Annotated in this window: 193 protein-coding genes, 30 pseudogenes and 2 riboswitches (2 of these 225 only partly in view); of the genes and pseudogenes, 161 read left to right on the plus strand and 62 right to left on the minus strand. The window is 59.8% G+C overall.

The annotated features are described in order from the left end of the window. Positions 1–398: the 5' portion of a hypothetical protein gene (locus ACP2YO_RS12560; protein WP_426441150.1), read on the minus strand. Its footprint begins 202 nt before the window's first position; 398 of the gene's 600 nt are visible here — the first part of the coding sequence; its start codon is at positions 396–398; the stop codon falls past the left edge of the window. A gap of 40 nt (positions 399–438) precedes the next feature. Here ACP2YO_RS12560 and ACP2YO_RS12565 point away from each other — a divergent pair, with 40 nt between their 5' ends. The 3 genes from ACP2YO_RS12565 (at position 439) to fixJ (ending at position 2,784) form a co-directional block, all read left to right on the plus strand. After that, positions 439–639 carry a hypothetical protein gene (locus tag ACP2YO_RS12565; RefSeq protein ID WP_426441151.1) on the plus strand — a complete coding sequence of 67 codons (201 nt, stop codon included), beginning with the start codon at positions 439–441 and terminating at the stop codon, positions 637–639. A gap of 104 nt (positions 640–743) precedes the next feature. Then, positions 744–2,186, plus strand: a complete 1,443-nt coding sequence (locus tag ACP2YO_RS12570) for a PAS domain S-box protein (RefSeq protein WP_426441152.1) — start codon at positions 744–746, stop codon at positions 2,184–2,186. Continuing rightward, complete coding sequence (gene fixJ, locus ACP2YO_RS12575; RefSeq protein ID WP_426441153.1) at positions 2,176–2,784, plus strand: response regulator FixJ; 609 nt, start codon at positions 2,176–2,178, stop codon at positions 2,782–2,784. Before ACP2YO_RS12570 ends, fixJ begins: the two co-directional genes overlap by 11 nt. Positions 2,785–2,934: 150 nt before the next feature. Here the strand turns inward: fixJ and ACP2YO_RS12580 are convergent. Beyond that, positions 2,935–3,057, minus strand: a pseudogene (locus tag ACP2YO_RS12580) (transcriptional regulator); the annotation flags it as partial. Between the two features lie 47 nt (positions 3,058–3,104). Continuing rightward, complete coding sequence (locus tag ACP2YO_RS12585; RefSeq protein ID WP_426441154.1) at positions 3,105–3,278, minus strand: hypothetical protein; 174 nt, start codon at positions 3,276–3,278, stop codon at positions 3,105–3,107. Between the two features lie 189 nt (positions 3,279–3,467). Between ACP2YO_RS12585 and ACP2YO_RS12590 the strand changes: the two genes are divergently transcribed. The 24 genes and pseudogenes from ACP2YO_RS12590 to ACP2YO_RS12705 all read left to right on the plus strand — a co-directional run bounded on the left by ACP2YO_RS12590 (position 3,468) and on the right by ACP2YO_RS12705 (position 31,022). Next, positions 3,468–3,653 (plus strand): YgaP family membrane protein, encoded by a 186-nt coding sequence (locus ACP2YO_RS12590; RefSeq protein WP_426443155.1) that lies wholly within the window; start codon positions 3,468–3,470, stop codon positions 3,651–3,653. A 355-nt stretch (positions 3,654–4,008) separates the two neighbouring features. Further along, entirely contained in the window at positions 4,009–4,236 is a 228-nt protein-coding gene (locus tag ACP2YO_RS12595; protein ID WP_426441155.1) for a hypothetical protein, read from the plus strand. Positions 4,237–4,246: 10 nt separating this feature from the next. Then, complete coding sequence (hemN, locus tag ACP2YO_RS12600) at positions 4,247–5,584, plus strand: oxygen-independent coproporphyrinogen III oxidase (protein WP_426443156.1); 1,338 nt, start codon at positions 4,247–4,249, stop codon at positions 5,582–5,584. A gap of 38 nt (positions 5,585–5,622) precedes the next feature. Further along, the gene (locus ACP2YO_RS12605; protein ID WP_426441156.1) at positions 5,623–6,105 is read left to right on the plus strand and encodes a hypothetical protein; all 483 of its coding nucleotides are present in this window, start codon (positions 5,623–5,625) and stop codon (positions 6,103–6,105) included. Between the two features lie 98 nt (positions 6,106–6,203). Then, a complete protein-coding gene (gene ccoN / locus ACP2YO_RS12610; protein ID WP_426443157.1) occupies positions 6,204–7,826 on the plus strand; it encodes a cytochrome-c oxidase, cbb3-type subunit I in 1,623 nt (540 codons plus the stop codon). 8 nt (positions 7,827–7,834) lie between these two features. Then, a complete protein-coding gene (ccoO, locus tag ACP2YO_RS12615) occupies positions 7,835–8,569 on the plus strand; it encodes a cytochrome-c oxidase, cbb3-type subunit II (protein WP_426441157.1) in 735 nt (244 codons plus the stop codon). Between the two features lie 12 nt (positions 8,570–8,581). Beyond that, positions 8,582–8,746: a cbb3-type cytochrome c oxidase subunit 3 gene (locus tag ACP2YO_RS12620; protein ID WP_426441158.1), complete on the plus strand. Its 165-nt coding sequence runs from the start codon at positions 8,582–8,584 to the stop codon at positions 8,744–8,746. 3 nt (positions 8,747–8,749) lie between these two features. Then, the gene (gene ccoP / locus ACP2YO_RS12625) at positions 8,750–9,622 is read left to right on the plus strand and encodes a cytochrome-c oxidase, cbb3-type subunit III (RefSeq protein WP_426441159.1); all 873 of its coding nucleotides are present in this window, start codon (positions 8,750–8,752) and stop codon (positions 9,620–9,622) included. Between the two features lie 93 nt (positions 9,623–9,715). Further along, positions 9,716–11,176, plus strand: coding sequence for a cytochrome c oxidase accessory protein CcoG (ccoG, locus tag ACP2YO_RS12630; protein WP_426443158.1), 1,461 nt, complete (start codon positions 9,716–9,718; stop codon positions 11,174–11,176). Positions 11,177–11,195: 19 nt separating this feature from the next. Further along, positions 11,196–11,696, plus strand: coding sequence for a FixH family protein (locus ACP2YO_RS12635; protein WP_426441160.1), 501 nt, complete (start codon positions 11,196–11,198; stop codon positions 11,694–11,696). An 11-nt stretch (positions 11,697–11,707) separates the two neighbouring features. After that, entirely contained in the window at positions 11,708–13,897 is a 2,190-nt protein-coding gene (locus tag ACP2YO_RS12640; RefSeq protein WP_426441161.1) for a heavy metal translocating P-type ATPase, read from the plus strand. Next, a pseudogene (ccoS, locus tag ACP2YO_RS12645) lies at positions 13,897–14,052 on the plus strand (cbb3-type cytochrome oxidase assembly protein CcoS); the annotation flags it as partial. The gene ACP2YO_RS12640 and the pseudogene ccoS, both read left to right, overlap by 1 nt. Before the next feature lie 608 nt (positions 14,053–14,660). Further along, the gene (locus tag ACP2YO_RS12650) at positions 14,661–15,335 is read left to right on the plus strand and encodes a helix-turn-helix domain-containing protein (protein ID WP_426441162.1); all 675 of its coding nucleotides are present in this window, start codon (positions 14,661–14,663) and stop codon (positions 15,333–15,335) included. 711 nt (positions 15,336–16,046) lie between these two features. Continuing rightward, positions 16,047–16,700 (plus strand): annotated as a pseudogene (locus tag ACP2YO_RS12655) (ArdC family protein); the annotation flags it as partial. Positions 16,701–16,816: 116 nt separating this feature from the next. Continuing rightward, on the plus strand, positions 16,817–18,028 hold the full coding sequence (locus tag ACP2YO_RS12660) for a tyrosine-type recombinase/integrase (RefSeq protein ID WP_426441163.1): 1,212 nt from the start codon (positions 16,817–16,819) through the stop codon (positions 18,026–18,028). Next, the gene (locus ACP2YO_RS12665) at positions 18,025–18,966 is read left to right on the plus strand and encodes a tyrosine-type recombinase/integrase (protein ID WP_426441164.1); all 942 of its coding nucleotides are present in this window, start codon (positions 18,025–18,027) and stop codon (positions 18,964–18,966) included. The genes ACP2YO_RS12660 and ACP2YO_RS12665 overlap by 4 nt, the downstream gene beginning before the upstream one ends. Further along, positions 18,963–19,955, plus strand: coding sequence for a tyrosine-type recombinase/integrase (locus ACP2YO_RS12670; RefSeq protein ID WP_426441165.1), 993 nt, complete (start codon positions 18,963–18,965; stop codon positions 19,953–19,955). The genes ACP2YO_RS12665 and ACP2YO_RS12670 overlap by 4 nt, the downstream gene beginning before the upstream one ends. A 113-nt stretch (positions 19,956–20,068) precedes the next feature. Beyond that, positions 20,069–20,380: pseudogene (locus ACP2YO_RS12675) on the plus strand (zincin-like metallopeptidase domain-containing protein); the annotation flags it as partial. 105 nt (positions 20,381–20,485) lie between these two features. Continuing rightward, the gene (locus ACP2YO_RS12680) at positions 20,486–22,597 is read left to right on the plus strand and encodes a ParB/RepB/Spo0J family partition protein (protein ID WP_426441166.1); all 2,112 of its coding nucleotides are present in this window, start codon (positions 20,486–20,488) and stop codon (positions 22,595–22,597) included. A gap of 268 nt (positions 22,598–22,865) precedes the next feature. Next, the gene (locus ACP2YO_RS12685) at positions 22,866–27,161 is read left to right on the plus strand and encodes a strawberry notch-like NTP hydrolase domain-containing protein (RefSeq protein ID WP_426441167.1); all 4,296 of its coding nucleotides are present in this window, start codon (positions 22,866–22,868) and stop codon (positions 27,159–27,161) included. Continuing rightward, positions 27,161–28,207 (plus strand): DUF7146 domain-containing protein, encoded by a 1,047-nt coding sequence (locus ACP2YO_RS12690; RefSeq protein WP_426441168.1) that lies wholly within the window; start codon positions 27,161–27,163, stop codon positions 28,205–28,207. The genes ACP2YO_RS12685 and ACP2YO_RS12690 overlap by 1 nt, the downstream gene beginning before the upstream one ends. 317 nt (positions 28,208–28,524) lie before the next feature. Further along, the gene (locus ACP2YO_RS12695; protein WP_426441169.1) at positions 28,525–29,457 is read left to right on the plus strand and encodes a DUF2493 domain-containing protein; all 933 of its coding nucleotides are present in this window, start codon (positions 28,525–28,527) and stop codon (positions 29,455–29,457) included. A 232-nt stretch (positions 29,458–29,689) separates the two neighbouring features. Continuing rightward, on the plus strand, positions 29,690–30,166 hold the full coding sequence (locus ACP2YO_RS12700; protein WP_426441170.1) for a hypothetical protein: 477 nt from the start codon (positions 29,690–29,692) through the stop codon (positions 30,164–30,166). Between the two features lie 535 nt (positions 30,167–30,701). Then, positions 30,702–31,022 carry a DUF736 domain-containing protein gene (locus ACP2YO_RS12705; protein WP_426441171.1) on the plus strand — a complete coding sequence of 107 codons (321 nt, stop codon included), beginning with the start codon at positions 30,702–30,704 and terminating at the stop codon, positions 31,020–31,022. Positions 31,023–31,874: 852 nt separating this feature from the next. Here the strand turns inward: ACP2YO_RS12705 and ACP2YO_RS12710 are convergent. The 4 genes and pseudogenes from ACP2YO_RS12710 to ACP2YO_RS12725 form a co-directional block, all read right to left on the minus strand. Continuing rightward, positions 31,875–33,122 carry a type II toxin-antitoxin system HipA family toxin gene (locus tag ACP2YO_RS12710; protein ID WP_426441172.1) on the minus strand — a complete coding sequence of 416 codons (1,248 nt, stop codon included), beginning with the start codon at positions 33,120–33,122 and terminating at the stop codon, positions 31,875–31,877. Continuing rightward, positions 33,115–33,444 (minus strand): helix-turn-helix domain-containing protein, encoded by a 330-nt coding sequence (locus ACP2YO_RS12715; protein ID WP_426443159.1) that lies wholly within the window; start codon positions 33,442–33,444, stop codon positions 33,115–33,117. The genes ACP2YO_RS12710 and ACP2YO_RS12715 overlap by 8 nt, the downstream gene beginning before the upstream one ends. A 411-nt stretch (positions 33,445–33,855) precedes the next feature. Then, a pseudogene (gene metE / locus ACP2YO_RS12720) lies at positions 33,856–36,090 on the minus strand (5-methyltetrahydropteroyltriglutamate--homocysteine S-methyltransferase); the annotation flags it as partial. Between the two features lie 105 nt (positions 36,091–36,195). Then, positions 36,196–36,420, minus strand: a riboswitch (cobalamin riboswitch). 111 nt (positions 36,421–36,531) lie between these two features. Then, positions 36,532–36,728, plus strand: a riboswitch (cobalamin riboswitch). 511 nt (positions 36,729–37,239) lie between these two features. Beyond that, a complete protein-coding gene (locus ACP2YO_RS12725) occupies positions 37,240–37,392 on the minus strand; it encodes a hypothetical protein (RefSeq protein ID WP_426441173.1) in 153 nt (50 codons plus the stop codon). A gap of 169 nt (positions 37,393–37,561) precedes the next feature. On the opposite strand from ACP2YO_RS12725, the gene ACP2YO_RS12730 reads away from it, so the two are divergent. From ACP2YO_RS12730 to ACP2YO_RS12745, 4 genes are all read left to right on the plus strand, one after another. Further along, a complete protein-coding gene (locus tag ACP2YO_RS12730) occupies positions 37,562–39,037 on the plus strand; it encodes a coproporphyrinogen-III oxidase family protein (RefSeq protein WP_426441174.1) in 1,476 nt (491 codons plus the stop codon). A 253-nt stretch (positions 39,038–39,290) separates the two neighbouring features. Beyond that, the gene (locus tag ACP2YO_RS12735; protein ID WP_426441175.1) at positions 39,291–40,259 is read left to right on the plus strand and encodes a hypothetical protein; all 969 of its coding nucleotides are present in this window, start codon (positions 39,291–39,293) and stop codon (positions 40,257–40,259) included. Positions 40,260–40,328: 69 nt separating this feature from the next. Continuing rightward, positions 40,329–40,820 carry a GNAT family N-acetyltransferase gene (locus ACP2YO_RS12740; protein WP_426441176.1) on the plus strand — a complete coding sequence of 164 codons (492 nt, stop codon included), beginning with the start codon at positions 40,329–40,331 and terminating at the stop codon, positions 40,818–40,820. An 88-nt stretch (positions 40,821–40,908) separates the two neighbouring features. Further along, positions 40,909–41,858 (plus strand): IS630 family transposase gene (locus ACP2YO_RS12745; protein WP_426435017.1). Its coding sequence is split into 2 segments (ribosomal slippage): positions 40,909–41,245 and positions 41,245–41,858, totalling 951 coding nucleotides; the frame shifts between segments, so codons are not numbered across the junction. A 198-nt stretch (positions 41,859–42,056) separates the two neighbouring features. Here the strand turns inward: ACP2YO_RS12745 and ACP2YO_RS12750 are convergent. Together ACP2YO_RS12750 and ACP2YO_RS12755 are read right to left on the minus strand one after the other, a co-directional pair. After that, entirely contained in the window at positions 42,057–43,232 is a 1,176-nt protein-coding gene (locus ACP2YO_RS12750) for an acyl-CoA dehydrogenase family protein (protein ID WP_426441177.1), read from the minus strand. Positions 43,233–43,885: 653 nt separating this feature from the next. Next, a complete protein-coding gene (locus tag ACP2YO_RS12755; protein ID WP_426441178.1) occupies positions 43,886–44,659 on the minus strand; it encodes a class II aldolase/adducin family protein in 774 nt (257 codons plus the stop codon). Between the two features lie 533 nt (positions 44,660–45,192). Between ACP2YO_RS12755 and ACP2YO_RS12760 the strand changes: the two are divergent. Further along, positions 45,193–45,564 (plus strand): annotated as a pseudogene (locus tag ACP2YO_RS12760) (MFS transporter); the annotation flags it as partial. Between the two features lie 116 nt (positions 45,565–45,680). Then, a complete protein-coding gene (locus tag ACP2YO_RS12765) occupies positions 45,681–45,920 on the plus strand; it encodes a GNAT family N-acetyltransferase (RefSeq protein ID WP_426443160.1) in 240 nt (79 codons plus the stop codon). On the opposite strand, the gene ACP2YO_RS12770 is transcribed toward ACP2YO_RS12765, so the two are convergent. Then, positions 45,895–46,137, minus strand: coding sequence for a nucleotidyltransferase domain-containing protein (locus tag ACP2YO_RS12770; protein WP_426441179.1), 243 nt, complete (start codon positions 46,135–46,137; stop codon positions 45,895–45,897). The genes ACP2YO_RS12765 and ACP2YO_RS12770 overlap by 26 nt on opposite strands. Before the next feature lie 775 nt (positions 46,138–46,912). Here ACP2YO_RS12770 and ACP2YO_RS12775 point away from each other — a divergent pair. The 9 genes and pseudogenes from ACP2YO_RS12775 to ACP2YO_RS12815 all read left to right on the plus strand — a co-directional run bounded on the left by ACP2YO_RS12775 (position 46,913) and on the right by ACP2YO_RS12815 (position 52,744). Next, positions 46,913–47,185 carry a DUF2285 domain-containing protein gene (locus tag ACP2YO_RS12775; protein WP_426443161.1) on the plus strand — a complete coding sequence of 91 codons (273 nt, stop codon included), beginning with the start codon at positions 46,913–46,915 and terminating at the stop codon, positions 47,183–47,185. A 167-nt stretch (positions 47,186–47,352) separates the two neighbouring features. Then, positions 47,353–47,592, plus strand: a complete 240-nt coding sequence (locus ACP2YO_RS12780) for a transcriptional regulator domain-containing protein (RefSeq protein ID WP_426441180.1) — start codon at positions 47,353–47,355, stop codon at positions 47,590–47,592. A 133-nt stretch (positions 47,593–47,725) separates the two neighbouring features. Further along, positions 47,726–48,127 (plus strand): DUF2285 domain-containing protein, encoded by a 402-nt coding sequence (locus ACP2YO_RS12785; RefSeq protein ID WP_426441181.1) that lies wholly within the window; start codon positions 47,726–47,728, stop codon positions 48,125–48,127. A gap of 132 nt (positions 48,128–48,259) precedes the next feature. Beyond that, on the plus strand, positions 48,260–48,541 hold the full coding sequence (locus ACP2YO_RS12790; protein WP_426441182.1) for a helix-turn-helix transcriptional regulator: 282 nt from the start codon (positions 48,260–48,262) through the stop codon (positions 48,539–48,541). Between the two features lie 22 nt (positions 48,542–48,563). Continuing rightward, a complete protein-coding gene (locus tag ACP2YO_RS12795) occupies positions 48,564–49,445 on the plus strand; it encodes a replication initiator protein A (protein ID WP_426441183.1) in 882 nt (293 codons plus the stop codon). Positions 49,446–49,746: 301 nt separating this feature from the next. Beyond that, the gene (locus ACP2YO_RS12800) at positions 49,747–50,232 is read left to right on the plus strand and encodes a DUF2840 domain-containing protein (protein WP_426441184.1); all 486 of its coding nucleotides are present in this window, start codon (positions 49,747–49,749) and stop codon (positions 50,230–50,232) included. Next, the gene (locus tag ACP2YO_RS12805) at positions 50,208–50,720 is read left to right on the plus strand and encodes a S26 family signal peptidase (protein WP_426441185.1); all 513 of its coding nucleotides are present in this window, start codon (positions 50,208–50,210) and stop codon (positions 50,718–50,720) included. Before ACP2YO_RS12800 ends, ACP2YO_RS12805 begins: the two co-directional genes overlap by 25 nt. Before the next feature lie 233 nt (positions 50,721–50,953). Further along, positions 50,954–51,274: pseudogene (locus ACP2YO_RS12810) on the plus strand (lytic transglycosylase domain-containing protein); the annotation flags it as partial. Positions 51,275–51,811: 537 nt separating this feature from the next. Continuing rightward, positions 51,812–52,744, plus strand: a complete 933-nt coding sequence (locus tag ACP2YO_RS12815; protein WP_426443162.1) for an IS110 family transposase — start codon at positions 51,812–51,814, stop codon at positions 52,742–52,744. A 410-nt stretch (positions 52,745–53,154) separates the two neighbouring features. Here the strand turns inward: ACP2YO_RS12815 and tnpC are convergent, their stop codons facing one another. The 3 genes from tnpC to tnpA all read right to left on the minus strand — a co-directional run bounded on the left by tnpC (position 53,155) and on the right by tnpA (position 55,985). Then, complete coding sequence (gene tnpC, locus ACP2YO_RS12820; protein WP_426441186.1) at positions 53,155–54,690, minus strand: IS66 family transposase; 1,536 nt, start codon at positions 54,688–54,690, stop codon at positions 53,155–53,157. Positions 54,691–54,759: 69 nt separating this feature from the next. After that, positions 54,760–55,113, minus strand: a complete 354-nt coding sequence (tnpB, locus tag ACP2YO_RS12825) for an IS66 family insertion sequence element accessory protein TnpB (RefSeq protein ID WP_426441187.1) — start codon at positions 55,111–55,113, stop codon at positions 54,760–54,762. Then, on the minus strand, positions 55,110–55,985 hold the full coding sequence (tnpA, locus tag ACP2YO_RS12830; RefSeq protein WP_426441188.1) for an IS66 family insertion sequence element accessory protein TnpA: 876 nt from the start codon (positions 55,983–55,985) through the stop codon (positions 55,110–55,112). The genes tnpB and tnpA overlap by 4 nt, the downstream gene beginning before the upstream one ends. 260 nt (positions 55,986–56,245) lie before the next feature. Here tnpA and ACP2YO_RS12835 point away from each other — a divergent pair, with 260 nt between their 5' ends. From ACP2YO_RS12835 to ACP2YO_RS12855, 5 genes are all read left to right on the plus strand, one after another. Then, positions 56,246–58,009 carry a relaxase/mobilization nuclease domain-containing protein gene (locus ACP2YO_RS12835; protein WP_426441189.1) on the plus strand — a complete coding sequence of 588 codons (1,764 nt, stop codon included), beginning with the start codon at positions 56,246–56,248 and terminating at the stop codon, positions 58,007–58,009. Positions 58,010–58,045: 36 nt separating this feature from the next. After that, on the plus strand, positions 58,046–60,028 hold the full coding sequence (locus ACP2YO_RS12840; protein WP_426441190.1) for a conjugal transfer protein TraG: 1,983 nt from the start codon (positions 58,046–58,048) through the stop codon (positions 60,026–60,028). Between the two features lie 6 nt (positions 60,029–60,034). Beyond that, positions 60,035–60,460, plus strand: a complete 426-nt coding sequence (locus tag ACP2YO_RS12845; protein WP_426441191.1) for a CopG family transcriptional regulator — start codon at positions 60,035–60,037, stop codon at positions 60,458–60,460. Positions 60,461–60,527: 67 nt separating this feature from the next. After that, on the plus strand, positions 60,528–61,154 hold the full coding sequence (locus tag ACP2YO_RS12850; RefSeq protein ID WP_426441192.1) for a ribbon-helix-helix protein, CopG family: 627 nt from the start codon (positions 60,528–60,530) through the stop codon (positions 61,152–61,154). A gap of 106 nt (positions 61,155–61,260) precedes the next feature. After that, the gene (locus ACP2YO_RS12855) at positions 61,261–62,571 is read left to right on the plus strand and encodes an MFS transporter (protein ID WP_426443163.1); all 1,311 of its coding nucleotides are present in this window, start codon (positions 61,261–61,263) and stop codon (positions 62,569–62,571) included. 167 nt (positions 62,572–62,738) lie between these two features. Here the strand turns inward: ACP2YO_RS12855 and ACP2YO_RS12860 are convergent, their stop codons facing one another. Then, a complete protein-coding gene (locus ACP2YO_RS12860; RefSeq protein WP_426441193.1) occupies positions 62,739–63,035 on the minus strand; it encodes an HU family DNA-binding protein in 297 nt (98 codons plus the stop codon). A gap of 410 nt (positions 63,036–63,445) precedes the next feature. Between ACP2YO_RS12860 and trbB the strand changes: the two genes are divergently transcribed. The 11 genes from trbB (at position 63,446) to ACP2YO_RS12915 (ending at position 73,006) form a co-directional block, all read left to right on the plus strand. Continuing rightward, the gene (gene trbB / locus ACP2YO_RS12865; protein WP_426441194.1) at positions 63,446–64,360 is read left to right on the plus strand and encodes a P-type conjugative transfer ATPase TrbB; all 915 of its coding nucleotides are present in this window, start codon (positions 63,446–63,448) and stop codon (positions 64,358–64,360) included. A 61-nt stretch (positions 64,361–64,421) separates the two neighbouring features. Then, entirely contained in the window at positions 64,422–64,685 is a 264-nt protein-coding gene (locus tag ACP2YO_RS12870; protein ID WP_426443164.1) for a TrbC/VirB2 family protein, read from the plus strand. Continuing rightward, a complete protein-coding gene (locus tag ACP2YO_RS12875; protein ID WP_426441195.1) occupies positions 64,685–64,948 on the plus strand; it encodes a VirB3 family type IV secretion system protein in 264 nt (87 codons plus the stop codon). The genes ACP2YO_RS12870 and ACP2YO_RS12875 overlap by 1 nt, the downstream gene beginning before the upstream one ends. Positions 64,949–64,958: 10 nt before the next feature. After that, positions 64,959–67,400: a conjugal transfer protein TrbE gene (gene trbE / locus ACP2YO_RS12880; RefSeq protein WP_426441196.1), complete on the plus strand. Its 2,442-nt coding sequence runs from the start codon at positions 64,959–64,961 to the stop codon at positions 67,398–67,400. Beyond that, entirely contained in the window at positions 67,397–68,128 is a 732-nt protein-coding gene (trbJ, locus tag ACP2YO_RS12885; protein ID WP_426441197.1) for a P-type conjugative transfer protein TrbJ, read from the plus strand. Before trbE ends, trbJ begins: the two co-directional genes overlap by 4 nt. Next, complete coding sequence (gene trbK-alt / locus ACP2YO_RS12890; RefSeq protein ID WP_426441198.1) at positions 68,128–68,499, plus strand: putative entry exclusion protein TrbK-alt; 372 nt, start codon at positions 68,128–68,130, stop codon at positions 68,497–68,499. The genes trbJ and trbK-alt overlap by 1 nt, the downstream gene beginning before the upstream one ends. After that, positions 68,496–69,725: a P-type conjugative transfer protein TrbL gene (gene trbL / locus ACP2YO_RS12895; protein WP_426441199.1), complete on the plus strand. Its 1,230-nt coding sequence runs from the start codon at positions 68,496–68,498 to the stop codon at positions 69,723–69,725. Before trbK-alt ends, trbL begins: the two co-directional genes overlap by 4 nt. 100 nt (positions 69,726–69,825) lie before the next feature. Beyond that, on the plus strand, positions 69,826–70,509 hold the full coding sequence (trbF, locus tag ACP2YO_RS12900) for a conjugal transfer protein TrbF (RefSeq protein WP_426441200.1): 684 nt from the start codon (positions 69,826–69,828) through the stop codon (positions 70,507–70,509). Beyond that, positions 70,506–71,540, plus strand: a complete 1,035-nt coding sequence (gene trbG / locus ACP2YO_RS12905; RefSeq protein WP_426441201.1) for a P-type conjugative transfer protein TrbG — start codon at positions 70,506–70,508, stop codon at positions 71,538–71,540. The genes trbF and trbG overlap by 4 nt, the downstream gene beginning before the upstream one ends. Next, positions 71,537–72,757 (plus strand): TrbI/VirB10 family protein, encoded by a 1,221-nt coding sequence (locus ACP2YO_RS12910; protein ID WP_426441202.1) that lies wholly within the window; start codon positions 71,537–71,539, stop codon positions 72,755–72,757. Before trbG ends, ACP2YO_RS12910 begins: the two co-directional genes overlap by 4 nt. Positions 72,758–72,763: 6 nt before the next feature. Next, positions 72,764–73,006 carry a DUF2274 domain-containing protein gene (locus ACP2YO_RS12915; protein WP_426441203.1) on the plus strand — a complete coding sequence of 81 codons (243 nt, stop codon included), beginning with the start codon at positions 72,764–72,766 and terminating at the stop codon, positions 73,004–73,006. Here the strand turns inward: ACP2YO_RS12915 and ACP2YO_RS12920 are convergent. From ACP2YO_RS12920 to ACP2YO_RS12935, 4 genes are all read right to left on the minus strand, one after another. Beyond that, positions 72,976–73,911: a LysR family transcriptional regulator gene (locus tag ACP2YO_RS12920; protein WP_426441204.1), complete on the minus strand. Its 936-nt coding sequence runs from the start codon at positions 73,909–73,911 to the stop codon at positions 72,976–72,978. The genes ACP2YO_RS12915 and ACP2YO_RS12920 overlap by 31 nt on opposite strands. 58 nt (positions 73,912–73,969) lie before the next feature. Beyond that, on the minus strand, positions 73,970–74,599 hold the full coding sequence (locus tag ACP2YO_RS12925) for an acyl-homoserine-lactone synthase (RefSeq protein WP_426441205.1): 630 nt from the start codon (positions 74,597–74,599) through the stop codon (positions 73,970–73,972). Between the two features lie 268 nt (positions 74,600–74,867). Further along, positions 74,868–75,620: a class I SAM-dependent methyltransferase gene (locus ACP2YO_RS12930; RefSeq protein WP_426441206.1), complete on the minus strand. Its 753-nt coding sequence runs from the start codon at positions 75,618–75,620 to the stop codon at positions 74,868–74,870. Continuing rightward, entirely contained in the window at positions 75,586–76,308 is a 723-nt protein-coding gene (locus ACP2YO_RS12935; protein WP_426443165.1) for a LuxR family transcriptional regulator, read from the minus strand. Before ACP2YO_RS12935 ends, ACP2YO_RS12930 begins: the two co-directional genes overlap by 35 nt. Before the next feature lie 531 nt (positions 76,309–76,839). Between ACP2YO_RS12935 and ald the strand changes: the two genes are divergently transcribed. Then, on the plus strand, positions 76,840–77,952 hold the full coding sequence (ald, locus tag ACP2YO_RS12940) for an alanine dehydrogenase (protein WP_426441207.1): 1,113 nt from the start codon (positions 76,840–76,842) through the stop codon (positions 77,950–77,952). Positions 77,953–78,987: 1,035 nt separating this feature from the next. Here the strand turns inward: ald and ACP2YO_RS12945 are convergent. From ACP2YO_RS12945 to ACP2YO_RS12955, 3 genes and pseudogenes are all read right to left on the minus strand, one after another. Next, a complete protein-coding gene (locus ACP2YO_RS12945) occupies positions 78,988–79,599 on the minus strand; it encodes an anthranilate synthase component II (protein WP_426441208.1) in 612 nt (203 codons plus the stop codon). Beyond that, positions 79,596–80,947 (minus strand): annotated as a pseudogene (gene pabB, locus ACP2YO_RS12950) (aminodeoxychorismate synthase component I). Before pabB ends, ACP2YO_RS12945 begins: the two are co-directional and overlap by 4 nt. A 161-nt stretch (positions 80,948–81,108) precedes the next feature. After that, a complete protein-coding gene (locus tag ACP2YO_RS12955) occupies positions 81,109–81,468 on the minus strand; it encodes a Dabb family protein (RefSeq protein WP_426441209.1) in 360 nt (119 codons plus the stop codon). A 279-nt stretch (positions 81,469–81,747) separates the two neighbouring features. Between ACP2YO_RS12955 and ACP2YO_RS12960 the strand changes: the two are divergent. The 4 genes and pseudogenes from ACP2YO_RS12960 to bioD all read left to right on the plus strand — a co-directional run. After that, positions 81,748–82,067 (plus strand): annotated as a pseudogene (locus ACP2YO_RS12960) (biotin synthase BioB); the annotation flags it as partial. Further along, positions 82,052–82,403, plus strand: a pseudogene (gene panD / locus ACP2YO_RS12965) (aspartate 1-decarboxylase). The pseudogenes ACP2YO_RS12960 and panD, both read left to right, overlap by 16 nt. An 84-nt stretch (positions 82,404–82,487) precedes the next feature. Beyond that, the gene (locus tag ACP2YO_RS12970) at positions 82,488–83,771 is read left to right on the plus strand and encodes an 8-amino-7-oxononanoate synthase (RefSeq protein WP_426441210.1); all 1,284 of its coding nucleotides are present in this window, start codon (positions 82,488–82,490) and stop codon (positions 83,769–83,771) included. Continuing rightward, positions 83,656–84,270, plus strand: coding sequence for a dethiobiotin synthase (gene bioD / locus ACP2YO_RS12975; RefSeq protein ID WP_426443166.1), 615 nt, complete (start codon positions 83,656–83,658; stop codon positions 84,268–84,270). The genes ACP2YO_RS12970 and bioD overlap by 116 nt, the downstream gene beginning before the upstream one ends. A 229-nt stretch (positions 84,271–84,499) precedes the next feature. Here bioD and ACP2YO_RS12980 read toward each other — a convergent pair. The 5 genes and pseudogenes from ACP2YO_RS12980 to ACP2YO_RS13000 form a co-directional block, all read right to left on the minus strand. Further along, a pseudogene (locus ACP2YO_RS12980) lies at positions 84,500–84,699 on the minus strand (IS66 family transposase zinc-finger binding domain-containing protein); the annotation flags it as partial. 1,438 nt (positions 84,700–86,137) lie between these two features. After that, entirely contained in the window at positions 86,138–86,578 is a 441-nt protein-coding gene (locus tag ACP2YO_RS12985; RefSeq protein WP_426441211.1) for a hypothetical protein, read from the minus strand. Continuing rightward, positions 86,575–87,363: an LLM class flavin-dependent oxidoreductase gene (locus tag ACP2YO_RS12990; RefSeq protein WP_426441212.1), complete on the minus strand. Its 789-nt coding sequence runs from the start codon at positions 87,361–87,363 to the stop codon at positions 86,575–86,577. The genes ACP2YO_RS12985 and ACP2YO_RS12990 overlap by 4 nt, the downstream gene beginning before the upstream one ends. Positions 87,364–87,791: 428 nt before the next feature. Continuing rightward, a protein-coding gene (locus ACP2YO_RS12995) for an IS630 family transposase (RefSeq protein WP_426441213.1) occupies positions 87,792–88,681 on the minus strand; the annotation gives its coding sequence in 2 pieces (ribosomal slippage) (positions 87,792–88,405 and positions 88,405–88,681; 891 coding nt in all). 829 nt (positions 88,682–89,510) lie between these two features. After that, positions 89,511–90,187: pseudogene (locus ACP2YO_RS13000) on the minus strand (response regulator transcription factor). Positions 90,188–91,675: 1,488 nt separating this feature from the next. Here ACP2YO_RS13000 and ACP2YO_RS13005 point away from each other — a divergent pair. Genes ACP2YO_RS13005 through ACP2YO_RS13030 form a run of 6 tightly spaced genes read left to right on the plus strand, consistent with a single transcriptional unit; the run spans position 91,676 to position 96,944 of the window. Then, entirely contained in the window at positions 91,676–91,870 is a 195-nt protein-coding gene (locus ACP2YO_RS13005) for a 4Fe-4S binding protein (protein ID WP_426441214.1), read from the plus strand. 11 nt (positions 91,871–91,881) lie between these two features. Continuing rightward, entirely contained in the window at positions 91,882–92,070 is a 189-nt protein-coding gene (locus ACP2YO_RS13010; RefSeq protein WP_426441215.1) for a hypothetical protein, read from the plus strand. Beyond that, positions 92,064–93,560 (plus strand): Fe-S cluster assembly protein SufB, encoded by a 1,497-nt coding sequence (sufB, locus tag ACP2YO_RS13015; protein WP_426441216.1) that lies wholly within the window; start codon positions 92,064–92,066, stop codon positions 93,558–93,560. Before ACP2YO_RS13010 ends, sufB begins: the two co-directional genes overlap by 7 nt. A 59-nt stretch (positions 93,561–93,619) precedes the next feature. After that, positions 93,620–94,396: a Fe-S cluster assembly ATPase SufC gene (gene sufC, locus ACP2YO_RS13020; RefSeq protein ID WP_426441217.1), complete on the plus strand. Its 777-nt coding sequence runs from the start codon at positions 93,620–93,622 to the stop codon at positions 94,394–94,396. Further along, a complete protein-coding gene (gene sufD, locus ACP2YO_RS13025) occupies positions 94,393–95,700 on the plus strand; it encodes a Fe-S cluster assembly protein SufD (RefSeq protein WP_426441218.1) in 1,308 nt (435 codons plus the stop codon). Before sufC ends, sufD begins: the two co-directional genes overlap by 4 nt. Then, entirely contained in the window at positions 95,697–96,944 is a 1,248-nt protein-coding gene (locus ACP2YO_RS13030; RefSeq protein ID WP_426441219.1) for a cysteine desulfurase, read from the plus strand. The genes sufD and ACP2YO_RS13030 overlap by 4 nt, the downstream gene beginning before the upstream one ends. Here ACP2YO_RS13030 and ACP2YO_RS13035 read toward each other — a convergent pair. Continuing rightward, positions 96,919–97,194: a hypothetical protein gene (locus ACP2YO_RS13035; RefSeq protein WP_426441220.1), complete on the minus strand. Its 276-nt coding sequence runs from the start codon at positions 97,192–97,194 to the stop codon at positions 96,919–96,921. The genes ACP2YO_RS13030 and ACP2YO_RS13035 overlap by 26 nt on opposite strands. Before the next feature lie 711 nt (positions 97,195–97,905). Between ACP2YO_RS13035 and nifD the strand changes: the two genes are divergently transcribed. The 9 genes from nifD (at position 97,906) to ACP2YO_RS13080 (ending at position 106,065) form a co-directional block, all read left to right on the plus strand. Further along, positions 97,906–99,408, plus strand: a complete 1,503-nt coding sequence (gene nifD / locus ACP2YO_RS13040) for a nitrogenase molybdenum-iron protein alpha chain (protein ID WP_426443167.1) — start codon at positions 97,906–97,908, stop codon at positions 99,406–99,408. A 70-nt stretch (positions 99,409–99,478) separates the two neighbouring features. After that, positions 99,479–101,035 carry a nitrogenase molybdenum-iron protein subunit beta gene (gene nifK, locus ACP2YO_RS13045; protein ID WP_426441221.1) on the plus strand — a complete coding sequence of 519 codons (1,557 nt, stop codon included), beginning with the start codon at positions 99,479–99,481 and terminating at the stop codon, positions 101,033–101,035. 98 nt (positions 101,036–101,133) lie between these two features. Beyond that, positions 101,134–102,801, plus strand: coding sequence for a nitrogenase iron-molybdenum cofactor biosynthesis protein NifE (gene nifE / locus ACP2YO_RS13050; RefSeq protein ID WP_426441222.1), 1,668 nt, complete (start codon positions 101,134–101,136; stop codon positions 102,799–102,801). 10 nt (positions 102,802–102,811) lie between these two features. Then, positions 102,812–104,218: a nitrogenase iron-molybdenum cofactor biosynthesis protein NifN gene (nifN, locus tag ACP2YO_RS13055; RefSeq protein WP_426441223.1), complete on the plus strand. Its 1,407-nt coding sequence runs from the start codon at positions 102,812–102,814 to the stop codon at positions 104,216–104,218. Then, entirely contained in the window at positions 104,215–104,610 is a 396-nt protein-coding gene (nifX, locus tag ACP2YO_RS13060; RefSeq protein ID WP_426441224.1) for a nitrogen fixation protein NifX, read from the plus strand. Before nifN ends, nifX begins: the two co-directional genes overlap by 4 nt. A 7-nt stretch (positions 104,611–104,617) precedes the next feature. After that, on the plus strand, positions 104,618–105,088 hold the full coding sequence (locus ACP2YO_RS13065; RefSeq protein ID WP_426441225.1) for a NifX-associated nitrogen fixation protein: 471 nt from the start codon (positions 104,618–104,620) through the stop codon (positions 105,086–105,088). 9 nt (positions 105,089–105,097) lie between these two features. Next, positions 105,098–105,298 (plus strand): CCE_0567 family metalloprotein, encoded by a 201-nt coding sequence (locus ACP2YO_RS13070; RefSeq protein WP_426441226.1) that lies wholly within the window; start codon positions 105,098–105,100, stop codon positions 105,296–105,298. 12 nt (positions 105,299–105,310) lie between these two features. After that, complete coding sequence (fdxB, locus tag ACP2YO_RS13075; RefSeq protein ID WP_426441227.1) at positions 105,311–105,607, plus strand: ferredoxin III, nif-specific; 297 nt, start codon at positions 105,311–105,313, stop codon at positions 105,605–105,607. 296 nt (positions 105,608–105,903) lie between these two features. Then, entirely contained in the window at positions 105,904–106,065 is a 162-nt protein-coding gene (locus ACP2YO_RS13080) for a hypothetical protein (protein ID WP_426441228.1), read from the plus strand. 1,065 nt (positions 106,066–107,130) lie between these two features. Here ACP2YO_RS13080 and ACP2YO_RS13085 read toward each other — a convergent pair. Together ACP2YO_RS13085 and ACP2YO_RS13090 are read right to left on the minus strand one after the other, a co-directional pair. Then, a complete protein-coding gene (locus ACP2YO_RS13085) occupies positions 107,131–107,370 on the minus strand; it encodes a hypothetical protein (RefSeq protein WP_426441229.1) in 240 nt (79 codons plus the stop codon). Positions 107,371–107,570: 200 nt separating this feature from the next. Next, the gene (locus ACP2YO_RS13090; protein WP_426441230.1) at positions 107,571–109,160 is read right to left on the minus strand and encodes a carbohydrate porin; all 1,590 of its coding nucleotides are present in this window, start codon (positions 109,158–109,160) and stop codon (positions 107,571–107,573) included. Positions 109,161–109,808: 648 nt separating this feature from the next. On the opposite strand from ACP2YO_RS13090, the gene ACP2YO_RS13095 reads away from it, so the two are divergent. After that, positions 109,809–110,699 carry a pectinesterase family protein gene (locus ACP2YO_RS13095; protein ID WP_426441231.1) on the plus strand — a complete coding sequence of 297 codons (891 nt, stop codon included), beginning with the start codon at positions 109,809–109,811 and terminating at the stop codon, positions 110,697–110,699. 269 nt (positions 110,700–110,968) lie between these two features. Here the strand turns inward: ACP2YO_RS13095 and ACP2YO_RS13100 are convergent, their stop codons facing one another. From ACP2YO_RS13100 to ACP2YO_RS13110, 3 genes and pseudogenes are all read right to left on the minus strand, one after another. Further along, on the minus strand, positions 110,969–112,297 hold the full coding sequence (locus tag ACP2YO_RS13100) for a glycoside hydrolase family 28 protein (protein WP_426441232.1): 1,329 nt from the start codon (positions 112,295–112,297) through the stop codon (positions 110,969–110,971). A 296-nt stretch (positions 112,298–112,593) separates the two neighbouring features. Beyond that, a pseudogene (locus ACP2YO_RS13105) lies at positions 112,594–112,803 on the minus strand (glutamine--fructose-6-phosphate transaminase (isomerizing)); the annotation flags it as partial. Between the two features lie 869 nt (positions 112,804–113,672). Then, complete coding sequence (locus tag ACP2YO_RS13110) at positions 113,673–114,608, minus strand: TauD/TfdA dioxygenase family protein (RefSeq protein ID WP_426441233.1); 936 nt, start codon at positions 114,606–114,608, stop codon at positions 113,673–113,675. Positions 114,609–115,300: 692 nt separating this feature from the next. Here ACP2YO_RS13110 and ACP2YO_RS13115 point away from each other — a divergent pair. The 3 genes from ACP2YO_RS13115 to ACP2YO_RS13125 are packed head-to-tail and all read left to right on the plus strand — an operon-like array spanning position 115,301 to position 116,109. Next, on the plus strand, positions 115,301–115,621 hold the full coding sequence (locus ACP2YO_RS13115) for a HesB/IscA family protein (protein WP_426441234.1): 321 nt from the start codon (positions 115,301–115,303) through the stop codon (positions 115,619–115,621). 19 nt (positions 115,622–115,640) lie between these two features. Then, a complete protein-coding gene (locus ACP2YO_RS13120) occupies positions 115,641–115,928 on the plus strand; it encodes a NifU family protein (RefSeq protein WP_426441235.1) in 288 nt (95 codons plus the stop codon). After that, positions 115,918–116,109 (plus strand): hypothetical protein, encoded by a 192-nt coding sequence (locus ACP2YO_RS13125; protein ID WP_426441236.1) that lies wholly within the window; start codon positions 115,918–115,920, stop codon positions 116,107–116,109. Before ACP2YO_RS13120 ends, ACP2YO_RS13125 begins: the two co-directional genes overlap by 11 nt. Before the next feature lie 656 nt (positions 116,110–116,765). Here the strand turns inward: ACP2YO_RS13125 and ACP2YO_RS13130 are convergent. Both ACP2YO_RS13130 and ACP2YO_RS13135 read right to left on the minus strand, forming a co-directional pair. Continuing rightward, entirely contained in the window at positions 116,766–117,638 is an 873-nt protein-coding gene (locus ACP2YO_RS13130; RefSeq protein ID WP_426441237.1) for a xanthine dehydrogenase, read from the minus strand. A gap of 390 nt (positions 117,639–118,028) precedes the next feature. Continuing rightward, on the minus strand, positions 118,029–118,229 hold the full coding sequence (locus tag ACP2YO_RS13135) for a hypothetical protein (protein WP_426441238.1): 201 nt from the start codon (positions 118,227–118,229) through the stop codon (positions 118,029–118,031). A 558-nt stretch (positions 118,230–118,787) separates the two neighbouring features. On the opposite strand from ACP2YO_RS13135, the gene ACP2YO_RS13140 reads away from it, so the two are divergent. From ACP2YO_RS13140 to ACP2YO_RS13155, 4 genes and pseudogenes are all read left to right on the plus strand, one after another. Next, positions 118,788–120,140 (plus strand): coproporphyrinogen-III oxidase family protein, encoded by a 1,353-nt coding sequence (locus ACP2YO_RS13140; protein WP_426441239.1) that lies wholly within the window; start codon positions 118,788–118,790, stop codon positions 120,138–120,140. 8 nt (positions 120,141–120,148) lie between these two features. Further along, on the plus strand, positions 120,149–121,102 hold the full coding sequence (locus ACP2YO_RS13145) for a class I SAM-dependent methyltransferase (RefSeq protein ID WP_426441240.1): 954 nt from the start codon (positions 120,149–120,151) through the stop codon (positions 121,100–121,102). Positions 121,103–121,563: 461 nt separating this feature from the next. Continuing rightward, a pseudogene (locus tag ACP2YO_RS13150) lies at positions 121,564–122,189 on the plus strand (carbon-nitrogen hydrolase family protein); the annotation flags it as partial. A 72-nt stretch (positions 122,190–122,261) separates the two neighbouring features. After that, positions 122,262–123,080, plus strand: coding sequence for a carbon-nitrogen hydrolase family protein (locus ACP2YO_RS13155; protein ID WP_426443168.1), 819 nt, complete (start codon positions 122,262–122,264; stop codon positions 123,078–123,080). A gap of 836 nt (positions 123,081–123,916) precedes the next feature. Here the strand turns inward: ACP2YO_RS13155 and ACP2YO_RS13160 are convergent. Next, positions 123,917–124,507, minus strand: a complete 591-nt coding sequence (locus ACP2YO_RS13160) for a hypothetical protein (protein WP_426441241.1) — start codon at positions 124,505–124,507, stop codon at positions 123,917–123,919. A 342-nt stretch (positions 124,508–124,849) separates the two neighbouring features. Continuing rightward, the gene (locus ACP2YO_RS13165) at positions 124,850–124,978 is read right to left on the minus strand and encodes a hypothetical protein (RefSeq protein ID WP_426441242.1); all 129 of its coding nucleotides are present in this window, start codon (positions 124,976–124,978) and stop codon (positions 124,850–124,852) included. A gap of 151 nt (positions 124,979–125,129) precedes the next feature. Here ACP2YO_RS13165 and ACP2YO_RS13170 point away from each other — a divergent pair, with 151 nt between their 5' ends. The 23 genes from ACP2YO_RS13170 (at position 125,130) to ACP2YO_RS13280 (ending at position 142,794) form a co-directional block, all read left to right on the plus strand. Next, positions 125,130–125,420 (plus strand): NifU family protein, encoded by a 291-nt coding sequence (locus ACP2YO_RS13170; protein WP_426441243.1) that lies wholly within the window; start codon positions 125,130–125,132, stop codon positions 125,418–125,420. Continuing rightward, positions 125,417–126,616: a cysteine desulfurase NifS gene (gene nifS / locus ACP2YO_RS13175; protein ID WP_426441244.1), complete on the plus strand. Its 1,200-nt coding sequence runs from the start codon at positions 125,417–125,419 to the stop codon at positions 126,614–126,616. The genes ACP2YO_RS13170 and nifS overlap by 4 nt, the downstream gene beginning before the upstream one ends. 4 nt (positions 126,617–126,620) lie before the next feature. Beyond that, the gene (gene nifT / locus ACP2YO_RS13180; protein WP_426441245.1) at positions 126,621–126,839 is read left to right on the plus strand and encodes a putative nitrogen fixation protein NifT; all 219 of its coding nucleotides are present in this window, start codon (positions 126,621–126,623) and stop codon (positions 126,837–126,839) included. A 3-nt stretch (positions 126,840–126,842) separates the two neighbouring features. Next, complete coding sequence (locus ACP2YO_RS13185) at positions 126,843–127,706, plus strand: SIR2 family NAD-dependent protein deacylase (protein WP_426441246.1); 864 nt, start codon at positions 126,843–126,845, stop codon at positions 127,704–127,706. Positions 127,707–128,042: 336 nt separating this feature from the next. Beyond that, complete coding sequence (nifB, locus tag ACP2YO_RS13190) at positions 128,043–129,602, plus strand: nitrogenase cofactor biosynthesis protein NifB (protein ID WP_426441247.1); 1,560 nt, start codon at positions 128,043–128,045, stop codon at positions 129,600–129,602. Between the two features lie 13 nt (positions 129,603–129,615). Further along, the gene (locus tag ACP2YO_RS13195; RefSeq protein ID WP_426441248.1) at positions 129,616–129,840 is read left to right on the plus strand and encodes a 4Fe-4S binding protein; all 225 of its coding nucleotides are present in this window, start codon (positions 129,616–129,618) and stop codon (positions 129,838–129,840) included. Between the two features lie 216 nt (positions 129,841–130,056). Further along, a complete protein-coding gene (locus tag ACP2YO_RS13200) occupies positions 130,057–130,374 on the plus strand; it encodes a nitrogen fixation protein NifZ (RefSeq protein ID WP_426441249.1) in 318 nt (105 codons plus the stop codon). After that, the gene (locus ACP2YO_RS13205; protein WP_426441250.1) at positions 130,371–130,631 is read left to right on the plus strand and encodes a nitrogen fixation protein NifZ; all 261 of its coding nucleotides are present in this window, start codon (positions 130,371–130,373) and stop codon (positions 130,629–130,631) included. Before ACP2YO_RS13200 ends, ACP2YO_RS13205 begins: the two co-directional genes overlap by 4 nt. Then, positions 130,628–130,987 (plus strand): hypothetical protein, encoded by a 360-nt coding sequence (locus tag ACP2YO_RS13210; protein ID WP_426441251.1) that lies wholly within the window; start codon positions 130,628–130,630, stop codon positions 130,985–130,987. Before ACP2YO_RS13205 ends, ACP2YO_RS13210 begins: the two co-directional genes overlap by 4 nt. A gap of 34 nt (positions 130,988–131,021) precedes the next feature. After that, on the plus strand, positions 131,022–131,291 hold the full coding sequence (locus tag ACP2YO_RS13215; protein WP_426441252.1) for a hypothetical protein: 270 nt from the start codon (positions 131,022–131,024) through the stop codon (positions 131,289–131,291). Beyond that, a complete protein-coding gene (locus tag ACP2YO_RS13220) occupies positions 131,288–132,478 on the plus strand; it encodes a DegT/DnrJ/EryC1/StrS family aminotransferase (protein ID WP_426441253.1) in 1,191 nt (396 codons plus the stop codon). The genes ACP2YO_RS13215 and ACP2YO_RS13220 overlap by 4 nt, the downstream gene beginning before the upstream one ends. A 343-nt stretch (positions 132,479–132,821) precedes the next feature. After that, positions 132,822–133,040 (plus strand): hypothetical protein, encoded by a 219-nt coding sequence (locus tag ACP2YO_RS13225; RefSeq protein ID WP_426441254.1) that lies wholly within the window; start codon positions 132,822–132,824, stop codon positions 133,038–133,040. A gap of 20 nt (positions 133,041–133,060) precedes the next feature. Then, on the plus strand, positions 133,061–133,519 hold the full coding sequence (locus tag ACP2YO_RS13230; protein ID WP_426443169.1) for a Rieske (2Fe-2S) protein: 459 nt from the start codon (positions 133,061–133,063) through the stop codon (positions 133,517–133,519). A gap of 271 nt (positions 133,520–133,790) precedes the next feature. Next, entirely contained in the window at positions 133,791–134,138 is a 348-nt protein-coding gene (locus tag ACP2YO_RS13235) for a (2Fe-2S) ferredoxin domain-containing protein (protein WP_426441255.1), read from the plus strand. A gap of 543 nt (positions 134,139–134,681) precedes the next feature. Next, positions 134,682–135,566, plus strand: coding sequence for a nitrogenase iron protein (gene nifH, locus ACP2YO_RS13240; RefSeq protein ID WP_426441256.1), 885 nt, complete (start codon positions 134,682–134,684; stop codon positions 135,564–135,566). Positions 135,567–135,877: 311 nt separating this feature from the next. Next, positions 135,878–136,405, plus strand: a complete 528-nt coding sequence (locus tag ACP2YO_RS13245; protein WP_426443170.1) for a nitrogen fixation protein NifQ — start codon at positions 135,878–135,880, stop codon at positions 136,403–136,405. A gap of 750 nt (positions 136,406–137,155) precedes the next feature. Next, positions 137,156–138,346 (plus strand): homocitrate synthase, encoded by a 1,191-nt coding sequence (gene nifV, locus ACP2YO_RS13250; RefSeq protein ID WP_426443171.1) that lies wholly within the window; start codon positions 137,156–137,158, stop codon positions 138,344–138,346. A gap of 203 nt (positions 138,347–138,549) precedes the next feature. Further along, the gene (gene nifW, locus ACP2YO_RS13255; protein WP_426441257.1) at positions 138,550–138,891 is read left to right on the plus strand and encodes a nitrogenase stabilizing/protective protein NifW; all 342 of its coding nucleotides are present in this window, start codon (positions 138,550–138,552) and stop codon (positions 138,889–138,891) included. Positions 138,892–139,314: 423 nt separating this feature from the next. Next, positions 139,315–139,659 (plus strand): hypothetical protein, encoded by a 345-nt coding sequence (locus tag ACP2YO_RS13260; protein ID WP_426441258.1) that lies wholly within the window; start codon positions 139,315–139,317, stop codon positions 139,657–139,659. Next, positions 139,613–140,017, plus strand: coding sequence for a hypothetical protein (locus tag ACP2YO_RS13265; RefSeq protein ID WP_426441259.1), 405 nt, complete (start codon positions 139,613–139,615; stop codon positions 140,015–140,017). Before ACP2YO_RS13260 ends, ACP2YO_RS13265 begins: the two co-directional genes overlap by 47 nt. Before the next feature lie 15 nt (positions 140,018–140,032). Beyond that, the gene (locus ACP2YO_RS13270) at positions 140,033–141,142 is read left to right on the plus strand and encodes an electron transfer flavoprotein subunit alpha/FixB family protein (protein ID WP_426441260.1); all 1,110 of its coding nucleotides are present in this window, start codon (positions 140,033–140,035) and stop codon (positions 141,140–141,142) included. An 11-nt stretch (positions 141,143–141,153) separates the two neighbouring features. Beyond that, a complete protein-coding gene (locus tag ACP2YO_RS13275) occupies positions 141,154–142,461 on the plus strand; it encodes an FAD-dependent oxidoreductase (RefSeq protein ID WP_426441261.1) in 1,308 nt (435 codons plus the stop codon). A gap of 36 nt (positions 142,462–142,497) precedes the next feature. Then, on the plus strand, positions 142,498–142,794 hold the full coding sequence (locus ACP2YO_RS13280; RefSeq protein WP_426441262.1) for a ferredoxin family protein: 297 nt from the start codon (positions 142,498–142,500) through the stop codon (positions 142,792–142,794). Positions 142,795–143,005: 211 nt separating this feature from the next. Here the strand turns inward: ACP2YO_RS13280 and ACP2YO_RS13285 are convergent, their stop codons facing one another. Both ACP2YO_RS13285 and ACP2YO_RS13290 read right to left on the minus strand, forming a co-directional pair. Then, positions 143,006–143,551 carry a carboxymuconolactone decarboxylase family protein gene (locus tag ACP2YO_RS13285; protein ID WP_426443172.1) on the minus strand — a complete coding sequence of 182 codons (546 nt, stop codon included), beginning with the start codon at positions 143,549–143,551 and terminating at the stop codon, positions 143,006–143,008. A gap of 5 nt (positions 143,552–143,556) precedes the next feature. Then, entirely contained in the window at positions 143,557–144,111 is a 555-nt protein-coding gene (locus ACP2YO_RS13290; protein WP_426441263.1) for a peroxiredoxin, read from the minus strand. Between the two features lie 1,387 nt (positions 144,112–145,498). On the opposite strand from ACP2YO_RS13290, the gene ACP2YO_RS13295 reads away from it, so the two are divergent. Beyond that, positions 145,499–145,705: a cold-shock protein gene (locus ACP2YO_RS13295; protein WP_426443173.1), complete on the plus strand. Its 207-nt coding sequence runs from the start codon at positions 145,499–145,501 to the stop codon at positions 145,703–145,705. 1,142 nt (positions 145,706–146,847) lie between these two features. On the opposite strand, the gene hemN (ACP2YO_RS13300) is transcribed toward ACP2YO_RS13295, so the two are convergent. From hemN (ACP2YO_RS13300) to modA, 4 genes are all read right to left on the minus strand, one after another. Next, positions 146,848–148,182, minus strand: a complete 1,335-nt coding sequence (gene hemN / locus ACP2YO_RS13300) for an oxygen-independent coproporphyrinogen III oxidase (RefSeq protein ID WP_426441264.1) — start codon at positions 148,180–148,182, stop codon at positions 146,848–146,850. 1,069 nt (positions 148,183–149,251) lie between these two features. Beyond that, positions 149,252–150,418 carry a molybdenum ABC transporter ATP-binding protein gene (modC, locus tag ACP2YO_RS13305; RefSeq protein WP_426441265.1) on the minus strand — a complete coding sequence of 389 codons (1,167 nt, stop codon included), beginning with the start codon at positions 150,416–150,418 and terminating at the stop codon, positions 149,252–149,254. After that, positions 150,415–151,101: a molybdate ABC transporter permease subunit gene (locus ACP2YO_RS13310; RefSeq protein WP_426441266.1), complete on the minus strand. Its 687-nt coding sequence runs from the start codon at positions 151,099–151,101 to the stop codon at positions 150,415–150,417. The genes modC and ACP2YO_RS13310 overlap by 4 nt, the downstream gene beginning before the upstream one ends. A gap of 5 nt (positions 151,102–151,106) precedes the next feature. After that, complete coding sequence (modA, locus tag ACP2YO_RS13315) at positions 151,107–151,811, minus strand: molybdate ABC transporter substrate-binding protein (RefSeq protein ID WP_426441267.1); 705 nt, start codon at positions 151,809–151,811, stop codon at positions 151,107–151,109. 791 nt (positions 151,812–152,602) lie between these two features. Here modA and ACP2YO_RS13320 point away from each other — a divergent pair. The 6 genes from ACP2YO_RS13320 to ACP2YO_RS13345 all read left to right on the plus strand — a co-directional run bounded on the left by ACP2YO_RS13320 (position 152,603) and on the right by ACP2YO_RS13345 (position 157,075). Next, positions 152,603–152,803 (plus strand): alkaline phosphatase family protein, encoded by a 201-nt coding sequence (locus ACP2YO_RS13320; protein WP_426443174.1) that lies wholly within the window; start codon positions 152,603–152,605, stop codon positions 152,801–152,803. A 1,143-nt stretch (positions 152,804–153,946) separates the two neighbouring features. Continuing rightward, positions 153,947–154,360, plus strand: a complete 414-nt coding sequence (locus ACP2YO_RS13325; RefSeq protein WP_426441268.1) for a hypothetical protein — start codon at positions 153,947–153,949, stop codon at positions 154,358–154,360. A gap of 40 nt (positions 154,361–154,400) precedes the next feature. Further along, a complete protein-coding gene (locus ACP2YO_RS13330) occupies positions 154,401–154,742 on the plus strand; it encodes a hypothetical protein (protein ID WP_426441269.1) in 342 nt (113 codons plus the stop codon). After that, positions 154,735–155,535 carry an aminotransferase class I/II-fold pyridoxal phosphate-dependent enzyme gene (locus tag ACP2YO_RS13335; RefSeq protein ID WP_426441270.1) on the plus strand — a complete coding sequence of 267 codons (801 nt, stop codon included), beginning with the start codon at positions 154,735–154,737 and terminating at the stop codon, positions 155,533–155,535. Before ACP2YO_RS13330 ends, ACP2YO_RS13335 begins: the two co-directional genes overlap by 8 nt. Positions 155,536–156,468: 933 nt before the next feature. Continuing rightward, positions 156,469–156,756, plus strand: coding sequence for a gamma-glutamyltransferase (locus ACP2YO_RS13340; RefSeq protein WP_426443175.1), 288 nt, complete (start codon positions 156,469–156,471; stop codon positions 156,754–156,756). Then, a complete protein-coding gene (locus ACP2YO_RS13345) occupies positions 156,734–157,075 on the plus strand; it encodes a gamma-glutamyltransferase (RefSeq protein WP_426441271.1) in 342 nt (113 codons plus the stop codon). The genes ACP2YO_RS13340 and ACP2YO_RS13345 overlap by 23 nt, the downstream gene beginning before the upstream one ends. Here the strand turns inward: ACP2YO_RS13345 and ACP2YO_RS13350 are convergent. The 4 genes from ACP2YO_RS13350 to ACP2YO_RS13365 form a co-directional block, all read right to left on the minus strand. After that, on the minus strand, positions 156,990–157,433 hold the full coding sequence (locus ACP2YO_RS13350; RefSeq protein ID WP_426443176.1) for a winged helix-turn-helix domain-containing protein: 444 nt from the start codon (positions 157,431–157,433) through the stop codon (positions 156,990–156,992). The two genes, ACP2YO_RS13345 and ACP2YO_RS13350, sit on opposite strands and share 86 nt — an antisense overlap. Next, the gene (locus ACP2YO_RS13355) at positions 157,340–157,558 is read right to left on the minus strand and encodes a helix-turn-helix domain-containing protein (protein WP_426441272.1); all 219 of its coding nucleotides are present in this window, start codon (positions 157,556–157,558) and stop codon (positions 157,340–157,342) included. Before ACP2YO_RS13355 ends, ACP2YO_RS13350 begins: the two co-directional genes overlap by 94 nt. Positions 157,559–158,617: 1,059 nt before the next feature. Continuing rightward, positions 158,618–158,692 carry a hypothetical protein gene (locus tag ACP2YO_RS13360; RefSeq protein WP_426443177.1) on the minus strand — a complete coding sequence of 25 codons (75 nt, stop codon included), beginning with the start codon at positions 158,690–158,692 and terminating at the stop codon, positions 158,618–158,620. Next, the gene (locus tag ACP2YO_RS13365) at positions 158,689–158,970 is read right to left on the minus strand and encodes a DUF5131 family protein (RefSeq protein ID WP_426443178.1); all 282 of its coding nucleotides are present in this window, start codon (positions 158,968–158,970) and stop codon (positions 158,689–158,691) included. Before ACP2YO_RS13365 ends, ACP2YO_RS13360 begins: the two co-directional genes overlap by 4 nt. 644 nt (positions 158,971–159,614) lie before the next feature. Between ACP2YO_RS13365 and ACP2YO_RS13370 the strand changes: the two genes are divergently transcribed. Beyond that, on the plus strand, positions 159,615–160,250 hold the full coding sequence (locus tag ACP2YO_RS13370; RefSeq protein WP_426441273.1) for a dethiobiotin synthase: 636 nt from the start codon (positions 159,615–159,617) through the stop codon (positions 160,248–160,250). Between the two features lie 17 nt (positions 160,251–160,267). Then, positions 160,268–160,594: pseudogene (locus ACP2YO_RS13375) on the plus strand (IS66 family transposase); the annotation flags it as partial. A gap of 277 nt (positions 160,595–160,871) precedes the next feature. Here the strand turns inward: ACP2YO_RS13375 and ACP2YO_RS13380 are convergent. The 3 genes from ACP2YO_RS13380 to ACP2YO_RS13390 all read right to left on the minus strand — a co-directional run bounded on the left by ACP2YO_RS13380 (position 160,872) and on the right by ACP2YO_RS13390 (position 164,738). After that, positions 160,872–161,627 carry a winged helix-turn-helix domain-containing protein gene (locus ACP2YO_RS13380; protein ID WP_426441274.1) on the minus strand — a complete coding sequence of 252 codons (756 nt, stop codon included), beginning with the start codon at positions 161,625–161,627 and terminating at the stop codon, positions 160,872–160,874. Positions 161,628–161,922: 295 nt separating this feature from the next. Then, positions 161,923–162,099: a hypothetical protein gene (locus ACP2YO_RS13385; RefSeq protein WP_426441275.1), complete on the minus strand. Its 177-nt coding sequence runs from the start codon at positions 162,097–162,099 to the stop codon at positions 161,923–161,925. Between the two features lie 1,517 nt (positions 162,100–163,616). Continuing rightward, on the minus strand, positions 163,617–164,738 hold the full coding sequence (locus ACP2YO_RS13390) for an IS630 family transposase (RefSeq protein ID WP_426441276.1): 1,122 nt from the start codon (positions 164,736–164,738) through the stop codon (positions 163,617–163,619). A gap of 42 nt (positions 164,739–164,780) precedes the next feature. Between ACP2YO_RS13390 and ACP2YO_RS13395 the strand changes: the two genes are divergently transcribed. Further along, positions 164,781–165,038, plus strand: a complete 258-nt coding sequence (locus tag ACP2YO_RS13395; RefSeq protein WP_426437214.1) for a LexA family protein — start codon at positions 164,781–164,783, stop codon at positions 165,036–165,038. A 38-nt stretch (positions 165,039–165,076) separates the two neighbouring features. Here ACP2YO_RS13395 and ACP2YO_RS13400 read toward each other — a convergent pair whose 3' ends face one another. Beyond that, positions 165,077–165,829 carry a Crp/Fnr family transcriptional regulator gene (locus ACP2YO_RS13400; RefSeq protein WP_426443179.1) on the minus strand — a complete coding sequence of 251 codons (753 nt, stop codon included), beginning with the start codon at positions 165,827–165,829 and terminating at the stop codon, positions 165,077–165,079. 1,452 nt (positions 165,830–167,281) lie between these two features. On the opposite strand from ACP2YO_RS13400, the gene ACP2YO_RS13405 reads away from it, so the two are divergent. The 3 genes from ACP2YO_RS13405 to ACP2YO_RS13415 all read left to right on the plus strand — a co-directional run bounded on the left by ACP2YO_RS13405 (position 167,282) and on the right by ACP2YO_RS13415 (position 169,533). Continuing rightward, complete coding sequence (locus tag ACP2YO_RS13405) at positions 167,282–168,520, plus strand: cytochrome P450 (RefSeq protein WP_426441277.1); 1,239 nt, start codon at positions 167,282–167,284, stop codon at positions 168,518–168,520. Between the two features lie 13 nt (positions 168,521–168,533). Next, on the plus strand, positions 168,534–168,854 hold the full coding sequence (locus ACP2YO_RS13410) for a 2Fe-2S iron-sulfur cluster-binding protein (RefSeq protein ID WP_426441278.1): 321 nt from the start codon (positions 168,534–168,536) through the stop codon (positions 168,852–168,854). Between the two features lie 118 nt (positions 168,855–168,972). Beyond that, positions 168,973–169,533, plus strand: coding sequence for an FAD-dependent oxidoreductase (locus tag ACP2YO_RS13415; protein ID WP_426441279.1), 561 nt, complete (start codon positions 168,973–168,975; stop codon positions 169,531–169,533). A 111-nt stretch (positions 169,534–169,644) separates the two neighbouring features. On the opposite strand, the pseudogene ACP2YO_RS13420 reads toward ACP2YO_RS13415, so the two are convergent. Further along, positions 169,645–170,121 (minus strand): annotated as a pseudogene (locus ACP2YO_RS13420) (IS110 family transposase); the annotation flags it as partial. An 86-nt stretch (positions 170,122–170,207) separates the two neighbouring features. Beyond that, positions 170,208–170,742 (minus strand): annotated as a pseudogene (locus ACP2YO_RS13425) (IS630 family transposase); the annotation flags it as partial. 1,096 nt (positions 170,743–171,838) lie between these two features. Here ACP2YO_RS13425 and ACP2YO_RS13430 point away from each other — a divergent pair. The 3 genes and pseudogenes from ACP2YO_RS13430 (at position 171,839) to ACP2YO_RS13440 (ending at position 173,868) form a co-directional block, all read left to right on the plus strand. Next, positions 171,839–173,032: a M24 family metallopeptidase gene (locus tag ACP2YO_RS13430; RefSeq protein WP_426441280.1), complete on the plus strand. Its 1,194-nt coding sequence runs from the start codon at positions 171,839–171,841 to the stop codon at positions 173,030–173,032. Positions 173,033–173,479: 447 nt separating this feature from the next. After that, positions 173,480–173,650, plus strand: a pseudogene (locus ACP2YO_RS13435) (IS630 family transposase); the annotation flags it as partial. Further along, positions 173,596–173,868 (plus strand): hypothetical protein, encoded by a 273-nt coding sequence (locus ACP2YO_RS13440; RefSeq protein WP_426443550.1) that lies wholly within the window; start codon positions 173,596–173,598, stop codon positions 173,866–173,868. The pseudogene ACP2YO_RS13435 and the gene ACP2YO_RS13440, both read left to right, overlap by 55 nt. A gap of 625 nt (positions 173,869–174,493) precedes the next feature. On the opposite strand, the gene ACP2YO_RS13445 is transcribed toward ACP2YO_RS13440, so the two are convergent. Further along, entirely contained in the window at positions 174,494–175,504 is a 1,011-nt protein-coding gene (locus tag ACP2YO_RS13445; RefSeq protein ID WP_426441281.1) for a succinylglutamate desuccinylase/aspartoacylase family protein, read from the minus strand. A 403-nt stretch (positions 175,505–175,907) separates the two neighbouring features. Further along, positions 175,908–176,811 (minus strand): annotated as a pseudogene (locus ACP2YO_RS13450) (LysR substrate-binding domain-containing protein). Positions 176,812–177,006: 195 nt separating this feature from the next. Between ACP2YO_RS13450 and hglS the strand changes: the two are divergent. Together hglS and ACP2YO_RS13460 are read left to right on the plus strand one after the other, a co-directional pair. Next, positions 177,007–178,357, plus strand: a pseudogene (gene hglS, locus ACP2YO_RS13455) (2-oxoadipate dioxygenase/decarboxylase HglS). Between the two features lie 78 nt (positions 178,358–178,435). Continuing rightward, positions 178,436–179,358: pseudogene (locus tag ACP2YO_RS13460) on the plus strand (aldehyde dehydrogenase family protein). Here ACP2YO_RS13460 and ACP2YO_RS13465 read toward each other — a convergent pair. Continuing rightward, positions 179,319–180,032 carry a response regulator transcription factor gene (locus tag ACP2YO_RS13465; protein ID WP_426441282.1) on the minus strand — a complete coding sequence of 238 codons (714 nt, stop codon included), beginning with the start codon at positions 180,030–180,032 and terminating at the stop codon, positions 179,319–179,321. The pseudogene ACP2YO_RS13460 and the gene ACP2YO_RS13465 overlap by 40 nt on opposite strands. 132 nt (positions 180,033–180,164) lie before the next feature. Between ACP2YO_RS13465 and ACP2YO_RS13470 the strand changes: the two genes are divergently transcribed. The 16 genes and pseudogenes from ACP2YO_RS13470 to ACP2YO_RS13545 all read left to right on the plus strand — a co-directional run bounded on the left by ACP2YO_RS13470 (position 180,165) and on the right by ACP2YO_RS13545 (position 197,793). Then, complete coding sequence (locus ACP2YO_RS13470; RefSeq protein WP_426441283.1) at positions 180,165–180,941, plus strand: maleate cis-trans isomerase family protein; 777 nt, start codon at positions 180,165–180,167, stop codon at positions 180,939–180,941. Positions 180,942–181,465: 524 nt separating this feature from the next. Further along, positions 181,466–181,723: pseudogene (locus ACP2YO_RS13475) on the plus strand (hypothetical protein); the annotation flags it as partial. Between the two features lie 1,010 nt (positions 181,724–182,733). Continuing rightward, positions 182,734–182,925, plus strand: a complete 192-nt coding sequence (locus ACP2YO_RS13480) for a hypothetical protein (protein ID WP_426441284.1) — start codon at positions 182,734–182,736, stop codon at positions 182,923–182,925. 580 nt (positions 182,926–183,505) lie between these two features. Continuing rightward, positions 183,506–183,765, plus strand: a pseudogene (locus ACP2YO_RS13485) (hypothetical protein); the annotation flags it as partial. Beyond that, a pseudogene (locus tag ACP2YO_RS13490) lies at positions 183,739–183,977 on the plus strand (AMP-binding protein); the annotation flags it as partial. The pseudogenes ACP2YO_RS13485 and ACP2YO_RS13490, both read left to right, overlap by 27 nt. A 165-nt stretch (positions 183,978–184,142) precedes the next feature. Beyond that, positions 184,143–186,020 carry an ATP-binding protein gene (locus tag ACP2YO_RS13495; RefSeq protein ID WP_426441285.1) on the plus strand — a complete coding sequence of 626 codons (1,878 nt, stop codon included), beginning with the start codon at positions 184,143–184,145 and terminating at the stop codon, positions 186,018–186,020. A gap of 1,276 nt (positions 186,021–187,296) precedes the next feature. Then, complete coding sequence (locus ACP2YO_RS13500) at positions 187,297–188,079, plus strand: GntR family transcriptional regulator (RefSeq protein WP_426441286.1); 783 nt, start codon at positions 187,297–187,299, stop codon at positions 188,077–188,079. A 671-nt stretch (positions 188,080–188,750) separates the two neighbouring features. After that, on the plus strand, positions 188,751–188,915 hold the full coding sequence (locus ACP2YO_RS13505; protein WP_426441287.1) for a hypothetical protein: 165 nt from the start codon (positions 188,751–188,753) through the stop codon (positions 188,913–188,915). A 414-nt stretch (positions 188,916–189,329) separates the two neighbouring features. Continuing rightward, positions 189,330–190,466, plus strand: a complete 1,137-nt coding sequence (locus ACP2YO_RS13510) for a threonine aldolase family protein (protein WP_426441288.1) — start codon at positions 189,330–189,332, stop codon at positions 190,464–190,466. Between the two features lie 204 nt (positions 190,467–190,670). Next, entirely contained in the window at positions 190,671–191,726 is a 1,056-nt protein-coding gene (locus ACP2YO_RS13515) for an ABC transporter substrate-binding protein (RefSeq protein ID WP_426441289.1), read from the plus strand. A 245-nt stretch (positions 191,727–191,971) separates the two neighbouring features. Further along, positions 191,972–192,796, plus strand: coding sequence for an ABC transporter permease (locus tag ACP2YO_RS13520; RefSeq protein WP_426441290.1), 825 nt, complete (start codon positions 191,972–191,974; stop codon positions 192,794–192,796). Positions 192,797–192,806: 10 nt separating this feature from the next. Next, positions 192,807–193,619 carry an ABC transporter permease gene (locus ACP2YO_RS13525; protein ID WP_426441291.1) on the plus strand — a complete coding sequence of 271 codons (813 nt, stop codon included), beginning with the start codon at positions 192,807–192,809 and terminating at the stop codon, positions 193,617–193,619. A 150-nt stretch (positions 193,620–193,769) separates the two neighbouring features. Beyond that, positions 193,770–194,870, plus strand: coding sequence for an ABC transporter ATP-binding protein (locus tag ACP2YO_RS13530; protein WP_426443180.1), 1,101 nt, complete (start codon positions 193,770–193,772; stop codon positions 194,868–194,870). A 163-nt stretch (positions 194,871–195,033) separates the two neighbouring features. Continuing rightward, the gene (locus ACP2YO_RS13535) at positions 195,034–196,641 is read left to right on the plus strand and encodes an MFS transporter (protein ID WP_426441292.1); all 1,608 of its coding nucleotides are present in this window, start codon (positions 195,034–195,036) and stop codon (positions 196,639–196,641) included. Positions 196,642–197,072: 431 nt separating this feature from the next. Continuing rightward, positions 197,073–197,412 (plus strand): annotated as a pseudogene (locus tag ACP2YO_RS13540) (FAD-binding oxidoreductase); the annotation flags it as partial. 123 nt (positions 197,413–197,535) lie between these two features. Then, positions 197,536–197,793 carry a hypothetical protein gene (locus tag ACP2YO_RS13545; RefSeq protein WP_426441293.1) on the plus strand — a complete coding sequence of 86 codons (258 nt, stop codon included), beginning with the start codon at positions 197,536–197,538 and terminating at the stop codon, positions 197,791–197,793. 300 nt (positions 197,794–198,093) lie between these two features. Here ACP2YO_RS13545 and ACP2YO_RS13550 read toward each other — a convergent pair whose 3' ends face one another. Beyond that, complete coding sequence (locus ACP2YO_RS13550) at positions 198,094–198,990, minus strand: LysR family transcriptional regulator (protein WP_426441294.1); 897 nt, start codon at positions 198,988–198,990, stop codon at positions 198,094–198,096. Between the two features lie 287 nt (positions 198,991–199,277). Here ACP2YO_RS13550 and ACP2YO_RS13555 point away from each other — a divergent pair. From ACP2YO_RS13555 to ACP2YO_RS13570, 4 genes and pseudogenes are all read left to right on the plus strand, one after another. Further along, a pseudogene (locus tag ACP2YO_RS13555) lies at positions 199,278–201,421 on the plus strand (thiamine pyrophosphate-dependent enzyme). Beyond that, positions 201,399–202,025, plus strand: a complete 627-nt coding sequence (locus ACP2YO_RS13560; RefSeq protein ID WP_426441295.1) for a hypothetical protein — start codon at positions 201,399–201,401, stop codon at positions 202,023–202,025. The pseudogene ACP2YO_RS13555 and the gene ACP2YO_RS13560 overlap by 23 nt, the downstream one beginning before the upstream one ends. Before the next feature lie 17 nt (positions 202,026–202,042). After that, entirely contained in the window at positions 202,043–202,759 is a 717-nt protein-coding gene (locus ACP2YO_RS13565) for an alpha-hydroxy-acid oxidizing protein (RefSeq protein ID WP_426443181.1), read from the plus strand. Between the two features lie 714 nt (positions 202,760–203,473). After that, on the plus strand, positions 203,474–203,698 hold the full coding sequence (locus tag ACP2YO_RS13570) for a hypothetical protein (protein ID WP_426441296.1): 225 nt from the start codon (positions 203,474–203,476) through the stop codon (positions 203,696–203,698). 205 nt (positions 203,699–203,903) lie between these two features. On the opposite strand, the pseudogene ACP2YO_RS13575 reads toward ACP2YO_RS13570, so the two are convergent. Next, positions 203,904–204,145: pseudogene (locus tag ACP2YO_RS13575) on the minus strand (ATP-binding protein); the annotation flags it as partial. Between the two features lie 502 nt (positions 204,146–204,647). On the opposite strand from ACP2YO_RS13575, the gene ACP2YO_RS13580 reads away from it, so the two are divergent. From ACP2YO_RS13580 to ACP2YO_RS13610, 7 genes are all read left to right on the plus strand, one after another. Next, positions 204,648–206,750: a recombinase family protein gene (locus tag ACP2YO_RS13580; protein ID WP_426441297.1), complete on the plus strand. Its 2,103-nt coding sequence runs from the start codon at positions 204,648–204,650 to the stop codon at positions 206,748–206,750. 588 nt (positions 206,751–207,338) lie between these two features. After that, positions 207,339–208,874 carry a porin gene (locus tag ACP2YO_RS13585; RefSeq protein ID WP_426441298.1) on the plus strand — a complete coding sequence of 512 codons (1,536 nt, stop codon included), beginning with the start codon at positions 207,339–207,341 and terminating at the stop codon, positions 208,872–208,874. Positions 208,875–209,584: 710 nt separating this feature from the next. Next, positions 209,585–211,255: a thiamine pyrophosphate-binding protein gene (locus tag ACP2YO_RS13590; protein WP_426441299.1), complete on the plus strand. Its 1,671-nt coding sequence runs from the start codon at positions 209,585–209,587 to the stop codon at positions 211,253–211,255. Then, the gene (locus tag ACP2YO_RS13595) at positions 211,252–213,348 is read left to right on the plus strand and encodes a hydantoinase/oxoprolinase family protein (RefSeq protein WP_426441300.1); all 2,097 of its coding nucleotides are present in this window, start codon (positions 211,252–211,254) and stop codon (positions 213,346–213,348) included. The genes ACP2YO_RS13590 and ACP2YO_RS13595 overlap by 4 nt, the downstream gene beginning before the upstream one ends. Next, complete coding sequence (locus ACP2YO_RS13600) at positions 213,345–214,964, plus strand: hydantoinase B/oxoprolinase family protein (protein ID WP_426441301.1); 1,620 nt, start codon at positions 213,345–213,347, stop codon at positions 214,962–214,964. Before ACP2YO_RS13595 ends, ACP2YO_RS13600 begins: the two co-directional genes overlap by 4 nt. After that, complete coding sequence (locus ACP2YO_RS13605) at positions 214,961–216,181, plus strand: pyridoxal phosphate-dependent aminotransferase (protein ID WP_426441302.1); 1,221 nt, start codon at positions 214,961–214,963, stop codon at positions 216,179–216,181. Before ACP2YO_RS13600 ends, ACP2YO_RS13605 begins: the two co-directional genes overlap by 4 nt. Continuing rightward, complete coding sequence (locus ACP2YO_RS13610) at positions 216,178–216,993, plus strand: NAD-dependent epimerase/dehydratase family protein (protein WP_426441303.1); 816 nt, start codon at positions 216,178–216,180, stop codon at positions 216,991–216,993. Before ACP2YO_RS13605 ends, ACP2YO_RS13610 begins: the two co-directional genes overlap by 4 nt. A gap of 294 nt (positions 216,994–217,287) precedes the next feature. Here ACP2YO_RS13610 and ACP2YO_RS13615 read toward each other — a convergent pair. After that, positions 217,288–218,368, minus strand: a pseudogene (locus ACP2YO_RS13615) (IS630 family transposase). Positions 218,369–218,886: 518 nt separating this feature from the next. Here ACP2YO_RS13615 and ACP2YO_RS13620 point away from each other — a divergent pair. Next, on the plus strand, positions 218,887–219,780 hold the full coding sequence (locus ACP2YO_RS13620; RefSeq protein ID WP_426441304.1) for a LysR family transcriptional regulator: 894 nt from the start codon (positions 218,887–218,889) through the stop codon (positions 219,778–219,780). A 74-nt stretch (positions 219,781–219,854) separates the two neighbouring features. Continuing rightward, on the plus strand, positions 219,855–220,196 hold the full coding sequence (locus ACP2YO_RS13625) for a hypothetical protein (protein ID WP_426441305.1): 342 nt from the start codon (positions 219,855–219,857) through the stop codon (positions 220,194–220,196). Positions 220,197–220,275: 79 nt separating this feature from the next. On the opposite strand, the gene ACP2YO_RS13630 is transcribed toward ACP2YO_RS13625, so the two are convergent. Further along, positions 220,276–221,397 carry an IS630 family transposase gene (locus ACP2YO_RS13630; protein ID WP_426441306.1) on the minus strand — a complete coding sequence of 374 codons (1,122 nt, stop codon included), beginning with the start codon at positions 221,395–221,397 and terminating at the stop codon, positions 220,276–220,278. Between the two features lie 42 nt (positions 221,398–221,439). On the opposite strand from ACP2YO_RS13630, the gene ACP2YO_RS13635 reads away from it, so the two are divergent. After that, positions 221,440–221,697: a LexA family protein gene (locus ACP2YO_RS13635; RefSeq protein WP_426437214.1), complete on the plus strand. Its 258-nt coding sequence runs from the start codon at positions 221,440–221,442 to the stop codon at positions 221,695–221,697. 49 nt (positions 221,698–221,746) lie between these two features. On the opposite strand, the pseudogene ACP2YO_RS13640 reads toward ACP2YO_RS13635, so the two are convergent. After that, positions 221,747–222,655: pseudogene (locus tag ACP2YO_RS13640) on the minus strand (IS5 family transposase); the annotation flags it as partial. A gap of 558 nt (positions 222,656–223,213) precedes the next feature. On the opposite strand from ACP2YO_RS13640, the gene ltrA reads away from it, so the two are divergent. Then, positions 223,214–224,467 (plus strand): group II intron reverse transcriptase/maturase, encoded by a 1,254-nt coding sequence (gene ltrA, locus ACP2YO_RS13645; RefSeq protein ID WP_426436699.1) that lies wholly within the window; start codon positions 223,214–223,216, stop codon positions 224,465–224,467. Between the two features lie 75 nt (positions 224,468–224,542). On the opposite strand, the pseudogene ACP2YO_RS13650 reads toward ltrA, so the two are convergent. Further along, positions 224,543–224,983 (minus strand): annotated as a pseudogene (locus ACP2YO_RS13650) (transposase); the annotation flags it as partial. Positions 224,984–225,246: 263 nt separating this feature from the next. Further along, on the minus strand, positions 225,247–226,350 hold the full coding sequence (locus ACP2YO_RS13655; RefSeq protein ID WP_426441307.1) for a saccharopine dehydrogenase C-terminal domain-containing protein: 1,104 nt from the start codon (positions 226,348–226,350) through the stop codon (positions 225,247–225,249). 641 nt (positions 226,351–226,991) lie between these two features. Here ACP2YO_RS13655 and ACP2YO_RS13660 point away from each other — a divergent pair. The 3 genes from ACP2YO_RS13660 to ACP2YO_RS13670 form a co-directional block, all read left to right on the plus strand. Then, on the plus strand, positions 226,992–227,165 hold the full coding sequence (locus ACP2YO_RS13660) for a hypothetical protein (RefSeq protein WP_426441308.1): 174 nt from the start codon (positions 226,992–226,994) through the stop codon (positions 227,163–227,165). A 428-nt stretch (positions 227,166–227,593) separates the two neighbouring features. Continuing rightward, the gene (locus ACP2YO_RS13665) at positions 227,594–228,733 is read left to right on the plus strand and encodes a threonine aldolase family protein (RefSeq protein ID WP_426441309.1); all 1,140 of its coding nucleotides are present in this window, start codon (positions 227,594–227,596) and stop codon (positions 228,731–228,733) included. Between the two features lie 1,707 nt (positions 228,734–230,440). Further along, positions 230,441–230,686, plus strand: partial view of a TauD/TfdA dioxygenase family protein gene (locus tag ACP2YO_RS13670; protein ID WP_426443182.1) — the beginning only. The gene runs 666 nt beyond the window's last position; 246 of the gene's 912 nt are visible here — the first part of the coding sequence; its start codon is at positions 230,441–230,443; its stop codon lies off the right edge, out of view.

A 230,686-nucleotide genomic window follows, 5' to 3' on the forward strand; every position in this document is an offset into this window, starting at 1 on the left:
GCGTTGAATAGACGACACCTCAGGGCCGCCGGATCGTGGTGCGCTCCGTCTCGCCGGGCGAGATCTTCGACCGAGTGGAAGGTCGCGATCGGGCAGCCGACGCAATGCAAGCCGAAATTGAGGGAGATTCGGGTGCTCGAAGGCCAACGCTGAATGACTGTGTCAACGGTCGGCTCGATGGTCGGGAGCGCGATCGCTTTCATGGTGCCAGTCTGCGCGCCCGGTGCCGTCGCCTGTTGTGGTGACGCAAACAGCACGGCGATGACCGCTTCGCCGGATTGAGGGAGAACGGCGGCGCGTGGTCCTTGAGCTGCGTCAATACCCCGGCGGGAAGCGTTGCTAGTGTTGCATTCTTTATAGAAAGTCCCGCCAAGGCGCTGGATGCGCGACCGTTGCATGCTCCCCGGGCGGGCGAGGGTACCCTGCGAGATGAAGGTAATGGACGAGCGAGCGGTTTGGGAAGCAATCTCGACAGCCCCGTATGAGCGAGCGCTCGAGCTCGCCGTGATCGAAGGCAATCGCGTGCATCCGCTGATCTTCGCCTGCCGTCGCACTCCGAGCGGCTGGGTCAAGGATACGACCCGTGAGCGGGTTGTCATCCATCCGACGCACTGGCGTCCGTGGCCCGCGAAAGACTAGTTTGCTCCAGCCCCCTCTTGCCAGAAAGACGGCCAGTCGTGCTATGAGGCGGCGATCACCGTGCCTTCTCGTAAGGCGCGCTCGTTTCTGCATCGGGTCACTGAATGACAGCACAAGGCCGAGTTTGGCTTCGCTACGGGGCGGCGGCCGGCGCCGCCGCTTTCATCTTCTTCGTGAGCCTTGCCTTGCATCATTATTTCGAGGATCGGACCTTCACCGTGATCTATGTTCCGGTCGTAGCCTTTGCGGCATTTGCTGGCGGTTGTGGGCCCGCGATCTTCGCAACTCTGCTCTGTCTTGGAAGCAGCGCCTATTTCCTCGGAGCGGGCCTCTACAGCAAGCCGGCGAACCTGATCGAAGTCTCGTTCTTCGCGGTCATGGGACCCATCCTCGGCCTGATCGGCGACCGGCTGCGGCGAGAGTCCGAAGACGCCCGATATCGGCAGGCGCAGCTTCAGTCGATCCTGGATACCGTCCCGGAAGCCATGGTCGTGATCGATGAGCGGGGCATCATGCGCTCCTTCAGCGTCACAGCCGAGCGCCTCTTCGGCTGGTCGGCCGTGGAGGCGATCGGAAAGAATGTCTCGACCCTGATGCCCACACCCTACCGGGCCGAGCACGATAGCTATCTCGATCGCTACCGCTCCACGGGCGAGCGTCGCATCATCGGGATCGGGCGGATCGTGGTCGGCGAGCGCAAGGACGGCTCGACGTTTCCGATGGAGCTCGCAGTGGGCGAGGCCAAGGTTGGCGCCGAACGGTACTTTACCGGCTTCGTCCGCGATCTGACCGAACGCAGAACCCAGGAACGCCGTATGCAGGAGCTGCAGTCCGAGCTGGTGCACGTGTCGCGGCTGACCGCCATGGGCGAGATGGCTTCCTCGCTCGCGCACGAGCTCAATCAGCCATTGTCCGCGATCACGAGCTATCTACGCGGTGCCGCGACCCTGCTGAAGGCGAGCGAGGTTGACAAGCGGCGCGTGCACGACGCTATGGACCGCAGCGCCGACCAGGCGTTGCGCGCCGGCGACATCGTCAAGCGCCTGCGGGAGTTCGTCGCCAAGGGCGAGACCGAGCACACCATCGAGAACCCGGCAACGCTGCTCGAGGAGGCGGCTGCGCTGGCCTTGGTCGGCGCCAAGGAGCAGGGTGTGCGCGTGTCGCTGCGCTGTGATCACGATCTTCCCGAAGTCGTTGTCGACAAGGTCCAGATCCAGCAAGTCGGGCTCAACCTCATCAGGAACGGCATCGAGGCGATGGAAACGACCAGCCGGCGCGAACTGACCATCGGCGTCGCCCGCCAAAGCAGGTTCGCATTCTTCTCCGTTACCGATACTGGCGCGGGCATCGCGCCGGAGATCGCCGAGAAGCTGTTCCAACCCTTCGTGACCAGCAAGGCAAACGGCATGGGTGTAGGTCTTTCAATCTGCCGAAGCATCATTGAAGCACATGGTGGCCGCATCGCGGCGCGTCCCAACGATGGGGGCGGCACCGTGTTTGAGTTTACGCTGCCTTTCGCCGAACCGGAGACGGCTGATGAACGATAAGACGGTCATTCACGTTATTGACGACGACGCTGCGATGCGCGATTCGCTGGCATTCCTGCTCGACGTCAATGGATACAAGTCGCGGGTCTACGAGACTGCCGATGCCTTTCTGGCTGGCGCCAGCGCCAAGACGTTGAGCTGCGTCATCTGTGATATTCGCATGCCGGGCATGAGTGGCATCGAGCTGGTTAGAAGGCTAAAGCGCGAGGGAGCATCCGGCGCTGTGATCCTGATCACCGGTCACGGCGACGTTGCGCTCGCGGTGGAGGCGATGAAGGCGGGTGCTGCGGATTTCATTGAAAAGCCGTTCGACGATGCGGCGCTCCTGGACGCGATCCGCGCTGCGATCGACGTTCGTCCCTCCACTCTGGGCGAGGATTCAGCTCGAACGGTGGCCGCGGCGCGGCTGGCCGACCTGTCGCCGCGCGAGCACGACGTGCTGCAGGGACTCGTGGCCGGCAAGATCAACAAGGTCATCGCGCATGACCTCAGTATCAGTCCGCGCACCGTCGAGGTCTACCGTGCCAATCTCATGGCGAAGACGAGGGCGCGCAGCATGTCCGAACTGATGCGTCTCGCGCTCGCTGCGGGTCTGTGAGACGTGGGGCAGCGAGGCATCGCGTAGCCGCCGGTCGGGAGGCGCGACCAGTGCCGGTGCTTGCGCTGAAGACTGGCGTCGGTTGCAGCGTGCGAGCGCCCGGATAACATCCTTACGCACGATCACACCCGGGAGCCGGCTGCCGGCGTCGACGACGGGCGAGCTCTTGAAGTGATACTTTTCCATCGAGTGCAGCACGCGCTGTAATCTCGTCTCAGCATCGACCGTCATGACATGGTGCGACATGATCCCTTCGATGGTCGTGCCCATCATTTCATCGTACTGCGGCAGGATGCCGGCCTGGCTCGGAGCGAAAGCCTTCAGTGCATCGGCTCCCGAGACGATCCCGACCAGCTGTTGCTCTCGACCGGATACTCGCCCACGACCATGGTGGTGAACAGGTGCAAGAGATCACCAACCGTCATCTCCGGAGCGACGGCGCTCGCGCACCGCCTCATGTTGTGCTGAACTGTCTCCTCGAGAAATCCATACATGGCGGTCTCTTCGCGGGTCGCGGGTTTGATTGCGCGATCATGCAGCAATCACGCAACTGGTCCTCGAGCTGGATCAAGTGATAGCGACAGTTGATCGAGATCAACACGCGCACTGTTTCCCCGGGCTAAGGATGTCCTTGCTAAACTGGGAGGTGGGAAATGCCCCGAAACATCGGAATCGTCGATCAAATGGTCCGCGCCGCGGTTAGCTTTGCCGTTACCGCGTATGTTTTGAACGATGGACCTTACGTCGAAAGCGCGAGGTTTTTTGGCGTTATCGGCCTCTACGTGCTGGCGACCGCGCTCTTGCTCTTTTGCCCGCTGTATGGCGTCCTCGGTCCGCCCACCTGTGGACGGCCGGGTCGTTCGGTCTGAAGCTTTCCGAGAAGGCGGAGACAAGCCGTGTCGCGCCTTCAGCGTCTCAGCCGTTCGCGTCCGTGATGCAACGGCGTGCTTGAGTTGGACGAGGAGGAGCTGGCCATTCGACAGGCGAGGCGGAGCCATCATTCAAATCGCAAGCGTTCTGCTCGGTTTCCCGACGCTTGATGCCGGACAATCGATCGCAGATGACGACTGGGATCTCAGTCCTGTTGTGACTCGTTGCTGTCATCCTGATCATCGGCTTTGCCGTTGTTGCGGCTGGATCGGCGATCAGGAGCGATGTCTGAATGATCTTGCTCCAGACCGTCGCTCCGGTTCTGCGCAAAATGTCAGCAAACAGGAGAACACAATGCCCTCATTTGATGTGCGCTTCATCAAGACCGTTTGCGACGACACCGGGCACGAGCATCGCGCGTGCCAGGCCGCATTCACCATCGAAGCTCCGTCACTGACGGAAGCAGTTCGGCGAGCCGAAGCCGACTTCTGTCGGCAGAAGCAGGTCCACGATTGGACCATCTTCGCGGATGCCGTCGTATTCCGGACGCCGACCGCGCTGGAGCGGGCTTGGGCGTCCTAGCAGGGCGAATATCTTGGACACCGTCGTTCGCCGCTATGCCGGCTACAATGTGCCGCGCTATACCTCCTATCCGACTGCTGCCGATTTCTCGGCCGACATTGGCACGAAAGACCACGAGGCCTGGCTCGCCGGGCTCGATGGGCGTCAGGCCGTCTCGGTCTACCTTCATGTGCCTTATTGCCGCGAGATATGCCCGTACTGTGGCTGCAACACCAAGATGGCGGTGCGCGACGATGTGATCGATGCCTATCGCCAAGCGCTGGAGGCGGAGATTGATCTTGTTGCGAGCCTCGTCGGGGAGAGGCCCGAAATTTCCCGGCTGCACTGGGGTGGCGGCACGCCCAGCATTCTCGGACCTGACGGTTTGCGATCCGTCATCGCTGCCCTGCGCAGGCAATTCCCGTTTGCGAACGGCTTCGAGCACGCGATCGAACTCGATCCTCGTCACGTAAGTGTCTCGCTCGTGGACGCTCTCGCGGAGCGCGGTGTCACCCGTGCCAGCCTGGGTGTACAGGACGTCAATCCTCTGGTTCAGGCCGCGATCGGCCGCCTCCAGCCGCTGTCTGTCATCAAGACGGCGGTCGAGCGCTTGCGGTCGGCCGGAATCGAATATTTGAACCTGGATCTGATGTATGGCCTGCCGCTGCAGACAGCAGCCTCGATTCGCAGGACTTGTGCGTTGGTTGCAGCGATGGCGCCGGATCGCATCGCTTGTTTCGGCTATGCGCACCTGCCGCTGCTCAAGGCCAACCAGCGGCAGATCGATGGAGCCAAGCTGCCGTCGCAGGACCAGCGCATCGATCAAGCCGAGGCCATGTCTGAGGAGTTGATTCGCGCCGGTTATGTGAGAATCGGCATCGATCACTTTGCAAAACCCGGCGATACGCTCGGGCAGGCCGCGGCCACCGGCAAGCTACATCGCAACTTCCAGGGCTATACCGACGATGGCAGCCGCGTCCTTCTCGGGCTCGGCGCCTCCTCGATATCGACTTTCGCGGACGGTTTCGTTCAGAACGTCACCGATGTCCCCAGATACGTCAGCGCCATCGAGGCGGGCTCACTCGCCCCGGCCAGGGGATGCCGGCTCGACGAAAGGGACCAGCAGCGTGCGCGGATCATCGAGCGGCTGATGTGTGACTTCGCCGTCGGTCTCGATGCCGTCGCACCAAACGTCGATTTTCGCGATGAAATGGCGATGCTGGCACCGATGCAATCGGACGGATTGGTCGAGATCGACGGCGGGAGATTGACGGTAACGGAAGCCGGCCGGGCCGTCGTTCGCGTCATCGCCGCAACCTTCGACACCTACAGAAGCTCGCCGGCAGCACAGTTCAGCAAGGCAATTTGATCTGCGTCAACGACGAAGCCCGTTGGCGAATTTAAGACATGACCGAAAGATGGGGCACAGGTCGTCAAATCATGTGCGTCCAAGCGGCCGGCAACAAGCGCAGTAGGCTGTTGAGCAATCTCCTTGACCGCTTGAAACGTGTCATGGCTCGCTGGAACGAGATGCAGCAGCTGGACTCCGGGGAGATGGAGACCATTGCGCGCGAGCTCAATCTTTCAAGGGCGGAACTCGCTGCGCTTACCTTGAAGCCTTCGGGCTCGCTTCAGTCCCTGAGCGGGCGCCTCTCCCATGCGGGCCTTGCCGAGGACGATCTGGCAGCATCTCACGGTGACGTGCTCCGCGATCTGCAGCGGGTGTGCAGCCAATGCTCGTCCACGGCGCGCTGCACCAGGGATTTGAATCACGAGCGGCGAGCCAACCCGGCACAGCACTGCCCAAATGAGCAAACGTTACGAGCGTTGGCAGACGAAGTGCGTCGGTGCACCTCTCGGATCCTGCCGTTTCCCGCAGGCCGCAATTGATATCGATCAAACTGTGTGCCTCGCGCGTGTGTTTCCCTGATTGCGTTCCATTCCCAAGGATGCGCACCATGACGAACGCCTCCGCCAGTGCAAAATCGATGACGGTCGGAGAAGCGGTGTTGTGGCCGTTGTTTGCGGTACTCGCGTTCCTGTGCCTGATCGGTGCCGGGTCTGCGCATGACGCCCCGTTTGCATTTCACGCATCGCTCGGGTGCGGCGCCAGCATCCTGGCCACGTTTGCGATCCTCAACCGCTACCATGATCGCCCGGCCGAACTGCCGCCGCAGCAGATCAACGGGCGACCCAATTACAATCTGGGTCCGGTCAAGTTTGCATCTGTGGCGGCGATGTTCTGGGGCATCGCGGGCTTTACCGTCGGGCTGATCATCGCATGCCAGCTCGCTTGGCCTGCGCTTAATCTCGATTTGCCCTGGACCACCTTCGGCCGCCTGCGGCCGCTGCATACGTCGGCCGTGATCTTCGCCTTCGGCGGCAATGTCCTGATCGCGAGCTCGTTCTACGTCGTGCAAAAAACCTGCCGCACACGGCTCGCCGGCGATCTCGCGCCCTGGTTCGTCGTGCTCGGTTACAATTTCTTCATCCTGATCGCCGGCACCGGCTATTTGCTCGGCGTCACGCAGTCGAAGGAGTACGCGGAGCCCGAGTGGTACTCCGACCTGTGGCTCACCATCGTTTGGGTCACCTATCTGCTGGTGTTCCTGATGACGCTGGTGAAGCGCAAGGAGCCGCACATCTTCGTCGCCAACTGGTTCTATCTCGCTTTCATCGTCACCATCGCGGTGCTGCACCTCGGCAATAATCCCGCGTTGCCGGTGTCGTTGCTCGGCTCAAAATCCTACATCGCCTGGGGCGGCGTGCAGGATGCGATGTTCCAGTGGTGGTACGGCCATAACGCGGTCGGCTTCTTCCTGACTGCCGGCTTTCTCGCCATCATGTACTACTTCATTCCGAAGCGCGCCAACCGGCCGATCTACTCCTACCGGCTGTCGATCATCCACTTCTGGGCGCTGATCTTCCTCTACATCTGGGCCGGTCCGCATCATCTGCACTACACCGCGCTGCCCGACTGGACGCAGACGCTGGGCACGACCTTCTCCATCATGCTTTGGATGCCGTCCTGGGGCGGCATGATCAACGGGCTCATGACCCTGTCCGGCGCCTGGGACAAGCTGCGCACCGATCCGGTGCTGCGCTTGATGGTGGTCTCGGTCGCCTTCTACGGCATGTCGACCTTCGAAGGGCCGATGATGTCGATCAAGGTCGTCAACTCGCTCAGCCACTACACCGACTGGACCATCGGCCATGTCCATTCCGGCGCGCTCGGCTGGGTCGGCTTCATCTCCTTCGGCGCCCTGTATTGCCTGGTCCCCTGGATCTGGAACCGTCAGCTCTACAGCCTCAAGCTCGTGAACTGGCACTTCTGGATCTCGACGACCGGCATCGTGCTCTACATCTCGGCGATGTGGGTGTCGGGGATCCTGCAGGGCCTGATGTGGCGCGCCTACACCTCGCTCGGCTTCCTCGAATATTCCTTCATCGAGTCCGTCGAAGCCATGCATCCATTCTACATCATCCGCGCGGCCGGGGGCGCGCTGTTCCTGGTCGGCGCGATGATCATGGCCTTCAATCTCTGGATGACGGTCAGGGCCGGCGAAGCCGAGGAGGCACAAGCCGACGGACAGCTCCAGCTTGCCGAATAGGTCATCCCATGTCCTTCTGGAATCAACACAAAATCGTCGAAAAGAACGCGATCATCCTGATCGCCGGAATCCTCGTCGTCATCGCGATCGGCGGTCTCGTCGAGATCACGCCGCTGTTCTACCTCAAGAGCACGATCGAGGTGGTCGACGGCGTTCGTCCCTACACGCCACTCGAACTCGCCGGCCGCAACATCTATGTCCGCGAAGGCTGCTATCTCTGTCATTCGCAGATGATCCGTCCGCTGCGCGACGAAGTGGAGCGCTACGGTCATTATTCACTCGCCGCCGAGAGCATGTACGATCACCCCTTCCAGTGGGGTTCGAAGCGTACTGGTCCCGATCTCGCCCGGGTCGGCGGCAAGTATTCCGATGATTGGCACGTCCGGCACCTGATCGACCCGCGTGCGATCGTGCCGCAATCGGTGATGCCGGGATATCCGTCGCTGGCTGCGACCGTAGTCAATCTTGAGGACATCGCCGCGCATCTGCGGACCAACCGCGCTGTCGGCGTACCTTATACGGACGACCAGATCGCCCACGCCAAAGCCGATCTCAAGGCCCAGCTCGATCCTGACGGCGCGGATGCCGAAGCGTTCCAGAAGCGCTATCCAAAAGCGCTTGTCCGCAACTTCGACGGCAAGGCCGGCGACCCCACCGAACTCGATGCGCTGGTCGCTTACCTGCAAATGCTGGGAACTCTTGTCGACTTCAAGCTCTACGATGAAAAAGCAAATCTGCGTTGAAGGTGATTGGCGATGAAAGCGATTATCTCGATCGAAAACCCGGCGTCGCAGTTCGTTCTCAATTTCTGGACACCGATCTTCGTCGCCGTCTTCCTCGCCATCGTCTTTTATGCGCTGCGTCCCCGCAACAAGGCGCCGTTCGATGCCGCGGCCAAGATGCCGCTGCGGGAGGATTGACAGATGAGCGAGCACAGCGACATCGACCACGTTTCCGGCCGTTCGACCACGGGCCACGAATGGGATGGCATCAAGGAACTGAACACTCCGCTGCCGCGATGGTGGGTGCTGACCTTCTACGCCACCATCATCTGGGCCCTCGGCTATTGGGCGGTCTATCCGGCGTGGCCGCTGGCGAGCGGCTATACGACGGGCCTATTTCACTATTCGACGCGCGCCAGCATGGTTGACGAACTCACTAGCCTGCAGACCCAGCGCGGCGAAAGGATGAAGGTGCTGGGCAACGCGTCTCTCGCCGATATCGAAAAAGATCCGGCGCTGCTGGCGCTGGCGCGGGCGCGGGGCAAGACGGTGTTTGGCGACAATTGCGCGCCCTGCCACGGCAGCGGCGCCGCCGGCGCGAAGGGCTATCCCAACCTGAACGACGACGACTGGCTCTGGGGCGGCTCGCTCGACCAGATCATGCAAACCATCCAGTTCGGTGCGCGATCCGAAAACGCCAAGGCGCATGAAGGCCAGATGCTGGCCTTCGGCCGCGATGGCATCCTCAAGAAGGACGAGATCGTCACGGTTGCCAATTATGTGCGCTCGCTTTCGGGGCTTTCGACCGCACCCAGCTATGACATAGCGGCCGGCAAGACGATCTTTGCGGAGAATTGCGTGGCCTGCCACGGCGAGGAAGGCAAGGGGAATCCGGAACTCGGCGCTCCGAACCTCACCGACAAGATCTGGCTCTATGGCTCCGACGAAGCCACTCTCGTCGAGACCATCACCAACGGCCGCGCCGGCGTGATGCCGGCCTGGGTCGGTCGTATCGACCCTGTCACCATCAGGGCGCTGACGGTGTACGTCCACTCGCTGGGCGGCGGCAAATAACAAAGGCCGGAGTGCTTGTTCGGTTGACGTAGGTCAAGCCCGACCGCTGCACTGTCGTGTAGCGTTTTCGGAAGAGTTTTGATGAGCGTTCCGATGAACAAGAACGTCAAACCGAACGAGCTCTTCAGCGGCGATGATGACATGCCGCTCTACGCACCGCACAAGAAGGTCTACCCGCAGCGCGTCTCCGGCACCTTCCGCGGCATCAAATGGGGGCTGATGGCGTTGTGCCTCGGCGTCTATTACCTCCTGCCGTTCGTGCGCTGGAATCGCGGCCTCGGCGCGCCCGATCAGGCCGTGCTGATCGATTTTCCCAACCAGCGCTTCTATTTCTTCTTTATCGAGCTGTGGCCGCAGGAGGTCTACTACTTCACGGGACTGCTGATCCTCGCTGCCTTCACGCTGTTTCTGACGAACGCGCTCGGCGGCCGCATCTGGTGCGGCTATGTCTGTCCGCAGACAGTCTGGACCGACCTGTTCTACGCGGTGGAACGCTGGACCGAGGGCGACCGCCGCGAGCGAATCAAGGCCGATGCCGGTCCGATGACGGCCAACCGCCTGGCGCGGCGGGTGCTGAAACACGCGATCTGGCTGATGATCGCCTGGTGGACGGGCGGTGCCTGGGTGCTCTATTTCTCGGATGCGCTGACACTCGTGAAGGATCTCGTCACTTTCCAGGCGCCGGCGGTCGCTTTTGTCTGGATCGGCATTCTCACGGCCTCGACGTATCTCCTGGCTGGCCACGCGCGGGAGCAGGTCTGTCTCTACATGTGCCCGTGGCCGCGCATCCAGGCCGCGCTGACCGACGAGTGGGCGCTGAACGTCACCTATAAATACGACCGCGGCGAGCCGCGCTGTTCGGTCAAGAAGGGACTAGACCTGCGCTCGCAGGGCGAGAAGGTCGGCGACTGCATCGACTGCAGGCAGTGCGTCGCAGTCTGTCCGACCGGCATCGACCTCCGCGAGGGCGCGCAGCTTGGCTGTATCCAGTGCGGCCTCTGCATCGACGCCTGCGATACTGTGATGAAGAAGATCGGTCGGCCGACGCGACTGATCGGCTACGACAACGACATCAATGTGCAGCACCGGGTCGCCGGTCAGGCGGAGATATTCAAGCCGATCCGGGCTCGGACGGTCGTTTACGCGTCGCTGATCGCCGTGGTCTGCGCGGTGATGCTGTATGCGCTGCTGACGCGGTCGCTGCTGGATGTCAACGTGCTGCATGATCGAAATCCCGTTGTCGTCAAGCTCAGCGATGGATCAATCCGCAATGGCTACGCGTTGCGCTTCCTCAATAAGCGCGGTTTCGACCGCGTCATTGCCGTCGATATCGACGGCCCCGCCAACGCGCAAATCCACGTCATCGGCGTCGACTTTGTTACGCCCGACCGGCCGATGATCGTCCTCGCGCGCGATACGACCACCGAGCTGCGCGTGCTGGTGACTGCACCTTTCGACGAGAAGGCGCAGAAGACCCAGCCCGTGAAATTCCGTGTCACCGACATCGGGCTCGGAGAGGTCGCCTCCGCCACCGATCATTTCGTGACGCCCTGAGATCAGAGGAAAACCGGATATGACGACGTCTTCATCGGCCATACGACCAATCACCGGGCGCTTTGTCCTGATCACTGTCGTTTGCTTCTTTGCCGTCGTGATCGGCGTCAACGTGGTCATGATGCGGCTTGCCATCGCCACGCTGCCGGGGACCGAAGTCGACAGCGCCTATAGCGCGAGCCTTGCCTATCAAAAAGAAATCCAGGCCGCACATCAGCAGGACCAGCGCGATTGGACGGTCGATGCGCATATCGAACGTGAGGCCGACGGAACGACCCGGCTGAACCTGGACGCAAGGGCACAGGACGGCGTGCCGCTTACCGGATTGTCGGTCTTCGGCCGGCTCCAGCGGCCGACTGACCGCAGAGCCGATCAGGCACTCGAGATCTTGGAAGGCGGCGGCGGCAGCTACCGCGGCCTCGCGCATGGCGTTGCGGCAGGACGGTGGGACCTTGTGATCGAGGCCGTCCGCGATGGAAAACGCCTGTTTCTGTCGCGCAACCGCGTCGTCCTGAACTGAGGGCTGCGGCGATGCAATCAACGATCGATTTCTCGCACTACCTGAAGAAGTCCGGCACGGACTTGTTGCATCTCGATCTGGCGATCGAAGGCATCAATTGTGCCGGCTGTATGGCCAAGATCGAGCGCAATATGTCGAAGATTCCGGATGTCACCTCGGCGAGAGTCAATCTGACCGATCGGCGCCTGGCGCTGGAGTGGAAGGCAGGGGCACTGGATCCCGCGCTCTTCGTCGATCGTCTCGCCGAGCTCGGTTACAGGGCCTATCCCTTCGAGCCGGCCGCCGCGGAGACGAAGGAAGCCGAACGCGCGCGCGCGCTGCTGCGGCGCCTGGGCGTTGCGGCTTTCGCGGCGATGAATGTGATGATACTGTCGGTGCCGGTCTGGTCCGGCAATGGCAGCGACATGCTGCCCGAGCAGCGCGACTTCTTCCATTGGCTCTCGGCGCTGATCGTGCTGCCGGCCGCGGCCTATTCGGCCCAGCCGTTCTTTTCGTCGGCCTACGGAGCGCTCCGTGCGCGCGGTGTCAACATGGATGTGCCGATTTCGATCGGCATCGTCCTTGCGCTGTCGATGTCGCTGCTCGAAACGGCCATGCATGCCGAGCACGCCTATTTCGACGCGGCGATCATGCTGATCGCGTTCCTGTTGTCTGGCCGCTATCTCGACCAGAATATGCGGCGGCGCACCCGCGCCTTTGCCGGCAATCTTGCCGCGCTGAAGGCGGAGACCGCGACCAAGTTCATCAATCAGGAAGAGATCCGCACCGTTCCCGTCGCTGCGATCCGCCCCGATGACATCGTGCTGCTCCGTCCCGGCGAGCGTTCGGCCGTCGACGGCAACGTCATCAGCGGCCGCTCCGAGATCGATCAGAGCCTGATCACCGGCGAGACACTGCCGACCACGGTGGTAGCCGGAAGTGCGATCTATGCGGGCATGCTGGTGCGGTCCGGCGCGTTGCGCGTGCGTGTGTCGGCGGCCTCCGAAGGAACGCTGCTGTCGGAGATATCGCGACTGCTTGAGAATGCCGTGCAGTCGCGTTCGCGCCATCTGCGGTTGGCCGAACGTGCCTCGAGGCTTTATGCCCCGCTCGTCCACGCCACCGCACTGCTGACGATGATCGGCTGGCTTATCGCAGGCGCCACGCTCCACGATTCGATCGTGATTGCGATCGCGGTCCTCATCATCACCTGTCCCTGCGCGCTCGGCCTCGCCATCCCCGCGGTACAGACGGTGGCCTCCGGCGCGCTGTTCGGCTCTGGCGTGTTGCTCAATTCGGGCGACGCGATCGAGCGGATCGCCGAGGTCGATCGCGTGATCTTCGACAAGACAGGCACGTTGACCTTGCCGGAGCTCGACGTTGCGAATGCTGCGGCCATCCCGCCGGATGTCGTCGATCTTGCGGGCCAGCTGGCGCTGTCGAGCCGCCATCCCGTAGCCGAAGCAGTGGCGCGTGCGGCCGGCGCCAAGGTGCCGCTGCCGGGCATCGAGGAGGAGCCGGGGCAGGGTGTATTCGGCGTGGTCGCCGGAGTTGAAATCAGGCTCGGGCGGCCGTCCTGGTGTGGCGCGGATAAAGCGGCTAACCAGATCCTCCAGAGCGATCCCGAGGCATCCGTCGTCGCGTTCCGGCATGGTGAGACGCGCCATGTCTTCGCGGTCAGGCAGCGGATACGTCCCGATGCGGCGAAGGTCGTCTCTGCACTGCATCGGATGGGCCTGACCGTCGAGATGCTTTCCGGCGACCGGGAACCGGCTGTGCGGGCGGCTGCCGAGACGCTCGGCATTTATCAATGGCGCGCCGAGGTGACCCCGGTCGACAAGATAGTCCACGTCGATGGGCTCAAGCGCGACGGCCACAAGGTGCTGATGGTCGGCGACGGCCTGAACGATGCGCCGGCGCTGGCAGCCGCCCATGCCTCGATGTCGCCGGTCACTGCGACACATATGAGCCAGGCCGTGGCGGATGCCGTGTTTCTCAGCGAGCGGCTTGCACCCGTGGAAGCTGCGATCGCCGTTTCGCGCAAAGCGCGGCAGCTGATGCGGCAGAACCTCTGGCTCGCGGTCATCTATAACGCGCTCGCCGTGCCGGTGGCTATCGCCGGCCTGGTGACGCCGCTGATCGCCGCGGCTGCGATGTCCGGCTCATCGCTGCTCGTAATGCTCAACGCCCTGCGCGCGCGTCGGCAGAGGGAAATGATCTGATGGAAGTCCTGCTCTATCTGGTTCCGCTTGCCATCACGCTCGGCGTGCTCGGCCTTGCGGCCTTTCTGTGGTCACTCAAGAACGGTCAATATGACGATCTCGATGGCGCCGCGTGGCGGGCGATCGCGGATGACGGGCCAGGTGAGGGATCCTCCGGCGAGCGCGCCCCACCGAACGCCAGCATCAGCAATGCGATCGTAATCCCCGTGACGCCCATCAGCGGTATCCATCACGATGCCTGCGCGGCGAACCGAGCGGGGTTTCCGCAAGCTCGACGATCCGCCATCCGGTGAATGAATGGCCACCTGCCTGTCAACAGCAGGTCGTCGGCTGCATCATCGGCCGTCTGTGGCGCCAGTGCGTGGCAGTTACGTCTACTGGCCTCTGCGTTTCGGCATCGAGCCAGCCGTCGCCGTGGCGCAGGCATGAGCCGCCGGGCACGATGATACCGCCGTCAATGATGGCAACCTCGATCTCACGATCGAAGGGCGCACTGGCGATTCGTGCCATTCGTCACGCAGCAGACGCAACACGAATGCTCTTGGTCGGTTCATGGCTGCTTTCCGCCATCGTGAAATGCCCGACGATGGTTGCACAGACAATGCCCGAACCGCCTTGAGCTGCGTCAAGCGGGGCACGAACCGCTGCGCAACCCGAAAAATTGCCGATGGCTCCGGTTTCATACTTAAGGGAACCACCCGAGTTCCGAAACCTGAGGAAACGGGCAGACTGCCGGCATCAACGATCGAACCGGAGTTCTGTCATGCTCACCGCCGCAACCGTCAACTCCTCAATCCACGTTCGTCCGTCCGCTCCGGTTCCGTCGGGGCCGCTTCCCGAAGGCCCGCTGGGCTTGATCGGCGCTCCGATGCGCTTTGCGCGCAATAATGAAATTTACGGCGAAGACGAGCCGGCCAAATATCTCTACCAGGTCATCTCGGGTGCGGTGCGGACCTTCCGCATGCTGGACGACGGCCGCCGTCAGATCGGTGCCTTCTATCTGCCCGGCGATATCTTCGGCGTCGAAGCCGGCGAGGTGCATCTCTCCTCGGCGGAAGCGATCAGGGAGGCGCAGGTCCTGGTCGCCAAGCGCAGCGCTGTGATGGCCCGCGCCGAGTACGAAAAGGATGTTGCCAAACAGCTCTGGACGCTTGCGGTCCGCGAGCTGCAGCGTATGCACGAGCACTCGATGGTGCTGATTAAAAGCGCGGAAGAACGCTTGGCCGGATTCCTGCTGGAAATGGCGGACCGCAATGCCGCCGCTCAGTCGATCGAACTGCCGATGTCGCGTCAGGACATCGCCGACTATCTCGGATTGACGATCGAGACGGTGTCGCGGACCTTCACCCAGCTGGAGCAGGCCGGAACCATCGCGCTGGAAACCTCGCGCCGCATCCTCCTCCGCAACCGCGGAACGCTGAGCCGGCTCAACGCCTGACAATCGAATCTCCGTCCGCGCTTTCTTTTGTCACCAGCTATTTCGCCTGGCTGCGTTTGGCCCCGAGCACCGCGTCGTGAACGGGATCAACGAGGTGAACGCCCGAGCAGGCGAGGCAGGTCACCATCTCATGGCGCGTGCCGGGGGGGCGGAGGTCTCCTCCGCAACCCGCCTGCCTTCTGGCCGGTCACCGGGCAATCGGACAGAACAGGGCGCCAGTGCTGACGGTCAGTCATTCTTCACTCCAGGCGCGTGACCGCCGCTCGCTATCCTAAGCGGCCTTTCATGAGGCAGCGCTATGCTGGCCCCCGCATCCTTTCGAAAGCTTTGCTGCGCGGCCGACGGTTGGTGGGATGGTCGATCCAGGCCAGCACCGCGGCGAATGTCAGACACACACTGCAACCGGCGATCGATGGAAGAAGCGAATCAGTCGGCATCACCAGGAACCTGGTTATTCGCCGATCCGCATTTGGATTCGCGGGCGTCTCCCTGCGGGAACGAGCTGTCGTCTGCGCTGAAACGCCGGCTGGGGCCGGGGTTTTCACCCGTTCGGGCTTCCGTTCCTGACGGAAAGTGCGGGGGGCTCGTCTGGCGATCTCGCCGGCACTGCGCTCCTGCGGCAGACATAAAGAGTAAGAGGGCGGCCGGGTTCGGCCGTGACGGGTTATGAGCTGCGAGAGAGGCTTGCAGCGCCCGTCGCGGAGACCCGCGATGTCCAGACTTCACCCTCGCGCGCGCGCCGGCCAGGACCGGGCAAGCCTTTATGACGAAATCACCGACAAGATCATTGCCGAGCTGGAAGCCGGCCGCGTGCCCTGGGTTCAACCGTGGGGGACTGCGGCAGCGGAGGCGCCGCTGTCGATGCCAAAGAACGCCACGTCCGGCCGGCAATACGGCGGCATCAACGTACTCATTCTTTGGGGAGCCGTCATCGAGCGCGGCTTCGCGGGCCAGAGCTGGCTGACGTTCCGCCAAGCGCTCGCGCTCGGCGCTCATGTCCGCAAAGGCGAGCGCGGGACCACCGTGGTCTATGCCGACCTTTTCGTGCCGGCCGACCAACAGCGCCGCGCGTATGAGACGGGCGAAGAAGCGCAAGCCATTGCGTTCCTGAAGCGCTTCACCGTCTTCAACACCGATCAATGCGACGGGTTGCCCGCGGACATCGCGACCACTGCACCAATGCCGCCGCCCGGCATGATCGAGCCGCAGGTTGAGGCCCTGGTTAAAGCGACGGGCATCGACTTTCGCATCGGCGGCAACCGCGCCTTCTATGCGCCGGCCGAAGATTATGTGCAGGTGCCGCCACCGGCCGCCTATTTCGAGCCGATCAATTGGCACCGTACCGCACTGCATGAGCTTGGCCATAATGCCGCGATCCGGATTATGCCGCATCTGCTCGACGGGGCGCGGTTGGCGGTAGGATCGCGCCAATCCCATTCGGCATAATCTTCGTCGCTCCAACAACATGGAGCACGACGATCATGCCTCAATATATGCAGACCTGCATCGAGCCGTATCTGGACTCGTTCGCCGAGAGTTTTGCGGCGGAGAATTACACCGCCGGCACGGTGAAGACCTACCAATCGATCCTGCGGAAGGTGGGTCACGCGATGGATGTCGAGGGCATCAGCCCCTCGGCGTTGACGCTCGACATGGCCGAGCATCTGGGACGGAAGGTGCCGCGCAAGAAGACCGGCACGATATGGCCGTACAGGTTGGCCCGCCGGTTCGCGCAGCATCTGCTCGATATCGGCGTGACGCAGCCGGTGCCGTTGACGGAGGCGCAGCAGGCGCGCGCGACCCTGCTGGCGGACTTCGAGACCTATCTGGTCAAGCATCGCGGCCTGAGCCCGCGGACGATCTATCACACGCTACGGTTCGCCAACCGGTTCCTCGATCATCGCTTCGGTGATGCGATGGTTGATCCTGGGCGGTTGCGGCCTGCCGACGTGATCAGCTTCGTCGAGCATGTGTTGGCAGGCGCGCGTCGCGACAAAACGGTGGCGACGCACGTTCGTATCTTCCTGCAATATCTGTTCGGCAGCGGCGCGACAGCGACCAATCTGGCGCTGAGCGTGCCCAGGGCGGCGAAGCGCTGGGGCGCACGACTGCCGCGCCATCTATCGCCCGAGGGCGTCGAGGCGGTGCTCGCCTGCGTGCGCGACAACCCCCGGCACGGCGCTCGGGACTATGCGATGCTGCTCATCATGGCCCGGCTCGGCTTGCGTGCTGCCGAGGTCATCGCGATCCAGCTGGACGATATCGACTGGCGCGCGGGCGAACTCTTGGTGCGTGGCAAGGGGAAGCTCCACGATCGCGTGCCGATCAGCGCGGAGGTTGGCGAGGCGCTCAGCCGCTATCTGCGCGAGGAACGCGGACCCGCATCCTGCCGCACGATGTTCGTCACCCATCGCGCGCCGCACCGTCCGTTCAAGGACAGCCAGATCGTCAACGCCGTCCTCAAGGATGCGCTGAAGGCGACTGGCCAGAAGCCGGTAACGCCCTATGTGGGATCGCACCTGCTGCGTCATAGCCTTGCCACCCAGTTGGTGAACTCGGGTGCATCGCTCGACGAGGTGGGCGATGTGCTGCGGCACCGCTCACGCACATCGACCATGATATATGCCCGTCTCGACATCGACGGGCTGCGGTCGGTGGCAATGCCCTGGCCCGTGGCGGGGCGCGCGCAATGAGCCTCACCTCCCAGCTCGACCGCTATCTGGCTGTGCGGCGCCTCCTCGGCTACGACCTGAGCACCAGCGAGCGCATCCTTCGCCGCTTCACGCGGTTCGCCGACCGCGAGCGCGCGACGCATATCGACACGGCGCTGTTCCTGCGCTGGCACGCTACGCTCGGCGAGGCCAACAGCATGACGCGATCGGCGCGGCTTACCGCCGTGCGCCTCTTCGCGCAGTGGCTGAGCAGCTTCGATCCGGCGCATGAACCCCCGCCACGGGGCCTGTTGCCGGACACTGTCATGCGCTCGCGTCCGCATATCTACAGCGATGCCGAGGTCGCTTCGATTATCGCGGCCGCAAAGGCGCTGCCGTCGATCTGCGGGTTGCGCGGGCTGACCTGCTCGACGCTGTTCGCACTCATCGCCATCACGGGCTTGCGCGTCAGCGAGGCGCTCGCGCTCGATGGGGACGACCTTAACGCCGATAATGGTGTGCTGCGCGTCCGACAGGGCAAGAACGGCAAGGAACGGTTGCTGCCGCTCGACCCCAGCACCGTCGAGCGACTGCTCGACTATCGCGTCAAACGCGACCGGTTGATCGGTCGTCCGGCAATGCCGCTGTTCGTAACCGACAAGGCGACCCGGCTAACCGACTGTGCGGCCCGCTACAACTTCGCGCAGGTATGCCAGCAGATCGGCTTGCGACCCGAGCAGCAATACCATCGGCATGGCCGGGGGCCACGCATCCACGACCTGCGCCACACCTTCGCCGTGCGCACGATGATCGACTGGTACCGGACCGGCAAGGACCCAGCGCGCGAGATGATCCGGCTGACGACCTATCTGGGTCATAGCAGCCCCTCCGGAACATACTGGTATCTGGAGGCGGTCCCGGAACTGCTCGATCTGGCGATGGCCCGCGCCACCGCGAGCGGCGGGGAGACGGCACAATGAACGCTATCACCTTGCCTGCGCTGATCCAGCGCTTCTTCACCGACCGGCTTTGCACGCAACTGGAGGCGAGCCGACATACGGTCGCCGGCTATCGCGATACGTTCCGGCTGCTGCTCAGATATGCGAGCGCTCGCCGCAAAAAGCCGCCGGTCAACCTGACGGTCGAAGACATCGACGCCGATCTGGTCGCGGACTTCCTCGCCCACACCGAGGCCGCGCGGGGTAATAGCGCTCGCAGCCGTAATACCCGGCTCGCCGCGATCCGATCGTTCTTCCGCTTCGTCGCGATGACCGATCCGACCCGGCTGCTGCACTGCCAGCGCATCCTCGCCATGCCCAATAAGCGCTATGTGAAGCGTGCGGTCACGTTCCTCGATGCTGAGGAAATGGCGGCGCTGTTGGCGGCTCCAGATCGTACAACATGGGCGGGGCGGCGCGATCATGCTCTGCTGCTGCTTGCGGTCCAGACAGGCCTGCGGGCTTCCGAACTGGTTGGCCTCACGCGGGGCGATGTCGTGCTGGGGACCGGCGCGCACATCCGTTGCACGGGCAAGGGCCGGAAGGAGCGCGCCACCCCGCTTCGCCGCGAGACAGCCAAGCTGCTGGCGACGTGGATCGGCACCGACAAGGATGAAGGCAAGCCGCTGTTCCCGTCGATCCGGGGCGAACGGCTGAGCCGTGACGCTCTTGAGCATCTGGTCCGCAAGCACTGCCTCACGGCGTCGCGCGTGTGCCCGAGCATCGGCACCAAGCGGGTCACGCCACATACGCTGCGCCACAGCACGGCGATGGACCTGCTCCACCACGGCGTCGATCAAGCGGTGATCGCGCTCTGGCTTGGTCACGAGAACGTCGAGACCACCCAGATCTACATCCATGCCGACATGCGGATGAAGGAAAAGGCGCTCGCGCGCGTCGCCGCCCCAGCCACGCCGCCGGGCCGGTTCCGGCCTGACGATCAACTCCTCGCGTTCCTGGAAGGGCTCTGATTATGCCGAACAGCCGCATGGCCAATGCCGGGCTATCCGGCCTCCAGCGCAGGCCATGCGGCATAATCTGGATCGCGGCATTATGGCCATTATGCCGATATCGGCATAAGACCCACGCCAGCGGTCATCGCCTGCGCCTGAACCGCGATCTTGGCGGGTCGCACGGCACCAAGAAATACGCCTTCGAGGAGTTGATTGCCGAACTGTGTGCCGCGTTCTCCTGCGCGTCGCTCGGCATCGTGCCCACGGTGCGCCATGCCGACTATATCGGCTCTTGGCTCGAGGTCCTACGCGAGGATAACCGCGCGATCGTGCGAGCGGCCTCGCAGGCCAGCAAGGCCGCGGACTATCTGCTCGGCTTTCTCACCGAAGCAAATCCAAACGCGCCGGCAAATTCTGCCGACGCGGATCAGGAGGCGGCGTGATGAGGCTTAAGCTGACGCAGTAGAGAGAAAGAGGGCGGCGCGAAGCGCCATGACGGGTTGGAGCCCGAGAGAGAGGCTCTCGGCCGCCCGGCGTGGAGAACCGAGATGACGAAGGCTATTCAAAAGATCACACTGTCGCCCTCCCGTGACATTCCCTTTAACAAGCTTGTGCTGAGCCAGTCGAATGTCCGCCGCGTCAAAGCAGGTGTTTCAATCGAGCAGCTCGCCGAGAGTATTGCGCAGCGGACCCTGTTGCAGAGCCTGAATGTGCGAGCCGTCCTCGATGCCGAGGGCAACGAGACAGGAATGTTTGAGATCCCAGCGGGAGGGAGGCGTTATCGCGCGTTGGAACTGCTGGTGAAGCAGAAGCGCATGGCGAAAACGCAAGCGGTGCCCTGTGTCGTGCGTGACGGTGGCCTCGCCGAGGACGACTCGATCGCGGAGAACGATGAGCGGGTCGGCCTGCATCCGCTCGATCAGTTGCGGGCCTTCCAGACACTCCGTGATCTCGGCATGAGCGAGGAGGACATTGCCGCACGGCATTTCGTGACTGCGGCGATCGTCAAGCAGCGCCTGCGGCTGGCGTCGGTCTCGCCGAAGCTGCATGACGTCTATGCCGAAGACGGCATGACGCTTGAGCAGCTCATGGCGTTCTCGGTAACCGGCGATCACGCCCGTCAGGAGCAAGTCTGGGACAACGTCGGTCGCTCCGGCTATGACGAGCCATACCAGATTCGCCGCATGATGACGGAGAACACCGTACGTGGGTCCGATCGACGCGCGCAGTATGTCGGCATCGATGCGTACGAGCGGGCCGGAGGTTCGGTCTTGCGCGATCTGTTCGAGCATGACGACGGTGGCTGGCTGCAGGACGTTGCACTGCTCGACCGTCTTGTCACAGATAGGCTGAAGGCGGCGGCCGAGGTGATTGCGGCGGAGGGGTGGAAGTGGATTTCGGTGGCGGTCGACTTTCCATTTGCCCACACCAACGGCTTGCGGGGTCTCGAGGGAACGCCGGCCGATCTGACGGTCGAGGAGCAGGTGACCATCGATGCGCTCAACGCCGAGCATGACAGGCTCGAGGCCGAGTATCGGGATGCCGACGAACTGCCCGACGAGGTCGATCAACGTCTTGGTGAAATCGAGGCGGCATTGCTCGCGCTCGAGGACCGATCGGTGAGATACGATCCGGTGGACATCGCCCGCGCCGGCGTCTTCATCAGCATCGATTCCAAAGGGCGGCTGTCGGTGGATCGCGGCTACGTCCGGCCGGAGGATGAAACATCGGTGGTCGACCCCGACCCCGGACAGGGCAGCACAAATGTCGACGGGCAGAAGACCGCCGGCCCGGTGCAGCGTACCGCCATCACCGTCGGTGGCGCGGCAACCGAACCGGCTGAAGAGGATGAGGACGACGCGGCAAGACCGCTGCCGGACCGCCTGATCACCGAACTGACGGTCCATCGAACGCTCGCCTTGCGCGATGCGCTGGCGGAGCATCCTTCGATCGCGTTCCAGGCGGTGCTGCACAACTTCGTGCTGGCAACCTATTATCGGTTCGCATCCTCGGGCAATTGCCTCGAGATCGCGGTTCACACGCCGACATTTCCCGCCTCGGCCCCGGGATTGAAGGAAACTGTCTCGGCCAAGGCCATCGATACCAGGTACCAAGCCTGGAAGGCGCAGCTCCCGAATGACGAGAAAGACCTTTGGGATACGCTCATCGCATTGGACGGCAATGCTCAAGCGGCGCTGTTCGCCCATTGCGCGTCGTTTGCGGTCAATGCGCTCTATGAGCCCGCCAACCGCAATCACCAGGGCCGTGTATCTCCCGACGGTGTCGCTCGCAGGCTTAATCAAGCCGACGAACTGGCGCGGGCGGTCGGACTAGACATGGTACAGGCCGGTTGGAAGCCGACGATCGACAACTATCTCGGCCGCGTCACCAAACCGCGTATTCTGGAGGCGGTACGAGAAGCGAAGGGTGAGGCTTCCGCGCAACTGATCGACCATCTGAAGAAGGCCGATATGGCCAGGGAAGCCGAGCGGCTTCTCGATGGCATGGGATGGCTGCCGGAGCCGCTGCGCCTCGCCGACGCTGTGGCGCAATCGCCGGAGCAAGACGGGGAAGGGCCCCTTCCCGAATTCCTCACTGACGATAAGGACGGCACAGACATCGAAGACGAGATTCAGGCACACGGCATTGCCGCTGAATGAATTCCCAATGTGGGACGATATTATCCGCCCCGCAACTTCCATTCCGACTTCTCTCCTGAAGCCCGGCATCGCGCCGGGCTTCTCGTTTGGGGAGACGTGCCGCGCTGGCATCGCGAATGCGGCGTGCGCTGCGCGCACGATTGCGCCGCGCGGCGAAGATGACGGGGGTTACGAGAGTGAGAGATCGGCCGGGAAGGGTTTGAGCCGGTCGGATCTAGAGAGCAGCCGGCGGCTCGACCGTTCCCGCTCTCCTGAAGGCTCCACACTCATGATAAACGTCTCAGGCTCCGCAGCCGCCGCTGCTGCGTCCGCCATCGCTCAAGCCGCACGGCTTCTCCTCGCCGATCTCGAACGTGGACGGCGTATTGACGCGGCGGGCACCCTGCGCTCCGCCATGGAAAGCGCGTTCGGCGCCTCAGATGGGAGCGGCGCTTGGCACTGGAAGGCCGCCTATGAAGCCTGTGAGGCCGCGACGGTTCTCTTCCTTCGCAAGTACGGCCCCTCCATGCGCGCGAAAGCGGGATCGACGGCTGCGATGCTTCCGATGCTGGCCAAGATCGCGAGCTTGCTTCCCACACACACGCGTCGGTCCGAAGAAAGCGAGGCGCTTCAGCAGTTCTCGACGCCGATCCCGCTTGGCCTCGTGGCTGGCGCTGCCGCCGGAATTTCGAAGGGTGACGCCGTGCTGGAGCCCTCGGCCGGCACCGGGCTGCTGGCGATTCTGGCAGAAATCTCCGGTGGTTCACTTGTCTTGAACGAACTGGCCGAAGTCCGTGCCGGGCTGCTCGGTCTCCTGTTTCCGAACGTCACCGTCACGCGCTTCGACGCGGCGCAGATCGACGATCACCTCAATACAGGCGTCGCGCCAAGCGTCGTTCTGATGAACCCTCCGTTCTCGGCGTTGGTGAATGTCGACCGGCGGATGGCGGACGCAGCGCTGCGCCATGTCGCTTCAGCCCTGGCTCGGCTTTGCGACGGCGGGCGTCTCGTGGCAATGACTGGCGCCGGCGTCGCGCCCGACAACCCAGCCTGGACAGACGCCTTCATCCGTCTCCAGCAGCCGGGTCGCGTCGTGTTCTCGGCTGCTGTTGCGGGCTCGGTTTTCGCCAAGCACGGCGTCACCATCGATACGCGGCTCACCGTCATCGACAAGCAGCCCGCGGAAGATGGACGTGTCTTTCCGACGTCTCCGGGCATAGCGCCCGACGTTGCCACGCTGCTGGCATGGGTCCTCGCGCATGTGCCGCCGCGGCTTCCGCTCGTTTCTCCGGTTGTCGCGTCCGTCGCCGTACCTCGGTCGATTCCGCGTACCGTCCACGCCATTGCGTTGCGGCCAACGCCAGCTCGGAAGCTCCCTGAACCGGAAGCGGCAGAGCTCACCTATGAGACGGTCGACTGGACACCACCGCAAGGTGCCCATTTCGCGGATGCGCTCTATGAGGAATACGCACTGCAATCGGTCCGTATTCCCGGATCGCAGGCTCATCCGACCAAACTCGTGCAGTCGGCAGCGATGGCCTCCGTCGCGCCACCGAAGCCTTCGTACCGGCCTCATCTTCCGGTCAACCTCGTCGCAAACGGCCTGTTGTCGGACGCCCAGCTCGAAAGCATTACCTACGCCGGCGAAGCCCATTCAGCCTTCCTCGCGGGTGCCTGGACCGTCGACGAGACGTTGGACCTCGTCTCCGCTGCGCGCGACGATGCGACAAAGGCGGTCCGTTTTCGCCGTGGCTGGTTCCTGGGCGATGGCACTGGCGCGGGCAAAGGCCGCCAGGTCGCCGGCATGCTGCTCGACAACTGGCTGAAAGGGCGCCGCCGCGCGGTCTGGATCTCCAAGAGCGACAAGCTGATCGAGGATGCGCAGCGCGATTGGTCCGCGCTCGGTATGGAGCGGCTCCTGATCACGCCGCTTTCACGGTTCCGTCAGGGGACGCCGATCAGGCTGTCGGAAGGCATCCTTTTTACGACCTACGCTACGCTGCGCACCGACGAAAGGGGCGAGAAGCTTTCGCGCGTCCGGCAGATCGTCGAATGGTTGGGCTCCGATTTCAACGGTGTGATCGTTTTCGACGAGTCTCACGCGATGCAAAATGCAGCGGGTGGAAGAGGCGAGCGCGGCGACCAGGCTCCTTCACAGCAGGGGCGCGCGGGCCTGCGGCTCCAGCACGCGTTGCCGAATGCCCGCGTGGTCTACGTCTCCGCGACTGGTGCCACGACCGTTCAAAACCTGGCCTATGCCCAGCGGCTTGGCTTGTGGGCTGGGGAGGATTTTCCCTTCGCCACACGTTCCGAATTCGTCGAGGCGATCGAGGAAGGCGGCGTTGCGGCGATGGAGGTGTTGGCGCGCGACCTGAAGGCGCTCGGTCTTTATATGGCTCGTTCGCTTTCGTATCAGGGGGTCGAATACGAACTCGTCGAGCACCAGCTCACTCCTGAGCAGATCCGCATTTACGACGCCTATGCAGGCGCATTCGGCATCATCCACAACAACCTCGATGCCGCAATGCTGGCGGCGAACATCACCGGCGAGACCGGGACGCTCAACGCGCAGGCGAAGTCCGCCGCCCGGTCGGCGTTCGAATCAGCGAAACAACGCTTCTTCGGCCACCTGCTCACGTCGATGAAGACACCTTCCTTGATCCGCTCGATTGAAGGCGATCTTGGGGAAGGCCACGCTGCCGTGATCCAGATCGTCTCGACCGGCGAAGCACTGATGGAGCGCCGGCTCGCGGAGATACCAACCGAGGAGTGGAGCGACGTCCAGGTCGATATCACGCCGCGGGAATACGTACTCGACTATCTCGCCCATTCCTTCCCGGTTCAACTGTACGAACCCTTCACCGACTCGGAAGGGAACCTTTCGTCCCGGCCTGTGTACCGTGACGGTCAGCCGATCGAGAGCAGGGAAGCCGTTGCGCGGCGCGACCGATTGATTGAGAAGCTCGCTTCACTTGCACCGGTGCCCGGTGCGCTCGACCAGATCGTGCAGCGGTTTGGGACCGACATGGTCGCCGAAGTCACAGGACGGTCGCGCCGCATTATCCGCAAAAGTGATCGCCTCATCGTCGAGAACCGCGCCGGCTCGGCAAACCTCGCTGAGACCGCGGCTTTCATGGATGACGTCAAGCGCATCCTCGTCTTCTCGGACGCCGGGGGGACGGGGCGCAGCTACCATGCCGAACTTTCGGCTCGGAACCGGCGCTTGCGCGTCCACTACCTGCTTGAACCCGGCTGGAAAGCTGACGCGGCGATCCAAGGTCTCGGCCGCACCAATAGGACCAACCAAGCCCAGCCGCCATTGTTTCGTCCGATTGCGACCGATGTGAAAGCCGAGAAGCGCTTTCTCAGCACCATCGCGCGCCGCCTCGACACCCTCGGAGCCATTACGCGCGGTCAGCGTCAGACCGGCGGACAGGGGCTATTTCGGCCCGAGGACAATCTGGAGAGCAGCCACGCGCGCGATGCCTTACGTCAGCTCTACATGCTTCTGGTCCGGGGCAAGGTTGATGGTTGCTCCCTTGAAAGATTCGAGGATGCGACCGGGCTGAAGCTTACCGATTCCAACGGTATCAGGGATGAGCTGCCGCCGATCACGACTTTCCTTAACCGGCTTCTGGCGCTGAGCATCGGCCTGCAAAACGTCCTGTTCACGGTCTTTGAACAGCTACTCACCGCTCGTATTGAAGGTGCCGTCGCGGCCGGAATCTATGATGCCGGTTTGGAGACCCTCCGGGCCGAAAGCTTCGTCGTCACAGATCGACGCACCATCTACACGCATCCCGCGACCTGTGCGGAGACCCGGTTGCTCACCATTGCCCAGCGGGAGCGCAACCGGCCATTGCCACTCGACGACGCGCTCGGTCGTCTCTTCGATCGGCGCGCCGTCCCGCTGATCAACGAACGCTCCGGTCGTGCCGCCGTACAGATCCCTGCGCCGAGTGTCATGCTCGATGATGGTGAGATCGAGCAGCGCGTTCGATTGATCCGGCCTATGGAAAGCCTGAGCGTTCCGCTCAACGCAATGGTCGAAAGCCATTGGATCGAGACGGATCGCGAGCGGTTCAGTGCTGCCTGGCAGGCTGAGGTTGGCGAGGTGCCAGAGTTCACCGAGGGCACGATCCATGTCGTTGCTGGACTCCTCCTGCCGATTTGGAAGCGGCTGCCTAACGAATCGACGCGCGTCTATCGCCTTCAGACCGATGCCGGCGAGCGGATCATCGGCCGGAAGGTTTCGTCGGCCTGGGTCGCCAGCGCGCTTCTCGGCGCACAGCCAGCGCTGCCACCCGAGCACGCCTTTGCGGCGCTGTTGGAAGGCCGTACGGTTCTCGATCTTGCCGAAGGCCTGAAACTTCGGCGCGCCCGCGTCATGGGTGCGCATCGTATCGAGCTGTCCGACTTCACCGACACCATGCGCGATCGTTTGCGCGCTTATGGACTCTTCAGTGAGATCATCTCCTGGAAGCTGCGCATGTTCGTGCCTGTCGACGCAGACGGCGTCGGCGTCCTCGCCAAGCTGCTCGAATGCTATCCGATCGAGCGCATCGGCGAGCGGGAGGCCGCATAATGCCCCGCGATGCTTCCGAACTGGCGCTCCGCCTCGCACGCGAGGCGGAGGCGGTGTGCCGGCACTATCTCTCCAACGGCCGTCGCCAGGGCCGTTATTGGCTGGTCGGCGATAGCAGAAATACCCCTGGGCGCTCGTTGTTTGTGCGGTTGAATGCATCGCCCAAAGGACCTGCGGGCAAGTGGACGGACGCCGCGACCCGCGAGCATGGCGACCTGCTCGATATCATCCGCGAGAGTTGCGGGCTTCTCGATTTCCGCGATGTTGCCGACGAGGCGCGCCAATTCTTAGGTCTGCCTCGGCCCGATCTCCGATCGCAATTGATGTCCGGTCGCCCCGGAGCCCAGACCGGACCCGCAGACGCGGCACGGCGATTGTTCGGAATGTCGCAGTCAATCAATCGAACGGTTGTCGAAGCCTATTTGCGCCGACGAGGCATTCGATCCGTGCATCACGAAGGTGCGTTGCGCTTCCATCCGCGCTGCTATTACCGCGTGGACGACGACTCGCCGACTGAAGTCTGGCCGGCGATGATTGCCCGCGTCACCGACCTCGACGGCCGGATCACGGGCGTGCACCGCACCTGGCTTGACCCGTCTGGACACGGCAAGGCGCCGATCGACACTCCGCGACGCGCCATGGGCGACCTCCTGGGCAACGCCGTTCGCTTCGGCGTTGCTTGCGATGTGCTCGCGGCGGGCGAGGGCATCGAGACCATGCTTTCGATCCGCTATGTGCTGCCGACCATGCCGATGGTCGCGGCACTCTCAGCCAACCATCTCGCCGCCCTGCTGCTCCCGTTGACGCTACGCCGACTGTACATCGCTCGCGACGCCGATCCTGCCGGAGAGGGCGCCGCAATGACCTTGACGAGACGCGCGGAAGCCGCGGGCATCGAGGCGTTCACATTGTCGCCCAGGTTCGATGACTTTAACGAAGATCTGCGCACGCTGGGCGTTGAAGAACTTGCGGCAGCCTTGCGCGTACAGCTCATGCGACAGGACGTTGCCCGCTTCCTTCCTTTGCCGACGACCGGTACGGGATAGCGGCGGGCGCTTCCAACGCGCTCTCGTCACCGCCAGTCAGTTCGAGGTCAGCGTTGCCGGATAGAGTCCGCGTCCCCGGCCTTCTAGAGGGCGATCGGACGGCAGGCGGTCCGGTCCGGCAATGGCAGAGGTGCGGCTATTTTCCGCCGGCGCTCGCGCGCCTTTGCATCGCGAAACAAAATAGCCGCACCTCTGCCATCCTCCGCTTCGCTCCGGCCCTGTGCTGCGCTTCGGGTTCTGGTCCGTTCCGCCCGCCGTCTGGTGATCGCCACGAAGGCCGCGATGGGCGCGGCCGATCCAGCAAAGGACTTCTCACCATGACAACCGACCACGACGACATCGAGTTCGAACCGCAGCACAACTCATCCCCGACCGATCATGTGCTCAGCGAGCTTCAGCTCTACGGCCACCGTCCCTACCACGATGATCCAGATCCGAGGCCGCTACCCGAACCCAAGATCATCGCCGGCGCGATCGCCGACATCTTCGACGCCTTCATGGCGACCTTGAGCGACACCCGGCTCGAACCCGACCTGGAGAATCTGCTCTGGTCGACTGTCAACCTCTTTCACCGCGCCACGGGTCGCATCGAGCGCGAACTCGACGATAACGAACAGGCGCAGCAGAAGAGCCAGCGCGAGCAGAATGGCTCAGAGGTGCGATCGGTCGAACTGGAACGGCTCACGGCCGAAGGCATCACGATGATCGAACGCCGCAACGCCATGGAACTGTTCCGCGACCTGGCCACTGAGCAATTCGAGGTTCACACCGGGTCGCCCTGGCGTCCCCGCTCTGGATCACTGGTCAATCATCGCGCACTCACATCAGCTGTCATCGACAGCCGCGATTTCCTGGCTGCCAAGCGCCGCGCTGAAACCGAGGCGTTGGTGCCATCGGGACCCAAGATCGCGCTCACCGGCGGACTCGAATTCAACGACGTCTCCCTGATCTGGGACCGTCTCGACAAGGTCCAAGCCAAGCACCCGGATATGGTGCTGCTCCACGGTGGTTCGCCGAAGGGTGCCGAGCTGATCGGCGCCAAATGGGCCGCTAACCGCAAGGTTCCGCAGATCGCATTCAAGCCGGACTGGACCAAGCATGCCAAGGCAGCTCCGTTCAAGCGCAATGACGCGATGCTCGCAGTGCTCCCGATCGGCGTTATCCACTTCCCAGGCACCGGGATCCAGGACAACCTTGCCGACAAGGCCAGGAAGCTCGGCATTCCCGTCTGGAAGTTCGGCGGCGCGTGAGCGCCGCCGCAAGGGCGCTTCTTCATCGAAACGCCGAGCTGTCAAGACACAAGACTGCAATTCTCTGATCTCGACCGATTTAAAGGTGCGAGCAAAAAGGTCCTGCTTTTGTCGCGAGCAGCGCGATAGGATAGTCGCTCCCACAGCTGCTCGTTCTGCGTTACAATCTCGACTGCGCCGTGGTGGTGGTGGAAGGCGCGACCGTCATATCTTTTGTCGCGGAGCCACCATCATGCTTATCCTCGGCCTCATTCTCAATATCCTTGGCATCGGCCTGTTCTGCTGGCTGATTTTCACCCTCGCCGTTTATGCGCTGCCATTCTTCGTCGCGCTTTCTGTGGCGCTGGCGGCGATACACAGTGGCGCGAGCATTGCCGTCGCGGCTTTTGTCGCCATTCTTGCCGGTATATTCACCCTCGTTACTGGACAAACCGCATTTGCCTTCACCCGATCCGCGCCTCTTCGTGTCATCATTGGCGCTGCTTTTACCGTTCCGGCGGCCGTCGCGGGCTATCACGTCGTCCACGGCCTATCGCAAATTGGGGTGTCCTCATTGCCATGGCGCGAGGCGTTTGCCTGGATCGGCGCTATAGCAATCGGCAGCACGGCCTGGACACGGATGACCATCTTTGGAAAGCCCCCGCGACCGGTCGAGGTTTTGCTGAACGAACCTCAGCCCGCTCTCACTGCCACGACGCAGCAGGGATGAGCCGCTATCTCGTCGGGTGAGGCTATCCGGCATCACGGCGTTGGGTGGCCGCGTGACAGAGCATCGAGCAAGGCGGTTCGTTCTCGAAACGCTTGGCTGCTGACACCTGACCTCCCCGGCACACGGCAACGCGGGCAGGGGCATCTCATCGCGGATTGATCAAGGCAATCGAATCCACCTATTCCTTCGCCTTTGTTTCCATCCTTACGCCTGAACGCAGCGACATCTTGCGCAGCACAACCGATATTGGCCACGACTTCTTCCGAGGATGCTGTTTAGCGCACGGACCACGTGGCCTCTTGATGGCTTGATCTGGCCGAAGAGCGGCTGCGCCTCGATCGCCTGAACGCAACGCCGCGGGTCGACTTTCTTCCCCTGGGCTGACGCCCATTCCTCGCGAGACAAGAAAGTCGCCCCGCTGGCGTCCTCCGCTGCGCTCCGGCCCGCGGGCGGGTGCGTCGTCGATCGTCTTCAACCTGTAGATCGCCATCGAGGCCGCGGTGGTCGCGGCTCGAAACAGCAAAGGAGAAGTAACATGGCTAACATCGGTTCTTTCAAGAAGGTCGGCAGCGACTTCCAGGGCGAGATCGTCACCCTCAGCCTCCAGACCAAGGGCGTTCGGATCGTGCCCGAGACCAACCGCTCCAACGAGAATGCCCCGAGCCACCGCGTCTTCGTCGGCCGGGCCGAGATCGGGGCCGCGTGGTCGAAGCGCTCCGAGGAGGGCCGCGACTACCTCTCGCTCAAGCTCGACGACCCCTCGTTCAACGCGCCGATCTACGCGAACCTGTTCGATGACGAGGAAGGCGACGGCTACACCCTGATCTGGTCGCGGCCGCGCAAGAACGGCGACTGAGGTTCGCCCACCAAAAAGCCCCGTCCGGTCCGCCGGGCGGGGCTCCTCAATCTCAGGCGGGCATCAAAGCACCGTTGATTTCGGGCAGCGCGTCACAGCGCTCGCCCGCGGCAGGGCCAATCAGGAGACACGCCTTGAGTTGGGACGGAACCGCGCGGCGCTTGATGGAGCGCGCTGTCTAAAACATAGGCCGCGTGACCGGTCACTTGCTGCCCGGCCTTGTCGCGCCGCCGCCAATCCAGCTGACCAGATCGGCGGTGGTCAAGCCTGGCGGCCGGATCGATTGGCCGCGAGCTGTTTGGCGTCCGTGAATCGGACCGTCGGCGGGTCACTATCCCGCGTATCGATCCTTTTCATTGTGGATCGACCAACCGGGCCTCCAGGTTCTGATCGATAACAACGGCGATCGAGAGCGCGTCCGCCAAGCCCGTTCCCGGCTCATGGATAGTTTTTTGGCCGCAGCATCCCAGCCGCGCGGGTGAAGCCGATATCGATCCTCAGCCTTGAAGTGGGACGGAAGGTCTAGAGAGCGTTACCGTGATCCGGCTCGGCGCCTTGACGTCAACATCGAAGAAATCGCAGTCGTCAGCAAAGATGTAGGACCTTGGATCGAGGCACAACTCGATTGCGTCCAACACGGTGGTCTTGGTCGAATCTCCCCCGGACCAATTAGACAATTCACGCCGCGAGACAGTGTGCCCATTTCAGCCTCTTGATGCCGCGGAAGTTCTCCACTTCCAGATAGACGATGCGCATTCAGTCCCGCAGCCGTGCGGCACACTTGCCTTGCCCATCGCTTTGGCATTTGCCGACGATGTGTCGTCGGAGCTCCGCCGTGCCATTTGGCACCTGTCACATTGCGCGCGCTTTCTTCAGGTCTTCGTGCTCGAAGGCGCTGGCCATTCTGTTGATTTCGGACGACCGCGCGCCGGCGGCAGCGGCGACGGTGCGCCAGTCGGCAACGGCTGCACCCACCTCGCGGATGATGTCCCGTGCGGTGGGAAGTGCAATGCCAAAAAAGTCCGCGACGCTCTCAACGAGGTCGACAGAGCAGGTGCCTTCGTCGAGATCGATATTCGTCGTCAGTATGCGTGCCTTGACGTCGGTTGGGGTCGGATTGAGATCATAAGCGGGAGACAGCAACCACCCGTTCTTGCCGAGCCAGAGGAATCCGTGGTTGCGCAGATGGTCGTCGACATTGGAAACCAGGACGTTGAAGACCATTCGTCTATAGAGGGCTTCAGCGTCTGCCCTTGCATTGGCGCCATGGCGCGTGAGAGCGTCCACGAGCTCAAGATAGCTTCCGCGCTCGCCGTCGGCAGATCCGGTCATCGACATCGCCGAGAGAAAGGGGATGCGAACCGTCTCGCGCCGGTCGAAGCGACGAGAAAGCAGAACCGGCTTGTTTGCGACTTCGATAAGCTCGTGATTGGGCGTGACGATTCCAGCGCGATCAGCCAGTCGGAGCGCAATCTCTTCCCAGGTTTCGATACTGTAGTCATCGGTTTCCTTTGGGAACTTGGCGATGGCGAGTTGGCCGTGCTGGTCGACGACGGACGCCTTCGGACGGGCACCGCCCAGGGATGATCCAGGTGCGAAGATGAGTTGGAGATCCTCGTCGGTTTCTTCGTCGCGCAAGATGCGTTCGGTGATCTGCAGTAGCCGCCCCAGCTCAATAAGCGCAGGGACACCCGCTCGGAGCGGCGCTTGGAACGTTGGATTATCGCTCCAGCGGAAGCGAAGCGCCCCCGGGCGGATTTCATCGGCAACACCAAGCAGATAGTCCGCCTCTGAGAGCGTCCTTACAGGGCGCTTTTCCTGTTCGGCCAGGCGGCGCTCGGAACGCCGCATGAGCCGCCGTCCCCAGGTATCCGGGGCCGAGTCACCGATCGAGCCAAATATTTCTTGATTGCGCGTCGTCGCAAAGACACCTTGCGTTAAGGTGAGGGCAGGCTCGATTGAAAAGCGATTTTTGTCGGCGAGCCATGCGTCATCGTACTCGAATGTGACCGTCTCCGCCCGTCGAGCGACATGCCGACGGAGACGCCCGACTGGTTGAGTGGCGCCGTCGAGGTCGATGTGAACTTCTACATCAGGCATCGGAATTCGTTTTTCGCTTTAGACGAGCGCGCGCAGGAAGTTCTGTTGCGGCCAGAGCCTGACCAACGCTATCTCGCTTCAGATCTGCAAGGTCGGCCAGGCCGTCGAGTAGCCCTAGAGCCTGCAGGGTGGCGGCATAGATGCCGATTCCCACGCCAGGATCCCCGGCCTCGATCCGCTGGAGCGTGCTTCTCGACGTGAAGGCTCGATCGGCGACGACGCCCATCGGCAACCGACGTCGCTTGCGCGCGTCCTGAATGTCGGCTCCGAGTTTGCGGAGGGCGCGGCGGACGCTGGCGGAGGGACTATGGGGCGTAGGCATTTTGTAAACTTCGTGATGCACTAACTGGCCTTTATGTAGCATGAAGCTTACAAAAGTCTATAAGCAAAAGAGGTAATTAGGTAGGGATTGGTTGAGCGTGCCCGGAGCTTGGGTGTGTCCTTTTTTTGAGAATCGGGGACGTGGTAGTATCGACTAGGCTCCCGGCAGGAGCCCGCCGCCCGTCGTAGCGAAGCCGTTGAGGCGCTGTCCTGATCAATTGTTCCCGCCATGTCATGTCGGGCTCGAGAGGTGGCTGACGGGCGACGCTTCGCTAAGGGCCGGGAAGACGTGTTTTTCGACCTCTACTATCACGAACTTCCCGAGAGCGGCCCGCTCGCTACGGCACCCAAAAGCTGGGATCGGCATATTGAAAGTCTTACATTTTGTCCGGCACTATCCCGATTGCCCACCCGGGTTGATCCACAGCTGCGAGTCGGATAGCCCTTGCCGGGCCGACGCAATCAGGTCCCGCATCTCGGCCGCCCGCCTCAGGAACGCGCGGCGAATGGATGTCGAAGACGCCGGGTTCGATATCGTTTGGATACTTGTAGCCCTTGAATGCGTCGAGCAGCTCCATCTTCGAGCGCGACGTCTCGATTGAAATGACGTCGGCGTCCATCGCCGCTATCGCATATGATATCGTTGAACTCCGAATAGCGCATATGAGTATGAATCTGCGTTTCGTTCGCGCCGCCGGACGAGCAGATACGGAAGCTGTCGACAGCCCAGTCGAGATAGGTCTTCCACTCTGATCGCAGCAATGGCAGTCCTTCGCGAAGCGCAGCTTCCTCGATCTGGATCATGGTCGCGCCGGCCGTCTCCAGATCGGTTACCTCGTCCCGGATCGCGAGCGCAATCTGGCGGCATGCCTCGCTGCGGGAGATGTCGTCACGAACGAACGACCAGTTCACGATCGTCACTGGCCCGGTGAGCATCGCCTTCATCGGCTTCTTGGTCAAGGACTGCGCGTACCGCCACCAATCCACCGTCATCGGCTTCGGCCGCGAGACATCGCCAAACAGCATGGGAGGACGGACGCAGCGCGAGCCGTAGGATTGGACCCAGCCGTGCTTCGTGAATACGAAGCCGGAGAGTTGCTCACCGAAATACTGCACCATATCGTTACGCTCGAACTCGCCATGCACGAGCACATCTAACCCGATGTCTTCCTGCCAGCGTACGGCGCGCGCCGCCTCTCCTTAAAATTGCTCGTATTGTGCGTCGCTCATCTTTCCCCGAGCATGCGCGGCGCGGGCGTTGCGGACATCCGCCGTCTGCGGGAACGATCCAATTGTAGTCGTGAGGAACGCTGGCAGAGCGAAACGTTTGCGCTGGACCTCGGTGCGGTTCGCAAACGAGCTGGTGCGGCGGCGCATGGTCTCGCCAATTTCCGCCATTCGTCGGGCGACAGTCGGGTCATGGATCTTTGGCGACGTCTGGCGGGCCGTCGCCGCGAGGTCCGAGCTGGCTACCGCATCCGCGACACCCTTGTCGCCGGCGAGCGCCCTTGCCAAGACCGCAAGCTCGCCGATCTTCTGGACGGAGAAGGCAAGCCAGCTCTTCACATCGAGATCGAGATCGGTCTCCAGTTCAACGTCGATCGGCACGTGAAGCATCGAGCAGCAGGATGCGATCTGTACGCGATCTGCGCCGAGCTTCGCGATGGCGGGTGTGAGCCGATCAAGGAGCGCCGAAAGGTCGGAACGCCAGACATTGCGGCCATCGACGACGCCGAGAGAGACCACGAGATCCTTCCGCGTTTCGTCGACCACCGCGCTCAGCTGCTCAGGCGCGCGGACAAGGTCGAGGTGAACGCCCGCAACCGGCAAGGCCAACACGGTTTCCAGGTTGTCGCCGACAGCCCCGAAATACGTGGCCAGCATGATCTTGAGGCCGGGGACGTCCTTGGCGAAGCGTGCATAGGTCCGGTGCAGTGCAACGCGTGACGGGCGATCGAGATCGAGAACTAGACACGGCTCATCGAGCTGAACCATTCAGCGCCGCGCTTCGTCAATTCCTGGAGAACCTCGACATAGACCGGCAAAAGATCATCCAGCAGCGACAGCGGATCAAGTGCCGGATCGGCGCTCTTGCCGAGCTTCAAGAATGTGACAGGGCCGACCAGAACCAGACCAGTCTGATAGCCTGGGCTCTTCGCCTCATCGTATTCCTCGATGGGCTTGCGTGAGGACAGCCTGAAGGTCTGGCTCCTGTGAAATTCCGGCACCATGTAGTGATAATTGGTGTCGAACCACTTGGTCATCTCCGCGCTGCCGTGCTGTGCCCGTGATGGGCGTGGCCGCAACTCGCATCGTGCCCATCGTCCTGTGCGCCGCGCGCCATGGCGAAGTAGGTCTTGAGCGAGACGGGTCCCGTTTTCCAGCCGTAAGAGTCCGGAATGGCTCCGACCATGACGCTGGTATCGAGCACCGGATCGTACAGCGAGAAATCGCTCGACGGAATCACGGTGGCACCGGGAGATTTCTGCCGAGCCCAGTTGGCAACGCGAAGTCCGGCCGCAGCGTCAAGAAGTTGCTCTTCGCTGATTTTTCCGGCCCAATAGCTTTCGAGCGCGAGCTTGAGTTCGCGGCGCGGCCCGATCCGGGGCGTGCCGAGTGTTGCAACAGGAAGTGAGAGAGTAGACATAGCTTTAACCCCATGGTTGTGGGGGCAAAAGGCCATGGCGGACGGCGGGCAGAGAGCCACCAAAGCGGCAACTGCTTGGCGTACCACCGGGACACCCCGCCCGTGGACGATCATGTTGTCGGGGCAGGTCTCCTGGCTCGCGGGTCATCGCCTGCATCCGGCCTTCCCGAAGCATTTGCTTCAGTGACTTTTGTGGATGCAGGCTCGCCGCCTACAGTTGCGGGGGCAGCGCCGGCATTGCATCGATCCTGGATTGATCGAGAGCGCACCGGCTTCCCTCTTAGCTCCAGATCAAGCGGGACCTGGAGAACCTCGACAGCTTGGATTATCTGCGACAGGACCGTCGCGTCAACCTCTCGAACGTTTTCTTCGACGCGGTAGACCTCCATCGCCGGCACCGCGGTGGTGCAACGAGCCAATTGACCCCGGCTTTGACAAACTTCTGACATCATCTGTGACGGTTCTCCTTACGGAGATCAAAAGGGAACGTGGTGCGGGATTTCCCAACGCCACGGCTGCCCCCGCAACTGTAAGCGGCGAATCTTTCGTCATATGCCACTGGGAATCTGGGTCCTGGGAAAGTGACGTCGAGGAAACGACCCGCGAGCCAGGAGACCTGCCGCAGCCGTTGTCACACGCGAAGATGTCGGTCGGGGAGCAACGGTCCATCCGCTGATGGCAACTTGGCGTCAACTGGGATGCGCAACGCGGGAGCGCTTGCACTCTTGCCGCGCCCGGCCGGGTTCTTTTTACAGCGATCAGTGCAGTTGCGATGATCACGATAGCATCGGTCGCATGCCGTCGAAGGTTGGAGTAGTTTCAAAGATGCTCGGGACAACCGCTGGATCAGCCAATTAGAACTGCCGCCAAAAGCGCTGCGGCCCTAAGGTCGGCATTGCGAACATCATCCTTGAACGGATGTTTGAGTTGGATCGAGAAACCGCGGCCATCACTCAATACACCGGTTGTCGTGTCCGGTTGAAAACACTCATGTCCGTAATCGGACGCCGAGGCGCAAGTATTCCGTCTTCGCCGCTCGCGGCACATGTTTCTGGCCTCTTTTGAAGCAAGGCGCGTTCGCCTTTGGTGGCACGTCGATTGCTAGTGCACAGTGATGGATCCACACAACAATCGGATTCGCAGCGTCGATTAGGAGGAAACCAGATGAAGCGCGGTCTCCGTTCCGAAGATCGATTGCCCCCAGGGGAGCGGGGAAGCGAACAGAAGTTGTGCGGGAGCGCGCTGGATCGGGCCGAGTTCGCCGACCGACTCCGCTTTCATCACATCGGGGAGTTCGCGCATCTTTTTTTCGAGGGATACTAGCCCACCGCGGCGCTCGAAGCATTCCTGGGCGCCGCTTCGCAGCAGACGGGCAATGTTCGCATCGGCTGCGACATCGGCCTATCGTCATCGAACGAACTGAGCCGCCCTCGCGCCTTGCCTGCACGCAAAAGCTAAAGGAGTCCAAAAGATGCGCGCGCCGAGCTATTCCGAGACTCTGGAATTCGCGATCGACAGGTCGTACGACATTAATATTGACATGCTGAGGTCGCGAAATTTGCACCTTGACGCGTTCAACGATTATCTCGTCGCTACATATCCGCCTCTTAAGGCAATGGGGGACTTCAATCCCGAAAAGCTGTTGGATCGGATTGCGTCGTCAATTGATCTGTATTTCCACATCCCCTTCTGTCATCAATATTGCACCTTTTGCCACTTCGGCAAGCAGATCAATCCACCTTCCGAGCGAATCGAGCGTTACTTGGCGGCTTTGGAAAAGGAGATGAGTTGGTCGGACGCGGCGCTTGCCGGCAGAACTATCGAGACGGCCTTCATTGGAGGCGGCACTCCTTCATTTTTGACGAACGATCAACTCAAAACGCTATTTGGCATGATTAAGCGGCGCTTTGATTTATCTAAGTCCGAAGTGAGTTTCGAATTACATCCCTCTCTTGGGACGCAAGCGGACGCTGCAGATCGCGTATCGACCTTACTGAGAGGCGGCGTAAATCGCTTCGTTCTCGGTGTTCAAACTCTAGATGAAAGTATTTTGCGGATCCTAAACCGCGGGCACGGTGTAGATGAGGTGATGCAGACAGTAAAGTTGCTTAAAAACATGAGCGTTGAGAATCTATCTCTTGATCTCATGTATGGGTTGCCGCAGCAAACGCTCCGAAGCTGGTACGACTCCCTTATCGGCCTGCTCGATATGGGAATAGAGAAGTTTAACGTATTCCCATTGATGTTTAAATCGACGGACCCCGTTGCTCGCCATTTGGCCAGCGGACGATATCAGTTCGCCGGGGCTAAGGAGCGCATCATAATGCATTTCATGGCGGAGCACATCCTTACGAGCCTCGGCTATCGCCATGGGCCGATTTTCTATTGGACTAAGAGGTCGCAGCCGCACTCCGTTCAACAGACCCGCAAATACGATTCCTGGAACGACAACAATCTGGTCCCGTTTGGGGTTAGCGGATTTGGTTACATGAGTCAGTGCCAGTTCTATAACGAGGCAGATCTGGATCGCTACTTGAACAAGGTTGAGGCGGGCGAGAAACCGGTGTGGAAGGGTGTCGTCCTGTCGCAAGACGAGCTCATGCGCAGAACGTTAATATTCGCTTTGCGAAGCAGCGGCGTGTTGCTCTCCCGCTTCGAGCAGGAATTTGGGGTATCCCTTGAGGAATACTTTGCTCGCGAGCTTAAAATCTTGAATGAGGCAGGGCTCATCTGCATTTCAAATGATGGCGTGCTTTCGTTGACTGCGTCCGGCATTGTCAATTCGGGCGCAGTATCGTTGCAATTTTTCTCGGATAATGTGCTTGAGCGGGTCGCATACAATGACAGCAGGATAACAGACAAACGGACTGATCTTATCGAAAAGCACGATTACTCGCCGGCCGCAAGATACGGGTCAAGTGTCGAGATGAAAGCTGTTTTTCAATGACATCGTGGATGTCCTCAGCTATGGCCGATAGTGGTTCGTTTGCCGCCCGGAACAGCCGCCGCTCTTCTCGCAGAGCATATTTTCTCACCTGACCGACAATATTGATCGCAAGCAGCGAAAACGCCCGCTTGGGCTACTCAGCAATTTTGTCGTCGAACAACTACCGCACTGTATTGCGGAGATCAAATTCACTGAACGACCGAACGAAGCGGTTCAGGCCCTTGGACGTACCATAAGCGCAACCACCGCGGAGATGAACTATGATGCGCTGTTACTGAGTTTGCCGCAGTCCGATTTCGAGGTCGCCAAGACAGACATCCAGTATCTCGTCAATTGCGCTTATCAGATGTCGGCGTTTGCCCGCCTCCCTTCCTGCGACGCCGAACTGACCGTGGGAATGGCATTGAGTCGCCTGGCGCGCTTGGCTTGTCAGCGGCAGCCTAGCATTGGGGTCTTGTCCTATGAGGATATGATCCTTACCAATCCGGTGCAGAGCGACGCACGCGTATATTGCCTTGGCGCGGCCGGCGTGGAGGAGCGCGATTTTTGCTTAGGCCATCAACTAATCGAGAGTGAATTTCAGTCAGCAATTGACGCTCTACTTGAGTTGCGTGATGTGGCCGGTGCGGATGCGGGTCAATGTCTTGCGCGATGCCTAGAGCGCCTTGAGTCGGCAAGTGGTGTTCTGACTGGCTTTGATGAACGTATGTCTCCGGACCTGTTTAGCCAGTTTCGCGTGTTTTATGGAAAAAATCCTTACAAGAATACGCTTGGCCCAAGCGGCCGGTTCTCAGCCCGCGTCGTGGCGGTCTCGGTGCTACTCGTCGGTGAAGAGCTGTTCCGCCAAAAGCCTCAGTTTTATAGGGACCTATATCGACTGTCCGAATACTATCCGCAGCGATGCATTCGCGAGGTATTCCGCTGGCTGTCGCCAGACAAGGGGCGCGTGTGGTTCAAGCCAGGTTGGCTGGAAGGGAAAGCGGACTTTCCCAGGTTTGCAACCATATCGCCCGTGATAGAGCGCCACGGCGGTGAAATCGAAGGGTTGCGCGCATCCTGTGTTTGTGCGCTGGATCGGTTTACCCGGATGCACCGTAGTGCGGCTCTAAAATATACGGTTGAGCCAGGTCGACCACTTGTCGGTGTTGAAGCGACGGAAAGTATAGAGGCTGTCCTTTCTCAGAGGTTGTTGACGCCAAGCCCGTCCGTAAGCCGAAGGTAGATTTACCTGGGCAAGCAAACAGCAATGCCGAGGCGCAGGCGTCCAATGCTACTCGAAAGGCGATGGTCAATGCCCCAGGACGAAGCGATCTTTCGTCGGTTCGATTCAGCGGATGCCGATAACGTATGGCATCTGCATAGAACCGCATCGGAGGATGTTAGTGTGTGTGGCCCGGAAGGCACGTGGGAGGATGATTTACGGAATATCGGGGAGGTATACATCGGGTCAGGCGGTGACTTCATGCTTGCGCATATTGGTTGCCGTCTCGCTGCCATGGGTGGACTGAAACCTATTGATGATGGCGTCGTAGAGTTGAAGCGTATGCGGGTCGATCCCGCCTTTCAACGACGCGGACTTGGAAGAAGGATTCTTGGTGAGTTGGAGTCGCGAGCCGTTGCGCTGGAATTCAAGTCGATCGTACTCGACACGACAACGATCCAAGTAGGAGCTCAAAGACTTTATGAGAGCGCTGGCTATGTTCGCCGCAGGAAAGGGATGCTACACGGATATGCGGTGATCTGTTACGAGAAGCGGCTCACCGCCCAGGATGATCCCTTCTAGAGCATTTTCACAATTGGTGGAATCGGAGGATTCCCAGCGCGGTTGCTCCATGATTCAGTTTCCGCATTGATTCGAGGCGGAGGCTTTGATGGGAGCACCTTATTCTCAAGATTTGCGTGAACGGGTCATTTCCGTCGTCGACGGCGGAATGGGAGCGTATCAGGCAGCGCCGCTGCTGCGGGTCAGCGTTTCCTACATTTACAAGGCGCTGGGGCGTTGGCGGGCGACTGGCGAGACGACGGCTCGCCCGTCGGGCCGCGGGCCGGCTCCGAAACTTGCTGCTCACGATGAAGCGCTGCGCCAGCGGATCGTGCACAAGCCAGACGCCACGCTGGAGGAGATCCGGGCGTGGCTGCTGGCCACGCACGACGTGAAGGTCAGTATCGGCTGCTTGTGGAAGCGCCTGCGCCAGCTCGGCCTGACGCTCAAAAAAAGTCACTGAGAGCTGCGGAGCAAGATCGGGCCGATGTCGCCGAGGCGCGTGTGGAATGGCGCGCCGGTCAGGCGGAATTGAGCCCGGAGCGCCTGGTCTTCATCGACGAGAGCGGCGCGTCCACCAAAATGACCCGGCTTTACGGCCGCTGCGCGCGCGGCAAGAGGCTCGTTTGCACAGTCCCGCACGGCCATTGGAAAACAACCACCTTCGTCGGAGCTTTGCGCCAGGACGGCATGACCGCGCCGTGCGTCTTCGACGGCCCGATGAACGGCGAGACATTCCTCGCCTGGGTCGAGCAGTTCCTCGTTCCGACGCTGCGGTCGGGCGACATTGTCGTGATGGACAATCTGTCGAGCCACAAGGTCAGGGGCGTCCGCGAAGCCATTGAGGCGGCCGGTGCGATGTTGCGCTATCTGCCGCCATACAGCCCGGACCTCAATCCGATCGAGCAGTTCTTCGCCAAATTAAAGTCCCTGCTGCGCAAGGCAGGCGCACGAACTCTCGAAGCCCTCGACAACGCAATCGCCGACGCCCTTACCCGCTTCTCGCCAACAGAATGCCTGAACTTTCTCGCCGATGCCGGTTATCGTCACCAACCATGAAAACGCTCTAGATGACCAAATAAGATTGGCAGGCTGCGTAATCCTTTTCGCGCCGCAGATGGCTCTATAATGCAGACCCGGCAATCCCGGCCATCGAGTGAGGGGATGGACAACGGGAGTAGCTTCGGCAGTCTTGGCCATCTCGCAACGTATTTTTTGCGGAAGGTCGTGCGGAAATGGTCGTGTATTGGAATCATTTCATGGAAAACCTGGCTGCGCTGGAAGCCCGAGCAGGAGCCGGCCGGCGCTCTGCAGCGTTCCTTCGCTGAGAAAGGCGTGCTGGGCCACCACAAAGCTGTCGCACATCGCCCCCGCTAGATTGTGCGTGGCGTAGACTGATTTGGTTCCGCCGAGACCGCAGGCGATCTTGGCGACTTCGGCGCTGCATCGTGCGGCATTCGTCGCGGCGAGCCGCATCAGCATCACCGTGGTCAGATTTGCCGCGCCATTGAGCGCTTCGTTCCACAGCTCCTCGGTGGCCTCATAGAAGAAGGAGCGGGCGGAGCGCAGCATGGCCTCGGCTCTGGCTATCTCCAGCTGGATATAGCCGCGGTCGGCCATAACGGGCGCTCCGGTGATCGAGGGGCGGCTCCTGGCCATAGCGATGACATCGTCCAGCGCGGAGCGAGCAATACCGATGCCGACGATCGCAAGCACCTGCGCGGCGAACGCGACGGACGGGTAACGGTAGATCGCTGCATCGAGCGACGTCCGGCCGCCGCGGATCAGGGTCCATTCCTCCGGCACTACGACATCCCTGACCACGAGTTCGTGGCTGCCGGTGCCTTGCAGTCCGATCACGTCCCAATTGGAGCGGATTGTCACCTTATCGGCCGGCATCACGGCAACACGCGGAAGGCCCTCGGTTGAGTCGCCTTCCACCGTGATGCCGACGCCGATCAGGTCCGCACCGGAAGAGCCGCTGCCGAACTGCCAGACGCCGTTGACGATAAATCCGTCGGTGCAGCGTTTGGCCGACTGCAGCGGGAAAAGCCCGCCTGCGTACACCACGTCGGGTCCGTTCGCATATATGCTGCGAAGCGTCTCAATGGGGAGCGCGGCGAGATAGCAAGCGGCACTGCCGAAGCTTGCTACCCAACCTGCGGAGCCGTCCGCCTCGGAAATGCGCTCGATCATGCGGCAGAACTCAGCCGGCGTTCGCTCCTCGCCGCCGAAACGCCTGGCGACCATCGCTCGATAGACGCCAAGCCGCTTAAAGCCGTCGATGATATCGTCTGGGATCTTCTGCGCGACGACGAACTCAGACCGACGCGCCCGGATCTCGGCGAGCAGGCTCGACAGAGTTGTCGCGCCTGGCTTGCTTGTCGTTACGCGCTTATCCTCGAGTGTCGGCTCCCTATCCTGGCCGCTCATAATGGCGCTCCGCCTGCTAGAACCAATTTGCGAGGAAACGTTTCGCATTGCTGCCGGGCACTGTACTCTTGTGCCAAGCCGACAACGAACCGCGCCGCGCCTTCACGCACTCTCGGTGCAGTCTAGGTGGGGATCCTCCGAGCCCACCTTTAACGTGTGCTCGTAGCGGGCAGTCGGCGCACCACCGCGGTGAATTCAGGCACAACCACAAAGCGAGATCCGTCCCGAACGTCATCGGCCAGCAATTGCTTGAGCGACGCTTCTCCACGCTCGCGCACGACGCCAGGCGAGAGCCCATCTGGGCTACAGCCCTGAGACGCAAATCGAAACGATGTTCCCGGTCCGGCACGCTGTTATCAAGCAGACTCATACGATACATCGTTCTGGGAGACTCTCGTTTACACACCCGAACAAGTTTCCATTTGCGGATATGCAGACGAACCGACTTGCGCAGGCTCTTTTGCCAGGAAAATGCCGCCTCATGAAGAAAATTAGGGAGCCAAGCTCCTCGGTTTCTTCGGAACCGACCGAATGATATGCCGCACTCGGTTTGACAGTTGGGCAACATTAACAAGTCAACGAACCGGTCTAAATCGAATTCCATCAGATTCATGCCTAAGCCAATGTGTGCATTTCCGCTTCCTTCATCAGTGCTAGTTGATGAAGTCAGGTTCGGTCCGCTCCAGCATCCGCCTGAAGGCAGCCCATTCAATATCAGATGTTCCCTGCACTTCGATGCTGTCGTAAAGATCGGCGTATTGCTGGGCGGTGTGGCAGGTGACTCCTTCGGAGAGAGGCGCAATTCTCGCGCCCGTAGCCTGGATCGCCAGCTGCGCAAGGCAGGAGCGCTCGAGATTGTGCATCAATTTGAAGGCTTCGGCGACCGAGCGTCCGCAGGTGATCATGCCGTGGTTGCGCAACACCATCACGAACTTGCCGCCAAGATCGGCGACAAGACGGGCGCGCTCATCGAGATTGAGCGCGACCCCTTCGTAATCATGATAGGCGACACGTTCGGCGAACTGCAAGGACCATTGATTGAGCGGCAACAGCCCCTCCTTCAGCGATGAAACCGCAACGCCCGCGATCGTGTGGGTGTGCAGCACACAAATCGCATCCTTGCGCGCCGAGTGGATCGCGCTGTGAATGGTGAAGCCGGCCGGATTGATGCCGAGCCCGAGGGGATCGTCGACAATGTTGCCGTCGATATCGACCGTGACGAGGTTGGAGGCGGTCACCTCCTCAAAGCGCAGGCCGAACGGATTGATCAAAAAACGGTCATGACCGTCGGGAAGGCTCGCCGAGATGTGGGTGTAGATGCTGTCATCGAGACCGAGCCGGTGAACCAATCGATAGGCTGCAGCTAGGTCGATTCGCCTCTCCTGCATTGCGTCTTTGACGGCGGACGTCGGCGCATCTCTTGTCATGGCTTCTCAAAACCTTCCGTTTGTCACGGTGGCCGCCGGACCACAGCGGACCAAATCAATGGATTCCTCGGTCGGTGGCTGTTGGACCGCCCTGACCGTGCCCATCCTTCACCGTGTTACAGCAATCGATGTGCCACCAAAGATGTTGCGCGAGCCTTGCTTTAACTGAGGAAAGATCATCTGTTACGTGCCGCGTCGACAGAATGCTTGTGCCTCAGTGTCTGGTTCCGGACATAAATATCGCCAACCGGACACGGCGGGCTGAACACGACAGCGTGGATGTTAAAAGATAGCGCCGCCGCTCAGCCGAACTCGATCATCCTTCGAGGACGACGTCTCCAGTTGCGATCTTACGACCGAAGCGCTCAACTGATGGCGACAACGTTCTGTCCCCAACGCCAGTATCATTCGATCAAGCGCCGCAAATTGAATGAGACTAGGGCGATGCTCCGATGTCGCCACAAGATTGACGATTTTGCCATTTCACAGATGAGATGGAACGCAAGTTATCCTGAACGCTGGGGGGCGTGCGCATCGTGATCGGCCTGCCGCTCAATCTGATGCTGCCGCGGACGGAGCTGACGGCCTCACCCGAAGCGCCGAGCTTGAAGCCTCACATTCCGATCGACCGGACCATGGTGCTGCTCTCGTCCGCGTTCACCGCCGCCTCGACGGAGACATCGGCGAGGGCGGCGCATCTTCCGCAAATCGTCGAAGCGTTTGGAGCCACGCCCGTTCAGGCGGTTTTCGCCGGCATGATGATCGGACCGGCTCAGGTCGGTCCACGCGTGCTGGAGGCCAGGCTACTGTGCCGTTTCCATCCGCTTGTCCCTACGCGGCTTGCCCGCCTCGCGCATCCGGCTGGCGCCTGTGTCATCGGCGTTTTCGGCGGCGGTGGCGCCGCTTGCGTTCGGGCTCCTGATTGACCCTTTGGGGACTTGAGGCCAACGTGTCGGTTTCCGTCTCGCTGCCATGGGTGGGCTGAAACCTATTGATTGATGACGTCGTAGAGTTGAAGCGTATGCGGGTCGATCCCGCCTTTCAACGACGCGGACTTGGACGAAGGATTCTTGGTGAGTTAGAATCGCGAGCCGTTGCGATGGAATTCAAGTCGATGGTGCTCGACACGACAACGATCCAAGTAGGGGCTCAAAGACTTTATGAGAGCGCTGGCTATGTTCGCCGCGGGGAAGGGATGCTACACGGATATGCAGTGATCTTTTACGAGAAGCGGCTCACCGCCCAGGAAGATCCCTTCTAGATGACCAGATAAGGTTGGTCTGATAGCAACCAAGCTCACGGACCAATTGACGGCATTCTGAAGCTCTTACCTTCCAATCCTCGAAAAATTCAACGAAATTGGCGAGTGCCCAGTTGTGGTTGCCGCTCGACGGCATCAGTTGCAAGGCGATGTCGATGTCACTCTTCTGGTGGTGCGTCCCTCTCACGCCGCTGCCGAATGCGATTTCGGTCGCCAAGATATTTGGCCAAGTCGACAAGATAGGCCCCTTTCGCACATTTTGGTGGCCTCGTTTCGGACCAGGGTATGAGGATTCACCTGCGCTAACGATCAACGCGTAAGCCGCTGAAGAACGTCGGAGCTTCCGTCCGCGCCCGCCTGCTCAATCTTTCGAAAGAACACAACGAGCTGTACGACGCTTCTGCGTACGAAAGCCGCGCAATCGAGATCGGTTGCGTGGCCTCGCTCCATAGATCTGGCGCCGCCGGTCCGGTCGGCCGGGCCGGCGGCGGTGACGCATGTTCGCGCCTGGCGCTCGTCGGGCCTTTGGCAAGGCCAGCGCCAGATCAGGATCGAGTCTTAGACATTATTTCTTCAAGCAGGTCCGCGGGCCGCACTTCCAAGGCTTGGGCAGTCTGCCAGATCGTGAGGAGGGTCGCGTTTTGCTGCCCTCTTTCCATGCTGCTTATGAAGGCCCTATCGACGCCCATGCGTTCCGCGACGGCCTCCTGGCTCAAGCCAAGGGACAGCCGGAATCGGCGTACATTTCCTCCAAAGACCTTGCGAATGTCCATCCGCAGGATAGGAGGGAATCGCGTATTTTCGCGCTACGTGTTATAATACGCGGGCACCACCTGCTTGTGGTCGCGGATGGAGGTTCGATTGTCGAAATCTATAGAAATGCGCTGCCGGTCGGCTTTTGTGGCATGCCATATGCTACATTGGCACACGATGCCAACTGGCAGAATTCGTACCTCAATTCGTATTTCAATTGCTCGTGCGGCGTAGGGCCGATGTCTAAACCAACGCTAGATCCCGACGTCGCAGATGTCGCGCCGAACGAGTTGGCGCTGACGGCCTATGACGAACAGCATGTCGTCACGTACATCCGCCTTCTGCAAGCGGAGGGTGAGGGGGCGGACTGGCGGGAGGTGGCTCGAATCGTCTTGGATATCGATCCGGAGCGGGAGCCGGACCGTGCGCGCAACGCATACCAGAGTCATCTTGCGCGCGCCAAATGGGTGACCGAGCAGGGGCGCCTCTTACGTGGCGTGGGCTCAAGATAGAAAAAATTGCCGACTAGAACTTTGCGGCTAAAACTATTTTCTCCCGCCAACCCGTGGTCATTTTCGGGCACCGCGTGGTGCCAAACGAGGGACTTCCTGCAACCCAATCGTTCAGAATTATTGCACCGCAATCCTTGTTAGCCCGTATATAATGGGGGGCGGAAGCAATGCCTGAACTCGACTGGCGGTCGCGAGACTCGTTTGGGAGCCTAGACGACGCCGAGATCACCGACGTCGCCTGGGAGGGCCTCCGTCAAAACGTGGACTACCGACGCGACTACGCAGCAATGATTGCGAGCAGCCCGGATGGCGCAGTGACTGAGGAATTCAGGAGGAGGTGGGGCATCTGCTTTCGCCCACGATCCGCAGAAGTCCTCCAAGGAACAAGCAATCTTTTGGGCGCCTGAAGTTCTAGCATCCGTCGTTCCGGTTGCGGTGACGGCGCCGGCAGTTCATCGCGGGTCAACGTCTCAGCCACTGCTCGACTTTACAGCCGGTGAGGTGTGCCGAGCCGCCGACGGTTGGCACGCGGTGCTGCGCATGGGTTCGGTGCAGCACCGCATTTGGTCTAAAGATCCGTTGGCTGTGGGCGCCCACTATGCGGCGCAATTGTCGTTCGATGGCGATTTCGAAGAACGGGTGCATGCTGCCCGGCGGCTGTGGCGCGCGATGAATGGACGCGCACCGGGTCCTGCCTTTCATCGCTTATCCAAACAGCGGCGCGAAAGGCTGATCGCGGCTCTTCGCGCGGCCGTTGCGTATAACGCTGGTGGAACCTATCGCAGCATCGCAGCAGCGTTGTTCGGCAAGAAGCGCATCCCGGATCGCGGCTGGAAAACGCACGATCTGCGCAGCCGAACCATCCGTCTTGTTCAAAGCGGCCTTTCGCTGGTGCGCGGAGGCCATCGCAAGCTTCTACGGCCCGGCCGCAAAGACAAATAGTACCTCAGCTTGGGGTATCGAAAATCGCCCCCTCAACATTCGGCATCCCCTTCCGAGAGCGTGCTTCTCCATGATGACCGCACACACGTTGGCGGCGCCAGTCGTAGCCCGCTGTCATCCTGGAGTTTTCAAATGCCCGATCTGACCGCCGGCCTACCACCGCGTTTCCTGCGCACGCCGGAGGCCGCGCGTTACCTTGGCCTTTCCGGTCGTACGCTCGAGAAGCACCGCACATACGGCACCGGGCCGACGTATCGGAAAATCGGCGGTCGTGTCGTCTACGCGCTGGATGACCTGAAAGCATGGGCCGATCTCGGCGCCAAGACCTCGACGTCAGACCCCGGCAAAGGGACGGTGCTGCCCGCAAAGAAGCATCCGGTCCTGCGCCCATATGCGGGCCAGGAACGTCGCTGATCCCCGCCCGAGAGCAGTGACCATGCGGCGCAAACACCATTCCGAGCGGGACCAGCTTGAGATCTTTCGGGCGTTGCCCGGCGATTTTGCGCCGCGCCATGCACAGGATCTGATGGCTTATCCGTTCTTTTCGCTCGCAAAGACCAAGCGCGTTGTGCCGATCGATTTCCGTTCCGGCGCGATCGCCATTCGTGTCGAAGCTGTGCCCGAACACGGTATGGCAACCATCTGGGATGCAGATGTCCTGATCTGGGCAGCGTCGCAGATCGTCGGAGGACGGGACGCAGGCCTGAAGACATCGCGCCTGATGGCTGCAACTCCTTACGAGATCCTGACGTTCGTCGGCCGCGGCACGAGCGCGCGTGACTACGATCGGCTTAAGGCGGGTCTTGACCGGCTGCAATCAACGACAGTGCTGACGTCGATCCGCCAATCGGCAGAACGGCGTCGGCATCGCTTCTCCTGGATTAACGAGTGGAAGGAGGCCGCTGATGCAAACGGACGCCCCCTCGGGCTCGAATTGATCCTGCCTGATTGGTTCTATGCCGGTGTGATCGATGACGCGCTCGTGCTTACGATTGATCGCGCCTATTTCGATCTGACAGGCGGACTTGAGCGCTGGCTTTACCGTCTCGTGCGCAAGCACGGCGGTCGCCAGCAGGGCGGCTGGAGTTTCGATCTTGTGCATCTCCATGCCAAGTCTGGCAGCCTCTCGCCACTCAAGCATTTTGCATACGACGTGCGCCAGATTGTCCGTCGGCAAAGATTGCCCGGGTATCAATTGGCGCTCAGGCACGACGCCAATGGCGCCGAGCGGTTGAACTTCGCGCCCGTGGCCATCGATCTATTCGCCGAGCGGCTTCGCAAGCGCGGTCGTGTTCCGCAGTCGGGAGGCCCCCTGTGAATCAGCTCGTGCTATCGGGGACGATAATCCTCGTGCCATCGGGGACCGAATCCTCGTGCTATCGGGGACCGGAATCGGACTTAAGTGCCTGTCTCCTCGCGAGTTCCAGCCGCCGTAACTTTACTAACCAGAAATCCTTCGGATTTCTTCTAACGGGCCGCGCAATTCGCGCAGCTGGGGATAACCGCCAACAGCCGTCCGCCTCTTGTTCCTCGCTCCACCGTCGACGACGGCGACGATGCGCTGTCGCAATCGCGCTCAAGCCAAGCAATCGGAACGTCTCTCAAACTCGGAGCATCTCATGAGCGATCTCACCGAAGTCGAGCTCCTTTGGCTCGAGAAGCGCATTGAGAACCGCATTCGGTTCGGGCGTTCCGTCGAGGAGAAAATCCTCGATCGGCGCCGGCGTCTGCTGTCATTTGCACCAGGCTGCATCTTTGCGTTCGTCCGTTGGACGTCGAACGACTTTGGAACGGCGATCTCACGGATCGACATTCTGCGGGCGGTCGCAACGGGACACCGGTGCTCGACGGTGCCTTATGTGAAGCCCGGCGGTGAGATTCTCCTACGCTTGTCGGGCTGGCCCAAGGTCGAACGGGTGCTTCAACTGATCGACGCCGTCGAAGCGCTCGGCATCGATCCGGCAGACGCTGCACCCGACTATTGGCATCACGTTCATAACCGCCTGTCCGTCAACGAAAACCCGCGCCCCTACACAAAGGCGCGACACCAGGCATGGCTTCACCGGCAGAGGGTCATGCGATGCCAAGACCGTGGACGACGTTGACCGCGATGTTCGCGGCCGCAGCTGCCCTTCTCGCACCAATGGTGCTCGAGACACCGCCGCTCTACGTCTGGAATGTATCGGAGAGCGTACCGATCGGCCTCTATCGCTTGCGGCCCGTGAATAACTTGATCGTCTCGGAACTCATCGCCGTTCAGCCGCCGGAACCGCTTGCGACTTTCCTGGACCTGAACGGCTATTTGCCGGTCGGAGTACCAATGCTCAAACGCGTGCTGGCGCTTCCGGGGCAGACCGTCTGCAGGAGCGGGCCCACAGTTACGGTCGACGCGATCGAAATGGGTGAGGCCCGAGATCGCGACGGCCGCGGTCGACCGCTTCCGAAATGGCACGGCTGCCGCGTCGTCGGCGAGGGCGAACTTTTTGTCATGAATTGGCAGTCCGCCGACTCGCTGGACGGACGATATTTCGGGCTTTTGCCAGCATCGGCCGTCATTGGCCGCGCGCTCCCTGTGTGGACCTGGGAGGACTGATCGTGCGCGTGTTGGGAATCCGATCTGCCATTCCTGTGTTCGGCCGAGTGCCGCGCCGTTCCTCCGTCCCGGCCAAAGACAGCACAGCCGTCGCGCGCAGCGCCGGTCTAGGGTGGCCGGATGGCCGGCGCGAAGCGGCATTATTTTGGACGGGCACGAGTACGGCGGCATGCTCGCGTTCAGTCGGGACGAGCGGTCGCGCCGCTGTGATGTTGTTGTTCCTTGCACTGACGATGAGTGACGCTGCTGCAATTGCGGAGACACGATCCTTAGAGCACACAGCGAGCTCTCGAACTAACGATCCGTTTGCGCACTTCATTGATGAGGCCTCGCGTCGCTTCGGCATTCCGGTGTACGGGATACGCGCGGTCTTGGACCTGGAAAGTGCGGGAGACGTCCGCGCCGAATCATCGAAAGGCGCCATGGGGCTGATGCAGATCATGCCGGAGACGTGGGCCGAGCTGCGTCTGCGATACGACCTTGGCAATGATCCCTACGATCCCCACGACAACATCCTTGCTGGTACGGCCTATCTCCGCGAGCTGCACGACCGATACGGTTCGCTGGGTTTCCTGGCGGCCTACAACGCGGGACCTGCTCGCTATGAAGAACATCTCGCTGGTCGAGCGCTGCCGACCGAGACCCATGCCTATCTGGCAAACCTTGTCCCAAAACTCGGCAGCAACACCTCCGCTTTCGGGGTAGTCACCAACTTACGGCCGTCGCCAGCGACGCCCTTCGTTGCGCTGTCCGAAGGCTCAAAGACCTCTATCTCGACGCAGCTGGCCGGATGCCGAATCACATTCCGACCGCTGTCGCCGCTCACGACATTTCGGCCATTGTACCGCACGCCACCGGGCTGTTCGTCGCGAGATCTCACGCGGGAGGTCGGCGATGAGCGACCGCGCAGGCTTGCATGCATCAGCGTGCCCTGGAGAAGAATGGGCGGAAAGGCGAGGGCAGTGGGGAGGCACGCCAGCAGAAACGCCGTCCGTAATCGGACCGCACCGGGACTTGCGGCAGCAGAGCAAGTACCCGGCACGACGAATGACGAGCACAGTGCACCCGCTCAGCAACGCGGGAGGCGAGCGATGGAATTCTTCTGTGGCCTGGATGTCGGCATGGACGAGACGGCAATCTGCGTGGTGGATGACCAGGGCAAGGCGGCTCTGAAGCCGTATCTCGGCCGCTTGCGGCCGCTCGGCCACGAGGCCGGGTCATGGTCGCCCTGGCTGCATCCGGAGTTGCTCAAGCTCGGCCTGCCGGCGGTCTGCCTGGAAACCTTCCACGTCCGCGCCGCGCTGAAGGCGCAGCGCAACAAGACCGACCGGACCGATGCACTCGGCATTGCCCACATCATGCGGACCGGCTGGTTCCGCAAGGCCCATATCAAGAGCGAGGCCTGCTACCGGCTGCGGCTGCTGTTGACGCACCGGCGCAATCTGAAGCGCAAGTGTCTCGATCTGGAGAACGCGATCCGGCATTCGCTGAAGGTCTTTGGCATCCGCCTGAACCGGGTCGGGCGCAGCGGTTTTGCGCAAGTCGCGCGCGAGGCGGTGGCTCACGATGCGCTGGTCAGCGAGCTGATCGACGCCCTGCTGACTGCGCGCGCCGCGCTGTGGAAACAATACTGCCGGCTGCACGATCTGGTGGTCAAACTGGTTGCCGGCCACGAGCTATGCTGGCGGTTCATGCAGATTCCCGGCGTCGGCCCGATTGCGGCATTGAGCTTCATGACCGCGGTCGACGACACGTCGCGGTTCAAGCGCTCGCGCGACGTGGCGGCCTCCGCGCTGCTGACCCGCTACAAGAAAAAGGACAAGGTCAAGACTTGGGGCCTGGTGCTGGCGAAGCGGTCCTCGCACCGCAAGGCCACGGTCGCGGTGGCGCGCAAGCTGGCGGTGATCATGCACGCGATATGGAGTAGCGGCACGTTTTATTGCGGCGACCCGGACGCCTCGGCGGTGGACGTCGGCGCGTGTGCCGCAGCCAAGGACCACAGATTGCTGGGGGCGCACGCATGAACAGCGCGACAGATTTGCAGATCAGCGGCGCGATGATCGCCGCACATTGAACAAGGAGCTCCGCGCGAGCGGATGAGGACCGGTGCAGCACGAGGACGACGGAACGCACGTTATCTCGCCTGCGACAGTGCATCTTCGGATGCCTGCCGATCGCGCCGGATTGCCTGTGATGTGGCTCCGTCACACCGATGGAAGATTGCGCCGCGACGGCGTCCGCGCTGCCTTGCAGCAACGACATTGTGCCGTCGATGAGCGCGGAAGACTGCACGGCGCATCAGCACTCGCACGCATCGCGGCGCATCGTGCGATGGCGTGGATCAGAGGACCTTGTCGCAGGCGAGAAAGGAAGCGAGAATGGCTGAGATGGTGGGGAAAATACGCCCGGTTAGCGTCCGGTTCTCGCACGTTGGTCAGGTATTGATATGATTCATCGGTTTCCAGACCCACGGCAGCAGTTCGTCGAGACGGTTGATCGGATGTCCGTCGACCATGCGCGTGAGCACGTCGCGCAGGTATGCGTAAGGCTCGACGTTATTGAGCTTGCACGTTTCGATCAGCGAACACAGGATTGCCCATCGTTCGCCGCCGCCATCGCTACCGGCGAAGAGATGGTTCTTGCGGCCGAGAGCGACGGGTCGGATCGCCCGCTCGACGGGGTTCGTGTCGAGTTCGATGCGGCCGTCGTGCAGGAAGCGGGTCAATCCATCCCAGCGCGACAGCGCATAGCGCATCGCTTCGGCGAGGTTGCCGCGGCCGGGCAGTTGCGGAAGTTGCACCTCGAGCCAAAGGCGAAGGCTGTCAACGATAGGCCTGGCGAGAGCGCGCCGCGCGGCCAGCCGATGCGCCGGCGATTGACCGCGCACCTGTGCTTCGACGGCATAGAGGCTAGCGATGCGACGCAAGGCCTCGTGCGCGATGGGCGTGTCCTCGGCTTGCGCAACCTCGTAGAACTTGCGCCTGGTGTGCGCCCAACATGCAGCCAGAGTGATGGTTCCGGCGGCTGTCAGCCGCTCGAATCCTGCGTAACCGTCGACGTGCAGAACGCCCTTGAAGTGCGTCAGATGCGCCGCCGGGCGCTCTGCTTTCCGGTCGGGCGCGAACACATAAACCGCAGCCGGCGGCTCGGGTCCACCCCAGTTGCGTTGATCGCGGGCATACACCCACAGCCGTCCGGTCTTGGTGCGGCCTCGGCCCGGATCGAGCACAGGGATTGGAGTATCGTCGGCAAACAGGTGGTCCGACGCGAAGATGTGCCTGGACAGCCGGTCGTGCAGGGCACCAAACCACCAGCACGTGCCGCCAACCCATCCGGCGAGTGTCGAGCGCTCCAGTTCGACGCCATGACGTGCAAAAATCTGCGCCTGCCGATAGAGAGGTGTGTGGTCGCAGTATTTGCTGACCAGCACCTGCGTGAGCAATGCTGGCGTGGCCAAACCGCCGGCGATCGGCCGCTCAGGCGCCGGAGCCTGGATGATCGTTCCGCAGCTGCGGCAGGCATATTTCGGGCGGCAGACGCGCACCACGCGCAACTGTGCTGGCACCCAGTCCAGCATCTCGCTGACGCTCTCACCGATCGCATGCAGCGCGCCGCCGCAGCACGCACATCCCTCCCTATCGACGTCGAGCACAACCTCTTCGCGGGGCAGATGATCCGGCAGCGGCTTGCGCTTTGGCTGCAGTTTCTGCATCGGCGCAGACGTCTCCACCGCGGCTTGATCTGCCTCGACAGCCGACAGATCGATGTCCAGGTCTTCCAGTCCAAGGGCGAGTTGATCGGCGTCGAGACGCTCGGAACGACGCCCAAATTGTGCACGCTGAAGCTGTTTGATGATCGCCTGAAGACGTTGGATCTCGCCGTTCCGATGCGCGATGACCGAGGCAATGTCGCGCACCAGGCGATGCAGAAGCGCAGTATCCGACGGCAGATTTTCGAGGTCGAGCTGCATGACCGATTCTACTCGGGCATGCTGATTCGACGAAGCAGATTCCCTATATTTTATGCTGTTTGTTGCAATTCAGCCCGCGATGGACGGGCGCCATCGACGCTCGGGTGTGCGCCAGTCGATGCCTTCGATCAGCATGGCAAGCTGCGCCGGGGACAGCATCACCGTGCCGCCAGGATCGCTCATTCTCGGCCAGATGAAGCCGCCTTGATCGAGCCTTTTGCTGAACAGGCAAAGCCCATTGCCGTCCCAGAACAGGATTTTCAGCGTGCTCGCCTTCTTGCCTCGGAAGGCAAACAAGTGGCCGGAGAATGGATCCTTCTTAAGGTGCTCCTGGACGAGCGCGGCGAGGCCATCCAGGCCCTTCCGCATGTCGGTATAGCCCAAAGCCAGATGTACCTTCACGCCGGCCGGCACGATCATCATCGTGCTATCTCCCGCTCGATCACGTGGCAACGGACTGCATCCGGATCGCTGCCGATCGGTGCGAAGACACGACGCCCATCGTCCAATTCCACGACAGTCATGCCGTCAGGGGGCTGCAACAGGTCGCTCAGGACGAGCGTTCCGGATTGCAGCTCGGTAACCGTCACAGTGGCCAGCTTTGCCGCAGGTCGCTTGCTGAAGCCGTGTTGTACCCGCCAGCGGAACAACATGCTGGTGACGATGCCATGGCGGCGGCAAATCTCCGCGGCAGTGGTGCCGGGGAGCTCGGACTCGGTCACGATCGCGAGCTTTTCCTCGTCAGTGAAGCGACGCCGGTTGGCGCGCCCGTCGCTCGGCGGATCACTGATCGGGCTCGCCGTCAAGCGTTGCTCCGCCGCTGCGCCCTTAGCAGCGCTGCTTAAACCGCTGCTTATTTGTGGGAGGGCGCTCGGATGAACGTGCGTCCGCCAGTCTATCTGCACTTCGTTGGCGTCAATCAGATCGCGCCATCGCCGCAGGCTGTACCGCGAGATGCCGTGGGCACACGCGTAGGCTTGCAAGCCCATGCCGCTCCAGTTCATCGCCTCAACATGCATCGCCCAGTACGCCTGAACCGCCTTCGAGCGGATGCCGGTCGACAGTTGAATGCGTCGCTTGCGGTGGCGTTGTCGTCGCTCCTCGCGCAGCAATTCTGCCTGTGCTTGCAAGGCTTTTGCATCGGCGAGCACGTTCAACCAACGCCGGAACGTGTTCTCGCCGAGACGATGTTGGCGGCAATATTTACGGATCCCGAGACCGCTTCTGCGCCACGCCTCAACGTGAATCGACCACCACTCACGCCTGGCTTTGTTCTCGAAGTGTTTCGGACCCACCGGAGAATCTCCAATGCAGCAGAGAACCCGATATGGAACGACAACGTACTCCTCGGAAGTGTGCAAGGACCGGACGCTTACTACGCCCGATTAAGACGGCGAGATAAAAGGGGCTCGCCCGTCGAACCGCAAGCCATTGACATGGCTTGGGTCCTGGCGTGCCGCTCGGTCGGGGCGCGTGCCGCGCCGCGCATTTTGAACAATGCAATCAAGAACAGTTTCGGCACTGTAGCTGGTCTGGCGCTGTTCGAGGTCCAGCCATGACGGTGGGCGACAGCGATCTGCGCGTTCGGCCCGGGCGCATCCGCAGCACCCGCGTGCCCAAGCCGAAGAGCTTCATCAACCAGGTGTTACGTGCCGCGAAGAAAGCTGGACACACCTCGGGTCAGGCTGCGCCTGGCAGGCGTTCTGCGGCCTACGGACGCTCAACGTTTGGCCGCGGCCGATTGTCCTTTGGCCGCACCCGATTGTTCAGCCCGACGCGGCGCGCTGTGGTGAAGGCGCGCGTCGTGCGTCACAAGGGACGTTCGTTCCGCTCGGCGCCGCTGACTGCTCATCTTTCCTACCTGAAGCGAGATGGCGTGACGCGGAGTCGTGAGCGGGCCGAGATGTTCGACGCCAGCAGCGACCGCGCCGATGGCGCGGCCTTTGCGGAACGCTGCGAGGGCGACCGTCATCATTTTCGGTTCATCGTCTCGCCCGAGGACGCCGGTAACATGACTGACCTCAAGGCTTTCACCCGTGACCTCGCCAAGCAGATGGAGAGCGATCTTGGAACGCCGCTCGATTGGGTGGCCGTCGATCATTGGAATACAGACAACCCGCACGTCCATCTTCTGGTCCGCGGCGTCGACGACGAGGGCGCCGACCTCGTGATCTCCCGCGACTACATTAGCCGAGGTCTTCGCTCACGCGCCGAGGAACTGGTTGCCATCGAACTGGGTCCAAAACCGGAGCATGAAATCCGCAATTCGCTAGAGAGAGAAGTCACGGCAGAGCGGTGGACGCGGCTCGATCAGGAGATTCGGCTGGCAGCCGATGAGACCGGTTACATTGATCTCCGCCCCGAGGATCCCGGCATCTCCGACCCCGAAATCCGGCGCCTGATGGTTGGCCGCCTTCAGCACCTGGAGAAGATGGGCCTTGCCGCATCTGCCGCGCCCGGGGAATGGATGGTCGGGCTCGAGGCCGAGCGTAGTTTACGCGATCTCGGGATGCGCGGCGACATCATCAAGACCATGCACCGCGCCTTCACCGAGCGTGGGGAGGCGCGCGGCATTGCCGACTATGTCATCGAAGGTGGACAGCCGACGTCCCAGATCATCGGACGGCTGGTCGACCGTGGATTGCATGACGAACTGACGGGCGAGGCCTACGCCCTGATCGATGGAACAGACGGACGCGCGCATCACGTGCGCCTTCGAGGGGTCGAGGTCTTCGAACATGTTCCGCCGGTCGGCGGCATCGCTGAGGTCCGACGCTTCGGTCAAGCCGCCGACCCGCGCCCCACCTTAGTGCTCGCGATTCGTTCCGATCTCGATCTTGCTGATCAGGTCACCGCGAAAGGCGCCACCTGGCTTGACCATCGGCTCGTCGAACGCGATCCGATGCCGCTTGCCATGGGTGGGTTCGGCCGCGAGACCCGCGACGCCATGGAAGCCCGTGCCGAGCATCTGGTTCACCAAGGTCTGGCGCGGCGGCAGGGTCAGCGCATCATCCTGCAGGGTGATCTCCTGAATACCTTGCGCCGACGCGAACTGGACGAGGTGGCGGCAAAACTCTCGACCGACACCGGCCTGCCTCGCGTGAAGGTCACCTCCGGAGAGCATGTGGCGGGCACGTATCGCCAGCGGTTGACGCTCGCCTCGGGCCGTTTCGCCCTGCTCGACAACGGGCTGGGCTTCCAGCTCGTGCCTTGGTCGCGGGAGCTCGAAAAGAGGCTCGGCCAACACGTTGCCGGCGTTGTGAAAGACAGCGGCGGCATTGAATGGGGCTTTGGTCGCAAGCGCGACCTGGGCCTCTAGCCATCTCATCATTGCAGTAGCGGAAAGGCGTTCGGGATGTCCGGAACCAAAATCCTCTGGGGACAGGTGATCGTTGTCGGTTTGATCGTGCTGCTGGCGATCTGGGGAGCAACCGAATGGACGGCCTGGCGGCTTGCTTACCAACCGGAGCTTGGGCGGCCCTGGTTCGAACTATCGGGCTTCAAAATCTATTACCCGCCGGTCTTCTTCTGGTGGTGGTTCGTCTACGACGCCTATGCACCCCAGGTCTTTGTCGAGGGAGCCTTCATCGTGGCATCGGGTACCTTCGTTTCGATCGCGGTTGCAATCGGCATGTCGGTCTGGCGAGCGCGCGAGGCCAAGAACGTCGAGACCTATGGCTCGGCGCGCTGGGCCGATGCTCGGGAGGTTCGAGCCGCCGGACTTCTCGGTCCGGATGGCGTGGTGCTGGGCAAGTTCGACCATGATTACCTTCGTCACGATGGACCAGAGCACGTGTTGTGTTTCGCACCCACCAGATCCGGCAAAGGTGTTGGGCTCGTCGTCCCCTCGTTACTGGCTTGGCCGGGCTCGGCCATCGTTCACGACATCAAAGGCGAGAACTGGCAGCTGACCGCCGGCTTCCGCTCGCGGCATGGCCGTGCCCTGTTGTTCGACCCGACCAACGCAAAATCCTCAGCGTACAATCCGCTCCTTGAGGTCCGGCGCGGGGAGTGGGAGGTGCGCGATGTCCAGAACGTTGCCGACGTTCTGGTCGACCCCGAAGGCTCGCTCGATAAACGAAACCACTGGGAGAAGACCAGTCATTCGCTCCTGGTCGGGGCCATCCTCCACGTCCTTTATGCCGAGGCGGACAAGACCCTGGCCGGTGTTGCCGCGTTCCTCTCCGACCCCAAACGGCCGATCGAGGCGACGTTGAAGGCGATGATGAGCACCCCGCACCTTGGCGAGCAGGGCGCCCATCCCGTGGTCGCCTCGACGGCGCGCGAACTCCTCAACAAGTCCGAGAATGAACGCTCCGGCGTCCTGTCCACGGCGATGTCGTTCCTCGGACTCTACCGCGATCCCGTGGTGGCCCTAGTGACCCGCCGTTGCGACTGGCGGATCGCCGACCTGATCGCCGATCTCCGTCCGACGACGCTGTATCTCGTGGTGCCGCCCTCCGACATCTCGCGGACCAAACCCCTGATCCGCCTGGTGCTGAATCAGATCGGACGTCGCCTGACCGAGGATTTGCACGCCCGCGATCGCCGGCATCGAGTTCTGATGATGCTCGACGAGTTCCCGGCACTGGGGCGGCTTGATTTTTTTGAGTCCGCGCTCGCTTTCATGGCGGGCTACGGCATCAAGAGTTTTCTGATCGCGCAATCGCTCAATCAGATCGAGAAGGCCTATGGGCCTAACAATGCCATTCTCGACAACTGCCACGTCAGGGTGAGCTTTGCGACCAATGACGAGCGGACCGCCAAGCGGGTGTCCGACGCGCTCGGAACGGCGACCGAGATGAGGGCGATGAAGAACTATGCGGGGCATAGATTGAACCCCTGGCTGGGGCACCTCATGGTCTCGCGCCAGGAGACGGCGAGGCCGTTGTTGACCCCTGGTGAGGTCATGCAGCTTCCACCGCCAGACGAGATCGTCATGGTGGCGGGCGCGCCGCCGATCCGGGCGAAGAAGGTGCGCTACTACGAGGATCGGCGATTCACTGAGCGAGTCTTGCCGCCGCCCGATCCCGCGGCTTCCAGCCGTTCATCGCGAACGGACCGATGGTCAATGCTCGGAACACCGAAGCCAGCGACGACCGACAAAGCCGCGCGAGGGGACGAAGACACGGCGAACAGTGGTCTTCGTCGAGAGCCCGAGCTTCCCGATCACGTTGCGATCGTGAAGGAGACGACCGATCCGACACCGGCAGAGGAATTTGCCGTTGTCCTTGACGACGACGAGGACGGGGTTCGCCAATCCAGCCTCCTACGCCAACAGATGCGTGGTGTCGCCCGCCAGGTCGCGCTCGACCCGAATGACGGCATGGAGCTTTGAAGCATCATGCGCGACCGGATGAACGTGTATTTCCCGCCGGAGCTTCTGAAGCAGATATCGGAACTCGCCGATCGCAAGAAGCTCTCCCGATCCGCGATCGTGGAAGCGGCTGTCGCTTCGTTTCTGTCGCCGGACGGAGCGGACAGGCGAGAGGCAGCGTTTACCCGTCGCTTGGACCGGTTATCGCGTCAGATGCAAAGGCTGGAGCGTGACGTGGGGCTGACGGCGGAGACCTTGGCCCTTTTCATCCGCTTCTGGCTGACGATCACGCCGCCGTTGCCAAACGATGCGCAAGCAGTTGCCCAGGTAAAGGGTCGGGAGCGATTTGAAGGATTTGTCGAAGCCATCGGGCGCCGTTTGCAAAAGGGGCAGAGCTTTCTGCGCGAGATTCCAGATGATATCGGACGTCAGGAGCCGGGCAGCGAAACCTGATTGGGTTAGACAGATAAGCTACCGCGCTCCTCGTTCTATTTCTACGCCAGCCTACGACCGTAGCAATTTGGCCAAGCCGACAAAAGCGGGCTGCGGTATCGCCTCGAAGGAGCTGAGCGAGCGGAGAAAGGGCAGCATGCAGATTTCAGATGAACTGGCCGAGCGGCTGGAAACGCTTGCCCGTCTTAAAGGGGTGAACCAGACCGAAATCGTTAAGCAAGCACTTGATCGCTTTCTCTGCGAGAAAGGCACCCCCGCCGACGAAAGTCCACTAATGGGGCGCCTGCATTCGATCAAGGATCAACTCAATCGGATTGAACGTAACCTCAGAATCGTGAATGAGGTTGCGGCGCTGCATGTCCGATACCATCTCACGGTTACGCCACCCTTGCCTCAATTAGAGCAGCGAGCCGCATGTCGGCTCGGCTTCGAGCGGTTTAAAGTGCTCGCCGAACAGGTATGCAGACGCGTTGAGCAGGATCAATCGCTCATACGAGAGACGACTAGCCGACTTGGCGCGACTGAATGCGAGGATCTTGAACATGACGTTGAGATTCGCGTCACTTCCGCTGCCGTAGCACCAGACGAGCACGCAAACGTCGCCCTAAAGACAGAGTCCGAGCCAGCCGCTGTCGCCCAGGAGGGCGACGGCAACGGTAACTTTCGCGCCGGGTTACAAAGCCCGTTCTGCTGATCGATCCAAGGATGTAACAAGCTCCGAAGTTCACAGGGCGCCGGCGCCTTCCGCGCCAGCCAAAAATAGGCACGCATCGAAGCAGCAGCGGGCAGAAACCTGGCGTCTGATTACGTGCGTGTTTCTTCCGTTTGCTGCCGGATCTTATCTTTCGTATCTGTTTCGAACGATCAACGCTCTGATTTCTGATCATCTCAGTACGGATATCGGACTTGGTACCGCCGACCTCGGGTTGCTTACGTCACTCTATTTCCTGGTCTTCGCGGCGGCTCAGATCCCGGTCGGCATCTTACTGGACCGCTTTAGTCCGCGTCGCGTCCAGAGCGCTTTGCTCTTGGTCGCCGCAGCGGGCGCCGGACTGTTCGCGGTGTCCACGGGGCTAGTCTCACTTTTGATAGCGCGAGCCATGATCGGGCTCGGCGTAGCGGCGGCGCTGACTGCTGGACTGAAGTCCATCGTTCTCTGGTTTCCCAGAGAACGAGTGGCCTTGCTTAACGGCTACATGGTCATGCTGGGGTCGTTCGGAGCGGTGACCGCCACGGCGCCCGCCGAGCATCTCCTCGGCTGGATGGGTTGGCGACAGCTCTTTGAAATCCTGGCGGCCGCGACCGGTGCGACGGCCATGCTCATCTATGTCGTGGTTCCGGAACGGGCCATTGTCCCATCAACAGCATCAACTCCCGCCACCCTCAGCTCTGTTTTTCGCGACAGGCGTTTCTGGCGAATGGCCCCGTTGTCGGCGACGTGCGTCGGATCGGCCTGGTCTCTGCAGGGATTGTGGGCATCGCCGTGGCTGACGGACGTAGAGGGCCTCGATCGCGCGAGTGTCGTCAGACAGCTGTTCATCATGTCGGTCGTACTGAGCGGCGGTGCCTGGTTGTTCGGTACGACGGTCCACTACATCAGACGAAGAGGAAACGAGGCAGAGACAATATTGGCGATTGTCGCGGTGATGTTCATCGCAGCCGAATTGGCCTTAGTCCTGCGCGTGCCTTTACCGTCCATTTTGCCGTGGTCCCTTGTCGCAATTGTGGGAACGGCGACTGTTGTCAGCTTCGCGGTGATAGCCGACTACTTTCCACCCGAGCTTGCCGGTCGTGCCAATGGGGCCTTGAATGTTCTGCACTTCGGTTTCGCATTTCTGGCCCAGTACATGACGGGCCTGATTCTAGAGCATTGGGCCACCGGGGATGGCCATAAGCCGATCCTGGCCTATCAAGTCGCGTTTGGTCTCAACGTAGTACTGCAGATCGCAGCATTGGTGCGGTTCGCTCTACCTTGGCTCCGCTACTTCACCCGGTGGATTGGCTCGTCTACCCCTTCTATGGCAGTGAACGTTTCCGATGCACCCGAACCGGTCCACTTGTACGAGCAAGCGATCCGACCGATGCCCGCGGATGACGATACGGAGTGGTGAGTAGTGTCCCGTCAGCTATTCAGGCGCGTGCTCACAAATTTGATTCCCGTCCGCTTCGCTCCGAAAGCCGAAGAAATTGCTGCGTAGCAGTGGAATGTGGTGAAAGGACATCGCTCCTAGTCGACTATCTCATGGGAACTGGCGAGCAGCGCGGGAGCGACACTTGATCAAACAGCGTCCTTGGCAGCCTTCAGCGGTGACGCTCTGACTGACTTGCTGGCGGGCTTGGCCGCGAACTCCATAGGCTCTTTCGTAAAAGGATTTACGCCGCTGCGAGCTTCGGTAGCAGGCTTGTTCACGACTGACATTTTCACGAATCCCGGGATGACAAACTCGCCAGATTCATTCAGCTCCATATATCCGACAGTCGCCATCTGCTCGATGACGGACTTTACATCTCCTTTAGAAACCTGCGTCGCCTCCGCAATTGCGTCAATCAGCTGGTTCTTGGTCATTTTTGCCATGATTAATCCGTCTGTAGAGAAGGGCACACGGGCCCCGCTGGATGCGGGCGCGGCCGCGATGCGTTCTCGTTCATACCCGTGATCGAAGTTACCGAGCTTAAAACCCATCGAGTTTCAAAATGCAAGGAGCGGCTGGAATAATAGCCGAACGAGCTTCTGGCTGGACCGGCATGTCAGCTTCGGGTCATCCAGTCGATTAGGCTAGTGCCCGGTAAGAAGTCGGGGCACCAATTCCAAGCCTTTCTTTTTCTACTCCGATCTACGATCACTGAAAGCGCTTGTTGCGCTAGATCGATTGGTGGCTCTTCTAATCATCCCCATCTGAGGGCGCTCTTGGACGTCCTCATTCGGTAGGGGCGGCGGTGGCAATCCAGTCCATTCAGTCGGAGTCGACATCACGTGGCGCGCGAATGCTGCGTAGCGCACTTGGTATGGCGATCGCAGCTTACCTCGAAGATGAGTCAATCGTCGAGGTCATGCTCAATCCAGATGGGCGGCTGTGGATCGACCGGCTGTCGAGTGGCTTGATCGACACCGGCGAAACTCTGTCAGCCGCCGACGGTGAGCGTATTGTTCGCCTGGTGGCGCACCACGTCGGTGCGGAGGTACATGCCGGATCGCCACGCGTGTCTGCGGAATTGCCTGTCACCGGTGAACGTTTCGAAGGTCTCCTGCCGCCGGTCGTTGCGGCCCCAGCGTTTGCGATCCGCAAGCCGGCGGTCGCCGTGTTCACGCTCGACGACTATGTCGTCAAGGGGATCATGACCTCGGAGCAGGCCAAGATCCTGAAGAGTGCGGTTGCGGTCCGCAAAAACATCCTCGTCGCCGGTGGCACGTCGAGCGGCAAGACAACGTTGACAAACGCCCTCTTGGCCGAAGTTGCAAAGACCTCCGATCGGGTTGTACTGATCGAGGATACACGCGAACTTCAATGTAAGGCGCCCAATCTCGTCGCGCTGCGTACCAAGGACGGCGTAGCCACGCTATCCGACCTTGTCCGTTCCTCGCTTCGACTGCGTCCGGACCGCATCCCGATCGGCGAGGTCCGCGGTGCCGAAGCGCTCGACTTGCTCAAAGCCTGGGGCACCGGCCATCCCGGCGGCATCGGAACCATCCATGCGGGTACCGCGCTTGGCGCCCTGCGGCGGCTCGAGCAACTCATCCAGGAAGCGGTCATCACGGTTCCGCGCGCCCTGATCGCCGAGACCATCAACCTCGTCGCCGTGCTTGCAGGGCGTGGCGCCGATCGTCGCGTCGCCGAACTCGCCGTCGTTATCGGTCTTGGAGCAACCGGCGACTACAGCCTTTCACAAGCAGGAGACTGACATGCGTCTGCAATTTCGCTTTCGTCGAGCCGCGTTGCTGGCTGCGGCCGGTACGGTTCTTATGACGACCGCACCGGCATGGGCGGCTGGCTCGAACATGCCGTGGGAGCAGCCACTCAATCAGATCCTGCAATCGGTCGAAGGTCCGGTCGCCAAGATCATTGCCGTCATCATCATCGTCGTGACCGGGCTGACACTCGCGTTCGGCGATTCGTCCGGCGGTTTCCGCAGGCTGATCCAGATCGTGTTTGGTCTATCGATCGCGTTTGCCGCTTCGAGCTTCTTCCTGTCGTTCTTCTCCTTCGGTGGCGGCGTGGTGATCTGATGGAAGAGCCGGTCGCAGGTTTTGTCGTGCCCGTTCATCGCGCGCTCACCGAGCCGATCCTGATGGGAGGCGCACCGCGGTCAGTCGCAATCATTAACGGTACGCTTGCTGCGGCCCTGGGACTGGGACTTCGGCTGTGGATCGCCGGTCTCGTGCTCTGGTTCATCGGCCACATGGCCGCCGTTTGGGCCGCCAAGCGGGATCCCGCCTTCGTCGATGTGGTGCGCCGACATCTGCGCATTCCCGGTCACCTCAACATCTGAGTTCGCGGTCATGATGAATCTCGCCGAATACCGCCATTCCAACACGCGTCTCGCCGACTTCCTGCCTTGGGCAGCCCTCGTTGACAAGGGAGTTATCCTGAACAAGGACGGCTCGTTCCAACGCACGGCGAAATTTCGGGGACCCGACCTCGACAGCGCCGTGCCGGCTGAACTTGTTGCCGTCGCCGGTCGCTTGAACAACGCGCTGCGTCGCCTTGGATCCGGCTGGGCCGTATTCGTCGAGGCGCAGCGTCATTCTGCGGGGTCTTACCCGCCGAACACCTTTCCGGATGTCGCGTCAGCGCTGGTCGATGCCGAGCGCAAAGCGCAATTTGAAGAGACCGGCGCGCACTACGAATCAAGCTATTTCCTGACGTTGCTCTACCTGCCGCCGGAGGAGGGCGCTGCCAAGGCGGAGCGGCTGCTCTATGAGGGCCGCGATCGTACCGTTGGTGCAGATGCACGCGAGGTGCTCCGCGGGTTTGTCGATCAAACGAGCCGCGTGCTGCAACTGGTTGAAGGGTTCATGCCCGAATGCGGCTGGCTCGATGATCAGGACACGCTGACCTACCTGCATTCGACGATTTCGACCAAGCGCCACCGCGTTCGGGTACCCGAAATTCCCATGTACATCGATGCGCTGTTGGCCGACCAGCCGCTGACCGGCGGGCTCGAGCCGATGCTGGGTGCAGCCAACGTACGGGTTTTGACGGTTGTCGGCTTCCCCGGCACGACGACGCCGGGGATTCTGGACGACCTGAATCGCTTGGCATTCGCGTATCGTTGGTCGACCCGCGCAATCATGCTCGACAAGACCGATGCCACCAAGCTGCTGACCAAGATTCGCCGCCAGTGGTTCGCCAAGAGAAAGTCCATCGGCGCCATTCTCAAGGAGGTCATGACCAACGAGGCGTCGACGCTGCTCGATACCGACGCCCACAACAAGGCGATCGACGCCGACGCGGCGCTGCAGGAACTGGGTTCCGATCAGATCGGACAAGCCTTTGTCACGGCAACTATCACGGTCTGGGACGGCGATCCCAATGTAGCGGACGAGAAGCTGCGTCTGGTCGAGAAAGTGATCCAGGGCCGCGATTTCACCTGCATGACCGAGACGGTGAACGCCGTCGAGGCCTGGCTCGGCAGCCTGCCCGGGCACGTTTATGCCAATGTACGGCAACCGCCGGTCTCGACCCTCAACCTTGCTCATATGATTCCGATGTCGGCCGTGTGGGCGGGCGAGGCGCGAGATCTGCACTTCAAGGGTCCGCCTCTGCTGTTCGGCAAGACCGAGGGATCAACCCCCTTCCGGTTCTCGCTCCACGTCGGTGACGTCGGCCATACTCTCGTGGTGGGACCGACCGGTGCTGGCAAGTCGGTGCTGCTGGCACTGATGGCGCTGCAATTCAGGCGTTATCTGAATTCCCAGGTCTTTGCGTTCGATTTCGGCGGTTCGATTCGGGCGGCCGCACTCGCCATGGGAGGCGACTGGCATGATCTCGGTGGGGCATTGTCTGACGGAGGCGATAAACCCGTCGCATTGCAGCCGCTGGCCTGGATCGACGATTCCATGGAGCGAGGATGGGCCACGGAGTGGCTCGGCGCGATCCTGGCACGGGAAAAGATTGAGATCACCCCGGAGGTCAAGGATCATCTGTGGTCGGCACTGACGTCCCTCGCTTCCGCGCCGATGCAGGAACGCACCCTGACAGGTCTGTCAGTTCTCCTGCAATCCAACTCCCTGAAGCGTGCTTTGCAACCTTATTGCCTGGGCGGTCCGTCCGGGCGCCTGCTTGATGCCGAATTCGAGCGCCTTGGTGAAGCCTCGGTCCAGGCGTTTGAGACCGAAGGCCTGATCGGAACCGGTGCGGCCCCAGCCGTGCTGGCCTATCTGTTTCATCGGATTGGAGACCGCCTCGACGGCCGGCCCACACTTCTTATTGTCGATGAAGGCTGGCTTGCCCTCGACGATGAGGATTTTGCTGGCCAGCTTCGAGAATGGCTGAAGACGCTTCGGAAGAAGAACGCGTCGGTTATCTTCGCAACTCAATCGCTTTCGGATATCGACGGCTCCGCGATCGCGCCGGCGATCATCGAAAGCTGCCCAACGCGCCTGTTGCTGCCGAACGAGCGAGCAATCGAGCCGCAGATATCGGCGATCTACCACCGTTTTGGCCTCAACGACCGCCAGATCGAGCTTCTGAGCCGGGCAACGCCGAAGCGCGACTATTACTGCCAGTCTCGCCGCGGCAATCGGATGTTCGAACTCGGCCTAGGTGAGGTTGCGCTCGCCTTCACCGCAGCCTCTTCCAAGACCGACCAAGCCGCCATCGAGCAGCTCCTTGCCGAACACGGCCAGGACGGTTTCGTACCCGCCTGGCTCCAGCACCGTGGCGTCGCCTGGGCGACAGACCTGATCCCCAATCTCGACAATCTGGAGAGATCGCTATGAGCCGTCTTAGCTCTTTACTAGCCGCAGGCACGATCGCCCTGTCGCTTGGCACCACGTCGCCCGCGCGGGCGCAGTGGATCGTCTTCGATCCAAACAATTATGTCCAAAACGTCCTCACCGCCGCGCGGGAACTGCAACAGATCAACAACCAGATCACCTCGTTGCAGAACCAGGCGCAGATGCTGATCAACCAGGCGAAGAATCTGGCAAACCTGCCTTATTCGTCGTTGCAGCAACTGCAAGCGTCGATCCAGCGGACCCAGCAATTGTTGGCTCAGGCACAGCGCATCGCTTACGACGTCCAGCAGATCGATCGCGCGTTCTCAACCAGCTATGCGCCGGTCACGGGCGGCCAGTCCAGCCAGGTGTTGATCAGCAACGCTCAATCGCGGTGGCAGAATTCTGTCGCTGCGCTACAGGACGCGCTCCGAGTCCAGGCCGGCGTCGTCAGTAACCTCGACACCAACCGCGTCCAGACGTCGGCGCTTGTAACGTCAAGCCAGGGGGCCAGTGGCGCCCTGCAGGCAACCCAAGCCGGCAATCAGATCCTCGCGCTTCAAGCACAGCAACTCGGCGATCTCACGGCTGCCGTGGCGGCGCAGGGCAGGGCGCAGGGACTTGAAGCGGCACAGCGCTCGGTCGCGCAAGATCAGGGCCGCGAGCAGCTCCGGCGGTTTCTGACACCGGGACAAGGCTATCAATCCTCTAACGTGCAGATGTTCCACTAATGAGCGATATAAAAGCATTCAAGGCGCTGTCGCTGGCAGTGTCGGCCGGTGTGTTCGTTGTCGCAGCCTGCACGATTCAGCTTCGTGGTGGAGAGGATCCTTCTTCGTCGCGAACGACAGATCAGACCACGAACGTCGATCCTACTGACCTCGCCCGCTGCCGCACCGTCACTCCGCAAGAAACGGCAAGTTATCGGCACTGCCAGCAGGTTTGGGCTGAAAACCGGCATCACTTCTTTGGCAGGAAGGACGTTGCCGGCGCGTCTCGCCGCCCGGATCCCGTCGCCGGCCCAACACCCGCGCCAAAGGATCGGAGCCGGATGCTGCAAGGATATCCATCCCTGGCATTACCTGAAGAGAGCACGCCATGACCGGTACCGGGATCATCGATCAGTTCCTGGAGACGTTTACCCGCTACATCGATAACGGCTTCGGGCTGTTGGGTGGCGATGTCGGCTATCTCGCAACGACGCTGGCAGCGATTGATATCACGCTCGCGGCACTGTTCTGGAGTTGGGGGCCGGACGAGGACATTATTGCGCGCCTCGTCAAGAAAACGCTGTTCGTCGGCGTCTTCGCTTACCTCATAAGCAACTGGAACAGTCTGGCACGCATCGTCTTCGAAAGCTTTGCTGGTCTTGGGCTCAAAGCATCCGGCGCGAGCCTGTCCGCAACAGACTTCCTTCGACCGGGAAAGATCGCTCAAGTCGGGCTTGACGCCGGCAGGCCGCTGCTCGACTCGATCTCGAATCTGATGGGCTACATCAGTTTCTTCGAGAATTTCGTCCAGATCGTCGTCCTCCTGTTCGCCTGGGTCGTGGTGCTACTCGCCTTCTTCATTCTGGCGATCCAGCTCTTTGTCACCCTGATTGAATTCAAGCTCACGACACTGGCCGGCTTCGTGCTCATTCCCTTTGGCCTGTTTGGCAAGACCGCTTTCGCTGCCGAGCGGGTGTTGGGGAATGTCATATCTTCGGGGATCAAGGTTCTGGTCCTGGCCGTCATCGTCGGCATCGGTTCAACGCTGTTCTCACAGTTCACCTCGGGCTTCGGTGGCGGCCAGCCGACGATCGAAGACGCGATGACGCTGGTGCTCGCCGCGCTCTCGTTGTTGGGCCTCGGCATCTTCGGCCCGGGAATCGCAAACGGCCTGGTATCCGGCGGACCGCAACTCGGTGCCGGCGCCGCGATCGGGACGGGACTTGCCGCCGGCGGTGTGGTTGCGGCCGGCGCTGGCCTTGCCGCGGGCGGTGCTGGTCTTGCTGGCGGTGCGATTGCAGGTGCAACGCGCGGTGGCGGGGCGGTCTTGAGCGGAGCATCCGCGGCTTATCGAAGTGGCGGCCTTGCTGGCGTCGCGGAGGCTGGGGGATCGGCGGCCATGAGCCCGTTGCGTCGCGCAGCGGCTGCACTCGACGGAAGCGGGCAAGCGGGCGAGCAGGCCGCCAGCACTTCGGTTGAAGGGCGGCCTGATTGGGTGCGGCGCATGAAGCGAGCCGAGAGCATTCGGCATGGCGCGTCGGCGGCTGGCCAGGCGGTGCGCTCCGGCGATCAAGGTGGCAGCGGCTCGTCCGTGGACTTGTCCGAAGGAGAGCGCTGACACGGCCGAGCCTTCGCACTCACCACCTGATGCCGGCTACGTCTCAAACCCGGCCATCTCACGACTGCAAACCGACCGTTCGATCCAAGGGGCAACATCGATGTTCAAACGACCTTCCGTCCATTACGGGCGCATGCCCGAGCCGATCACGCCTTATCAAAAGGCAGCGCAAGTTTGGGACGAACGCATTGGGTCAGCCCGCCTACAAGCCAAGAATTGGCGTTTGATGGCATTCGGCTGCCTCATGTTGTCGGCCGGCCTCACTGGGGGACTTGTCTGGCAATCGAGCCAGGGATCGATCACGCCCTGGATCGTCGAAGTCGATCGGCTTGGTCAGGCCCAAAGGGTTGCGCCGGCCAACATCGACTATCAACCCACCGACGCCCAGATCGCCTACCACTTGGCGCGGTTCATCGAGGATGTCAGGGGCCTGCCGGCCGACGGCATTGTTCTGCGCCAGAACTGGCTTCGGGCCTATGATTTTACCACCGATCGCGGGGCGGCCGCGCTCAACGACTATGCGCGCAACAATGACCCCTTTGCCAAGCTAGGCAAGGCGCAAATCTCCGTGGACGTCTCGAGCGTCATTCGCGCGTCTCCGGACAGTTTTCGGATTGCATGGATTCAGCGCACTTACGACAACGGCTCGTTGAGTTCGACCGAGCGTTGGACCGCAATTCTCACGATCGCGATCGAGACGCCGCGCGATGCCGAACGCCTTCGCAAGAATCCGCTTGGCCTCTACGTCCGCGCCATCAACTGGTCAAAGGAGTTGGGTCAATGACCAAGACGACGCCTGACGCTGATACAAAGTTTCTAATCCCGCACCGCCCCCCCAATCCGGCTTGGTTCGAGTTCGTGACGACGAAGCGTGCGTTCCTGTCGGTTTTTCTGCTTTGCTCGTCGGCCCTGGGAGGGTGCACGACATACATCCCGCCGACAATTAGCTATGACGCCGAAGTTCCGCCGTTGCCGGCGCCTCCGATGGTTCTCGACGACAGAGCACAGCCCCTTCACGTTCCACCGCTCTGGAAACCGACTCTTGGCGGCAAGTCGGGAGGGAAGGAAGAGCCTGAACCCGTGAGCCGCGTTGAGACTGCAAACAGCGCAGCGCGAGTCGAGCCGCGCAAGCGCGGGTATTTCAACGCAGCGCAAATCTACGCGTACAGCCCGGGTGCACTCTACCAGGTGTACGCGGCACCCGGGCAGATCACGGATATTGCGCTCGAGGAAGGAGAGCAATTGACGGGATCGGGACCCGTCGCGGCCGGTGATACCGTGCGCTGGGTCGTGGGAGATACCGAGAGCGGGAGCGGCGATACCAGACGCATCCATATCCTGGTAAAACCGACTCGCGCGTCGATCGAGACCAACCTTGTCGTCAACACCGACCGGCGCACTTACCTGATCGAACTCCGATCTCGTGACCGGCCCTATATGCCGTCCGTCGCGTGGTATTACCCGGAAACGGCACGGGAGAAATCGCGTTCCGCTTCCCTGAGGCCGGTTCTTCCGGATCCATCGCAACGCGTCTTCCGCTATGCGATTGAAGGCGACAGCCCGCCCTGGCGGCCGCTTGCCGCCTATGACGATGGCCGAAAGGTCTATGTCGAATTCCCGCAAGGAATTGTTCAAGGCGAAATGCCGCCGCTCTTCGTTATCGGTCCCGACGGCAAAACCGAACTCGTCAACTATCGCGCTTACGGCAATGTGTTGATCGTTGATCGGCTGTTTGCAGCTGCAGAGCTCCGGCTTGGCGGTGAACACCAGCAGAAGGTTAGAATTGTCAGGACTGACGGGAGGCGGTCGTCATGAATGCCGAGAATGGAAGTGATCGAGTGCAGGCCATTCCGCCGCAAACACAGGACGAACAGTCCAGCCAGTTCCGGTTGAGAGCGGAGCAACCGCGTGTGACACGGTTGTCGCGGAAGGTTTTGGCGGGAGGAAGCGCGGTTGCCTTGCTTGTCATAGGCGGGACAGTGTTGTGGTCGCTGCAAACCAGCCGCTCCCGGAACCAGGCGGGCGGTGAGCTTTACAGTACCGACCATCATAATATCGCCGACGGAATTACGGCGCTGCCGAAAGACTACACCGGCGTTTCGCCCCAGGCGATCCCGCAGCTTGGTCCGCCACTCCCTGGGGACCTTGGACGGCCGATCCTTGCCGCTCAGGGCCAGTCGCCCACATTAGGTGCCACGGCTCCTGACCCGGAACAGCAGCGTCGGGACCAGGAAAGCGAAGCAGCCCGCGTCAGTCATTTGTTCGCCTCGACCAACGGGAGAGAAGTGCGTCCACCGGCTGTCGCGGCTGAGGGGAACGATCGCACAGCTCCGTCGAACTCGACCACTAGCAGCGACGACAGATATGGGCAGAATGGTCAGGACAGAAAGCTAGCCTTTGTCGACGGGTCCGTGGATCGCCGCACCGTAAGCCCCGACCGCGTCTCCAGGCCAGCTTCGCCGTATATCGTGCAGGCGGGAACCGTGATTCCGGGCGCCCTGATCACGGGGATTCGGTCCGATCTTCCAGGCCAGATCACCGCGCAGGTGACGGAAAACGTGTTTGACACGCCAACCGGTCGTCTGCTCTTGATCCCGCAGGGCGCACGTCTCTTGGGCGTCTACGACAGTCGGGTTGCGTTCGGTCAGTCGCGCGTGTTGCTGGTTTGGACACGGTTGATCATGCCCAATGGCCGCTCGATTGTTCTCGAACGCCAGCCTGGCACGGACCCTTCAGGATATGCAGGTCTTGAAGACCAGGTCGACAACCATTGGGTCGAACTGTTCAAGGCTGCCGCACTATCGACCTTCCTGGCCGTTGGGACAGAACTCGGGTCTGGCTCAGATACCGGTAGCAGCAACAGTGCAATCATTCAGGCATTGCGCCACGGCGCTGCTGACTCGCTGAACCAGACTGGACAGCAGGTGGTTCAGCGCAGTCTCAACATCCAGCCAACATTGACGGTGCGGCCCGGCTTTCCGATTCGTGTCAACATCAATCGCGATCTCGTTCTGGAACCATATCGAGGGTGATTGCACATGCCAAAACTCAAAATCGGAGCGATCCCAGACGAAAAGCCAGTCAAGTTGAGTCTTGAGCTGCCGGCGTCCGTGCATCGAGATCTCGTCGCCTACGCCGAGGCGCTTTCGCGCGAAACGGGCCAATCGGCAGACCCTGCCAAGCTGATCGCGCCGATGCTGGCCCGGTTTATGGTCACTGATCGAGGTTTCAGAAAGCTTAGGCGTTCAAGTCACCCGTCATCTGAAGGAGGCGAGGGATAGCGTTCGGCCAGGAGATCCAGGAAGCGCGCAAGCGCCGGGTTCTCATTGTTCTCGCGCCAGTGTGCATGGAAGCCCATGCGGCTTGATCCGGATCCGTCCTGTATTTCCCGATAAACCAGGCCGGAAAAGTTCGCGCCGATGTCAGCTTCCATGACTAGACTTATTCCCAGCCCTATGCTGACGAGGCTCTTGATGATACCCCGGCTCACGTCATGCCGCTCGATCTTTGGGCGCCCTTCGTTGGCAACCAGCTTTGAAACCAGCAGCTCCTTTATATCATTTCCGGGATCGCGTTGGCTCAGAAGAACTGTCTCGTTGTGAAGATCGGTCCAGTGGATAATGTTGCAGGTGACCAGAGGATGATCCTTTGGGAGCACAATGAGAATGCGTTCGCTCCAAACCGGCAGACTTGTCTGACCGGATAGCGTACGCCGCCCAGGGACAACGGCGACATCGATCGTGCCATTGCGAACGGCATCCATCAGATGAGTACGTGACCGTTCGGCTGTGGTGAGTGTAACCATGGGAGTTCGCTTCCTGAATTCCGCGAGGCTGGCGCGCAGATTGCCGGCAGATATCGAGGTGCAGAAACCCACCGAAAGGCGGCCCGCCTCGCCGCGGCCGCTCGATCGGCCCGTTGCGACCAGTGTGTCGAATTGCTCAAGGATCATTCGCGACATTTGCAGGATCGTCCGCCCGGCAGGCGTTGGCGCGACCCCGCCGGTCGAACGGTCAAAGAGAGCCACTCCGACCAGGTGCTCAAACTGGCTGATCGAACGACTCAGCGCGGAATGCCGCACAGCCAGGAATTCGGCTGCCTGTCGAAAGCTTCCGCGGTCGGCCGCAACGACCGCGGCTCGCAAGTGATGTAGACTGATATTGGTCGATTGGACAGGGCGAGACATATCTCGAGATCGCGGTCGCCAGTGCTTGGGAGCTTGTGGGATTGGAAGCGCGCACCCGCTACGCAGCTTTCAGCGCTGGCTCCCAGAGTACAGGTGAGCGAAGTGTTCCGGTGTCGCGGACCCTGGATAGTGCGTCTGCTGAAATCTCCAGATAGCCGGCAACTGCTTGGGTGTTTCCCAATGTCTTTGGCTGCCCTGCGCGGCGCAAAGGCCACCCGGCACGGCGCAAGATACGCTCCATCCGCGCGTCAGTTACCGTAATGACTTCTGTTAACCGCCGCGAAAGGCCGAATTCGATCATGCCCGCGAAGAGCTCGTAGGTCGCGCCGGTCAGCCCGCGCATCGTTCCGCGCGCTTCAGCGTCAACATCCAGCGCGAAACGGCTGCTTTCCCAGACCGACAGACTCGCTTCCAAGGACTGCCCATCGAGCAGAACCGGAAACGTATCTCGCAGCATCGTCGGTCCGGTCGATGGAAGCAATCGCACGCAGCCTTGAACGCTGTAATTGCTTGATCGCTGAATCAGGTAAGCAGGACCGAGGGCGTCAAATTCATCGATTTCCATGTCCCCGCTGGTCTGAACGTCCCATGCCAGTCGTTCCTTGAAAACCCGGTATCTCAGTCGGTGCATCTCACAAAGTTCTTCAGCGAAGGCTCCATAAAACTCTCGTGTGATGATCTGCATCATGATTGTGCCTCCAAAGCCGCAGGGTAGGGCATTGAAGGCGAATCGCTGGGGATGTGCAGCCTCCTCAGCTAAGGAGGGGGTGATACCGAGATCCGCTGACCAGGGGGCAGAATCTTCCAGGCCGGATATGACGATCGGTTCGAGCCTTACCGGCGATCTCTGTCGACGCCGGTACAATCCGCATCATCGGGCGCTCCAGTTCTTCCGCCCATTGCCGCAGCTGCTGGATGTGTTTGGTTGTTGGGGCAAACTCCTCGACCCGCGGAAATTAAAACCCGGCATTGATCATCGTATTCAGCCTCGTGCCGAGCGTCCCATGGTATTTCCAAACCGCCCCTGGCGAACCAATCTGTCCACGTTCACCCTCGGCGAAATATCCATTGACCGACCGAGTCTTGCGACCCTCCGCATCGCTGATCCAGCGCGGGTGCGCCGCTGCCATAAGGATCGGATGCTCGATCGTAAAGACGAAATGTTCGCCGGGAACCGGTGTCTTACGGATCACATGCACGAGGCGGCCAAAATCCTGAACATAATGAAAGGTCAGCGCGCTATAGGCGAGATCGAACGTCGTCTGGGGCAGGTCCAGCATGTCCAGATCGGCCATGCGATACTGGATGGCGGTGTCCGCGGTGTCTGCCCTGGCGCGCTCGATCATACTTTGCGACAGGTCGAGACCAAGGACCGAGGCGGCGCCCTGCGCGCGCATCCGATCGCCTTGAGCACTTGATTCGCGAATAAGGCGTGCTTCAAGTGGGTAGCAGGACCTGTGCGTGTCGGATCGATTGCGGCTCACCGGAGCCGAACTCAAACGAATCGAGCCCCGCAAGATCGAGCGCACAAGAGCCGGCTCGTGCACGCCATCGCCGATAGCAGTTGATAGCGCCGCATTGCGGCGAACTACGAGCAGGCAGGTCTTGCCGTCTTCTCGGCGATTGGTATCGCTGCGGTGTCTATCTTCTGGCTCTGATCGATGAGTTCTGAAGCTAGGTATTTCGACCAGCGGCAACAAAACGTGCAACTGCTTGGATCGTCGATCGAACGCCCAGCTTAGCCTTGGCGTTCTGCAGGTGAAATGCCACGGTATAGTGGGAGATGCCCATGATCCGGCCAATCTCCCAGCAAGATTTGCCCTGGGCGGCCCAATCTAGACATTCAATCTCCCGCCGAGAAAGCGAGACACCATCAATCTGATCGCGGGCGCGCAGCTTACGTTGTGCATGTGCATGGAAAAGCGTTGCCATAAAAGGAAGCATACGAGCATGCCGGCGTACGGAACGTCCGAAGGACTGACCTCGTTCGTTGGCGGCAAATGTGACCGCAGCAATAGCTCTACCGCTATCGTGAATCGGAACAGTGAAACCGCAACGAATGCCAAATCGGGCGGCTTCCTCGAAAAGCTTACGGGATGGCTCCGAATGTGCTTCTGGTCCGAGACCAAGGCCCCACTCAAAGGGTTTGTCCCGGCGGAGGGATTGAATAATTACAGGATCGAACCGATGATACTGTTGCTGAACGTAATGCGAAGTCCAGCTTGCTGGATAGGTCGAAATCAGAAACGGCTGCGCACCAGGCCTGGAAGGCAGAGCGAGGTAGGCGAAACAACACAGATCAAGCGCCGCTGCAGTTTCGGCCATCCCCAGCTTAAGGTCGTCGACGTCAGTACTTTCAAGGAGTTGATCGACGAAAGATTGGAAAACGTGACGTATCGTGGTCTTCCCGCTGCCGGTACTTGAAAAATTGCCCGCATGACTTTCGTCCCAATCAGTAAAACCAGATATCTTCTTGTTGGTCTCGGCTGGCATTTTTGAACTCTCTTCAGGCCTTGGTCCTGTTCTCGGATTGCGGGTCCATATGCCTCGTCACTTTGCGGCGCACGGGCAACGCCGGTGATGCGTTTCAGGATAACGCGCGAACACTGCGAAAAACCGGAGGCACCATCGGAAGTTGCGATCGATCTGATCGCAAAAACATATCAAGGTCTTCGATAGCGGTCGTTAGATCGTCCAAGCCGGCGCGCAGTCGGACTGCTAGATTATCCCATTCGAACCGAGAAGTCGGTCTGATGATCCACCGCTCGGTGTTGGAGCTCGGCGACGACTCCTTATCGATGTTGTTCGGGGGTCTCAAATCCTGCGCGGCTGCGTATAAATTCGCCGAATTTCCGCGCGACTTGGCTCTACTTTCGCAAGTTCGCACCGCAGTTCCGACTAGAAGAGGTCGTCCAAAAGGAGATTCAAATGAAGGTCGGTGTTCCCAAGGAGATCAAGACACACGAATACCGCGTAGGGCTGACGCCTGGGGCCGTCCGTGAATATGTAGCCGCCGGCCACAGCGTAGTGGTTGAGACCAATGCCGGCGCCGGTATTGTCGCGACGGATGACAATTATCGTAAAGCTGGCGCGACGATCGTTGACTCCGCGCGCGAGGTGTTCGCATCGAGCGAGATGATCGTAAAGGTCAAGGAGCCCCAACCTTCCGAATGGACCCAGCTGCGAGAGAACCAGATCCTCTTTACATATCTGCATCTGGCCCCGGATCCGGAACAGGCTAAGGGACTCATGAAGTCCGGGTGCACCGCAATCGCCTACGAAACCGTGAGTGATGCGCATGGTGGACTTCCGCTGCTTGCGCCGATGAGCGAGGTCGCGGGCAGACTTTCGATTGAAGCGGCCGGCGCGGCCCTGAAGCGGTATGCGGGCGGGCGGGGGCTGCTCATCGGCGGTGTGCCGGGTGTTCAACCGGCCCGCATTGTGGTGATCGGCGGCGGTGTTGTCGGTACGCACGCGGCAAGGATGGCGGCGGGCTTGGGTGCTGAGGTCACAATCCTGGACCGTTCGATACCTCGGCTTCGCGAACTGGATGAGCTCTTCGAGGGTCGCGTTCGTACCAGGTTCTCAACAATCGATGCCGTTGAGGAGGAAGTATTTGCGGCCGACGTTGTCATCGGTGCGGTGCTTGTTCCTGGCGCCAGCGCGCCGAAGCTGGTGCGCCGCGGCATGTTGAGCTCGATGCGCAGAGGCTCCGTGATCGTAGACGTAGCTATCGATCAGGGCGGATGCTTCGAGACCTCGCGTGCGACGACGCACGCCGATCCAACTTACGAGGTGGATGGCGTCATTCATTATTGCGTCGCCAATATGCCCGGAGCTGTCCCGCTCACCTCAAGTCAGGCCCTGAATAACGCGACGCTGCCGTTTGGCTTGGCTCTCGCCAATAAGGGATTTGCAGCCGTGCTGGAAAATCCGCATCTGCGCGCCGGCCTCAACGTCTACCGGGGACGGCTCACTTATAAGGCCGTGGCCGAGAGCCTCGGCCTGCCATTCTCACCGATTGAACAGGCTGCGGCCTGATCCCAGAGGTCCCATGCGGGACGTTTCCTCCCTGACTTGGCGGGCCACTCCTAACGGAGTGGCCCTTTTTCTTGAAGACTGTACAACTCCGCGTCAGGCAGTCTGACTTGCTCTCGAACGCGGGGACCAGATCGGGCAGCGACCAAGAACTTGTACAGATGGCGTTTTAACCAGCCCGACGATACGTTCGTGTGAGCGTCGGGGCGATGAAGGCGGTGCTGCGGTCGCTGGTGAATACGTCCGCTGTGGTCATTGGCCGCGGACCGAGCCATGGCTCCTTCAGTTCATCATAGGCCTGGTCCTACGGGCCGGATTCTCGGTTTTGGGAAGAGCGAGAACTCGTCGAGCGCAAAACAGCCGCCGAGGCTTGGCGCTACCTAGCCAACTTTCGCATCGTACAGTACGCTCAGATTTCGTGGTTCGTGCGGACGGCTGCTTCTCTTCCCACGGCGCTGGCAAATCAACGGGCAGCGCCTCGTTCGCAGCCTAGTCGTGCGCATTCTCCTGCCCCACGCTGTTTTCGATCTCCACCACATGGGGCCCGCTGCGTCCGCTCAGCGCTCACCGCACCCTGGGATCCTCACGCAACTCAGCCTCTTCGCCCCGCGCGCCGATCCGCGGCATATGCATAGCCACAACCCCCGAGTGCTGCGAAACCAACATCACAGGGCGGCCGAGACCAGGAATGCGACATTCAGGCCCTGCGACATTTTCGCTCGTGATCACCCGTTCGATCACAGCCGATACCAGGGCATCGCGCCTTCTGACCAACGGCTCAGAACCTGAATGACGCAGAACCCAGCGATTGCTCCGCCCGGCAAAAGTAGACCGGCCGGATCGCAGTATCCGGCTGTGTATCGCCGACACCGATAATTTTGGTGTCAATTGGCTCCCTCTCTCCGAGGACGCCAACAGTCCGACGACGCCGGAAGCTGACTCGGTCCAGTGTGAGCAGGGCGACAATATCTTGTGCGGCATTCTCTGCACGCGCCAACTCGATCGGCTCGCGAGAAAAGTGATCAGCTGCCGAGTCGGTCATAGCGACCCCGCGGGTGGCCCGATCGTCACCCAGAAACCCTCCGTCAGGCGCAAGAAGTTCTTGAACAGCACGTGCCCGTGTTCGGTGAGAACCGACTCCGGATGAAACTGCACGCCATACGTCGGTTGATAGCGATGTGCCAAAGCCATGATCTCGCCTTCCTCCGATCGCGCTGTCACTGTGAGATGCGGTGCGCATCCCTCCTTGAACTTAACAACAAGAGAATGGTAGCGGCCAACACAAAGTGAGGACGGAAGCCCGCTGAATAACCCTTGACCGTCATGCGTTACGTACGAGGACCGACCATGCATCGGGCGATGCGCGCGCGCGACGTGTCCGCCGAAAACGCTCCCAATGCACTGGTGTCCAAGGCAGATGCCGAGAATAGGGACGCGACCCGAAAGCTCGCGGACGACGGCGGTAGATATTCCGGCCTCGGTCGGAGTGCAGGGGCCGGGGGAGATAATGACCGCGCGCGGCTTGAGGCGAGCAAGTTCGCTGACGCTGAACACATCGTTGCGGATAACCTCTGTTGCTTCACCAAGCCTGCGAAAATAGCGGGCAATGTTGAAGACGAAGGAGTCGTAGTTGTCGATGATGGCAATCAAAATGCACCCGATCCTTCAGCGCGAAAAGCGTCGAAGATGCGCTGCGCCTTGGCAAGCGTCTCCTCGTATTCGGCCTCCGGGTCCGACATCGCCGTTATCCCGCTCCCTGCATGAAAGACGGCCACATCGTCGTCGATCGTTACAGTTCGGATCGCAATGTTCGTGTCCATGTGCCCGTTGAAGCTGATGAAGCCGATCGCCCCGCAATAGACCTCGCGCGCCACACGTTCGATCTCCGCAATGATTTCCATCGATCGAACCTTTGGCGCCCCGGTAATGGAGCCGCCGGGAAAGCAAGCCCGAAGTAAGGAAACGGCGTCCTTGTCGTCTGCAAGTTCACCCGTAACGATCGACACGAGGTGGTGCACTGAGGCATAGGATTCGAGGTTGCACAGCGCTGCGACCTCGACCGAATGCGCAGTACAAACACGTGACAGATCATTGCGCAGAAGGTCGACGATCATGATGTTCTCGGCACGGTCCTTTTCAGACGTAGCGAGGATTTCAGCGCGGTGCCGGTCTTCCTCCGAATCAGCGGAACGCGCGACCGTGCCCTTGATGGGGCGCGTTTCGACCCGTCGTCCGTCAAGCTTTAAGAATCGTTCCGGCGAGCTCGATGCAATGATCAGCTTGCCATAGCGCAGGAGGGCCCGAAGGGGGCCGGGTTCAATGATCGTAGCTGGCCGTAGAAGGTGAGCGGATCGAATGAAGTCGACACCCTGGCGCTGAAGCGCTGCGCAATGTTGGCTTGGAAGACATCGCCAGCCAGAATCAAGTCGATGACGCGCTTTACCGCCGCGATATAGTCCTCACGGCTGAAATTCGAATGCCATGCGCCCACGCGGGCGGGGGCGGCATCTCGCGGTGTGTTTGGGCCGGCAAGCAATGCTGCAAACTCAGTGGCTCGACGGTGTGCACGCGCGCTCCGACGTGTGGGGTCCTGCTCCGGCCATCCGGTGGAAACGATCCAGCATCTGTCGTCACGATGGTCGTAGCTTATTACCACGTCATAGAAATGCAGGACGGATTGGGGCAAAAGCTGACCGAGGACTGCTGGCGCCGGCAAGCGCTCCAGTGTTCTGTTCAGATCGTAAGCAAGGAAGCCGGCCGCGCCTCCCTGGAAGGGCGGAAGATCGGGACGATGCTCTTGGGGGTACCTGGCGAGCAGGGTGTAAAGAACTTCCCACGGATCACCCTCGAGAGCCTCTCCGTCGCAACTCGCCTGTCCGTCCGCGATTATGTAGGTCCCGAAAGGATCGCAGGTCAGATATGAATAGCGACCAAGCAGCTCATGCCGTGCCGCGCTATCCAGAAACGTAAGGTGCGCTCGATGCGCAAGACGCAGCATCGCTGTAATGGGCTCGATCCACTGCAACTCGCGGACGCAGATCGGGCTGTCAGCCACGGATGGCTCGCGTGCTGTGAGACGTGTTCGGATTGGAATTCCCAGCGCAGCGGAAGCGACGTTCGTCGTTCGGGAGCCGCATGGTCTTGAGATCGATTTTCAGGCTAACCTCCGCCAGTGGGATCGAGGTGCCCAGCAACCTCGCTTATTGCTGCCGTTGAGGCGGAACCCGCATCTGTTGCTACATTGTAGTCGGCGGCGAATCGCAGTTCCCGCAGGGGTCGTACCCGTCTGATCGCTTCCTGGTATAGCTCATGCGCCTTGTAAGCCGCGAGCTCCATCTCGTTGTTGAACTCACCGTACACCACGACGTCGATATCGTTGCCGAGCTGGTCGGTCTTGCGATTGCGAGCAATTTCGAGCCGACCTGCATGTGGGATTGTGGTGAGAACCAACAGGCCTTCAATGATTTGGTCGACCTGGGCCTTATCCTTGGCCGTGAACAAGACGATGTGACGAATCATAGGTGGCCTGAGTGCTGTCGAAAGTAGGTCGCATAACTATCTCGGGATCGAGCCCACCGCAACGCGACCGCCGCATGCCGAGTCGCAATCACTGCGGTGGCGTCGCCGCAGGAGGTTCTGCCGGTGCCCTGGCTGTTCAGCCCGATCCATCGCGACGCCGAACCGTCGAGCGCGCATATATCAGGCGAAGCTTTCCATTTGGCGCAGAAGTTCATCGTCAAAGTCGACCATCGGTGTGCACATAGCCGCCGCACTACGGTACGATGATCGGTTAACATCGACGCCGCAGATCATCGCGATCCGATCGCGTTGTTGCGCTTGGTCGCAACGGCTCGGATCATGATGCCGGAGAGCACAACACGTCTGTCCTGCCGGACGGCAGTATGTGATGGACGAACTGCAGGCGTTGTGCTTTTTAGCCGCCGCGAACTCCATCTTTATCGGCGACGCACTATTGACCACCAAGAGGCCCGCAGCGTGACCGTGACGAGAACTCGCCGCACCGGCTCGGCATCATGTCTGGGCTTGCTTACGTGAAACGGGCAGCAAGTACGCTGCGCGCAAACTCCAGTAGAAGTGAAAAATGCAGATCACGTTGATGGAAAAAAATTCACGGCACCTCGATGACCCAAGCCGATCTGCACTATGAAGACTCGATTTCGATTGATCGTACGCCGTTGGACGCGGCCGGAGTCCTGATCGACGAACGCATCGAAATCTACCACATCGAAACCGAAGCGCGCTTTGCCACCTATGTGATCGAGGCGCCCCAGGGGGCCGGCGTGATAGGCCTGAATGGTGCGGCCGCGCGACTCGCGATGCCTGGAGATAAAGCCATCATCGTTGCATATGCCTTTTTTGATGAGGCGGAAGCAAAAACGTTCAGGCCACGCGTCGTGCTGGTTGACCAAAAAAACCACATACGGCCAGGTTGAAAGCCGAAAGGCCGATCATGGAGTCATTGTCTTCAGCGGCTAATGGAATCTTTGTGCGATCGGTGGCGATCCTGAGAGTTAAGAATGAACCCAATCCATGCGGCCAAACTTGGCGACTATGTCGCGGCCTTGCTCACGCAGAATGAAGACGACCGGCTGCGCGGCCTCAAGCCACGCGCAGGCATCGACTTCGTATCGAACGATTATCTTGCGCTAGCGAGCGCGCCGCGCATGAAAAAGGCTGTTTCCGCCGCACTCGAGGCTGGCACTCCGATCGGAGCCGGCGGCTCGCGGCTTCTGCGGGGCAACTGCGAGGAGCACGAATGTCTCGAAGCAGAAGCGGCTCAGTTCTTTGGGGCGGAGGCGGCGCTTTTCTTTGGCGGCTGTTATGTCGCGAACTTTGCCGTCCTGACAACATTGCCGCAGCGAGGGGACTTGCTCGTGCTCGATTCGCTCGTGCATGCCAGTATTCATGAAGGAGCGCGGGCTGGGCGGGCCGAGTTTCGGATAGCCGCCCATAACGATCCGCACTCGGTCGAAAGCACAATCCGTGGCTGGCGCGCCCAGGGCGGAATGGGTCGCGTCTGGATCGTGGTCGAAAGTCTCTACAGCATGGATGGTGACTTTGCGCCGCTCGAAGACCTCATCGCGATTGCGGGCCGACACGACGCTTTCCTGATCGTCGATGAGGCGCATGCCACAGGCGTCTATGGCGAGCAGGGACGAGGGCTCGCCGCCTCCTATAAGGGGTGCGAGAATCTTTTGGTCGTTCATACCTGCGGCAAGGCGCTGGGTGCTGCAGGCGCGCTCGTCACTGCGTCCGGCGTGCTGCGGGACTTCATCATCAATCGCTGCCGTCCCTTTATCTTCGCCACCGCGCCATCACCGTTGATGGCTGTCGCAGTGCGGGAGGCACTTTTAATCCTGCAGCAGGAACCTGAGCGTCAGCAGCGTCTAGCCAACCTGGTCGCGTTCACGCGTCGGGAGATCGTCGTGCGCGGCCGCTCGAGCCCTTCGAATTCACAGATCATTCCGTATATAGTGGGCGACAATGCGCGTGCGATGCGGCTCGCCTCCGCGCTGCAGGCTCGCGGCTTTGACATCCGTGGGATACGGCCGCCAACCGTGCCAGCGGGAACGGCACGCTTGCGAATTTCCCTGACGCTGAACGTCACGGAAGATGATGTATCCGAAATGCTTGATGCGTTGGTTGAGGAGACGTGGGGTGACTGGAATGAATCAGCGGATCGTGGTGACAGGCACGGATACGGGAATCGGAAAGACGGTCTTTTCCGCAGGACTGGCCGACCTCCTCGGCGCGAATTATTGGAAGCCGATCCAAGCCGGCCTCGACGGAGAGACCGATAGCGAGCTCGCCGCACGGCTCGGGGGTCTCTCGCCCGATCGCATCGTGCCGGAGCTCTATCGTCTTCGAGCGCTCGCTTCGCCCCATCATTCGGCCGAAATTGAGGGCGTTCGCATCGACGCAGACACGCTCGATTTGCCGGACACCGGAGAGCGCCCGCTAGTCATCGAGGGGGCCGGCGGGCTGATGGTGCCGGTCAATGGTGATACACTCTACATCGACGTCTTCGAGCGATGGCGGCTACCAGTCGTGCTTTGCGCGAGCACGGCACTGGGGACGATCAATCACTCACTGCTTTCGATAGAGGCTTTGCGAAAGCGCGAGATCCGCATTCTTGGGATTGCCTTCATTGGCGAAAGAAATGCCGAGACTCAGAGTGCAATTCGCGAGATGGGGCGGGTGCGTTGGTTAGGGCGATTGCCTTGGCTTTCTCCTCTCACACCAGACGCGCTGCACTCGGCGTTCAAAGCCTCGTTTGTTGGTGATGATTTCATGCCATGATGCCGAAGACGAAGTCGGCGATCTGGCATCCGTTCACGCAACACGCGCTTCAATGGTTGCATCCAGGCCTTTGGCTCAAGCTGGAATTCCCGATGGGCGACGTCGAAGAGCGATGCGGCATTTTAGTAACTCAGGCCACGGTTTTGAGGACTTGATAACGATAAGCCCAGGGCAGGAGTCGATCGATCTCGCTATTGGAATCAGTGAGATAGGCAAGCCGATCGACGTCGTATTTGGGTCTGCGCGTGACAAGGACGCGGAACAGCGCTGGCACCATGTCCAGCCGCTCGCTCTTGTCCTGACCGATCCAATTCGCCGCGACAACAGGGGCAGGTCTTGTCGTTGATATCGACGACAGCCTCGATCCGCGGCAAATGCACTGGCAACGCTCCGCGATTGCGCGCGGCGCTTGCGAACCCGTGCCGTGCGGCAGACAGTATTCGCCGCCATTCGGCGATCTTAAGATCGAGACCGCCGATATCATCAACCCGCGTTCCGTGACGGTTTTGAAGCAAGCCCTCGGAGGCCGTGGAGTACATCGGCTGTTCGCCAATGGCGGCATCTGTCTTGCCACGGCGTCGCGCCGCCCTCATCCGCCAGAGAGCATACGTTGGGATCGTAAGCCCGGTGGAGGCCTATTCGGGCAAGGCGGAGCTGCGCTTCATCGGTCACCACAGCCGGACCTTGCCCTGGTCACCGCTTTTCAATTGACCGCCTCGGCTGCTGCGCAGCTGGCAGCGTCAGTGTATCGGGCTCCGATCGTGCCAATTTAAAGGGAGGGGACGCGCCGAACGGCTTTGTGGGTGATCAGTGCGCCTCGTCGGCACGACGGCTGTGACGGGCCGGTCGCCAACCTTCACATCCGGAGCAGCTGGGACATGATTCCTGAACAAGCCGTACGGCAAGCCGAGTTAGAACCGTTGGATTTGTTTCACCCCCCGCGGATGCACGTAGAACCTTCTCTGCGAGGCATGCCTTCAATGAAGAGGTCCGCATTGCTTCGGGCACCATTTGGACGGCATCGTCCAGCACGCCCCTCAATACAGAGCGCAGGGTCGTGTGTGAGGAGCTTGCAACGGTCATGGGGCTACTCCAAAAGAGGATGCGATCTTTACGTATCGGCTCCGGCTTTACCCAGCTAGTCTTCCTGAGAAGGTCCGTTGAAGTCGGCGTTCAATGGCGCAGTTTCGACCAGCGGCTGGCGCGGTCGGCGTTGGGAGCCATCACATCGACAAATACAAGGAATATATTTAGCCTCGGTGACACTGAAGCTTGGGATTCAATTTCTTTGTTGGTTCTGCTTTTCCGGGATAATGTTAGGAAAAATGTAAGCACCAACCGCATCTGCACAGGTCGCGCGGCCGAGAGGTCCGCTCAAAACTGATAGAGGAGGCACTGAATTGTTACGATGGCATTCGACTATGGACAATTGTCAAGACGAGAGGAGTAAGGTCGAATGCAGGCCGGCTGTTTGCGGGCAGCTCGTTTGGCTGAGGGGCGATATCATCCGCGCGAATAGGCGGCAGGCGATCTTTTTCCAAGCATAGTTCGGAAGGCTCGCCCTCGACCAACACGAACGAGGGCGCGCCCGTCCGATCATGGCGCGATGCGGAACGCCCCTGCTACCTGATGCAGCCCGCATTCAATGGTCAACACCATCGGGCCCTATGGACGGAAGGCGGGGTACCCTGGACCGGCGATGCACGCCCGCGCAGCGCCTGCAAGGCCTGATGCGGGCTCTGCTGGGGCATGAAAGCGTTTACAGAACATTCGTCTAGCCTCGATGCCGGAAAGCTTCGCCACTTCGGCAATAACTGGGTTGAGCGTGTGTCGGTCGTTGAGCACCACGAATCGTGGTACGCCCCTATCAGTCGACCTTCGCTGTTTTAGAGAAGATCTCGCGGGACACCATCGGGATCGCACCGCCTCGCGTAGGGTCGGCATATGTGCCGCCCGCCGATGCGTAATCCTTACCGACGTGACGCTCGAGCAAAAGGCCGATTGACGCGAGCTCCGGGATCTCCTCATCGGTCAACTCCCGCATGCGGGCCTTGCGTGCGAGCGCCGCCTCGACGAACGGAGCCAATTCCTCCCCCTTTCGCCGAATGCGCTCGTCCTCACGCTCTTTCAGGATTGGCATGACCTCTCTTGCGAACAACTCGTTCGCCTCGCAGATATGTTCATGTTTGTTCATGCCAGACTGCTGGATGAAGATCATTTGGTCGATCCCGGAATCATCATAGCTCTTGAGGTGCTCGCGCACGCTCCTTGGGGTACCGATACTGCCCGCGCCCGGGATATCCCTCATGTCATCCTTGACTGTTTGGAAGCGTCGCCACAGATTTGTCCGCCCCGGACGGTGCTCGCCGTAGACGGCGTAATGCGCAATCGAGTATCCGAAGAAGCGGAAACCATCGAGACCGCGATGCTGACTTGATGATCTGGTAATATTCGTCGCGCCAGACCTTGGCCTGTGATGCCTCCACAAAGCCGAACACCAGTGCACCGACACCGTTGCGGGCAGCGCGCAGGATGCGATCGCGCCGGGAGCATGCCAGCCAGAGCGGCGGGTGCGGCTTCTGCAGCGGCTTGGGAACAATGTTGCGCGTCGGGCATCGTGAAGAACCTGCCCTCGTATCCGGGATATGGGCGCATCGTCAGCATATTCGCAGTCTGCTCGACCCCCTCGTGCCACATCGCACTCTTTTGTTCAGGCTCGATGCCGAAGCCGTGCATTTCGATCAGCGACGCCGATTCGCCGGTTCCCCACTCGACGCGACCGCCGGAAATCAGATCGAGCGTGGCGATGCGCTCGGCGACACGCGCGGGATGATTATAATTCGGCGGGGACAGGCAGATGCCGTGCCCTATGCGAATATTCCGCGTACGTTGTGAAACAGCGCCAAGGAACACTTCCGGCGCTGAAGAATGCGAATATTCCTCGAGAAAATGATGTTCGACCTCCCAGACGTGATCAAAGCCGAGGCGGTCCGCGAGCTCGATCTGCTCCAGCGCGTCGTTCAACAATTTCTGCTCGCTTCCCTCATGCCATGGTTGCGGCAATTGATGTTCATAAAATAGACCGAGCTTCATTGGTGCCTTCCCTTGTCGATGGCAAAGTGCGGGCCGCTGCATGCATTCGCCGCAGGCATTGATATGTGATGCCACACGTTTGCGATTGACACGCGCGGCCAAGCAAATCGGCGGCAAATATGAATGGATGATATTCGAAGATCCGGCCATTCAGGATTCGACAAAGTCGGGAACCCTTTAACCCTCGCTAGACGTCTGAACTCTTGGGCGGTAACTGCGACGCCGACATGGCGATGCATCGGTGTCCAAGCAATGGGCGTGCCGCCGAAGACGAGCCTGCGAAAGTTGCTTTAAGAGGTCCAAAACCGGGCGGTTCGCGTCTGCCGGCGGAATAGTTGCACCTCAGTGTAGGGCCTCGGACATGGACGTGTGGAAGCGGACACGGCCAAACACGACGGAACGTCAAATTACGAGGCTCTAGAGCGTTTTCATGGTTGGTGACGATAACCGGCATCGGCGAGCAAGTTCAGGCATTCTGTTGGCGAGAAGCGGGTAAGGGCGTCGGCGATTGCGTTGTCGAGGGCTTCGAGAGTTCGCGCGCCTGCCTTGCGCAGCAGGGACTTTAATTTGGCGAAGAACTGCTCGATCGGATTGAGGTCCGGGCTGTATGGCGGCAGATAGCGCAACATCGCACCGGCCGCCTCAATGGCTTCGCGGACGCCCCTGACCTTGTGGCTCGACAGATTGTCCATCACGACAATGTCGCCCGACCGCAGCGTCGGAACGAGGAACTGCTCGACCCAGGCGAGGAATGTCTCGCCGTTCATCGGGCCGTCGAAGACGCACGGCGCGGTCATGCCGTCCTGGCGCAAAGCTCCGACGAAGGTGGTTGTTTTCCAATGGCCGTGCGGGACTGTGCAAACGAGCCTCTTGCCGCGCGCGCAGCGGCCGTAAAGCCGGGTCATTTTGGTGGACGCGCCGCTCTCGTCGATGAAGACCAGGCGCTCCGGGCTCAATTCCGCCTGACCGGCGCGCCATTCCACACGCGCCTCGGCGACATCGGCCCGATCTTGCTCCGCAGCTCTCAGTGACTTTTTTTGAGCGTCAGGCCGAGCTGGCGCAGGCGCTTCCACAAGCAGCCGATACTGACCTTCACGTCGTGCGTGGCCAGCAGCCACGCCCGGATCTCCTCCAGCGTGGCGTCTGGCTTGTGCACGATCCGCTGGCGCAGCGCTTCATCGTGAGCAGCAAGTTTCGGAGCCGGCCCGCGGCTCGACGGGCGAGCCGTCGTCTCGCCAGTCGCCCGCCAACGCCCCAGCGCCTTGTAAATGTAGGAAACGCTGACCCGCAGCAGCGGCGCTGCCTGATACGCTCCCATTCCGCCGTCGACGACGGAAATGACCCGTTCACGCAAATCTTGAGAAAGGTGCTCCCATCAAAGCCTCCGCCTCGAATCAATGCGGAAACTGAATCATGGAGCAACCGCGCTGGGAATCCTCCGATTCCACCAATTGTGAAAATGCTCTAGCTCCCAACTCGATTAATGTCGTCTCGGCAAAGGAGTCCTGGAGACGCAGACCTGCCCTTGTCTGTTGACGTCGCATCCAAGCGATCTAAGCACCTGGATGGCCTCATGGAGGTATTCAATTGCACGCCTTCGAACTGCGCGGTGTCGGCGAACACCGTGTTAGTCGTCAGGAAGAGGCTGTTGAACATGGCGGAATGGTATAACCGTCCTGTTAGCCGGCTTGAGGCCACAAAGACGCTGCTGTCGAACCTTACCGCGGAAATGATCCAAGGGACAGTTGGCACCCGCCATGACATGTCAGCTTCGTAGCTGGAGCCTACAGCTTCGCGGCAACTCGACGTGCCACGCAACCAAAGCAGTGGCCAGCACTTTGTCTCACCAAGTGAGATTCGATACCTTCAGCGAACACGTCCGCGTCCCCGAAATCTGTCCAGGTCGGGTCGGAACCGATATCTTTGCTTAAACCAACAATACAGAGACAAGCGGAACCTATGTCGAAGGCTTCGAATATCGCCGACGCTGTTGCCTTCGCGATTGCCACGCCAATGGCGCTGGACCGTCGCCGCGTGGAAGTAGTGCCGACACTGCAAGTATCCGCCGAGCTTGTCGTTGTCACAAACGATGTTCAAGGTCGTCTTGCTTTCAGATTCGGCTCATTGTGCGGTCGATGCCGTGCCATTCAATTCAAGAGAATGCCGCGCCTAGTTCTGATCCGTAGCGTCGCACCGGACTGCCTCAAATGTCCGCGCCAGCGATAGATTGCGGCTTCAAGTGCATTGGTCGAGACCTCATTGTCGAACGAATAGAGGCTATCCTCCAGTGACGCGCGCGGCACGGTCCGGCCTGCATGACTGAGCAGATGCTCAAGAACGCACAGTTCGCGGCGCGTGATCTTTAGCAGCCAGCCATCAACAGAAGCTTGCCGGCCGATCGGATCAAACTCCACATTCCCGAGTATGATGGGTGGGGTGGTCATTTGTGTTGATCGTCGCAAGATGGCTCGCATCCGCGCGATGAGTTCGTCAGTCGACACCGGCTTGGGCAGGAAATCGTCCGCGCCACCGTTGAAACTTGCAATTCGGCGATCGAGATCGTTGAGGCTGCTTATCACTATCGCAGGTATCGATTTTCCGTTCCGCCTCAATTGCTTCAGCCAGGCCAGGCCATCTCCATCGGGTAGAGCCAGCTCAAGCAGGAGAGAATGTCATAGCGCGCGCACCCGAGAGCGGCGGCCGCTTCGTCCAGAGTGCGTGTCACGTCAACGGCGAACCCGCAATCCAAGAGTGGTCCTTCCACGGCATGAGCAAAGTCAGCTTGATCATCAACCAGTAGCGTTCGCGTTTTATCGTCTCTCATCAAGCTGCACCATAACGATTGGACGGAGCCTCGCCGATTGCAAGGCCCCGCGGCTCTCAAAAGCTCTCGCTCTGCCGCAAACCGCCGCAGTTGGGATCAACCACGAACAGGGTTAGCCGAGGGGCAATCGACCTGATCCGTCATCGGCGTCGCGGGACTTCGGCTGTCTGCTGTGAACCGCATGCGTCGCGGGAAACGCTCAACGCGATCACGGCGTTGACAAGTGGCTCCCGAATCAGAGGGGCGAGCAGTCGTAACGACACGCTTGCGCATTTGTACGCCGACCGCGGCGGTGGTCGAACCCGCGGTGGCGGGCACTACGCGCGTCGGCACACGCAGTCGAAACCAGAGCAGATTGGAGAATGACCGGATGCGTGGCTGAACGGATACGAGAAAGCGGCATTTGAAGCTCCCGATTGTGGGTCCAGGTCGGCGGTTGGTGTTGCTACGCCGTTGACCTGTGATGACAGATGCTAGGTTTGCGCGCGTTCAGGTAAAGCATACGGCGCAGCGGACCGATCACCGAGCGGTCCGCTACGCAGGACAAAACAAGCAATGCTGCTCCGCGCGACACAAAAGACCTCTCGGTGGAACATGCATGCAGAACGCCACCAATGCCGAGATCCAGTCAGGCACGTCCCGACGCTGCAGGTCATCGAGGGGCAGCGAACATTGGCGAGTTCGTTTGCGCATCGGCACCGTCATGCATGTGGTTCGGGTGGTATTGCCGCCTGCAGTTCAGCTCGCGTAACGAACAGCGCCGAACCCTCCGATGTTGAACCCGGAATCAGCTTGCTATTCCATCGCCCAAGGGCGACGCGAAGACTGCCATCCCTGCTCTGGACGCGATTGTCCTAATCCCGGCGCAAGTGGAGTCGGTGGTGGTTCTATCGCCTGGGCATAGGCCGTGTTGACAATCGCTCGCCGCGACGAGCGCTCGGGGAGAATGACGGGGTCGCGCAGTGCGACCTTAAGGGTGTGAGGCATTCGCATTTCTTTCACCGTCAGGAAATCATGCACGACCGGAGAGTCTCGCAATCTACAATCTGACGCCGCGTGCGATTCAAGCCCCTTCTCGGGAGGCAAATTGCGTGAGTATCTAAAAACTTGCAGACCTGCTTACGCAGTGGGGCAAATGTTGACCGCCGCAAGGCGGAGCGTTGGCGGAATATAGCTTCGGCCGCTTGGGGTATGGCGGTCTTCGTCGGTGGTCGGGATAGCTGGCCCCAACGCCGCGCCTGCGCTCCGGCAGGAGAATCGACAAAAAAGTAACGCCGCCCGTTAAGAGCGAGGTGAGCCGTCCGAGGCGCGGAGCGCGCTGCTATTGCAGATCAAGCGACGTGACCCCGAGTGTCGGGGGTTGGACACGCCATTGCGCCGAGGGTTCCTGCGACACGCAAAACAGGCAAGATTAATCAGGCGTCGGCGTTTGGCACGAGCCTTGAAAGGACGAAGGCGTCCCGCATCGCTTCCCCAGGATCCGTCACGATGGCTTACATGATAGTCGTGTCCCAGTGCACCGTCTGCGGCGCATGTGAGTTCGAATGTCCCAACGCGGCAATCATCCTCAAGAGCGACCTGTATGTGATTGATCCAAAGAAATGCACCGAATGCGACGGGCATTTCGACACGCCGCAATGCGCCGCTGTCTGCCCCGTTCCCAACACCTGCGTGCGGTCATAGAGGAGCGGCCGATGAGCGCGTTCATCAGGCGAAGCAAGATTGGGGTTCAATCGGCCGCAGCCGCCTTTCTGATTGGCCGCCTGATTGGAATGGTCGCCGAACTCGCGCTTGCCGTGACTGACCCGTTGGCCTATGCGGTGGAGCGTGCATGCCACAACCGTCGGGGATCGACCCTGCCAGAGCGGAGCGCACAATGGTAGCTGTACAAGAGACGGTCGAGCGCGTCCGGCGCATCGACGTCGACCAGTATCGATATGGGTTTGAGACCCTGATCGAGTCCGACAAGGCCCCCAAGGGGCTGTCGGAGGACACCGTCCGCTTCATCTCTGCAAAGAAGAATGAGCCCGCCTGGATGCTGGAATGGCGCCTGGAGGCATTCCGCCGCTGGCTGACCATGACCGAGCCGACCTGGGCCCGGGTCAACTATCCCAAGATCGACTACCAGGATCTCTATTACTACTCGGCGCCGAAGCCGACGAAGACGCCGTCGTCGATCGACGAGATCGATCCGGAAATCCTGAAGACCTACGAGAAGCTCGGCATTCCCTTGCGCGAGGTCGCGATCCTGGAAGGCGTCGAACCGCCGCCGGGTGGCGCGCCATCGGCCAACCGCAAGATCGCGGTCGACGCCGTGTTCGATTCGGTTTCCGTCGCGACCACCTTCCAGAAGGAATTGAAGGCCGCCGGCGTGATCTTCATGCCGATCTCCGAGGCGATCCGCGAGCATCCCGAACTCGTGAAGAAATATCTCGGCACTGTCGTGCCGACGTCTGACAACTATTTCGCGACGCTGAACTCGGCGGTGTTTTCCGACGGTTCGTTCGTCTACGTGCCGCCGGGCGTGCGCTGCCCGATGGAGCTGTCGACCTATTTCCGCATCAACGAGCGCAACACCGGCCAGTTTGAGCGCACGCTGATCATCGCCGACAAGGGCGCCTACGTCTCCTATCTCGAAGGCTGCACCGCGCCGCAGCGCGACGAGAACCAGTTGCACGCCGCCGTGGTCGAACTCGTCACGCTCGACGACGCCGAGATCAAATATTCGACGGTGCAGAACTGGTACCCTGGCAATTCGGAAGGCAAGGGCGGCATCTACAATTTCGTCACCAAGCGTGGCGACTGCCGGGGTAAGAATTCGAAGATCTCCTGGACCCAGGTCGAGACCGGCTCGGCCATCACCTGGAAATATCCGAGCTGCATCCTGCGCGGCGACAATTCGAGCGGCGAGTTCTACTCGATCGCGATCTCGAACGGTTTCCAGCAAGTCGATAGCGGCACCAAGATGATCCACCTCGGCAAGAACACGTCGAGCCGGATCATCTCCAAGGGCATCGCCGCCGGCAAATCGCAGAATACCTATCGCGGCCTGGTCAGCGCCCATCGCAAGGCGACTGGCGCGCGCAACTACACCGCCTGCGACTCGCTTCTGATCGGCGACAAATGCGGCGCGCATACAGTGCCGTACGTCGAAGCCAAGAATTCGTCTGCGACGTTCGAGCATGAGGCCACGACCTCGAAAATCTCAGAGGACGTGCTGTTCTACTGCATCCAGCGCGGGCTCAGCCAAGAGGAAGCCGTCGGCCTCGTCGTCAACGGCTTCGTGAAAGATGTGCTGCAGCAACTGCCGATGGAGTTCGCGGTGGAAGCGCAGAAGCTGATCTCGATCAGCCTTGAAGGTTCGGTTGGTTAAACCCATCCCGCCAAGGGTCGCGAATGACGCGCCTCGGGATGATGCTCAGGAAGATTGTGATGTCACTACTTGAAGTGAAAGATCTGAAAGTCCGCGTCGAGGAGCGTGAGATCCTCCACGGGTTGTCGCTCACGGTGAACCCGGGCGAGGTCCATGCGATCATGGGGCCGAACGGCTCCGGCAAATCGACGCTCTCCCACGTCATCGCCGGCAAGCCGGGCTATGAAGTCACCGGCGGGCAGGTCCTGTTCAAGGGCGAGGACCTGCTGGAGATGGCGCCCAATGAGCGTGCCGCGAAGGGCGTGTTCCTGGCGTTCCAGTATCCGGTCGAGATTCCCGGCGTCACCACCTGGAACTTCCTGCATGCGGCACTGAACGCGCAGCGCAAGGCGCGCGGCGAGGACGAGATGTCGTCGCCGGCGTTCCTCAAGAAGGTTCGCGAGGTCGCCAAGTCGTTGAACATCCCGCAGGACATGCTGAAGCGCGGCGTCAATGTCGGCTTCTCCGGCGGCGAGAAGAAGCGCAACGAGATCCTGCAGATGGCGCTGTTCGAGCCGGCCGTCTGCATCCTCGACGAAATGGATTCCGGCCTCGACATCGACGCGCTGCGGATCGCGGCCGACGGCGTCAACGCGCTGCGCTCGCCGGAGCGTGCGATGGTCGTGATCACCCACTATCAGCGTCTCTTGAATTACATCGTGCCCGATGTCGTGCACGTGATGTCGAAGGGCCGGGTCGTCAAAAGCGGCGGCAAGGAGCTGGCGCTCGAGCTCGAGGCGTCCGGCTATGCGAAATTCCGGGGACGCGGACTGACCGCGCTAAGGATATTCCGATGAATCTGATTCTGGCAAATACCAACCCCGATCGCGCGGCGAGGGGCGTTTTTACCGCCGCGCGGGGACGGTTACCTGGTGCCGGCGCCGTCGCTGATGCTCGCGCCCACGCGTTCGAGGCATTCGAGCGCGCCGGTCTGCCGCACCCGCGGCTCGAGGACTGGAAATACACCGATCTGCGGGCGCTGATGCCCGAGGTGCTGCCGCTCGCACCCCACCCCGATGCGGCCGCGCTGGTGCGTGCGGAAGCCGCGGTCGCGCAGACAGCGCTCGAGGGATCGGCCAAGCTGGTGCTGGTCGACGGCGTGTTTGCGCCTGACCTGTCCGACGTCGCAGCTATCGGCAAGGGCGTCAACGTCCGGACGGTGCGGGAGATTCTGGAGAACCCAGCCAGGGCCGACTTGCTTATCAGTCTGACAACAGATGCGATGATCTCGCTGAACGCCGCGATGGTCACTGACGGCGTCGTGGTCACGGTTGACGATGGTATCGCGCTGATCCGTCCGATCCAGATCATTCACGTCGCGACGAAGCCGTCGTCGTCGGCATTCACGCGCTCGCATCTGAGGCTTGGCAAGGGCGCGCAGGCCACCCTGGTCGAGAACTTTGTTGCGGCCGATGGCGCGAGCGCCTATCAGTCTCACGACGTCGTGATCGTCTGGATTGATGAAGGAGCGAATCTTTCGCATCTGCGCGTGTTGGCTGATGCAACTGACGCCGCAAACATCTCCTCGAGCATAATCACGGTCGGCGCGAAAGCGACAGTCAATTGTTTCAACATGACCTGCGGCGGCGCCGTCAGCCGTTATCAGGGTTTCGTCACACTGGTGGGTGCGCGGTCCGAGCTCTCCGTCAATGGCGTCAACCTGCTCAAGGACAGCCAGCACGGTGACACCATGCTGCTGATTGACCATGCCGCGCCGCATTGCACGAGCGGAGAGACGTTCCGCGCCGTTGTCGACGACCGCGGCCATTCCGTATTCCAGGGGCGCATCATCGTTAACGCGCAGAAAGCGGAGGGCACGATGACGATACGGTCGCTGCTCTTGTCCGACGCGGCCGAGGCCGACAACAAGCCGGAGCTGCAAATCTTCGCTGACGATGTCACCTGCGGCCATGCGACGACATCAGGCGCGCTCGACGACAGCCTCTTGTTCTATCTGCGGGCGCGCGGCCTGCCTGAGAAGGAGGCGCAGTCCCTCCTGATCCGGGCGTTCCTCGGCGAGGCGGTCGAGAAGATCGCAGACGATGGTCTGCGCGAGTTCGTGAGTGCCGAGGTCGCACGCTGGCTGGAGACACGGCGATGAGTACACATCCGGCGGTTTGCGGCAACGCCTACGATGTGCTGCGCATTCGTGAGGACTTCCCGGCACTTGCCATGCAGGTGTATGGCAAGCCGCTGGTCTATCTCGACAATGCTGCCTCGGCCCAGAAACCGAGGGCGGTGCTTGACCGCCTCATGCAGGCCTATACAAACGAATATGCGAATGTGCATCGCGGCCTGCACTACCTCGCCAATGCCGCAACCGAGGCCTATGAGGGGGCCAGGACCAAGGCGGCGCAGTTCGTCAACGCCCGCCGCTCAGAAGAGATTATCTTTACCCGCAACGCCACCGAGGCGATCAACCTCGTGGCCTGGTCTTACGGCGTGCCGAATATCGGCGAGGGCGACGAGATCGTGCTCTCGATCATGGAACACCATTCCAACATCGTGCCCTGGCATTTCCTAAGGGAACGACATGGCGCCGTGATCAAATGGGCGCCGGTTGACGACCGCGGAAACTTTCTGATCGAGGAGTTCGAAAAGCTCATTACCCCCCGCACCAAGCTGATTGCGATCACGCAGATGTCAAACGTGCTTGGCACTTTGGTGCCGGTCAAGGATGTGATCAAATTGGCGCGCGCCCACGGTATCAAGGTGCTGGTCGATGGCGCGCAGGGCGCCGTGCACCTGCCGGCCGATGTGCAGGACATCGATTGCGATTTCTACGTCTTCACCGGCCACAAGCTCTACGGGCCGACGGGCATCGGTGTGCTCTATGCCAGGCACGCGCACCTCGTCGCGATGCCGCCCTTCAACGGCGGCGGCGAGATGATCCGCGAGGTGGCGCAGGACTGCGTCACCTATGGCGATCCGCCGCACAAGTTTGAAGCCGGCACGCCGCCGATTGTCCAGGCCATAGGTTTGGGTGCGGCCATCGATTATGTCAATTCGATCGGCAAGGAGCGTATCACCGCGCATGAGCAGGATCTCGCGGAATATGCGGAAGGACGCCTGCGTGAGATCAATTCGGTGCGGCTGGTCGGCACTGCGAAAGGCAAGGGACCGGTGATCTCGTTCGAGCTGAAGGGCGCCCATCCCCACGATGTCGCGACCATCATCGACCGGCAGGGCATCGCGGTGCGTGCCGGCACGCACTGCGCAATGCCATTGATCAAGCGCCTTGGTGTGCCAGCGACGTGCCGTGCGTCGCTGGCCCTCTACAACACGTATGCGGAAGTTGATGCCCTCGCAGACGCGCTTATCACCGCCCATAAGCTGTTCTCATGAACAGGCGGCCGGGGACCCCAAGCCGAAATGGATAGTTCCGCCGCTCACGCCGCGTATCGCCGCACCTGTGTGAACCCATATCACGCGCAAATTGCGCCTGGGTGAGGAAGTCCGTTCGGTAGCACCGATCAAGAACGACGGCGTGGTCCGCGGGATGAACATCGGCGAGGCGCTGGTCTATCCGGGCGATATCGAAATCGCGCGGCAGAGGGAGCGCCTTCTCGGTCAGCTCGACGAGCGTCGAGCTCATGACGCAGGGCGTCCTCTCCATCATACGCGCTCGCGGCAAGGCTGGTCTTGCCGGATCGATGGATAGCTCGGGATAATCGGCTTTTAAGCCGTAACGCCTCAACGCATCGGTTGGCGCGGCCTGGATCCGGGCATGTGGCAGGCTGTGGCGCGGTATCCGTTCGAACGACCGACTGTGATCCTCGCGGAAGCCGTGCTCCGGCAACCGCGTCGGCGGGGCGGTTTCGGCGATCTTGGTAGCTGGTCGGCAAGATGGCATTGCGATCCAGATGGCGGCGCGGCCACCCAGAATGGGTGGCATTTGCCGCCCCCTCATCAAGGTGAGCAGCGGTCGCCCCTTCGCGGCGGTGGATGGTGCTGACGCGGGTCCTGGCTGGTGGAGCTCGCCGCGCTGCTTCGCCTCGCTACGTTCCGCTTTCCGCCCGCGGGCGCGCCAAGCACGGCCGACGTGCCGCGGCTTCTCAATAAAACATCGGCGGTGAAACGCCATGCGTGCTCGTCCTTGTTTTCTATCGCACAGGCGCAAGCATGTCCGTCTGCGGATACTCCCCCGGTGTCGGGTTTGCGACAACGGCCCGTCCAGTCTCGCCGAATACGCCCATCTTCTTGCAACTGCACGGAGCTTTTGCGCTTGCGCGGGGCTGGCACGGTCGTTGCAAAACGCTTGGTTGAGAGCCGTCGTCGCAACGGGAAACCTCATAAGGATACCAGCATGAGTCTCGTCACCACCCAGAGCATCGCAGAGATCAAGGCCCGCAACAAAGAGCTCGTCCAGGAGGTGCTGAAGATCTATCCGGAGAAGACCGCGAAACGGCGCGCCAAGCATTTGAACGTTCACGAGGCCGGCAAGTCGGATTGCGGAGTGAAGTCCAATCTTAAATCCATTCCCGGCGTGATGACGATCCGCGGTTGTGCCTACGCCGGTTCCAAGGGCGTGGTCTGGGGGCCAATCAAGGACATGATCCATATCAGCCACGGTCCAGTCGGCTGTGGTCAGTACTCGTGGGGCTCGCGACGCAACTACTACGCCGGCACGACAGGCATCGATAGTTTCGTCACTTTGCAGTTCACCTCCGACTTCCAGGAAAAGGATATCGTGTTCGGCGGCGACAAGAAGCTCGTCAAACTTATTGACGAGCTCGAGGAGCTGTTTCCGCTCAACAACGGCATCACCATCCAGTCGGAATGCCCGATTGGCCTGATCGGCGACGATATCGAGGCCGTATCCAAAGCGAAGTCGAAGGAATTTGGCGGCAAGACGATCGTTCCGGTTCGCTGCGAGGGCTTCCGCGGCGTATCGCAGTCGCTCGGCCACCACATTGCCAACGACGCGGTGCGTGATTGGATATTCGACAGGCTTACGCCCGAGGACAAGCCGAAGTTCGAGCCGACGGCCTACGACGTGGCGATCATCGGAGACTACAATATCGGCGGTGACGCCTGGTCATCTCGAATCCTGTTGGAAGAAATGGGGCTGCGCGTGATCGCGCAGTGGTCCGGCGACGGTTCGCTGGCCGAGCTCGAGGCAACGCCGAAGGCGAAGCTTAACGTGCTGCATTGCTACCGCTCGATGAACTACATATCCCGCCATATGGAGGAGAAGTTCGGTATTCCATGGTGCGAATACAATTTCTTCGGTCCCTCAAAAATTGCCGAGTCGCTGCGCAGGATAGCGGGCTATTTTGACGACAAGATCAAGGAGGGGGCCGAGCGGGTGATTGCAAAATATCAACCGCTGGTCGAGGCGGTGGTCGCAAAATATCGCCCGCGCCTGGAAGGCAAGACCGTGATGCTGTTCGTCGGCGGACTACGCCCGCGACATGTGATCGGCGCATACGAGGACCTCGGCATGGAAGTCGTCGGTACCGGATACGAGTTCGGCCACAACGACGACTATCAGCGCACGGCCCAGCACTACGTCAAGGACGGCACGCTTATTTACGATGATGTCAATGGCTACGAGTTTGAGCGCTTCGTCGAGAAGATGAAACCCGACCTGGTCGGCTCGGGCATCAAGGAAAAATATGTGTTCCAGAAGATGGGTGTGCCGTTCCGGCAGATGCACTCCTGGGATTATTCGGGTCCGTACCACGGTTATGACGGCTTTGCGATTTTCGCGCGCGACATGGACATGGCTATCAACTCACCGGTTTGGAAGAAGACCAAGGCGCCCTGGAAGGATGTCGCGGTACCGAGGCTCTTGGCTGCGGAATAACTGACGTTTTCCGGGTCTCTTCCCAAGACTCGGGCCGAGTTTGATCACGATTTTCGAGAGGATCCCACCAATGGCACAGAATGCAGAACACGTGCTCGATCACGTCGAGCTGTTCCGCGGTCCGGAATACCAGCAGATGCTGGCCAACAAGAAGCAGATGTTCGAGAACCCTCGCGACCCCGCAGAGGTCGAACGCATCAGGGACTGGTCGAAGACGGTCGAATATCGCGAAAAGAATTTCGCGCGGGAAGCGCTGATGGTCAACCCGGCCAAGGCTTGCCAGCCGCTTGGCGCGGTGTTCGCCTCCGTTGGATTCGAGGGGACATTGCCCTTCGTGCACGGCTCCCAGGGCTGTGTGGCCTATTATCGCAGCCATCTGTCGCGGCACTTCAAGGAGCCGAGCTCCTGCGTCTCCTCGTCGATGACCGAAGACGCTGCGGTATTCGGCGGCCTGAACAACATGATCGACGGGCTTGCGAACAGCTATAACATGTACAAGCCCAAGATGATTGCGGTCTCCACAACCTGCATGGCGGAGGTGATCGGCGACGACCTGAACGCCTTCATCAAGACGTCCAAAGAAAAAGGCTCCGTTCCAAATGATTTCGATGTGCCGTTCGCGCACACGCCAGCCTTCGTCGGCAGCCACGTCACCGGTTACGATAATGCGCTGAAGGGCATCCTGGAGCATTTCTGGGACGGTAAAGCCGGAACAGTGCCGAAACTCGAACGCGCGCCGAACGAGAAGATCAACTTTATCGGTGGCTTTGACGGCTACACTGTCGGCAATCTCCGCGAGATCAAGCGCATCTTCGAACTGATGGGCATCCGCTACACCATCCTCGCCGACAATTCCGATGTGCTGGATACGCCGGGCGACGGCGAGTTTCGAATGTATGACGGCGGCACCACGCTGGAGGATGCCGCAAACGCGGTTCACGCCAAGGCGACGGTATCCATGCAGCAGTGGTGTACGGAAAAGACGCTCGCCTTCATCGCCGACCATGGCCAGGAGATCGTGGCTTTCAACTATCCGGTGGGCGTGTCGGCAACGGATGAGTTCCTCATGGCGCTGTCGCGCATCAGCAGGAAGGAAATCCCGGAGCAGCTGGCGCGAGAGCGCGGCCGCTTGGTCGACGCAATGGCTGACTCCAGCACGCATATCCATGGCAAGAAATTCGCGATCTACGGCGATCCGGACCTCTGCTATGGGCTGGCTGCGTTCCTGCTCGAACTTGGCGCCGAACCGGTCCATGTGCTGTCCACGAACGGCAACAAGGCCTGGGAGCGTAAGATGCAGGCGTTGTTTGCGAGTTCGCCGTTTGGGCAGAACTGCCATGCCTATCCAGGACGAGACCTCTGGCATATGCGCTCGCTGCTGTTCACTGAACCGGTCGACTTCCTGATCGGTAACACGCATGGCAAGTATCTGGAGCGCGATACCGGCACGCCGCTGATCCGCATCGGGTTCCCAATTTTTGATCGGCATCACCATCACCGCTCTCCGGTGTGGGGCTATCAAGGCAGCATGAACGTTTTGGTGAAGATTCTCGACAAGATCTTCGACGAGATCGACAAGAAGACCAGCGTGCCGGGCACCGACTATAGCTTTGATATCATTCGTTGATGACCAACGACGCCAAGCCATCGCCGGCAAACATTGGCGATGGCTTAAGCGTACGAGTGCTGATCTTTGCACATCATTTCGGTTGAGAGGAGAGACCGATGAGTTCGCTTTCGGCCAGGATCCAGGATGTCTTCAACGAGCCGGGCTGCGCCAAGAACACCAACAAGTCGGAGGTTGAGCGCAGGAAGGGCTGCACCAAGCAACCGCAGCCGGGCAGGGCGGCGGGCGGGTGCGCTCTCGATGGCGCCAAGATCGCGCTGCAGCCGTTTACCGACGTGGCCCATCTGGTGCACGGCCCGATCGCCTGTGAGGGTAATTCCTGGGACAATCGCGGCGCAGCTTCATCCGGTGCCAGCATCTGGCGCACGGGCTTCACCACTGACATGACCGAAACCGACATCGTGTTCGGCGGTGAGAAGCGACTTTATAAGGCAATCCGGGAGATTTTGGAGAAATACAATCCGCCGGCAATTTTCGTCTATCAAACCTGCATTCCGGCCATGATCGGCGACGACATCAATGCGGTCTGCAAGGCGGCGTCTCAGAAATTCGGCAAGCCGGTGATTCCGGTCAATGCGCCCGGCTTCGTAGGTTCGAAAAACCTCGGCAACAAGCTTGCCGGGCAAGCGTTGCTTGACCATGTCATCGGCACCGAAGAGCCGGACTACACCACGCCCTACGACATCAACTTGATCGGCGAATACAACTTGTCGGGCGAGCTTTGGCAGGTCAAGCCGCTGTTTGACGAGCTCGGGATCCGCATCCTCTCCTGCATCTCGGGGGATGGGAAATATCGCGACGTCGCCTCGTCGCATCGGGCGCGCGCAGCCATGCTGGTGTGTTCGAAGGCGATGATCAATGTCGCGCGCAAAATGGAGCAGCGTTACGGCATTCCGTTCTTCGAAGGCTCATTCTACGGCATCCAGGACTCCAGTGATTCACTCCGCAACATTGCGCGAGTGCTGGTCGAGCGCGGCGCGCCGGAAGATCTGATCGAGCGTACCGAGGCGGTAGTCGCGCGGGAGGAGGCGCGCGCGTGGGCCGCAATCGAATCCTACAAGTCCCGCCTTGCGGGGAAGAGGGCGTTGCTCATCACGGGTGGCGTGAAGTCCTGGTCCGTGCTGGCGGCGCTGCAGGAGGCCGGGCTTGAGTTGGTCGGCACCAGTGTCAAGAAATCCACCAAGGAGGACAAGGAGCGTATCAGGGAGCTGATGCGGCAGGACGTCCATATGATCGACGAAATGGCGCCGCGCGAAATGTACAAGATGCTGAAGGGCGCGAAAGCGGACATCATGCTCTCAGGCGGCAAAACGCAGTTCATCGCACTGAAAGCGGCGATGCCTTGGCTCGATATCAACCAGGAGCGCTGCCACGCCTATATGGGCTATGTCGGCATGATGAAGCTGGTCGAGGAGATCGACAAGGCGCTGTTCAACCCGATGTGGGAGCAGCTGCGCCGGGCGCCGCCCTGGGACGAACTGGTCAAGAAGACCAAGCCTATGGCGGAGCAGATGGACGCGCAGGCCGAGATCGCCACCGATCCGATGCCGGCGGAGACAACCCGGCGTGCGAAAAAGGTCTGCTTCTGCAATACGGTCGATCTCGGCACGATCGAGGATGCAATCCGCTCGCATGGTCTGACCAGCGTCGAAGCCGTCAGACAGCACAGCAGCGCGGTCGCCGGCTGCTGCAGGAGAAGGATCCAGGATATCCTGGCGGCCGTGTCGGCCCCCCTGCCGCCTGCCATGCCGCAGGCTGCGGATTAGGGACAACGTCATGGCTATCGTCATCACGCCGAACAAGGCCTGCGCGGTCAACCCGCTGAAGATGAGTCAGCCGATCGGCGGAGCATTCGCTTTCATGGGCCTGCGTGGGGCGATGCCGCTTCTGCACGGCTCGCAAGGGTGCACATCCTTTGGGCTGACGCTGTTCGTTCGGCATTTCAAGGAGGCGGTGCCGCTACAGACCACCGCGATGAGTGAGATGACGACCGTGCTCGGCGGCTATGATAATGTCGAGCAGGCTATACTGAACATCTACAATCGGACCAAGCCGGAGATCATCGGAATCTGCTCGACCGGGGTGACCGAGACCAATGGCGATGATGTCGATGGCTACATCAAGCTGATCCGCAAGAAACACCCGCAGCTCGCCAACTATCCTCTGGTCTATGTCTCGACGCCGGATTTCAAGGACGCATTTCAGGACGGCTGGGAAAAGGCGGTAGCGCGCATGGTCGAGCTACTGGTGGCGCGGCCAGCGGCCGAGGCGAAACGTGATCCCGCGCGGGTGAATGTCCTACCCGGATGTCACCTTTCCCCGGGTGACCTCGATGAACTCAGAACCATCTTGGAGGATTTTGGGCTGAAGCCAGCCTTCCTGCCCGACCTGGCCGGATCGCTGGACGGGCATATCCCCGAGGAGTTTACGCCGACGACCATTGGCGGCATCGGGGTCGACGACGTCGCGAGCATGGGCCAGTCCGGCTGGACCATTGCCATCGGTACACAGATGCGGCGGGCGGCAGAAGCCATGCAGGCCAAGACCGGGGTGCCGTTTCGCCTGTTCGAGCGGCTGTGCGGTCTGATCCCCAACGATGAATTCATCGCTTTCCTGAGCGAGATCAGCGGCCGCCCTGTGCCATCAAAATATCGGCGCCAGCGCGGGCAGCTCGCCGATGCGATGCTGGATGCACATTTTCATATCGGCGGTCGCAAGCTCGCGATCGGTGCCGAGCCTGACCTGTTATTCGACCTGTCCTGCATGCTGCACGAGATGGGCGCGCAGGTCACGGCGGCCGTGACGACCACGCAGTCGCCGGTGCTGAAGCGGATCAGGACCAACGAGGTGCTGATCGGAGATCTCGAGGATCTGGAAGAGCTGGCTCGGAGAGGGGGGTGCGATCTGCTGATCACGCATTCACATGGCCGTCAAGCGGCGGCACGGCTGAAGATTCCGTTTTTTCGTGCGGGATTTCCGATGTTCGATCGGATCGGCGCGGGACACCAGCTGACCGTCGGCTATCGCGGCACGCGTGATCTGATCTTCGATATCGCCAATCTCGTCATCGCCGACCGCGAGGACAATCATCAGCCTACGCCGGATACCTGGCGGACCTCGGCACCGCCCTTGAGGTCCGGCCGCCGCAGCTTCATCGACGCAACTGAGAGCTCGATTGCATGAAGGTCGCATTCGCTACCCAGGATTTGAGGCGCGTCGATGCGCATTTCGGTTGGGCCAAGAACCTTGCCATCTATGACGTTGGGCCGGGCGGGCACGTATTTCTGAAGGCCGTCCAGTTCGACGGCGATCTCAAGGAAGACGGCAACGATGACAAGCTCGCGCCCAAGATTGAGGCGATCAAGGATTGCGCCATCCTCTATGTCGCTGCCATCGGCGGCTCCGGCGCCGCGCGGGTGGTGGCGAACAAGATACATCCCATCAAAGTGAACGAGCCAGAGAACATCCTGGCGCTGATCGAGAAGCTCCAAGGCGTGCTGAAGGGTACGCCGCCGCCCTGGCTCCGCAAGGCGCTGGCCAAAGCAAAGGAGCGTACGTTCGATTTCGATGAATGAGGACGACATGACTAAGGCCCCAGAAGCTAGGCAAGCCGACAGCGCTCTTGCTGCGCCGTTCATCAAGGAGCTGGTCAAGATCTGGCGAGCTCAGGACACCCACGGGACCTGGGAGGGCAAGAGCGATCTCGAGCTGCTCGAACCCTACATCCTCGGCAAGGAGACGCGGCGCGCCCTGCCGATCGTTGGCGATCCCGATCCCGATACGGTCTGGCGCCTGGAGCTATTTTTCAATGCGGTCGCGCTCTCGATAGAGAAGGCGACGGGAGCGATGATCCAGCCGATGCTGAACATGCATCACGAAGGCTTTGGCCGCATGGTCCTGATCGGGGGCCGTCTGATCGTGGTGAACAAGCAGCTGCGCGACGTCCATCGCTTCGGCTTCGACAATCTCGCAAAGCTTGCGGACGAGGGTGACAAACATATCGAAGGCGGCATCGAGATGATTCGGAAGTTTCCGGATGTGGCAAATTATTGAGGGCGGCTCATGAGCGATCTAGAAGCACTGAAGGCAGAGATAAAAAAGCTGTCGAGCAAGGCAACGCAGGCCAAGATGGATCTGCACGACCTTTCGGAGGAATTGCCCCTCAACTGGAGCTCGATCCTGGCAGTGGCACAGCGAGCGCACGACGCTTTTGCCGAGCTCGAGCAAAAGCGCGAGAACCTGAAGGCGCTGGAAAACGCGTAAGAGGGCACAAGCATGTTATTTGCAACGCGCGACGGTCGCGACTGGACGCCGGATTACCTGATTTTGATCGATCCAGAAAAGTGTATCGGCTGCGGACGGTGCTTCAAGATCTGCGGTCGCGAGGTCATGACATTGAAGGGGATCAACGAGGAGGGCGACCTTGTCGACCTCGACGACGAGGATGATGAGATCGAGAAGAAGATCATGGTGATGAATGACGAGGGCGCCTGCATCGGCTGCGGCGCCTGCGCCCGGGTCTGTCCGACCAACTGCCAGACCCACGTGCCCGCCGCGGCAGAAGCGGCTTGAGAGCTGCCTCTGTCCGGCTTTTCGAACAGGCGCGGGGCTGTCCGCGGAATGACTCACGATCCGGGCAGTGCCTCACGATGTCGCGGCGTATGCGCGTAGGGTCGATGCAAAATTTCAGGTCGTTGAGACACGGAAGGCCGAGCACGTCAAATTCGATAGCATGTCTAGGTGGACGGGCTGCCGGCTTCAACGCCGGTCCGCGGTACCACCATCATTTGGGCACGAGTAGTCTGGGCGGCTCGACGCTGTCGGACGCCGATTGCCCGCCGGGCACCTCCGTGGAGACCCTTGCGGCGTTGTCGGCGATCGCGGGACGGCAGCTGCGGTGCGAGGGGATGGAAATGGTGCGCCGGATCGATGCCAGTCCGATCCAAACGGCGAATCGCCCGAACTGCGCCGAGATGACGGCTGTGAACGTCAACGACATCGAGATCAGCCGCCAAGTTCCGCCGGCATGATCCAACTGTTGGAATGGTTATTGCCGCCTCGAGTGGCGGCGGAAGGTCAAAGATAGCGGGGCCGTTTTCTCACCCGGCCGAATGCGGATGATCAGACGGCTGTTCGTCAGCTTCTGGTCAGTCAGGTCGATCATCATCGTCCGCGGAGTTTGAGCGGCACGAGGTCAGTCCCGCGCAACTCAACGACGGAGAGCGAATCTAATGCATGACCGAACCGTTGAGTCATCCCGACCCACACGCCCTAGCCAGGTCGATAGATCGGGGCCGGCCGCAAATAGCCACGGGTTTGCCGAACCGCTTTCAGAAATGCCGCCATCTCGGGCCAGCGCGTGGTTGAATTTGGTGAACCACAACAAATGGGCAATATGCATCAGCGCTTGCCGATCTACTTTGCAATTTCGAGTTGGCTTGCGGCCGATGACGCTCCCGAGCGTATTGCGACCCTTCGCGCATCGCCGCCGCGAGGAGAGCGACGGGCCGGCGTTGCCGCGAATGGCGAACGTCTCAGAGATCATTCGCAAGTTCTACAAGAGCCGACGTTGTCCAAATGCGCTGCCGAGCGGCATCCCCCAGCACCGGGCGACCGCCACAAAGAGCAGGGCTGATATTGCAACGGCAGCCTTAATCCCGACCCGACCGAATGGTGCGGAAACATGGCGCCGACGAGGTCCGCTGAACCAGCCTGCCCCAGGAGAAGCCGATGCCGCTATGGACGTCGCACTCCAACGCGATGTCGCAGCCGACCATTCGATTGGCGAGCCGGATAGAGCGATATATCGGTTCAATCCCGTTCGTGGACAGAGGTCGAGCCGACAGACAGCAGAGCCCAGGGTCGTCAACACCATCGGCGCTTCGTCGCTGATAACCGAGGCCAGCGCAGGATATGCGGGCACCGGAATTGCTCTTTGGAACATGCTCATCATCGTTTCGGCGCGGGTGACCAAGGAATGTATGACCGGCTTTGCTGCTTACGCGGCGGCGATGTGTCCAGAGCTGGAGCCAAGGCGCGGCGAGACAGAGAACGGTCATCACGGGCCGACGGTCTCAACGCCAGGGGATAACCACTCAAATGTACAGCCAAGTCTGCACATTGTCGCCCGGTGCGGGGCGGGCGCCGAGCGAGATGGTGCCCTCCCTTTCTCGGACAAACGGAGTGCATTCCAGCAACGCAGACGCGCAAAGAACATTCGACACGATCAAAGCTAAGCTCAGATGCAGGCCTGCCATGGCGCCTATTGATCGGTGCTCGGGTTGAGAGCGCGTTTTGACGTTACTGTGTGAGGCGCGCGCCAACCGCTTGGCCATGATTGAGCTCAAGAACCTGGATCGCCCGAAGCTGCGCCTTGTTGTCGTCCGTCAACCGCGCGGAGGCGCAATCAGTGCCCGGGCGCGACCGCAGTCACCGCAGTCATGGAGCCCATCCGCCGGCCTGACGTCGGCGGTCCAGAGCAATTGTTTTGCAACCCTTTTGTAGCCGCGTCCAGGGCGGCACTAGCCGCCAGAACCTAGAAGAATATCAACGCAGACACCAACAAGTTCAGAGCATGTCCTGTTCGGCGTGTGTATGTCATGCTTGTCGGATTATTGATGTAAGCCAGTCCTACGCTTGTATATACCCCGGGTGCCAGATGCGCGGTATATGTTCCCGAGATCGAAGTGCTGTCGCGATGTGCGAGCTGCCCTTTCGCCAAAGCAGCATCCACTGCAAAATTGCTCCACGTGGTATTCGTGGCAACAATGGCAATCCGATCAATGGGCCGGCTGTCAAACAGTCCCTTCGCATAAAGACGCAGCTCGTAATAACGGCTAGCTTTATTCAGGTCAGGCGGAGCGTACATTGCAGAGAAGCCACCATAGATACCACGCGACGCCAGGCCCTGGGCATCAGACTGCCAGAATTGCCTGTCCGCAGCCACGTAGTAGACACTGTTCGCGTTGGCTCTCGGTTGCTTCGGATCCGCCAAGTTGGTGTAGCTGCTGTCGTTGAAACCGGCGCCCGCCCGCAACCAGGTCTCGGGCAATCCCTGGGCAGCTTTGTTCTTATAGCCAGTTTCATCAAGCAAAAGAACGCCCGCGTTGGCCGTGCTCCAGCTTAAGCCGGTAGGATTTTTGGTTATCTGCGCAAATTGACCGTCTGGACTGAGCGAGCGCTGGATTGAAACCTTGTTATAGAAGCGATCATCAAAATTGTACCTCAGGTTGAGAGCTGGTGTCGGCGCGGGATTGCTGCTCATTCCTCCTTGGAACAGGATGCCCAACGAGGGCCCAAAAGCGAACAGCGTGCCTGCAAACTCATTTTGATTTCTGAGATAACCTATTTTGAGCTCGAGCTTCCTGTCCAAAAACGTCTGATAGTAGGCAATTGTATTGATTCCGACTCTATCGGGGCCGCCAGGCTTCCATGTCGAGTATTGTTGCTCGGCTCCCACGATGATCTGACCATCGGGAATTCCAAATCGGCTGAGATCGTAGGTCACGATCATGAAATTGGCGGTAACAAATGTGGGACGCTGGCCAGCATATAGCTGATTGGCGATGGTGCCTCTGGCTGCATTCGGCAGTTGATTGTCTACGAAGGTGTTTAGTGTCCAGCCAATATAACCGATCCCGACGTCTGCCAGCGCAGATCTCACCCCGCCGTTATCCTGACCTATCGTTTCTGCAGGACCAGGCAAATTGGGCCAGATACCTTTTTCACGCAGATTCTCGAATTTTGCGAATGGGTCGGTCTGCTTTTGAGTTTTGATCTTTGCAACTTCATCCGCGCTGTCATACTTTGAGGCAGCCGTATTGGTGGTTTGTGCCAGCGTCGAGTGACCGACGAGATGTGCTGCTCGTTTGAGCCGGCGGCGTCGCGTGTTCCCGGCTGGATCGGTGTCCTTTTGAATTACGCCTTGAGCAACCTTATCCGGAGTGTCGCTTTTGAGATTAAGCACGTTGGCAGCTCGCGCTGGCGCCGAATTGCCGACAAGATTCGCTGCTAGCGACAGTGCGATCGCGAGCCTCCTTTGCCTCGCAGTTGGTTCAAAGCTGAAAACAGGTGCCGCAGCGGAGTGTATTCGAGTCGATATTGCCACGACAGCGCTACTCTGCATGGTGGGCTCCACTTCCTTATTGTTGGCTTTGGTAGATTGCGCTCCGACCTGATTGGCCCGGAGCTCACTCACAACCGTTGGCGTCTGAAGGACCTGGGTGAGGCTTGACAGCCACAGCACCGTCTATCGGTGCGGTACAAGGGAGCGATCACGGATGAAGTGGACTTCATCGCTGCGGGCGAAGAGCCAACACATCCATCGGGTCCGGTGGCGCAACCAGATTCATGATGCATCCCAACGTTCCTTGACGTGTGATCAGCGCGACATTCGTTGGCCCACAATTGCCATGTGTCCGTCATCGCCATCAATTGCCAGGTGTGGTAGTTGACTGGGGCGCGACGCGTTGCCTGTCGCTGCAGGATCGCGGTCTTTACGCGCTTTGGAGGCGGGCGCCCTGGCATCTAACGCTGACATCTAGGATGAGGCCTGGCGATGCTGACCTCGCCCGGCGCAAATTGGACGAGCCGTCAGTCGTTGTGAGCGCCGCAGCCGCGCAACGTTGTACGTCCCACCTAAAAGCGTGTTGCTAGCTCAACAAAGCGTGGGACAACTATGCGAATTTTCCTGATTTCCGCCGTCGTTCTGACCAGATGCGTAGAGCCGGCGGGAGCAAACGCTGAGCGACTTTTGGTCTCGCAATCCGACGACATGGCCTATCGCTCCGTCCAGGAGGCCGCAGACGCATTGCCTCCTCAAGGCGGCGACATTCTGATCGCGCCGGGCATCTATCGCGAAAAGGTCAAGATCGGCAAACCTGGCGTCCACATCAGAGGCACCGGCAACAAGCCACAGGACACCGTGGTCGTCTACGGCGACGGTGCGATCAGAGTGGGCGGAACCGTCCGTTCTGCGACGATGGACGCATCTGGCGATGACTTCCAGCTCGACAATTTGACGATTCAAAACGACTATTCGTCGAATCCGGCTAATCCGCCTTCGCAGGCCGTGGCACTATCTATTACCGGAGACAAAGACGTGATCACTCGCGTCCGCCTGCTCGGCGCACAGGACACACTATTCGCCAACAAAGGGCCCAACGGCCGAACAGCACGGCAATACTTTTCGAACTGTTACATCGAGGGACATGTCGACTACATATTTGGCAACGCCAAGGCCTATTTCCAGCGTTGCGAGTTGCACGGCATCGCCAATCAGGCTGTGGTGTATACCGCACAAAGCAAGGATTCGCCGGACGAGGACAGCGCCTATGTGTTTGACCACTGCATCCTCACCGTCGATCCGGCGGCACGGGGTATCGCCCTCGGCCGCCCTTGGCGCGCTTACGCTGCGGTGATCTTCTTGTCCACCGAGATGAATGCGCCGGTGATCTCGGAAGGTTGGAGCGAATGGGATCGCGGCAAGACCAGCAGACTGAAGACAGCCTACTATGCCGAATACAAATCCACCGGTATCGGGGCTAATCCCAGAGGACGCGAACCTTACGCGCATCAACTCACCGACAGCGAAGCCAAGCAATGGTCGCTCAAAGCGTTCTTTGCCGATGACACGAACTGGCTCCCGAACTCACCATCAAGATAGGAATTATGGGGCGTTCGTGAAGGGGTTTGCTCCGGCTCGGGCCGTGTCGTTCCCTTGATTGGGCAAAGTCTGGTTTTAGGTACCGCGCATGCGGGTGCACCGCCTCTCTATCTCGCCATTGAGGTTGGCGATCCGTCTCACGGCTTCGTCAACTTATCGGACAGCCGAGCATCCCGCTAAGCGATTCGAGCCGGTACCAGGTCCGGCCACGCACACTCAGCTGTTGTCGGGTCTGGCCAAATGCGAATGCTGCAAGGAAGCGATGAGGATTATCGGGGCGCAAGGCTGCTCTCGTTTTTGCTTGCCGGTCCGAGAAATCGGGGGAATGCCTTCTCACACCCTTCCCATGCACTAGACGACGGTGGCCCGGCCTCGCGCCGCACGGGCGGCCACACACCGGAAACCGTCAGATCTGCATTTTCCACTTGCCAGGTCGCGTTATCGCCAAATCGCACATCATCGAGCGTAATCCCGAGAGCGTGGTCTCGATCAAGCCCATGCATCACCAACGTACCATTATCGCCTCGCACATGACGCAAAGCGATCTGGCGATAGATCGGAATTTTGTCGCCGTGCGCCCGGACATCGTAGCGAGTATCGAAATAGATCGGCCATCGGTTGCCGCGCAGGCACACGTTCTCATAGGTCACCCTCTCCACCAACCCACCCCGGCTGACATCGCTCTTGATGCGCAAGCCAGATGTCGTGCCGTCCAGTGTCAGGCCGCGCACCAGTATGTCGCTGACACCTGAGCTCACCTCACTGCCGATCGACATGCCGTGGCCCCAGCCGAAGTAGTTGTCGATAATGGAGATATGGCGGGTGGGACCACTGTTGCCGGCCTTGATAGCCACATTGTCGTCGCCGGTGCGGATACGACAGTGAGCAATGGTCACATCCTGGCTGGCTCCAGGATCGATGCCGTCGGTGTTGCGGGCGTCGGCCGGTGTATCGATCGTGACACCCCAAAAGGTGGCACCTTCAACCCGGTTCATCGCCACATGGAAATTGGCCGAATTGCGCAATGTGATGCCGTGGAAGGCAACGTCCTGGGCATGATCGACCTGGATCAGGCGCGGGACGTTCTGTTTGCCGCCCTCGGCCTGTGCGCGCCGGGCCAGTTGCCACCAAGTCTCGGTGGTTCCGGCCATGATCGCGCCGCCCCGGCCGTCGATGATGCCATCGCCATAGATGCCGCCACCGCGTGTTTTGAAGAAGCTGATGAACGGCCGGCAGCCGTCGCCCTTGCCTTCGATGCGACCACAATTTCCCAAGCCTTTGTCATAAGCTTTCGGCTGGGCAATTGCGACAAGCGTGGCGTCGCGCTCGATCCATAGCGTTACTCCGGATTTCATGTCGAGGGGGCCCGACAGGAAGGTCCCGCCTGCCAAATGAACCGCTGAGCCAGGGGGGCAGTAAGCAATGGCATGTTGCAGCCTAACCGTATCATCCTCACTTGAGGGTCCCAGGCGGGCGCACACATCACCTGGTGCAGCGGGTTCGCCGATGGTGCGGCGATCTTTCGCATATGCGGGGAGGCAAAGAACGATGCCGGCAACCATGCACAGCACGGCCCGATAACGCAACCGCACTACCATGAACAACCTCTCAGTTTCGCGGCGCCACCTCGGCCCTCGATCTGCTCCCAAGCCAAACGCTAAGCTGTCCTAGCTGAATGCAAAGGTAGAACAGCTAACCTGCCGGGCCACCGGAAGATTGCCGGGAAAACAAAATCTCGAACTCTCCGTAAGTCCACCGCCATACGAAACAAAAAAGCGCCCGCTAGCTAGCTTTTGATCACGAGCGAGGTGGCGGTGGTCAGTCGTGAAATGCTCAGCCATGATTTTATGACCGAGTTTGAAGGCGAGATGCGATCGACCGGCTCCTGTCCTGCCTATTCTACGGTTACGGATTTGGCGAGATTCCGCGGCTGGTCGACATCGGTGCCCATCACGACGGCCGTATGGTAGGCGAGCAGCTGCACGGGGATCGCGTAGACCATCGGCGTGAAGGCGGCCGGCATGTCCGGTAGCACGATGGTGGCGAACGAATCCAGCGTCGCCGCTCCAGCGCCCTTGGCATCGGTTATGAGGATAACGCCGCCGTCGGTCGCGTTGAGCGCCATTGATGATGCCAGAGCCCGCTTCTCAAGAGGTTGTGCCGGTGCTGCCGTAGTGAACGCATAGCTGGATAGAGGGGCTCCACCTCCAAGCTGTCGCTCGTACACGGCACACAAAAGAAGCCCGACCGCTTTTGGTGGCCGGGCAGAAGTCAGTCAGTCTGGGAGGAGAGATGCTGCTAGACATCCCGCCAGCTTCCGTCGACAGAGGGAGGCCTGCCGACGTTCCGTTTACGGCGAGGGCATTCGCCGCTAACCTCAGCCACAGAGGGGCCAGGTCAGTTCTGAACGAAATCTGATGTTGTTTCCTTTTGTTTCATTCAAACAGGGTTCAAGGAGTTCTGCCCATTGCTCGACCTCTAGGCGGAATTGGCGAATGAATAACGACGCAGCCCCTTGGGCGTCGCCTGTCGCTTCGAATTCGCGCAATACAGGGTGACAGATCGCCCAAGAACGTGGCGAGAATGCACATGTGTTTGAGTTGATGCTCGACGTACACCGACAATGTGTTCCCGTGTCTGAGCGAAGATCGATAACCATTCTGATCGGCCGAAGGCTTTTCTCCAAGATGACGTTTGTCTTATGCGGCATCCAATAAAATTGGTAAAATCGATTGTGTTGATGGACCGCATCTACACTATGGATAACTGTAGGCACGCGTTTTCATGACCCGTTGTCATCGGCGACTTCGCGGTTTCGAGACTGCCTGCCTGCATTATCTGTACGAGCTGAGCAGGTCTGCGATCGCAGCCGGGTACAATCATCTCCTATGCGGGGCTCGATATCGTGGAGCCGGACGCAACCATGCGTCCTGGCAACTGAGTGGCCCGCATATTTCTTCTCCGGCCGTGACCCTAACGCTGGGCGACCTTTGCTGACGGCTCCTTGCCGGTCGTTATGCGCGTTACGCTGCTCCGACCGTCTGTACTGACGGGCACCTCGCCATCGATGGTGGCGCGTCGAACGACGCGATGCTGGTCGCCGTAATCATTGACCGCATAATGTTGCGTGGCGCGGTTGTCCCAGATCGCGACATCGCCCTCCCTCCAGGTCCAGCGCACGGTGTTTTCGGGTGCGGTGATGTGAGACTGGAACAGATCGAACAGCCTCCGGCCGTCATATTTCGGGATACCAACAAACCGCTGCACCACATCGCCGAGCACCAGTGTGCGTTCGCCGGTCTCGGGGTGGACACGCACGACCGGATGCTCGGTCTCATAAACCGTTCTGGTGAAGACCTCGTCGAAATGCTTCTTGTCGGCCTCGCTGCCGCGGGCCATGACTGCGTAGTCGAAGGCGTTGCTGTGAACGGCCCAGAGCTCGTCGGCAAGCCGCCGAAGCGACGCTGGCAGGTCGAGATAAGCGGTCGCGGTGTTTGACCAGACCGTATCTCCACCGAATGCTGGTATCACAACGCCTCGCAGCACCGCAATCTTGGGATAGGCATCGACGAAGGTCCCATCGCTGTGCCAGAGATCAGCCCGGCTCGCGGCGCGGGCGGAATCAAGCTCGATCATCGACGCGGTTCCCTTCATGGCACCGAGCATCGGATGTGGCACGAGCCTTCCGAAACGAACAGCAAAGCGCTCATGCTCGACGTCGTCGAGATGACCCTGGTCGCGAAAGAAGAGGACCTTGTGCTCGAGCAGCAGCCGGTTGATCGCAGCGATCGTCAGGTCCGGCAAATCGCCCGAAAGGGTGATATTCCTGATTTCAGCGCCAACGCGCGCTGCGCGTTTGACGATATCGGCACGCGGAATGATATTATCGATCAAAGCCGCTTCACTCATGGTGGTATGCTCCAAAGTTGCCCCCTGTTCGCCAGACCAGGCGATTCGGTTGCGACGCGTGTTGGTGAACGCCAGATTGCGGACGGTGTATGGAAGGAATCCGCGTCGATCGGCGTTGCTCTGCTTTTCACGTCATATCGACCAGGTGAGCTGTGACCTGCGCGGCGCTCATTACCCTACGAGTTGACATGGGTCTGTCATCTCGATCAATGGCGAACATTGGTAGTTGACCGGAAGCAAACCTTTAGATGACACGACGGGATTAACTGGGACGTGCCCCTGTTACGCCGCTTGCGTGCGTGCCTAATGGCAGACTTGCTCCTGGCGGTACTGGCATATCTGCTCCCCGGGGTGATCGGCGGCAATCGCGCAGATCCAATCATCCTTCGCGCAACATAAAGGCCCGCACGGTAGGAGCTCCATGCGGGCCTTCCTGAGATAGGCAAATCTGGTTAGCTCCGCCAATCTCAATCGATCCAGGCTCGCTGCGATCTAAACCGGGAACGGCGGGGCGCCGCCGGACCAATGCATACGCCAGCCACAGCCATGCCACGAACGCCTTTGTCGCAAACCCTACACGCGTTGCAGCGGTAACAGGCGCGACCTCGCAAAGATTAGTCTTCTTGAGCGGCGGCGCTGGCATGCGACTTGCCAGTTCGCAGACAACCGATCGACGCAATGAAGGATGAGCGATGATCAATCTGACGGCCAGCGCATTGAAAGCGGTCAAGAGCGTGATTTCAAATTCAGCGCGGCAGGTGAGTGGCCTTCGCATCATAGTCGAGGCGGGGGGCTGCGCCGGATTCAAATACATCATGGACTTGGCCAGCGAGGCGAAACCCGACGAAACCGTGATCGAGCGCGACGGGGTCAAGTTGTTCGTCGACAACAAAAGCTATGAGCACCTCACCGGCACGACCATCGATTTTGTCGTAGGGTTGGAGGGTTCGGGTTTCACCTTCGATAATCCGAACGCAACATCGAACTGCTCCTGCGGCAAATCCTTTAGCTGACGACAAGAGAAATCGAAGCATGCCGGTCGAGCCCGAACAAATGAAGCAAGCTCCGGGGACTGAGCCCGATCGGGAGCAAATCATTCGCGACGTGATCGAGGAGGCCAGGCTCAATCTGCGACGCGATGGTGGCGACTGTCAGCTGGTTGCGATCGACGGCAGCAAGATCATGGTCAAGCTGACCGGAGCCTGTGTGTTCTGTAAGTTGTCAAGTGCGACGCTGGAAGGCATTCAGGCGCGGTTGATTGAAAGGCTCGGCGAATTCGTTCGCCTGGTTCCGGTCCCCGGCGCTGCCGATGCGCGATGATGAACGAGTCGTTCTGGTGGTTTATCTCGACAACGATGCGACGATGCGGACCGATCCGTCGATCGCCGAGGCCATGCTGCCGCTCTTCACTGAGCAGCTGAAATTCCTGCTCGGTCGCGAGTTCGGAAGCGATCCGGTCCGCCCCGTGAAGCGGGCTCGCTGTGGCATGCCCGGCTTATGAGACGCCGCCCAGCTTCCGTCCGGCTCCGCAAAAAAGTCGCTTCAAATTGATCAAGCAATAGCTGCCGGAGGAGTAAGCGAGAAGGCAGCGATTATGGAAGTTCGTTTGCTGACCAAGTCGCCTGTTCCTCTGAGCAGGCGGGAAGGCGGCGGGTCCCACGCACAGAGTATGAACCGGTTTTGGAGCCACATCTGGGTTGCTGTCGGAAGTCCTCCATCCAGGTGCGGCCACGCGAGAGTGCGGGATCGAAATGACTGGCCTTATTGAAGGTCTGTGCGGCGCGCCCCTTAAGTCCAGTCCGGCGCAAGGGCTTCGTCGAATTCGCAGCTGCCCGCTCGTCGAATGCGGCACGAGCGGCGTTCCCGGTCAGGCCTCGCCGACGTTGAACGGGAGCAATTCGCACGACGCAAACGGGGTGGTCTTTAGGCTTGTGTGGCGGACCTTCTCGCGAGCGTGGTCTCCGTAGAATCCTCAACACGGTAGATCGCGTATGAGTGCATTCTGCTGCACCCAACGCGACAGATCACCTCCCGCGTGCTTCTTCGTAGGTCAATGCGTCGAACCGAGCTTCATGCGCTTCTGGCCAACCGGACTGCCGGCCGTTTCCAAAGGTCCAAGTTACCCTTGTCATTCCAGGCGCCGGGTGCGGTGGCCAGTTACTCTTGTGGCGAGAACTCCGGTTCGACCATGGAGCTGGGCCGTTGCGGCAGACCTCGGCGGATGGCGCTTAATGTCGCATTGGCGATCAACCGGCCACGTTGGTCGATGCCGGTCCATTGCGCCAGCTGGCCCCGCGGGTCGACCTCCAGCAACTTGACACCGGACGGAACCGCGGTCCCGTCACGGATGATGCCGCGCAATACGCCGTCGCGTGGCGCCATCACCGGGTCGCCGGAGAGATGGCCGAGCACGAGATCCTTCTCGATCTGCGTTCCAATTGCGACCGACGTTCGCCAATTGCCAACGTGGCTGGAATAAACAAAGCGCTCCGCACCGAGATCGCCGAGTCGGCTCGCAATTCCATCCGCGGCATCGGTCCAGTCGTCCCGCTGGATCAGACCGATCTTGCCCGGCCGGGTTTCGATCGCGACATCGCAATTCGAGCTTGCGGAGAAACCTGGACCCAGACCTATCGTCAGCTGCGCCAGCCGCCGCAGGTCGGGCGTGGTCCGGCGCTTCTGCAGACGTGAGTCGATCAGCACATCGATGCGACGGATCGGCAGCAGGTCGGGCAGACCGAGCCAGGAGACGCCGACTCGTCCTCGCCTGCTATGGTCCCCGCGAAGGGCATTAAGCACCTCTATGGCATTATCGACCCGCTCGCCAACAACATCTTCGATCTGCGTCGTCTCGTCAAACAGTGCGTCATGAAAGGCCATCTTGCGCCTGACCACGGGCGGATCGGGATCATAGGACAGCACCACGCGATTGCCGCCCCGCGCAAGCTGGACAGCGATTGCGGACGCGATCTCATTGGTGCCGAGGACGACCACAAAAAGTCGTTTCCGGCGATCAATTTCTGGAGACATTTGGACCTCAACGCGTCCGTGCCGCGGTAAACACAACCGATAGAGTTGTTGCGTTGCATGAATGCGGTGAGCACCGGAGCAAGACCCGCGCCAATTAACAGACGAGCGAGCTCCATGACCGCGCATAGTAGCGGGGCCGTTCAGCGTGAGGTCTGTCCCAAAGCAAACGAACGGCCTGTTGCAGAGTAGCAAACCTGTTTGGGAACGCGCATTGCGCAGAAAGCCTGAAGGCATTCGCGTCGATCCCCTGTCCGAACTCCTGCAGTGCGCGAGCTAGTGCTCAGTTCGGATAATTCGCTGACAAAGCCGCGTGAGTTGCTCGAGAACGGAGTCAGCAGTAGCGGTCGACGGGTTGCGTATTTGCAAGTGCGGATGAACTGGTCGATTGCTCTAACGAGGTCGGCGGTGGAGACGAGGAAGCCACGACGGATCGCGATCGTGGCGTTCTCCGGCATGGCGAGTGGCGCCTTCGGCGCCGCCGTTACCCAAGGCTAGACCCATCACGCGGCCGGGCTCCAGCTCGGCGATGATCTTGTCGGTGATCTCATCATCCAGGCTCGATATAGGCTCGCCCGATCCGAACCAGGCCACCGACGTGACTGCGTTGCCCTCTATTGTCGGGCTTGTCGCGTCCGCGACACGTGATGTTCGGTCGACGTGCCGCTGCGCTCGCAGTTAAGCCGTTGAACAAAATGCAGAACGACGTTTCTGGGGCCCATCCTACGCAGTTGGCACAACTCTTGAGTTTCTCTCGTTGTGCGGCGGCCGGAGCTGCCGATCGGCATCACTGACCGATCTTCCCATTTGAGAAGGAGCCAACAATGAAGACCGATATGTCGGCCTATGGTGTAGCCAAATTAACTCCTCAAGAAAGCGTCCGCGACTTCGGGAGGATGGTCTTGGCAGTTTGTGGAAGCAGTGGGCTGAATGATGGGCTGAGCGGCCGCTATAGCCCTATATGCGGGCGTTGGGTTTCTTACACATAAGCCGCACGGTTCGATCTGAAGAACATAACTGGCGCAAACGCCATACTGAATGCGGATTAGCAGCTTCCATGGAAATTGCTGATTGTCCTAAGGGACGAGCTTGCGGCGTTCGAGACGACCGCGTTCAGGCATTCACAGGCTTTGGCAATAAACGGATTAAGTCATGGATTGTCTGGAATTTCTTCGGACAAGCATAGCCAAGAAGGAGTTGCCAACCTATGTCTATGGCTATCCTTCGAAGCGCGCATATCGGGCGTTCTCCCAGCCGCTGCGCATAACGGATCTCGTTGAGCAGGCTAATGGCTCAAAGCAGATCAACATCTACATCCATATTCCGTTCTGCCGCTATCGCTGCACCTACTGCACGCTCTTTCTTACAACACGCCATCGACCGGAGACTCTCAAGTCTTACGTTGGTCGACTGCTGGAGCACATCGCCCGATATGGCGAATACTTCGGAGATCGAGAGGTTGTCAGTATCTATTTCGGCGGTGGCACGCCAACCCTGCTGACGCAACGTCAATTCGGTGAGCTTTTCGCCGCCCTCGATGCGGCCTTTCCAAAACGAAGTCCGCGATGTGAGACCACGGTCGAGACCACGCCCGACTCTTTCGACAGCAGCTTTCTGGACTGCCTGAAGGCACTTGGCGTCAACAGGATGAGCATGGGGATCCAAAGCATGGAGCCCGGCGAGCTTGCGCACTCTGGCAGGCCATATTCGGTCGAGGCTGCAAAAGCTGCCATGAAAGCCCTCGTCGAACGTTTTTCTCACGTCAATCTTGATCTGATCTACGGCTTGCGTGGTCAAACCCGTGGCTCTTGGAGCGCTTCGCTTGGCCGGGTGCTCGACCATGAGCCGCAAACGCTCTCTCTGTATCCCGTTGTTGTTCGTCCGATGACGAGCATCACGACCTCGAAGGCCCACAATCCTGAATTATTTTTCTCTGAGGTGGAAAAATATGAGGTCTACGATCGAAACGTTGCTCTGATGGCGTCCAAAGGTTACCGCCAAGAATCCTTCACGCGCTTCACCAAGATCGCTGGCGATCACGCCTACCGGCAGGAGGCGTCGGATTTCGGGGGAACGCCCCTGCTAGGATTGGGGGCTGGCGCCAGAAGCTATTTTGGGCAATATCACTATAGCACGGACTATGTCGTAGACTGGAGTGCGGCATCGTCCATCATCGACGCCTTCTCGGCTCGCCCCTTCGACCCCGACGCGATGGCATCGCACGGAATCAAGCTGACGCAGGACGATCTTGCACGTCGTTATGTCCTGCTTGGCCTCTCATTGTCAGCTTTGAGCAGAAGGAATTACGCTGCGGTATTCGGAGGAGCGCTGGCAGCCGATTTTGGCGAAGAACTCAAGGCGCTCGAATCTTTGCATCTCGTCAATTTGGCAGATGGTAATGCTTATCAACTGACTCGAGCGGGATTTAAGTATTCCAGCATTATGGCTCGGATGTTCTACTCCGGCAGGATGGTGGCCCTTGAGGAGCAACATCAGGCAGCGTGAGGCGCGGCATGCAAAAGATGGCGAAGCATTCACCCTTTTGGTGGGATTCGGGCTATGCCGACGACGACGTGTCGTGCATGGGTGGTCCGAGTCCCGAAATCTTCGAGATCACCCTAGCTCTGCGCGCGAACAGTGTGATTGTCGAACTGGGTTGCGGCGAGGGGCGCAACGCCCTCTATTTGGCCGAGTTTGGTCATCAGGTAATCGCAAGCGACATATCTGAAGCCGCTATCTCCAAACTGAACCGGCTCGCAGGCGCTCTTGACGTGAAAATAACGAGCGGTGTCGCTCCTGTTGAGGAGTTCCAGCCGCCTGCTTACCTCGACGTCTTTATAGCGCAATGCGTGTTGCATTTCACCGAACGGGCCGTCTGGAAACCGCTCGTGACGGTCTTAATGGATCGGACGCGGCCTGGCGGATTCCACTGCTTCACCAATACGCTCGATCGAGCAGACCATCCTATTCCCAAGGAGAGTTTGGCATGTGGTCACAAGAAGTCGTTCTCGCGTGGAGAGCTTGAGGGGATCTATACGAAAGCCGGCTGGGAGATCTTACGGTCCGATCATTACATTAAATGGGACTCGCACCCCGGCATTCCAATTCATTCTCACTGCATCGAGAAAGTTGTGGCTCGCAAGCCAATTGGATCTGAAAATCTCCCGCGAATGACAACCGAACCGATCGAGGCCGCCGGAATGATTCCGGCCGAACAGTTTGATACGTTGAAACTCGGCACATTGCGCGCTGCCGTCATTGAAGTGCTCGGCCCGCCCTCAGGCAGGCATGCGATGACAATCGCCCAGAAGACGGTTGGAAGCAACAATCAAGGAGCCATCGTCGACGGCTACGCGCGTGAGGATCTGATCTATGGCGATCACGGCCTTCAGTTCGTTAACGGCACGCTCGCCGGCAAATATCGATACTTCACGCCCCCGAGGCGCTTGAGCATTCGAGATGCGTGATCCTCGAACGGACGTTCTCAATAGCCGCCTTGGCCGCCGAGGGTTCGCTTTGCCTCATCTAGACCAAGCGCGCGCGGCATAGTGCGCGCCGGGCTTTCCGATCCTGGAATGTCTCCCGGCGGAGAGTTTTCAACGTACCGTCATGGTGCCGCATCGTACACACGCGCAAGACCATCCGGGCCTCACAGAAGAAATTCTCACGCCCTTCGTGGCGATGTACTGGAGCAGCCCTCGCAAGAAGCGCTTGCGTCAGCTCGTCTCCTCTCTGGTCTTACTGCGTTACAAATGTTGGCGAAACATGCGACTGCGGTTGGAGCGACCCAACATGGGCATCGAACCAGAGTGGCGGCAAGCGCGACCATCGATCTTCGTCGTATCGGCTGGACCGATCATCGACATTGCGAGACCGGCCGCCACGTCGCCTCATCACCAGCCGTAATCCGCGGCTAAGGGAATATCTCATGAAGTCATATCAATATCGCGCTGCCGCCGTGCAGACCCTTGCCTTACAGGGGAACGTCGAGGCCAACCTGATAATCTGCGAGAAATACGTAAGGCAGGCGGCGCTTCAGGACGTACGCCTGATCGTTTTCCCTGAATGCATGAACGCCGGGTACCTCTACGATTCGATCCCACACGCCAGAAAGGTCGCGGAACCGATCAACGGGCGCTTCGTCAACGGCCTTGCGAAGTTGGCGCGCGAAAACGACATGTTCATCGCCAGCGGCATGACGGAATGGGACCCCAAAGCAGAGAAAGTGTTCAACACCGGAATCCTGCTCGACAGAGAGGGCGAGCTCGTCGTCCACTATCACAGCAGTTCCTGACGACGCACGACCAGAATTGGTTCGCGTTTGGCGAGCGCGGCTTTCCGGTGGTCGAAACCGAACTCGGCCGCGTCGGACTCATGACCTGTTTCGACGGTGGTATCCCGGAAATTCCGCGCTGCACGGCCTTGAATGGCGCCCAGGTCATCATTGACATGGCAAACTTCTTTCTGATCGATCAGGCGGGCATGTGGCGCCCTGCCCGGGCTTTCGAGAATGGCGTCTGGATCTGCGCCGCCACGAAGGCCGGACAGGAGCGCTCGATTTACTATCCGGGCGGCAGCATGATCGTGGACCCCAGCGGCAACCTTCGGGCCGAAATGACCTTCAACATGGCCGCGGTCCAGAGCCATGTGTCGGAAGCGCAGCCCACCAACCTCGATCGCGTGGTGGAACAGGTCGGGTATGCCGCGAGATTCGGCGTCCAACTCATGGTGCTGCCGGAATATTTTGCGTCCCCGAACTGGAGGATCGACGCCACCGAGGCCAAGCGACTGGCGAAGATCAACGGTGAACTTCTGCGGACGTTCGGCAAACTCTGCAAGTCGGAAGGCTGCGCGATCCTCGTACCGAACGTCGACGAGGAGGGCGGCAAGCTTTATCCGACATCCTTCGTGATCGGGCCGACCGCGGACATCTTGATGTCTTACCGGAAGGTCCATCTCTTTCCGGACGAGCGGGCATGGGGGACGGCCGGCTCCGAGTATCCGGTCGCGGAAACGCCGTTCGGGCGCATCGGGGTCATGATGGGCTACGACGGCATGTTCCGCGAAGCAGCCCGCTGCCTCGGCGCCAACGGTGCCGACGTGATCCTGTGGCCCGCCCGCCTGCAAGACGGTAAGGAGCGGACCTTGCTGGCTGTGCCGCGCGCGGCAGACAACCGGTGCGCGGTCATTCTCGCCAACCGCGTCGACGCTCCGTTCGGCGGCGGTAGCATGGTGGCCTTACCAGCCCAGTTTTCGGTCTGGGACATCGACGTCGCCACGCCGTACTATACCGACATGCACAAGGTGGTGCTGGAGATTGTCGAGATTGCCAGTGCGCGTCAGAAGCAGATGATGGCGAATGTGGACATGTTCGCAAAGCGCCAGCCCTCGACCTATGGCGCGCTCGTCAAGCCGCACGGCCTCAAGAGCGCTGCTGCCGGGTAACGGAGAGTTCGAAGGCGGCGCTGGCGAACCCGAACCCGTTTGTGCCACCAACTGCGCTGGACGCGACGTGATCGAACGGAACGACACATGACAGAGGAGCCTACACGATCATTATTGGAGTTCCCGTAGTGATCGGCACCGGCCTGGTCGCAACGGTCATTCAGTGCCCGCTGGGTTACATTTCTCGCCTGTACTTCAGGCATTATCTGGCAGGGCTTGGCTTGCAATCAGCGCAGTCGGTCATCAGAAGTGGCACGCTCGTTGTTCCGAACCTTGTTTCACTGCTCCTAAGGTCGCGACAATCCTGGTCGGACCGGCAGCGCCGGTCGGCGTCGTTGGTTTGACAGGCATTTCTGCGCAAAGTGACCACGCCAAAACCGTCATGGTTTCGGCTGCGGGCTCCTCATCGGGGCTACACTCAGCTGGATCGCTCGGCCGCTCGTGTGCATCGGTGGTCTCCGAGGTGAACGATCTCGGAGGTGGACGAAGATGTGAGATACCTCGGCACGAGAGGCACGGGTTTCGATCTCGTTCTCATTGACGAGGACACAGCCGCAGGCTGTCGTCCGTCCTTGTGGTGTGCCGGTGCAAGCAGATCTTTGGCATCACAGGTCCGACCGCCGTCAATTTGCGAACGCAAGAAATTCCTCGTCGCAACGGCATCTGGCTGACGTGCAGCGAGGAGGAACGGCCTGGAGAGCGATACGGCCGCTGCCTCGATCGCCATGCAACGCTAGCGGCTCACGCCCATCATGCTGATGGAGTGGACCGCGACATCTGCTGACGGCGCGCGGCAGGTTGAGGACGAGCCGTTTGGCCAGATCCGAAGCCGGGGCTCAGACCGGCCGGTTCTGGTTGCGGTTTTTCACGGGTCCCGTCCGCTTCAGCCCGTCTTCGTAAGGGATCTCGTCATAGGAGGTATCGAGAGCCTTCGCGGCGTCGAGCAGATAATCCAGCTTGCCGCCCGCATCGAGCTTCTTGATGTCGTTCTTGTCGATACCAACCAGGTCCATCATCTCTTTCCAGACGGTCGATTCATCGCACGGGAGTATGTGAAAGGTGATATCGCCGACCTTGGTCCGGTATTTCGCCAACAGGTCTATATTGTTGCAGAAAATGAAATAGCGTCCGTCAGGCCTTAGCGCGCCGTCAAGAACGCTTCCAACGTCGGTGAGATAGGCGAAGGAATGCAGATAGCCGGCCAGTACCGGGATCGTGCTTTCGCCCTCCTGCGCGACCGTCAAGACCTGCTCGAGTGCATAGTCCGGCGGCCGCTTCTCGTCCGCGAGCTGGGCCTGGAATTTGAGTGCGACATCGCCGCGAAAGCCGAACCGGCCCGGCTTGGTGGTCCCCCCCTTGAATACGGCGTTGAACAGTCGCCCCTCCTTGTCCAGCCGACCCAGCGCAGTGTCCTCGATTGCAGTCATGAAAATCGTCCTCGATCTAAGCTCTTCGCCCGGCCTCCCAGGCCGGCGCGAGACACAATGCAAATTGTTTGCCGCCCGATGCTCCACGGTTGATTGGCGTATTCCTCAAGAAAACACGAAAAGCACGCCGCCATGCTCGAAGAACGCCGTCAGGAACCTGACACGGGTCGCAAAGCCAACAGGTGGGATCGAGAAAACGGAGCGTTATCGCGTGTGCGGGCACTGGCATGCGACTTGCCAGTTCGCAGGCAACCGAGCCAGGCCAATGAAAGGCGAACCATGCTCAATCTGACCAAGTGCGATTAAGTGGCGATTTGCGTATCGGCACGGCCGGCAAGCGGCTTACGCGTCACGGTCGAGGCCGGCGGCCACGCCCGGTAATAACATGATGGGTCTGCCGTCGAGGCGAAGCTTAACGACATCGCGATCGGGCTCGACGAAGGTCAAAGTATTCGTCGCAACGATAGCCATGAGCACCTCGCCGGCGCGACCATCGATGTCGTGGCGGCACTGAAGTGTTCTTGTCTCATCTTCTCTTCGACGTTTCGAACGTCAACTCGAGTTGTCCCTGCGGCAAATCCTGCGGCTGATGACAAGAGAAGATAACACGAGAAATGGAAGCATGCCGGTGAAGCCCAAACAATTGAAGAAACCTCCGAGAACTGAGCCCGATCGGGAGCGGATCGTTCGCGCGGTGATCGAAGACATCCGGCCCAATCTGCGACGCGATGGCGGCGACTGTCAGTTGGTCGCGATCGATGGCAGCGAGATTATGATCAGGCTGAGCGGGGCCTGTGTGTTCTGTGAGCTTTCAAATGCGACGCTGGAAGGCATTCAGGCGCGGCTGACTGAAGGCGTCGGCGAGTTCGTTCGCCTGGTCCCGGTCGCCGGAGCCGCCAAGGCGCGGCATTGAGCGAGACATCTGTGCCGATCTATCTCGACAACAATGCAACGACGCGAACGGATCCGTCCGTCGTCGCGGCCATGTTGCCATTCTTCTCCGAACACTTCGGGAATGCCTCCTCGGCCCATGCCTTTGGGGGCGAGGCCGCAAGCGCCGTGAAGCAAGCCCGTCGCGGCTTGCAGGCGCTGCTAGGGGCTGCCTATGATCATGAGATCGTCTTTACTTCTGGAGGGACGGAGTCCAACAACGCGGCCATTCTCTCGGCGCTCGCGACCCAGGAGGGGCGCGACGAGGTCGTCACCACCTCTGTCGAACACCAAGCGATCCTGGCGCTGATCGAACAGTTGGCCACAACCGGCGTCAAGACCCATCTGATCCCGGTTGATTCGCGCGGCCGGCTCGATCTCGAGGCTTTCCGGGGGGCACTCGGACCACGCACGGCGATTGCGTCGGTCATGTGGGCCAACAACGAGACCGGCACCATCTTCCCTGTGGAGCTTCTGGCGGGGTGGGCGCGCGGCGCGGGCGCGCTGTTTCACACCGATGCAGTGCAGGCCGCAGGCAGGGTGCCGATCGACCTGAAGGTCACTGACATCGACATGCTGTCGCTGTCCGCCCACAAGCTGCATGGACCGAAGGGGATCGGTGCGCTCTATTTGCGGAACGGCACACAATTCAGGCCGCTGATCTGGGGTGGGGCACAGGAACGCCAGCGCCGCGGCGGAACCGAGAACGTCCCCGGCATCGTCGGTCTTGGAAAAGCAGCAGAGGCTGCTGCGGAGCGGCTCGAGCCGGCGCGCGTGCGCGTTGCTGCGTTGCGCGATCGCCTTGAGCAGGCGATATTGCAGATCGGCCACTGCAAGGCCCTCGGCGACGTCAGCAACCGGCTGCCGAACACGGCCAATATCGCCTTTGAGCATCTCGAAGGCGAAGCGATCGTCCATCATCTTAATCGCGCCGGCATTGCCGCGTCGTTCGGATCAGCCTGCAGCTCCGGTTCGATGGAGCCTTCGCATGTGCTGCGCGCCATGCAGCTGCCGGCGAGGAGCTTGCGCGGTGCGGTGCGCCTTTCGCTCTCCTATGAAACCACTGCTGAAGAGATCGATCAGGTCGTGTGCGTGCTGTCCGACATCGTAGCTCACCTGCGCACCATGTCCCGAAAACACGCCAATGCCGCGAACGATCCGTTCGATCCAGGGAGTTGATCTCATGAAAATCATGATCCGCCGCTCTGCGGAGGCCGGCCTGTCGATTTACGTGCCCAAGAAGGATCTTGAAGAGCGGATCGTGGAAACAGAGCACGACACGCTGTGGGGCGGTTGGATCAGAATAGCCAATGGATGGGTGCTCGATTTGCCCGAGATGGCGAGCGATACGCCGCTGCCGATCACGATCAATGCCAAAAAGCGCGGCGAGGACGGGCAGTGAACGATGAAGGCGATGCCGCGAACCAACTGTCTCGAGGCGGCCGATGCGGAGGCCGTGCTCACCGATGTTGCGGCAAGACTACGCAGCGGCCGCATTGTTCCCTATCTCGGACCAGGCGTCGCCGAGTTGTCCAAGCCTGACGTGCCACTGACGCCGGACGCGCTGGCGACCTTCTTCGGCTCCAAGGTCGCCCTGCCGCGCCGTGCCCGGGGCAATGCCTGGGCGGCGGCGCAACATATCGAGAGCAACAAGCATCGGTCCACGCTGACGGGGCTGATGGCGCAGGCGTTTGCTGCTCCAGTCGAGCCGACAGCCTTGCATCATCATCTCGCCGCGCTTCGGTTACCGATGATCGTCGATGCCTGGTATGACGGCGCGATGCGTGCGGCGCTCGGCAAGCGTGACGGATGGGGCGAAGTGCAGGGCATCACCCGCGCTGGCATCGGCGAGGATCGCTGGCATCGCTTCTATGATGCCGATGGCAGAGAGGTCGATCGCGCGGCAGCCCTCAATTGGACCACGGTCCTGTACAAGCCGCATGGCAGCGTGCTGCCGGCAAAGAACTTCCTGATCTCCGATGCCGATTATGTCGAGGTGCTGACCGAGATCGACATCCAGACGCCGATCCCCGAGATCGTCAAGCAGCGGCGGACCGCGCGGAACTTTCTTTTCATTGGCTGCCGCTTCAACGATCAGCTGTTGCGCATCTATGCGCGGCAGATCGCCAAGCGCTCCGCAGACGTTCACTATGCGATTGTCGAACCGGATGCGCTTTCACGAAACGAGCTGCGCTTCTTGGTCGATCAGCGTTTGATCCCGCTCGCGATGTCGGTCCCGCGCACGGTGGAGATCTTGCTGGCAGAGTAGGGGTCCTGTCAAACCGAAGCCGCCGGCCGCGGCCCGCTGGCGGGCGACGCCGCATCGCATCGAAAGACGCGGTGCGGCTGAAGGGCTTAAGAGATGCGGATGGACACGCGCGTGCAATCGGCGTCTGTCTCCTGGCTGTGCGAATGCGTGTCACATTTCCAACACGCCATATCTTCGTTGTCGTGTGCACGACAGAAGGTCACTCCCGCTAACCGATTGACTGAGATCAGAAATGTCGTCGTCTGCGCGATGGCATGCGAGTTGCTCTCCCTCTCGTTCAGTGGCTCGCTCAGGAGTGGGCCTGGGAAGGGGGGTGGCTTGAGGGAAGAACTGGACATGGACGCGGATGCGGAGCGCGGAGGCGGTACCGGAGATGCGACAAATCTAAGTACGATCAGGCAGGCGATCACCGGGCATAGTGGGTGCGGCACCTCGGCCGGCCGCGGCAAGGCGAACTGTGGGGCGCAGGCGGGCCAGGGCGATCTGCCGGCCGCCATCTGGGAAAAGGTCAAAAAGCATCCCTGCTACAGCGTAGAGGCGCATCACCATTACGCCCGCATGCATGTAGCGGTCGCGCCAGCCTGCAACATGCAGTGCAATTACTGCAATCGCAAATATGACTGCGCCAACGAATCGCGCCCGGGCGTGACCAGCGAGAAGCTCACCCCTGAGCAGGCAGCCAAAAAGGTGCTCGCGGTCGCCTCCCGCATTCCGCAGATGACGGTGCTTGGCATCGCTGGCCCCGGCGATCCCCTGGCAAACCCGGATCAGACATTCAAGACGTTCGAGCTGGTGGCCAAGGCCGCCCCGGATATCAAGCTGTGCCTGTCGACCAACGGGCTCGCGTTGCCCGACCACGTCGACACCATCGCCCGCCTGAACGTCGAACACGTCACCATCACGATCAATATGATTGATCCCGAAATCGGCATCAGGATCTATCCGTGGATTTTCCACCAACACAAGCGCTACACGGGGGTGGAGGCGGCCAAAATCCTTAGCGCCCGCCAGCTGCAGGGCCTCGAAATGCTCACCGCGCGAGGCATTCTCTGCAAGATCAATTCAGTCATGATCCCGGGCATCAACGACCGGCACCTGGTTGAGGTCAACAAGGCCGTGAAGTCGCGCGGCGCGTTTCTGCACAACATCATGCCGCTGATCTCCGCGCCCGAGCATGGCACGGTCTTCGGTCTCAACCGACAGCGCAGCCCGAGGGTTCAGGAACTGAAGGCGCTGCAGGACGCTTGCGAAAAGCAGATGACCATGATGCGGCATTGCCGCCAGTGCCGCGCTGACGCTGTCGGCCTGCTCGGCGAGGATCGCAGCGCGGAATTCACCAGGGAGAATATCATGGCCATGGACGTCACGTATGACCTCGAGGCGCGCAAAGCCTATCAGAACAGGCTCGAGGAGGAGCGCGCCGCCAAGGCAGTTCTCGGGCAGGCGCAGCTGGCCGAGCTCGCGGGCATGAAGAGCGAGGTCAAAGTTCTGGTCGCGGTCGCAACCAAGGGCTCGGGCGTGATCAACGAGCATTTTGGGCATGCCAGGGAATTCGAGGTGTATGAACTTTCGACATCGGGCGCAAGATTCGTCGGTCATCGCCGTGTCGATCACTACTGCCAGGGCGGCCATGCCAAGGAAGGCGGCCTTGCGACCATTGTCCGCGCCATTCACGACTGCCATGCCGTGTTCGTGGCCAAGATCGGTGGCTCCCCGAAGAGCGAGCTGACCAAGACCGGCATCGAACCGGTCGATCATTACGCGCACGAGTTCATTGAGCCCTCTGCGATCGCTTGGTTCAAGTCTTATCTGGCGAAGGTGCAAAGCGGCGAGGTCGAGCATGTCGACCGCGGCGACGGGGCGAACCGCCAGGGCGCGGCGATATCGGCGGCTTGAGGAGGGACGTCGAATGCCGTTCAAGATCATATCTTCGCAATGCACGAGCTGCTCCGCTTGCGAGCCCGAATGTCCAAACGTCGCGATCTTTGAGAAGGACGGGACGTTCGTGATTGATCCCAAGAAATGTAGCGAATGCATCGGTTACTTCGAGGTGCCGCAATGTGTCGCCATCTGTCCGGTCGACCAGACGTGCGTCGTCGACCCCTCACTGCCGCGCTATCAGGCGCGCGCATAGGCGAGAGCAGAGCTCATGAATGTCACGCCAACCATGGCTGAAAAAAATGTCGTCCGCGTCACGTTGCCGGCGGACGGCGCACCCGGCTCTGGCTTCCGTCTTGCCACGACAACCGGCGGCTGCTCCGAACTGCCCCGCGGTATTGGCATGCCAGCATTGGCATGTCGGTATCGGCATTGCGACACCAGCGCCAGGAAATTCGCGACGGAGTGACACGTGAACAGAATCGTCCGAGACGGTGACATTGTCGAGCTAAGTGGCCCACCGGCCTTCCACTTTGGTGAAAAGGTGCGGGCCAGGCACACCATCCGCAATGACGGGACCTATGCCGGCAAGGAGATCGGCGACATCCTGGCCAAGAAAGGCGAGGTCGGTTACGTCGTCTCCATCGGCACGTTCCTCCAGCAATTCTACATCTACGGCGTTGAGTTCCTTGAAAGTGGCAACCGCGTCGGCATGAAGCGCAAGGAGCTTGATTCAATGGACGCACGCGGGGGGTCCAACGATCTGCCACTGCAAGAGGCCCCGTCATGATCAAGCCGCGCGTTCCGAAATACCAATGGGTCCGGCGGGTCAAAGCCGCGGTCAAGCTCGCAAACGACGGCTGGTTTGAAGATGCGCCGCCGGCTGACGGCCCCTGGCTCGGCGCCGGCTCTATCGGCGAGATCATCCGGGCTGAAACCTGCTCTCAAGCAATCGTCCCGATCTGTTGTGTGGAATTTAGCCAGCGGTGGTCGCCGTTCGTCCCGAAGAAGAGAGCACATTGCCTTGAGGAAGGCCGTTCGCAATGAATGCCGCGGTGATCAGAAATCGGACGATCGGGCCAAAGCCTCATCCAAACGAGCTCGATCGCAAACGCATCGAGCAGGCCTTGAGCGCGCGCAAACGCTACCGCTGGGTATCACCGCACGTAGAGCCGCTGACGAGTGGCTATCTCGTCGCGAGTCCCTGCTGCTCGCGCAACATCGACACAGAGGGCGGCTTGGTCGACGTCGCGCTGATCCACTATGACCGCCTGAGCGCGATCTGGAAGCTGTTTCGCAAAGACCATGCACTCGGCATCTGGGAATTCCACAGTGTTCATCTGAGGCTGGGCGCGGTCACCGATGAGATCAATGCCGATCTCGATAAGGTGTTCTGGCAATGACGGCGTTGCCTTTGGCATGTGGCAGGAGTTGCTCATGGCGCTCGGCGCAGATGATCTACAAGATATCGAGCAGCTGATCATGGCGACAGCCGCCAACGCGAGCCTGTTTGCCGAACTGCGGCACCGCTTTCCGCATCTCGCGCTGACACGATGCGATGCGTCTGAGCTCACTGAGCCCCCATTCCTGAGCTTTCCGGGTTTTGACCTGCACCTGATTGATGGCTCCAATCGCTGCGCGCAGATCACGGTCGATCCGGCGCGGGCAACTGGGGTCGTGCTGGCAACGAGAAGGATCGGGCCGTGACCGCTATTGCATTCACAGAGGGGCATGACGCGGTCAGGGCGGGTCTATCTCTCATTCCGCTCTCCGATCCCGACATCACCTCCGCCGAGCTCTCCGCCGTGCAAGCGCTGCTATGTTCGCCGCGGATTTCCAATGGGCCGATCACCGAAGCCTTCGAGAACGCGTTTGCCACTTATCTTGGCCGCAAATATGCGGTTGCCGTCCCGAGCGGCACGATCGGGCTTCTGCTTGCGCTGGAGGCGATCGGTATCGGCCCTGGGCAGGAGGTGATCGCCTCGCCCTATTCGTTTCGCGAGACCGTGCACGCCATCGCTCTCGCCGGGGCCCGCCCGGTCTTCGCTGACATCGACTATTGGTCGGGAGCGCTGGCACCGGCAAAGGTCGAAGAGCGTATCACAGCCAATACACGGGCAATTGTTGCCGGCAATCCGAATGGTCATCCGGCACCATGGTCGGAGTTGCGCGCAATCGCACAACATCATGAGCTGCCGCTGCTGGAGGATTCAACCGAGGCGATCGGATCACGCTACAAAGGCGAACTCGTCGGCCGCTTTGGTGATACCGCCGTGTTCGACTTCGCCCAGCCGTTTGCCCTGACCTGCGGCGAAGGCGGGATGGTGGTGACCGACGACGTTGACACGGCCGTTGGGTTGCGTCGCCGTCGCGCGCATTCGCTGGATGAGCGCCTCTCGGTTGTCGTCGGCGGCGTAGCGCCTTACCAGGCCGGCATGAGCGATCTCACAGCGGCGCTGGGGCTTGCGCAGCTAAAGCGCCTTGACGAAATCCTGGAGCAGCGCCGGCTCGTCGAGCAGCTCTACAGTGCGTATATGCAGTCATTTGAGGGCATCAAGCCGCCCTATGTTGGCCCCGATGTGACGGAGGTGAACTGGTTCCTTTATCTCGTCCACCTTGGGACGCGCTTTACGCGCTCCAGCCGCGATGCGATCGTCGATGATCTGCGCATCGAGCAGGTCGAGGCCGCCGCCTATTGCCAGCCGTTGCATTTGCAGCGCCATTATTGTGACCGCGGCTATCGGCGCGGCGAGTTCCCGATCGCGGAAAAGATCGCCGATCGCGCCGTAGCACTGCCGTTTCACACCCACCTCACTGACGATCACATCGAGTTCATAGTGGAGACGATGAAGGATGCGTCCATCAACATTGGCGCGGGTGCGGCGATCTATTGAGTCGAGGAACCACCGGCGCACGAGAAACGCGGATGAAATGTCCACAGTCACGGTTCTGCGGCTGGGCCATCGGGCACACCTCCCTGTTGGCGGAGTTGTTTGGCGCGGAGATCGTTATTCGACACGAAAGCGAAGGCGAGGTCAGATGCGGATAGTGTCAGTTGGTCTGGAGAGATCGCAAGGGATGCTCGACAGTAAAGCGCAACGACAGCGAGAAGCTCAATGGTGTCGGCCCTCACTGGCGGCCCGCCTGCGGAGCCGACATGTGCGGAACCGGAAACATGGTCGTCAAGATCTCGAACTTCAACTCGGGTCTTTAAGCTCGCTAAAGCGCGGGAACGACATGGAGTCTCAACAGGTCATCATTCACGCCCGCTTCGCCCCGACCAGAACCGTGGCCGTGATCGGCGAGCACCCGGCGGAGGTCACGCCACATCAATTGTTCGATGTTCTGCGCAATCGAGCCGGCGATACCTATGAGCGGTTCATCGGCCGTGGCGTGTTTCGTACGACCCGGGCCGCCGTCGATGCCTTCAGGCGGGAAGCCAGGAGGATAGCATGAGCGGGGACAGCATCCGCGATATGGCCAGCCGCGAGATCGAGGTCTTCGTCGTCTGTCGCGCCGACGCGATCGAGCGCGGTGGGGCGACGGGCTTCAGCCTCACGCGGATCGACGACAGCGGCGAGAACTGGCCGTTTCCGATCGTCGTGGTGCGGACGTTCGGCAACGACTATATCGGCTTTGTCAATCGCTGCTCGCACGACGGCGTTCGGCTGGACATCGGCTGCGGCGAGTTCTTCTCTTCGGACCGCTCCTTTCTGAAATGTAGCCGGCACGGCGCGACCTTCGAAATTGACAGCGGTCTTTGCATCGATGGCCCCTGCGAAGGAAAAAGTCTTGAGCCGGTCGCGCTCGCGGTGGTTGGCGGCGAGATTTGCCTGTGTGGCGTGCAGCTGGTTGAGGACGAAGGGTTTTCCGATCCATTCGCGGTCAGCGACGAAACCATGGACGTCATGATTCATCCGGATGAGCAGGCTTGATCTCATGTGGGAGCTCAGCTGCGGGAGGCGCTTCAGATGATCGATGCCGGGTTCAACGGCAAGCTGCGCGAGGGCGTTCATGCGCTCACGCTAGAGCATGATCCCGGAACGTGTGAAGCGGTTTTCCGAAAGATCGTGCTCAAAAAAAGGAGCTAAAGCGCGATGACGATTCAACCCAATCTCATCCCGCTTTAGAGACTGCGGCCGTTGGCCCACGCGCTCCGTACTTCTCTCTCTTCAGACGTAACTCAAACCATGGCGGGACAGTCGCATGAACGCAGAAACGCAATTCGAAGTTCCTCAACTCTATAGGCATCATGTCTTTGCCTGCCACACCCAGCGTCCGCCCGATCATCCGCACGGCAGCTGCGGCGCGTCCGGTGCGCTACCCCTGTGGGACAGGATGAGCAAGGCGATCGAAGCGCAAGGTCTCACCGACATCGGCTTCACGCCAGCGGGCTGCCTCGGCTTTTGCAGCGCCGGTCCTCTGATGGTGGTCTATCCCGATGGTGTGTGGTACCGGCCGACCACACCTGATGATATCGACGAAATTCTCCAGTCCCACCTCAAGAAAGGCAAACGGGTCGACCGACTCGTGATGGTGCTGAAACGGAATTAGGCGCCTGGCTTCACCTCGTTCCGCTTGCGGGCGAGTGCTGCCTCGGTGGAGCTCCGCAGCTACTTTCCCGAACTGTCTCGACGCGAGCGTTTATGCGTTGCGCCCCCCTGGGCAAGAGAGAGAGGACGTCGTTCTTCGCCCCTCGGTGAGGGGAGCAAAATCTGCAGCTTAGTCGGCGCTGCGAGCAGTGCGCGTTCCTGGCATGAGTGTGTGGCAAGCAGAGTGATGCCAGTTCATGGACGATGAGGGGTGTCCGGTTGCTCACAGCCGAAACCGGATCCTGTCGGGTTCAAAACACCTGCCATGATCGGTAGGTACGCAAAGTATCAGTGTGTAATCAGAGGCTTAAACAGCTCGACAATGCTGGCACGGCCCTTGCTGTTAGGATACCGCAACACTGAGTGAGGGCTGGGTGCACGCAGACGCGCAAGACGAGCGATGCTCTCCTTCCCTTGGACCCGTGTGCCTCGTTTCTGAGAGGGAAACAAGTTGGCGCGCAAACAGCGCAGAATCGTCGGCAAATCGGTTGATGGAGAGAGCAACATGGCTTCACTGAGACAAATCGCGTTCTACGGCAAGGGCGGTATCGGCAAGTCGACAACGTCGCAGAATACGCTGGCGGCCCTGGCCGAGATGGGCCACAAGATCCTGATCGTGGGCTGCGATCCCAAGGCGGACTCGACCCGTCTGATTCTGCATGCCAAGGCGCAGGACACGATCCTGAGCCTGGCGGCGAGCGCCGGTAGCGTCGAGGACCTCGAACTCGAGGACGTGATGAAGATCGGCTACAGAGATATCCGCTGCGTGGAGTCGGGCGGCCCGGAGCCGGGGGTCGGCTGCGCGGGACGCGGCGTCATCACCTCGATCAATTTCCTGGAAGAGAACGGCGCCTATGAGGACCGCGACTACGTCTCCTACGACGTGCTCGGCGACGTCGTCTGCGGCGGCTTTGCGATGCCGATCCGCGAGAACAAAGCGCAGGAAATCTACATCGTGATGTCCGGCGAGATGATGGCCATGTATGCCGCCAACAACATCTCCAAGGGCATTCTGAAATATGCCAGCTCCGGCGGCGTGCGGCTCGGTGGTCTCGTCTGCAACGAGCGGCAGACCGACAAGGAGCTCGAGCTCGCAGAAGCTCTCGCCAAGAAGCTCGGCACCCAGCTGATCTACTTCGTGCCGCGCGACAACATTGTGCAGCATGCAGAACTACGGCGCATGACCGTGCTGGAATATGCGCCGGACTCCAAGCAGGCCGACCACTATCGCAACCTCGCGGCCAAGGTCCACAACAATGGCGGCAAGGGCATCATCCCGACTCCGATCTCCATGGATGAGCTCGAAGACATGCTGATGGAGCACGGCATCATGAAGGCCGTCGACGAGTCCATCGTCGGTAAATCCGCCGCCGAACTCGCGGCGTCGTAGCGGGCGCACCGGCGGGAACCGGCCTCCGGAGCCCTCATCTGGAGGCCGGCGTTCCGGCGGCGTGACCAATACCACGACACAAGTGTTGCACACTTGGTCACGGCTAAAGGGTAGACGGGCGATTTATGTTCGAAGAGCAATTCTTTCCTGTCATGGTTGTCAGGACGACGGCGGCTGGTGGAAGCGGTCAGGAGCATAGGGGAATTGCGAGCTATCGCCTCCTCACGGGGGTGCGCCCCGCAGATGCCGACATTAGCAGTGACGGCAGTTTCGATCGGCACGTGCTGGCGTCGATTCTGGCGGCCGGTACAATGGATGGTGGTCTGGTTTCCGAGAAGGTCGGACTTTCCAGCGATCAGCTGGCGGCGTTGCTGGAGCAGAACTTTCCGTCGGTTCGGATCAAAGAGGAGGCGTTGCTGCAGGATTTCGAGCGCGATGAGAGCGACGAGATCGCAATGGTACGTGACCTCTTGCTCGCGCAACGGTCGACGGAAGGAAACACCGGCCGTTGGCTGGCCGCGATGATCGCGCGTCGCGCCATCGAGCCAAATCACTTGTGGGAAGATCTCGGATTGCGCGATCGCGGTGAAGTGTCTCGCCTGCTGAGCCGCCATTTCGCGCCGCTCGCGGCGCGCAACATCAACAACATGCGCTGGAAGCGCTTTTTTTATCGCACGCTATGCGATGACGACGGCCTCGTATTGTGCACGACGCCGGTGTGCACGCGCTGCAAGGACTTCAACCTCTGCTTTGGGGATGAAAGCGGCGAGAGCCGGATGGCCGAGCGCCGGCGCGACGTTCTGTTGCAGGCGCCTGCTCCGGTCGCGGGCCGCGGCTGACGCTCCCGATCGATCGTCCGTTGGCCAGACTGCCCACCCATGATCGCGCGGGTGGCGGCGGGCTTCGATGAGCTGCGGGTTGATGTGGCCAGGCTCAATGCGGCGGGCTATGGCCCGAGACCGGCTGGAACGATCTGCTGCTCAAGGCCGGGCCCTCGCACGTAACAATAGAACGCGAGGTAGATCTTCCTCTATCGGCGACCCGAGCATTGTCGCGGAATCTCCCGATAAGTGGTTTCATGTCACTCGGATGTATCGACGTAGACCGGTCCCACGCCGCGGCGCCTTCGGCCAACGTCGAATGCTTAGCGGCCGCTAGGCCATGAGCGGACGAACGCGGACGTCCGATCAAGCTGGGTCGCCGGCTAATTCTGATGCGCCTCGTTGCGGCCAGAGTGCCGGAGGCTAAGCCCGGCAACCCGACTGAGCTTTATCCGGGGAAGCCGCGTTTCGAGTTCCGGATTATTTGAGAATTGGACTCATCCGGCCGGGCAGGTTTCCTGTTTTCTCGCTGGAGTCTAGACCGGGCCTCAAGCCGGTCGGATAGCCCTGAGTTGATCCAGACTCAGAATGGCGAGAGGTTGGTTGGCGCGTCGCGTTTGCGACGCTGTCGCGCTGGCGACAATCCTGAGTGCGGCGGAAACCAATGATGGTTCAGGAGTTTGGCGCGGGCGCGGACGTGGCATGCGCTTTGCTGAAGTGTTTCTTGCCAAGAGTGTTCCTTGCCAAGCGCAACGAGGAGGCTTCGTGATCGCCGCCGCCACCACCGCCGCCAAACCGTCATGGTCCGAGACGGCTTGGCCCAAGCCGACCGTGCTCAATGACACGACGCTGCGCGACGGCGAGCAGGCGCCTGGCGTTGCGTTCACCACAGACGAAAAGGTGGCAATTGCGCGTGCGCTGGCGCGGGCAGGAGTAACCGAGATCGAGGCGGGGACGCCCGCCATGGGCAGCGAAGAGATCGCTGCGATCCGCGCCATTGTCGAGACCGGGCTCCCGCTCACCACGATCGCTTGGTGCCGAATGCGTGAAGCCGATGTCGACGCGGCGATCGAGGCCAAGGTGTCGGCGGTCAATGTCTCGATCCCGGCGTCGGACGTGCAGATTGCGGCCAAGCTTGGCGGCGGGCGCGAACAGGCGCTGGAGCAGCTGAAACGGGTCGTGGGCTACGCCCGCGAGCGCGGGCTTGAGGTCGCCGTCGGAGGCGAGGACTCCTCCCGCGCCGATCCCGACTTTCTCATAAGGCTGGTCGCAGCCGCCAAAGCCGCGGGCGCGCGACGCTTTCGGATTGCCGATACGCTCAGCGTGCTCGACCCCGACTCCGCCTATGCCCTGACCGTGTGCCTGCGCGCGACCACCGATCTCGAGCTCGAATTTCACGGTCACGACGATCTCGGGCTCGCGACCGCCAACACGCTCGCCGCCATCAGGGGCGGCGCGAGCCACGCCTCGGTGACAGTCATCGGGCTCGGCGAGCGGGCGGGCAATGCACCGCTGGAGGAAGTTGCGGTCGCGCTCAGACAGCTCTACGGGCGCGACACCGGCATAGCGCTGCCGGAACTCGTAAACGTCGCCGCGGTGGTCGCGGCCGCGGCTGCACGTTCGATTCCTCTGCAAAAAGCGATCGTCGGGGAGCATGTGTTCACCCACGAATCCGGCATTCATGTCGATGGGTTGTTGAAGGACCCACGCACCTATCAGTCGCTCGACCCGCATCTGCTTGGCCGCTCCAACCGGATTGTGATCGGCAAGCATTCCGGACTGTCTACCATCCGCACCCTGCTTGCCGAATGGCAACTCGCTGCCAGCGCCGAGCAGGCAAGACAAATCCTGTCGCGGGTCCGAAAGCACGCGGTTGAGCATAAGCGGTCGGTCGCGCGCGAGGCGGTTGCGGCGATCTGGCGCGACGTCTGCGAATGCTCGTCGACCGATCGCATATGAGACGGCGATGCCTGGAATGATCGTCGCCTGTCACCAAACCACCGCACCGCGCACCGAGCTCTCGCACAACGCGCTGAGCTGCGAAGCGACAGGTCGTCTAGGTCATAGCCAGCGGCGCTTACGCGAGACGGCTTTCGGCGCGATAAGCAACCCCCGCCGGGGCCTGACGGCAGGCCGGCGGCCTAACCCAGAGAGAGACTTTGATGAGCAATACGCAGGCCGCAGCCGGCATCCTGGATCGGCTCAACAAGGCCTCCTCGGCCGAAGAGATTTTTACACTGCTTGGCGTCGATTACGATCCCAAGGTCGTCAATGTCGCGCGTCTGCATATCTTGAAGCGCATGGGGCAACAATTCGCCAAGGAACAATTCGCCGGTGCCGCGGAACCGGAGGTCGCTGCACGCTGCAAGGCGATGCTGGAGCAGGCCTATGCCGATTTCGTCGTGTCTTCGCCAATCGACCTGCGCGTCTTCAAGGTCTTGAAGGATGCTGTCGACAAGCCAACAAAGCCGGCCGCCTTCGTGCCGCTGAGTGCGCTGAAATAGCCTCGCCTTCACGACGGGTCGGCCTCAACCCACATCGGTGCGGCGCGTCTTCCGAATTGCTTTCTTCATCCGGATCAACTCTGTGAAGCAGCGCGCGAAAGCGGCGCTGTCGCGTTCCCAACATATGTCGGAGCTGTATTGTCCCCGACGCAAATAGCCACCTGATCAACTGCTCTCAAATCACGGGTTTGAATGCTGAATTTGTGATGCCGCTGCAATTGGTACGACACTTGCTGCTCTGCAGCTAAATCCCCGCGACAACACGTCCGCTTATTTTTCGGAGAAGCGCATGCATAGTCTCGCCTGCATCAGACAGCTCCCCGACACCGCGCAGATCCGCGTGCATTCCGTGACGAATACAATTGTCCGTCAGGGCTTGCTCGGCGGCCTGCACCAACCGGTTATCAAGCAAACGCTCTTCAGGTGCGGGACAAGTTCATCGATGAGATCACCACGCCCAGCACGCGCCTGCGTTCCCACAAGGACGCCCTGCGCAAGGCGCTCACCTTCGGTGCCGACGCCACGTTGCTGTTCACCGAGCCTTCCGTTGCGGACGCCGATGCGCTGGCCACGATGGAGGGGTTCGCGACCGCGATCCGGAAGGTCGGTGCGGTATCCCGCAGGCCCGATGTCACCTTCACCGGAGAGCCAGCCATCGACGGCGACATTACCCAACCCGGGCCTGGCATCATCGAGCGATTCGGTGGGTTGCAGCTCACGCATGTCGCCGGAATTGCCGGCCTGGATCTCGCCTCCCGCGCCCCCTGACGCGGAGCGCCGCGCCGAAGGCCAAGTGCAGGTCGTACGCACAGAGCGTGCTGGCCTGATCACGATGCTGGACCCGACCAACCATAACCGCCGCGGCATTGCGGCCGCCACCCTACGCCCGGCGCGGACGCCGATTACGGAATGGAACGCGCTGGAATCCGGTGTCCAAGTCATCCCGACACGCGGCCCGCGCCGCGCGCCGGCTGGCCGCAGGCGCATTCTTGCGCCGCCGCCATGCTCCGAACAGGCGGCCCTCGCGGAAGTCGCCGAGCGGCCGGCCGAGGCGTTCATCAGGACCATGTTCAAGCGCCGATCCCTGCGAGAAACCGGTCTTGTAGCGCAGGCGGGCGGATTCTAAGGAGAATGCAAAGACATGAGCAACGTCATCAACGCTCCCACTTCAGCCGCAAGCGGCCGTGCAGCAATCAAGAAGGAATTACCGGATCGGTTCAAGGCCTACAAACATGTCTGGGTCTTCGTCGAGCAGGAGCGCGGGCATGTGCATCCCGTCTCCTGGGAGCTCATGGGTGCGGGCCGCAAGCTTGCCGACAAGTTGAAGGTTGGTCTCGCCGCCGTGATCGTCGGCCCTGAGGGTGAGGCCACGCGCAACGCCGCGCTGGAATCCTTCTGCTACGGCGCCGACCTGAGCTATCTTGTGGCTGACAATGTGCTGTCGGAGTATCGCAACGAGCCCTACACCAAGGCGCTGGCTGATCTCGTCGGCATCTACAAGCCCGAGATCCTGCTGTTGGGTGCCACAACGCTCGGTCGCGATCTGGCGGGATCGGTCGCCACGACACTCCTGACGGGGCTCACCGCCGACTGCACCGACCTCGACGTCGACGCGGACGGTTCGCTTGCAGCCACCCGTCCGACCTTTGGCGGCTCGCTGCTCTGCACGATCTATACGTTGAATTACCGGCCGCAAATGGCAACCGTCCGCCCGCGCGTGATGCCGATGCCCGCGCGTGTCGTGTGCGATCCCGGCCGCATCATCATCCATCCGCTCGGCCTGGTCGAAGACGACATCGTCACCAAGGTGTTGTCGTTTGTCCCGGATCGTGATTCCGCCAAGTCCAATCTCGCCTATGCCGACGTCGTGGTCGCCGGCGGGCTCGGGCTCGGATCACCTGACAATTTTCAGCTTGTGCGCCAGCTCGCCACGGTGCTCGGCGCCGAATATGGCTGTTCCCGTCCGCTCGTGCAGAAGGGATGGGTCACCTCCGACCGGCAGATTGGCCAGACGGGCAAGACGATCCGGCCAAAGCTCTATATCGCCGCCGGCGTTTCTGGCGCAATCCAGCATCGGGTCGGCGTCGAGGGCGCCGATCTGATCGTCGGCATCAATACCGACAAGAATGCGCCGATCTTCGACTTCGCCCATATCGCCATCGTCAGTGACGCCATGCAGTTGCTACCGGCGCTGACGGACGCATTTCGCGCGCGGCTTTCGCCGCAGTCGCGCGACCTGGTCGCGAGCTAGAGGTGGTTGTCATGATCGAGGAGAGGTTCGATGCAATCGTGGTCGGCGCCGGCATGGCCGGCAATGCGGCGGCACTGACCATGGCCAAGCGCGGTCTGAAGGTGTTGCAGCTCGAGCGCGGCGAATATGCCGGATCGAAGAACGTGCAGGGTGCAATCCTTTATGCCGACATGCTGGAACAGCTGATCTCGGACTTCCGCGACGACGCGCCGCTCGAACGTCATGTGGTCGAGCAACGGTTCTGGATGATGGATCATCGCTCCCATGTCGGCGTGCACTACCGCTCCGACGACTTCAACGAGGAGCGGCCGAACCGATACACCATCATCCGCGCGCAGTTCGACAAATGGTTCTCCTCAAAGGTGCGCCAGGCCGGCGCGACCGTGCTGTGCGAGACCACCGTCACTGAGCTTGTGCAGGACACCTATGGGAAAGTCATCGGTATCCGTACAGATCGCCAGGACGGCGAAATCCACGCAGATGTCGTGGTGCTGGCCGAAGGCGTTAATGGCCTGCTTGGCACGCGCGCGCGCCTGCGCGAGCGCCCCAAGCCCGACAACGTGGCGCTCGCGGTGAAGGAAATGCACTTCTTGCCGCGCGAGACCATCGAGGCGCGGTTCAATCTGAGGGGCGACGAAGGCGTTGTGATCGAAGCTGCGGGCACCATTTCCGGCGGCATGACCGGGATGGGCTTCCTCTATGCCAACAAGGAGTGCATTTCGGTGGGTATCGGCTGTCTCGTCTCAGACTTCCAGCGTACCGCAGAGACGCCCTACGGGCTGCTCGACCACTTCAAGCGTCATCCGTCGGTGGCGCCCCTGATCGAGGGCTCGGAGGTCAAGGAATATTCCGCCCACCTCATTCCTGAAGGCGGCTACAGGGCAATCCCCCAGCTCTATGGAGACGGCTGGGTGGTGGTCGGCGACGCGGCGCAGCTCAACAACGCGATTCACCGCGAGGGGTCCAATCTTGCGATGACCTCTGGCCGGATCGCAGCGGAAGCCATCCTTCACTTAAAATCTCGTGGGCTCGCCATGACCGCGGAACATCTCGCGCGTTACAAGAAGACGCTGGATCGCTCCTTCGTGATCAAGGATCTGAAGAAGTACAAGGATATGCCACAGCTCATGCATACCAATTCACAAAACTTCTTTCTCACCTATCCCCAACTGGTCTCCAAGGCGATGCAGTCCTATCTGCGCGTTGACGGTACACCGAAGATTGACAAAGAGAAATTGACGTTGAGAGCCTTTGTCAATGCGCGGTCCTGGAGAGGCCTGTTCGGCGATGCAGTCCGCTTCGCCCGCGCCTGGCGCTAATCGCGAAACTCGAAAGCCAACCAACGAGGCTGAAAGATGAACGTCAAGCCGCCCATGCGCGTCGAGGACAAGCTGTTCTATAACCGCTACCTTGTCGACGTCGGTCGTCCGCACATCACGGTGCGGGCACACACGAAGCCCTCGCCGCAGCTCCTTGCGCTCCTAAAGGCGTGCCCGGCGCGCTGCTACGAGCTCAATGACAAGGGCCAGGTCGAAATCACCGTTGACGGTTGCATGGAGTGCGGTACCTGTCGCGTTATTGGTGAGCCGACCGGCGACATCGAATGGGACTATCCGCGTGGTGGATATGGGGTCTTGTTCAAGTTCGGGTGAAGGGGAATGCTCCGTGCGATCGCCATTGACCGAGACGATCACGGGCAGACTCAGTTTGGTCGCACTCTGCTGTACGGAGCGCGGTCGGAATTCGAGCAATGCTCGCGTGGTTGGACGCGAGGTACTCTCGGCGCATTCAGCTCGTGGATATGAGCGTCCACGCCTCGCCTGCTGCGAGAAGAGCGGGGCGATAAGCTGCGGATAGGGTGGATTACTCCGCCACTTGCGCCGTGCCGGACCAGGCCGTCTCGATCGCAACCGCAACTGACTGCACGATCGCGGCAAATCGTACGGTCGTTTGAATTGCGTCCGAGCCGACGCCGGATTGCCGCAGCGCCTTCTCATGGGCGTCCATGCAGGCACCGCAGCCGTTGATGGCGCTGACCGACAGCGACCACAGCTCGAAATCGGCTCTCTCCACGCCGGGATTACCCAGCGCGTTCATGCGCAGTCGCGCCGGCATCGTTTTGTATTCCGGGTTGGAGGCGAGGTGAACGAAGCGGTAGTAGACATTGTTCATCGCCATGACGGATGCTGCGGTTTTCGCCGCCGCAACAGCCGCTGGCGTCATCACCGCGGATGCAGCAGAGTCCATTGCGGCGATCACGATCGGATTGCGGGTCGCGATCGCGCTCGCCAGCAACAGCCCGTACTTGCTCTGTGGTGACAAGGTGTCATCCGCCATCATCGACGTCAGGTTGAGCCTGACGTCCTTGGCGAAGTCCGGAATCTGGTCCTTCAACTGCTCGATCGACATAGTCCTCATGCTATTTTCAGTGTTTCGCCGCCGATCTCGCGGTTGCAAGGGCAGAGCTCGTCGGTCTGCAGGGCATCCAGGACGCGCAGTGTGTCCTTTGGGCTGCGGCCGACGTTGAGATTGGTGGCATAGACATGCTGGATCGTATTCTTTGGATCGACAATGAAGGTGTAGCGATGGGCCACACCCTCGGGCGAGCGCACGCCAACGCCGTCGACAAGCGCGCCATTGGTGTCGGAAAACTGCCAAATGGGCAGATGGTGCAGGTCCTTGTGCTCGCGCCGCCAGGCAAGCTTGCAAAATTCGTTGTCGGTCGAGCCGCCCAGCACGACCGCATCGCGGTCGGCGAAATCCTTGGACAGCCGCGCGAACTCGGCGATCTCGGTCGGGCAGACAAGGGTGAAGTCCTTGGGATAAAAGAAGATGATTTTCCATTTCCCGTGGAAGCTCTTTTCGGTCAGCGTCTCGAAAGCGCTCTGTCCGTTCTCTTTGTGCACATGAAAGCCGGGCTTCACGCCGGTGATCTCAAATGGCGGTAACTTACTGCCAATTCCAAGCATAGTATCCCCACATGGTTGCTTCGCGCGGAAGCCGATGATCTCGCCATCAGCGAAGCAAGCGATGTGCCATCAGATCACCCGGTTTAACTGTCGCCAATACAACATTCGTTTCGCGTTATGGCCGGTTCAAGCCATTCTGCGACATCGGAGACTCTGGGCCCTGAACCCGGACCGCCTTGGACCACGAGAACTGAGGACGCGGAGCTATCCAAGCTCCGCCCACATCACGCGACCAACAGGACAGGCGCAGGGTCCCGATCCCTGAACAAATCGGCAATGACATTTGCGCCCGTGAGACAGAATGTGAGGCGCGAAGCAAGGTCCTGAGTGGCCGCCCATACGGGATCATTCGCCAGGCGATGGACTAGATCCGCCAGGAGGTTGGCCGTATGAGCGAGCTCGGTAACAGACAAATCTCGAAAGGTTGCGATGTCCACGTCGTACGAGATCCTGACGGGATGATTCCGCTCCTGCGAAAACATGGAGTACTGCCGACCGAACCTCAGCCCAATAGGCATACCTTTTGCTATTGACGGTGAGCCATACACAATCGAATCCATTTGGGATGACGGGGGCATTTTATCTCATTCATCGTCCTCGCTAAGTAACGCGCGTGGCCCGGATCCGAATGAGCCAGCCCATAGGCGATGTCGCGCAGTGAGCGCAATCAGCATAGGAGTCAGGAGGACCAGATGATCGAGGCCAGGAGGGAAAGAATCCGCGAACTTATTCGATCGCTCGAGTCGGTTCAGGTGCGAAGTCAGGCTCTCCGCGAAGATTACCGTGCGTTTGAAGGCAGGTTGTCGTCCTCAACGGAGGCCAGGGCCGGCAAGAGTCGAAAGAAGCAACGCATTCCCCGTGCGAAGACAGGGACCACATCCAAAGCGCCATCGCTGGCGATTGACGTAACCGGCAACGGACGTTCGGTCTCTCGCTAGGTCATTTGCGCACACTGCGCACACTGCCAGAGGACGGCTGCGACGAGGTATTACCTAGCCCCACCCGCTTGACGACGTTTCCTTGTGAGACGCTGCACGTTCTTCAAGGGACGGCGCGATCGAGGGCGCCTCGGTCGAGGTGGGGAAAATCACCCTCTATGGCGCCACGGCGCGCGGCTGCTCGAGGTAATCCGAAGTGTTGAACGCGGCCGAAGTCGCGGCAATGGCGGGTTGGAGCCATGGTCCAAACAGCTCCGACCTCAGCCCGACTGGCGAAGCGCGATGCTCTGGCGGCCAAACACCGCGCCCCTCTGGCAAGGCCGCAAGTCTGGCTTAAAGTTTGCTATAGGCGAGACGACGCAGGAGAGATCATAGGGACGCTCAACGCGAACGGGCGGCCGTCTGCGCTCATGGAACCCCGACTATAAGCACTATTGGAGATCGTGAAAGTGGCGATAGGCATTGTGAAGTGGTTCAATCCTGAAAAGGGGTACGGATTCATCAGGCCTGACGACGGCAGCGGTGACGTCTTCGTTCATATAGCGGCGGTTCGAAAGGCCGGACACACAACTCTAGCCGAGGGTGCGCGCGTGAGCTACGAGCTCCTCCCCACCCGCTCCGGCAAGATGTCGGCTGATAACCTTCGGATCGACTGAAGCCTGACCTGCGCCGCCGGTTACGCCAGCGGATCGGTCAGGCGATTCTGACCGCCAATGGTGTGCCATCTTCTGAGTTCAACTGCCAATACGTCAGGCTTCCTGGACGTTTCGAAGCTGCTTGGTGACTCATCCTCTTTCATGAGTTTCCAGAGCCTCAGTCCGTCCAGCCGTTCGTTGCTTGGCCGATGACCAATGCGACAGGACACCTTCGATGATATGCGGCGTACCCCGGAGCCGAGCGCTCTGGGAAAGGTGATTTTTGATCGCGGCACGCTTTGGTGCGCCTTCAAAGCGATATCAGCTTGGCATCGTGTCGGTCGCGACGCAGTTTGAACCCACGGCGCTGAGTACTGAGCCGTGAGCAGGTTAGCTTGACGCCTCCAGATTGGGCGATCGGAGAAATGTATCTGATGACGTCAACCGAAGGACGCGGGTGAGTTTTCCGGACCTATAGTCTCGGTCCGCTCTGCTCTCGAAGACATGGCAAGTCCAGCGCAATGCGGCTCCTATTGGAGAGGTTTGTTTCTCAGGAGGAGATTGACACACGTTCGATCGCGCGAGAGCTAGTCTAGGTCGGCGAGCGGGCACGCGAGGTCATGTTCCGGCCACCAGAGGATTGCCGCGACATGATCGGGGGCGGTCCCTGCGAGGTTGGCGATCAAGATCCTGATCCTCTCTGTAGCCAGCATCAAGCCGCGGCGTTTGCCTGTCCGGAATCTCGTGCCGGCGTGGAGGCCCCATAGCTTGCAGTGGCGGTTCAAACGCCGAGACCAGCGAGACGTGCTTAAGCTGGGCGAATACGTCTATTCCGTCTCTGCCCTAGCGAACCAGAATCAAACGAGTAACGCGTGATACGCGCCAAAATGTCCGTGCCTGAACCGCCGCAGACTCGGGCGGCTCTCCCGAGATTGACCCAGCAAGGAGCAATGTACCCTGTCCCGCGGCTGATCTTGGCGCGTCGGAGACCCGCGGTGGTTGGCACCCAAGCTCCGTGGAAGGGTTGAAACCACCACACTGCCACTCAGCCGCTGTCGGAAACGTCGCCAAACTGCCGTCGGCGTCGCCTTGCGACTTACTGGAGCCATATCGGCTAGCAACGCACGGTGATGCCTTTGGATCCGCTCACGAGCTTGGCTGTGCTAGCGGGGTGAGCGGTCGAGATGAGCGTCGAATGCGGCAGCAACGGTGCGAACCACTAGGCGGTGTTCCGGTCTCACGCGGATGAACCCCTTTTCGATGTCCACTATCCCGTCCTCGGCGAGCACCGCTAAGCGTTGAGTTGAATCGAGAAAAAGGATCGGATCAAATCCGTGGGCGGCACAGATCGCCGGCACGTCGGCCTCCAAATCGCACATCAGCCGCTCGATGATTGCGGCTCGGACGCGGTCCTCGTCGGTGAGATGGTAGCCCTTTGACGTCGCCAGACGGCCTGCTTTGATGTGCCGTGTATAGGATCCCGTTGCAATTTCGTTCTGGACGTAACCGTCACCGAGACGGCCGATGGCCGACGGGCCGAAGCCGATCACGGTTTGACAGGTGTCGGCCGAGTAACCCAAGGAGTTACGCCGCAGGCGACCGCTTTTCTGCGCCAGCGCGAGCTCGTCGTCCGGCAGGGCGAAATGGTCGAGCCCGATTTGGCGGTAGCCCGCGGCAACCAGCGTATCGGCCACGGCCGCGGCCTGTTCGGCGCGGGTGTTGTCGTCCGGCAACACCGTCTCGTCGATCAGGAGCTGATTTTTCCTGACAGACGGAACGTGCGCGTAGCTGAAAGCCGCAAGCCGGTCGGGGCGCATGGCCACCGCCGTCGTCGCGGTCCGGACGCAAGAGCCCACCGTCTGATTTGGCAGGCCAAAGATGAGGTCGAAGTTGATGTGGCTTATTCCATGCCGGCGCAGATTTTCGACCGCGGCAATCGTCTGCGCCTCACTCTGGATCCGGTTGATCGCTCTTTGAACAACGGGATCGAAGCTCTGCACGCCGAGGCTCGCGCGGTTCACGCCGGCTGCTCCCAAGGTTTCGGCCATCTCGATCGTGAACGTGCGCGGGTCGATCTCGACGGCGACTGCGGCCGTTTTCCTGAAGGTGAAGCGGCGGCGCAGGAGTTCCATCAGGGCCAGGAACTCCGCCGGCCCGATAAGGGTCGGCGTTCCGCCGCCGAAGTGCACGTCGCCCACCGCCAGCGCTGGCGGCGCTTGCGCCGCGACCAAACGGATCTCCTCGCGCAATATCACCAAATAATTGAGGATCGGCGCATCCCGGCGAGTGATGACGGTAGGGAAACCGCAATACCAGCAGATCGATCGGCAGAACGGAACGTGGAGATAGAGTGACACGGCGGCGTCGGTCGGCAGGCGCCTCAGCCATTCCTCACAAGCCCTGGCGCCGACTGTCGCCGAGAACTCCGACACCGTTGGATAGATGGTGTACCAGGGCGGGCGGGCATCGAAATATCTTTTCAAGATTGAGGTTTGCAACCGTTAGTGTCCCACGCTTATGCAGGATTAGCCTAGACCGCTGTGCTCTCCTGTGTCTTTGCGCTATGTCAATCGGCCCGCTTTAGTCGACAAACCTGCATTCCATCGATGTCCAGACTAACGTGACCGGTTGACAGCTGATGTCAGGAGCAATAGCCACTCCCAGACACTCGTTTTGCTATTTGTGAGGACAGGAATTTGTCACACGACTGTTGTTGACGCGGGCGCGATGTCGATGATTGACCTGCGCGACGCCTTTCGCGCCCAATCCTGCATGCTCGGATTGACGCGCTCGAGGCGAAAAGGGTGCTTGATGATCATTGGGACTGCCGCGCGCTGCGAGCCAGAACTTTTGCAACACAAGGACGTCATGACCAGGGCGTCGGCTTTGGCTCCAACAAGCTGACCGGCCGGGCCTGAGTGTCGTGAGGAGTCCCGTCCATCAGGAGGATACGCTTGCTTTTTCCGATCAAGACAACGTCCGCTGGGCGATCCAAAGCAGCTCTATAAGCTTCGTTGGCGCATCGAGAGTACCTACAACAGGCTGACGGACTTCAGGTATCGCAACCCGACACGATAAGCTGGCGCGCAACGACCAGTCTCTGTCTGCCTCGCCGCAACCCTTGCTTGGTGGGTGCAGTCTGGACCCCAGCTTGCCCCGTGGTATCAGAGGTGCTCGTCAGCATCCCCGAGAAGCTGATTGGCTCAGCACGCAGTGTGGTACGAATTAACTGTCAGATGCATGCCTGCCGTTTCGCTCGGCGGTCAGGCACGCTCAGCGCATCAAAGATCGATCCGATTGTTCGACGGATATCACCATCCTGGCTCACGCGTGGGACTCGATACGAGCTTCGGGAACTGCCCGATCGGCCGTACCTGGAGTGGGTCTCCCGGGCTGGGCGGGGGATAAGGTTTGACCAGTATCGTGGGCGTTCGAAGCGCGAAAGTCCGACGGCTAAGCACCGCCCCGAGTTCAAGCGTCAGATCAGGCAGGAGATTCTCGCCGGCGAGACGCTCCATCGGCTGTCGAAGCGCCACCATTTCTGTCGAAATCTGATCCGCGAGCGAGTCACGCCGCGGCGTTTGCCTGTCCAGAATCTCCGGCTGGCATTGAAGCCGCCACAGGTTGCAGTGGCGGTTCAGCGGTCGAGACCAGCGAAACGTGCTTGAGCTGGGCGAATACGTCCATTCCCTCCTTGAGCCCGAGTGAATCAAAGGAGAAGCGCGTGATGCGTGCCAAAATGTCGGTGCCCGAGCCGCCGGTGCCAAGCGCAAGCACCAGAGTGATCTCAGCCGCGTCGATCGGACAACAGGTTTTGATGCGCGCCGGAAAGACGTTGACGATGGAGCTTGAGCGCGGCGCTTCGCGCGTCACGCTGACCTCGCTGGCCGCGATGCGCAGCCGCTGGCGTGCCCCGGGTGCAAGCGGTGGGGACGGCACCAGCAGCCGCGCACCCTTGAGACGCAGGATGAGCAACCCATAGCGGCCGTCATAACCGCCGACCGCGGCATCAAGGCTGACGGCGGCTTCGCGGCTGGCTGCAAGCGGTAGAGTCGGATCGCTCTGCAACTTATGCAACGGTCCAGCTGCGGTCACCCGACCGTGCTCCATCATGACAAGATGATCGGCGAGGTGTTCGATGTCAGCCATGTCATGGCTGATATAGATCATCGGCACGGCAAACTTTCCGGGCAGGCGCTCGAGACGTTCCAAAACGTCCCGCTTGGCACCGCGGTCCAGGGCAGCCAGCGGCTCGTCCATAACAAGCAGTCTGGGCTGGGACAACAGCGCGCGGCCGATGGCGACGCGCTGCCGCTCGCCGGCGGACAGATGCGCTGGCGAATGGTCGAGTAGCGGCGCTATGCCAAGCAATTCGACCACCTCATCAAACGCGATCGGCCTCGGTTCGGGCTTCGGGGCGCCGTAGAGCAAGTTGCGCCTGACCGACAAATGCGGAAAAAGGGATGGCTCCTTGAAGACATACCCGATCGAGCGAAGATGCGGCGGGCGGAACGTGGTCCCATCCTGCCACACCTCGCCATCGACAGCGCAAAAGCCGGTCGGCAGACGCTCGAGGCCCGCGATGCAGCGCGCCATCATGGTCTTGCCACAGCGTGGTGGGCCAAAAATCGCGATCACGCCTTTGGCCGGTACGCTGAACTGCGTATCGAGCTGCAAACCAGCGGGCCTTCCGCTGAAGGCCATTTCGATCAGGCCTGGTGTGGCTGTCCTCACGTGTTTCTCCGTCCATGGTATTTTTCGATCAAGGTCAAGGCCAGGACCACCGCAAAAGCGAATATCACCATGCCGGCGGCAATCCAGCTTGCTTCGCGCCAGCGGGATGCTTGAACATACTCGAAGACAAAGGCCGACAGCAGTTTGGTGCGCCCCGGAATGTTGCCGCCGATGATCACCACAACACCGAATGCGCAGATCGTTTGCGCAAAGCCAAGCACAGCGGCTGTGAGAAAACCCGGTCGCGCCAGGGGAACGGCGACCGTGAAGAAGGCATATAAGGGAGAGGCGCGCAGAGTGGCCGCAACCTCCAGGGGCCGATCGCCCATGCTGACGAAGGCCTTGCGGATCGACTGGACTACGACGGGCAGCGTGCACAAAACCGATCCGACCACGAGCCCTGCAAAGGTGAAGGCTAGCGTCCGCTCGCCCCAGGCAGAGGCGAAAACTCCCCCGGGGCCGTTCGAGCCGAGCAGGGCCAGCAGATAGAAACCGAGCACCGGTTGCGGCAGGACGAGCGGCACCGCGATAATCGTCGCCGCCACGCCACTCCAAATCGTCTTCGAGCGCGCCAGCCACCAAGCGAGCGGCGTACTGATTAGCAATAGGATCACAGTCGTCAAGCTCGCGAGCTCAATCGTGAGCCTCGCCGATTCCCAGATTTCTGTCGAAAGAGCCGCCATGCCCGTCAACTCGAGGCTTCGCGCACGTGACGAGGAGGTGCGATGTTCGCGTGGGCTTCCGGTCCTTTGATAAAATCAACGAACGCGTATCCATCCCCCTTGTCGATGCCTGCCTCCAACAGCACAGCGTGCCGCCGGAAGGGATCTAAAAACTCCTGCCGGGCTAGGCGGCGCGAATCGGTTTCGCGATCTGTGAACTGCGACAGCGCGACAACACCGGGCCCCGCGTTGCGAGGCTCGGCGAGTTGAAAGATGTGGGCAACGGTCGTTTCGTGGACGAGATTCTGTTGCATCGCCTCACAGGGGTCGCGTGCTTTCATCGCCTGCGGCACGGCTGGGCCATAAGATGCTGCGGCCGGAATGCAAGTCGACGGTTTCACGGAACAGGGCTTCTTCAGCGTCTCAGCTCTATTCACGAAATTTGTACTCGAACCCCAAAGCATGAACTTACCCATAGCGTAGGTAAAAGTGCCTTCGGAAAGCGCAAGACCATTCTCAATCAATTTGGTCAGGCAGAAGCGGTTGTCTGCGAAACACTCCTGACGCCAAAGCTCACGATCGTCATCTGCCGTTTCTTCTGCTTGAACGACGTTGCGATCTCTTTGACCTGCATGGGCAAGTTCGAGACGGCGAAATTCGATATTTGCCGCTTCCGGATTTCCGACCATCAGCAGCAGTAGAATTGATAGGGTCGATCCGGCGAGCATCATTGGAAACTCCTGAGATGGGGCCGCTACGACCACTTTGACCGCGGCGGCTCATTGCTCCTCATCCCAGCAATTGGCGTGCCGCTCGCGGAATATGGTTGGGCGCCCTGCTTGACCAGAGTGAAGCGACTACTGGTGCCGGCGTGGTCCCTGGAATGATGAACCGCCTTGTTGGGTTTTTGACATCGGCCGCTTCAACCGGACATCCGTGGGAGACAAGATGCAGGCTTAAGATGATAACGGTTGTCCTTTCGCCTTCTCCTCGCGCAAGCCGACAGATGTCACCGACAAGGTCCGGCTTGCAGCAAATCGCGCGAGACTATTCGAGCGAAACACGCGCCGCATTTCCGAGCCTGGTTACGGGCGCCACGCCCGACCAACACGGGATGATCGGCACAAATACCTCGATCGGGCAGCAATTCCGCCACGCTATATTGACACCTCAGACGCAAAGCTACTGCGCGAGCTGGATTTGGAAAGCGGTGGGGCGTTGATGAGCGCGCCCATGTTGGGCGAGATATTGCCAAACGAGGCAAGAGCCTCGCCGTTCTTGCAACAAACACGCCAGGTACGACCCGGCTCTTTCATCATAAAGCAGAGGACTTCGGCCACCTGCGTCTGTCCGGCGATTTCCCTGAGGCCTGTACACCGAACTCTTTCAAATTGGAGATCGAGGACGGTTTGGGGCGCTGCCACCGGCGCCCCCTCAGGGAACGCCAGATATTGAGGCGCAGGAACTGATTACGTCAGCGTTCCTCGAGGTCGTCTGTCCAAAGTCGAAGCCAAACGCAACGATCCTCTCCTTCGGAGAACCGGACACCTGTTCTCATTTCAACGGAACTGGTGCTGCGAAGACACGTGAAGCCATCGCCTTCTGCGATCGACAGCTTGGACGTGTGATCGATTGGTGGGAGGCTGAAGGTCTGAGTAACGACATCCAACTTGCTGTCATCTCCGACCATGCGCAATCATACTCGGGTTTCTGTAGCGGATAGTCTGCGTCGCGCTGGCTTTTCGACGTCAACTGCGCCCGGCTCGGGCGTTGATGCTATCGTCGTCCCAGGTCAAGTTGGCGCGATTTATCTTCCCGATCGCAACGCCAGAAATATCGTAAGAGCAGTTGAAGCGATTACGTCAGAGCCCTGGTGCGGGCCTGTCTTCACGGCTTCCAAGAACGAGGTCGAGGGTCGCGCACCGGGAACACTTGGCCTCGATCTCGTCGGCGTCGCCCATGCGCCAGATGTCGCGTTTTCATTCCGCGCGAACGACGACACCGATCCATTCGGACTGATTGGAGGCACCTATTACGACAACGACCGCGGAACCGGTCTCCGGCTTACATGGCGGGCTGCATCCCAAAGAATTGGCGGCTGTCGGCGTGCTGGCGGGTTCAGCTTTCCTCGGTTCAGGGGCTACTTCACTTATGCCATCTGGAATCTGCGATATCGCTCCTACGATTTTAAGCCTCATGGGTATCGAGCGGCCACATACAATGACCGGTCGTGTCCTGCATGAGGCGCTTGCCGACACCTCGGTTGCCTCGGATCTACCAGGATCAGGGCCTGACATTTTTGAAGCGGGGACTGGTTCTTATTCGCAGGTTCTACGACGAGTTCGCGTTGGGACCAGCATCTACATTGACGGTGGATGGGGAGGCCAGGTGTGGCAACAGCCGTCAGCGACACATTGAGAACAGAGGGGAATTCGGCTCCTGCCGGCCTGAATCATGTCCGAGCACACCAATGACAGTCAAAAAAGCGAATGCAACCTTATTTGCAGGCGAGGAGCAGGTGCTCCGTGATGGCGTTGTAGGCCTTAGATATTTGCGCCGACGCCGCGACGACCAGCCTCTTGTCATTTTTCTGCCAGGAGGTGCGCATTTGGCGCGCATTGCGTACGGTGATCCGACGTCTTCCCGATCGGACTTTCTGAATTACTGGCTTGAGTAGCGAGGAATGGGACTTGCCGCACTGTCTTATCCCAGTGATCACGCCGTGATCGATGCAGTGATACCCACTCTTACCATTGACGCCTGGGCGTAATGGATTGCGACTGTTATCGCTGAGGTTCTGGAAGGCACCCCAAAGCGTCCGGTCATCGTTGCAATGTGGAGTATGGCGGGTCGCTCGGTTGTAGCCGTGAATCTGTGGCTCAAGAAGCGAGGCATTGACGCGACCTGCTTTATTTCGTTGGCTGATACAGGTGCCACCCAGTTCGCTTGTTGTCCGCTAACGGCGGTGATCGCGCCTACCGATAGATCTGACGAGGGACACGCGCTCGGCGATCAGGCCGGCTGGAGCTTTTTCAACGCGCAGAGGATACGTGCTCTCGCAGCCGGTTCAGCTTTGAAGGCAAACCAATGGGACAGCTTGCGAACGCTGACCCGTGAGCCGCCTCGGCGGCTTTATCGGGAGATGCCAGAAGGGCATTTCTTTTTTGTCGGAGAATCAGGCGCCAAAGCGACCGTCGAGCAAATGCACCAGCTTATCTTTGAGGCGCACCGACTGCACAACGAGATTGGATTCCATTCTCGAGCCGGACCGAAGCAGTAAGAGCAATGAGCGATTTCGACGAGGCCATCAGGAGATAGTAGTGAGCAAGGATGTGACCCTTCCAATTTCGGTCGACCAGCCTGTCGACATGACCCGTACCATGCCGCCGGAAATTTCGGGCTTGAAGCGCCTCATTCAAGGTGCCCTTGCGCATGTCCCCCAGTTGCCTGACCCCGATCATCTCATTCAACGCCATCACTTTTTCGGCACCGCCGGTGAGCGAAGCGTTGCCGCATCATGGCTGTCACATCGCCTAGGATTTGATCCTGGCCCCGATAGGCTGTTCGTCACCGGAGGTACGCAGAACTGTCTAGAAATCTTGGTGCCACGCTTGGGCGGCACGAGGAGCTGCGTTGCAACGCAAATGATGTCCTATGCTTGAACAATCCAAGGGTTGTAAAGTATTCGACACGCGCGTGGTCGGGATCGAGATAGACGAGCATGGTATCCTGCCGGACGCTTTTGCCAAAGTCTGCGAGACGGATCGTCCAAAGATCCTGTACTGCAATCCCACGATCCATAATCCGACCACATCGATTCCGCCGGAGAGTCGTCGTCGGTCTATTGCCGGAATCGCGCGCAAGTATGGAGTAACGATTATTGAGGACGACGTTCAGGCCAAACTCGTTCCCGGCGCTCCCCCTACCATCATGTCGATTGCTCCGGATATTGCTTGGTATCTCATGAGCGTTTCAAAATGCACAGGCATGGGCTTGCGGACGGCCTTTCTCGTTGCTCCTGAAGCCCGTGCGTTGATTGACTGCGTGAGCCCATCCAGAGCATTTCATCCTGGTTTGCGCCGGGCATATCGTCGGCTGTCGTCACTCATCTCATTTCAAACCGGAGCGGCAGATCAAATCGCCGCGAGCATCCGCAACGAGGTCACCGCAAGGCAGGCGATTGCGACGGAGACTCTCTCGGGCTTCGATTTTCAGACGAAGAGCAATGCCGTGCACCTCTGGCTGAGCCTGCCTGACCAATGGAGTGTGCGCGAAATCATCGCGGCGGTCCGCCCATATAATGTTGTCATACGCTCAAGCGACCTTTTTAACGCCGGCGGGATCACTATGCCAAATAAAGTGCGATTGTCTCTCGTCGCAGCCTGTAGCAGGCGCGACCTTGCATATGCCGTGACCGTCATAGCAAACAATCTGCGAAGCGAGCCGAAGCGGTGAAGAGCGCGGCGTTCACCGCATCGTCGGTAACAGCCGTTGACCTGGACAGCGATGCGGGCGAATTGATCGCGCTACGACACGTTATTCACAGCCGATCCGAGTTAGCGTTCGAAGCAGTGGCGACGGCAAGGCTCGTTGCCAATCGACTGTGGGCGCAGGGGGACTCACAAACGCATCGGTGGAAACAACGTCGTTGGCGTACTCAGCGGGCGCATCCTCGGCGACCGTTCCGCCAGGCTGGGCACCGAAATGGACGCTCTGCCCATTGGTGCCGCTAATGGCTTCGCACAGCAGAGCATTGTCAGACGGAAGAGTTCCCGCGTCCTACAACGCGGTGCTTTCGGTTGGACACCGTTCGGCGGTCGAAGTCGACGCATGAGCCCAATCGCAGCCGCCGTAAGGATCTACGACGCGGCCCGAACATTCGGGACGACAATGCGGGCTCGGATGGAGCTCTGCCTCGATCAACACTCGCGAGACGCGGTAGTGGCGTGCGGTTGTCGCTCCGAGTTTGACGCTCTCCAGCGATATCCGGCGCTGGTAACTCATCCAGCCCAGATGAAGGTCGCGAGCGAAGCCGCCTTGCAGGTGAGCGGCGCGCCGCGCGTGGATCTTAACATACCGCAGATTAGCGCCGACAACTTCACCTGTACGCTGGAAAGCGTTGCGGGAGCCCGCGTGCTTGTGTGGCCGCGGCGCTCCTGGGTACCGGAGTTTGATTTCAACGGTCTCGCCCTTTCGTGCGAGGTCGCGTTTTGGTTGAACATCGTGGCACTTGGGGGGCCGGGATTATGAATGGAAACAGACCTATCGTATCGTCGCTGAACGGCGTTGTCGCGGCGGCGCATCCGCTGGCTGCGCAAGCTGGTGCGCGGCGGCTTTGGGAGGGGGGATGCCTTCGACGCGATCGTCGCGACCGCCGCAGCTCTTAACGTGGTCGAGCCATACAATTCGAGCCTGGCCGGTCTAGGAGTCGCGATCTGCTGGATCGCGAGCGAACAGAGTGCACGAGTCCTCAACTTTGTTCCACCTCCGCCGCGGAGCTTTCAGTGCCCGGACGAGGGGGACCGCGTGAAGCTCCGGCGCGGTGGCGCAGGTAGTGGCCTTCCCGCGTGTCTTTCAGGCTGGTCCGAGCTTGTCGAGAACTATGGCAAGGGAAGCTTGGCGGATGCGCTCGAACCCGCGAGACGACTAGCACGTGACGGCGTTTCCATTGGTTGAGCTCAAGGTAGCTGCGATCCGCGAGGCCTCCGCTGAACTCTCGCAGCATTCGGATCTTTATCCTGAGTTCGCGCGCGTGTTCGAGCCCGAGAAGGCGACGCTCGGGCGGGTTGTCCAACAACCCGAACTGCAGAAACGTTCGAGAAGATCGCGCGCAAGAGAAGCGCCTTACCTCTACGGCGGACAACTCGGCTCCGCAGTGGTGAAGGCCGCCAATCGTTCGGGAGGCTGTTTTACAGAACAAGACCTGTCGAGCTACCGCCCAGGGTGGCAAGAGCCTTTGCGCGTTTCCTCCACGCGAGCGTGGAATCTTTTTTAAATGCCTCGATCGCCTCGGGATCCTGCTTGTACGCTCTCGGCCGGGCGCTGACGTGTGAGAAGCCCAGGTCCTTGAGGGCTCGATAGACCGTGTCGTCTGACACCGAGATGCCGAACTCCTCATGCAGCCGCATGATCAGGTCACAGGCCCGCCAACGCACCACGCCATGGATGGGCGGGGTCGGCCCTTCGTCCACGATCCGCGCCAGAAACGCTCGGTGCTCCGTGGTGAACTTCGCCGGCGCACCTGGCGTGGGAACGTTGATCAGACCATCAGGCCTTGCTCGTTGAATCTGATCACCCAGTCGCGAAGCGTCTGCCGGTCCATCCCGCCGACCTTGGCGGCCTCCGCCCGCGATGCGCCATCGAGCACCGCAGCGATCGCCAGAAGGCGCCGGACCTGATCGCTGTCCTTCGCCCGCCGCGCGAGCCGGCGCACCTCAATCGCTGCAAAATCCGTTCGAACCGCAATCGGCCGGCCCATGGCAAGTCGCTCCAGTTGCCATGTTGAATCATCGATCCTCTGATTTGGGAATGCCCGCCGTGAGTCAGCACCTCAGCGGATTGTATTAGTCCCCGAGCTGCGACACAGTTAACCGTTAATGCGGTTCTTGACCCGACGCACCGCAAGAAGCTGCAATCTGGTCTGAGTTTTTCCTGCGATCGTCTTGCCATCAAGCTTGAAACTGTAGCGCCATTCGCCTGGCAACGCTTCTCGAACAATGAATTGCACGCCTCTGTGCTGCATAAAGTCTTCTACCCCGTCACACATGTTGCCTCTGTCGTTGGGTGCTCCGGCGCAGCTCGATCATGATCCCTCAATCATGGGAATCTTGACCTAACACCAAGGAGATCTAACATCGAAGAGAACCGCCGATCCTATGGGACCGGCGGCCAAGTCAAGGGAGGAAACGCCCGTTAGGGCAGCGGTAGCGAGACTACCGCAAGGCACCGCCAATCTCTTGGCGGATCTCGAATAACATTCTTGCGATGAGGGCCGCAGGGTGATCCGGCAAGTCATCGAATAAAGGTGATACAAAGAGGCACACGCATTGATGGCTCAAGTAGTTCAATTGAGACTGCACTGAAAGATAAAGTTGCGTACGCAGCGTACCAATCGAGCTCTTTCTCGCGCTTTCCTGTGTCAGCTGGCTGCACGTGTGCGAAATCGTCGGGCCATTGGCCCGGCCGTTGCTCAGCTGCTTACCAGTTGCGTGCAGTTCCCTGCCTTGACGGAATTGTCCGCCGCAGAATGTGGGATCTTCATGCGGTTAGGTGTGCCGATCGGGCGGAGGCGTGTATCCGCTCCTTCTTCGCCCGGAAGAGCCGGCGCGCGTCGTGCCGCTAGTAGCGGGGTGAAGTAGCTGGTGGAAGGGTATCAACCGAGGGTCATCTTTACACAAGACCTTCGAAGTTTTGCGACGCGCGCCCCACTTTTTGTCCGGCCTGCTGGATTTTACTAGGCGGCCACACGACGCTTCGGTAGTTCATCCCAGGTACGGCCTTCCAACAGGTGGCCTGTTTGCTTCTTCTGCACGCCACCCTATTGCTTGAAGTGAGATGCAGCGCCTGCTTCCACACATCGATCGCGGATGGATCGCACCCAATCGGAATTCATTGGGCGCGCGGCCGGCCCACTTTCGCCCCCGCAATGGCCCAATCGATTCCGTTGAAGTTGGGTGAAGCGGCCCGAGCATGGCTCCAAGCTAAAAATTTGACATAAGCAGGCGTGGATCGAACAATGTCCATACGATCCAAATAATCTTGGCAATCTTGGCTCTCCACGCTGACGCCCACCCAAACATTGTTCGGCCACGGCAACTTGTCAGCTACGTCCGCAAGACGATCCGCGCGCTTTGTCAACACCTGGAACGTGTGAAGCCGAGCTTGCTTCATCGCGCCGAACACTCTCGCGATGAACCTCCAAGCGCGTCCGCATTATCATCGCCGCGTAGGCCAAGTTGCACGGCGTCCCGGGGAAGTATCCATTCCGTTGGCGCAATCGAAAAGCGCAAATCATCTCGTTGCGGCTGATATGGGTCGGCCAATGTTTTCCAGGACAAAACCGGGCGAACCCAGTCGGCGATCTATAGCCGTCGCTCGAATCGTACCGTTCTGTGCCTATTAAGATACATGCTGTCGAACGTGAATGTCTCTGTCCGATCCGGACAGTATTTGCGCGCCGATAACAATCTTAACCTGACATAACCATCTACCACAACTCAGGAAGGCGCGATGGGATCGGCGGCAAATTTCTATGTTCAACTTTTCAGTTAGCATGCGGAGGCCCATTTAGGCCAAGCGCGAAGCGCCACGAACGCGACGAGTGTCTTGCATAGATAGTGAGGCCGCTGTTCGGCGTTTAGCATAGGTTTTGCGTCCTATCGCTGCGACTTCAGGCCGCCATTCGTCGATCCTGGGCTAAATCTTTCCAAAGGCGGTCCTCGGCACACCACCTTTGGTTTCACCGACATTCGAGTTGTGGAGGATGACGTGCGTGCAATGCTGGATACCTTGCTCGAGATTAGAGGCCAAGCTCGATGAGCCAGCAGCGGATCGTGGTGATCGGTACGGGCAGCCGAGTTGGAAAGACGGTTTTCTGCGCGGGGCTCGTCAATCTTCTCGGTGCGAAGTTTTGGAAGCCGGTTCAGGCTGGCCTTGAAGGAGAGACGGACACCGAGCGCGTCGCGCGCCTTGCCAGTCTGCCATGCAATCGCATCATACCTGAGCGTTATCGCCTGCAAACGGTCGGATTGTCTCACTTTTCTGCGGAGCTTGACGAGGTTCGCATCAATACCAATTCGCTCGACATACCGGACACCGGGGGGCAGCCGCTCGTGATCGAGGGGACTGGCGGACCCATGGAGCCGCTGAACTGCGGCATGCTTTACATTGACGTGGTGGAGAAATGGCGAATTCCTGTTGTGCTTTGCGCGAGCACAGAAATGGGGACGGTCAATTATTCACTTTTGTCCATAGAGGCTTTGCGCAGACGTCAGATCGACGTGCTCGGAATCGTGCTCATTGGTGAAAAGAATCCGGAGGCTGTGAGAGCAATTTGCGAGATTGGCCGCGTGCGGTGGTTAGGGCGACTGCCCTGGATCGCTCCTTTGTCGGGAGAGACGCTGCAGGCCGCGTTCAAGGCCTCCTTCCTTCGTGATGATTTCATGCCATGACGCTAATCGTCGATCTCGGGTACAACGACCTCTACAAGTCGACCCGGAAGCCGGCGCCGATCCTTGAGGCGGCCTGCTGGAGCCACGGCCGCAGAAAGTTCTTCGACCTGGCGAAAACGGGAGAGGCCCCGATCGCCGCCGAGGCCGTGCTGCGCATCGACGTCCTCTTCGAGATCGAGCGCGGCATCAACGGCAAAACACCGGAACAGCGCCTTGCTGTGCGCCGTGAGAAATCGAGGCCACTCCTCATCGAGCTCGAAACCTGGATGCGCCAGCAGCGGGCCTTGCTCTCGTCAGGCAACGACACCGCAAAGGCCATCAACTATCTTACCCAGACGCTTCCAAAGAGTCATAATCACTGTGCAGAGGTACTAGTTCAGTCTGACAGAGAGCAGTCGCTGGCAGGAAGGCAAGCATTATGAGGCATAGCAAAAAAACCGGCAGGCCCAGCGAAACGTGGCTGCGTGAACGACCGGCGATCTGGCGAGCTCAATCATTCATATGGAGATCTTTGAAGGTCGAGGCTGTCGCAATTGTTGCAAAGGCGAACCTACACATGAGATCGAGGATTCTCTCACGCCTGTTCGCGAAAGAAGCGCAACGGCGGCCTTGATCTTGCCGTCACAAGGGTTGCGTCTCTACGTCAAGAGAGTATCCGATTGCATGTACCGTGCGGATGTAGTTCGGTTTGCCGTCCTCGTTCAGCGCCTTGCGGATCCGAGCCATATGCACGTCGACGGTGCGAGCCACGACGTGAACGTCCTTGCCCCAGACGACCTGCAGCAGCTGCTGACGCGTAAAGACCTGGCAAGGATTAGACATGAAATAGCGGAGAAGCCGAAATTCAATAGGGCCCAGATGAATCTTGCGACCATTGCGAAAGAGTCGATATGCCTTGAGATCCATCACGATGTCCAAAAAGCTTAGCGCTCCACAGCCCTCGGCAGCGAGCTGAACCGGACAGAGCATTCCGTTTATGCGTCTGATGAGGTCGACCACTGGAAACGGCTTAAGCAAGTAGTCGGTCGGCTCGATCTTCAAGCAACGGACGATATTGGCTTCATCAGAACCGTAAACCATCATGATGACGGGGATGTGGCGCGTCATGTCGTTACCATAGAGCTGTTTGCGAACTGTCAGGGTTGAGTCGCACCCGATAGTTGAATCGAGGACAATCAAGTTCGGTCTGGACATGGCTGCTAGACAGGCGATTTCGTTGCTCTCGTGAACGACCAGGCAATTGAAAGCCTCTCTTTCCAGAAGATGCTTGAGCAGGTCGATGTAGGCCTCCTCACCAGCTAGCATGAGCACCGGCCTGCTCGCAGTGCTTGAAGCGACAAGATCGTTACTGGTGACTTGTGGGCGCGCCGCAAGCACGTGTCACTCCCAACAACTACGGGCGCTATCTTGCAGCGGCGGATCTCCATTGATCATCGCGCAAGGTCCGCGAGGTCTGTGATGGCTATCATGTCCCTAGCCCGAGAACAGCCAACCAGATCTAGCAGGCTGTTGAAGAACTCAGCCGCGATCGCAAACGAAACCTGAATCGTCGCCTTTGTGGATGTAGAAATAGCCGAGGATCCGGCCCACGCTGACGCCGTCCTCGATCGCCTCCTCCCCACCGTCCACGGGTTCGACCTCTCCGGCGAGAGCCTGCGCCGAACCCGGCAGTTCACCCGAAGGGCATGAGCCCGTGGACAAGCGCTCGGATTGATGAATCGTTCAGCACTTCGCAGCACGTGTCGGCGACAAGCTGCTCGAGTTCGGCGCTCAGTGGGCCGCTGCGGCTTTTGTGATTTAATTGAGCAATGAGCACATCGCCGCGCCTGTGTTTAAAAGGAACATCCATAAAGCGTCTCCTTCGCAGATCGGGGGGAACTCATTCGTTATCAATGTTGTGGAGGTTCCCAGTCGACGCCAATCTACTGGGGACAATCGGCCATTGGGCGGCAACACGTTGTTCCTGTCATCGTCTTGCGCGCGTGAAGACAGAAACCCATCATTACTTGACCGAAGTCTTTCACGATCGTTAGTCCTTTGCGTTCAGCAACGATCGCCGTGGTGATGCATCCATCGCTGATGCCTGCAAGACAATCTTTCGCGGCCTGAGCGGTGCTACTCGTCAATCGTTGTCGAATTTTGGGCGGTACGAGCGCAGCGGGGGAAGGATGCGTCGAACAAGACGTCGGCATTTTCCCAGTCCGAGACGCGAGAACCAGTGCGTGAGTCGGCATCAAAAATAGGTCGATTAAGGTTAGATCCGAGATGTGGGTATATATAATTGAATGGAGATCTGGATACGCGATCGGTGTCAAAAGAGCTCCAGCATTATCGAGCAACGCCGAATCCGCTGCGTCTTCAAGTGTGTCCTGTAGAATGATCCGCCCTACGATTCCATGGTTCGCCAACCAATGCCTGGCAGCGAGCTCGCAGTTCGTGCCCTGCGGGCCAATAGTGTGGAGATTGCGAATTGAGCCAGCCGATCCGTATTTCATTGTGTTCTCTTGACGACGCACTGGGACATGCATTGAGCGTAGGTGCTGTTTTCAGGTCAAGCAATTGCGCGTTACTAGGATGACGCGCCGCCACCCGAACAACAAGCAAAGCTTTCATGAAGCTTATGTTGAAGTATGATCTAAGGATCGCCGGAGCCCGACCTTGCGGCACGCCGAACAACGGGCGCGCAGCCATTTCCTGTTGCGCGTCATTCGTAGAACGAAACCGAAATTTAATATAACTTTTATGTCAGCCGGTCGAAGGTTGTGATCCAATGTGTCCGATCGAAGGAGAGGCGCCGCAATACATGGCGGCAGTATTTTGGCGAGAAATCCAAGAGCAGGCGATAGATCGCGGTATGGAACGATCCGACACCGCAGCCAGCCAAAGGTACGGCTACAGCCCGCACATTTGTTGGATTTCAGGAGGTTTGTTGAAACAGATGCGATTGCGAAACACGATTGTAAGTGTTTCGAAATGAGGGACGCAAGGAAGAGGGAGTTGGTTTAGTCTCAGGTACAGGCCTTGTGAAATGGTCGAGGATCGTTGTTCATGCCCACGTTGACCAGATTTCTGGCTGGCAGCTCTGGGAAATGCATGCACGTAAGATTGTTAACGCAATTCATCTTGCCAAAAGAACAAAGGGGATTGATGCGGGTGTGCACTTCGGGGACGTGTTCTTCAAGACAGTCCCTTCGCTCCCGGCCGAAGAGCCGAGCCGTTCGAGACGTGCGGGCCGGCCTCTCAGCCCTCTGCCAAAAACAGCAGCCATCGCGCGCGCATTGTTCAACACTAGGCCAGAGGACTACGCTACGCGCCACCGAGATACGTTCATGAGTAGGGGGCTCACCTAGTACCTCTGCACAGTGATTATGACTCTTTGGAAGCGTCTGGGTAGGCTCGGCCCATTTTTGCGCGGGCGTTTTCTGTCGTGAACATCCATTTGATGCGGGAGCGTGCAGCATTTCTCTGCCGTTCCCAAGCGGTGATTTCGCGGCGCAGTCGCTTGGGGTCGTCGATCCTGCGAGCGAGGCACTGTCCCCGCAAGACGCCGATCTCGATCTCAACCATGTTGAGCCAGCTTGCGTGCTTGGGAGTGAAGTGGAACTCGATCCGCCGCAAGATCCGTCTGGCTTCGGCGGGCGGAAAGGTCTGATACAGGGCGCCGGCGGAGTGGGTCGATAAGTTATCCTGCACGACCCGGATGGTCTCGGCATCGGGATAATGGATGTCGACGAGGTCACGTACGCATTCGGCATAATCTTTTGCCGCTCGTCGCTCTGTAAGTTTGACCTTGCGCCAGGGACGATGCACGTCGAGGAGAACGAAGAGATTGACCGTCCCGTTGAGACGATACTCGTAATCGTAACGTTCGAGCCGGCCCGGCTTCATCGGGATTGGCTGACGGACCTCGCCGATGAGTTGCACCGGACTTTCGTCGAAGCACACGACCGGCCGCTTGGGATCGGGCACCTCGGCATAGAGATCAAGCACGTCCTCCATGCGGGCGACGTATTCGCCATCGACCTGCGGAATGCACCACATATCTTTGCGCCATGGTTTGAGGTCATTTTCCGCCAGGCGTCGCCGAACCGTCTCGTGCGACAGGCTGTCGTGTTCGGTGAGATTGACTGTCGCACCTGCCAGCAGCTTGAGCGTCCAGCGGGCACGGCCCTTTGGGGGGCTGGCACAGGCGGTCGCCACCAGCAAGGCTTCTTCCTTGCCCGTGAGTTTGCGCTCCGCTCCGGGACGCGGCTCTTCGCTCAGCGCCCGCTCCAGATTGCCTTCCACGAAGCGTCGCTTGGTCCGGTACACGGTCGAGCCGCTCACGCCAACGCTCCTGGCGATCTCCTCGTCGCCGGCCGCGGCATCGGCAGCCAGCAAAATCTGTGCTCGCTTGAGCTTGCGGGACGCATGCTTGCCGCCGCTAAGCAGCGCCTTGAGTTCGGTCCGCTCGACTTGGCTGAGTTCGACCCGATAGCGTACATTCATGCCTGCCTCCTTGATCGAGGCACGCACGAACAACTGAATCGGATGGCCGGCGTGAGTCCTTCGGCAAAAGCCTTCACGCCCAAACAGGGGCAGTACCTCGCCTTCATCCACCTCTATACGCGTCTGCACCGCAGACCCCCGGCGGAAACCGACATGCGAGAGTATTTTCGCGTCACCCCGCCTTCGGTTCACCAAATGGTGCTCTCGCTCGAGCGAGGCGGCCTCATCAAAAGGCAGCCCAGGACACCTCGTAGTATCGAAGTCCTCGTCGATCCCAACGACCTGCCGGAGCTAATCTGACCGCCGACCCAACCCGTCAAAATCACTGTGCAGAGCCACTAGCCCCGTGGTCTCTTCATTGAAATTATGGAGTCAGAAGAGGAGTAAGCGTCGGAGATCAGCTTGTAGCAACAGCATGCCTTTTGCTCGAGGCAATTGCGATCACCGATCTGCAAGATGCCACGCATCTTTCGGATCAATCCTTGTTCTTCGAATCGGATTAGAGTTTCGGTTACGCCAGCGCGACGCAATCCTAAGGCTGACGAAAGGTAGTCATGGGTGACCGGAAGCACGTTAGCGTCAAGAGCGTCACTAGCCAAGCAGAGCCAGCTTGCCAGCCGCTTTTCGCGATCGTGCCGAACCCCGCAAAATCCTGCCTGAGCGCAGTGCAACGTCAAGGCTTGAACGTAGCCCGCCAGCTGCTCTCTAATTTCTGGACATTCGTTTATTACCCGATGCAAATCGGTGACACGGATCCTGTGTGCTCTCCCTGGGAAAAGCACGACGGATTGATATGTTGAAAGATTGCCTCCCACGGGGAGCGAAGTGCCGACCGCTCCCCGATGTCCCACCACCGCGGTCTCGAGAATACCTCCCGACGCGACAACCCTCAGCGAGACGAGACCCGATTCTATGAAGTAGACGTAATCAAGAGGTCTTCTCGGCTCCTGCAGAATCATCCGTTCTCTCAATACGATCGGCTCGAGGAACTTTCCTAATGCTACAAGATCTTGCGGGAAGAGTCGCCCCAAGATTACGTTATTGAGAGAAGACCGCATAGAGTGATGTGCGCCGCCAGACCAAGATAGCATCGATAGGTTGCTCTGTTCCTGAGTCACGATGTCGATCTCGATCTAAGCCAAATCGGGGGGCTGCGGCGGAAGAGGAAAAATGGCCACCCACGAAGGAGCGGCCAGTACTCTTTGGCTGCTGGAGAAAGGCCGCGATCTCCGACGTAAATCTTCAAACCGTTTGGCCCAGGTGCCACGCAAGCACTCGGTCCATCTCAGCTGTTGGCTCAGCAGAGCGGTGAATATTGCAGTTAGGACGACCGTACCGGAAGAGCCAGCCGGTACCGACGCCAAGAGCAAGAATCTGTGCTCCGGTGTGCCGGCATCGAGTACGTACAGGGGCTCGACAATCCGACTGCTACCGCCGAGGATCCCGTCGCTTCTCGCGATGTCTGTATGGCTGCGAACGCATTTCGAGCAGCCGTCCATGCGAGGCCAGCCACTCATGTCAGAATCTGGACTTCCAAAAACGACGAGCTTGCGGCGCTCGGGTTCGGTGCAAGAGCCAGCTCCTACAGCATCGAGCGCGCTCGTTTCGGGAAAACCGAGCCCTGCGAACCGCGCTTTCAGCACATCCATGGCCTGGCCTCCGTCACGACGAACATTACTCTCCTCTCTGCCCGCGCCAAGTCACATCGGGTAAGTGATGTTGTAGCTTCCAGTGACCACGGCGCGAGCCTGGGGAGAAAGGGAAGCTAAGTTCGAGGAGTTGTTGTGCTCTTAAGACCTCCCGTCCCTCCTTGTGAACTCATTCAGGCAAGCTGTGTCGATCGATGGATCTCACTTGGCATTCAAGATATACCCGATATACATACAGGCTGTGTGCCGAGCTGGCAAGCCGAAATGAACGATCTAACAAAACGACCGTTCTCAACAGGCAGGCACTCTTCCGTCTCACATGTCGACAAGCGTAGCGGCTGAGTTGGCAGCAGCATCAATACGCCCTCCCAATAATGCCGACATGTCCGATGAAGTGTCTTGAAGCTCGCGCCCCAGAACGGGTTTCCCGTCGTCGAGGACGACCTGTACGGCGAGCTTGTATTTCCGGGGAGTTCCCCGGAGACGCCGTTTGCCACCGGCGCGCGAGCATGGCAGCGGACAATCCGGTTGTTTATCTGCCGAGACTCTCAAAACGGTCGCGCCGGCGCTTCGCAGCGGCTGGATGGTTGCGCCCAAAGACGTCGTTCGGCGCTGTGCGGATTCATTTGGAGTCACCTCACCGCTCACGGTTTATGCGTCGTTGGGCGCGGCAAAGGACATCGTCGAACTCGACCAACTCGGCGCGATGCTGCCCAGCAGAGCTCGTAGTGCTCGCCTCCCAACAAGCGCCTGGCCAGAGCAGCCGTTACCGAGTCTGGGGCTTGAACATGTCATTGACGTACTAGGCCATGAGAATATACTCGGTATATCTAAGTGGAGGGCAGCGCGCCAACCGTCGCGCATCGTCACGTTTCACATTGAAAAGGACAGCACATGAACCTCGCTCAAATATCTCCAGACTCCGCACGGTGGTCCATGCTCTTACTTGCGGATGAGAATCCCTTTCCCGCTTACGAAGAGCTGCGAAAGCGCGGTGAGGTCGTTTGGGATCCCGGAATGAATTGCTGGCTCGTACTGAGCCACGGTGTGTGTAAAACGATCGAATCCGACGAGGCGACTTACCGAATCCTGCGGATCGATGCACTTCCGTTGGCGTTCGAGATTTTTGGCGACAATCCGCAAAACCCCGTACAGATTGGTTCGGTCGTAGGGGGCGAGCACGCGCGTATGCGGCGGCTCTACTTGAAATTATTGGGCCCCGCGCTCATGCCGCAGTATCGCGTGGAGCATGTTCTACCAGTTATAAGCCACCTGATCGATCGTTTCGCGGAAAGGGGGAGCGCGGAGCTTGCATCCGAGCTTGCGTACGAACTGTCGAACCGGGTGATGGGTTCACTCTTTGGGCTTCGTTGGAAGGATCAAGAGCTCATGGCCGAAATTGACCGATGGCACAAGGACTTTAGTGCTTGTGCCGGCAGGGGGTACCTCGACGAGGGAACGAATCGGAAGGGAAAGCTTGCGTCCGCCGAACTGAACAATCTTTACCGGCCTCTGGTGGCTGAGCGAAGGGAGAAGCGCGGGATCGATTTCATTAGTCAGATTTGGACCCTCGCGCAGGAGGAATACGGCCAAGACATCCCTGAAGACCATATCCTTGCCTTTGTGAGAGATATTGAGATTGGTGCGGCGGACACAACGTCGAATGCGATTGCCAATGCGATTTACTTGTTCCTGTCCGACCCCGCCATGCGTAAAGCCGTGTCGGAGGATCAAGAAGCCACTCTCAACCTATTTGTGGAAGAGACTTTGCGGCTCTTCGGATCGGTTCAGTGGCGATTCCGAAAGGCGAATCGGGATGTCTGCATCGGGGGTGCGGAAATTAAAAAGGACGATGTAATCTGCGTCCTGCACGCAGCTGCGAATCGCGATCCGGAGCATTACGCGTGCCCGCACATGATGGACTTGAAGCGGAAGCCGCCGACCGACCACTTGGCCTTCAACGTCGGACCGCGCATCTGCTTGGGCATGCATCTCGCGAGACTCATGATACGTGAAACGTTGAAGGCGCTAATCACGCGTTTTCCGAATCTGCGTCTGGATCAAAGTAGGGAACCCCCGAGATTCCGCGCTTTCTCGCACCGCTCGTTCGCGCCGTTGCACGTGAAATTCTGAGGAATTCGAACCAATGAGATTGATAGTTCACAATCAACAGGGCGGGACGGTCGAGCTGAAAGATGTCTCATCGCCAACATTAATGGTCGCGATTCGCGATGCAGGCCTTGACCTGACGGCGCAGTGCGGTGGATGCGCATCGTGTGGAACTTGCCATGTTTACGTCGACTACTCTTGGGCGGCAAAGCTCAAGCCAAGAAGTGAAACCGAGGACGCGATGCTAGACGTGGTGGAAGGTCGCCGCGAGAGTTCTCGGCTTTCTTGCCAGATTGAACTGACAGAAGACCTGGACGGTCTGGCCGTGACGTTGGCGCCTGGCTCCGGTTTTGCCTGACGTAGCGCAGGCTGAGAGATGCGCCAGCGACTACTCATCATCGGAGGACCGTACGCGGCCAGCGAGGTTGCGTCGTCCGCACGCCACCATGGGTACAGCGAAGACATTCTCGTGGTGAGTGAAGAGCCGGAGCTACCGTACCAGCGGGCGCCCCTCTCAAAGGGCTTTTCTAAAGGCTCCCACGGACGAGGCGACGCCGCTCAGGTCACCGGCTTTCTATACAGCAAATCATATCGATTTGGAGCTCGGCGTCCGCGTTGTCGCGGTTCAGAGCGCTCGAAAAGCCGCGGTGTTGTCGAGCGGTCGAGAGATAACTTTCGACATGCTCGCGATCACAATGGGCGCTCGTCCACGAAGACTGACGTGCGAGGGAGCCGATCTACAAAACGTGTATTACCTTCGTTCCGTTGCGGACGCGCGCTTGCTTAAGACTGTCGCAGCCGCAGCAGAACACATTGTGGTGATTGGTGCCGGATTCATTGGACTGGAAGTCGCAGCTGCTCTCGCGCAGCAGCACAAACGAGTCACTGTGATAGAGGCGGCCAACCGGGCGCTTGAGCGAGTCGTATCGCCGGAGATCTCTGCTTTCCTGCGGTCCGCACATGTTGGCCATGGCGTAAAGATGCTGACCTCGAGCACGGTACAATCGCTGGTCGGTGAGAAACTGTTCGGCGAGTAGTCTTGGAGGATGGGAGTTCCATCGACGCAGATATTGTCGTTGTCGGCATCGGCTCGATTGCGAACGTTGAGGTGCTTGAAGGTTTCGGCGCGCAGTCGGTCAGGGGCGTAGCCGTAGATCCTCCTCTTGTGGGGTCGGCGCTCGAACCATTGCGCACACCCGCGGCTCGCCTCGCTTGTACGCCAGCAACGCGCGCACTGAAGCTTCCCCGTCGATCTTGTCAGTCTTCGCCCGTCGACGCCGGCGCGACGTCACAATTGAAGCGGGGTCAACGACGTGGCTTTCAACCCGTTCGTCCTGCAGCAAGCGGTGGATCCAAAAGCCGTCGAGACCCGCCTCTTGAATCACGATGACTGGAACGACCTGCTCCGTACGGACCCGCACCTTGTCCTTAAGTTGAGAGAACCGTGCCCGTAGTCCAGCGACGTCACCGCTGCGAACTGTATGCTTCGACATCTTTTCTCCGCCGCCTGGCGACAGCGATGTAATCAGCCAGGTCGATCGACTAAGTTCCAACGAGACGAAAATTGTGCCAAGATCGGTGCGGATAGCGGTCGGTGCTTGGGATCGGTCAGTAATAATTTGCATGGTCGCCTCCAGAGTGGGCGGGTCAGCAACCTCACTCTGCCAGAGCGTTGGTCGCTATCCACTCCCCATGGGATCTCTTCTCTTCTCTTCTCGTCGACCGACAGCACGATGGCGTGGGCCGGCGGGCCGACATAGAGGCCGACGACGTCGCGCGGCTTGGCGACGAAGTCCGGATCGTTCGAGAGCTTGAATTGTCGACACCGATGGGGCTGGAGCCCGTGCGCCTTCCAGATGCGGCGGACCGCGCTGGCACTGATGCCGCTCGCCCGGGCCATCAGGTCGGCTGTCCAATGGGTCGTCTCGGTCGGCGGGGCGGCCAATGTGAGCGCGACCACACGCTCGGCCACCTCCGGGGCCGAGCCCAGGAATCCGCGAGGGCCGCGTCTTATCCCGCAAGAGGCCGTCGACACCTTCTTCCATGAAGCGTTGTTGCCAGCGCCAGACGCAGGTTTTGGAGGTCCCGGTCCGGCGCATGATCTCGTTGGTGCCGACGTCGTCGGCGCTCAGGAGCACGATGGCCGCTCGCCAAGCGTGCTTCTGCGAGGAGTTACGGTCCTTGGTGATCGCCTCGAGCCGACGGCGATCTTGTCGTGTGATCTTGATCGAAATCCCGATGAGCATGCGTAAGACTCGCACGCGCGCCCAAAGGGAATCCCTACATGGACTCTTATGTTAGACAGAGACCACTAGCTCCGACGTGAATCACGCACCGATTTCCGAGGGGAGTACACGCGCAGAATGCAAGTCGCCGGGCATCGGCGCACATGCCGAGAATTGCCCGGCTGACCGATTGAGGAAAATGGCAGTGTCGATAGAGTCGGGCGCCATCGCAGCTGTCGCTATACCTTGACCCTTCGACTGCTTCGAACAGTTCGATATTCGGACACTGGACGGAACGGTGCCGCGGTGCCGCCATATCACTTAGACAAGAGCCGGTTGCACTCATCCTTTCCGCTGCATTTGTGACAGGTTGTCGCCACTCGCAGGAGCGACTTCTCAAGGCCGGCCCTACTCGGATCAGCAAGTGTGATTCTCCGTACGCGCGGATCAATGTTCCACGGGGTATGCATGAGTCTCACCTCGTAGTGATCACATCTATCATGCACGTTGAAGTTTCGCGTTGCGTCATGCGTCATGCGTCATGCGGCAACTGCAGATTGCGGGAGCTCGGCGACGTTACCTTGGGCTCACTCACGATGTGGCAGTGGCTCTTCTGCCTCGAGGAGGCGAAGCCGCTCATCAGGAACAAGCAACTACAGCGGAGGCCGAACCGGCGATCGCGCTCTTCGTTTGGCGGGCTTCCGCGAGCTAGCGCGCAACGTTCTATCGCGTGAGCACACCCAGCGCCAGTTCGTCCCGTGAGTTAGGTTGCCGACAATGATCGGCCAGGGGACCCGAGCATTGGCCTGCAAAGATGCTGGATCCCCGTATCGCCAGTGCGGGGACGTACCTCAGCCGCGTCGCGAGATTGGTGGTGAGGCCGGGACGGGGCGCTAGAAAGTGCGGGAGTCGTGGCGCGAGCTACCGCGTCCGAACGTGTCATCCATCAGTTGGCGCAACTCGTCCGGTTTTGCGAATGCGCATATCTCGATCTTTCTCGTTATGGCGGCAACAGGCTGGTTTTTAGGCGAGTACAATAGAACGGGGCGCTTTCCCTCTTGCTTCCATATATATCTTCACTATACTCAGTATATAAACATATCCGATAGAGAGCGCCATGAATAACCGTCTGCAATTCCCGGCTTCGGAGTATCTTCAGCGCATCCGCGGTCTGAAGCGCGCCATCGCTGAACGATCGATCGATCTAATTCTGCTGACGGACAAAGCTAACTTCGAGTATTTCTGCGGCTATAAAACGTTTGTGTGGATTTCCAGCGCCCGGCCAACGGCATTGCTGGTGTCGTCAAAGAATGATGACCATGCGATTATTATCGCGTCAAATCTCGAAGTGCTTCCCATCAAGCTCACGGAAGCCGTGCCTAGCTCGGTAGAAACTGCTTCCTACGGAGGCTTCGCGCCCGAGTTTATTGAGACGGTCGTGGGGGCAATGAAGCCCTATAATCCGCAACGCATTGCGATCGACTATGGTGAAGAGTGCTTCGGCTTTGGCTCTCTTAAGTTGATTGAAGATCTCAAGCGCCATTTCAGCCAAGCTGAATTGATTGAAGGAGCCGCCTGCGTCTGGCAGATTCGGTGTATCAAATCTCCCGCGGAAATTCAGCAAAAGAGGGCAGCCTGTGCTGTGGCGACGTCCTCCCTCTTTGAGGCTTTCAAGGAGTTGCGCATTGGGCATACCGAGATTGAATTCGAGCGGTTGCTTACTGTAAAGATGATCCAAAAAGGGGCCAGCTCTGTGCCCTTTCTCTCCGTGAAATTCGGCCGGGGAGAGTTGCCAACGCACCTCCCAAGCAGGGATCTCGCTCTTGCCCCCGATGACTTCATCTATGTAGACATCGGCTGCAAGGTGAACGACTCCGTTTCAGACCTGAGTCGGGTAGCGAAAGCTGGGAAAAAAACGGCAGAGGAGCAGGCAGTTTACCACGCAGTTCGTAAGATGACCCAAGACATTCTGCATTCATTTCGTCCCGGCATGACGACGGGACAGGCGTATGAATCCTATAAAGCCATTTGCGCGAGCTCTGCACTGGGCGTGCCAAAGTCATTTATGACATGGTCATCTCGTGTGGGGCATGGTTCTGGATATAACTGCACAGAGCCGCCCTCAATTTGTGCCAATGGTGAGGATGTGTTGCGCGAGGGCATGATCATCCACATCGAACCGCTCTACAAGATCGATGGAGGGTTTTATCAGACAGAGGAAATTGGAGTCATAACTGCTACGGGAGCGGAAATTCTCACCGATGTTGCGCCTGAGGAGCTTCCGGAGGTGGCAATAGCGCCATGCGAGTAAGCCGGAAAGGTTGAAGAATTGTGTTGGGCCGCCCTCCTTGAGCTTGGCAAGGGGGGCAGTGGGCACCGATGCCTTCTCCACATGGCGTCCAGTTGTTCGGCGGTGATCGGCGACATGTTATCAGCGGGCGGAGGACCGCCCGCGTTCCGGGTGTTTTGCGCCGAGCTGCTTTCCAAGTCCATTGTGCGAAGCAGGCTGGTTGGCTTCCGGCGAAAGGTGTGAAGGTCGCCCCCATTTGGGCCGCGCCTAGGTGTCTGCCGAACCTGCAGTGATGGTCAGTTCATGCCGCGAGGCATGTTGGTGATGCCCGTCGCCAGCCGTACCCGCAAGCCAGAGAATGACTCACCGGAAAAGCGCGCCTAGAGCGGTTTCACGGCTCGGCTGAATCGAAAGGATTCCCCTGACGGCCCCTTTCTGATTCGGGATGTTGGCTGGGGCCAGCATGAGATGGGCCAACCTCTTTTCAATGATCTTCGAGAGCGTGTTGTAGCGGCGGTGGTTGGCGGCGAGAGCTGCCGGACAGTGGAAGCGCGGCTCGGCGTCGCGGTGTCTTCGGTGGTGAAGTGGTCGCAGCGTTATTGGGCAACGGGCTCGGCGGCGCCGGACAACGCTTCCGGGCTTATGTCGAACAGCAGCTCGTTCCAGTTCTCAAGCCGGGTGACATCGTCGTCACCGCCTACTCACCCGATCGAGCAGGCCGTCGCCAAGATCACATCGCCCAGAAGCGCACTCTCGAAGACACCTGGCGACACATTGGTGAGCTGGTCACCACGATCCAGCCCCACGAATGTAGCAACTACTTCGAAAACGCCGGATATGCTTCCCCCAAAGCATGAAAGGCTCTAGTACGCGACGTACCGCCACAGCGTCGGCGTCCCATCCGATTCGCAGTATGGTCCCGTTAGGCAGCATAGTGTCGATGCCGGTATCCCGAGCCGCAGACTGGCGCGATGGCACAAGAACAATCGAAGAGGCCGGTGTCAGGATCGAGGCCACTTCGGGTCGATGTGCAGGCCCGTATGGACCGCTGAAAGTTACCCGCATCGAAGCCGCTTGCCGAACGTTCTTGACGTGTCCTGCTTTTGTCGCCGGCCGAAGGCGGCGACTGGATCGAAACATCGAGAAAGAGAACGATCTCATTCAATCATGGGAAACATGACCCGAGAATCTTCATCGAACAGGCTCAGCAGGCCAGGAAAGTTGCATAGGGCCAGCGGCGGGTCAAAAGCGCCAACTTTCCTATTGCATGTACTCTAAAGAAGGCGGACGGCGCGCCTCACGGAGAAGTGCTGGATCGTCACAGGCGAGCCAATCGTAACATCTTCAAGCTCGAGGCCTCGCCAAAGGCTCGTATCCCGTTTCGACGCTGGCCGGATACGAGGCCTAGGCGATACGTTCTCTTGCTCCATACTCTCCATCCCGGGTGCTGCTTTGCTTCGAATCGTACCCATCAGCGCTACTCTATTTTTTACGCGGGCGCATGATCTCATAGACGCAGTCGCCCCTTGCGGTGTGCGTTGGAAATCGACGCGTGGCAATTCGACCAGTCTTGGGAAACCGCAATTCTTGAGGAGCCTTCAATGGATCATCCAATGAATGGATCCTGCCGGCGAACTGGCCTTCGACGACCTCGTCTCCGAGTTTACCGGCAGGCTCGAACAGCCCATCACTCTCTGCGAAGATGTAATACTCAACTCCAGGTATCTCCATCAGCTGCGTGCCCTTTGTCAGCGGAACTTCGATTCGAGGCGTAATTTCAAAGTGTTTGAGGAGACGCCGGACGCCGTGCTCGGCCAGTTCGACTCCAAAGGGCGACAATGTGGCGCCGCCACCCAATTCGGTGGTAATGGTTGGCACTCCAAGTTCTCCACTCACCGCATTGAAAGTGGTCGCTCCGCCTCCAGCTGCACCATCGCTGATGATTGTGGCAGGGGCTCCAAATAGCTCTGCTAGCTCGAGAACCTGCCTCGTTTCGTTCTCGTTCCGCCCGGCACGGATATGGGCACACGGGATGCAATCCATCGAGTAGCTACCGGAATGCAAGTCAACCGCTACATCCGCCATTGGCAGCAACACATCGCTCACATAATGAGCAATCATCTGAGTCGGTGAACCCAGGGCGTTTCCCGGAAACAGGCGGTTGAGATTGCCATTGTCAAGTGGCGACACTCGCTTCCCAGCCTTAACGGCTGGGAAGTTAAGGGACGGAATGATGATGACGCGGCCAGCAACGTCTACCTGTTGCAGCGTTCTAGCCAGGTTCCTCAGCGCGAGCTGACCCTCCCACTCATCTCCGTGATTGCCGGCAACAAGCAATGCAGTGGGGCCGGACCCATTACGAATGACGACAATGGGGATCATGATCAACCCGTAAGCCGATTCATTGCTCGACAACGGCAATCGTAGGCAATCGCCAAACTTTCCATCACGATCAAAGTCGAGTGGACTCCAAATTCGAGATTTGACCTTCATAGATAGTTCCTCACTCAATGTTTGACGATTGGGTCGGATAAGAGCATTTAAACATTTTTGGTATACTTAGTATCATAGCGTCGTCAAGGTGATATTGATGCGTCGGGAGGGACGCCCTGAGCGTCAAAGCCGTGGTTGCCAATCGAGCCCGAGGTGAGCTGCTGCCGGTTTGATGGTGCGCGCCGATGGTCGAAGTGGACGCTGCGGGTTGTAGAGAGCCGGTCATGTAATCGAGCGCGTTGGCACGGGCCTGGCCGAGCACGCGGTAGATTTTGCGAGCTTGCGCTCGGCTTCAACTAGGAGAAGAGCGCTCCGTCGCAACGTCCTAAGCGTTGCCGGACCGGCCTGTGGTGCAGATCGCGCCATGATCCGACATTGAGCTGATGCTAAGGCTTGTTAACGTTTATTGGCTGCCCGCGATTTCCTCGAGCAGCCATTCGCGAAAAGCAGCAAGGGGCGGGTGGTTCGATCGGTCGGGCGGCCAAACCAGATAATATCGCTCGATGCTTTCCATCGGCAGATTGAGGATTGAGGGCGCGAACGAGTTTTCCGCTCGCCAGCTCGTCCTGGATCAGAAAGGTCGGCAGCAGCGCAACACCGACGCCGACCATCGCTGCCTGAGCGACGGTCGCAAATTGATCGAAGTACATTGTCTGTCCGGATCCGCCCGCTATGTTCTGGGTCGAAAACCATCGGTCCCACGCCGTGGGGCGCGTCGAGATGCTGAGCAGCGGTGATTTCTTCAAATCACTTGCCGCACTAAACCCGTACTGTTTTCTGAGCTCGGGGCTGCATGCGGGGACAGCCTCTTCAGAACGCAACAACATCATCTCAACGCCTGGCCAATCCCGCGGTCCGAAATGGATTGCCGCATCCAGCGCTTCGGTCCGAAAATCGAAGTAAGTCAGGCGTGTTGCCAGATTGATCGTGATGCCGGCATTCTGCGCCAGAAATCTGGGAAGCCGCGGAGCCAGCCAACGCGTGCCGAAGGTTGGCAAGATCGCAAGATTGAGCGTGCCGCCTTTGGGGTTGGCGCGAATGTTGAACGATGCCGTGCTGATTTTGCGCAGCGCCTCGCGAACTTCCCGCGCGTAGGCTTCGCCGGCGGCGGTCAAGCGGATGGACTGGCGTTCACGCCTAAAGAGCTCGACCTCGAGCTGCTCCTCAAGGAATCTGATCTGCCGACTGACCGCGCTCTGGGTGAGGCTGAGTTCTCTCGCCGCCAGGGTGACGCTGCAAGTCCTCGCGGCTGCCTCAAAAGCTGCAAGGAGTGAGGTCGATGGAAGAAATCGGCGGGATGTATGCATGTGCATTCCGACAGGGAATGATCTCTGAATAAAGGATCGTTTGATCAAGCTGAAAATACAGGACTACTCTCTTTAGTGCCACACCAAGTTGGTACGATTTGGTGACGTCTCGGCGCCGAGGATTAGCAAGGGAGCAAATTCACGGCCGGGCGGCACGCCCAATCAGACGACATCCGTGACCTGTTCTCGCGTGCAATGTCCGAGATGTATCGTGCGGAGGTCCCGCAGTACGGGACCCTGCTCGAGCTTGTCGCTGACGTTAACGCCCGGACGTTGCGCGCCGATCCGCGGTTGCGTGCGGGGCTCGAACAACGTCGCGAAATCGACAGGCTGGCCATCGAACGGCACGGAGCTATCCGGCTTGGCGCGGCGCGCGAGCTGTTTGGCATTCGGCGCGTTTTCGCGGTCGTGGGCATGTATCCCGTTGGCTATTATGATCTATCGGTCGCCGGGTGCCGGTTCATTCCACTGCCTTTCGCCCGATTACCGAGCAGGCGCTTGGTCGCAATCCGTTTCGGGTCTTCACGTCCCTGCTTCGGCTCGACTTGATCGAGGATCCCGCGCTGCGCGCCGAGGCGGAAACGATCCTTGCCGCTCGCCGGATTTTCACGTCCCGCTTTCTTGAGCTCGTCACCGTGTTTGAGACGGAAGGCCGCCTGACGCGCCTGGAAGCAGAAGAATTCGTACGCGAGGCACTCGAAACCTTCCGTTGGCACGGTAATGCGACCGTCGATCTCACTACCTACCGAAAGCTGCATCGCGCCCATCGTTTAGTCGCCGACATCGTTAGCTTCAGGGGGCCGCACATCAACCATCTCACGCCGCGGTCCCTCGACATCGATGCAGTCCAGGCGGCTATGCCCCGATGCGGAATTCCGGCCAAGGCGGTGATCGAAGGGCCCCCGCGGCGCAACTGTCCGATTCTCCTACGGCAGACCAGTTTCAAGGCATTAGAAGAGCCGATCGCCTTCAGGCAAACTGCGGGCGAAATTACGTCGGGGACGCACGCCGCGCGCTTCGGTGAGATCGAGCAGCGCGGGGGTGCGCTGACGGCGAAAGGGCGCAAACTTTACGACGAGCTACTCGCGTCTGCCCGTCGTGCTGTCCAGCCCGCCGGCGCCAGTTCGAACGTGATACCTTACGAGTCTGAGCTCTCGGAGAGGTTTCGGCTATTCCCGGATGACTGGGCCGAACTGCGTTCTAGAGGACTTGCGTTCCTCCGCTATTCGACGACCGCGGCCGGTCTGCAATCTCGTCGCCCCGGCGCGTCGGCGTCCGTCGACGAACTGATCGCAGACGGTTTCTTGCGATTTGACCCGATCGTGTATGAGGGCTTTCTGCCGGTCAGCGCAGCCGGCATATTCCAATCAAACCTCGGTGCCGATGAGCGGAAGAAGTACAGCGCGCGATCCAATCGAGATCAGTTCGAAGCGGCTCTTGGTGCAACGGTTCACGAAGAATTGGGCTGTACGTGCGGGCGGAAAGTACGTCGCTGGAGCAAGCGCTGGAGCGGCTTGGGTGTCCACAGGCTGAGTTCGCCGCTTGACCTGATTAGCGCTTCCCCAGCGTCCGGTTTAAGGCGACGCGTGCCATCATCCCAATCACCCGTACTTGGAAAACTGCCATGTCCACGTCAACGAAAGCGCAAACGCAATCCCATAAACGTAATCTCTCTGAAGACGTCGACAGCCTGCTAGCCGAGATCGGCGTGAATAGGTCGCGCTATTGGGATGGTGAACTGAAGGTGCATACCCCTATTACGGGCGAGATCGTCGGACGTGTCCGGTTAACGGATGCGAGAGATTCTCTTGCTTCGATCGAAGCGGCACATGCGGCATTCCGCGCGTGGAGCCTGGTGCCTGCGCCAAAGCGCGGTGAGCTTGTGCGGCTGCTCAGCGACCAATTGCGTGCCAACAAGGAGCCTTGGGCCGACTGGTCTCGATCGAAGTTGGCAAGATCACATCAGAAGGCCTTGGCGAAGTTCAGGAGATGATCGACATCTGCGATTTCGCAGTCGGACTTTCTCGCCGGCTCCACGGCCTCACGATCGCAACCGAACGGGCCGAGCATCGGATGATGGAGAGCTGGCATCCGCTAGGCGTGACTGGGATCATCTCGGCTTTCAATTTCCCGGTCGCAGTATGGGCCTGGAACGCGGCGCTCGCGCTCGTATGTGGCAACGGCATTGTCTGGAAGCCGTCGGAGAAGACGCCGTTGACCGCGCTTGCAACCGAAGCGCTCCTTGAACGTGCGATAAGGCGCTTTAAAGAGGAGGGCGGAACGGCGCCCGATGGACTCTCTTCGGTGCTGCTTTCCGGCCGCGACATCGGCAAACTCCTCGTCGATCATCCGAAGGTTGCATTGATTTCGGCGACAGGCTCGACGGCAATGGGTCGCGCCGTCGGACCGAGGCTTAAGCCGGCTGTGAGTGGAGGCGACGTGTCTGAGGAAGACACTCAGCTACAGGTGCACATGGCAGCAATGCCAGCGCTGCAAAGAACAGCGAGTCAGGTGTGCCGATCAGCGTCGCCCTCAGCTAGCCGGTAACCGTGACCACGAACGGTCAAAATGATTCTCGGTCTCTGCGGATCCTTCTCGATCTTCTTGCGAAGCCGCGACATCAGAACATCAACGGCACGTTCGGACTCCGGTGGTTCGGCGTGAACCGTGGCATCAATCAGCTGCGCACGCGACATCACTCGCCCATGATTCATTAGCAGGGACAGCAACAAGTCGAACTCGGCCGCTGTTAGCGTTGTCATCTCGCCGGCATGGCTGCGCAGTACGTGGCGGTCGACATCGAGCTCCCAGCCGGCGAAATGGAACAGCCTCTTCTTTTCAGAACCGAGATACCGACGGATGATATTGCCGATCCTTGCGACCAACTCGCGAGGTTCGACGGGTTTAATCAGGTAGTCGTCTGCCCCCATCTCAAGGGCGGCCAGGCGGTCACGAGCGTCGCGCCGCGCGCTCACAACGATAACGGGAACGTCAGAGCGCGCTCGCAGAGAACGAAGGATCGCTAGCCCATCTTCATCTGGTAAATTGAGATCCAGTAGCACGATGTCGTGGCGATCGCGATCAAGTCGCTCAAACACATCTCGCCCCTTTTCGACAAGGGTGGTTTCGAACCCGGCGGCGTCCAAATAGGCCGCCAAGATCATGCCGAACGCGGCATCATCTTCAACAATGAGAAGCTTTTGCTTGGCCTCTGCCGGCATGCAAGGTTGAGCTGGTCCGCGAGTTCGTGAAATGTCCGTGAAACACTACAGAAACATTACAGCAAAGCGCAACCTTTACATTCCCAGTCACGCGCGGTCTCTGCATCGCGAAAAACGCTGAGGTTGAATGACATGAACAAAGTATCGGATCAATATCTGCCCAACATGCCGTTTGAGACGGATGCGGGCGTCTCTGGGCGTGCCGCACTCGGATTAATTGTACTGGCGACCGACCAATGCATCGAATACGACTTCCGGCGCGTCGCCACGCTTCCGGGGGTCGGAATCTACGAATCCCGAATCTACAACTCGCCGACAGTGACGCCAGAGACGTTAATGGAGCTGGAAAAGGAAATAACTCAAGGCGCGAAGTTGATCCTACCTGGCCTCCCCATCGATGTCATGGCATTCGGTTGCAACTCAGGAACCATGATCCTTGGAGAAGACGTCGTTTACGAAAAGATCAGAGCTGCGCGCCCCGGTGTGCCTTGCACCTCTCCAGTTACTGGCACGATCGCAGCATATAAGCGTCTTGGCGTGTCGCGCATTGCGGTGTTGACGCCGTACAGCGACTCCGTCAACGAGTTCGTAGCCGACTTCCTGCGCAAGCGCGGTCTCGAAGTGGTCGCGTTCGGTTCCTTCAACGAGGAGAACGACCACAAAGTCGGCCGGATCTCGCCCGCCTCGATCAGTCGAGCCATCTTGACGCTTGGACGGGTGGACAGCGTCGAAGCGGTGCTGGTCAGCTGCACGAACCTGCGCTTGGTTGATCAGATCGCCAAGATCGAGCATGAATTAGGTAAGCCCGTCACGTCGAGCAATCATGCGATGGGCTGGCACGCCTTGCGTTTGGCCGGTATCGACGACACCGTGCCTGAGTTCGGCAAATTGTTCGAGCTTTCGGTCTAACCGACGCGCAGGATCGCTTTTCGCCATGGGGACGACGAGGTCCGCCAGAAAATCGCGGAATCGATCCGTTGCTTGCCAGAGGCGGTCGTCATCCGGGGATGAGAACGACCATCTATTGTTCTGGAACGAGAAGTACTGTGAGCTCTGCCCGGTTGTATCTGATATGATGCAGCCGGGCGTCTACTTTCCGAGATCGGTGGGAAGGCATCTGCCGCAATCAGTTCATCATCGAGAGTTCGGTAGCGAACTGGTTTTCGCGCCGGTTGGGACTCCATCATGGCGTGAAATCGGCGTTTTCAGGAATGGAGAATGAGCTGAGTGTGCCGCTGCCGGAAAGTCTCTGAGGCTGACGGCGCAAGCGATGCTCTATTCCCCCATCACCTGTGAACAGAATGTCCGTGATTTTGAACAAACAATTTGCGGCACACGGGATATGCTCATGTCGCCGGCCGCATTGCGATAGCCGGCGTTGAGCACTTCGCCAATCGCGCAAGCCGAACACAGGAAGCCTCCGATGTCTCCAGCTGTCCGCGGGGCAGCGGGAGCACCATCTCAAGAACGTTTCGCTCGATATCCCGCGCAAGAACTCGTGGTCTTCACTGGCGTCTCGGGATCGGGCAAATCCTTGCTGGCTTTCGAGACTTTGGACGCCGAGGTCCGGCGCCGGCATCTCGAGTCCGTTTCTCCATATGCGTGGCGGTTCTTGCCAGATCCGGTCGTCGGGCGGGAGTGTCACGACGCTGTCCAATCTCTTGCAGGTGCTGTCTCCGCGCGCGGCGACCAGCCGCGATCCGAGCACCTGTGAGCTGCGTGGACGGCGCGCGGATTGCGAATTCTCTCGTTACATTGGGATGCTCGCCGGCCGAAGCGACATGGCGCCGCGGCGTCGACTTTCTTTCTTTTTAAGCGCAACCAAAAGTGGCGCGATGTCGGCGGATGCCATCGTGGTACTCAATCGGGCACTCGCCGAGCCGCCTTCGTATCGGCTGCGCCGCACGGGTCAGACTTGGTCGAAGATGCGGTTCGCGGCCGCACAGCTCATCGCGTACACCGAAGATGATCTTTATCTGCGCCTTGCGGCCACCGCGAACGCCCGTGCCCGCCGCCTCGGGTAGGGCCTTGCGAGCCTGCCCGGAGTGCAAGTGGTTTCTTCCGTTCAAGCCAATGGTGTTCGTTGCAATGTCGGAGGAGGTTATCGAGGCGCTGGCGGCCCTGGCGTGCGCTTCGCGTGGCGTCGTTCGGCCGGTGACACACTTTGATTGCACCGACGTCGAGGTCCATCAACCCATTGAGCTGGTGGGTAGATTGGTCTCTCCGGCAGACAGCGCATCCGGCCACCAAGAGCGCGGTAAGCTCGTCGAAGCCCGCGAAGTCGGCTCGGTAAGCTTCGGAATTTCGCGTGCGCCTTTGACGCATCGCATGGTTGTGGTGCTCCAAACTCTCTTCGTCATGAGGGGCTCGATACGAACCGGGCAGGTCCACTATCGGAAAGGAATTTGATATAGCAGATATACCTAATATATAATGACGGAAGCTCGCCGGACCAGGACTTCACGAGGAGAAAATGCAGATGAAGAATGCCGGCTCCAAAAGTCTCACGCCGATCTTTCTTGGCCGGGAACAGCTGGCGTCATTTCGGCGCCGATGGTGATCAGAGCCTCTCGCGCTGCGGGGAAGTGCAGCTCGGTTACGATGACTAATGGTGGCGGGCCCTACCAAGTCGCTCAGGTCAAGGCAGTGCTTGAACCTTTCACCACGGAGACGGGGGATAAAGGTCGAGTGCGTCCCGATATTGGACCTCGACAAAGTCAAGGCGATGGAGCTGACGGGCAATGTCGAAGTGGACATTTTTTTGAACACCGAGGTCGGCGCGGCGTCCGGATCCAAGCTGGGCTTTTGGGAAAAGCTCGATCCTGCCCTGTTCGACCTCAAAGATTTGGCCACCCAGCCGGCAAGCGACTACGTCACATTTGAAATTGCCTGACGCGGCATAACGTGGGATCCAAAGAAATTCGGTGAGGGAAAGCATCCGAAAACCTTTGTCGAGCTCTTCGACCTGCAAAAATTTCCCGGGCGTCGTGCCCTGCGGGATGATGTTTTGGCTTCTCCCACCTGCACCAGGGAAATGTCTTGCGGCGGCCGCTCAAATCTGGCAGCCATTTGCGTATCTCGGGCGACAACATCGTGCCGGCTTTCTTGGAAACCGGCATTGTGCCCTGGAGATCACATACCCTCGCCTGAACCTCCGGACGCATGTAATAGGCAAGCAGTTTCATCGCGTTTTCTCTATTCGGCGCACCCTTGAGGATTGCGAGGGCGACACCTACAGTGATGTTTTGTTCAAAGCAGTACGCCAAGCGCAATCCGCCCGGCGCAACCGGTGCTCTATCCCATCACTTGTGAACAGAATGTCCATGACTCGAGCAAACAATTCGCGGCACACGGGATATGCTCATGTCGCTGGCCGCATTGCGATGGCCGGGCGTTGAGCACTCGCCAATCGCGCAAGCCGAAAACAAGAAGCCACCGATGTCTCCAGCGTCCGCAGGGCGCGGGAGCGCAATCTGAAGGACGTTTCGCTCGATATCCCGCGCAACAACTCGTGGTCTTCACTGGCGTCTCGGGATCAGGCAAATCCTCGCTGGCTTTCGGGACGTTGGTCGCCGAAGCCCAGCGCCGGCATCTCGAGTCCGTTTCCCCATATGCGTGGCGGTTCTTTCGCCAGATCTGGTCGTCGGTCGGCGGTCTCACGAAGCTGTCCAATCTCCTGCGGATGCTGTCTTCGCGTGCGCCGCGACTAGCCGCGATCCTGCAGCCCAACGATCCCATCAACATCCAGTTCACCAGCGGCACCATGGGTGTCGCCCAAGGGCGTGGCGCTGACCCGTCACAACATCCTCAACAACGGCTACTTCACCCGTCGCGCGATGCGCCTGACCGAGCATCTTCATTGCGGAGCCGCTCCATCACTGCTTCGGCATGGTGATGGGTAACCTCGCTTCCGTGACGCTCGGCACCACCATGGTCTATCCCGGCACGAACCTGCGCTTGGTTGATCAGATCGCCAAGATCGAGCATGAATTAGGTAAGCCGTCGAGCAATCATGCGATGGACCGGCACGCCTTGCGTTTGGCGGGTATCCACCACACCATGCCCGAGTTCGGCAAATTGTTCGAGCTTTCGGTCTAAGCGGAGCGCAGGATGGCTTCTCACCATTGGGACGACGATGTCCGCCAGAAAATCGCGGAATCAATCGGTTGCTTGCCAGAGGCGGTCGTCATCTGGGATGAGAACGACCATCTATTGTTCTGGAACGAGAAGTACTGTGAGCTCTGCCCAGTTGTCTCTGATATGATGCACCCGGGCGTCTACTTTCCCGACATCGTGTGGGAAGGCATCTGCCGCAACCAGTTCATCATCGAGGGGTCGGCAGAGAACTGGTTTTCGCGCCGGTTGGAATTCCATCATCGCTGTGAAGGCTACATGGATCAACAGCTCGCGAACGGCCAATGGGTGCGGATGTCGGAGCGCCGTACGCCGTGGGGTGGGGTAATCAGCGTGCGCACGGATCTCACCCCAGTCAGGGAGCATGAGGCGGCCCTGCGCCTCGCCAAGGATCAAGCCGAGGCGGCGACAGCAGAGAAATCGCATTTCCTCGCGCTTATCAGCCATGAACTGCGTACGCCCATGAACGGGGTACTTGGTCTCGCGCAGGCGCTGACTCGGACTTCATTGACGTCGCGTCAGCAACGGTATGTAGACACGATTATCTCGTCGGCTCGGGCCCTTGCCAAGCTGCTTGACGACATTCTCGACGTGTCACGGATCGAAGGCGGGCAATTGCAAGTCGAGACCGCAGCGGTCGCTCTGCAAGACATCTTTGATGAAATCGTGAGGCTGTTTGAGCCGATGGCCGAACAGAAGAGATTACAACTGCGTGCTCGTCTCGACGAGAGACTGCCGGCGTGCGTGAATGCGGATCCACTGAGATTGCGGCAGATACTTATCAATCTCGTTAACAATGCGCTCAAATTTACATCTGCCGGGTTTGTCGAGTTACGTACGCGGAGGTCAATCCCAGGGCGGCTTCGAATCGAAGTCGCCGATTCTGGTCCGGGGATCGCTGCGGAGCATCGTGCAGCTTTGTTTCGACCGTTTTCGCAGATCGATTCTCCAGCCGTGAACCATCTCAGCGGCGCCGGGCTCGGGCTTGCCATTTCCAAGAAGCTGGCTGAAGCAATGGGCGGTTCGGTTGGAATGGAAAGCGGGGCCCGCGGTGGCAGCATTTTTACGCTTGATCTCAACGTGGCGTTACCGCGGCCTTGCCGGGGTGAGCAGGAAAGATTGCTGGCCGATGCACCTTCCGGCTTGCGCTTGCTGGTGGTTGATGATGATAAAGTCAATCTTCTCGTCGCGGAGACGTTGCTCGACCAAATGGGGCATGTACCCCAAACGTGTCAGAGCGGCGCGGAGGCGATCGAAGCTGTCGGCAGCCACGTCTTCGATGCCGTGCTTCTTGATATCGCTATGCCGGCCAAGGATGGGCTGACCGTCGCACGCGAGATCCGCGCCCGCGGGTCTGTGGCGGCAACAATTCCGATTTTTGCCATGACGGCAAAGCTCACGACCGACAGCATGGAGTCTTATCGGGCCGCGGGTATCACCGGGGTGGTGCCAAAGCCGATCATCTACGAGCAGCTTCAGGTGGAACTTGCCAAGCTTGCCGCTTCGGCGGTACCGGAACAGCTGACGCGCATGCGAGCCGATGTGGGTACTGACCGCTGCAAGCTGATCTTGCGTGAGAGCTGCAAGGTTGTCGCCGAAGCCCGTCAGGAGGCGAACACATATCGCGCCGGGGGCAGCGGCAAGCCGTTGGCGGCTGTGTTGCATCGGCTGAGCCCGACGGCCCAAATGCTTGGGCTTTCTGATCTGTCAGCGGAGGCTGAAAGAATAGAGGATCGCCTCAACCAAAATGCTGACCCAATCGATACAATCACTCTCAGCGGATTGCTGACGCAGTCAATGGAGCGGATGGAGCAATGGATTGCAGGCCCGGCAATCGTAGCCAGGCCCGAGTGAGGCTTAGGGTTACCTCGAACGATGAAGGTCTTTTGGGGACTTGCTGGCATGCTCGGCGAAACGTGGCAATCGGGATCCGAGGCTCACTCACGGGCGGGCGGGGCATGACCAGTCGGACAAGCGTCCACGGAGATGCCAATCCCGATGTTCCCTCTTTTGCGACGTTGCCCCTTGCTGAGACTGGTATCGCCGGCCAGCACTGCGTCACCAGAAGATCTGCTCAAACCCGCTACGACCTGCGGCCCTCATACCGGCATCCATCAGCCGATGTGTCGGGGACAAGCCGAAAATCGCTCACGAATTCTATCCATTTGATGGTGTCGAAGGACATCGTCTCATCAAAGTATCGCTTCGGCGAAGCAATCGGAATCGTATCGCTTATGCCCGCGAGCACTTGTAGGGACGAGCCAGATGGCCCGACCCATTTCAATGGGATTGACAGGGTATCCCGACAGCGCTAACTTTGAATACTGAGTATGTATTGTAGCATCGGGGGAAGTTGCCGATTGACGAGCAGTTCCGCGCAGATACGTTGATCCGTTTTTGGAGACGGGATATATGAATCGCGACTCCACAACGTACCCGAAGTTGCACCAGATGCTCGCCCTAGAGATCGGGACAATGCAGGGGTCAAGCCAGCTAACGAATGGCTCAATACTCGAAGTGGTGAGTTTGCCTAATTTTTACTCCATCTTGGCGATTCGATCAACCAAGCGCAGCCTCGTGCAGCCAACCAGCACCGCTTCGTCGCCGTCAACCCGACCAAACGTCAAGATGGCTCGACGATCGAAGAGAGCGAAGTCCGGGCGAGTTTGTTCTCCTCGTTGAAGGAACCGAACGCGACCGCACCAAGACCGCGCTTGCGCAGGAAGTTGGCGACGAACGCGTTGATCCCATTAAGAAACGATCCTGTGCTCCGGCTAAACCGACAGCTCGAACAACTAGCCGAACTCGGCACGATGTCGCGGATGCATGCATTCATCGGGTTAAGTATGGGGTCGAGTCGATCTGCCGCGTGCTGGCGATCGCCCGACCCACTACCATGCTCATGCGGGTCGCGTCAGGTCGATCCGACCAAACGATCCGTCCGCTGCGGCGCAGCGCTCTGCGCGGGCCATCCGTCGGATCTGGAACGTGAACTTCTAGGTAACGTGTGCGCAAACTTTAGGAATGGATATTAGCCGTAAGTGCTAGTGCCTTAGTGAGAAGAAGGGGATGGGTGGAAAGCCCTGCGGTCACGAAGAGACTGGACCCCCGGCAGAAATGGGTGATGGTTATGCGCCAACTTGATAGATCAGGGCGAGGGGCTGAAGGTGACCGGTTTCTTTATCGCTCCGTCTCGCGAAAATTGAGAGATTTGATCGATGCCGGAACGTACGCGACCGGTACGCAGCTGCCGAGCGCTGGTGACCTAGCCAGGGATTTCGGCGTCAGCATGATCACCATCCGCCGTGCGATTCGCGATCTGTCGCTTGAGGGGCTTCTTGTCGGTCGACAGGGTCTTGGCGTCTTTGTCGCAAACCGGCGCAGGATTGTGCGAGTGCTCAGCCCAAGCAAGAGCTTGCCATTCGAGGATGAGCTGCGCAAGCTTGGCCTCATACCGGGCGTGCGACTGCTTCAAGTGACGCTGACCGATCCGAATGATGGCGACCCTTTCCAGCTTGGGACATTGGGCGTCGGTTATCGGGTTGAGAGGATTATTCTCGCTGACGACGAACCGATTTGCCTTGATTCACTTTGGCTTCCCAAGGAAGTCGGCGAAGCGCTGATGCCGAAGATCCGCGAGCGGTTTATGATGCCGTTTGTCGAGGCGCTGAAGGGTTTCGACCATTTCGAATATCAGTTCGAAGGCGCGACGGCCACGGAAGAACAGGCTGCGTTTCTCGAGGTAACGCCAGGATTTCCAGTATTAAACTGCCGCTCCGTCGGGTTTCGGAAGGATGGCACGCCTCTGCTTGTGGGATGCACCGTAACACGCGCCGATCGCATTGTTTATCGGTTTTCTCTTGGGACCAATGTCCGTGAGCGGAGTCGTCCGCGGCGGACGCGAAAGCAATGAATCCTCTGCGGCAGGTGCCCTTAACTCGATCAGCATAAGCTCGCCGGGTCGACTGATACGGCCAGCCGAACGGCAAGGAATAGACGCGTTTGGTGGCCGGCTGGGGGGCATGAAAAATCGTCTGGGACTGGCTCTTCTGGTAACCGCGGACCTCACAGCGAGGGGGTGAGATTATGGCGAAGCTAATGTGGTGGGTGAGGCTGGTCGCCGAGCCGAACGGCACCGGAATCCACATCCTGGTTAATATTGGCAAAATGGACCCTTGATGACCGTCACGATGCTTCGACGAAAGTCCGGTGCAACTCATCGGCGAGGTCTGTGGTGAACCGGCGATGCAATGCGATGCAAGTCTAAGCCGGAGCTTTGGGAACGTCGAGGTTGCAGGGTTGTTTAACCGAACAGCTGGAGCGGGTGCTCCGCAGCAGGTGGTAGCTTGGTCTCCATGGTCCCCTGGAGATCGATCTGCCGAGCGGACTCTTTTCGCCGGTGCTCCTTGTCCGATCCCCACGTTGCATGATTTTGCCTCGCACATCGTCGAGGAGTTTGATCGTTGCTGGCCGCCGAGGAGTCAGGGTGAGTTTCAACGGCGTTCGTCTCCACTCATGGAAATCGAGATCATGCAACTCGCGTGATGGGGTTATCCCTACGTTTTCGATCAATTCCGCTCTCACATGACTCCGACTGAGTGCGTTCCAGCCGAGAGCCAATCTGACCTGCGGCCGGAGATGGACGCGATACTGTTTCCCTCTTTCACTCTTTCAGGTTATCTGGAGCGCTCCAGCGCTGATTTTTTCGTGCGGTCGCAGTTTGCCTTGAGGAGCCGTACAATTCTGTAATGTGCTCTACACGGAGCCCGACAAGACCTTCGCGGGGCGTCACCAGCACCCCGCATGACGCTGTTCCATAATTCGCCCCCGCTCTCTCCCGGCGTAGGCAAGGCTCGGCCGCCTCGACGGTGACGTCGTCTATGAGCTCAAGCACCTTGAGGTGCGAGTCCTCTTGGGCAAGGATGTTGCACAGAAGGGGCGCGCGAGCGCGCTCGATATCGCTTCCTCGAGCCGCGAAGGTCTCCTGCATCATTCTCAATTGGAATGATCTAATACAAAGAAATCGTTTGCGTTGCCGGCAAGGCGCACCAGAATTGGAGTCAATGCTGAGTTCCTGAAAGGACTCCGCCGGCGCTCTGGATTTCATCTCGAAAGACGGTTTCGTGCGCCTGGTGCTTACACTCGATAGCGAGGAAATTGAACGTGAACGACAATCCTGGACCCGCATCCGTCAATTTCCGCTTCCGCAGCGACAACGTCGCGCCTGCGGCGCCCGAGATCTTGCGCGCGCTCGCGTCCGCAAATGAGGGGGCCGCGGCGCCCTACGGCAACGATGAGTGGAGTGCGCTCCTGCAGCGCAAGTTCTCGAATTTGTTTGAAAAGGACGTCGTGGTTTTTCCCGTGTCCACAGGGACGGCCGCCAACGCATTGTCATTGGCCAGCATCGCTCGGCCATGGGGGGGCATCTATTGCCATGAGTTGGCGCACACCTACGTTAACGAGGGGTGCGCCACCGAGGCATTCACCGGTGGAGCGAGATTCATCACGCTGACTGGCCGTGATTGCAAACTGGAACCGACGGCGCTGGCCGAAACGCTGCGGCGCGCCGAGCGCGGTGCACGCTATGCGCCGCAACCCGATGCGGTGTCGATCGCTCAGGCCACGGAGCGTGGCGCCGTCTACTCGCTCGACGAGGTCGCGGCGATCGGCGAGATTGCGCGCGATGCGAGTATCCAGTTCCACATGGACGGCGCGCGGTTTGCGAATTCTCTCGTTGCCTTGGGATGCTCGCCGGCCGACGCGACATGGCGCCGCGGCGTCGACATTCTTTCTTTTGGTGCAACCAAAAACGGCGCGATGTCGGCGGATGCTATCGTGGTGTTCAATCAGGCACTCGCCGAGCCGCTTTCGTATCGGCTGCGCCGCGCGGGTCAGACCTGGTCGAAGATGCGTTTCGCGGCCGCACAGCTCATCGCGTACACCGAAGATGATCTTTATCTGCGCCTTGCCGCCACCGCGAACGCCCGTGCCCGCCGCCTCGGCGAGGGCCTTGCGAACCTGCCCGGAGTGCAGCTGGTTGCTCCCGTGCAAGCCAATCTGGTGTTCGTTGCAATGAGGGAGGAGGTTATCGAGGCGCTGGCCGCCACCGGCGTGCGCTTCGTGCGGCAACCAGGCGGTGTCGTTCGGCTGGTGACACACTTTGATTGCGCCGACGTTGAGGTCGATCAACTCATTGAGCTGGTGGGCAGATTGGTTTCTCCGGCAGGCAACGCATCCGGCCACGAGGCGGCAACCAAGAGCGCGGTAAACTCATCAAAGCCCGCGAAGTCGGCTCGGTAAAACTCGGATTCTCGCTGCGCATCTAAACGCGGCGGATGGTTGCGGTGCTTCAAACTCTCTTCGTCACGGCGGCATCCGCTGCTGTCACCCGCAGGGCGCACCCGGCCGTCGACAAAAGGTTTGGTATATCATCTATACTTGATATATAATGTGACAAAAGCTTGGCGAACCGCGGCATCTGGCTCGAGCAACGGAGAACTGCAGATGAAGAATGATACCTGGAAAGTCTCGCGTCGCTCCTTCCTGGCCGGAACGGCGAGCCTGATTTCGGCACCGATGGTGCTCGCGGCCTCTGGTGAGAAATCGAAGCCCATCACGATGGCGAATGGTGGCGGGTCTTATCAAGACGCCCAAGTCAAGGCGGTGATCGAGCCCTTCACCAAGGAGACGGGAATAAAGGTCGAGTTTGTTCCGATATTGGAGCTCGACAAAGTCAAGGCCATGCAGTTGACGGGCAATGTCGACGTCGATGTTTTTTTGAATACTGTCGTCAACACCACCTCCGGATCCAAGCTAGGTTTTTGGGAAAAGCTCGATCCGGCCCTGTTCGACCTCAAAGATCTGGAAGTCCCACCGGCAACCGACTACGTCACTTTCGAATTAGCTGGCAATTGCGTAACGTGGGATCCGAAGAAGTTTGGTGACGGAAGGCATCCGAAAAACTGCGCCGAATTTTTCGATCTGCAAAAGTTTCCTGGGCGCCGCGCCTTGCGCGGCAATGTGTTGGTGGGCACGCTGGAAATTGCACTCCTCGCCGACGGCGTGGCGCCGAAGGATATCTATCCGCTGGATTTGGATCGCGCCTTCAAGTCGCTTTCTCGGATCAAGTCTCATCTCGTATGGTCGGCCACTACACCGCAGGACATCTCTTTGGTGCAAAGCGGAGAAGTTGATTTCGGTTTCGCGAGCAACAACCGGGTCTTGGCGACGACGCGGCCGGGTGGCGGGACACCATTGGCGATCTCCTTCGAGCAAAACATCATTGTCGCCGACGCGCTCGCAATCCTGAAGGGCGCGCCGAACAAGGAAAACGCGATGAAACTGCTTGCCTATTACATGCGTCCGGAGGTTCAGGCCAGGCTATTCGATCTGCTGGGCACGATTCCAGTGTCCAAAAAAGCGTCAACGATGTTGTCGCCCGAGATACGTAAATGGCAGCCGGATCTGAACAGCCCTAACCACGTGATGCAGAACAATACATATTGGGCTGAGAATTTCGAGTCGATAAATCGGCGTTTCCAGGAATGGAGAATGAGCTGAGTGTGCCGCTGCCGGGAAGTCTCTGAGGCTGGCGGCGCAAGCGATGCTCTATCCCCTATCACTTGTGAGCGGAGTGTCCGTGATTCGAACAACCAATTTGCCACGCAGACTATGCTCATGCCGGTGACCGCTATCGTGCGCTTCTTCGAGCAAGGCTTCACCGGCCGCGGAATCTGCGTCGTCCTCAAGGACGATCCGAAGCGGCAATTCTTGATCTCTCAAAGAGCCCGCTCGGAGCGCCGCCCATGATCCGCACAAGTACGTTGCGTGCGCAGGCCATGTTCATGTCGCCAGCCACCCTGATAGGGGGGGCGATCGTTTTGCCGCCAGCTTTGTATATCCTCTACACGAGCGTCCAGGGTCCGAACTTATCGCTTGCTGCGTTCAATGCGGTGCTAAGCAGCGCGTTGTTCAGGAATTCCCTGGCTACGACGCTGTATATCGCGGGCTTGTCTTCCATCCTGAGTTTGATTCTGGGATTCATCGTCGCGCTGCATCTTGCGCGTCAACCGGCGCGGCGCAGGTCGTTCTTTATGGTACTTGTGCTGCTGCCATTCTGGACCAGCGTCTTGGTCAAATGCTTTGCGTTTACAATCATCCTAGGCCGCAACGGAATCATCAATTCGCTCCTAAGTTGGATCTTCAACACGAGTGTCACCTTACCGCTTGTTTTCAACTTGGTGGGTACGCTTGTAGGCATGACAAACTACCTCGTTCCGCTTGTTGTCTTGCCTGTTCTGGCTAGCCTGCTGGCGATCGACCGCGGCATTTACCGGGCAGCATCCATCATGGGGGCCAAACCCGCGCACATTTTCTGGACAGTCACGGTTCCCTTGAGCCTACCCGGCGTCATCGCCGCTCTAGTGAGCGTCTTTGTGATGTCTCTGGGCGCCTTCATCGTTCCCGCGCTGCTCGGCGGCTCGGGGAATATCATGCTCGCGAATCTGGTCGATTTCTATAACCGGGAGGTCTTGGACTGGCCCAAGGCCTCCGCAATCAGCGTGCTACTGTTCGCAATGGCTATTATTCTCACCGGGCTTCTTGCCCTTTGGCGTCGGCGGAAGGTCTAGGGTTTTACTCGTGTCCCATATCATCCACGATCCGCTTTCGCGCCGCTACCAAAGCATGGGGACGGCATTGGCCGTGACGATCTATTTTTTTCTCCTTCTCCCAGTGCTGGTGACAATCCCCATGGCCTTTGGGCCCACGAGTGCGCTGACATTCCCGCCGGAAAGCTACTCCTTTGACTTATTCGAAATCTTCTTCAAGTCTGCCGACTGGACACATCCGTTGTTCCAAAGCCTGAAGGTCGCGGTCGCCAGTACCACGGTGGCGATGCTTGCCGGCGTGCCGGCCGGTTACTGGATGGCGCGGCACAACTTCGCTGGCAAGAAGTTCATTACGGCATTGATCATGAGCCCCCTCGTTGTGCCCCATATCGTAACGGGTCTCGGGCTTTTTCTCTACTTCTCGTATCTTCGTATCAGCGGTACGACTGTTTCTATCATTCTGGGCCATGTTATGGTCAGCTTGCCCTTTGTTATCGTCATGATCGTGGCTGGCGTGAACAAACTCGACGGCAATCTCGAATTCGGCGCCGAGCTGATGGGGGCTGGGCCCATCCGAATGTTCGTGACGGTGGTTATTCCTCAACTCGTACCCTCGCTCGTAAGCGCCGCGTTCTTCGCGTTTCTTCTATCTATCGATGAAGTAATCATATCTTGGTTCCTGGCGGGGCCGAACACTGTCACTTTGCCGGTGAAAATGTACAACGCTCTCCACTGGGAGGTTTCGCCGGTGATTGCCGTGGTATCTACGTTGCTAACCGCAATTTCCTTGTTGGTCAGCATCGTTGCGGTCGCCTTGAGGAAGGAACCGTCGATCGATATTTGACGATGTGTCACGACGGTCGGAGTGCATAGTATGAGAACAGGATCGCGGATGATGCTAGGGGTGGAGAACTCGGGATCAATTCAATACATTCGCCGAAATGAACGGACGAGCTCGCATGGCCATAGCTGCCCGGATGAAAGTGTGATTGAGATGCATAACGGTGCCAATGCTAGCCACAAGTCTGAGCACGTGGTCGCGCTGAAGGGTGTGTCGAAAACGTATGGCCCGGTAACGGCGCTTCACTCGACCGACCTCAGCTTAGAGAGGGGCGGATTCCTGACTTTGCTCGGCCCGTCGGGCTCAGGCAAGACGACGCTGCTAAACCTGATCGCAGGTGCGAGCGAGCCGACAACCGGCACAATACTGCTGGACGGGCGCGACATTACGCGCATGCCTCCGCGCGATAGGGGGATCGGCATGGTATTTCAAAACTATGCGTTGATGCCGCACATGACTGTGTTCGACAACGTCGCCTATCCGCTGCGCGTGCGTCGTCAATCAGCCAGGACGATCCATAGCAGGGTGATGGAGGCACTTGACCGTGTCGGACTGCATGGCTTCGAAAATCGCAAACCGCGTCAGCTGTCAGGGGGTCAGCAGCAGCGCGTTGGTATCGCACGGTGCATTGTCTATTCTCCGGCCATTATCATGATGGATGAGCCGCTGGGAGCGTTGGATAAGAATCTGCGCGAGCAGATGCAGGGAGAGATTAAGCGCCTCCACCGAGAGTTGGGCACGACCCTCATCTATGTCACGCACGACCAGGAAGAAGCGCTGAACATGTCCGATCGCATCTGCCTGATGAATAGGGGCGAAATCGCCCAGCTAGGGACGCCCGATGAACTCTACTTTCAGCCGCGCAACCGTTTCGTGGCGCAGTTCATCGGCGAGTCGAATTTGATCGATGGAAGAATGACCAGCGAAGGTCGAATGCTGATTTCTGACAACCACTCCATTGCTGTTCCCACCAATGCGCCGATCGATAGGCCGGATCTTGTCGTGATGATCCGACCCGAGAAGCTACGTGTAACCGCCAATGACCATACCACCCGAGACGATGATAACGTCGTAAACGGCGAGGTCATAAGCAGTTCGTTCATCGGCGGGACCACTCGCCTGACCGTTAAAACTGAGAACGGCATCGACATGACAGCAAAGATGATGTCAGGTCGGGCTGAAACGAGGCCCAAGCTTGGGACGCGGGTGCGCTTGTGCTGGTCATCCTCAGACATGGTTATCCTCGAAAAGTGATGTTGGCGGAACGTCGAATATTGGCGCCTTAAAACGCACTGAGGTAGTGCCGCGCACGTCCGGCGAGTAGCTTTATCAAGCGTTTTGTTGTGCGCGCGAGGAGTCGCGAACTGCCGCTAAACCGAGACAAGAGCACTCGGTCAGAAGCGCAGCAGGAGCCGAGATGATCGATTCGACGCAACCATCCGGTCTCGGTGGCATCATCGCCCCATTACGCTATCCGACTTTTCGCCGCATCTGGTTAGCGAGCCTGCTCACGAATCTTGGTACTTTGATCCAAGGGGTTGGCGCGGCTTGGGCGATGACTCAGATGACGTCATCTGCGAATCGGGTTGCGCTGGTACAGACGGCGCTCATGCTGCCCGTCATGCTAATATCTATGCTGGCCGGCGCCATAGCCGACATGCATGACCGTCGCATCGTGGCGCTGGTTGCACTCTCGATCGAGACTTCGGGAGCAATCGCGCTGACTGTGCTCGAACTCTATGGGTTTGCTACGCCCAATATTCTGCTGGCGCTTTGCTTTGTGGTTGGGAGTGGCATGGCGTTAAGGGGCCCGGCTTGGCAATCCTCGGTAAGCGAGCAGGTGCCGGCGGACGCGTTGCCTGCGGCTGTCGCTCTGAATAGCATCAGCTACAATTTAGCCCGGAGCCTCGGGCCGGCGATCGGCGGCATTTTGGTTGCAGCGGCGGGAGCAGTAGCGGCGTTCGCAGTCAACGCGCTACTCTATCTGCCACTAATAGTCGCATTGGTTGTGTGGAAGCGCATCACCGAACCTACGCGTCTGCCTCCTGAAAAACTTAACCGGGCGATTATTTCCGGCGTGCGCTACATCATAAATTCGCCGTCGGTCAGGATCGTTCTGAGCCGCGCGCTGCTGACCGGCGTGATTAGTGGCGCGATCATCGCGCTGATGCCGCTAATGGTGCGCGATCTCCTCCACGGCGGCGCAAAGACGTATGGCATCATGCTCAGCGCCTTTGGTCTCGGTGCTGTTATTGGAGCGCTCGTTCTCGCCGAGGTGCGCACGCGTATGAGTGGCGAAGCCGCAATTCGCGCTTGCGCCTTGTCTATGGGCGGGGCGATCGCCGCCGCGGCCCTGAGCCGCGAGCCACTTCTGACGGCGACCGCGCTGGTGTTGGTGGGGACAGCATGGACGCTGACGTGGCTGCTGTTTACCATTGGTGCGCAGCTCTCGTCGCCTCGCTGGGTGACGGGGCGATCCCTCGCAGCCTATCAGGCGGTAAGCTCTGGCGGGATTGCCCTCGGCAGCTGGGGGTGGGGCCGCCTAACGGACGCCGCCGGCGTCGATACTGCCCTTCTGGTCGCGGCGGCCCTGTTGCTCTCCTCGCCTCTCCTTGGCCTTTGGCTGCCAATGCCGCGCATTAATGCCGGTGGCGAAGAGCCTGAGATGCTTGAAGATCCCAAGGTGCGGCTGGCGCTGACTGCACGCAGCGGGCCGCTGGTGGTAGAGATCGAATATCGGATCCCGCAGGAGAATGCGCGCGCCTTCCACATTCTGATGCAGCAGGTTCAGCTGTCTCGAAAGCGCAATGGCGCTTACGGCTGGTCGATTGCTTGCGACATTGCTGACCCCGAGCTGTGGACCGAACGTTATCATTGCCCAACGTGGCTCGATTATTTGCGGCAGCGCAGCCGCTCGACCCAGGCGGAGCGCGCACTTGATCGAAAGGCCGCCGCTTTTCACGTCGGTCCTGAGCGCGTGCGCGTCCGACGCATGCTGGAGAGGCCGTTCGGGTCGATTCCGTGAAGCAAGAGGGGCCGGCCGACCCGCGATCGACGTCCTCTCTCAGCAATTGGCGCGGCCGCGTCGAAGCTCCAATCCGAATACGTCGCCACGGGTCTGAACATGTCTCGCCCTCGCATTTCTTACTCTGCATCACGAACTGGGCAGAGGTCCCGTCTCATCCCGACATGCTCCATATTCCTTGATGCCACATCATCTCATCGTTATTGCGGCTTCGATGCCGTCATTTGTTGCACGGGAGGCTCGACATGGCCTATCGCCGGTCGGACGCCGGGAATCGCAGGCGGGGTTCCTTTCATCAAAAGCGCAGCTGCAAGCACGTGTTCTCAGTGAGAAGGCCAGTCTCCCGCCAACGGGGATATTGCGAGGACGGATTACTGATCCGAACCCTTAGCGATCACGGTCAACCCGCCGCTTTCTGCCAGCGATGTGCAGTTGAGCTCCTTGCGGATTGCGTCACCGAGGCCGAGGACGATCTAAAGCGGCTCAACCTGCTGTCGCCGATCGTCGGCCACGTCGGCGACGGCAACTTCCACTGCTCCCTCGTGTGCGCGGAGGAGATGGCGCGCGGCGAGAGGTTCATGCATCGCTTGGTCGAGCGCGCGCAGGCGATGGATGGCACCTGCACCGGCGAGCACGGCATCGGCCAGGGCAAGCAGAAATACCTGAAGGCCGAGCTCGGGCCTGAAGCACTCGACGCGATGCGAGCGCTGAAGCGCGCGCTCGATCCGCAAAACATCTTCAATCCCCGGCAAGATCGTGCCGGAGGCGTAGTGCCTGTTGCAGTGCGATCGGCCGCGTGAGGCGGCCGCGCGCAGGAAACTTCCAGCCGGTGGGTCGGTTCCAAATCCCGGCAAGTTCCGACGCCTCATTGGCGCGGATTTGCAGGAGGAGACGATGTTGCGACCGATCATTGGAATTGCCGTGATGGCGCCGGCCTCGATGGTGGGCAAGTGCGGCTCTGGCAAAGGGCGGACACTGCGGTGGGGTGGCCATGGTGGCGGGCACTTCGGCAGTCACGGCTTCGGGCACGCGCATTTCGGTGGCGGACGTCATGGCGGCGCGGGTTCGGATCCATCGCGCGACACGCTGGCCCGAGCTTCGGCCGGATCCGCAATGCGGTTGTGCGTCCCGCAGATTTTCGCAATGCGCTGAACGTACGCTCCAGTGCATTTCGCAATGGCCGTCTGATCAACAATCCTGCGGCGCGTTCGCGGATCGCAGCCGTCCTGGTCGGCCGCATGGCGCGGACAAAGGATGGTGGCAACATCCGGGCCGCTTCTCTGGCTGGCTTGGACCGCTGTTCGGCCCAAGTTCAGTCTTGACGGGTTAATGCTGGCCAACCGAACATCACGCTCTTGACCGGCGCAGAAGTCACTAGATGGCTTCAGGATCACCGGTATGAGACTTGTAAGGACGGCGCGACGCTGGCTTGGGGCGGACAACCGGGTTACCTCAGATCCGACGAAGCGTTTCAAGCAACATCCAGCGCATCCATTCGTGTCCTTCGTTGGTCTCATGTCGACGACTCCAATGAACGCGGACGTCGAACGACGGAATGCTCACAGGGAGCGGCAGCCACCGCAATCCGTGCGTTCTCTCGAACGCCTTCGCGACGCGCGATGGGATAACCACCAAAAGATCGGTTTCCGCAATCACATTTGGAACACTTGTATAGTTTGCGACCTTTAATGTCGGTCGCCTCCGTATATCTCGCTCGAGGAGCGACCGCTCGACACTGTGGTGTCCAGTGAAGGGCGAGGACACGATGATATGATCCGACGCCTCGAATTGTCGCGTGGACAACGTTCTCTTGATGCTCTGATGTTGCTTTCTGAAAAAGCACACATAACGCTCGCGAAACACTGTCGTGTAAGATGTTTCGGCGCAGATTTCGGGAAGATTGCCGACAGCGAAGTCAACATCCCCGAAATCGAGAGCGCGTGGCAACTGCTGGAGTGGTATCTGGACAACCTCAACAGTTACCTTAGGTGCGAGGCTCTGAAGCCGCCCCAAAATGGACGGCAAGAAAACCATTTCGCGAATGTCGGACATGGCGAGGCGGAAATTTCGGTCGGAACGTCGCGGATCAAAGCCTGCGGGGCTCAGCGCGGAGTCTAGAACGTCGATGCCTCGGCGGAGCTCTTGATACAGGGACAGCATCTTCGGCGTAGCTGTCATTCCCTTGCTCGATTTCAAGAACAAAGGGTCGCCAATCTGCTCTCGACATCGCCCCAACAAATAGCTGGCAGCTGGCTGCGACGTTCCCAGGACGTCGGCCGCGTGAGAAACACTGCGCGTCTCAACGATCGCGCAAAAAAGCCGAAGGGATTGCAAGTCGATTGCGATCATCGTGATAAAATGTTCGTATAACGCATATATCCTCCATCTATTTGACCTATTACGCAAACTCTATTTAGGATTGATCCAAGAAACATTCTTCCATGCCTTGGCCGACCCCGCGACGCTTTCTGCTGTGATAGTGCAATCGCACTATGCGAATAGTCCACGTGGGACGTCGGTGAAACGGGCAGGGTGATTATCCTCAAAGGCCACGCTCGACTTGCCACGAACGCAAGGGGTCAGATCTTGTATCTCGACATTTGAAACGCCGCGCGGGTCGTCCACGGAGATAGGTCATGGCAGAACGTTCATTCAAAGCAGAAGTCCGGCAACTTCGGGCGGGCGACGGTACCGTATTCAGCGGTGAAGGCATTCTTGCCGTAACAAAGGCCCTGTTGCAGTCTGGCGTTAGTTATGTCGCAGGTTACCAGGGGGCTCCGATCTCGCATCTGATTGATGTATTGTCGGACGCCGCCGAATTCCTGGACGAACTTGGCATCCGATTTGAGATGAGCGCAAACGAAGCGGCGGCCGCCGCTACGCTTGCTGCCTCAGTCAACTATCCACTTCGGGGGGCCGTTACCTTCAAGGGGCCAGTAGGAACCAACGTCGCATCTGACGCGTTGGCCAACCTTTCTTCGAGTGGCGTGACGGGGGGCGCGTCATTATTCTCGGAGAGGACTACGGCGAGGGATCCTCAATTATGCAAGAGCGTAGCCACGCGTTTGCGATGAAATCGCAACTGTGGCTACTCGATCCTCGACCGAATTTGCCTTCCATCGTTAGAGCCGTTGAGGCTGGTTTCGAGTTATCGGAGGCATCGAACACGCCTGTGATGCTCGAATTGCGGATCCGTGCTTGTCACGTTTACGGAAGCTTCGTGGCGCGAGATAACAAGCGCGCGGCTTTCACACCGAACGATGCGCGAAACCAACCTCAACGCGACACCGATCGAATTGTTCTACCACCTGCGAGCTATCTCCATGAGCAAGAGAAGATAGAACGGCGTTGGCCCGCCGCCGTGAGGTATATCGAAGAAAATCATCTGAATGAGTTCCTTGAGGGCGAGGCCACCGATCTAGGCATTATCGTTCAGGGCGACAACACGACGATGCGAGTTCTTCATACATGCGGATTGGCTGATGTCTTCGGGAATACCGGAATTCCGGTGTACGTCTTGAACGTTGTCTGTCCGCTGATCGAATCGGAGATCCAACGGTTCTGCGCCGGAAAGAAAGCAGTCCTGTTGGTGGAGGAAGGTCAGCCCGAATTCATCGAGCATTCCATCAACTCTATCCTGCGGCGCCTACACGTTGAGACCCGATGCGAAGGCAAGGGCATGTTGCCGAGGGCCGGCGAGTACACCGGCAATGTGGTGAAGGCCGGCTTGACAAAGTTCCTGCGTCAATACCGGCCTGATCTGGTGTCTGCTGAAGCAACCAATCCTGTCGCCACGCAAGCTGCCGAGAAGGTGGCGCCAAATATTCACGGGACGACCCCCGTCATTCTGCACTGGTTGTCCTGAGTGTCCGATTGTCACTGCCATGAAGTTGGTCGAAAGGGAACTCGGGGCGCACCACGTGAGCTGCGACATCGGATGTCATTTGTTCTCGACGCTTCCGCCGTTCAATGTCGGCAACACCGTGATGGGTTACGGTCTTGGCGGTGCCGGCACGGCAGCCTTGGGAGGAGGCGGTGCAAAGCGAGCAATTGCGATCCTTGGAGATGGTGGATTTTGGCACAACGGACTTGTGTCGTCGGTAGGCAATGCGGTCTTTAACAAGAATGATGGCGTCCAAATCGTTGTCGATAATGGATACTCCGCCGCGACGGGCGGCCAAGACAATTTATCTTCGGCGGTAAACAATTTGCGGCGATCGACCAGGAACTCGATTGAACGAGCATTAGAGGGGCGTCGGCGTTCGGTGGATCCGCACGTTAAGCAATACTTACAATCTTGCTGCCATGCGCGACGTGCTGAAGGATGCGCTGCTCACCTCGATCCAAGGGCCAAAAGTTATTGTAGCTCGATCGGAGTGTATGCTCAATCGCCAACGGCGAGAGCGTCCGATCGCCGCAGAGCGGTCAAAAAACGGGTTGCGAACGGTGCGGGAGCGCTTCGGTGTCGATCACGACACGTGCACTGGAGATCACTCCTGCATTCGCCTATCGGGATGTCCTTCTCTGACCATCGCCCCCAATCCCGATCCGCTTCGGCGCGAGCCGGTGACGAAAGTTATACAGTCGTGCGTCGGTTGCGGGGGTTTGTGGCGAGGTCGCACACGCAGCCGTTCTTTGCCCATCCTTCTATCGAGCTTCGGTCATATCGAATCCAACGAGATGGGATCGAATATCGGCTGGTTTGCGTGGCGCGATCATATCCGTGCTGCAGCGACGGTCGGAGCAGAGGTCGTCGCATGAACCGCGTGAGACCAATTAACATCGCGATCTTGGCAATGGGCGGCGAGGGGGGCGGAGTCCTAGCTGACTGGTTGCTCTACGTCGCCGAGGAAAATGGTTACCTGGCACAGGTGACGTCCGTCCCGGGCGTCGCGCAACGCACGGGAGCGACAATCTATTACCTGGAATTGTTCGCCAGGAGCGCCGCGGCGGAGGCCGGTAAGCCTCCAATCCTAGGGCTAATGCCCGTGGCGGGTGATGTCGATCTCGTGGTCGCATCGGAGCTCATGGAGGCTGGCCGAGCGGTACAACGAGGTTTCGTTACTCCAGAACGGACGCACTTAATTGCTTCGACGCACCGCGTCTACTCTATTGGCGAGCGAATGGCGGTCCGGGATGGACGTGTCGATCAAATGGCAATTCTCGACGGATGCAAAGCCGCAGCCAAGGAGTTCATCGGCTTCGATATGGCGGCGTTAAGGCAGGAATTCCGTTCACTCTCTCAACCGCATCGAATGCAAGCACCGAGAAAGTCGCTCGCCAAGCAGGAGGAGACCTATGGTTTCAACTCTATATCGTGCAGAGCAAGCTCGTGTTCTCGCTCGTACGGTGAGCTAAAGCCGCAGGATAATCGACATTGTTAGTTACTGTCGATGTCGCAGTGAACGGCCGACGCGAGCGAGATCTGCGGAGTGGGTTTGCGATACCGTTCCGATACGGTCACCAAGTCATCTTGGACGCGGCTCTGCACCCGAGTTGGACGATCCACCAAATGCTTCGAGGAATCCCTCGGTTGGCAAATTTCGAGGGTGAAGGGCAATCGATTGAGGTTCAGGCCGCCTTGATGCGGCGTCAGATGGATGCAAGCTTCAGCTGGGACGACCTCAAGCGTCTACGCGACGCATGGCCGGGTACGCTAATTGTTAAGGGAGTACTGGCTGAGACGGACGCTGCAGGCTGTGCTCGAGTTGGCGTTGACGGTGTTGTGTTGTCCAATTATGGTGGACGACATCTTGATGACGTTGTTGCTCCGGTTGAGGTGTTGCCGAGCATTTCTGCCACATCTCGGACGCCGATCCTCGTAGATAGCGGATTTCGGCGCGGGTCTGATGTTGTCAAGGCGATCGCGTTAGGAGCGCGAGCGGTCATGATTGGTCGGGCCGTGTTGTTCGGGCTGGCCGCGCGAGGGGAGGCGGGGGTTTCTGACGTATTACGGATGCTTCGTGAAGAGCTCGACACGACTTTAGCACTCCTCGGTTGCCGGTCGTGCGGTGAGCTGACGCGACACCATATTGCGGACAAAGCGTTGCCCTGTGTGATCACCAAACGCCGCCGAAACCTCGGCTACCCCCACCACACTTCGCCCGGTCAGAACTGAGTCGAACACCAGAAGTAGATCCAGATCGAGCTTCGAAGCCTCACAACGAGCTCATCATGTGACACCGTGAATTGACTGAGCGATTGCCGAAGTCCGTCCAAGGCTTGACTGGAGGTGGCTCGTCGGATGGGCGCTTCGTCCGTACGCCTTCGGGCATGGAGCAGAGCAACTCGCGCTTCCCGGTCCGGGGCGCTGAACGATCTGCAATTGGCGATTGATGGGGACGACTTCGAGCCCGCCACCGCAGGGCGGCTTCGCTATCGCCGTGAAGAGTTATGCAACGGTGGTTGCCTCGGGGCCCGATTGTGGCGGTTACCAGCGCCCAACGGCCGAAGCTTCGTCTCACGCTGATGCCGAGCGGAACATTGAACGTCGCCGATAAGCTTGACCGAGACGAGCTCGACCTGTCACTGCACGGGAACTGGATGGTGAGCGTTTGCATCGCTGGGTCGGGACCGCGACGTGGCAGTCTTTCAAAGTTGCCGCCCTGCCATTCGTGCAAGATTGACGACGGCGTCACTTCCGCTGGATCAGCATCTTGCCATCGGCTCCACCGCTGAGGACATGAGTTTGTCGATAGAGCCTTGAAGAAGAGCCGGACGATCGATCGCTCTGGACGTACCATATTTGTCGACAGGCGGAACGAAGGCGCGTCCATCCCGGTCGATTAATTCGCTTCGGAGCCGGCGAAATCGGGCGTGCCGTGTTGGAGCTTTGGTCGTCGACGCTTCGTGCACGCCGCTTCCGTTCGAAAATCTGAAAACAGATGCAGTCGCACGCCTCGTCATTCATCATGAGGATGAGACTGACCACGGCCTGGCAGATCAGTTGAAGCGCGCTGAAGTCGACGAGCGCATCACCGGGCTGAATCAGTTCGGATCCACGTCATCTCGGGTGATCGCAGGCGCCGCCGAGCGCGGGCGCGGCTACTTCCAGTGAAGGATCTCCAGACGTTGACCGATCCCACTCAGGTCTTGTCCGCGAGCTCGGCTTGCGCGGCATCGCCAGGGGCCTCAAGGCGCTTGAGTAATCGCCGGACGTCAACACGCTTAGCCATGCCGAATGGCTCGGCCTCCTGCTCGAGTAAGAGGTGGCGCGGCGCCGGCGGAAGCGCCGGGGGTCACGTGCCAGAGCAGCCTGTCAATCAGCACCCAAGTGTGCCCCCTCGTTGGAGTCCAATCTTTGAACGATGGGACTTGGCAGTAGCAGTCGGTTTGTCGGAGCTGGCCGGGGTTGCGGAGACGAGCCAAACGCGGGTGGCGTGATCGTCGACGTCACGGCTTTTGAATCGCCAGCCATCGTTGCCGATCTCGACGATGTCGCAGTGTTGGTCAACCGATCGAGCAGCGCGGTGGTCATCTTGGCATCACCGAACACGGCAGAGTACCCCCATTATTGAACGGGTCGTGTCTCACGTCACGATCACTGACCCACATCATTTCCTGTTTGGGCACCGGCTTGAGGTGCTGAAGGAGCGGTCGGGACGCGGTCCCGCCTACGTCGTTGTCGCGCTGCCGGACGGACGGCCACGGGCGGTTCGGATCGCATCGACGGACCTTGCCGAGACGCCGATCACTTCCCGCCCGGATGCCGCCGATCTGCCGCGCATCAGTGCACGTACGCTGATCCCATTGATGCAACATTTGAGCGCGAGTCTGAGCCTTCTCGACGAGAAGGTGATTCGCGACGACCCACCGACCGCTTCCAGGTCGCGTTGCGTATCGACCCCTACCGACGTTGGCAAATCCGCCCGGCCGTCCGACGGCCGACATTCCGCGCCTGTGGCCGAATCTGTCGACCGCGACGCAAACCCAGATTGCTCAAACCATCGCCGCGCTGATGCGGCGAATGCAAGCGATCCCCGGCACGCCCGGAAGGGGACTGGGCCGTGCTGATCAGCTCGAACATCGCTGACGAGCGGCTCACGACTGCACACCGAGCCAAGCTGGCCTATGTCTACGTGCGGCAGTCATCCGTGAACCAGGTGCGCCAGCATCAGGAGAGCACCGAGCTACAGTACCGCCTTGTCGATCGCGCCATCGGTCTGGGCTGGCCGCCCGAGCGCGTCCAGGTGATTGACGAGGACCTGGGCAAATCCGGTGCCGGCGGCGTGGATCGTCACGGTTTCCAGAAGCTCATTGTCGAGATCGGCCTTGGCAACGCCGGCCTTGTGGTGAGCCTCGACGCTTCTCGCTTGGCCCGCAATAACCGGGACTGGCATCAGCTTCTCGAACTTTGCTCGGTGTTCGGCGTGCTCATTGCGGATGGCGAGCGGCTTTACGATCCACGCGCCTACCACGATCGCCTGCTGTTGGGTTTGTCCGGCATCATGAGCGAGGCGGAGTTGCATCAGCTTCGGATGCGCCTTCACCAAGGGGAACGCCAGAAGGCGGCGCGCGGCGAACTGCGGCTGCCCCTGCCTGCCGGGCTCGCCTATGATCGAGCGGGTACAATTGTTCTCAATCCCGATGAGGAGGTGCAGGCTCGTCTGCATCTCGTGTTTGCCAAATTCCGGGAACTGCAAAGCGCTCGCCGTGTGATGCGTTATTTGGACAGGAGCGGATTGTCCTTGCCGGTTCGACCGCTGCTTGGACCATCGCCACACGAGATCGTCTGGCGTGCGCCAGATAGTGCACGCGTCCTTAGTGTCCTTCAAAATCCGGCCTATGCTGGCGCGTTTGTTTATGGCCGCCGGCAAAAGGATCCGAGCCGATGCCGGCCGGGATCGCCGACGGGAACGGTCAAGGTGGCGATCGCGGATTGGGCGGTTTGCCTGCACGCCGCTCACCCAGGCTATATCAGCTGGGAGGAGTTCATGGCCAACCAGGGACGACTGGCAGATAACGTCTGCCGCTATGAGGCGGGACACGCTGGCGTACCGCGCAAGGGGGCAGCCCCGTTGCAAGGAATTGCGATCTGCGGCCGTTGCGGACGGCGCATGAGCATGCGCTACACGGGCCCAAATGCCGACTATCCGGTCTATTGCTGCCGCTCGGATCGGGACCAGCAAGGCAGTGCACTGTGTCAGGAGGTCCGGGCCTTGGCGGTTGACGCGCTGGTCGAGCGGGTGGTGCTCGATGCCCTGGTGCCGGATCAGATTGAGATCGCACTCGCGGCGGCCGGCCAACTCGAGCAGGAGAGCCGTCAGCTCGAGCGCCAGTGGGCGCTTCGCGTGGAGCGCGCCCGCTATGAGGCCGAGCGCGCTCGGCGTCAGTATGACACCGTCGAGCCCGAGAACCGTCTTGTGGCGCGCTCACTTGAGCGGGCTTGGGAAGAGAAGCTGCGTGTCGTCGAGGCGGTCGAGCAGGAGCATGCGCGTTGGCGCGCGCAAGAGCCGCTTCTGATTGGCCCGGCGGAACGCGCAGGGCTACAAGCGCTCGGCGAGAACCTGTCGCGGATTTGGAACGCGGCCACCACGTCGGCAGCCGATCGCAAGCGCATTCTGCGATTTGTCATCTGCGAAGTCGTTCTTGATCAAAAGCTGACCCGAGGTCAGGTGTGGCTCAAGATCGTCTGGCAGACCGGCGCAACCAGCGAGCATCACGTACAACGGCGCGTTCACACCTACCGCAACTACATCGACATTGATCGGTTGCGGCGACGGATTGTCGAGTTGAATGCTGAACACAAAATGGATGGCGAGATCGCGGCAATACTCAATCAGGAAGGCTTCGTCGCGGCTCGAGGCTGTGCCTTCAAGGGCGAGAACGTCTGGATGTTGCGTACCCGCTGGGGTATTCCCACCGTCAAAATCAACGGAGTGGACAAGAATCCGATGCGCTGGCCCGATGGTAGCTTCTCGATTCAGGGCGCAGCGGCTGAGCTCGGAGTAACACCGCAAACGGTGTTCGATTATCTCGCGCGCGGATTGCTGGCTGGTCGTCAGTTAACCAAAGGCCAGCCATGGCAGATCGAGCTCTCAGACGAACAAATGAGTCAGCTTCGCAAGCGGGTACGACGCACCAAGCGTTCGAAGAAGGAGGCATCATGAAGTCATCGGCTCGCCGAGCACGCTAGGCCATTCACCGAAGGCAAGATTGGCGGTGACGATGACGGAGGCGCGAAACGTACAAGGGGCGCGACCAATGATTGTAATGTCGCGCCGAACGGCGAGAGAACAAAATGAATAGGCCTGTATGACACTCAACCATTGCACCCAGGTATCAGGCATAACTCAAACACGCAGGGTACAGGCTTCTGGCTCTTCTCGCATACGGTGCTCCCCGGAAGGGCGCTTCCGCTTGCACTTTTCGTTTCGGTTTGGCTAGCAAAGTTATTGAGTCGAACTTTATCGCGCAACCAAGCGAAGAAAGCCTAACGCATCGATCGATGCGTTGGTACCGGTCGTACCGATATGAAGCGGTTGGATCACACGCTTTCGAACGCTGGCGCGGCCCGTACGTTTCGTACAAACTTCTTGGGCCAATTGTGAAGATTATCTGTCAACTTGATCCCTGCGAGTAGCGGAAAGGGTGGGCCGTCTCGCGAATTCCGTTTTGGAGAAAGCCATCGGGGGGGCGAAGGTAGTCAGTCGCTGGTTTGGCGACTTGTCACCTTCAAAAAATTTGGAGGAATTTCTATGGAAATGGCGAAGACTCTTTTACTCGGTACGGCCGCGAGTTTGATCGCGCTGGGGGCGGCGCAGGCCGCCGATCTGCCGGTAAAGGCAAAAGCAATCGAATACGTAAAGATATGCTCGTTGTATGGTCCGGGCTTCTATTACATCCCAGGCACTGACACTTGTCTCAGGCTCGGTGGTTATACGCGTGGCTGGTTGGAGGCGGGTAGCAATAGTACGGGTGTGAATCCAGACTTTGGACAGGGTGGGGCGGTGAACCGCTTCAGCAATAGCTACACTTGGCGTAGTCGTGAACTCCTGGACTTTGACACGCGCACCGCGACTGAATACGGCACGGTTCGTACCTTCGCCGAGCTTGTATTTCAGTGGACGAGCGGCACCAACAGCGGACTAGGAAATGGCTCGACCGTCTACCAGTCGCTCGGCGGTGTTTCGGCGCCAAACAACGCAAATCCTGGCGCCGTTGCCGGTGGTACGTTCGGCCTCTTTTTTGCCTTCATCCAATTTGCTGGCTTCACCATGGGCATGGCAACGTCTCAGTTTTCCACGCCTTGGGCCCAATATCCAGGGAACAACGTAGCATTGCCAGGTGCCAGCGCTTTCCAGCCTGTGAACCAGTTCACTTACACTGCTAACTTCGGTCAGGGGATCACGGCCTCAATCTCGGCCCAAGATCAAACAGCACAAATCCAGGCAGGCGTCTGGAACGTGAGCGCGGCGTCAGCTGCGGGAATCGCGAGCGGTGTGTTTGGCGGCAGTGATTACGCAGGCGCTATAGCTCCAGATATTGTCGGGCAGTTTCGTGTGGACCAATCTTGGGGTTTATTCCAAGCGTCAGTCGCGGCGCACGACAACCACGCCGCCTATTACGGCGGGACCGAGCTCACCGGCCATCCTGACGACAAGTGGGGTTGGGCCGGTCAGTTAGGCCTTTCCATCAAAAACATTCCGACGGGTACCGGTGACTCGATTAACGTGTCGGGTGTTTATACGAATGGTGCGAGCCGATATAACTTTAACCAGGAAATGGTCAGCAACTTCGCGAGGTACGGCAATACGAGCTTGGCAGGTGCTTACCAGAGCATCGGAATCGGGGGCGTTTCTGATACGGTATTCGTTGCGGGCTCTGGTCAGGAACTGACCACAACGTACGGCATCAACGGAGCCTTCAACCACAACTGGGATCCGCACTGGTATAGCTCCATTTTCGGCGCGCTTGGCGCGGTGCGCTATAACAGCACAGCCAAGAGCTACATCTGCGGAGCGTTCGTTGCGAACCTTGCGCTGTCAGGCGGGGCGGCAGGCTGCAATCCCGACTTCGACTATGCAGTTGTCGGCACAAAAACGGCATGGACTCCTGTCAAGGGGCTGACCTTTGCGGCCGAACTCGATTACAGCAGACTTCACCAAAATTTCGCGAGTGGCAGCACGGTGGGTCTGCCGGCGCAGGCGGGCATCGGCAAGCCAGGTGCTGTGTATGCGCTGAAAGATCAAGACAGCTTTGGTGTCGAATTTCTAGTGCAGCGCAACTTCTAAGCCGCCATCGAACTAGTGACGAGATGAAACATGTCTAGTTCGACCTCCTAGAAGGCGTCCGGCGTGCCCGCCGGAGGCCTTCTGAATCTGAGATCTGGTACTTGCACGACGACGAACAAGAATCCGGCAATCGCCATAAAAACAGCCGCGCGAGCTCTGCCGCGGGCTGAGGTCTTGGCGAAGGAGCACCTTGCGTGTCATTGCGGCGGTTCACGGTTTAGTGCGCCCCGCATCGCTTGTGGTGCGCACGGGGAATCGTGACACTGCGGTGAGAGGAGCTGGCACAGCGTTGTCGAGGAGCGCGTGTGCTTTTCGCGACTAATGCGTTCCGCAACGCCGTCGAAAAACGAGATCCTCGCCAAGTCCAGTCAGAGAAGCGACAGAGATCGCCAAGCTGGGTCGGAGTACTGACGTTTCGCCCGCGTGGGTAGGTCCGCGACCTGGCGTCATCGGTGGCGAACGTGTCCAACCTTGTTCAAACAATGCTGACGGGTCTTGGTTATTCGCTATTGGAATGACATTGGGCTAAAAAATCATTTGCGTTGTGCGCGGCTTGGACCGAAGTGATTACACGCTGGATTTCAGGGGAGGACAAAGCCGCCTAGGCGACCCTAACCAGCGAAGCTAGTCGTGACTACCGATCTTGCTATTCGGGCCGCCGGCCAATGCTAACTCAACCGCAAACGGCGGCAGATCCGAGGTTCTCAGACATGACGCGAAATGGCGGCCATCTCCTTGTTGATTGCCTTCTAGCCTTGGGTGCGACCAAGGCATTCGGGGTGCCCGGGGAAAGCTATCTCGCCGTTCTGGACGCGCTTCACGACACCATCGGCAAGCTCGACTATGTGCTCTGCCGTAACGAAGGCGGTGCGGCTTTCATGGCATCGGCCTATGGCAAGCTCACGGGCTCTCCGGGCATCTGTTTCGTGACCCGCGGACCGGGAGCCTGCAATGCCAGCATCGGCATCCATACGGCGATGCAGGACAGCTCCCCATTGATCCTGTTCGTGGGTCAGGTCGGCACCAACATGAAAGGTCGCGAGGCCTTTCAGGAGATCGACTACCGGGCTCTGTTTGGCACGGTCGCGAAATGGGCGGTGGAGATTGACGACGTAGACCGGCTGCCCGAAATTGTCGCGCGTGCATGGAGCACTGCCCTGACCGGCCGGCCAGGTCCAGTGGTGGTCGCGCTCCCGGAAGACATGTTGACGACCGTCACCTCCGCTGCGCCGCTCTCCGGTTTCGCAAAGACGTCGGAGGCCGCGCCTGCGACTGATGCAATCGCGTCGGTTGGCGCGCTACTGGCTTCGGCAGAACGCCCACTCCTCCTGATCGGCGGGACCAGCTGGACGGACCAGGGTCGCTTCGCGCTTCAATCCTTTGCCGAGAGATCCGACATCCCCGTCGTGGCGGCATTCCGGTATCAAGATCAGTTCGACAATCATTCGTCGTCGTTTGCCGGCGAGGCTGGTGTTGGAATGGCACCTCACGTCAAGAAGCTTATCCTAGAGAGCGACATTATCCTCGCCGTCAATGTCCGCTTCGGCGAAATGACAACAGATGGATACTCGCTGCTCAACGTACCGCGGCCCCGCCAAAAACTCGTGCACGTTCACCCGTCCGATCGGGAAATAGGAAAGATCTATGTTCCAGATATCGGAATTCATGCAGGGCCGAACGCCTTCGCGGGCGCTCTCCAGGTCGTGAATGGAAAGTGGTCGGAATGGCGTGCCAAAGCCAGGCTGGCCTATGAGCAGGCCTTCGAGGCGCCGGAGCAACCGGGTCCAGTCGATATGGTCAAAGTCAGTGCGTGGTTGCGGCAGCGGCTGCCCGCCGACGTGGTCCTGACGAATGGCGCTGGCAACTTTACCGTATGGCCGAACAAGTTCTTCAAATTCGGCCCTGCGGCGCGACTGCTCGCGCCGCAATCTGGCGCCATGGGGTATGGCTTACCTGCCGCCATAGCGGCGAAAGTCGCTTGTCCGGGACGCACCGTCGTCTGCTTTGCCGGTGATGGCGATTTCCAGATGAACTGCCAGGAGCTCGGTACCGCGATGCAGGTAGGGGCCCAGCCGATCGTGCTAATTCTGAACAACGGAATCTACGGAACCATTCGCGCGCATCAGGAGCGCGACTATCCGGCGCGGGTCTCGGGCACGACCATCAATAACCCCGATTTTGTTAACCTGGCGCGAGCCTATGGCTTCCATGCCGAACGTGTCGAAGCCACGAAGGACTTCGCAGCGGCATTCGAGCGTGCCCTGGCATCGCCGACAGGCGCTGTTCTCGACCTTGCGGTGTCGCCTGAAGCTCTTACGCCCCGTCAGACTCTTTCCCAAATGCGCGATGCTGCGCTTGCCTCGCAGAAGGTGAAGTCATGAGCAATCGCAAGGAGGATATTCGGCTCGGCGCGGACATCGGCGGTACCTTCACCGACCTTGCGCTTGATGTGCGCGGCAAGATCTTTTCGGCCAAGGTGTTGACCAACTATTCGGCCCCTGAGCAGGCCATTCTGGATGGCCTCGCCATCGTTATTCGGGATGCGGGGATTTCGGCGGCGGATATCAGCCTCATCGTCCACGGAACGACGCTTGCGACCAACGCGCTGATCGAACGGAGAGGTGCAAAAACCGCACTGGTAACAACGGATGGCTTTCGGGACGTCATCGAGATGCGGACCGAAAGCCGGTTCGAGCAGTATGACCTCAATCTGCGACTGCCGACGCCCTTGGTCCCCCGCGAAGATCGTTTCGTCGTCAAAGGTCGCATAGGCGCAGAGGGGCAGCAGCTTCAGGCGCTGGATGAACTGGCGCTGGAGGAGATCGGAGACATCATTGCCGCGTGCGGCTACCGAGCGGTCGCCATCGGCTTCATCCACTCCTATGCCAACCCGGTACATGAGCGGCGGGCTCGGGAGATCCTGCACAAGAAGGTCAGCGCGCCCATTTCCATCAGCGCGGAAGTGTCACCGCAAATGCGTGAGTTCGAGCGATTCAATACTGTCTGCGCCAATGCCTACGTTCGACCTCAGATGGCCGATTATCTGGCCCGCTTGCAGCATCGCCTGAGGCAAATGGGGGCCGACTGCCCGGTCTTTATGATCCATTCCGGTGGCGGCCTGATATCGGTCGAGACGGCCTCCGAGTTTCCGGTTCGACTGGTCGAATCCGGACCGGCGGGAGGTGCGATCTTTGCAGCTGACATTGCCAGCCGCTTTGGCCTGGAGAAGGTCGTTTCCTACGACATGGGCGGAACAACGGCCAAGATCTGCCTCATCGAGAACTACGCACCACGCACAGCGCGAACCTTCGAAGTCGCGCGAACGTACCGTTTCTGCAAGGGGTCGGGCATGCCGATCTCGATCCCCGTGATCGAAATGATCGAAATAGGGGCGGGCGGCGGCTCGATCGCCTGGGTTGACGCAATGAGACGCATCCAGACAGGACCGGAGAGCGCCGGATCGGAGCCCGGCCCCGCCTGCTATGGCCGTGGCGGCGAGCGACCGGCCATCACCGATGCGGATCTGATCCTCGGCAAGTTGGATCCCGACAATTTTGCGGGCGGCGCAATCAGGCTCGATACGGCTGCCGCGGAGCGGGCAGTCATGCGCGATGTTGGCGAGCGACTTTCCCTGAAAGTTATGGCGACGGCATTCGGCATTTGCGAGGTCGTCGACGAGAATATGGCGAATGCCGCTCGGGTGCATGCCATCGAGAATGGCAAAGACATATCCGACAACGTGATGATAGCCTTCGGCGGCGCCGCGCCTCTTCACGCCGCGAGGTTGTGCGAGAAACTAGGCATCGATCGGTGTATCGTTCCACAGGGTGCCGGTGTCGGCTCCGCGATCGGCTTCCTCAAGGCTCCCTTCGCTTACGAAGCGGTGGCGTCGCGGCTGGCACGGCTGTCGCAGTTCGACGTTGCGGAAGTCAACTCGCTGCTTGCACAGCTCAGGATTTCGGCCGAGGGCTTCGTCCGCACTGGCGCGAACGCTAGGATCACCGTCGAAATTACCGCTTTTATGCGCTATGCCGGACAAGGCTGGGAGATCCCGGTATCCCTGCCCGATGAGCTCTTCGACGATGATGCTATCTGTAAACTCGAGTCCCTGTTCCGCGCCAGTTACCAGCGATTCTTCGGCCGCACCATTGACGGGTTGGACGGCCTGGACATTGAAGTGGTGACTTGGTCGGTCAAGGCGACCGATGACCGGCCCCCTGCAGCGCGTCACCGGTTGACGACTGGTGATCGCACTATCCAGCCTACCGCGATCCGGCCTGTATTCGATCCCGCAACGGGCGCGACACAAGACTATGTCATTGTCGAGCGTGACGCGCTTAGCCCTGGCGACAGAGTAGTCGGGCCGGCAGTGATCACCGAACGGGAGACATCTACAGTCGTCATGACGGCCTTCGATGCCGTCCGGCAAAGCGACGGCGCAATTCTCCTGATCCGCAAAGGCAACCCGGCATGAGCGACATTGGTGAAATCCGCATGCAGGTCATGTGGAACCGGTTGATCTCCGTCGTCGAGGAACAGGCACTTACATTGCTTCGTACGGCGTTCTCGACGTCAGTGCGCGAGGCTGGCGACCTTTCGGCCGGCGTCTTCGATCCACGCGGAGAGATGCTTGCACAAGCAGTCACAGGGACACCCGGCCACGTTAATACAATGGCCGAAGCTGTGCTGCACTTCATCGGCGAAATTCCCCGGGAAGAGATGTTCGAAGGCGACACCTATGTCACCAATGATCCTTGGAAGGGGACGGGCCATCTGCATGACATCACCATGGTGTCGCCGTCGTTCCTGGATGGCGAACTTGTTGCGTTCTTCGCCTGCACAGCGCATGTGGTCGATGTCGGAGGCCGCGGATTTGGCGCCGATGCCAAATCTGTTTATGAGGAAGGCATACAGATCCCGATCATGAAGTTCGCGGAAAGGGGCGAGGTCAATACCGACCTGGTGCGCCTGCTGCGAACCAATGTGCGCGAACCAAACCAGGTTGTCGGCGATTTCTATTCACTGGCGGCGTGCAACGAGGTTGGTCATCAGCGGCTAATTGCCATGATGAAGGAGATTGGCCTGCAGTCTCTAGACGTGTTGGGCGAGTTCATCTTCTCGCACACCAGGGTTGCCATGCGTGAGCGCCTCGAAGCCCTCCCGAAGGGAAGCTGGTCAAACGAGCTCGTTACTGACGGCTACGACACTCCGGTCAAGCTCGCCGCTACCGTCGCCATTCGCAACGATCATGTTGCAGTCGATTTCACAGGTGCGGATCCAATGAGCCGGTGGGGCATCAATTGCCCGATCATCTACAGCAAGGCCTATGCCTGCTATGCTCTGAAGTGCGTGGTCGCGCCGGACATTCCCAACAATTCGGCCTCGCTGGCCTTCTTCACGGTGGAGTCCCCGGTCAATATCCTGAACGCCGTTCGTCCGGCCCCGGTGGCGTTGCGGCACATCTTGGGACACATGGTTCCCGACCTTGTGCTGGGGGCACTAGCAAAAGCGATACCTGGCCAGATCCTTGCGGAAGGGGCGGGTGCTCTTTGGAATATTCACATCTCGGTCCGACCAGTGGCCGGCCAGCAAGGAAGCCGCGCAGAGGTGCTGATGTTCAATTCGGGCGGCATGGGAGCGCGCCCGAGCTCGGATGGGTTGTCGGCAACTGCCTTTCCCTCCGGCGTTCATACCATGCCGATCGAGGCGACCGAGCATACAGGGCCCATCATCGTGTGGCGCAAAGAGCTGCGCCCGAATTCGGGTGGAGACGGCCAGTTCAGGGGTGGACTGGGGCAGCTCATCGAGATCGCTGCAATCGACGGCCACGAGTTTGACTTCTCCGCCATGTTCGACCGGGTCAACCATCCCGCAAAGGGGCGCAACGGTGGCGAGCACGGCGCGGCCGGCGCAGTCATGTTGGATGACGGCACAAAAATGCGGCCGAAAGGCTGGCAGCACGTGCCGGCTGGCCGCAGGCTTATTCTCGAGCTTCCGGGGGGCGGGGGCTACGGTGATCCGGCCAAACGCGACCCCAGAACCTCTGCGCGAGATCGCTCTAAGGGCTATGTTCTAGAGAATGGCAAATGAGATACGTTTCCTCCAGACTTTCCGCGGTTAAGCCATCTCGCTCGATGGCTGCCTCGCAGGCTGCCCTGGCCTTGCGAGCCAAGGGTATAGATGTCATCGACCTCGGATTGGGCGAACCCGATTTTCCGACGCCAATCCATATCATTGAGGCGGCCTGCAAGGCTGCCCTCGCGGGCGAAACGCTCTACACAGCAGCTGCTGGTACGCCCGCCTTGCGCGAGGCCGTTGCAGAGAAATTCCGGCGCGAGAATGGACTCGACTACGTTGCCGACGACATCGTGGTCGCCAACGGCGCCAAGCAGGTCATTTTCAACGCGCTGATGGCCACATTGGAGGACGGCGACGAGGCCGTGCTGCCCGCTCCATATTTCGTCTCCTACCCCGAGATGGTGAAGCTACTCGGCGGCGTGCCGGTGATTGCCGAATGCCCAGCAGAGGCTGGATTTCGATTGACGCCAGATGTCCTCGAGGCGGCCATTACGAATCGTACGAAATGGCTTTTCCTCAATCTGCCGGGCAACCCTTCGGGGGCCGTGTATTCAAGGGAAGAACTGCAAGCGCTTGGCGGCGTCCTGGCGCGGCATCCGCAGGTCCTGATCCTTTCCGATGAAATTTACGAGCACATTCTGTTCGACGGTCGAAAGTTCGTGTCGTTTGGGGAAGCGTGCCCCGAACTGAAGGACCGCACCCTGATCGTGAACGGCGTCGCTAAGGCATATGCCATGACCGGTTGGCGTGTCGGATACGCGGCCGGCCCCGGGCCCCTGGTGAAAGCGATGAATACGGTGCAGAGCCAGTCCTGCACGTCTGTCGCGGCTCCGATGCAAGCGGCAGCTCTCGCCGCGCTCACAGGGCCGCAGCATTGCGTGGCCGAATTTCGCGTAGCCTTTGAACGCCGACGAAATCTCGTCGTGTCAGCCATCGCCGGAATCACGGGACTCTCCCTGGTGCCGCCGAAGGGCGCATTTTATGCGTATATCGGCTGCGCCGGCCTGATCAACAAACGCACGCCGAAGGGCGATATACTATCGAATGACGCCGCTATATCGAACTACATGCTCACGGAGGGACATGTGAGTTCAGTGCCCGGCTCGGCGTACGGCCTGTCTCCCTTTTTCCGTATCTCGACGGCAACGTCCGACGAGATCCTTACCGAAGCTGTCGCCCGTATCGCCAAGGCTGTGGGCGCGCTACAGCCCTCCGAGGCCACCGCATGAGTCCGCGTTTTGACACGATCCTGATCACCGGCGCAGCCGGTCGACTTGGAACACATTTGCGCAGTGGTCTGGCACCACTGGCACGCCGCCTGCGCGTTTCAGACAGGGTTGAGATTAAGGATCTCCGGCCTAATGAAGAGGTTGTGATTTGCGACCTCTCGGATTTCGATGCGGTGCTAAAACTGACTGAAGATGTCGATGCTATCGTCCATTTCGGAGGCGCAGCCCTCGAGACGAACTGGCAGTCCATCCTCGATTCCAGTATCCGCGGCAGCTACCACATCTACGAGGGGGCAAGGCGCAACGGGGTCAAGCGCATTGTCTATGCGTCTTCGGTCCACGCGATCGGCTATCACAAAATCGAGGACCAGATCGACGCCGATGCTCCGCATCGGCCCGATAGTCTCTATGGCGTATCGAAATGCTTTGTGGAGGATCTCTCGCGGCTGTACTGGGATAAGTTCGGTATCGAAACGGTCTGCTGCCGAATCTTTTCGTCGTTCGACAAGTTTAAGGACCGCAGAATGCTTTGGTCGATGCTGACATTTGGCGATTGTGTTCGTCTTGTTGAAGCGAGCCTGACCGCTCCGCGTGTGGCACATTCGATTATCTTCGGCATTTCCAACAATCGACACCGCATGGTCAATAATCGGCTGGCTGGCCATATCGGATTCCATCCTCAGGACAGCACTGAGGCGTTTCGTGCCGAGGTAGAGGGGCGATTGCCTGCTGCTGGTCCGGACGAACCAGCCGTGCGTTTTCTGGGTGGTTGGTTCGTTGATCTGGGTCATCCTGACGACCCGGACGAGTAGGGCGATGCTCGGTTATCGAACCCGTCGAGAAGCTCAACGTTGCGCAACTAAAACGGCATTGCGACAACCAGACATGATCAAGAGGACGACGATTGCAATAATCACCGGCAAGTACCGGGCTGACTGTCATCTCGCGTGCGACTTCTGGTCTGCCCATCCGCTTCTGCCGCGCAATATGAAGCGTTGAGTTTCAAACATGAATTGCTGTCCCGTGCAGCCATACCCGCCAGGCCGACGTGGCGCTGGTTAGACTGGACGAGCTAGTGTCCTGCCTCGCAAATGGTGACCAATAACTCACGCGGCCTCGCCCCTGTTGAGGGCAGTTCGGGCGCGATGGATTTTTTCGAGGATGGCCTCGCCTTTGGCCTTCCACCTGTACGGCTTTGGGTTGGCGTTTCGTTCGGCGAGGTAAGCGTTGATGTCGTCGACCAGTTCTTTGACCGAGCCGAAGCTGCCGGTTCGGATGACATCCGCGGTCAAGTCGGCGAAGAAGCGCTCGACAAGGTTCATCCACGACGACGAGGTCGGCGTGAAGTGGGATTTGAAGCGTGGATGGCGTTCGAGCCACGCCTTGACCTTCGGGTGTTTGTGGGTGGCGTAGTTGTCCTGGATCAGATGGATGTCGAAGCACTTGGGTGTCTCGCGATCAATCTGCTTCAGGAACCGCAGCCATTCCACGTGCGTGTGGCGGGCCTCGGTGCGCGTGATCAACCTGCCTTCCAGCGCGTTGAGGGCTGCAAACAGCGTGATCGTGCCGTGACGCGTAATCATGGGTCATCGTGCGCGGCCGCTTCGGCGCGAGCGGCAAGCCGAGTTGTGTGCGCTCCAAGGCCTGGCATTGGCTCTTCTCGTCGCAACAGAGCACAAGCGCCCTGGCTGGCGCATCAAGATAGAGCCCAATCACGTCCCAGAACTTTTCCTCGAATTCCGGATCGTTCGAGAGCTTGAACGTCTTCACGACATGCGGTTTCAAGCCGTTCTGCGACCAGATGCGCTGTACCGAGCTTGCCGAAACACCTGCGTGCTTCGCCATCGTGCGCAAGCTCCAACGGGTCCGCGTCTTGGGCGGGCGCGTCGCATCGGTCATCACGCGCGCGACTTTCCCCGAAGGGATCGAATGCTTGCGGCCACGGCCAATCTTGTCATCGAGCCCCGCGAGGCCGTGCTCCTCGAACCGCTTCGACCACGTCGAGACACGCTTCGCTGTGGTGCCAAGCCGTTCCGCCACCACCGAGACGGCAAGCCCTTCGAGCCGGCCAAAGACGATGTCCGCCCGTTCTCGCTCATGCACCGTGCTGGTCGTCGCACGTGACCGCCGCCGCAGTTCCTTCACGACATCGGGCTCAGCCTCTATCAGCTTGATCGGACGCGCCATCCGAGCGATCCCTTCCGCAAATCACTGGCACCCAAATATTAGTCGATATTAACACTTAGAGGCTAGAGGCGGCGCGGGGCAATCCCTATCCCGCGATCAGGCAGCGCTACGTATGGAAGTAGTGGTGCCGCCTTTGGCTTAGCTCAGGAAGACGATCTACACAACGAACGCAGATGCTGCGGCGCAGCTTGCGGAAGATCGTCAATGGCGGAGTTCGCTGGCGCAGACCCGCTGGACCGCGATGGTGTAGTTTGCGATCCGTTCGGACGCCAATTTCCAAGGCGAGCGCTGACCCTGGACACCGCTAGTTTCCCTCTCATAGGTACTTCTCACGCAGCGTCGGACATTTCCGAATTTTGATTTCGAATGCACATGTGAAGCTTAACTGCCAAATCGCTGGCTGCCATCTTTCGATTGTTGAGACCGTACTCGGGTTGCAACGATGACAAGTACTTCATTCCAGTCTAGCATAATCGTTCGAGATATTGTCATGTCCTATCATTCTCAGTCGGAATAAAATGCCTCCTCGCAGATTTCTTCCGTCGACTGCATTGCTGTCGGCGTTTGAGGCCGCCGCCAGAACTGGTAGCGTTACCTTGGCTGCGAGAGAACTTAGCCTCACCCAAAGCGCCGTAAGTCGGCAGATCAAGCTCCTTGAGGAGCAGCTCGATGTTGAGCTCTTTGTACGTCAACGCCAGTCGATCCAGCTGACGGCCGCCGGCGAAGCGTATGCCCGCGAAATTCGCGACGCGCTGCGCAAGATCAGCACGGCTTCCTTCAACCTTCACGCCAATCCGAGGGGCGGCACGCTCAATCTCGCCATCCTGCCGACCTTCGGCACGCGCTGGCTTGCACCACGACTCCCAAAGTTTCTTGCGCAGAATCCGGGCATCACTGTCAATTTGACAACTCGCCTGACCTATTTTGATTTCCGGACCGAAGCGCTGGACGCAGCCATCCATTTCGGACCGCGGGACTGGCCCGGCGCTGAGATGGCTTTGTTGCGCTCCGAAGAGGTTGTCCCAGCTTGCAGCCCCGAGCTGAAGAAACAGTACAGATTCCGCAAGGCAGGTGATCTGAAGGAGGCTCCGCTGCTCAGCAACTCGGCACGCCCTAATGCCTGGGACCAATGGTTTTCCGCACAAAACATAGAGGGGGCGTCCGGACAGACGATGTACTTCGATCAATTTGCAACAGTCGCCCAAGCGGCGATGGTTGGGATCGGCATCGCGCTGCTGCCGACCTTCCTCATCCAGGACGAGTTGGCGAGCGGAAAACTCGTTCGCGCACTCAATCTGCCAATGGAGAGCCCCGAGCGGTACTATCTGGTATGGCCACCTGAGCGATCAACCCATCCCCCCCTCGTCGTATTTCGGGATTGGCTGCTCGCTGAAACCGCCGCAGACCGGTAAGCTAGTTGAAATCCACTCGCGATAGAAAAAATTACCGTCTCGGAGCCCATGCCGAGGCATCAGCGAAATTCAACTTGATCGTCGTCGGTGTACCTTCAGCACTCTATTGCGTCACTCCGTTGCGCAAGTCGCCCAACAACGGCTCGCGCGAGCGCGTCCCGGAGAACCTGCGAGCCGGCATGGTCAGAATCACCGGCTACCTAAGAGGACAAACACTCCTATCTCAATCTGCGATCATTGTTCTTCAGCGCCTCGATACTCCGAAGCATCTGGATCGAGACCTGCACGATCCACACGGGCTCGTTGCACTTGATCTTGAGGAAGCTGAGGTCTCGCACCGCCTTCTGCACGGTGGTAAAGTTGCCAGTATCGCTACGTCCGCGAACGGTGCGCCATCAAGTATGGAGTTCCGGTAGAAGCTTTCAAGGTGATCGTACAAGGCGCCCTCCAACAGGAAGTTTCGCACCTACTGAGCCTAGTACCTCTGCACAGTGATTATGGCTCTTTGGAAGCGTCTGGATAGGCTCGGCCCATTTTTGCGCGCGCTTTTTCTGTCGTGAACATCCATTTGATGCGGGAGCGTGCAGCATTTCTCTGCCGTTCCCAAGCGGTGATTTCGCGGCGCAGTCGCTTGGGGTCGTCGATCCTGCGAGCGAGGCACTGTCCCCGCAAGACGCCGATCTCGATCTCAACCATGTTGAGCCAGCTTGCGTGCTTGGGAGTGAAGTGGAACTCGATCCGCCGCAAGATCCGTCTGGCTTCGGCGGGCGGAAAGGTCTGATACAGGGCGCCGGCGGAGTGGGTCGATAAGTTATCCTGCACGACCCGGATGGTCTCGGCATCGGGATAATGGATGTCGACGAGGTCACGTACGCATTCGGCATAATCTTTTGCCGCTCGTCGCTCTGTAAGTTTGACCTTGCGCCAGGGACGATGCACGTCGAGGAGAACGAAGAGATTGACCGTCCCGTTGAGACGATACTCGTAATCGTAACGTTCGAGCCGGCCCGGCTTCATCGGGATTGGCTGACGGACCTCGCCGATGAGTTGCACCGGACTTTCGTCGAAGCACACGACCGGCCGCTTGGGATCGGGCACCTCGGCATAGAGATCAAGCACGTCCTCCATGCGGGCGACGTATTCGCCATCGACCTGCGGAATGCACCACATATCTTTGCGCCATGGTTTGAGGTCATTTTCCGCCAGGCGTCGCCGAACCGTCTCGTGCGACAGGCTGTCGTGTTCGGTGAGATTGACTATCGCACCTGCCAGCAGCTTGAGCGTCCAGCGGGCACGGCCCTTTGGGGGGCTGGCACAGGCGGTCGCCACCAGCAAGGCTTCTTCCTTGCCCGTGAGTTTGCGCTCCGCTCCGGGACGCGGCTCTTCGCTCAGCGCCCGCTCCAGATTGCCTTCCACGAAGCGTCGCTTGGTCCGGTACACGGTCGAGCCGCTCACGCCAACGCTCCTGGCGATCTCCTCGTCGCCGGCCGCGGCATCGGCAGCCAGCAAAATCTGTGCTCGCTTGAGCTTGCGGGACGCATGCTTGCCGCCGCTAAGCAGCGCCTTGAGTTCGGTCCGCTCGACTTGGCTGAGTTCGACCCGATAGCGTACATTCATGCCTGCCTCCTTGATCGAGGCACGCACGAACAACTGAATCGGATGGCCGGCGTGAGTCCTTCGGCAAAAGCCTTCACGCCCAAACAGGGGCAGTACCTCGCCTTCATCCACCTCTATACGCGTCTGCACCGCAGACCCCCGGCGGAAACCGACATGCGAGAGTATTTTCGCGTCACCCCGCCTTCGGTTCACCAAATGGTGCTCTCGCTCGAGCGAGGCGGCCTCATCAAAAGGCAGCCCAGGACACCTCGTAGTATCGAAGTCCTCGTCGATCCCAACGACCTGCCGGAGCTAATCTGACCGCCGACCCAACCCGTCAAAATCACTGTGCAGAGCCACTAGTCGTCCGTTAAGAAACCGAATTAAGCGGAGAGCGGTCGCTGGCGGCAGCGATGAGGGTGGTCAGGATCAGGCACCAAAGAGCCCTTAGCCAGGCGATGATGCGGCGGAAGTTGTGGCCGACGGCTGAGAGGATGACGTTAGCCGCATCGCCGGCGCGGCCTTTGAGGTAGCAGCGGCCGAGGTGACCATCGGTCTTCAGGTGTCCGATGATGGGTTCGATGGCGGAGCGGCGGCGCAGCTCGCGCTTGATGACACCGAAGACGCCGCGCTTCTGGCCAGAGATGAAGATTCGGCGGGGATTTTGTGCGTTGTGACCGCGGTATCCCTTGTCGACATAGGCCCGCTCGATCGCGCAGCCGGTGAGTGTCTCGGTGCGGTCAATGACGTCCTGCAAGGTATGACCGTCGTACGGGTTATCGGGTAGCGCCGTGGCGTGCAGCACGAACAGGCCCCCAGGAGCCAGGCGGTTGTTGGTGACGATGGAGGCTTTGACGCCGAACTCGTAAGGCGCGGCTGCTTTGCCCTTGCCGATGCACTCCACCTCCGGGGCGTGGAAGGAATAGAGCTTCCAGCCGCGCTGGCGTTGCTGCTGCGAGCGGATCTGCGAAGCCCGGCTGAGCGGGAGGGCGAACGCGTTCTCGATCACAGCCTGACCTTCGATCTTGCGGCGGAGATCGCGGATGATCCGGCCCAGCCGGCTACGCAGGATGCGCAACTGCCGCTGATGCCGTTTGAATTGCTTGGCATGGGCGTAGCGCCCCGCCATCATTGCCGCGGTCTTGGCAATGCGAAGGTAGGACTGCCGCAGCTTGACCCGGTGCTTCCTCGCCAGGCGGTTGAGCCCCTTGATCGCCGCGTGCAGCAGCTTGGCATCGGTCGGGAAGGTGATCGCCTTCGGCTGCACGGTGGTATGTGCGCCATGACGGCGCGAAGAAGGAGGTTGAATATGTAGACCATCTTTCGAGCAGCCTTGCTGCGCAAGAGATGAGGGCAGGTCCCTCGGACTCGGATTGCAGGATCAGAGTCCAAACCGCCACAAGCTGCTTTAGCTCAATGGCTGAGGTGGTGAGCGTTGCTGGAAAAGGCGGGCAATCAGCCCGTCAGGTGAGCCACGGGAAGACGAACGCAAGTAAACCGCCGATGATGCATCGAAAGTACAGTTCAGGTGTTGTCGAAACCAGGGGCGATACCACCTCCTGGGATCAAGCGCGGCGAGAGCCTGTCTATTGGCCGAGCGGCAACCGGTGTAGAGGCGGCGTGATCCCGATGGCAGGCTCTTGCGCGGAACATGGGAACCTGCGTCGCGATGCCAAGGGAGACCCCAAAGGCGGCGGACCCGCCGAGGGCAGAGTACCAATGCGCGACGCAGGGGCGGACGGGTTCGTAATAGTGATGAGGCCCGGTAATACGGGCGGAGCGAAGGGACCCGATCTTCCAGCCAAAGTCACAGGCCAACCGGAAACGGGAGGAGCCGATGACTGAGGCAAAGTCGTATCAGATCCCCAAGCATCTCGTTTGGGAAGCTTGGAAACAGGTGAAAGCGAACCGCGGGTCAGCGGGTGTGGACGGGGTCTCCATCGAGGAATTCGAAAAGGACTTGAAGAGAAACCTCTACAAGATCTGGAATCGAATGTCGTCGGGGACATACTTTCCGCCTCCCGTCCGTCTCGTGGAAATTCCCAAGGCTAATGGAGGGAAGCGACCGTTAGGAATACCCTCTATAGCTGACCGCGTGGCTCAGACGGTTGCAAAGATGGTTATGGAGCCGACGATGGAACGAATATTCCATCCCGACTCCTATGGCTATCGGCCCGGCCGTTCGGCGCTTGACGCAGTCGGGACAGCGCGAAAGCGTTGCTGGAAATTCGACTGGGTTATCGACCTTGATATCAAGTCGTTCTTCGACTCAATTCCTTGGCACCTGATCGAAAAGGCCGTCGCCCACCACACGGAACTGAGTTGGATTCGTCTCTACGTAAAGCGGTGGCTGCAAGCTCCCGTGGAGAAAGAAGACGGAATCCTTGTGGAGAGAACACGCGGAACCCCTCAGGGTTCAGTGGTTTCACCGCTGCTCGCAAATTTGGTTCTGCACTATGCATTCGATCACTGGATGCAGCGGACCTTCCCTTGTTTGTGTTTCGAAAGATACGCTGACGATGCGATAGTCCATTGCAGAACTGAAAGCGAGGCTCGAACCGTGATGGAGGCGATCCGAAAACGTCTTACGGAATGCGGTCTGGAGCTCCACCCGGAGAAAACCCGGATCGTCTACTGCAAGGATAATAAACGGAGAAAGGAATGCGAACACATCTCGTTCGACTTCCTTGGCTACACCTTCCAGCCGCGCAGCGCTCGCGATCGAAAGGGCGAGAAGTTCCTCAACTTCCTCCCGGCAATCAGCAACAAGGCTGCCAAAGGAATCCGACAAACCATTCGCTCATGGCGACTGGGTTCGACGCGAAACCACTGGAGTCTTGAAGAACTCGCCAAGCTGATTGATCCTGTCGTGCAAGGATGGCTGAACTATTATGGACGGTTTTACCGGACAGAATGTGTCAACGTCCTTCGTCACGTTAACGACGCGCTCGCCCGTTGGACGAGGCGGAAATACAAGCGGTTGAAAGGCCGGAAAGTCGCCTCAGTATATTGGTTGGGACGGCTCGCACAGCGCGATCCGAACCTGCTCTATTTGTGGCGAGTCGGCATTCGACCTGCGGCTGGAAGATAGAAGCCGGATGAATCGAGAGGTTCACGTCCGGTTTCGTGAGAGCCTCGGGGTGCAATTCCCCGGGGCTACTCGACCGACCGTGACCCGCTTGAGGTCCTGGCTGCGTAACGCGCCGGCCTCGTGCGCCACCCGCAAGCTCTCGGCCAGCAACAGCTCCAGCTTGTCGCCGAGCCGTTTGCGCCAGTGGCTCAGGTCCGAGCGCTCGTGCGGGAAGGCGTGCTGAAAGAACTCTTCGCCGGTGAAGAACTGGAAGTACGGGTCGTGGACCCAGCGCTCGCACACCCCCTCATCGGACAGGCCATAAATGTGCTTGAGCAACAGCAGCCCGATCATGAATCGGGTCGCGATGCCTGGCCGACCGTTCTCGCTATAGAGCGGCGCGATCTCACCGTCGATCCAGTCCCAATCGACTTTGCCGGCGAGCTGAACCAGCTCGTGCTTCATATTGATGATCTGGTCCAGCCTGGCCCGGAACAGATCGCCCGATCCCGTCGTCCTGTGCTTCTTCGGTCGCATCGCCACCTCCGATGCGACGACGGAATCATGACTGGCGATTCGACGGAATCCTGAAAATGAAATTGCAGGGTTCCGATGCTCGAAGCATCAAAACCCTGCAATCGCAAAACAGTCCACAACGACAAATGCGATTCTAGCTCAATCGCTTAGCCGCTCTTCACGGACGACTGCCTAAGGAGCGCTTGTGCCGCTGCTGCGGAAGCAAGGCGGAGCGCCCGGACATTTAGTGGCGTCCGTAACGGAGCTGACGGCACGCGAATGCCTCATCGGGCTTGCCTCGCCGGCACCGCCTCCGGATTGTAAACCTGACCGAACCGATTGCCGAGGAAGTCTGATAATGCGATCTCCTCCTGTCGGACAAAGCCCTTTGCTAACAGCCTCTTCTGCGCCAAAAGGTCGACGACGGTGGAAATGCCGGCCGCGGTGGTGATCTGAACGGCACTCAGTTTGCGCCCCGCAACAACTCCGGCATAGATCTTGTTTGCATAGGTTTCCTGCACATAACGCTCGTGCCGCCAACCGCAGACCGTGACGAAGATGACGACCACATCCTGCATAGTTGCGGGGAGCGCGTTTTCGAACAGATCCTTCAGCACAACGCGGCGGTTCCTCAGATTCAGGTCGTTCAACAGCGCTTTAATTATAACCTGATGGCCAGGATAACGGATAGTGCGGTAGTTCATGGTGCGTACCTTGCCCTCCAGCGTTTTTGCCAACGTGCCAAGGCCGCCGGAGGTATTGAAAGCTTCATAGGCCACGCCGTCGAGCGAGAGCTCCTCCCGTTCTTCCATGGCTGGCACATTCACCAGTCTGCCTTCCACGACTGCTTCGCATGGCTCGATATATTCATTGATCAGACCCTCGGTACTCCAGGTCAGGTTATAGCCGAGTGCGTTAGAGGGATACTGCGGCAGCGCGCCGACGCGCATGCGCACACTGTCGAGGCGGTCGAAGCGCGATGCGAGATCGTTGGCGACGATCGAAATGAAGCCGGGGGCCAGACCGCATTGGGGGATGAATGCACGCTCGGCGTTTCGAGCCAGAGCCTCGATCTTCTTTGTGGTGGCGACATCCTCGGTTAAATCGAGATAGTGCGCATCTGCCCCCAGTGCAGCCTCGGCGACGTGCGCCGTCAAATGGAAGGGGACAGCCGAAAGCACGGCAAATTTACCGTAAAGCGCGGCCACCAGACTTTCCTGACTGGCGATGTCAAGCATCGCACGGGAAATCGCCGGGTGGCCGTCGATCTCAGCGAGCTGCTCGCTACTGCGGTCGGCGACTGTTACGTTGTAATCGCCGGTATCGGCCAGCATCGTTGCAATCGCACCGCCGATCTTGCCTGCACCGATTACGATGATCTCCTTCATGCTTCTCTCCTTTTTGTAGCTTGGATGGCCATGAGTCTAGGCAACGATCCGGCGATTCATAGCGACAACAGGCGCAATTCAGCCTACCTGTCTTGGCAGATTGACGAATGATGCGACAATCCGAAAGAGTCCCATATCCTCCACAGACTGAAAGGCAGACGATTATTTTAGTGCTTCTGGGCGAGAAATCCCGCAGCCGAGCTCCGTGAGACCGCGGGCGTCCGAGCGAGTCGGTGCTGGAGTTTTATCTCGATCAAACGATTGTTTCAGCCAAGGCCCTGTAGGCAGGTGTCTTCGTGATCAAGCGGGCAATCGAGGCAGCCGCCGGTCGGTTGCGACCCAACGGGGCCAGCTCTAGTTGGCGGGTCCAGCGGCTTTCGCCGTAGGCATGCTGGGATCACGGGACCGGTTTGTTAGTGGGATTCTCGGCCACTCCGATCTCCTGATATCAAGCAGCGTTTTGCTGCTAGGGCGCCGGTGTAGGCATGTAGGCACGCTTTAGTAGCGTTGTTTAACTGCAGCGTGAGTCCACAGTCATATCGACAAGTCCGTTGACGCCTTCGCGCTAGCGGCTTATTGGCGCGTCCATTGAGCGCCTGACGTCCGGGCGACGGGTGATGTAGAATGTAATCTAGGCGGCGATGCTGGGCCTGCGCCTCGTGGTCCTCGACATAGCCTTTGACGTAGTGTTCTCGTGCCTGAGCGAGCGCCACACCCGCTCGATGCGCGGTCGTCCATCCAGCGGCCTGCCGTCGGCCATCGAAATGCGCACGATGGCCGCCATCGGCTCGCCGGTTACCGCTGGCTGCTCATGAATTGGCTGTTGAGGATCTCCGACCGCCGGAAGCGGGCAACCGCTCCCGGCGCATCGACGCAGAAAGACACGTCCGTGTTCGACAGCCGTCACGTCAGCACTACCCGGTTCGCCCGGTCCATGATTGACGCGGGACGCGTCACTGTTTGCGGTAGCTATTCCTACGTGGCCGCACTAACTGCCGCCCAACAGATTAACGGCCGTATCGCGCAACAGGATCGATCCGCAGAGATCTTTGAAATTTCGACCCAATCATAGCTTGTCCTTTCTTGATTGGGGTTCGCTCGAAAAAGCTCCGAGTTCACGCGATAAACAATGGAAGAGCTTTCCGTCGCCGGTCAACTACCAAGAGTGGCGATTGAATCGGTGAGGAAGCTGGTAATTACTGGGTTAGTGCTGATATCAGTTGTTAGGTGCAAGGAGTTCGAAATGCAAACGGAGTTCGGCCGCGACGCGCACAGCCATCACCGCAGCAGTAGTGCGCTGACAACGACGGCAGTCCCAAAAGCGGCCACCCGGATTATCGACCTGCGTAGCGATACCGTTACGCGTCCGACAGCGGCAATGCGCGCCATCATCGCTGGTGCGCCGGTTGGCGACGATCTCTATCGCGAAGATCCAACGGTGCTCGAGTTGGAGGCGTATTGCGCCACATTGTTCCGCAAAGACGCCGCTATCTTCATGCCCACGGGCACGATGAGCAACCAGATCGCTCTGCGATGCCACATCGAGCCGGGAGGGGAGGCCATTCTTGATGCTTCTTATCACATCCACTTTTTCGAGAGCGCGCAGAGCGCATGCCTCGCTGGCGTGGCGCTCAACTGTTGCACTACCGTCGACGGCGTGCTCACTGTCGACGACGTCGAGAAGGCTTGGCTGCGCAAACCGCGCGGATCCGGCTATGCCGTCCCACGTCTTTTGTGCATCGAAAACACAGTCAACGCCGCAGGCGGCCGCATCTTTCCGTTGACGACCATTCGCGAACTACGTTGCTTCGCCGACCAGCGTAAGGTGACGATCCATATGGATGGCGCCCGCCTGTGGAACGCGTGCGTGGCTACAAGCATCACGCCCGCCGAGTACTGCAGAGATGTAGACACGGTCTCAGTGTGCATGGCGAAAGGGTTGGGCGCACCGGCCGGCTCCGTCCTGGCGGGCTCCGCGGAAGTGATTCAGACGGCGCGCCGCTACCGAAAGTGGTATGGCGGTTCGATGCACCAGTCAGGAATCCTAGCCGCGGCCGCACTCTTCGGGCTCCGCAATCACCGAACACGTTTGGCGGACGATCACGCTAACGCTCGAACGCTTGCGGCCGGATTAGCGTGGCTGACCGAACCTGCGATCGCGATTTCGACCGTCGAGACGAACATCGTGATGCTCGACGTCGCCTCGTTTGGCATGACGGCCACGGTGTTCGCCGAACGGGCGAGGGCGGAGAATTTGCTGGTAATGCCGTGGCTTCCGACGGTTGTCCGGATGGTGACCCACCTCGATGTAGACCGCGCGGATGTGGAGGAGGCCCTCCGGCGTCTAGAACGTGTCATCACCGCCGCCAGTCAAGCTACTTGACGACCGAGAGGAGACGATTGCGTGAAACGGCCTTTGTCGAGAACAACGCTTCCAGGTCGGTGAAGAAGGTCTGCCGAAGCGCGTCTCCGGGATAGCGGTTGCAAGCATGTAGCCGTCGGATTACCCGGCGGACCCTTACATCTTACATCTACGCCGAGATAGCCGCCTTTGGCGTGCGCAACGTGTCGATGAACACCTTGACTGCGTACTAGTAGGGTGGTGCGCCTTACCTTTGCCGGTGCACTTCACCTCTGGGGCTTGTAGCGAATAGACCCGGGTCAGCGCTGGCGGGCTCCTTCCGGTCAGGCACTCGTGGCGCCTGCGTCAGTGTGCGTCCAAGGACAATCCTACTGGGCAAGTCAGGGGCTTTGACTTGCGGCCAATGTCGCGGATGACGCGGGCAGATAGGCTCGAAGCGCCTTCAACCCTGCCTTGGCGCGATTAACTGATGGAGTGGTCGGCGGCCTCCGCACCCGGCGTTCCAAAGTGTGGGGGCTGCTGTCGGTCCACTTGAAGAGTACCCCCATGAGCAAGCTTGTTACAATCGATTGGATATCAGATTTCGCCAGACCGTTCTTCAAATTCATGATGCGTGTTCTAGACGATCGCGGTCACTAATTTCTGGCCATCGTGATCGTTCCAGAGCATTGTGACGGTTATTTCTAGCGGATCGTGATCGGGGACGGCGGGCCGGGCACCACTGCCAGCCTGCAACCCGGGCTTGGTCATCTGCCCGACACCAGAGGATCGAGATGCCGACAGAGAGACTGCCATGTGCCACATTCGCTAAACGTTTGCGCGCAAACCACAACCTCGGCATGCCGCGGCGCGCGATGACCGCAGTGTTGGCTCGGCCAGGGACCAGTCAACAGGACCTTAACCTCGTGCGCCGAGCCGTCCAAACGCAGCTGCGGCTGCCGGAGCTCAATGACGGCCCGTTGCGCGACCTCGCCAACGAGCGGCGCCGTTCGGTTACCGTCGGTATTCGTCCTACTGCGGAGGGAGATGAGCCATCGGGGATCAACCGCTCTCTTCGTGACGAATGCATATTGGAGGCCGATTCGTCTACAGCTTCCGAAGAAATAAGGCCATAAGACGGAATTCGGCGTTGCAAATTAACCTGGGCGTCTCGCATACAAAGGTTCCAAGCCCGCGGACGACGCAAGATTCCACACGATAACTCTCGCAGAGCATGCTTGATCGTTGTCGCGCATACAACATCGTCCGCCAACGCGGCGGCAGATGGCAGCGGTCTCCCGCCTTGGAATCATTTTTGATTACTCGCCGCATGCGTTCGCCATGGTCGTTCTTGAGGCGAGCCAATAGTCGAGGACAGAAGTGGACGGATAGCGACAATCATTCGAAGCGACAGCCTCAAAGGGAAGGTGGATAGATTGACAGCAGACCTCCTCATCCCTCGGTCCATTCCGCAACGCAGGCGCGGTCCATAGAGCGAGGCAATCTTCCAGCTGTGGCATGGCGTCGACATTGAATGAGATCGGCCCACCTGGAAAGGTAGGTGTGGCGGCAATGGAGACATGCAACATTAGCCGCTAGGGGAAAAGGAGGCGAGAATGGGAGGCGACATGAATCAAGCGCTAACGAGCTAACGTAAGGCGCTAAATTTGATGTCCGACAATGCCTTCGTGTCACAACGAACGACCTTTGTCCGACAAAAAAGAAACCGCAATCTTGGAGAATGCTACCATGAGTGAAGGGGTTTTGATCGATAATGCCATTTCACGCACCGATGTCATCAAACGCGGGGCGCGTATCGGCGCTGAAATCAAAAATATTAAGCTAACGGGCGATCTACCGAACCAGACCATCGCTGCGATAAACGGCCTGCTGCTTGAGCACAAGGTCATCTTCTTCCGCGACCAGGGTCATCTGGACGATGTCGAGCAGGAGCGCTTTGCTGCGCGTTTTGGGAAGCTTGCGCCAAATCCGACA

The organism is Bradyrhizobium genosp. P (assembly GCF_049949265.1).
In the GTDB taxonomy this organism is placed as follows: domain Bacteria; phylum Pseudomonadota; class Alphaproteobacteria; order Rhizobiales; family Xanthobacteraceae; genus Bradyrhizobium.

Coding starts and splice junctions, on each gene's coding strand:
- ACP2YO_RS12565 (WP_426441151.1), top strand. CDS start 439: ATGGACGAGCGAGCGGTTTGGGAAGCAATCTCGACAGCCCCGTATGAG.
- ACP2YO_RS12570 (WP_426441152.1), top strand. CDS start 744: ATGACAGCACAAGGCCGAGTTTGGCTTCGCTACGGGGCGGCGGCCGGC.
- fixJ (WP_426441153.1), top strand. CDS start 2,176: ATGAACGATAAGACGGTCATTCACGTTATTGACGACGACGCTGCGATG.
- ACP2YO_RS12585 (WP_426441154.1), bottom strand. CDS start 3,278: ATGTATGGATTTCTCGAGGAGACAGTTCAGCACAACATGAGGCGGTGC.
- ACP2YO_RS12590 (WP_426443155.1), top strand. CDS start 3,468: ATGGTCCGCGCCGCGGTTAGCTTTGCCGTTACCGCGTATGTTTTGAAC.
- ACP2YO_RS12595 (WP_426441155.1), top strand. CDS start 4,009: ATGCCCTCATTTGATGTGCGCTTCATCAAGACCGTTTGCGACGACACC.
- ACP2YO_RS12605 (WP_426441156.1), top strand. CDS start 5,623: ATGACCGAAAGATGGGGCACAGGTCGTCAAATCATGTGCGTCCAAGCG.
- ccoN (WP_426443157.1), top strand. CDS start 6,204: ATGACGGTCGGAGAAGCGGTGTTGTGGCCGTTGTTTGCGGTACTCGCG.
- ccoO (WP_426441157.1), top strand. CDS start 7,835: ATGTCCTTCTGGAATCAACACAAAATCGTCGAAAAGAACGCGATCATC.
- ACP2YO_RS12620 (WP_426441158.1), top strand. CDS start 8,582: ATGAAAGCGATTATCTCGATCGAAAACCCGGCGTCGCAGTTCGTTCTC.
- ccoP (WP_426441159.1), top strand. CDS start 8,750: ATGAGCGAGCACAGCGACATCGACCACGTTTCCGGCCGTTCGACCACG.
- ccoG (WP_426443158.1), top strand. CDS start 9,716: ATGAACAAGAACGTCAAACCGAACGAGCTCTTCAGCGGCGATGATGAC.
- ACP2YO_RS12635 (WP_426441160.1), top strand. CDS start 11,196: ATGACGACGTCTTCATCGGCCATACGACCAATCACCGGGCGCTTTGTC.
- ACP2YO_RS12640 (WP_426441161.1), top strand. CDS start 11,708: ATGCAATCAACGATCGATTTCTCGCACTACCTGAAGAAGTCCGGCACG.
- ACP2YO_RS12650 (WP_426441162.1), top strand. CDS start 14,661: ATGCTCACCGCCGCAACCGTCAACTCCTCAATCCACGTTCGTCCGTCC.
- ACP2YO_RS12660 (WP_426441163.1), top strand. CDS start 16,817: ATGCCTCAATATATGCAGACCTGCATCGAGCCGTATCTGGACTCGTTC.
- ACP2YO_RS12665 (WP_426441164.1), top strand. CDS start 18,025: ATGAGCCTCACCTCCCAGCTCGACCGCTATCTGGCTGTGCGGCGCCTC.
- ACP2YO_RS12670 (WP_426441165.1), top strand. CDS start 18,963: ATGAACGCTATCACCTTGCCTGCGCTGATCCAGCGCTTCTTCACCGAC.
- ACP2YO_RS12680 (WP_426441166.1), top strand. CDS start 20,486: ATGACGAAGGCTATTCAAAAGATCACACTGTCGCCCTCCCGTGACATT.
- ACP2YO_RS12685 (WP_426441167.1), top strand. CDS start 22,866: ATGATAAACGTCTCAGGCTCCGCAGCCGCCGCTGCTGCGTCCGCCATC.
- ACP2YO_RS12690 (WP_426441168.1), top strand. CDS start 27,161: ATGCCCCGCGATGCTTCCGAACTGGCGCTCCGCCTCGCACGCGAGGCG.
- ACP2YO_RS12695 (WP_426441169.1), top strand. CDS start 28,525: ATGACAACCGACCACGACGACATCGAGTTCGAACCGCAGCACAACTCA.
- ACP2YO_RS12700 (WP_426441170.1), top strand. CDS start 29,690: ATGCTTATCCTCGGCCTCATTCTCAATATCCTTGGCATCGGCCTGTTC.
- ACP2YO_RS12705 (WP_426441171.1), top strand. CDS start 30,702: ATGGCTAACATCGGTTCTTTCAAGAAGGTCGGCAGCGACTTCCAGGGC.
- ACP2YO_RS12710 (WP_426441172.1), bottom strand. CDS start 33,122: ATGCCTGATGTAGAAGTTCACATCGACCTCGACGGCGCCACTCAACCA.
- ACP2YO_RS12715 (WP_426443159.1), bottom strand. CDS start 33,444: ATGCCTACGCCCCATAGTCCCTCCGCCAGCGTCCGCCGCGCCCTCCGC.
- ACP2YO_RS12725 (WP_426441173.1), bottom strand. CDS start 37,392: ATGCGCGAACTCCCCGATGTGATGAAAGCGGAGTCGGTCGGCGAACTC.
- ACP2YO_RS12730 (WP_426441174.1), top strand. CDS start 37,562: ATGCGCGCGCCGAGCTATTCCGAGACTCTGGAATTCGCGATCGACAGG.
- ACP2YO_RS12735 (WP_426441175.1), top strand. CDS start 39,291: ATGAACTATGATGCGCTGTTACTGAGTTTGCCGCAGTCCGATTTCGAG.
- ACP2YO_RS12740 (WP_426441176.1), top strand. CDS start 40,329: ATGCCCCAGGACGAAGCGATCTTTCGTCGGTTCGATTCAGCGGATGCC.
- ACP2YO_RS12750 (WP_426441177.1), bottom strand. CDS start 43,232: ATGAGCGGCCAGGATAGGGAGCCGACACTCGAGGATAAGCGCGTAACG.
- ACP2YO_RS12755 (WP_426441178.1), bottom strand. CDS start 44,659: ATGACAAGAGATGCGCCGACGTCCGCCGTCAAAGACGCAATGCAGGAG.
- ACP2YO_RS12765 (WP_426443160.1), top strand. CDS start 45,681: ATGCGGGTCGATCCCGCCTTTCAACGACGCGGACTTGGACGAAGGATT.
- ACP2YO_RS12775 (WP_426443161.1), top strand. CDS start 46,913: ATGTCTAAACCAACGCTAGATCCCGACGTCGCAGATGTCGCGCCGAAC.
- ACP2YO_RS12780 (WP_426441180.1), top strand. CDS start 47,353: ATGCCTGAACTCGACTGGCGGTCGCGAGACTCGTTTGGGAGCCTAGAC.
- ACP2YO_RS12785 (WP_426441181.1), top strand. CDS start 47,726: ATGGGTTCGGTGCAGCACCGCATTTGGTCTAAAGATCCGTTGGCTGTG.
- ACP2YO_RS12790 (WP_426441182.1), top strand. CDS start 48,260: ATGCCCGATCTGACCGCCGGCCTACCACCGCGTTTCCTGCGCACGCCG.
- ACP2YO_RS12795 (WP_426441183.1), top strand. CDS start 48,564: ATGCGGCGCAAACACCATTCCGAGCGGGACCAGCTTGAGATCTTTCGG.
- ACP2YO_RS12800 (WP_426441184.1), top strand. CDS start 49,747: ATGAGCGATCTCACCGAAGTCGAGCTCCTTTGGCTCGAGAAGCGCATT.
- ACP2YO_RS12805 (WP_426441185.1), top strand. CDS start 50,208: ATGCCAAGACCGTGGACGACGTTGACCGCGATGTTCGCGGCCGCAGCT.
- ACP2YO_RS12815 (WP_426443162.1), top strand. CDS start 51,812: ATGGAATTCTTCTGTGGCCTGGATGTCGGCATGGACGAGACGGCAATC.
- tnpC (WP_426441186.1), bottom strand. CDS start 54,690: ATGCAGCTCGACCTCGAAAATCTGCCGTCGGATACTGCGCTTCTGCAT.
- tnpB (WP_426441187.1), bottom strand. CDS start 55,113: ATGATGATCGTGCCGGCCGGCGTGAAGGTACATCTGGCTTTGGGCTAT.
- ACP2YO_RS12835 (WP_426441189.1), top strand. CDS start 56,246: ATGACGGTGGGCGACAGCGATCTGCGCGTTCGGCCCGGGCGCATCCGC.
- ACP2YO_RS12840 (WP_426441190.1), top strand. CDS start 58,046: ATGTCCGGAACCAAAATCCTCTGGGGACAGGTGATCGTTGTCGGTTTG.
- ACP2YO_RS12845 (WP_426441191.1), top strand. CDS start 60,035: ATGCGCGACCGGATGAACGTGTATTTCCCGCCGGAGCTTCTGAAGCAG.
- ACP2YO_RS12860 (WP_426441193.1), bottom strand. CDS start 63,035: ATGGCAAAAATGACCAAGAACCAGCTGATTGACGCAATTGCGGAGGCG.
- trbB (WP_426441194.1), top strand. CDS start 63,446: ATGCTGCGTAGCGCACTTGGTATGGCGATCGCAGCTTACCTCGAAGAT.
- ACP2YO_RS12870 (WP_426443164.1), top strand. CDS start 64,422: ATGACGACCGCACCGGCATGGGCGGCTGGCTCGAACATGCCGTGGGAG.
- ACP2YO_RS12875 (WP_426441195.1), top strand. CDS start 64,685: ATGGAAGAGCCGGTCGCAGGTTTTGTCGTGCCCGTTCATCGCGCGCTC.
- trbE (WP_426441196.1), top strand. CDS start 64,959: ATGATGAATCTCGCCGAATACCGCCATTCCAACACGCGTCTCGCCGAC.
- trbJ (WP_426441197.1), top strand. CDS start 67,397: ATGAGCCGTCTTAGCTCTTTACTAGCCGCAGGCACGATCGCCCTGTCG.
- trbK-alt (WP_426441198.1), top strand. CDS start 68,128: ATGAGCGATATAAAAGCATTCAAGGCGCTGTCGCTGGCAGTGTCGGCC.
- trbL (WP_426441199.1), top strand. CDS start 68,496: ATGACCGGTACCGGGATCATCGATCAGTTCCTGGAGACGTTTACCCGC.
- trbF (WP_426441200.1), top strand. CDS start 69,826: ATGTTCAAACGACCTTCCGTCCATTACGGGCGCATGCCCGAGCCGATC.
- trbG (WP_426441201.1), top strand. CDS start 70,506: ATGACCAAGACGACGCCTGACGCTGATACAAAGTTTCTAATCCCGCAC.
- ACP2YO_RS12910 (WP_426441202.1), top strand. CDS start 71,537: ATGAATGCCGAGAATGGAAGTGATCGAGTGCAGGCCATTCCGCCGCAA.
- ACP2YO_RS12915 (WP_426441203.1), top strand. CDS start 72,764: ATGCCAAAACTCAAAATCGGAGCGATCCCAGACGAAAAGCCAGTCAAG.
- ACP2YO_RS12920 (WP_426441204.1), bottom strand. CDS start 73,911: ATGTCTCGCCCTGTCCAATCGACCAATATCAGTCTACATCACTTGCGA.
- ACP2YO_RS12925 (WP_426441205.1), bottom strand. CDS start 74,599: ATGATGCAGATCATCACACGAGAGTTTTATGGAGCCTTCGCTGAAGAA.
- ald (WP_426441207.1), top strand. CDS start 76,840: ATGAAGGTCGGTGTTCCCAAGGAGATCAAGACACACGAATACCGCGTA.
- ACP2YO_RS12955 (WP_426441209.1), bottom strand. CDS start 81,468: ATGATTCGTCACATCGTCTTGTTCACGGCCAAGGATAAGGCCCAGGTC.
- ACP2YO_RS12970 (WP_426441210.1), top strand. CDS start 82,488: ATGAACCCAATCCATGCGGCCAAACTTGGCGACTATGTCGCGGCCTTG.
- ACP2YO_RS12985 (WP_426441211.1), bottom strand. CDS start 86,578: ATGAGGGATATCCCGGGCGCGGGCAGTATCGGTACCCCAAGGAGCGTG.
- ACP2YO_RS12990 (WP_426441212.1), bottom strand. CDS start 87,363: ATGAAGCTCGGTCTATTTTATGAACATCAATTGCCGCAACCATGGCAT.
- ACP2YO_RS13005 (WP_426441214.1), top strand. CDS start 91,676: ATGGCTTACATGATAGTCGTGTCCCAGTGCACCGTCTGCGGCGCATGT.
- ACP2YO_RS13010 (WP_426441215.1), top strand. CDS start 91,882: ATGAGCGCGTTCATCAGGCGAAGCAAGATTGGGGTTCAATCGGCCGCA.
- sufB (WP_426441216.1), top strand. CDS start 92,064: ATGGTAGCTGTACAAGAGACGGTCGAGCGCGTCCGGCGCATCGACGTC.
- sufC (WP_426441217.1), top strand. CDS start 93,620: ATGTCACTACTTGAAGTGAAAGATCTGAAAGTCCGCGTCGAGGAGCGT.
- sufD (WP_426441218.1), top strand. CDS start 94,393: ATGAATCTGATTCTGGCAAATACCAACCCCGATCGCGCGGCGAGGGGC.
- ACP2YO_RS13030 (WP_426441219.1), top strand. CDS start 95,697: ATGAGTACACATCCGGCGGTTTGCGGCAACGCCTACGATGTGCTGCGC.
- ACP2YO_RS13035 (WP_426441220.1), bottom strand. CDS start 97,194: ATGAGCTCGACGCTCGTCGAGCTGACCGAGAAGGCGCTCCCTCTGCCG.
- nifD (WP_426443167.1), top strand. CDS start 97,906: ATGAGTCTCGTCACCACCCAGAGCATCGCAGAGATCAAGGCCCGCAAC.
- nifK (WP_426441221.1), top strand. CDS start 99,479: ATGGCACAGAATGCAGAACACGTGCTCGATCACGTCGAGCTGTTCCGC.
- nifE (WP_426441222.1), top strand. CDS start 101,134: ATGAGTTCGCTTTCGGCCAGGATCCAGGATGTCTTCAACGAGCCGGGC.
- nifN (WP_426441223.1), top strand. CDS start 102,812: ATGGCTATCGTCATCACGCCGAACAAGGCCTGCGCGGTCAACCCGCTG.
- nifX (WP_426441224.1), top strand. CDS start 104,215: ATGAAGGTCGCATTCGCTACCCAGGATTTGAGGCGCGTCGATGCGCAT.
- ACP2YO_RS13065 (WP_426441225.1), top strand. CDS start 104,618: ATGACTAAGGCCCCAGAAGCTAGGCAAGCCGACAGCGCTCTTGCTGCG.
- ACP2YO_RS13070 (WP_426441226.1), top strand. CDS start 105,098: ATGAGCGATCTAGAAGCACTGAAGGCAGAGATAAAAAAGCTGTCGAGC.
- fdxB (WP_426441227.1), top strand. CDS start 105,311: ATGTTATTTGCAACGCGCGACGGTCGCGACTGGACGCCGGATTACCTG.
- ACP2YO_RS13085 (WP_426441229.1), bottom strand. CDS start 107,370: ATGGCCAAGCGGTTGGCGCGCGCCTCACACAGTAACGTCAAAACGCGC.
- ACP2YO_RS13090 (WP_426441230.1), bottom strand. CDS start 109,160: ATGCAGAGTAGCGCTGTCGTGGCAATATCGACTCGAATACACTCCGCT.
- ACP2YO_RS13095 (WP_426441231.1), top strand. CDS start 109,809: ATGGCCTATCGCTCCGTCCAGGAGGCCGCAGACGCATTGCCTCCTCAA.
- ACP2YO_RS13100 (WP_426441232.1), bottom strand. CDS start 112,297: ATGGTAGTGCGGTTGCGTTATCGGGCCGTGCTGTGCATGGTTGCCGGC.
- ACP2YO_RS13110 (WP_426441233.1), bottom strand. CDS start 114,608: ATGAGTGAAGCGGCTTTGATCGATAATATCATTCCGCGTGCCGATATC.
- ACP2YO_RS13115 (WP_426441234.1), top strand. CDS start 115,301: ATGATCAATCTGACGGCCAGCGCATTGAAAGCGGTCAAGAGCGTGATT.
- ACP2YO_RS13120 (WP_426441235.1), top strand. CDS start 115,641: ATGCCGGTCGAGCCCGAACAAATGAAGCAAGCTCCGGGGACTGAGCCC.
- ACP2YO_RS13125 (WP_426441236.1), top strand. CDS start 115,918: ATGCGCGATGATGAACGAGTCGTTCTGGTGGTTTATCTCGACAACGAT.
- ACP2YO_RS13130 (WP_426441237.1), bottom strand. CDS start 117,638: ATGTCTCCAGAAATTGATCGCCGGAAACGACTTTTTGTGGTCGTCCTC.
- ACP2YO_RS13140 (WP_426441239.1), top strand. CDS start 118,788: ATGGATTGTCTGGAATTTCTTCGGACAAGCATAGCCAAGAAGGAGTTG.
- ACP2YO_RS13145 (WP_426441240.1), top strand. CDS start 120,149: ATGCAAAAGATGGCGAAGCATTCACCCTTTTGGTGGGATTCGGGCTAT.
- ACP2YO_RS13155 (WP_426443168.1), top strand. CDS start 122,262: ATGGCCGCGGTCCAGAGCCATGTGTCGGAAGCGCAGCCCACCAACCTC.
- ACP2YO_RS13160 (WP_426441241.1), bottom strand. CDS start 124,507: ATGACTGCAATCGAGGACACTGCGCTGGGTCGGCTGGACAAGGAGGGG.
- ACP2YO_RS13165 (WP_426441242.1), bottom strand. CDS start 124,978: ATGGCTATCGTTGCGACGAATACTTTGACCTTCGTCGAGCCCGATCGC.
- ACP2YO_RS13170 (WP_426441243.1), top strand. CDS start 125,130: ATGCCGGTGAAGCCCAAACAATTGAAGAAACCTCCGAGAACTGAGCCC.
- nifT (WP_426441245.1), top strand. CDS start 126,621: ATGAAAATCATGATCCGCCGCTCTGCGGAGGCCGGCCTGTCGATTTAC.
- ACP2YO_RS13185 (WP_426441246.1), top strand. CDS start 126,843: ATGAAGGCGATGCCGCGAACCAACTGTCTCGAGGCGGCCGATGCGGAG.
- nifB (WP_426441247.1), top strand. CDS start 128,043: ATGGACGCGGATGCGGAGCGCGGAGGCGGTACCGGAGATGCGACAAAT.
- ACP2YO_RS13195 (WP_426441248.1), top strand. CDS start 129,616: ATGCCGTTCAAGATCATATCTTCGCAATGCACGAGCTGCTCCGCTTGC.
- ACP2YO_RS13205 (WP_426441250.1), top strand. CDS start 130,371: ATGATCAAGCCGCGCGTTCCGAAATACCAATGGGTCCGGCGGGTCAAA.
- ACP2YO_RS13210 (WP_426441251.1), top strand. CDS start 130,628: ATGAATGCCGCGGTGATCAGAAATCGGACGATCGGGCCAAAGCCTCAT.
- ACP2YO_RS13215 (WP_426441252.1), top strand. CDS start 131,022: ATGGCGCTCGGCGCAGATGATCTACAAGATATCGAGCAGCTGATCATG.
- ACP2YO_RS13225 (WP_426441254.1), top strand. CDS start 132,822: ATGGAGTCTCAACAGGTCATCATTCACGCCCGCTTCGCCCCGACCAGA.
- ACP2YO_RS13230 (WP_426443169.1), top strand. CDS start 133,061: ATGGCCAGCCGCGAGATCGAGGTCTTCGTCGTCTGTCGCGCCGACGCG.
- ACP2YO_RS13235 (WP_426441255.1), top strand. CDS start 133,791: ATGAACGCAGAAACGCAATTCGAAGTTCCTCAACTCTATAGGCATCAT.
- nifH (WP_426441256.1), top strand. CDS start 134,682: ATGGCTTCACTGAGACAAATCGCGTTCTACGGCAAGGGCGGTATCGGC.
- ACP2YO_RS13245 (WP_426443170.1), top strand. CDS start 135,878: ATGGATGGTGGTCTGGTTTCCGAGAAGGTCGGACTTTCCAGCGATCAG.
- nifW (WP_426441257.1), top strand. CDS start 138,550: ATGAGCAATACGCAGGCCGCAGCCGGCATCCTGGATCGGCTCAACAAG.
- ACP2YO_RS13265 (WP_426441259.1), top strand. CDS start 139,613: ATGTCGCCGGAATTGCCGGCCTGGATCTCGCCTCCCGCGCCCCCTGAC.
- ACP2YO_RS13270 (WP_426441260.1), top strand. CDS start 140,033: ATGAGCAACGTCATCAACGCTCCCACTTCAGCCGCAAGCGGCCGTGCA.
- ACP2YO_RS13275 (WP_426441261.1), top strand. CDS start 141,154: ATGATCGAGGAGAGGTTCGATGCAATCGTGGTCGGCGCCGGCATGGCC.
- ACP2YO_RS13280 (WP_426441262.1), top strand. CDS start 142,498: ATGAACGTCAAGCCGCCCATGCGCGTCGAGGACAAGCTGTTCTATAAC.
- ACP2YO_RS13285 (WP_426443172.1), bottom strand. CDS start 143,551: ATGTCGATCGAGCAGTTGAAGGACCAGATTCCGGACTTCGCCAAGGAC.
- ACP2YO_RS13290 (WP_426441263.1), bottom strand. CDS start 144,111: ATGCTTGGAATTGGCAGTAAGTTACCGCCATTTGAGATCACCGGCGTG.
- ACP2YO_RS13310 (WP_426441266.1), bottom strand. CDS start 151,101: ATGGCGGCTCTTTCGACAGAAATCTGGGAATCGGCGAGGCTCACGATT.
- modA (WP_426441267.1), bottom strand. CDS start 151,811: ATGATGCTCGCCGGATCGACCCTATCAATTCTACTGCTGCTGATGGTC.
- ACP2YO_RS13335 (WP_426441270.1), top strand. CDS start 154,735: ATGCTTGAACAATCCAAGGGTTGTAAAGTATTCGACACGCGCGTGGTC.
- ACP2YO_RS13355 (WP_426441272.1), bottom strand. CDS start 157,558: ATGGGCCGGCCGATTGCGGTTCGAACGGATTTTGCAGCGATTGAGGTG.
- ACP2YO_RS13365 (WP_426443178.1), bottom strand. CDS start 158,970: ATGAAGCAAGCTCGGCTTCACACGTTCCAGGTGTTGACAAAGCGCGCG.
- ACP2YO_RS13370 (WP_426441273.1), top strand. CDS start 159,615: ATGAGCCAGCAGCGGATCGTGGTGATCGGTACGGGCAGCCGAGTTGGA.
- ACP2YO_RS13385 (WP_426441275.1), bottom strand. CDS start 162,099: ATGGATGTTCCTTTTAAACACAGGCGCGGCGATGTGCTCATTGCTCAA.
- ACP2YO_RS13390 (WP_426441276.1), bottom strand. CDS start 164,738: ATGAATGTACGCTATCGGGTCGAACTCAGCCAAGTCGAGCGGACCGAA.
- ACP2YO_RS13395 (WP_426437214.1), top strand. CDS start 164,781: ATGGCCGGCGTGAGTCCTTCGGCAAAAGCCTTCACGCCCAAACAGGGG.
- ACP2YO_RS13400 (WP_426443179.1), bottom strand. CDS start 165,829: ATGCTATCTTGGTCTGGCGGCGCACATCACTCTATGCGGTCTTCTCTC.
- ACP2YO_RS13405 (WP_426441277.1), top strand. CDS start 167,282: ATGAACCTCGCTCAAATATCTCCAGACTCCGCACGGTGGTCCATGCTC.
- ACP2YO_RS13410 (WP_426441278.1), top strand. CDS start 168,534: ATGAGATTGATAGTTCACAATCAACAGGGCGGGACGGTCGAGCTGAAA.
- ACP2YO_RS13430 (WP_426441280.1), top strand. CDS start 171,839: ATGAATAACCGTCTGCAATTCCCGGCTTCGGAGTATCTTCAGCGCATC.
- ACP2YO_RS13445 (WP_426441281.1), bottom strand. CDS start 175,504: ATGAAGGTCAAATCTCGAATTTGGAGTCCACTCGACTTTGATCGTGAT.
- ACP2YO_RS13465 (WP_426441282.1), bottom strand. CDS start 180,032: ATGCCGGCAGAGGCCAAGCAAAAGCTTCTCATTGTTGAAGATGATGCC.
- ACP2YO_RS13470 (WP_426441283.1), top strand. CDS start 180,165: ATGAACAAAGTATCGGATCAATATCTGCCCAACATGCCGTTTGAGACG.
- ACP2YO_RS13495 (WP_426441285.1), top strand. CDS start 184,143: ATGGCTTCTCACCATTGGGACGACGATGTCCGCCAGAAAATCGCGGAA.
- ACP2YO_RS13500 (WP_426441286.1), top strand. CDS start 187,297: ATGCGCCAACTTGATAGATCAGGGCGAGGGGCTGAAGGTGACCGGTTT.
- ACP2YO_RS13505 (WP_426441287.1), top strand. CDS start 188,751: ATGACTCCGACTGAGTGCGTTCCAGCCGAGAGCCAATCTGACCTGCGG.
- ACP2YO_RS13515 (WP_426441289.1), top strand. CDS start 190,671: ATGAAGAATGATACCTGGAAAGTCTCGCGTCGCTCCTTCCTGGCCGGA.
- ACP2YO_RS13520 (WP_426441290.1), top strand. CDS start 191,972: ATGATCCGCACAAGTACGTTGCGTGCGCAGGCCATGTTCATGTCGCCA.
- ACP2YO_RS13530 (WP_426443180.1), top strand. CDS start 193,770: ATGCATAACGGTGCCAATGCTAGCCACAAGTCTGAGCACGTGGTCGCG.
- ACP2YO_RS13535 (WP_426441292.1), top strand. CDS start 195,034: ATGATCGATTCGACGCAACCATCCGGTCTCGGTGGCATCATCGCCCCA.
- ACP2YO_RS13545 (WP_426441293.1), top strand. CDS start 197,536: ATGTTGCGACCGATCATTGGAATTGCCGTGATGGCGCCGGCCTCGATG.
- ACP2YO_RS13550 (WP_426441294.1), bottom strand. CDS start 198,990: ATGATCGCAATCGACTTGCAATCCCTTCGGCTTTTTTGCGCGATCGTT.
- ACP2YO_RS13560 (WP_426441295.1), top strand. CDS start 201,399: ATGAACCGCGTGAGACCAATTAACATCGCGATCTTGGCAATGGGCGGC.
- ACP2YO_RS13585 (WP_426441298.1), top strand. CDS start 207,339: ATGGAAATGGCGAAGACTCTTTTACTCGGTACGGCCGCGAGTTTGATC.
- ACP2YO_RS13590 (WP_426441299.1), top strand. CDS start 209,585: ATGACGCGAAATGGCGGCCATCTCCTTGTTGATTGCCTTCTAGCCTTG.
- ACP2YO_RS13595 (WP_426441300.1), top strand. CDS start 211,252: ATGAGCAATCGCAAGGAGGATATTCGGCTCGGCGCGGACATCGGCGGT.
- ACP2YO_RS13600 (WP_426441301.1), top strand. CDS start 213,345: ATGAGCGACATTGGTGAAATCCGCATGCAGGTCATGTGGAACCGGTTG.
- ACP2YO_RS13605 (WP_426441302.1), top strand. CDS start 214,961: ATGAGATACGTTTCCTCCAGACTTTCCGCGGTTAAGCCATCTCGCTCG.
- ACP2YO_RS13610 (WP_426441303.1), top strand. CDS start 216,178: ATGAGTCCGCGTTTTGACACGATCCTGATCACCGGCGCAGCCGGTCGA.
- ACP2YO_RS13620 (WP_426441304.1), top strand. CDS start 218,887: ATGCCTCCTCGCAGATTTCTTCCGTCGACTGCATTGCTGTCGGCGTTT.
- ACP2YO_RS13630 (WP_426441306.1), bottom strand. CDS start 221,397: ATGAATGTACGCTATCGGGTCGAACTCAGCCAAGTCGAGCGGACCGAA.
- ACP2YO_RS13635 (WP_426437214.1), top strand. CDS start 221,440: ATGGCCGGCGTGAGTCCTTCGGCAAAAGCCTTCACGCCCAAACAGGGG.
- ltrA (WP_426436699.1), top strand. CDS start 223,214: ATGACTGAGGCAAAGTCGTATCAGATCCCCAAGCATCTCGTTTGGGAA.
- ACP2YO_RS13655 (WP_426441307.1), bottom strand. CDS start 226,350: ATGAAGGAGATCATCGTAATCGGTGCAGGCAAGATCGGCGGTGCGATT.
- ACP2YO_RS13660 (WP_426441308.1), top strand. CDS start 226,992: ATGCTGGGCCTGCGCCTCGTGGTCCTCGACATAGCCTTTGACGTAGTG.
- ACP2YO_RS13665 (WP_426441309.1), top strand. CDS start 227,594: ATGCAAACGGAGTTCGGCCGCGACGCGCACAGCCATCACCGCAGCAGT.